This window comes from Amycolatopsis sp. NPDC047767, from assembly GCF_040704195.1.
Lineage (GTDB): Bacteria > Actinomycetota > Actinomycetes > Mycobacteriales > Pseudonocardiaceae > Amycolatopsis.
In genome coordinates this window covers 1-193,121 of the sequence record NZ_JBEYSJ010000018.1, presented here as the reverse complement: position 1 = coordinate 193,121, position 193,121 = coordinate 1, and the positions used below count along the sequence as shown (strand labels likewise).

The following is a 193,121-nucleotide window of genomic DNA, read 5'->3' as shown; positions in this document are numbered from 1 at the left end:
GCACGAAGTAGCCCACGCTGTCGTCGGCGGTGCCGCCGGTGAGGATCTCGACCTCGGCGTCGCCGATCGGCCCCGGCCGATCCGACCGCACAATCCGGAAGCCGGCTCAAAGGCGATCTCGCACGCCCCGGCGGAGCCGGGGCCGAAATTACCGCTTGTAGAGGGCCTCGATGTCGGACGCGTAGTTCTTGTTCACCACGTTGCGCTTGAGCTTCAGCGAGGGCGTGATCTCGCCGCTCGCTTCGGTGAAGTCCTTGACCAGCACGGTGAACTTCTTGATCGCCTCGGCGTGGGAAACCTGCTTGTTGGCCTCGTCGACCGCCGTCTGGATCTCCTTGAGCAGGTCCTCGTCGGCTGCCAGGTCGGAGACGGTGGCCTGCGCGGGCTTGCCGTGCTGGGTCTTCCAGGACGGGAAGAACTCCTCGTCGATGGTGACCAGCGCGGCGATGAACGGCCGCTGGTCGCCGACCACCATGGCCTGGCTGATCAGCGGCGACGCCTTCATCGTGTCCTCGAGGCCCGACGGCGCGACGTTCTTGCCGCCGGCCGTCACGATGATCTCCTTCTTGCGGCCGGTGATCTTGAGGAAGCCCTCGTCGTCGAGCTCGCCCAGGTCGCCGGTGTGGAACCAGCCGTCGGTGAGCGACTCGGCGGTCGCGGTGGCGTTGTTGTAGTACGCGCCGAACACGACGTTGCCCTTGAGCAGGATCTCGCCGTCGTCGGCGATGCGCACCGAAGTGCCCGCCACGGGCTTGCCGACCGTGCCGACGCGGAACGCGGTCTTGGTGTTCACGTTGGCCGCCGCCGAGGTCTCGGTGAGGCCGTAGCCCTCGAACACCGGCACGCCGATGCCGCGGAAGAAGTGGGCCAGCCGCCCGCCGAGCGGGGCGCCGCCCGACACCGCGGCGACGCACCGGCCGCCCAGGGCCGCGCGCAGCTTGCTGTACACGAGCTTGTCGAACACCAGGTGCTTGGCCCGCAGGCCGAACGCGACGCTGCCCTTGTCCACGGCGTGGCTGTAGTCGACCGCGGTCGCCTCGGCCGCGTCGAAGATCTTGCCCTTGCCCTCGCTGTGGGCCTTCTGCTTGGCCGAGTTGTAGACCTTCTCGAACACGCGCGGCACGGCGACCACGAACGTCGGCCGGAACGTGCCGAGGTCCGCGACGAGGTTCTTCACGTCCGGCGTGTGGCCCAGCGTCACGCGGGCCGACAGCGCGGTCACGGCGATCGCGCGGGCCAGGATGTGGGCCAGCGGCAGGAAGCACAGCAGCGAGTTGCCCTGCTCCATGAGCTCGGGGAACGCCTCGATGTCGGCGCGGATCTCGGCCAGCAGGTTGCGGTGCGTCAGCTCGACGCCCTTGGGCCGGCCCGTGGTGCCCGAGGTGTAGACGATCGTGGCCAGCTCGCCCGCGCCGACCTCGCGGCGGCGCGCGTGCAGGTCGTCGTCGGTGACCTCGGCGCCCAGCGCGGTCAGCTCGTCGACCGCGGGGGAGGCGCCTTCGATCTGCCAGGTGTGCTGCAGGGTGATGAGCCGGTCTCGGATCGCGTCCACGGACTCGCGGTGCGTGTCGGTCTCCACCAGCACGGCTTTGGCGGCCGAGTCGGACAGGATCCAGTGCACCTGCTCGGGTGACGACGTCTCGTAGATCGGGACGGTGACCGCGCCCGCGGCCCAGATCGCGAAGTCGATCAGCGTCCACTCGTAGCGGGTCTTCGACATGAGCGCGACGCGGTCGCCGTGGCCGATGCCGGCGGCGATCAGGCCTTTGGCGACGGCCGCGACCTGGTCGGCGAAGTCCTTGGCCGTCACGTCCAGCCAGGTGCCCTCGACCTGCCGGCGGAAGCTCACGACGTCGGAGAACCGCTCGGCGTTCGCCCAGACGACGTCGGCCAGGTTCTCGTCGTCGGTCACCGGCTTCCCGGCGGGGGCGCTGTATTCGCGCACGTGGACCTCCGTGTTCGACGCGTGCGGTGTTACCCGCCGGTCAACTTAGCTTGCCGTAGACCTTAAGACCACGCCGCGCCGACCCGCCGGACGAGGTCGTGACATTCTGCGCCTGTGAACCCCGGACCACCCGCTCTCGATCTCGTGGACGAGACCTTCATCGTGGTACCGCCGAGCACGATCGCCGCCGCGTTCGCCGACCCGGCCGCCTGGCGGCGGTACTGGCCGGACCTGTCACTTCAGGTGTACACCGACCGTGGCGACAAGGGTTTGCGCTGGACCGTGACGGGTGCGCTCGTCGGTACGATGGAGGTCTGGCTGGAACCCGTGCTCGACGGCACCGTGCTGCACTACTTCCTGCGCGCGACGCCCTCCCGACCCGGCGGTGCGCCGCGGACCCTGACTCCGCGTGAGCTGCGCCGGGAGTTCGACCGGCGGGCCCGCGCGGCGAAGCACCTCGCACTGGAGCTCAAGCACGTCCTCGAGGACGGGCGCGAACCCGGGATCCCGCCGCGGGCCGAAGACCTCGGGACCACTGACTAGGAGGGTCTTGTGCGGGTTCACGTCGTTTCGGACGTGCACGGCAACGCCGACGCGCTGAAGCGGGCGGGTGAGGGAGCCGACGCGCTGGTCGTGCTCGGCGACCTGCTGGACTTCGTCGACTACCGCGAGCACGAGAAGGGCATCATGGGCGCCCTGTTCGGTGCGGACAAGGTCGCGCAGTTCGCGCGCCTGCGCCGCGAGGGCACCCGCGACGAGACGGTCGCCTACTCGCGCACGCTGTGGGCCACGCTCGACGACCCGGCCGCGGCCGTCGACGAGGCCGTGCGCGAGCAGTACGCCACGCTCTTCGCCTCGATGACCGCGCCGACCTACGCCACGCCCGGCAACGTCGACTCGCCCGCGCTGTGGCCCGAGTTCGTCGGCGACGGTGTGCAAGTGCTCGACGGCGAGGTCACCACCATCGGCGGCCTGCGGTTCGGGTTCGTCGGGGGAGCGGTGCTGCCCGAAGGCGTGGTGCCGCGCCCGCGCAAGGGCGCCGCCTGGCGGCCCTACCTGCGGGCCCGCGAGGAGTTCGACGAGGGTGTGGCCAAGCTGTCGGACGTCGACGTGCTCTGCACGCACGTCCCGCCGGCCGTGGCCGAGCTGACGTACGACGTGGTCGCGCGGCGCGCCGAGCTGGGCTCGCAGGCGCTGCTGGAGCTCATCCGAGAGCAGCGGCCACGCTGGTCGGTGTTCGGCCACGTGCACCAGCCGCTGGCCTCTCGGCGGCGGCTCGGTCACACCGAGTGTCGTAACGTGGGTCACTTCAAGGAGACCGGGCAGCCCTACGTGCTGCGCTGGTGACGTGGCTCTCCGGCTACGCTTCGTCCCATGGCCGAGCAGTCCACGCAGTCCATCGAGGTCGACGCCGAGCCCCAACGGGTGATGACGGTGATCGCCGACTTCCCCGCGTACCCGGAGTGGGCGAAGGCCGTCCAGGAGGTCGAGGTGCTGGGCACCGACGACGCCGGACGGGCCAAGCAGGTGAAGCTGACCCTGGACGCCGGGCCGATCAAGGACGTCTACACGCTCGAGTACGACTGGGACACGAGCGGGCTCGGCGTGAGCTGGCACCTGGTCAAGGGCCAGATGCAGAAGGCGCAGAACGGCCGCTACGCGCTCGAAGCGCTGCGTGACGGGCGCACGAAGGTCACCTACACGCTCTCGGTGGAGCTGGCGCTGCCGATGATCGGCCTGCTCCGGCGCAAGGCCGAGAAGATGGTGATGGACACGGCGCTCAAGGAGCTGAAGCGACGGGCCGAAGGCTAGGGCGACATGCGGATCCTGCTGTTCACCGGCAAGGGGGGTGTCGGGAAGACCACGCTCGCCGCGGCCACCGCCACCGCGCTCGCCGGGCGCGGCAGGAAGACCCTCGTGGTGTCCACCGACCCGGCGCACTCGCTCGGCGACGCGTTCGGCGCGGCGCTGGGCCCGGAACCGTCCGAAGTGGACGTCCGCGGCGACGGCTCACCGGCCGGCCTGTGGGCCGCCCAGGTCGACTCCCGCGTGCTGGCCGACCGGACGTGGCCCGAGCTGCGCGACCAGCTGCGCACGCTGCTGGCCGGCGCCGGGCTCGACGCACTCGACGCCGAGGAGCTGACCGTGCTCCCGGGCGTCGACGAGCTGCTCGCCCTCGGCGAGGTGCAGCGCCTGGCCGGGCACGGGCCGTGGGAGACGGTGGTGGTCGACTGCGGTCCGACCGCCGAGACGCTGCGCCTGCTGGCGTTGCCCGAGGCCGTCGCGGGCTACCTGAACAAGGCCTACGGCCGCCGCGGCCGCGTCGCCGGGTCCGTGCGGCGCCTGGCCGCGCATCTGGACTCGCTGCGTGAGCTGCTGACCGACCGGTCCGTGACCACCGTGCGGCTGGTGCTCACGCCGGAGCGCATGGTCGTCGCCGAGGCCCGTCGCACGCTCACGTCGCTGGCCCTGCGCGGCATCGCCGTCGACGGCCTGATCGCCAACCGCCTGATGCCCGCGCCCGGGTTCTGGCGGGGTTCGGCCGCCACCTGGCTGCGCACGCGGCGCGCCCAGCAGGACGCCGTGCTGGCCGAGCTCGCGGGCGCCGGGTTCGGGCCGGCCGACCTCGCGCGCGTCGAGCACCGGGCGAGCGAGCCGGTGGGCGCCGAGGCGCTCGCCGAGCTGGCGCGCGAGCTCTACGGCACGCGGGATCCCTTGTCCGGCACGGGAAAGCCCGTCACGCCGCTGCTGCAGGTCACGCCGGAGGCCGACGGCTTCCGGCTGCGCATCGCGATCCCGCTGCAGCGGGAGTCCGACGTGGACCTCGCCCGCGTCGACGACGACCTGGCGATCACCGTCGACGGCTTCCGCCGGCTGATCGCCCTGCCGGAGACGCTGCGGCCGTGCCGGATCACCGGCGCCGAGTCCGATGCGAATGGTCTGGTCATCAGCCTGGCCGGGAACCGGGGTCGCTCGTGAGCCAAGAGGACGAGCCCGGGTACGCGGCCGAAGGCCTGCGGCTGGCCGAGGAGATCCGCCTGCTCGTGGAGCTGGTGGTGGAGCGGGCCGCGCCGTGGCTGGAAGGCCTGATGGCCGCCGGGCACGGCCGCGACGAGGTCCACGAGCCGTCCCACGACAGCGAGCCGGGTGCTGCGGGGGTGTCCGGGACTTCGGGGTGCGGCTGGTGCCCGTTGTGTGCGATCGTCGCCGTCGTGCGAGGTGAACGGCCGGAGTTCGCCGCCCGGCTGCTGGAGCAGGCGGCGCAGCTGGTGGCGTTGCTGCGGGCGGTGCTCGCGGACCGCTGGGAGCCCGACGAGGGTGTGCACATGCCGGGTTTCCGGCCCGCGCCCCGACCTGCGCCCAGCCCCGCGGACGACCCGGGAGCCGCCGCCCGGGTGCAGCACATCGCCGTCCGCAAGCGGGAAGACTGGCGGCCGGAGCGGGAGAACTGAGTGCTGACGATAGGGGTGGACGTCGGCGGCACGAGTGTGCGCGCCGGTGTGGTGGACGAGCGGGGATCGCTCCTGGACACCGCACGCGTCGGGACACCGAGTGAAGAGAACGCCCTCGAAGACGCCATTGCCGGCGTCGTCGAGGACCTGCGCAACCGCCACGACGTCGCGGCCGTGGGCCTGGCGGTAGCCGGGTTCGTGGCGCGCGACCGCCGGTCGGTGATGTTCGCGCCGCACCTCGCGTGGCGCGACGCGCCGGTGGCCGACCGCATCGAGAAGCGCGTGGGCCTGCCGGTGACGCTGGAGCACGACGTGAACTCGGCCGTCGTCGGCGAGCACCGCTTCGGCGCGGCCCGCGGCGCGCAGGTGGCGGCGCTGGTCGCGCTCGGCACCGGCATCGGCGCCGGGCTGCTGCTCGACGGCGAGATCTACCGCGGCGCCTACGGCGTCGCCCCCGAGCTGGGCCACCTCACCGTGGTGCCGGGCGGGCGCGCGTGCCCGTGCGGCAAGTACGGCTGCTGGGAGCGCTACTGCAGCGGCACGGCGCTGGCCGCCACCGCCGTGGAATTGCTCGCGCGCTACCCAGGCCGCTCGACGGTGCTTTCGCGCGAGGTCGCGGGCGACCCGGGCTCGGTCACGGGCCGCCGCGTCGCCGGCGCCGCCCGCGACGGCGACCCCATCGCGTTGCGCGCGATGGCCGAGCTGGCCAAGTGGCTCGGCGAAGGGTTGGCGCTGGTCGCGGACGTGTTCGACCCCGAGATCATCGTGATCGGCGGCGGCGTGTCCGAGTCGGCGCCGCTGTTCCTCGACGAGGCCCGCGAGCACTACGCGGGCGCCATCACCGGCGCGCGCTACCGCCCGCTGGCTCGCATCCGCACCGCCCACCTGGGCGACGACACCGCCATCGTCGGCGCCGCGGCCCTGGCCCTCGACGCGGCCAAGGCGCCGGTCGCCGAGGTCGCCGGCTGACGCTGTCGCCGGCTGACGCTGACGTTCCCTGGACGCGGAAGTGCCCCAGCACCGTCGGGATGCTGGGGCACTTCCACCGCAAACCGCAACGGTCAGAGGCGTTCCAGGAACGCCCGCCACGCCTCCCCGGCGATCAGCAGGGAGCCGCCCTCGCGGTCCTTGGAATCGCGCACACCGGCTTCTTCGGAAAGCGTGCAGACCTCGACACACTGACCTTGCTGGCCGCTGTAGGACGACGTCCGCCAGACACCGTTCAGGAACGCCCGCCAGGCGTTCCCGCCGATCAGCAGGGAGCCGCCGTCACGGTCCTTGGAGTCGCGCACACCGGCTTCCTCGGAGCGCGTGCGTACCTCAACACACTCGCCCTGGCTGCCGCTGTAGGACGACGTCCGCCAAGCACCTTCGTTCATCCCGTTCGCTCCAACTCATCCGCGATTTTCGCGATGGCTCGCACCGAAGCGACTGCGCCCATCGCGTCACGACGAATCCTCTCCGCCGCTTCGACGTAGTCTTTCACGTCGCGGGTGTTGGTCAGGGTCGTCGAAGAGCGGTACTGCTCGACATGGACCACCGTCGTCGAATCCGAGCGGATGAGGTCAAAGCCGCCTTCCCGCGCCGGGTGATAGCCCAGCCGGAATGGCAGCAGCTGAATCGAGATGTGGGAAAGCTCGGCTATCTCGCAGAGATCGCGTAGCTGCCTCACCGCAACATCGGGCGGGCATGCCGGGTACCGGATCGCCTGCTCGCCGATGACAGTTTCGTACCGCGCGCTGCCGTCGAGATGCCTCCGCCGTCGTGCTGCTCGCAGTTCGAGCTTGCCATCGATCTCGGCTTCCGGCATGTCACCGTCGACCATCATCACGCGGGTGTACTCCGGGATCTGTAATGGTCCGGGAATCAGCGACGGCTGATACGAGAAGATGTCATTCGCGACCGATTCGTACTCGGTGACCACCACCAGGTCCCGGGCGATGCCGGGGATCAGCCAGTTCGGGTCGGTTCCGTCGCGGAAGAGGCGAAGCGCCTGGCTGGTCTCCTCGCTCGTGGCGCCGGTGACCGTCAAGGTTCGCTCCAGCTCGGCTTGTTCCTCGAAGCCGAGTTCTCCGCGCTCACGGCGCGAGATGTGTGAGTGCGAGCGGTTCACCAACTCGGCCACTTGCGGCTGAGTGAGACCGGCGCGCTTGCGAATCTTGCGCAACAGGACGCCGAGTTCGACCTGCCGGGGTGTCGCACGTGTGCTGGGCATGCACAAACCCTATCAGTACATGTGCACCCCGTTCGGGTGTATTCAATCATCTGGCCTTGCCAGTTGTGCATGCACAGAAGAAACTCGTCACGAGCAAAGAATTGGTGGTCGATCAGCTGGGGAGGGCTCCATGTACGTGTGGCAGCAAGCGGAAGGACAGCGTCACGCGAGAGCGGCCGTGCACCTCGGCTCGCTCGATGCCGGGGCGACGTTCGCGGCCTTGTGCGGCTCGGAGCCGACCGTCGGGGAGAACGACATCCACAGCCCCGGCAAACCCTGGCTCGACCCGACTTGCCCGCCGTGCGACGCGGCTTTCCGTCGCGCGCTGGGGATTCCGGACGCGCGCCCGGATGTCGCGTCGCGCCCGGCCGGACTCTCGAAAGCGCGGGGCTGACCATGACCGCACGACTCCGCCTCGCGGGCGAGGGCCCGCAGAACGATCCCGGTGCCGCCGCGCCCGACGCCACGCGCACCTCCCCGTCCGCACCACCTGGGGACGCCTCGACCCCTGTCGCCACGTCGGGTGGCGGCAGGGCCACCGCGTCCCGGGGCACTCGTGAACCCCGGCCGGGTGCCCCGGGACTCACCGCCGGTGACCAGCGCGTGCTGCAGGAACTCCTGGACACGGCCGACTCCGTGACCTACGGCCTGTCGATCCGCCTGGCCGGGGTGGTCTTCCGGATCCGGGAGAACCAGCCACCGAGCCGGCTCGAACTGGAGCTGCTGCGCAAGCGCGCGAACCGGCTGAAGGACAACCTCGACGCCTGCACGGCGTTCGTCACCGAACGGCTCGGCGAACGCGGCTGACGATCACGGTCCTGCACCAGGAGGCTGCGTCCGGCGGCCTTCCTGTGGAAGGCTGGCCGGGTGACGCCGATGACCGCCAACCGCTTCGTGCGGTGTTCGTGCGGACGGCTGCACTGGGGTGCGCACGGCGCGGCCGGGCTGCTCCTGTCCGATCCCGCCCGCGGGGTTCTCCTTCAGCGGCGGGCCTGGTGGGTGCACAACGGCGGCACCTGGGCCCTGCCCGGCGGCGCGCTGGAGACGGGCGAGACCGTGCGCGAGGCGGCGGCCCGCGAGGCGTGGGAAGAGGCAGATGTGCCGAAGACGGCGTTCCGCGCGCTGTCGGCGTCGGTGCTCGACCACGGGACCTGGCGGTACACCACCGTGCTGGGTGTCGCCGACGGTTCGCTCGACGCGCGCGTGGCCAACCAGGAGAGCTCCGAGCTGCGCTGGGTCGCGCCCGAGGACGTGGCCGAGCTGCCGTTGCACCGCGACTTCGCCGAGTCTTGGCCGGGACTGCGTGAACAGCTCGGCCGTGAGGTCGTGCTGGTCGTCGACGGCGCCAACGTGGTGGGCTCCCGGCCCGACGGCTGGTGGCGCGACCGCCGCGGCGCGGCCGAACGCCTGCGCGACCGGCTGGCGAAGCTGGCCGAGCGGGGGATCGCCGACGCGATCGCGGGCATCGGCGCCGGGCCGGCGTGGGAGTGGTGGCCGCGGGTGGTCCTCGTCGTCGAAGGGCAGGCGCGCGGCGTCGATCCGGTCACCGGCGTGGAGATCGCGACGGCTCCGGCCGACGGCGACTCGCACATCGTCGAGGTCACCGCGCGGGCCCGGCCGGGCGACCACGTCGTGGTGGTCACGGCCGACCGCGAGCTGCGGTCCCGGGTCACCGCGCTGGGCGCGTCGATCATGGGCCCGGGCACGCTGCTGCGCGAACTGGACGCCGGCTAGCGCGCGATCCCGTCGCGCATCTCCGCGACCAGCGAAGCGACCACGGCTTTGAGGGAACCGTTGTGCTGCTTGGCCACCGCGCGCTGGCGCCGGTAGCTCGGGCCGTACTTCAGGATCGTCTCGACGTCGCGCAGTTCGGCCGCACAGCCGAGCCGTCGCGCGACGGGTTCGAGTTTCTCCAGCAGGTCGGTGAGGTCGTCGGTGACGAGCCGTTCGCGGCCGGCGGCGTCGAGGATGATGATCGCGTCCGTGCCGTAGCGGGCGGCGCGCCACTTGTTCTCCTGCACGTGCCACGGCGGCAACGTCGGGAGCCGCTCGCCGTGGTCGAGGCGCGTGCTGAAGTCCTCGACGAGACACTGCGTGAGCGCCGCGATCGCGCCGACCTCCTCCAGCGTCGGCAGGCCGTCGCACACGCGCATCTCGATCGTGCCGAAGTGCGGCGCGGGCCGGATGTCCCAGCGGATCTCGGAGAAGTGGTCGATCACGCCGGTGGTGAACATGTCGTCGACGTAGTGCTCCAGCTCGGCCCAGTCGCGGAACTGGAACGGCAGCCCGGCGGTGGGCAGCTGCTGGAACATCAGCGCGCGGTTCGACGCGTAGCCGGTGTCCTCCGCGCCCCAGTACGGCGAGGACGCCGAAAGCGCCTGCAGGTGCGGCGCGTAGTTGAGCAGCGCGTCGAGCACCGGCAGCACCTTGTCGCGGTGGTCGAGGCCGACGTGCACGTGGACGCCGTAGATCAGCATCTGCCGGCCCCACCACTGAGTACGGTCGATGAGCTTGGCGTAGCGCGCCTTGTCGGTCACCTTCTGCCGGTACCAGTTGGAGAACGGGTGCGTGCCCGCCGAGAACAGCTCCACGCCCAGCGGGTCGGTGACCTTGTGCACGACGTCGAGCGACTCGGCCAGATCGGCCTTCACCTCGGCGACGGTGGAGCAGACGCCGCTGATCACCTCGATGGTGTTGAGCAGCAGCTCCTGCTTGATCTTGGGGTGCTCGTCGGCGCCGTCGGGGCGCACCGCGTCGAGGATCCGTTCCGCGACCGAGGCCAGCTCGCCGCTGCGCCGGTCCACCAGGGCCAGCTCCCACTCCGCGCCGATCGTCGAACGCCGCGAAGGACTGAAGTCGATCCGCATACCCGCCCGGTCAGACCTGGGCGCCGTTGGTCGGGTCGGCACCCGGCGGCGGGCCCTGGCGCACCCGCAGCAGCAGGAGCGCGATGGCCGTGGCGAGCGCGAGGATGCCCAGCGGCGTCGCCAGCGCGGGCCCGACGCCGATCAGGTTCGGCACGATCAGCAGCAGCAACCCGACCACGAAGAACAGCAGCACCACGAACGCGCCCTTGCGCGGACGCGGCAGCGGCGGCGGCTCCGGCGGCACGAAGTGCTCGTCGTCCTCGGCCGGGTCGTCGCTGAACATCGTGGCGTCCCACGTGGTGCCGCCGGTACGCCAGTTGTCGGCCTCGGGTGCCTTCTCGGGCTTGTCGGGCTTCGGGTCGGTCTTGGCGACCGGCGGCGGGGACGGGTCGCCGGCCTGTTCGCCCGCCGTGTCGTCGGCGAGCTCGAGCGCGTCCTCTTCGAGGAACAGACCCACGCCCTCGGCACGCAGGTCGGCCACGATCTCGGCGAACGTGGCGTCGACGTCCTCGGGCCCGTCCGTGCCTTTCCCCCGGGTCATCAGGCACCCACCTGTCCCGCCCGCAGCGCCCGGGCGAAGTCGACACTGCGGCTGAAGATCAGTTCCGCGTCGTTGTCCTGAGTCGCGACGTGGAAGCTGTTCTCGAGCACCACCTCGGTCACGTCCGTACTGGCGACGCCGGCCAGCACGATCCGCGAGTTCTCGGGCTCCACCACGTGGTCGACGCGGGAGTGGAGCAGCAGCACCGGCTGCGTGACCTTGCCCAGGTCGGCGCGCACGATCTTCCACAGGCGCGCCAGGCTCGCGGCGGCGCGCACTGGCGTGCGCGGGTAGGCCAGCTCCGTGACGCCGGGCTTGGCGATGTCGTTGGCGATCGCGGGGATCGACGGGATCACGCGCGCGAGCAGCGGCAGCACCTTCGCGTCGGCGCTCAGCCGCGTGACCGACGGGTTGACCAGCACGATCCCGGCGATCCGGTCGCCGAACTCCTCGGCCAGCCGCAGCGTGAGCGTGCCACCCATCGACAACCCGCCGACGAACACGGTGTCGTTTTCGGCCAGCAGGGCGAGCAGCTCTTCGCGGACGGCGCCGTACCAGTCTTGCCACGTGGTCCGGTTCAGGTCCTGCCAGCGCGTGCCGTGGCCCGGCAGCAGCGGGCAGCGCACGCTGAACCCGGCCTCGGCCAGGTGGTCGCCCCAGGCCCGCAGGCCGGCCGGCGTCCCGGTGAAGCCGTGGCACAGCAGGAACCCGGCCCCGGAGGAACCGGTGTGGGCGAACGGTTCCGCGCCGGCGAGCACGCCCATGACGAACGCCCTTCCGATCGAAGCGGTGTAGGTCTTCCATGCTCTCACGGTCGAGTGGTCTTGTGGGGCCCCGGCCGGTGCCCGGAACTGCCTGGTACCGCTGTGAGATCGATCGCTGCCACCCAGTAGCGGCTCGTCCCGCATTGTGCGCACACCTGGAGGTTTCGTAGGCTTGACCACTGGGAACTCGGACGTCGAGCCTCGGGAAGGACTAGAGCGCGGTGCTGTACTGGCTCATGAAGTTCGTGTTCATCGGACCACTGCTCAAGACGCTGTGGCCGACGAAGGTCGTCGGCGCCGAAAACATCCCGGAGGACGGCGGCGCGATCCTCGCCGGCAACCACCTGGCCGTGGCCGACTCCTTTTTCATGCCGCTGCGCGTGAAGCGCAAGGTCACGTTCCCGGCGAAGTCGGAGTACTTCACCGAGCCGGGCTTCAAGGGCCTGCTCAAGAAGTGGTTCTTCACCGGCGTCGGCCAGTTCCCCATCGACCGCTCCAGCGGCAACGCGGCGCAGGCCGCGCTCGACACCGCCATCCGCCTCGTGAAGCAGGGCCACCTGCTCGGCATCTACCCCGAGGGCACGCGCTCGCCCGACGGCCGCCTGTACAAGGGCAAGACCGGCGTCGCCCGCATCGCGCTGGAGTCGAAGGGCGTGGTCGTGCCCGTCGCCATGGTCGGCACGGACAAGGTCAACCCGATCGGCTCCAAGATGTGGTGGCCCCGCCGCCTCGAGATCCGCTTCGGCGCGCCGCTCGACTTTTCCCGCTACGACGGCCTGGCCGGCGACCGCTTCATCGAGCGTTCGATCACCGACGAGATCATGTACGCCCTGATGGAACTCTCGGGCCAGGAGTACGTGGACATCTACGCGGCGAAGGCCAAGGAGCTGCTCGCCGCCGAGGCCGCGGGCGCCAAGCCGAAGGTGCCTGCACAGCCGTCGGGCCGCGACGCCGACCGGGTCCCGGAGACCAAGGCCGGCTAGGCCACTAGAGTTCACCGGTGCGTTTTTTCTACGACACCGAGTTCATCGAGGACGGCGTGACGATCGACCTGGTTTCGATCGGTGTCGTTGACGAGCGCGGCCGCGAGTTCTACGCCGTGTCGACCGACTTCGACCCCGCCAAGGCGGGCCCGTGGGTGCGCGACAACGTGCTGCCCAAGCTGCCCTCGCCCGCGGACCAGGCGTGGCGCAGCCGTTCCCAGATCCGCACCGACCTGCTCGAGTTCTTCGGCAAGCCCCCGGGCGGCATCGAACTGTGGGCCTGGTTCGCCGCCTACGACCACGTCGCGCTCGCCCAGCTGTGGGGCCCCATGCCGGCGTTGCCTCGCCAATTGCCCCGCTTCACCCGTGACCTGCGCCAACGCTGGGAAGACGCGGGCAAACCGAAGTTGCCTTTGGCGCCCACGGATCAGCACGACGCGCTTGCCGACGCGAAACACAACCTGCAACGCTGGGAAGTCATCGAGCCGGCGTTCCGGCGCCGCTGAGTTTTTCGCGGCTGGGGGTCGTCAATGCGCCGGGTGCTTGCCGGGTTCGTGGTGCTGGTGTTGGTGCTCGGCATGGTCACCGCCGCGGCGGCACCTCAGCCCGATCCGGCGCGCGATTATCTGCTCAGCGCCCTTGGCCTGCTCCGCGCTCACTCGATCGACCGGGACTTCGTCGACTGGCCGGCTGCCGAAGCCGAAGCTCTGCGCGAAATAGCCGGGGTGACAGCGTCGGCGGGCACGTATTCGGCGATCCGCACGGTGATCTATCAGCTGGGCAACCCGCACACCAGGCTGATCGATCCCGCCCAGGCCGTTCCTGCTCCTCCGGCGACCATCGAGGTGCCAAGCAGCCGGACCCACGGTGACCTGGCCGTGCTGACGGTGCCCGAGTTCCACTTGAACCCGGCCGCGGAAGGCCGCTACGTCGCCGCGGGGGTGGCCGCGGTCCGCTCCGCCGACGCGAGCCGCCCGTGCGGCTGGATCGTCGACCTGCGCGGCAACGACGGCGGCGACATGGTGCCCATGCTCACGGTCGTCGCGCCGCTGCTGGACGAGGGTGTCCTGGGCTCGTTCAAGGGCCTCGACGGGGCCGGCCCCTGGATCCTGCGTGCGGGTCGGGTGCTGGTCCCGGGCCGGTCGGCGGTCGACCCGGTGAATCCGCTGCGGTTGGCCGGCCCACGCCCACCGGTGGCCGTGCTCACCTCCGCGCGCACCGGAAGCTCGGGCGAGGCGACACTCATTGCCTTCCGAGGCCTCACCCGCGCGTCCGTTTTCGGCCAAGCCACCGCAGGTCTCGCGACCGGTAACGAGGTCGACCGCCTCAGCGACGGAGCCGAACTGGTAATCACGACGGCGCAGGAAATGGACCGGACCGGCCGCGTCTACGGCAACACCCCGATCCAGCCCGACCACCCGCTGCCCGCGGCCGCGACCACCGACGAGGTGATCGCGGCCGCGTCAGCGTGGCTCCACACCCAACCCGGCTGTAGCCGCTGACCGGACGGGTCAGCGCCGAGCCCGCACCGCACCAGCCAACGTGTCCAGCAGATCCGCCGTCGTGTCCCAGTCGAGGCACGCGTCGGTGATCGACTGGCCGTACGTGAGCTCCGAAGCGTGCCCCAGCACCAGCTTCTGGGCGCCCGCCGTCAGGAAGCTCTCCATCATCAGCCCGACGATCCCGCGTTCTCCCGAGGCGATCCGGTCGGCCAGCTCCAGCACGACCTCGCGGGAACGGACGTGGTCCTTGTTGCTGTTGCCGTGGCTCGCGTCGATGATCACGCGTTCGGGCAGGCCCGACTTGGCCAGCCGGCCGAGGGTCTCGGTGACCGAGGCGGCGTCGTAGTTCGGGCCCTGGGAGCTGCCGCGCAGGATGACGTGGCAGTCGGGGTTGCCGGAGGTGGTCAGCAGCGCCGCGAGGCCGTCGGTGTTGATGCCCGGGAACACGTGCGACGCGGCGGCCGCGCGGGTGGCGTCCACCGCCACCTGGATGTCGCCCTCCACCGAGTTCTTGATGCCCACCGGCATCGACAGCGCGCTGCACATCTGGCGGTGCACCTGGCTCGCGGCCGTGCGCGCACCGATGGAGCCCCACGTGACGATGTCGGCGATGAACTGCGGCGTGATCGGGTCCAGGAACTCGCAGCCCACCGGCAGGCCGAGCGCCGACACGTCGAGCAGCAGCTTGCGGGCCAGGCGCAGGCCCTTGTTGACGGCGAAGGTGCCGTCGAGGTCGGGGTCGTTGATCAGGCCCTTCCAGCCCAGCGTGGTGCGCGGCTTCTCGAAGTACACGCGCATCACGATGTGCAGGTCGGCGCGCAGTTCTTCGGCCTTGGCGGCCAGCTTGTGGGCGTACTCGATCGCGGCTTCCGGGTCGTGGACCGAGCACGGGCCCACGACCACGGCGAGGCGGTCGTCGCGGCCGTCGAGGATGTCGACGGTCTCGGTGCGGCCGGCGTGCACGACCTTCGCCACGGCGGCGTCCACGGGATGGTCTTCGCGCAGTAAGGCGGGGGAGATCAGCGGGCTGATCGACGTGGTGCGCTGGTTGTCGAGGGTGCTCGCGTCGGCGGGCCCGGCGGTCAGCTGCGGGGTGGTCACGGCGGGTGGGTTCCTTCCTGGTGGACACCGACCCGCGGGAACTCGCCGAGCCGGTTTTCGAATCCGGCTCGGGGTGGGGGCTCAGCGCAGGTTCACGCCGCCGTGCCCACCCGGGGCCGGCTTCGTAAACCAGAAATAGCGCTGCACGCCGATCAAGTTAGCACACGCGGCCGCCGCCGGGGCGCGAGGACCGATTCGCCAGGTGGTACGCCCTGCACCGATCCAGACGATTGCCGCTACTCTGGCGGCGAAATGTGACTGCGATCTCCAACGTGACGAAGACGGAGGCAAGAGATGCGTGTCGGTGTGCTGACGGGTGGCGGTGACTGCCCGGGCCTGAACGCGGTGATCCGCGCGGTGGTCCGCAAGGGCATCGAGGTGCACGGCTGGGACTTCACGGGCTTCCGCAACGGGTGGCAGGGGCCGCTCACGGGCGAGAGCAAGCCGCTGGGCCTGCGCGACGTCGAGGACATCCTGACGCGCGGCGGCACGATCCTGCGCTCGTCGCGGACCAACCCGTACAAGGTCGAGGGCGGCGTCGAGAAGATCAAGGCCGTGCTCGCCGAGCAGGAGATCGACGCGCTGATCGCGATCGGCGGCGAGGACACCCTCGGCGTCGCGAAGCGCCTCACCGACGACGGCATCGGCGTCGTCGGCGTGCCCAAGACGATCGACAACGACCTGGGCGCCACCGACTACACGTTCGGCTTCGACACCGCCGTCTCCATCGCCACCGAGGCGATCGACCGGCTCCACACCACGGCCGAGTCGCACCACCGCGCGCTGGTCGTGGAGGTCATGGGCCGCCACGCCGGCTGGATCGCCCTGCACTCGGGCCTCGCCGGCGGCGCCAGCGTGATCCTGGTGCCGGAGCGCCACTTCTCCGTGGACCAGGTCGTGGAGTGGGTCGAGCGCCGCTTCGAGAACGAGTACGCGCCGATCATCGTCGTCGCCGAGGGCGCGCTGCCCGAGGGCGGCGAGGAGAAGCTGGTCACGGGCGAGAAGGACGCCTTCGGGCACGTCCGCCTCGGCGGCATCGGCACCTGGCTGGCCGACGAGATCGCCCACCGCACCGGCAAGGAGTCGCGCGCGGTCGTGCTGGGCCACGTGCAGCGCGGCGGCACCCCGACCGCGTACGACCGCGTGCTCGCGACCCGCTTCGGCCTGCACGCCGTGGACGCGGTGGCCGACGGCGACTTCGGCGTGATGGTGGCGCTGAAGGGCACCGACATCGTGCGCGTGAAGCTGTCCGAGGCGACCGCCGAGCTGAAGACGGTGCCGCTGGAGCGTTACGAAGAGGCCGAAGTCTTCTTCGGCTGAGTCGTTCCGCGCCGGGTGGGGCCAGCCCCACCCGGCGTGCGGGGGTACGCGGGATTCCCGGTCGCGGTTGTGGATCATTACGGTCGCTGCCATGCGCATTCTCTTGGCGGGCTTGGCTTTTCTCTCGGCCGTGGTGGTTCCCTCGTCCGCTGTGGACGGTGTGTGGCGGACCGAGGGCTACGGGCAGCTCGTGCGGATCTCGGGTGGCCGGCTGACCACCTACGACGTCACCGCGGTCAGCTGCCTGCCGGGCTCGCTGACCGGAACCGGAGACGGGACCACGTTCGCCACGAACGAAGGCACCGTCGCGACCGTCCGAGGCGGCACGCTGAGCTTCGACGGTGACCTGGGTGTCCGGTCGCTGCACCGCGTGCCAGGCGGGCTGCCCGTTGCGTGTTCGGCGCCGCCGGACCGGAGTCCGCTGGCCACGTTCGACGTTTTCTGGCACACGTACGCCGAGAACTACCCGTTCTTCGCGGCCAAGGGCGTCGACTGGCCGGCTCAGGGGAGGGCGGCCCGCGCCGAGGTCGCCGCGCACCCGGACCGGCTGTACGACGTCCTTTGTGGACTGATCACACCGCTGCACGACGCGCACGTCGGCCTGCTCACGCCGGATCGCCGCTGCACCTCGACGCGGCCGGGCACGCCGGACCCGTCGATCATCCCGCGGGCGGTCGCCGTCACGGATGCCGCTCTCGGCGTTCCGGTGCGGAGCTGGGCGGAGGGCGCGATCACGTACGCGGAACTGCCGGGCGGCGTCGGTTATCTGCGGATCACGGGTTTCCAGGGCTACACGGACACCTTCGCCGGCGACCGGCAGGTCCTGTCCGGCGCGCTGGACGAGATCTTCACCCCGTCGCGGGTCCGGTCGCTGCGCGGACTGGTGCTGGACCTGCGCGCGAACGGCGGTGGCGCCGACCCCCTGGGCCTGGACGTCGCGGCGCGGTTGACCGACACACCGCACTTCGCCTACGCCAAGCGCGCCCGCGACGGTGCCGGTTTCACCGTTCCCCAGCCGGTTTTCGTGCACCCGTCAACCGGACCGCACTACACCGGTCCGCTCGCCGTCCTCGTGGGGAGCCTCGACGTGTCGGCGGGGGAGACCTTCACCCAGGCCCTGCTCAACCGCACGCCTCGGCCGGTGCTGATCGGCGAGAACACCCAGGGCGTCTACTCCGACACCATGGACCGCACCCTGCCCCAGCCGGGCTGGACGGCCGTCGTGCCCCACGAGGAGTACCTCGACCCGCACGGGCGCACGTACGACGGTGCCGGCATCGCGCCGGACATCCGCACGCCGGTGTTCACGCCCGCCGAGCTCGCGGCCGGCAGCGACACCGCCCTGGCCACGGCTCGGCGGCTACTCGGCTAGGACCCTTGCCACGGCGGCATCGTCCAGTCCCAGTGCGGTACCGGTTCGTCCGTCGCCGGTTCGGCGCCGGGCGCGGAGAACAGGACGGCCAGCCGGCTGCCCCACTCCAGGTACCCGGCGAACGCGGCGCGGAACTCCGGGTCGGCGGGCAGGCCGGTCTCGTCGGCGGCGTCGAGCAGCAGCGAAACCCACCGGCGGCGCTGCTCCTCGGTGATCCCGCGGCCGAGGTGCCGGCCGATCATGTGCGGGTGCCCGCCGTGCTGGGCGGTGTAGTCGGCCGGGCCGCCGAGCACCTCGCCGAGCCAGACCGCGACGTGCTCGGCGTGGTGGGCGTCCATGCCGCGGAACACCGGTTCCAGCAGCGGGTCTTCGGGCACGCGCCGGTAGAAGGCCTCGGTCAGGCGCCCGAGCGCGGGGGCGCCGCCGGCCCATTCGTACAGCGTGGGCGGGCGCGGGCCGCTGACGGCCGTCGGCTCGTAGTGGCGCATCTCGTCGAGGTCGCCGACGTAGTCGCGGATCGCCGCGAAGAACGGCGGGAAGTGCGGGCCGCGGCGGAAGCCTTCGAGGTGCGCCTCGGCCGAGGTCCAGCGGATCGCGAGCACATAGCGCGTAGGGTCTTCGACGCAGCGGCTGAGGTCGTAGCCGACGCACTGGGGCGCCTTCTCGAGCGAGCCGGCCGCGTCGGCGTACGCGGCCTCGAACGCCGCCGCACGGTCGGGCGGGATGGTGTAGCGCAGGTATTCCACAATCATGTGGCCAGCAGAGCGCACCCGGCGCGGGCGGGCAACCACGTACTTTCCAGTGCGTAGCGAGGAGGCCGTGATGGCGGGCAGGCGGTACTGGTGCCCGGTGGAGCTCACCGTCGACGTCATCGGCGGCCGCTGGAAGCCGGTGATCCTCGCGCACCTCAAGGAGGGCGTGCACCGCTACGGCGAGCTGCGCCGCCGCATGCCGGGCATCAGCGAGAAGATGCTCACCCAGCAGCTCCGCGAGCTCACCGCCGACGGCCTCGTGCACCGCCAGTCCCTCGACGGCCGCGTCCCCCACGTCGAATACCGCCTCACCGCGGACGGCGAAGCCCTCGGCCCGGCGCTCAACGCCCTGTACGCCTGGGGCGAACGCCGTGCGGCGGCCGTGGGGATCACGTTCGAGACGCCTGCCTGACGCGTCCGGCTCGGCCGCCGCACAGACCGCCAGACGCAGGTGGTCGCCGCACCGTCACCAGGTCGTCCTCGCTCCGCGCGTGATCGACATCAGTGGTCGAATTGTCCGGTTGATTCCCTGGACTGGACCATTGACCTATTGGTCTAGTCCACTTACGGTGTGAGAGTCCCCACTGTCCCCGTTCGGTCACCTGGTGTGACTCCCCGAAGGGAGCCGGCATGTCCCGTCCGCGCAGGAAGAGCTTCTTGGCGCTCGTCAGCCTGGCCAGCGTCGCACTCGCCTTGGCGGCCGTGGCCGCCCCTGTGTCCACCGCCGCCACAGCAGCGCCGGCCGCCCCGCAGGCGTCGGTCGGGAAGGTGGTCGGCTACTTCACCGAGTGGGGTGTGTACGACCGCAACTACCACGTGAAGAACGTCGAGACCTCCGGCTCCGCCGCGAAGCTCACGCACATCAACTACGCGTTCGGCAACGTCACCAACGGCGGCTGCGCCATGGTCGACACCTACGCCGACTACCAGAAGACCTACGACGCCGCGGGCAGTGTCGACGGCGTGGCGGACACGTGGGACCAGCCGCTCGCGGGCAACTTCAACCAGTTGAAGAAGCTCAAGGCCAAGCATCCCGGCCTCAAGGTGCTGTGGTCGTTCGGCGGCTGGACACTGTCCGGCGGCTTCGCCCAGGCCGCGCAGAACCCCACCGCGTTCGCGAACTCCTGCTACAACCTCGTGAACGACCCGCGCTGGGCCGGCGTGTTCGACGGCATCGACATCGACTGGGAGTACCCGAACGCCTGCGGTCTGAGCTGCGACTCCAGCGGTCCGGCCGCGTTCAGGAACCTGATGTCCGCGCTGCGCGCCAAGTTCGGCTCGTCGAAGCTCGTCACCGCGGCGATCACGGCCGACGGCACCAACGGCGGCAAGATCGACGCCGCCGACTACGCGGGCGCCGCGCAGTACGTGAACTGGTACAACGTGATGACCTACGACTACTTCGGCGCGTTCGCGGCACAGGGCCCGACGGCTCCGCACTCGCCCCTGACCTCCTACGCCGGCATCCCCACCGCCGGCTTCTACTCCGACGCGGCGATCCAGAAGCTGAAGAGCAAGGGCGTGCCGGCGTCGAAGCTGTTGCTGGGCATCGGGTTCTACGGCCGCGGCTGGACCGGCGTCACCCAGAGCGCGCCCGGCGGCACGGCCACCGGCCCGGCGAAGGGCAAGTTCGAGGACGGCATCGAGGACTACAAGGTCCTGAAGTCGAGCTGCCCGTCGACCGGCACGATCGCGGGCACCGCGTACGCCAAGTGCGGGTCGAACTGGTGGAGCTACGACACCCCGTCGACGATCGGCGGCAAGATCAGCTACGCGAAGCAGCAGGGCCTCGGCGGCGCCATGGTGTGGGAGCTGTCCGGTGACACGGCCAACGGCGAGCTGGTGACGGCCGTCGCGAAGTGATCGCTTCCGGTGCGGCCGGCGGCGCAGGGGCGCGCCGGCCGCACCGGGTCCCCAGGCACCGACCCGCTCCGGCGGAGAAACTGTCGGTGGGGCGGATTATCGTGCTGGGCGTGAAGTTCACGGGATTCGGTGAGTACGCCGTCGATTTCTACGACGGGCTCGAGGCCGACAACTCCAAGTCCTATTGGGACCAGCACGTCGCCACCTACAAGTCCGACGTGCGCGAGCCGATGGAGGCCCTGCTCAAGGAGCTGGAGCCGGAGTTCGGCGAGGGTTTCGGCGAGGGCAAGGTGTTCCGGCCCTACCGCGACGTGCGCTTCGCGAAGGACAAGACCCCGTACAAGACGCACTGCGGCGGCGTCATCGAGTCGGGCCGCGGCGGCGGCGCCTACTACGTCGAGCTGAGCCCCGCGGGCCTGCGCGTCGGCGGCGGCTGCTTCCACCTCGCCTCCGACCAGATCGCCCGCTTCCGCACGGCCGTCGACACAGAGCTCCACGGCCCCGCCCTGGAACAGATCCTGGCCAAACTCGAGCGCGCCGGCTTCGACATCCTCGGCGACCGCCTCAAGTCCCGCCCCCGCGGCTTCGCCGAGGACCACCCCCGCCTCGACCTGCTGCGCTACCGCTCCGTGTACGCCGCCCGCTCCTGGGAACCCGCCGACTTCCTCCACGAACGCGAGGCCTTCGACCGCGTCCGCAAGTCCTGGCGCCAGCTGCGCGCCTTCAACGAGTGGGCCCGCGACCACGTCGGGCCGAGCGAACAGCCGCGCCGCTAGCCCCGGTCAACGGGGGAGCGAACTGCCGGACCGGAGGGGCGGTGCGCGGAACGGCCACGCGACCTCTCGGGCGGCCGCCCAACGTCGGTTCGGGCTGCCGGCTCCGAAGTTGCCGGCGTTGGGAGGTTTTGGGCCGCCGAGCCGGGCTTATGACGAACAGGCGCGCCGCTAGGGCTGGTCAGCGGGAGTGGCAGACCTTGCCTCGATATCGCCGCGGGACTGGGTGAGCCGGCATCGCGACCCGGTCCCACCGGCGGCCGTCGGTGGTGGTCTCGGCTGGTCGGCGAGCGATCGCACCGTTGGCGGGGAGCACGTCGCGCCAGCCCGTGCAGTGGCGTGGGCCGCTGGAGTCCGCGAGTCGGCATCGCGGGTGCCGCCGGTCTTGCCGGCCGCGCTCGGCTGGGCGGCGGGCGACCGCACCCGTCAACGGGGGAGCGGATACCGCCAAACCTTGCTCCCCGACCCCGTCGTCGTGGCGAGCAGCAGGTCGGGGCCGTCCGCGATCAACGCCAGTGACTCGGCCGGCTCGGGAAGCGGCAGTTCCGCGAAGTCCTCGCAGTGGCGCCCGACGCGCCACAAGCGGGGCCGGCCGTCGACCTTCACTGCGACGTCCAGGTGGCCCGACGCGTCCACCGTCAGGCCGGTCACCTCCAGCAGTTGCGAAGGCGGAATCACCGGTCCGCCCGCGAAGGCCTTCCACGGAGGGTCCGTCCAGCACGCCAGGCGTTGCTCGGCGGTCGTTCCCGCGGCGGTGCAGCCGGAGGTGCAGCTGATCTGCCAGGCAGTGGCCGACGCGGAGGGCGAAGGCAGGTCCACGCGCTGCCACGCCGAACCGTCGCGAGAGGTCCACGCCACCGGGTGCACGGAGAGTCCCGACCGCGCGTCGCCGACGGCCACGTAGTCCTGTCCGTCGAAAGCGGCGGCCAGGGCGCGGGTCTGGTCGCCGGCGGTGCTGAGCAGCGCCGGGTGCTCCCGCAAAGCCCACGAAGCGCCGTCCGTCGAAGCCCACGCCGCCGCGCCGACCCCGCCGGACCGGTGGTCCCACTGGCCGGTCAGCAGGTAACCCGCGGGTGACACCGCCGTGCCCGACGTCGTCACCGCCCGCTCGCCGCCGAGCAACTCCACGGGCTGCTCGTGCTCGGTCAGCCCGTCGGTCACCGACCCGGTCCAGATCGTCGGGCGCGGGTTGGCGTGCGCGCCGCCATACGCGGAGCCCAGTGCGAGCAGCCGGGGACCCGAGGCGGCGGGCAGCGTCAGCTCCGCCTGCCGGCCGTAACCCGTCGCCGGGAAAAGGGGTATCGCGGCGCCGTTCAGCCACGCCGCCGGAGCCCGTCCGGAAGGCCCCGGCACCGAGCCGGTCATGACGATTCCCGATGAAGTTCGGACGAATCCCAGTACGCGCGTACCGGAAATCGGCAGGTCAACCGGCCGCCACGGCGGCTCTGCCGGCGCGGAACAGGCCCCGACCAGGGCGAACGCCGCGATCGCGACCACCAGCCGGCGAACCACCGTCATAACCACGGAGGTTAGTCATCTGAATGGTTTCTGAACACTTCCTCCGAACTTTCGGTATCGGTACAGACCTGCGGGGGATGAGGGACTACTCTCATCGAACGTGAGCCGACGCGCGAAGATCGTTTGTACGCTGGGTCCCGCGACCTCCACACCGGAGAAGATGCGGGCACTCGTCGACGCCGGAATGGACGTCGCGAGGATGAACTTCAGTCACGGAAGCCACAGCGACCACAAGCAGGTCTACGACCTGGTCCGGGCCGCTGCGGCCGAGAGTGGCCGGGCGGTGGGCATCCTCGCCGACCTGCAGGGCCCGAAGATCCGCCTGGGCACCTTCGCCAGCGGCTCGGCCGAGTGGCACACGGGCGACGTCGTCCGGATCACCGTCGAGGACGTGGTGGGCACGCACGACCGCGTCTCGACCACCTACAAAGGCCTCGCGAAGGACGCCAAGCCGGGCGACCGCCTCCTGGTGGACGACGGCAAGGTCGGCCTCGTGGTCAAGGGTGTCGAGGGCCAGGACGTGGTCTGCGAGGTCACCGAAGGCGGCCCCGTCAGCAACAACAAGGGCGTCTCGCTCCCGGGCATGGACGTGTCCGTGCCGGCGCTGAGCGAGAAGGACATCGAGGACCTCGAGTTCGCGCTGCACCTGGGCGTCGACTTCATCGCGCTGTCGTTCGTGCGCTCGCCGGCCGACATCGACCTGGTCCACCAGGTCATGGACCGCGTCGGCAAGGGCCGGCTGCCGGTGGTCGCGAAGATCGAGAAGCCCGAGGCCGTCTACAACCTCGAGGCGATCGTGCTGGCCTTCGACGCGGTGATGGTCGCCCGCGGCGACCTCGGCGTCGAGCTGCCGCTGGAGCAGGTGCCGCTGGTCCAGAAGCGCGCCATCCAGATCTGCCGCGAGAACGCGAAGCCGGTCATCGTCGCGACGCAGATGCTCGAGTCGATGATCAACAACTCCCGGCCGACCCGTGCCGAGGCCTCCGACGTCGCCAACGCGGTGCTCGACGGCACCGACGCCGTGATGCTCTCGGGCGAGACCAGCGTCGGGCGCTACCCGATCGAGACAGTGCAGACGATGGGCCGCATCGTCGAGGCGGTCGAGACCGACTCGCCGGTCGTCCCGCCGCTCACGCACGTCCCGCGCACCAAGCGCGGCGTGATCTCCTACGCCGCCCGCGACATCGGCGAGCGGCTCAACGCCAAGGCGCTCGTCGCGTTCACCCAGTCCGGCGACACCGTGCGCCGCCTGGCCCGCCTGCACACGCGGTTGCCGCTGATGGCGTTCACGCCGGAGGACTGCGTGCGCAGCCAGCTGTCGATGACCTGGGGCACGGTCACCACGATCGTGCCGCGCGTCGACTCCACCGACCAGATGATCCACCAGGTCGACCAGGCGATGCTCGCGATGGGCAAGTACCAGCGCGGCGACCTCGTGGTGATCGTGGCCGGCTCCCCGCCCGGGACCGTCGGCTCCACGAACCTGATCCACGTGCACCGCCTCGGTGAAGACGACCACGCATAAGGGACGAGCTTCATGCCGACCGAATAGGGTTCGGGCATGACCGATATCGCCAGGACCGCCGCCGCCGGGCTCGACGAGGCCGCCGGCGGCGGGCAGGCGGTGCTCGACCGGCTCGTCGACCTCCTCGACCTGGAGAAGGTGGAAGAGGACTTCTACCGCGGGGTCTCGCCCGCGCACTCCCCGGTCCGCGTGTTCGGCGGCCAGGTCGCCGGGCAGGCCCTGGTGGCGGCCGGGCGCACCGTGCCCGAAGACCGGCCCGTGCACTCGCTGCACGCCTACTTCATCCGCGGCGGCGACCCGAGCGTGCCGATCCTCTACGAGGTCGACCGCATCCGCGACGGCCGCTCGTTCACCACGCGCCGCGTCACCGCCATCCAGCACGGCAAGGCGATCTTCGCGCTGTCCGCCTCGTTCCAGAAGGACGAGCAAGGCCTGGACCACGGCGAGCCGATGCCCGACGTGCCCGCCCCCGAGACGCTGCCGACGTTCCAGGAACGCACCGCCGGCTTCGGCCTGCGCTTCACCGAGCGCCCGCGCCCCATCGACGTGCGCTACGTCGGCGAACCGCCGTGGATCACCCGCGCCACGGGCGAGCGCCCGGCGAGCAACCGCGTGTGGATGCGCGCCGACGGCACGCTGCCCGCCGACCAGCTGCTGCACGTCTGCGTGCTCACCTACGCCTCCGACATGACGCTGCTCGACTCGATCCTCGCGCGCCACGGCGTGTACTGGGACGTCGACAAGGTCCTCGGCGCGAGCCTGGACCACGCGCTGTGGTTCCACCGGCCCTTCCGCGCCGACGAGTGGTTCCTCTACGACAGCACCTCGCCGAGCGCGTCGGGCGCGCGCGGCCTGGCCACGGGCCGGTTCTTCGGCCAGGACGGCACGCACATCGCCACGGTCGTCCAGGAAGGACTGCTGCGCGTCCTGTGAGGACGGTCGCAGGTTCTACTGAGAGTGTCTCGCTGAGTGAGGTTTGCGGAATCAACCACACTTCCGGGTGGCGGTAAATGCGAAATGCGTAGCCGGGTAATCGCCGGAGTACGCCTGCGACGGCCTGACAACAACTGACAACCGAAGGTGAAGGTGCCCGGGACCGGTCGGGGGGCGGCCCCGGACACCTTCCGCCGGAAACGCCCGCGCACTCGGTGTCTGTTTCCGGCTGGTCGTCGTCTACGCTGCTCAGGAACCCGGAACGATCACCGCTGCCGGCCCCTGCGGCGCGGCGTCACCGGTTCCGGTTCACACGGGTGTCAGAGTACAAGCGCAATCTGCAAATTGCAGGGCGGAGCCCCGCCGCGAAGGCGGGAATTCCGAAGTGTTAATACCCCACTGACTAGTCGGACGGCTGGTTAGATATGCGGTGCGGGCAGCGTTGGCCGACGGTGCGCGCAGCGCGTAAGACGATCCGGAGGTGCTGTCGTGGCGAGAGGCCAGGGACCCACCGTTCGCCGCCGGAGGCTCGCGAGCGAGCTGCGCCGGCTCCGGGAAGCCGCCGACCTCACCATCGACGAGGTGGGCGAGAAGCTCGAGTGCTCTGCCTCGAAGGTGAGCCGCATCGAGACCGGGCACGTCGGCGTCACCCCGCGCGACGCCCGGGACATGCTGGCGCTTTACGGGATCACCGGCGACGAGCAGGAGGCGCTCGTCCAGCTGGCCCGCGAGGCGCGCAAACGCGGCTGGTGGCACGCGTACAACGAGGTGTTCACCGGCACGTTCGTGGGCCTGGAGGCCGACGCGACCTCGCTGCGCGCGTTCCAGGCGCTGCTCGTGCCGGGCCTGTTGCAGACCGAGCGCTACGCCCACGCCGTGATCAGGGCGCTGCGGCCCGACGCCGAGGACGCCGAGATCCGGCGTCGCGTGGCCGCGCGCATGGCGCGCCAGGAGCTGCTGAGCGACACGCCGCCGCCGGAGTACTGGGCGGTGGTCGACGAAGCCGTGCTGCACCGCGTGGTCGACAGCCCCGAGGTGATGGCCGAGCAGCTCTACCGCATGGCCTCGGTCGCCGAGAAGCCCAACGTGACCATCCAGGTGGTCCCCTTCGGAGCCGGCGCACACCCCGGCATGGAAGGCCCGTTCCTCATCATGGGGTTCCCCGAGCAGGCCGACCCCGACGTCGTCTACGTGGACGACAGCACGTCCAGCGGCCTGTACCTCGAACAACCCGAAGACGTCCGGCGCTACGCGCTGATGTTCGACCACCTGCGCGCTGCCGCACTGAAACCGGACGACTCGGTCGACTTGATCACCGAGGCGGCCGGCCGGTTCGCCGAACGGTCAACCGCGCCGGCTGCAGTGCACCACCTGGAACCGAGGACACAGTGAGGAAGTGGGGAACATGATGCCGGACGCGGATCTTTCCCGGGCCACCTGGCGCAAGAGCAGCCACAGCGGCGGCGGCAACGACTGCGTCGAGATCGCGTTCGTCGGCGGCGACGCCGCGGTGCGCGATTCGAAGGACCCCGAAGGGGGCGCTTTCCGCCTCCCTGCTTCGGGTTGGCGGGGGCTGCTGGCGGCGGTGCGCGCGGGCGGCCCGGCCCGCGACTGACGTTCCACCCGGCGACCCCTTACCTCGCCGACCTGCTCTTCGCCGGTCGGTGTCTCGGGTAAGGGGTCGTTTGGCGTCCAGGACGGGGTGATCGCCCGATGCCGCGGGCCCCGCCTCAGGACGACTGTGAGTGTCACGGAAGAAGGCACTCGCAGAGGATGGGGAAGAAGCGATGAGTTACCAGCTCCTGGACGCGATGAGCGCCGAGGTGGCCTACCGCGAGGAGCAGCTGCGGAAGGCCGGGCGCGCCGCGCGGATGACCAAGCAGAACCGCGTCGTGCGGTGGCTGCGGGCCCACCGGGTGACCAGCGTGACCGTGCCGGCGCAGGAACGCCGCACGACCGCGCAGGTGGCCTCCCGCGCCGACCACCTGGCGCGGTGAACGCCGAGTTCGCCGAGGGTGTCACGCCCTCGGCGAAAAGCATGGCGGAACTGTCGGTGGGGTAGGACAGAATGCTCCTCGTGCCCCGCTTAGGCTCCGGAATCCCGCTGGTCGCCCGCACTCACGAGATGCGGCGGCTTCGCGCTGCCTTCGCTCGGGCGGAGCGGCGCGAGGCCGGCGCCGTGCTGATCGCGGGCGACGCGGGGGTCGGCAAGACCCGGCTGCTCACCGCGCTCGGTGAGTACGTCGCGTCGAACGGCGCGCTGGTGCTCACCGGCCGCTGTATCGACGTGCGCGACGGTGGTCTGCCGTACCTGCCGTTCGCGGAGGCGCTGGCGCCGCTGGGCTCGTCGGGGGATCCGGTGGTCGCCGCCGCGGTGCGGTCGCGGCCGGCGCTCGCGCGGCTGCTGCCGCAAAGCGGGGAGCCCGAGCCGATGGGACCGGGGGAACACGGCCAGGTGTCGGCCAGCGAGCGCGAGGTCATGCGCCGGCCGCGACCGGAACAAGACCTGGGTCAGCTCCAGCTGTTCGACGCGGTACTGGGGGTGCTGACCGAGGTCGCCGAGTCGCGGCCGGTGGTGATCCTGCTCGAGGACCTGCACTGGGCCGACTCTTCCACGCGCAACCTGCTGTCCTTCCTGGCCAGCAGGTTGCGCGCGCAGCGGCTGCTGGTCGTGGGCAGCTACCGCGAAGAGGACGTGCACCGGCGTCACCCGCTGCGGGGGCTGCTGTCGGAGCTGGTGCGCCTGGCCACGGTGGAGCAGGTGGCGCTGGCGCCGTTCGGGCCCGCCGACGCGCGGGCGTTCGTGGAAGCGCTGGCCGACGAGCCGTTGCCGGCCGACGTGGTGGCCGACATCGTCGCGCGGTCGGAGGGCAACCCGTTCTTCGTGGAAGAGCTGCTGGCCACGGACGCCGACTGCCGGGACCTGCCCGCCGGCCTGGCCGAAGTGCTGCTCGCGCGGCTCGAACGGTTCCCGGCGGAGACGCGGCGCGTGCTGCGGGTGATCTCCGTGGCCAACGAGCCGGTGTCGCACGCCGCGCTCGCGGAGGTCGCGGGCATCGGCGAGCTGGAGCTCGACGAGGCGTTGCGCGAGGCCGTGCAGCACCACGTGCTCGTGATCGAGGACGGCTCCTACGTGTTCCGCCACGCGTTGCTGCAGGAAGCGGTGTACGCGGATCTGCTGCCGGGCGAACGCAACCGCACGCACGCGGCCTACGCGGCCCGCATCCAAGCGATCCCGCAGGGGCGCGGGCACGACGCCAAGCTGGCGTTCCACAGTCTCGAAAGCCGCGACTTCGTCACCGCGTTGCCCGCGCTGCTTCGCGCGATGGACGAGGCGGAGAAACTGGGCGCGCCGGGGGCGGCGCTGCGGCACGCCGAACAGGCACTGTCCATCTGGGACGCGGTGCCCGTCGCGGACCGGCCCGAGGGCGTCGACGAGCTGAAGCTTCTGCACGAGGCTTCGTACTTCGCGGGCACGTCGGGGGAGCCGGAGCGCGCGGCGGCCTACGCGCGTTCGGCCGCGGAGCTGCTGGGGCCCGACGCCCCGACGCTGCGGTCCGCCAAGGTGTGGCGCCGGCTGGCCGAGGCGCTGCTGGCGCTGGAGGGCACGCTCGACGAGGCGACCCTGGCCGTCGACCGGGCGTGGGACCTGGTGAAGGACAGCGAGCCGAGCGCCACGCGGGCGTGGGTGCTCGCCACGCGCGCGGGCTTCCTGCGGCTGCTCGACCAGCCGGGCGAGGCGCTGGACAACGCGCTCACGTCGGTGTCCGACGCGCGGGCCGTGGGTGCGGTCGGGGCCGAGGCGTCGGGGCTCATCACGCTGGGCACGCTGGCCGACTCGGCGGGCGACGCCGCGCTGGCGCGCGAACGGCTGCGGCAGGGCATCCGCAAGGCGCGCGAGGCCGAGGCCCTCAACGTCGAGCTGCGCGGCCTGTACTTCCTCGCCCTGAGCTACGACGACCAGGCCGAGATGGCCGAGGCCCTCACCCACGTGGCCAACGGCGTGGCGCGCGCGGAGGAGTCGGGGCTCACGTGGAGCTCGTTCGGGCTCGAGCTGCGCGCGCGGCAGCTCTACCTGCGTTACCTCAGCGGCGACTGGCCCGCGGAGGACGCGGCCGGGCGCGCGGGACGCGGGGTGTCGAGCGCGGTCGCCGCCCGGATCCTCGCCAACTGGGTGCTGTTCCTCGTCGCGCGCGGCCGGTTCGACGACGCCGCGCGCCTCCTGCCCGGGCTGCGGCAGCAGTGGTCCGCCGACATCCAGATCGCCCTCTCGGCCGGCGACGCCGCCATCGAGCTCGCGACCTGGCGCGGCGATCACACCGAAGCCGTGCGCGTCACCGAGGACTTGCTGGCGTGGCTGGAAAAGATCGAGCCCTGGCTGCTCGGCGGCATCCGGATCGTCGCGCTGGGCATGACCTCGGTCGCCGCCCTCGCCGCCGACGCCCGCCTGCACGGCGACCAGCGCGCCGCCGATGATTTCGCCTCTGTCGGCCGGCACCTGCTGGAACACGGCCGCCGCACCGCCGTCGAAGGCAGCCCGCGCTCCGGCACGCTGGGCCCGGAAGGCCACGCCTGGCTCGCCCGCCTGGAAGCCGCCGCTTCCGGCCTCGACGGCCCCGCCGACCCCGCGCTGTGGTCCGCCGCCGCCACGGCCTTCGACTACGGCGCGGTCTACGAGCAGGCCATGTGCCGCTACTTCGAAGCCCAGGCCCTCCTCGCCCACGGCCTCCCCGCCGACGACGCGCTGGCGTCCGCCCACACCGTCGCCTCCGCCCTCGGCGCGCTGCCCCTCCGCGACGCCGTGCGCGACCTGGCCCACCGCGCCCGGACCGACCTCCCCGGCCTCACCCCAGCCGCCGCCACCCCCACCGGCCCCAACCCCCTCACCGACCGCGAACGCGACGTCCTCGAACGCGTCGCCCTCGGCCGCACCAACCGCCAGGTGGGCGAGGAGCTCTACATCAGCGAGAAGACGGTCTCCGTCCACCTCTCCCGCGTCATGGCCAAACTGGGCGCCAGCCGCCGCGCCGAAGCCGTCGCCATCGCCTACGACCGCGGCTTGCTGACGACCCCGGCTACGAGGGACTGACCCGCTCCGCCCGGGGTTTCGCGGGTTCCACGCGGAGGGGGCGTGGGGTGGGTCGTGTCGTTGGCGCGCCGCGGCTGCCGGGAGCTGTGGGTTCCGGCGGCGAAGAACTGACTCGCGCTGCCCGGGCGGCTTAGGCGGTTCCGCGCGGAGGGCTTGGGGCCGGTTGTGTCGTTGGTGCGCCGAACCGCCGCGCCGAGGCTGCCGGCCGCTGCTGGCTTCCGCGGCGAAGGGCCGCCCCGCACCGCGCGGACGGTTGTGCCGGTCCGCGATCTGCTTGGCGGTTGCCTGCGTCGTGTCGAGGAGGAGCGCGGGTCGTTTTGTGCGCCGAACCGTCGGCCGGGGTTGTCGTGGTAGCCGCCGTTGCTGGCCCTTGCGGTCAAGGGCTGCCTGCGGGTTCGCCGGTTCGCGTGTGGTCGTCGGTTGCCTGTTTAGCGCGCACGGGAGTCGGGGCGGCTGTCGCCCTCGCGCGCCGAACCGGCACGCCGGGGCTGGTCGCGGCAGCCGGCCGCTGTCGGCTCCGGCGGCGAAGGACCGACGCCGGCTGCGTTCGGGACGGTTTCGCGGTTCGCGGTGTGATTGTCCGTTCCTGCTCCGCGCGGGGAGTGCAGGCCGGTTGTGGCGCGCGGACAACTCCCAACCCCGCGCCGAGACCCACCATGTGCCGAACCTGTCCGGCAGTGGTTCACTGGTGATCAAATAGCATGCTAACCGCGTCGGGGAGGAGCCGGGGATGCGCGTCGACGTGCATGCTCACCTGTGGAGCGAGGCGTACCTGGGCGTGTTGGCCCGGTGGGGCAACGAGAAGGCGGCCGCGCAGGGGCGGTTGGGGGCCGGAGCGACCGAGGCGGAGCTCGGGTCGCGGTTCGAGCAGATGGCGACGGCGGGCATCGATCTGCAGGTGCTGTCGACCACGCCCGCGCCGCCGCATTTCGAGGATGAGCGGGCGGCGGTGGAGGCCGCGCGGTTCGTCAACGACGACTACGCGGAGCTCGTCCGGCAGCACCCGGATCGGTTCAAGGCGTTCGCGTCCCTGCCGCTGCCGCACACCGGTGCGGCGCTCGTCGAGCTCACGCGTGCGCTCGACGAGCTGGGGTTCCTGGGCGTCGCGATCACCACCTCGGTGCTGGGGCGCACGCTCGGCGACCCGGCGTTCCTGCCCGTCTACGAAGAGCTCGACCGCCGCGGCAGCGTGCTGTTCGTGCACCCGGCCGGTGTCGGGGCCGAGTCGCCGTTGATCGGGCCGAACCTGACGTGGCAGATCGGGGCGCCGATCGAGGACACCGTGGCCGTGCTGCACCTGATCGTCGCCGGGATCCCGAGCCGGTTCCCGCGCATGAAGATCATCCTGCCGCACCTCGGCGGCGCGCTGCCGATGCTGCTGCCCCGCATCGACCGCCAGAACCCTTGGGAGGCACCGGAAACCCCGGAGAAGCCGAGCCTCGCCGCGCGCCGGATCTTCTACGACACCGTCGGCCACAACCACGTGCCGGCGCTGCGCGTCGCGGCCGAAACGCTCGGCGCCGACCGCCTGGTGCTCGGCACCGACTACCCGTACCAGACGGGCGACGGGTTCACCGAGGCCGTGACCTACGTCGAACGCTCCGGCCTGCCCGCCGACGACATCACCGCGATCCTCGACCGCACGGCCGTGGAGCTCCTCGGCCTCGGCTGATCACCGCCAGGGCAAGTGCCGCAATAGCTTCATGCTCGACGTCATCACCCGCGCCCACACCCCGCCCGGCACCCGGCGCGGCGGCCGCAACGCCAGCCCGCGCTGCACGGCGATCGACTGCGCCTCCGTGTACTTCAGCAGCCCCTCGGCCCCGTTGCGGCGGCCGACACCGGAGTCCTTCATCCCGCCCATCGGCACGCCGACGCTGCCGAATGTCGCCGCGTAGCCCTCGTTGACGTTCACCGTCCCCGCCTTCAGCCGCGCCGCGACCTCCCAGCCGGCCCGGCCGTTGCGCGACCAGACGCTGGCGTTGAGACCGAAGGCGGTGTCGTTGGCGCGCTCGATGGCGTCGGTGACGTCGGTGTAGCCGTAGATCGACACCACCGGCCCGAACGTCTCCTCGGCGAACGGCACCATGCCCGGGGTGACGTCGGTGAGCACGGTCGGCTCGTAGAACAGCGGCCCGAGTTCCGGCCGCGCCCGCCCGCCGGTGAGCACGCGCGCGCCCTTGGCCCGCGCGTCCTCGACGTGCGCCGACACGGTCTCGAGCTGGCTCGGCGACGTCAGCGAACCCATCTGCGGGCCGAAACCCAGCTCACCGCCCAGCTTCAAAGCGGCCGTGCGCGCCACGAACGCGCGGGTGAACTCCTCGCGGACGCTTTCGTGCACGTAGATCCGCTCCACCGAGACGCACAGCTGCCCGGCGGAGGAGAAGCACGCGTTGACGGCGCCCGTCGCGGCCTTGGCGACGTCGGCGTCCGGCAGCACGATCATCGGGTTCTTGCCGCCGAGCTCGAGCGAGTAGCTCGTGAGCCGGGCCGCGATCTGCGTCGCCAGGTCCTTGCCGGTCGGCGTGGAGCCGGTGAAGCAGAGGTAGTCGCACTCTTCGAGCAGCGCCGGGCCGACCTGCGAACCGCGGCCGAGCACCACCTGCCACAGCCCGTCCGGCAGGCCCGCTTCGGACGCGAGCTCCTGCAACCACAACGCGGACAGCGCCGTCTGGTTGTCCGGCTTCTGCACCACGGCGTTGCCCGCCGCCAGCGCCGGGAACACGTCCATCGCGGTGAGCGCCACCGGGTAGTTCCACGGCGAGATGATGCCGACGACCCCCTTGGGATGGCGCAGCTCGCCGGCCTTCGTCAGGGCCGGGATCACGCCGGCCGCGCGCTTCGGCGCCAGGATCTTCGCGCTGTGCTTGCCGTAGTAGGCCGCCACCAGGGCGGCGGCGCTCACCTCGTCGAACGCGTCGAGCCGCGCTTTGCCGGCCTCCACCTGCACGAGGTCGAGCGCTTCGGCCTGGCGGGCGAGGATCAGGTCGTGCAGCCGCACGAGGAACCGCTGGCGCTGCGCGACCGGCCGGGCCGCCCACTCGTGCTGGGCCTTGCGCGCGGTCGCGAACGCCGCGCGCACGTCGGCGTCGGTGGCCTGGGGGATCGTGGTGATCGGCAGCCCGGTGAACGGCGCCGTCATGCGGATCGGCGCGGAGTCCGCACCGCCGGTCACGCGGGCGACGAGCCGGGCCGCGCGCGCCGCCGTCGGCGCTCCCGCGACACCCCCGATCGTCGCGGGCAGGGCCGTCTCGCCGCTGAGGTTCGCCGGTGTCGTGCTGGTCATGCCGTCTCCGTTCAGACCGGTGTTACCGACGAGTACAGCATACCGACGGTACGGCGGTCGAGCGGGAAAGCTGAATTATATTCACATATCGGAGTCGTCGCGGTGCCGGCCCGGCGGCTCGACGCCCGGCGCGGGCTGCACGTCCTGCGGCGGGAACGGCGGGGCGGTCGGCTCCTCGGCGGGCTCGGACTCCGGGGAAAGCACGCCCTGCGCGGGCGGCTCGGCCCAGGATTGATCGGGCGGCGGCGAGTCCAGCGAGTAGATCACGGGCTCGTCGTTCACGGCCGGGTAGTAGTACGGCTGCGGTGCCCATGGCGTGGTCCAGCGGCCGCCGCCGAACGCCGCGAGCGCCAGCACCAGCGCGGCGATCACGCCCCCGCCGAGCATCACCCAGAACCCGGTGCCCGTCGTGTAGTGGGCGACGATGGTGGCGTCCTTCTGCTCGTAGCTGAGGCTCGCCGACACGTCCATGCTCATGGTCCACACGGCCGCGACCACGGCCGCGCCGCCGGCGATCAGCACTGTGCGGGCCGCCCCGCGGAAGCGCGAGAACGCGAGCAGCGCGCCGACGACCAGCACCGCGGCCGCCACCGTGAGTGGGATGCCGTAGCGGGCGACGTGGCTGATCGCGAACAGGTCGCGCTCGGCCTGCGGCGCCGCTTCGACCTGGCGGTTCCACGCCGTGACCGCGAACGCGCTCTGCAGCTGACCGGCCACTGTCACCCGCGAAGCCGCGATCGGCAGGAACGTGCCCGCCACCACGAGCGCGGCCGAGAACACCCCGAGAATCCCAGCCAGCAGCCGCGACACGGCGCCCGGCTCGGCGACGGGTGACGGCGGGTACTGCGGCACGCTGGTCATCGGGGCTCCTTCGCCTGCTCAGGGCATCTGCGATTCCACCACGAAGAACCCTCATCCGCTAAGGGGCGGCGTGATCCTGCCACCGGTCGGCCCAGGCTCAGGGCTGCGAGTACATCAGCACTGCGATCCGCTTCCACTCCTGCAGCAGCTTGCGCCGCCGGTTCGGGTTACCGCCCAGCTCGGCGTCGAGCGCCAGGCCACGGGTGAGGTTCACGGTCAGCCAGAACAACGTCTCCGCGCGTTCTTTCGGCAGTTCGCCGGCCACCTGGCTCACGTGCGCCAGCGTCGCGCGCCCCAGCGCCCGGTCCACGGGCCGGGCCGCCGCCCGCAGCTCCGGGTCGGTGCGCGCGGCCACCCACAGCTCGGTGACGGCCGTGGAGAGCGTGCCCGAGTAGCCCGCCCACAGCAGGTCGATCGCGGCCTCGACGCCCGGCGCGCCACCCGGCAGGCCTTCCAGTGACGCCGCCAGCTGCGTGCGCAGCTTCGTGGTGAGGTGCTCGACGGCGGCCGCCATCAGCTCGGCCTTCGTGGCGAAGTGGTGCTGCACCGCGCCCTTCGACACGCCGGCCCGGGCGCAGATCTCCTGCATCGACGCGCGGGCGTACCCGATGTCCACGAGGGACTCGACGGTCGCGTCGAGCAGGGCCGTGCGGGTCTGCTCCCGGCGCTGCGCCTGGGTGCGGTGCGCCTTGGCGGTGGCCTCGGTCATTCGCCTCTCCCGCTTTACGTACCGGACTGCGCGGATGTACATTCCGAACAGAACTTACCTTCCACGCGTAATGTTTTCCAGCTTCGCAGGAGGCGTCGCCGTGCCGTTGCAGATCCAGAAGAGCTCGTGGAGCACCACCGAACTCGAGGACCTCCGGGAACTTTCCCGGTCGTTCCTGCAGAAGGAGATCGTGCCGCACCAGGAGCGATGGGCGGCGGAGAAGAAGCTCGACCGCGAGATCTGGACCAAAGCGGGCGAAGTGGGCCTGCTGTGCCTGTCGATCCCCGAGGAGTACGGCGGTGGCGGCGGCACGTTCGCCCACGAGGCCGTGCTGTACGAGGAGCAGGCCCGCTCCGGCGACAACGCGTGGGGCGTGACCGTCCACAACGGAATCGTGGCGCACTACCTGCTGGCGTACGCGTCGGCCGACCGCAAGCGCGAGTGGCTGCCGAAGCTCGCCAGCGGCGAGTTCGTGGGCGCCATCGCGATGACCGAGCCCGGCACGGGGTCCGACCTGCAGAGCATCAAGACCCGCGCGGTGCGCGACGGCGACCACTACGTGCTCAACGGCGCGAAGACGTTCATCACCAACGGTTTCCACGCCGACCTCGTGGTGGTCGCGTGCAAGACCGACCCGGACGCGGGCGCGCAGGGCGTGTCGCTGATCGTGGTCGAGACGGACACGCCGGGCTTCCGCCGCGGGCGTGTGCTCGACAAGGTGGGCCTCAAGGGCCAGGACACCGCGGAGCTGTTCTTCGACGACGTCCGCGTGCCCGCCGCCAACCTGCTCGGCGACGTCGAGGGCCAGGGCTTCGTCCAGCTGATGCTGCAGCTGCCGCAGGAACGGCTGATCATCGCCGTGACCGCGGTGGCCGGGCTCGAGGCGGCCGTGAACCTCACGATCGACTACACGAAGGAGCGCACGGCGTTCGGCCGGCCGATCTTCAACTTCCAGAACACGAAGTTCAAGCTCGCCGAGGCCGCGACGGAGGCGGCGGTGTCGCGCGCGTTCCTCGACCAGTGCATCGAACGGCACCTGCGCGGTGAGCTCGACGTGCAGGGCGCGGCGATGGCGAAGCTGTGGACGACCGAGCGCGTGAACAAGGTCGTCGACGAGTGCGTGCAGCTGTTCGGCGGCTACGGCTACATGACCGAATACCCGATCGCGCGCGCGTGGGCCGACGTCCGGATTTCGCGGATCTTCGGCGGGACCAGCGAGATCATGAAGGAGATCATCTCGCGCACGCTCTGAGTTTTTCGGCCGACGAAAGGACTTCCGCCGTGAAAGCCGGACCCCTGGGCGGGCTGAAGGTGGTGGAGCTGGCCGGGCTCGCGCCCGCGCCGTTCGCCTGCATGATCCTCGCCGACCTCGGCGCCGACGTCGTGCGCGTGGACCGCGCGACGCCGGGCGCCGACGTGCTCGGCATCCCGAACGACCCGCTGGCGCGCGGCCGTCGCTCGATCGGCGTCAACACGAAGACGCCAGAAGGCGTCGAAGTGGTGCTCAAGCTGGCCGAGCGGGCCGACGTGCTCATCGAGGGTTTCCGTCCGGGCGTTGCGGAACGCATGGGGCTGGGGCCTTCGGTGGTCCACGCGCGCAACCCGCGGCTCGTCTACGGGCGCATGACGGGCTGGGGCCAGGACGGCCCGCTCGCGCAGGCGGCCGGGCACGACATCAACTACGTCGGCATCGCCGGGGCGCTCGAGCCCATCGGGCGCGCCGGCGAACGGCCGGTACCGCCGCTCAACCTCGTCGGCGACTTCGGTGGCGGTGGCCTGATGCTCGCGATGGGCGTGCTCGCGGCGCTGTACGAGCGGACGTCCTCGGGGCGTGGCCAGGTCGTCGACGCGTCCATGGTCGAGGGCGCGGCGCTGCTCACCACGAGCCTGCACGGCCTGCGCGCTGCCGGCGCGTGGTCGGGCGAGCGCGGCGACAACCTGCTCGACGGCGGCGCCCCGTTCTACGACACCTACGAGACCGCCGACGGCAAGTACGTCGCCATCGGCGCCATCGAGATGCGCTTCTGGGGCGACCTCGTGAAGGTGCTCGGCCTGGAGGACGCGCCGCCGCACCTGGACAAGACGCAGTGGCCGAAGCTGCGGCAGCTCATCGCCGACGCCGTCGGCAAGCACACCCGCGACGACCTCGTCGCCCGCGCCGAAGGCACCGACGCCTGCCTCACACCGGTCCTCTCGCCCTGGGAAGCCTCGGCCCACCCCCAAAACGCGGCGCGCGGCACCTTCGTCGACATCGGCGGCACCGTCCAGCCCGCCCCGGCGCCCCGCTTCGACCGCACCCCGCCCGCGACGCCCCACGCACCCCACCAGCCGGGCACGGACACCACCGACGTGCTGGCCGGCCTCGGCCTCACCGAGGACGACTTGGCGGCCCTGCGCACGGCGGGCGCCATCGCCTGACTGACTGAACGGGCGGCCGTGTCTGCCCTGCACCCGCGCCGGCGGCGACTGCGCTGCTGCCGGGCGCGGGTGTGCCGTGAGTCTGGCGCCGCGGCGGTGGTGCGTCCGGGGGGCGCCGGTGCCTGAAGGCCGGGAAGTGGCGGCGTGCCTGACTTTCACCCGCGCCCGGGCGGCGAAGGGCTGCTGCCCGGTTGAGGGCGAACGCGCCACCATGCCGTGGCTTCGGCCACCGCGCCACGGCCCTCGCGCGGGTCGAAAGCACGCCCGGCCGCGAGCCGCGCGGAAAGGCCGGGAGGTTTCAGCGCGGTTCGAGATCCGACCGGATCACCGAAAACACGACGCTGTCGCGCCAAGCACCGTCGCGGAAGCCGTAGCCGCGTAGGACGCCTTCGCGGGTGAAGCCGGCCTTCTCCAGGGAGCGTTGTTCGGCGCGGTTGTCCACGTCGGTGGTGGCCTCGACGCGGTTGAACTGCGTGTGCGCGAACAGGTAGCGCACCAGCAGGCGCTGGGCCTCGGTGCCGTGGCCGTGGCCGCGGGCTTCCGGGCGCAGCACGAGGCCCATGTTCCAGCAGTACGAGCTGGGCCCCGAACGGGAGCGGTGCCACGACAGGAGGCCGAGGACGGCGCCGCCGAGGGTCGGCACCAGGAGCCCGCCCTCGGTGGTGAGAATGGCGTTGTCGCGCCAGCGGCGGTGGAGGTAGCCGGCGTCGTGCCAGCCGAACCACTGGAACTCGCCCGCGGTGGCCGGGTCGTTGATCAGTGCCTCGAGGAGATCGAGATCGGTTTCGAGCACCGGGCGGAGCACCACGTCGTCCATCGCGGCAGCCTAGCGGGCGGCGCGGGGGCGTCCGCTCACCCGATCGGGCCGGGGTCACCCGGTCGTGACACGCGTCCCGCTGAGCGATCGCCGGGCGGGCCTCGCGGGCCTGTCGTCACTAGAGTGAGCGTGCACGACCGGTCCTGAAGCCGGCCAGCGGATTGGATGGTGCCATGTCAGGCGGCGTGAAGAAGATCGTGGTCATCGGGGTGGTCGTCCTCGTGCTGTTCTTCCTGATCACCCAGCCCACCCAGTCGGCCAACCTCGTGCACCAGGTGCTCGGCTGGCTGCGCGACGGGGCCGAAGCCATCATCACGTTCTTCCAGACCCTGTTCGCGTGATCACCGCGGGCCTCGTTACCCGCCGGTAATTACCGAGAGTAACGCGATCCCGAGATCCGGGCTGATCGCTCGACCATCCGGGTGGATTGCCCCCTGAAAGGGCCTGGTCAAGGAATTTGTGGGGCCCGGGGTATGGCGCAGAAAGCGCGCCCGGCCCTACGGTGCTCACATTGCGTGATCAGCCGGTTCTCCGGTCCCCCGGGAGCCGGGTCACAGCGGGGTTTTTCCGCTCGGTCACGCGCATTGGGTGCAAGTCGTGGACGCGCAACGGGGCAGGCGTCAGGGCCGGCCCGTCGGGGACCAATGAGGAGGCAGGGATGACCGGAGATCCCGGAGTGGACGCGTTGATCCGGCAGTGGGCCGCGGAGCGCGAGCAGACCGCCGAGGAGCAGGAGGTCAGCCGCATCACGTCCGCCTGGCTGGCCGACGCGCCCCAGGCTCCGCCCGGCATCCCCGGTCAGCGCGCGAGGTCCGGTCCTTCGCGCTGGGCGCAGGTCGACGCCGCGGACCCCGGTTACCTCGACGCCATGCGCGTGCGCCTGCCCGAGGTCCCCGACGAACTGCTCGTGGCCGCCGCCGGCTGGTGGCAGATGGTCGGCGACGTCGCCGAGGCCGAGCTGTGGTGGGACGCCGGCATCAGCCCGCTCGACCAGCGGGCCCTCGACTACCGCGCGGCGGGCCTGCAGCCCTCGGACCTCAGCCGCCGGCTGGGCCCGATGACCGTGCTCCAGCACCTGCGCCGCGGCAGCGCCCCGGCCTGGTGCGTCGCGCGTCTCGCGCGGCAGCAGAAGTCCGCCTGAACCACCCTTTCGACACGGCCGGGTGAACCGGCGTGGCGGCAGCGATCCGAACCCGTCCGTAACGCTAACCTGCGCGGGCTCGTTGTGTGATCGACCGACCGCCACGCTGGAGGACCGGAGTTCGTGCCCCTCACCGGAAACGCCGACGGCGAGACCACAGCCGAGACGCAGGCCGCCCCCGCGGGCGCACCTGCCCGACGCCGTTCCCGAGGGGGCGCGGCCGTGGCGGTGCGGCTCGCGGTGGTTCTGGTGGTCCTCGCGGTGGCGGGTGGCGGTACGTGGCTCGTCACGCGGGCGTCGGCGCCGGTCGCGAGCCCGACGACCACGGACATCCCCGCGTTGAGCGTGAAAGCGGCCGACGTGCGCCCGGGCTCGATCGCGCCCGTCAGCGCCGTCGTCGCGGGTGGTGCGGACCAGCAGACCACCCCGCAGTCGGCGCGCTCCACCGCCGACCCGCTCGACGACTGGGCCAAGAAGGTCGCCGCCGTCACCGGAGTGCCCGCGCGGGCGCTGCGCGCGTATGGCAACGCGGAGCTCGCGATGCGCTCGGCCGACCCGGGCTGCCGCATCTCGTGGGCCACGCTCGCCGGCATCGGCCGCATCGAGTCGAACCACGGCCAGTACGGCGGCGCGGTGCTCGGCGCCGACGGCCGCCCGTCCAAGCCGATCATCGGCGTCCCGCTCGACGGTTCGTCGGGCGTGCGTGCCATCAGCGACACCGACGGCGGCCGCTTCGACGGCGACCCCGTGGCCGACCGGGCCGTGGGCCCGATGCAGTTCATCCCCAGCACCTGGCGCAAGTGGGCCGCCGACGGCAACGGCGACGGCCTCGGCGACCCGCAGCAGATCGACGACGCCGCGCTGGCCGCCGGCCGCTACCTGTGCGCGGGCGGGCGCGACATGGCCACGCCGTCGGGCTGGTGGTCGGGGATCCTGTCGTACAACAACTCCACCGAATACGCCCAGAAGGTCTTCGGCCTCGCCGACGGCTACGCGCAGTCGGCGAAGGCCGTGCGGGCCGGTTGAGGCCCGTTGGTCCGGAATCCGGGCGGGCCGGCGTCCGCGCCGGTGTGAAATCCGTGCGAACCACGAGGTCACCGGCTGAGAGACGGACCACGTGCGGGCCCGCCTCTCAGCTTCGGCCCTGGTTCCCAGTGCTAGCGTCAGGGCCGTGGCAGTGAACTCCGGCCCGGCCGTGTCCCCGCTCGGGCGCAGGCTCCTGATCGCCGCGACGTGCGTGGTGAGCCTGCTGCTGTGCTGCGGGCTGGCGTGGTGGCAGTGGGACCGGTTCACCTCCGCCAACGGCACGTTCCAGAACCTCGGCTACGTGCTGCAGTGGCCGCTGTTCGGGCTGTTCCCCGCGTTCATGTTCTGGCGGATCAAGAAGCTGCGCGAACGGGAAGAGTCCCAGGGCGAGAGCGCCGAGGCCCAGGCCGAGCAGGTCCAGGTGACCGTGCCCGCCCCGAGGCCCTCGACGCCCGCGCGTCCCCCGGCGCCCCGCCCCGTGGCCGAAGAGGACGACGAGCTCGCCGCGTACAACCGCTACCTGCGCGAGCTCAACGCCCGCGACCAGCAGGCCTGAACCACCACCTCGGAAGTGAGGACGAACCCATGACCACGAGCACCGACGGTGCGGCCCAGACCCGCCCGGCGCGACTGAACGGAGCCCTGGTGCGGTTCCGCACCACCGCGTGGATCACCGGTGTCGGCCTGCTCGTGCTCTGCGCGACCATGGTGGTCGAGTACGGCTTCGGCAACGCCACGCCCGCCGCCGTGTACTCGCCGATCCACGGTGTCCTCTACATGATCTACCTGGCCTGCAGCATCGACCTCGCGATCAAGGCCCGCTGGTCGATCAAGAGCACGATCCTCGTGCTGCTCGCCGGTTGTGTCCCGTTCGTCTCGTTCATCGTCGAACGCCGGGTGACGCACCGGGTGCACGCGGGTCAGGACATCTTCTAAGCCGGCACGGCTTTTCCCCGCCGGAAGGTCAGCGCGACCCCGACGGTGAGGGCGGCCAGTCCGCTCGCCGCGAGGAACGCGGCCGTCATCCCGTCGACCAGCAACGGCGTGCCGGTGGCTCCCGAAGCCGCGGCCGAACGCGTCGCCGCGCCGAACACCGTCACCAGGATCCCGAGGCCGAGCGTGCTGCCGACCTGCTGCATGGTCTGCAGCACGCCACCTGCGGCTCCCGCGTCCTCGGTGGGCACGGTGGACATGATGATCACGTTGAGCGGCGAGAACGCCAGCCCGCCGCCGACGCCCATCAGCAGCAGCGGCCCGAGCAGCGAAGCGACGTATCCGCTGTCCGGCGTCAGCGCCGAAAGCCACGCGACGCCGGAGACCATCAGCACCGTGCCCGTCACGGCCAGCGGCTTCGGGCCGAAGCGCGCGAGCAGGCGCGGCATGAGCCGGCTGAGCGTGAAGATCGACGCGGCCATCGGCAGGAACGCGAACCCCGTGGCCAGCGCGGCGAAGTGGCGCACGTCCTGCAGGAACTGCGTCAGGAAGAAGAACATCGACATCATCGCCATCGGCCCGAGGAAGAAGCTGGCGTAGGCGGCGGCCCGGTTGCGTTCGGCGAAGAGCCACAGCGGTACCAGCGGATGGGCCACGCGCCGCTCCAGCAGCACGAAGGCGATCAGCAGCACCACGCCCGCCGCCAGCGCGGCGAGCGTGAGCGGTGCGCCCCAGCCGTCGGACGCGGCCTGCGTGAAGGCCAGCACGAGCGAGGCGACGCCGAACGTGCCGAGCACGGCCCCGGGCACGTCGAGGTGCGCGGCCCGGCGCGGCGGTGCGGGCACGAACCGCGGTGCGAGCACGGCGATGGCCAGCCCGAACGGGACGTTGATGAACAGCGCGGCCCGCCACGAGATCCATTCGGTCAGCAGACCGCCCACGATCAGGCCGATCGCGAACCCGCCGCTGGCGACGGCGGAGAACAACGACAGCGCCCGCACGCGCGCCTTGGCCTCGGTGAACGTGGTGGTGATCAGTGCGATCGTGCTCGGCCCCGCCATCGCGGCGCCGACGCCTTGGGCCACGCGCGCGGCGATCAGGAACCCGGCCGACGTGCTCAGCCCGCCGGCCAGCGAAGCGAGCGTGAACACGGCCGTGCCCAGCACGAACATCCGGCGGCGGCCGAACAGGTCACCCGCGCGTCCGCCGAGCAGCAGCAGGCCGCCGAACACGAGGCTGTAGGAGGTCATCACCCACGACAGGCCGGTGGCGGAAAAGCCCAGGTTGGACTGGATACGGGGCAGCGCCACGTTCATCACGGTGGCGTCGAGCATCAGCATGAGCTGGCAGGTCAGCACGATGGCGAGGACGAGCCCGGACGCGGCGGTCCGGTGTCTCGGCCTAGGCTCGGTCGACGAGATTCGCTCGGTCAACTCGGTCAAAGGAGGACTCCCCAGAGAGGGACGAAGTAAGTGGAGAAACTCTCCACTTGGTTGCGTCCGCGATAATATGGAGAGCGTCTCCGGTTCCGCAAGGGAATTCGGAGAATCTCTCCGTTTTCTGGGGAGCCGGGTGCGAGGAGGTGCGTGGATGACGGCGGAGGCAGCGCGGCCGATGCGGGCGGACGCGAAGCGGAACTACGACCGCATCGTGGCCACCGCGAAGGACGCCTTCGCGGAACACGGCGTCGACGTCCCGCTCGACGACATCGCCAAACGCGCCGGCGTCGGCGCCGGCACGCTGTACCGCCACTTCCCGACGCGCGAGAAGCTGATGGAAGCCGTCTACCGCGACGAGATCGACCAGCTCGCCTCGCGCGCCGCCGTGCTCGCCGCCGAGCTGCCGCCGTGGGAGGCGCTCCAGGCGTGGCTGGGGGAGCAGGTCGCGTACGTCATCGAGCGCCACGGCCTCGCCGCCCTGCTCAAAGCGTCGATCGACTCGGGCTCCGAAACGTTCCTCTGGTGCCAGACCCGCCTGCGCACCGCGTGCGCCGACCTGGTCACCGCCGCCCAGACCACCGGCGACGTCCGCGCCGACATCACGGGCATCGACGTCCTGCGCCTCGGCCACGGCATCGGCACGGCCTCGAAGAACGCGTCCGAAGAGGACGCGGCCCGCCTGATGAAGATCATGCTGGACGGCTTGCGCGGGTGAACTTCGCGAAGTTTGTCGGTGTGCGTCGCGACCGCGGTCGTCGCTGACGACAAAAAAAGGGGCGGGCCCTCGCAGGACCCGCCCCTTCTCGTCACAGCCGGAGAGCCGTCAAGACCCGATGCCGGTCAAGGACCGGACCTCCATCTCGGCGTGCTTGGCGCCGTCGGCCTTCGAGCGGCCGACCAGTGTGCCGACGAAGCCGCACAGGAACGAGAACGGGATCGACACCAGGCCCGGGTTCTTGAGCGGGAACCAGTGGAAGTCGACGCTCTTGAAGATCGAGTCGGCGGCGCCGGACACGACCGGCGAGAACAGCACCAGGATCAGGCACGCCGCGAGGCCGCCGTAGATGCTCCACAGGGTGCCCGTGGTGTTGAACCGTTTCCAGAACAGCGAGTACAGCAGGGTCGACAGGTTGGCCGACGCGGCGACCGCCAGGGCGAGCGCCACGAGGAACGCGATGTTCTGGCCGTTGGCGAGGATGCCGCCGAGGATGGCCATCACGCCGACGACCAGGGCGGTCAGGCGCGCGACGCGGACCTCGTCGGCCGGTTCGGCCTTGCCGCGCTTGAAGATGTTCGCGTAGACGTCGTGGGCGAACGAGGCGGACGCGGTGATCGTCAGGCCCGCCACCACGGCGAGGATCGTGGCGAACGCGACGGCCGAGATGACGCCCAGCAGCAGCGTGCCGCCGATGTGCAGGGCCAGCAGCGGCGCCGCGGAGTTCTCGCCGCCGGGCGCGGCCTTGATCTCGTCGCTGCCCACGAGCGCGGCGGCGCCGAAGCCGATCACCAGCGTGCACAGGTAGAACACGAACATGCAGACCGTGGCCCAGACCACCGAGCGGCGCGCCTCGCGCGAGTTGGGCACGGTGTAGAAGCGCATCAGCACGTGGGGCAGCGACGCGACGCCGAGCACGAGCGCGAGCGACAGCGACACGAAGTCCAGGCGCGTGGTGCCGCTGGCGCCGTACGAGCCGCCCGGTTCCAGCAGGCTGGTGCCCATCGGGCTGTTGTCCGTGGCCGCGGTGAGCAGGTTGGAGAAGTCGAACCCGTACTTGCCCAGCAGGAACACGGTGATCAGCGTGGCGGCCACGAGCAGGATGCTCGCCTTGATGATCTGCACCCAGGTGGTGCCTTTCATGCCGCCGACGAGCACGTAGACGACCATCACGAGGCCGACCACACCGATGACCAGCGACTGGCCCAGCCGGGAGTGCACGTTGAGCAGCAGCGCGACGAGGCCGCCGGCGCCCGCCATCTGCGCGAGCATGTAGAAGAACGAGATCACGAGCGTCGAGGCGGCCGAGGCCGCGCGCACCGGGCGCTGCTTCATCCGGAAGCTCAGCACGTCGCCCATCGTGAACCGGCCGGTGTTGCGCAGCAGCTCGGCGATCAGCAGCAGGTCGACCAGCCACGCGACCAGGAAGCCGATGGAGTAGAGGAAGCCGTCGTAACCGTGGATCGCGATGGCGCCCGCGATGCCCAGGAACGACGCGGCGGACAGGAAGTCGCCCGAGAGCGCGATGCCGTTCTGCCGCCCGGTGAAGGCGCTGTCGGCCGCGTAGTAGTCGGCGGTGGTCTTCTTGCCGCGGTTGCCCGCGCGGTACACGACGAACAGGGTGATCGCGACGAACAGCGCGAAGACCCCGACGTTCACGAGCGGGTTGCTCGCCGGGGTGCTCTCGGCGAGCTCGGTGGTGGTCACTGGCGGGTTCCTTCCGTCACGGCGGCCCGTTCCCTCAGCTCGGCGACCCGCGGGTCCACCTCCCGGTTGGCGAACCGGACGTAGACGAGCGTGATCAGCGCCGTGGTGACGAACTGCGCGAGGCCGAGCAGCATGCCCACGTTGACGAGCCCGAACACGCGGGTGCTCATGAAGTCGTTCGCGTACGCGGCCAGCACCACGTAGGTCAGGTACCAGACGAAGAAGCCGGCGCTCATCGGGAAGACGAATCTGCGGAACCGCCGGCGCAGTGCGGTGAACTCGGGGCTGCGCTGGATGAGGTCGTAGTCGGGACCGCGCCGGGTCGCCGGCGCCGGCTCCGCGCCCTCGCGGGCGAACATGGCCGGCAGCTGTCCGGTCTCCTCGAGCGGGGTGCTCGCCGCGGGGGTGTTCGCGACGTTGTGCATGGCTGCCTCCGGCAACTTGCGTCCGTGGCGGTGGCCGGGTCGGGGCCCCTCGGTCGAGTGGCACCCGGTCTGCCCTTGCGGACTGGGAGGCGGCCATAGTAACGACGGTGTCTCATCCCGGAAAAAGCCGGTTCCTGAGAAGGGTCTCCGGAATTCGTTTTCCGGCTGGAAATGTGCGAAAACGACACCCTCAATGAAGATCACGAACAGATCACTCACAATAGTGAGAGCGTATGTCACGCCACGTTGTCGCAGCTGAGGAACGCTGCGGCAAATGGTTGAGATGCAGACAATGATCGGACGAATACCGTGACACCGGGTAGTCAAAGTGCGGGGCCGACGCCCCGGTCCGGCGTCCCTCCGGTGGGGTCGGGACGAGGATTCGCAGGCCAGTGGTGGATCCCGAAAGAAATCACCGGGTCGGGCGGCGAGTTCCTGCCAGACCACAACATCGGGTTCATCTTCGGAGGCGTCCCACCCGATGGGGGCACGGAGCGTAGATCCTCTGAGGGATTCGACTACCCTGCGTGGGCTAATCGGGTGACTGGCGGGCGGCGTGACCCGGAGCAACCGGTAACCGGAATTCCCTCTTCGGTCCCGCTCGGGGTCCAATCCCCGGGCCGCGACCGGGGCCGAATCGACTTTTCCCTGGTCAGCCGTGCGAAGCGCAAGACAATATCCTCGGCCGGGATTGGTGTACGATTCTTTGGCCCAGCTGACCGCAGCGATCGATAGGCACAGACAAGTTGACCTCGACCACCGCCGTGCAGTACGCAACTTGCGCCGTGCACGTGCAAAGTCCCGGGAAGCAGCACGCCGGTGATCACGGTGTCAGGTCTGCACGGTCGTGTCCTCACGGGGTCGATCGCGCGGGTCGGCGGAATGCCGTGGACCGTTCCGGGAGTACCGGAAGCCGCCCACGGGCAGCCACGACGCGGGACAGGGAGTCACTTTCGTGACCGTTGCAGGAGATGGCCAGGTGCCTGTTGAGAAGCTGCTCGGCCGCCCGCCCCGGCGACCGAGCCGGTCCTCGGGCTGGCGAGCGGCGCTGCGCTGGCGGGACTGGAGCATTCCGGTCAAGCTCTCGGCGGTGACGCTGGTCCCCATCGTCCTCGCGCTGGTGCTCGGCATTACCGCGATCGTGGGACAGGTCAGCCGTTCCGGTGACTACGAGCGGATCGACAAGCTGGTCGGCCTGAGCACCCAGCTGCGCAAGCTGACCGACGGCCTGCAGAAGGAGCGCACGCTCACCGCGGCGCAGCTCACCGCGGGCACCGCCGGCGTCACGCCCGAGCTGAAGGCCGCCCGCGCGGCCACCGACGCGGCGGTCGAACCATTCATCACGGCGGCGAACCGCGTCGGCGGGTCCGAGTCCAGTGTGTCCGGTGCCGTGAACTCGGCGACCGCGCAGGTCAACGAGATCGCCGTGATCCGCCAGCAGGTCGGCGCGGGCCTGCTCGACGCCGCCGAGGCGGTGGGCGACTACAACGCCGTGACCGGTGCCCTCATCGGCGCCGACACCGCGGTGGCCGCGGGCGCGAGCGCCGACGCGCTGGGCGGCACGGCGAACGCGCTGCACGACCTCGAGGCCGCCAAGGAGCAGGTCTCGGTCAGCCAGGCGCTGGTGTCGTACGGCATCGCGAAGGGCACGCTGGAACCGCAGCAGCTCAGCGACGTCCGCGACGCGGAGCTGCGGTACGACGACCGCATCGACGACTTCAACGCGGCCTCCACCGCGCCGCAGCGCCAGGACCTCGAGAGCACCCTCAAGCCCGACACCGCCTACGACCGCAAGCGCATGGTCGGCATCGTCCTCGGCGAGCAGGGACCCTCGAGCGACCAGGGGCTGTCGCAGGTCCAGTCGCAGGAGTGGAACAACGCGTCCAACGCGGTGGTCGGCCAGCTCTCCGAGGTCGGCAACCGCATGGGCGCCGACGCCACCGCCGCGTCCGCCGCGCTGGTCGAAGGCGCCAGCAGCAGCGCCGGGCTGCTCGCCGTGCTGCTGTTCGCCGCGATGGTCGCCGCCGCCGCGGTCGTCTTCCTCATCACGCGCCAGATCCTGCGGTCGCTGAAGACACTGCGCCGCAGCGCGCTGGACGTCGCGGAGAAGGACCTGCCCGCCGCCGTCCGCAACATCCAGGAGGGCCGCGCGCAGAGCGTCGAGGTCGAGCCGGTGAACGTGCGGGTGGCCGACGAGATCGGCGAGGTCGCGCGCGCGTTCGAGAAGGTGCACAGCCAGGCGCTGCGGCTCGCGACCGAGCAGGCCGCGATGCGCGCGGGCTACAGCAGCGTGTTCGTCAACCTCTCGCGCCGCAGCCAGAGCCTCGTGCAGCGCCAGCTGCAGCTGATCGAGCGGCTGGAGCGCGACGAAGAGGACGCCGACCAGCTCGCCACGCTCTTCCAGCTCGACCACCTCGCCACCCGGATGCGGCGCAACAACGAGAACCTGATGGTCCTCTCCGGCGCCGAGCCGGGCCGCCGCTCGGGCCAGCCCGTGCCCGCGCACGACGTGCTGCGCGCCGCCGTGTCGGAGATCGAGCAGTACCAACGGGTCTCGGTGCAGCAGCCGCCGGCGGTGAAGATCGTCGGGTTCGCCGCGAGCGACGTCCAGCGCCTCATCGCGGAGCTGCTCGACAACGCCACCGCGTTCTCCGCACCGGAGACGCAGGTGACCGTGGCGACGCGCCTGGCCGACGACGGCTCGCTCAACGTCGACATCCTCGACAAGGGCATCGGCATGAACGAGTACGAGGTGGTCGAGGCCAACGGCCGCCTCACCGAGGCCGGCTCGGTCGACCTCGCGACCTCGCGCCGCATGGGCCTGTTCGTGGTCGGCCGCCTCGCCGGGCGCCACCGCATCGGCGTCTCGCTCCACGGTGGCAAGGACATCGTCGGCGTGCGGGCCACCGTGGTGGTCCCGCCGGAGCTGGTCATGACCGGTGCCGCGCTGGAGAATCCGCCGCAGTCGGCGGGGCCGTTCGGCAGCGTCGCCGCGCCGCCCGCGAGCCCCGGTGGCCTGCCGCGCCGCCAGCGTCCGGTCAACGGCTCGGCGCGCCCGGCCGCGGACCGCGCGCTCGTGCCGCAGCAGCCGATCCAGGGGGCCGACGAGCAGCTGTGGCCCTCGGCGAGCGACCTCGCCGGGTTCGCCAACGGCCACACCGTCGACCCGGGCGTGCGCCCGCCGTCGGACCTCGAGATCTCCGGGACCGCGCTGTTCAGCCCGATCCCGCGGGACGACGCCGCGCCGCCGGTCAAGCCGCCGGTGCCGCAGCTGCCGCAGATCGTCGACGTGCCGCCGCCGCGGCCGGAGCCGGAACCCGCGGCGGACGCCGAGCGCGCCGACGAGCGCGCCCGCGAGCTGCCCTCGGGCAAGGACCTGTTCTCCGCCAACGGGACCACCCTGAGCGAGTGGTGGAACCAAGCGGCGCAGAAGGTGCCGGAGGTGCCGCCGCCCACGGCCGCCGAGACGACGATCGAGAACACGCCGATCTTCGACGAGATGCTCTCGGCGTGGTTCCGCTCGCCCGCGCCGCCCGCGGACGAGACGGCGGCCAAGACCGGTCCGGACCAATCCACGGCCGAGAAGACCGAGAAGACCGCAAAGCCCGGTGAGTCCGGTGAGGACACCGGCCAGGCCGGTGCGAAGACCGAGCCGAAGGCGGGGGAGCAGCCGCCGGCCGACGTGGCGAAGCCGGAGCCCGGCGTCGCCCCGGTGACCACGCCGGAGCAGGACGAGCGCAACTGGGACTTCGCGAGCGACGAGAACTGGCGCACCGTTCAGGCCGTCTCGCAGGTCGAACCCACGGCGTTCACGAAGGCGGGCCTGCCGCGCCGTCGCCGCGGCGAACAGCTCATGCCTGGCAGCGCGACGCCGGACGAGCTGCCCGCCGCCGAGTCGGCCAAGCCGGGCCTGCCGGTCCGCGACCCGGCCGACGTCCGCGGTCGCCTCACCAGCTTCCAGCGCGGGGTGAACCGCGGCCGGCAGCACGTCCGCGACGGAGCCGTCGAGCCGACCGCCGACCAGCAGGGCCTGGGCGCCGCGGCGCTCAACCGCCTGGAGGGCGAGCCCGGCACCGGGTTCGCGCCCCCTGGTTTCGCCCCGGCCGGCGAGCAGGCCGGCCAGACCGCGGCGGACCACCCTGGTGCCGCGCAGGCGTTCGGCACCGGTGGTCCGGACCAGCAGGATCCGGTGGGGGACAACGAGACCACGGCCGAGTACCCCGGTTTCGTCGGTGCCCTCGACGCGGCGGTGGCCGCGGCCGACGCCGCCGAGCAGGCCGCACAGGCCAACCCGCTCGACCGGACCGACCAGACAAGCGGGGCCGCGCCCTCCCGGCCGGCCGCCGCGAACGCTTTCGGTGTGGCCCAGGCGGAGACGCCCGCGGCCGAGCGCGAGCAGGACGGCGAGACCCGGCCGGACCGCCGCGGCGTCGCGAGCGCGTTCGGTGCGGCCCGCACCGCTCAGCCCGAGCCCGCGGCCGACCAGCCGGTGCCGCCGGCGTTCGACCCGCAGGGTGGATGGACGGCCCCGGCCGAGACCACCGGCAACGGCAACGGCAACGGCAATGGCAATGGCAACGGCACGGCGGCCCGCCCGTCGCCCACCCCGCGCCCGGTGCGTCGCCCCGAAGGCGAGGTGCCCGGCCGCCCCGCGGCGCCCGAGTCCTTGCCCACCCGGCGTCCCGCCGCCAGCAACCTGCCGCCGGGACCGCCGGCCGTCGACCCGAACCAGGTGCCCGCCGCGGTGGCGAACCTGGAGGCCGCCGCGGCCGGGACACCCGCCACGGAGTGGGCTTTCGGGTCCGACGAGGGCTGGCGGACGGTCCAATCGGTGTCCCAGTCGACGCCCTCTTCGTTCACTTCGGCAGGATTGCCCCGGCGTCGCCGCGGGGAGCAGCTGCTCCCCGGGAGCGCTCCGCCGCCCGCCGGAGCGGCGAACCCCCGTCCGACCCGCGACGCGCACGACGTGCGTGGCCGCCTGAGCAGTTTCCAACAGGGCATCCAGCGCGGCCGGCACCGCACTGGGCAGGCCACTGAGACCAACCACGAAACACTGGAGGGTGAATGACCTCGCCGAGTACGGCTCAGCCGCAGCAGAACCAGTTCGGCTGGCTGGTCAACGACTTCGCCGAACGGGTCCCGGGTGTGGCGCACGCCGTGGTGGTGTCGGCCGACGGACTCCTCCTCACGGCCTCCAACCGCCTGCCGCTCGACCGCGCCGACCAGCTGGCCGCGGTTGCCTCCGGGCTCGTGAGCCTCACCCAGGGCGCGGCCCGGTGCTTCGAGGCGGGCGCGGTGAACGAGACCGTGGTCGAGATGGAGCTCGGCATCATGGTGCTGATGTCCATCAGCGACGGTTCGTGCCTCGCGATCCTCGCGGCGCCCAACTGCGACATCGGCCAGGTGGCCTACGAGATGACGATGCTCGTGGACCGCGTGGGGCAGATCCTGACCCCCGAACTCCGTGCGCAGCTGCAGGGCGCGGGTGGGTCGCTGATCGGTGAACCGGTGGGATGATTACGCGATGAGCACGGGGCCCGGATTATTCGGCGGAGAGCCCGGAGACAGCGAGGAACCCCCGCGCGCGGGGGCTCCCGGTGCTGCCCGCGGTGAGGACGACGGCACTTTCGCCGACCTCCTCAACGGCTTCAGCCTCGATTCGGGCCGCTCGCGCAAGAAGCGGAAGAAGACCGGTAAGGAGTCCCAGTCCCCCGAACCCCCGCCCGCGGGAGCGCACGCGGCGGAGGAACCGCCGGCGGCGCCAGAGCCGCCGGCCGAGTTAGGAGATCGAGTGACCTCTCTAGTCTCTCCACCGGGCAGTACCGACGCGGATGGGCCTAGACCAGGCGGGCTCTTCGACCCCGGACCGCCCAGCGGCGAGTTCGTGATGCCCGCCGCGTTCACCCGGCCGGACCGCCCCGATCGGGTGGACCCGGCCGAGGAGACGTCGATCGTGCGGCCGTACGCTCTCACCGGCGGCCGGACCCGAGCGAACTACGCGCTCGAGCTGGAGACGCTGATCTCCACCAATGACCACGTCGTCGCGGGGGGCTTCCCCGAGGCGGCGGCCGAACAGATCGAGAGCATCTCGATCATGGAAGAGTGCCGGACCCCGCGCTCGGTCGCCGAGGTCGCGGCGGCCCTGCGGGTGCCACTGGGTGTCGCCAGGGTGCTGATCAGTGACGCGGCCGACGCGGGCCTCGTCACCGTGCACCGGACGATTTCGGGCAATGACGGCGCCGAAGCACACTTGATGTTGATGGAAAGGGTTTTGAGTGGACTCCGTCGGCTTTAAGGCACCGCGGGAAACCGCGCCCCCGACCATGACATCAGCGAAGATCGTGGTGGCGGGCGGCTTCGGAGCGGGCAAGACGACGTTCGTGGGTTCGGTGTCGGAAATCGTTCCGCTCACCACCGAGGCGATGATGACCGACGCGAGCCGCGGCATCGACAACCTCGACCAGACCCCGAACAAGACGACCACCACGGTCGCCATGGACTTCGGCCGTGTGTCGCTCGACGCCGACCTGATCCTGTACCTGTTCGGCACCCCGGGCCAGCAGCGCTTCTGGTTCATGTGGGACGACCTGGTCCGCGGCGCGATCGGCGCCGTCGTGCTGGCCGACACCCGCCGCCTGGCGGACTCGTTCGCGCCGATCGACTTCTTCGAGGACCGCGGCCTGCCCTACATCGTCGGCATCAACACGTTCGACGGGGTACTGGAGCACGACATCAACGACGTGCGCGAGGCGCTGTCGATCGACCCCAGCATCCCCATCGTCCGTTGTGACGCGCGGGACCGCGAGTCGACGAAGCAGACGCTGATCACGCTCGTCGAGTACGCGATGCGGCAGTGGATCGCCTTGCGGGCGGCCAAAGCCCGCTGACGCGGGTTCCTCGGCGTTGCGGCGGCCGGGTCACCGTTCCTCGGTGGCCCGGCGATACCGCAACAGCACCACGGCGCCGTCGATCACGCGGGACTGGACGAGCCGCAGGCCGAGCCGCTCGGCGTCGACGGCGAACGGCCGCTTGTCGCCGCCCAGCACCACCGGGTGCACGAGCACGTTGTACTCGTCGATCAGCCCGAGCCGGCTCAGCTGTGCGGGCACGTCCGCGCCGCCCATGAGCAGGATGTCCTTGGTGTGCCGCGCTTTCAGCGCCGTGACCTCCTCGGTCAGGTCGCCGCCGAGCACCTCGGTGTCCCACCCGGGGTCGGTGAGCGTGTGCGAGAAGACGACCTTGGGGGTCTTCCGCCACACCGGCGCGAAGCCGATGTCGTGCGGATCGTCCGAGATGGACTCGGCGTGCGGCCAGAAGCCCGCCATCATGTCCCACACCCGCCGCCCGTAGGCGAACACGGCGGCGCGCTCGGAGAGCTCGTGCGAGTGGGCGGACAGCTCGGGCCCCATCCGCGGCCAGTCGAACTCGCCGTTCGGGCCCTCGATGCAGCCGTCGACCGAGACGTGGACGTAGTACACCAGATCACCCATGATCGGGCTCCTTCACCGAGTGGCGTCCCTGCCGGACGCCGTTCAGCCTACGGTCGGAGCCGGCCGCCGCGACCGGACATCGGTGCCGAAAGAATCCTGCCCCGGCCGCGGAAACGGGCCGGTCCCCCAGGAACCGGCCCGTTTCCGCCGCACCGGCTGGATGTTTCAAGCCGTGTCGGTACGCCTCAGTACTCGTCGTGCCTGCGCCACCAGCCGCCGGGCTCGTCGGAGCCGCGCGACTCCTCCTCCCACGCCTCCTGCCGGCCGAACGGCGTGATGTCGAGGTAGCGGTGCACCGCGGAGAACGTCTCGGCACCGCGGCCGCTGGTGAAGTACGTGCGGTAGACGTCGTCGCCGTCACGCAGGAACACGCTGGTCCCGAAGAACCGGCCGACGCCGCAGTCCTCGGTGAAGTCGCTGCCGTTCGCCGAGACCCACGGCAGGTCCCAGCCCATGCGGGCCTTGTACCGCTCGATCTCGGGCAGCGTCGCGGGCGCGGTGACGACGAACGTGATGTCGCGGGCGTTGAGGTGCGCCAGGTGCGGCACGTTGTCCACGACCATCGAGCAGCCGGGGCAGCCCGCTTCGTCGCCGGGGTGCAGCATGAAGTGGTAGACGATCAGCTGACGCCGGCCGTCGAACAGGTCCAGCAGGCTCTTCTTGCCCTCGGCCGAAGTGAACTCGTACGCCTTGTCGAAGCGCACCATCGGCAGCCGGCGGCGCTCGGCCGTGAGGTGGTCGGCCGCCTTCATCAGTTCCTTTTCCTTGGCCAGCAAGGCATCGCGCGCGGCCTGCCAGTCCTCGGCGGACACGACACGGGGGAGTGCGGTGGTCATCGGACCTCCTCGAGGTGGTGGGCGAGCTTTTCGAACGTGGAGCTCCAGCCGTCCTGGTGGCCGGCGCGCTCTTCCTCGGTGGGGAAGGGCGCTTGGTGGAACGTCATCTCGGTCTTGTCGCCGGCCTCGGTGAACGTGATCGTCACGACCGTCTCGCCGACCACGTCGTCGGGCTGGTCCCACGAGAACGTGAACACGAGCCGCCCGGGCGGGCTGATCTCGCGGTAGGCGCCCTGCATCCAGCGCTCGACGTCGTACTCGTCGCTGTGGATCCGCGCGCGCCACGCGCCGCCGGGCCGCAGGTCGATCGTGACTCCCGAGGCGGCGAACTTCTCCGGGCCGAGCCAGCTCGCGAGCCGCTCCGGCTCCGTCCACGCGCGGAACACCAGCTCCCGCGGGGCGTCGAACACGCGCGTGATGGTCAGGTCCCGTTGCGTCATTGCTCGGTCTCCTTCCGGGGCTCCCGCAGGAGCCGCAGGTGCTCGTCCAAGCGGTCGAACCCCGCCTCCCAGAACTGCCGGTATTCGTTGACCCAGTCGGCCACGACCACGAGTGGTTTCGTCTCGAGCCGGCACGGGCGCCACTGGCGCATCCGGCCGCGGGTGATGAGCCCGGCCGCTTCCAGCACCTTCAGGTGTTTCGACACCGCCTGCAGGCTTACCTCGAACGGCTCGGCCAGCTCGTTCACCGTCGCGTCGCCCTGGGCGAGCCGGGCGAGGATGGCCCGCCGCGTGGGGTCAGCCAACGCGGCGAAGGTGGTGCTGAGCTGATCAGTGGCCATCGGTACTCAATCGCTTGGTTGATTAACTTGTAGGTTGAATATAGCTCCCAGCTGGCTCCTGTCAACCGCGTGCAGAAGCCGCTTGAGACTTGCGTCACCGCCGCTCGGGTTTCCAATAGTAGGAAGTCCAAGTATTTTGGGAGGATGAGCAGCGACCTCTACCGCCCCGAGAACCCGGTCCGGTTCGTCACCGCGTCGAGCCTGTTCGACGGCCACGACGCCTCGATCAACATCATGCGGCGGATCCTGCAGTCGCAGGGTGCCGAGGTCGTGCACCTCGGGCACAACCGCTCGGTCGACGAGGTGGCCACCGCTGCCATCACCGAAGACGTGCAGGGCATCGCCATCTCCGCCTACCAGGGCGGCCACGTCGAGTACTTCTCCTACCTGGTGGAGCTGCTGCGCGAACGCGGCGCGGGGCACATCAAGGTGTTCGGCGGCGGGGGCGGCGTGATCGTCCGCGAGGAGATCGACCTGCTGCACTCGCGGGGCGTGGCGCGGATCTTCTCGCCCGAGGACGGCTACGAGATGGGCCTGCCGGGCATGATCAACTCGATGATCAAGGCCTGCGACGTGGACCTCTCGGAGCAGCCGCCCGTGTCCATCGACAAGCTGCTCTCCGGCGACGTGCCGGCGCTCGCGCGGGTGATCACCCAGCTGCAGCGTGAAAAACTGCCCGAAGGGTGGCTCGCCGCCATCACCGAGGCCGCCGAGAAGCGCCACGTGCCCGTGCTCGGCATCACCGGTACCGGCGGTTCCGGCAAGTCGTCGCTCACCGACGAGCTCATCCGCCGCTTCCGCCTCGACCAGGAGGACAAGCTGCGGATCGCGGTGCTCGCCGTGGACCCGTCGCGGCGCAAGGGCGGCGGCGCGCTGCTCGGCGACCGCATCCGGATGAACTGCCTCGACGGCTCTCCGGTGTACTTCCGCTCCCTCGCGACCCGCACGACGAGCGGCGAGATCCCCGCCGGGCTGCGCGAGTCGATCCTCGCGTGCAAGGCCGCGGGCTACGACCTCGTGATCGTGGAGACGCCGGGCATCGGCCAGGGCGACGCGGGCATCGTCGACTACGTGGACGAGTCGCTGTACGTGATGACGCCGGAGTTCGGCGCCGCGTCGCAGCTGGAGAAGATCGACATGCTCGACTTCGCCGACGTGGTGGCCATCAACAAGTTCGAGCGCCGCGGCGCCGAGGACGCCCGCCGCGACGTCGCGCGTCAGCTCGTGCGCAACCGCGAGGCCTTCGACAAGGCTCCTGAGGACATGCCGGTGTTCGGCACGAGCGCCGCGAAGTTCAACGACGACGGCGTGACCGCGCTGTACCAGAACCTGCGCGACCAGCTCGCCGAGCGCGGGCTGTCGGTGTCGGCCGGCGTGCTGCCCGCGGTCGAGGGCAAGGTGTCCACCGACGCCAGCACGGTCATCCCGGGCAACCGGGCGCGCTACCTCTCGGAGATCGCCGAGACCGTGCGCGGTTACCACGAGCAGACCGGGAAGCAGGTGGCCGCCGTGCGCAAGCGCGAGCACCTGGCCGCCGCGAAGGCTGCTCTGTCCGAAGTGGATGCTTCCACCGACGCGCTCGACGGGCTGCTCGCCGCCGCCGAGTCCGATGTGGACGGCGAGACCACCAAGCTGCTGGAGCGGTTCCACGCGCTGGCGGAGGAGTACCGCGAGGACGAGCTCGTGGTGAAGGTCCGCGACAAGGAGCTGCGCACGCAGCTGTGGCGCGACACGTTGTCGGGCAACCGGATCCCGCGCGTCGCCCTGCCGCGCTACACCGAATCCGGTGAGCTGCTCTCGTTCCTTCGTCGCGAACACCTGCCCGGGTATTTCCCGTACACGGCCGGCGTGTTCCCGTTCAAGCGCGACGGCGAGGACCCGGCACGCATGTTCGCCGGCGAGGGTGACGCCTTCCGGACCAACCGCCGGTTCAAGCTGCTCTCGGCCGACTCCGAGGCCAAGCGCCTGTCCACGGCCTTCGACTCCGTGACCCTCTACGGCCACGACCCCGACACCCGCCCGGACATCTACGGCAAGGTCGGCACCTCGGGCGTCTCGATCGCGACGATCGAGGACATGAAGGTGCTCTACGACGGCTTCGACCTCACGGCGCCGAACACGTCGGTGTCGATGACGATCAACGGCCCGGCGCCGACGATCCTCGCGTTCTTCCTCAACACCGCGATCGACCAGAAGCTCGACGCCTTCCGCGCCGAGCACGGCCGCGAGCCGTCGGCGGAGGAGGCTGCCGAGCTGCGTGCGTGGGCGCTGAAGAACGTGCGCGGCACCGTGCAGGCCGACATCCTCAAGGAGGACCAGGGGCAGAACACCTGCATCTTCTCCACGGAGTTCAGCCTGCGCATGATGGCCGACATCCAGGAGTGGTTCATCCAGCACGCGGTGCGCAACTTCTACTCCGTCTCGATCTCCGGCTACCACATCGCCGAGGCCGGGGCGAACCCCATTTCGCAGCTGGCGTTCACGCTGTCCAACGGGTTCACCTACGTCGAGTCGTACCTCGCGCGCGGCATGGACATCAACGACTTCGCGCCCAACCTGTCGTTCTTCTTCTCCAACGGGATGGATGCGGAGTACTCGGTGCTCGGCCGCGTGGCGCGGCGGATCTGGGCCGTGGCGATGCGCGAGCGCTACGGGGCCAACGAGCGTTCGCAGAAGCTCAAGTACCACGTGCAGACCTCGGGCCGCTCGCTGCACGCGCAGGAGATGAGCTTCAACGACATCCGCACCACGCTGCAGGCCCTGTGCGCGCTGTACGACAACGCGAACTCCTTGCACACCAACGCGTTCGACGAGGCCATCACCACGCCGAGCGAGTCGTCGGTGCGCCGCGCGATGGCGATCCAGATGATCATCAACAAGGAGTGGGGCCTGTCGAAGAACGAGAACCCGCTGCAGGGCTCGTTCATCATCGACGAGCTGACCGACCTGGTCGAGGAAGCCGTGCTGGTCGAGTTCGACCGCATTTCCGAACGCGGCGGCGTGCTCGGCGCGATGGAGACGGGCTACCAGCGCGGCAAGATCCAGGACGAGTCCATCCTCTACGAGCGCAAGAAGCACGACGGCTCGCTGCCGATCATCGGCGTCAACACCTTCCGCAACCCGCACGCGGGCGAGGAAGACGTCGAGGTCGAACTGGCCCGCGCCACGGAGGACGAGAAGAAGTCCCAGCTCGACCGCCTCGCCGACTTCCAGCACCGCCACGCCGAAGACGCCCAGCAGGCCCTCAAGGCCCTCCGCGAGGCGGCGACCCGCGGCGGCAACCTGTTCGGGGTGCTGATGGACGCCGCGCGGGTCTGCTCGCTCGGCCAGATCACCGACGCGTTCTTCGAGGTCGGCGGCCAGTACCGGCGCAACGTCTGAGCACCGGGCCGGGTCCCGCGCGTCCGGCGGTCCGCCGCCGGACCTGCGCGCGGACCCGGCCCGGCTCGTCTACCTCGAGCCCGGCCGGCGTCGCGTCGTCGACGGTCCGGCCCGGCGTGAGATGAGACCGATCCGGTGAGGGTTCAACCAGACCGGGAATAGGCCGCCGCCGCAGCGGGTAGAACGAGGCATGGACTTCGGGATCTCCACGTTCGTGACCGATGAAGGCATCCGCCCCGACGTGCTGGGCGAGGCGCTGGAGGAGCGGGGCTTCGACTCGCTGTTCCTGGCCGAGCATTCGCACATCCCCGTGAGCCGGGAGAGTCCTTACCCCGGTGGGGGCGACCTGCCCGAGAAGTACAAGCGCACGCTGGACCCGTTCGTCGCGCTGACCGCGGCGGCGGTGAACACGTCGAACCTCGTGCTGGGCACGGGCATCGCGCTGTTGATCCAGCGGGACGTGATCCACACGGCCAAGGAGGTCGCGTCACTCGACCTGGTGTCGCGCGGGCGGGTGGCGTTCGGTGTCGGGGTGGGCTGGAACCGTGAGGAGATGGCCAACCACGGCACGGACCCGACCACTCGTGGCGCGCTGATCGACGAGCAGATCGAGGCGCTCAAGGCCGTCTGGACCGAGGAGCAGGCGGAGTACCACGGCAAGCACGTCGACTTCGACCCGATCTTCGCCTGGCCGAAGCCCGTGCAGACGCCGCACCCGCCGATCTACGTCGGCGGCGAGAGCCCGGCCGCGCTGCGCCGGCTCGCCCGCCTCGGCGACGCCTGGCTGCCGCGCCAGCAGACGCCGTCCGACGAGATCAAGCGCGTGCGCGAGTGGCTCGCCGAGCAGGGCCGCACGGACGTGCCGTTCACCGTTTTCGGGGGCGCTCCCGACGCGGACGCGGTGAAGCGCTTCGCCGAAGCCGGCGTGGAGCGCTACACCTTCATGCTGCCGACCCTGCCCGAAGCCGAAACGCTCGCCGCCCTCGACGACCTCGCGCGGCTCGCGGCGGACCACCGGTGACCCGTGGTTCGATGATCTCATGAAGTTCGGGATCTTCAGCTTCGTCACGGACGAGGGCATCCGGCCCGACGCGCTCGCGCGCGGGGTCGAGGAGCGCGGGTTCGACTCGCTGTTCGTCGGGGAGCACTCGCACATCCCCGCCGACCGGCAGTCGCCGTATCCGGCGGGCGGGGAACTCCCGCGGATGTACTACCGGATGTACGACCCGTTCGTGGCGCTCACAGCCGCCGCGTCGGTGACCTCGACGCTGCTGCTGGGCACCGGCGTCGCCCTGCTGGCGCAGCGCGACCCGATCCAGACGGCCAAGGAGGTCGCCTCGCTCGACCACCTGTCGGGCGGACGGGTGGTGTTCGGCGTGGGCGCGGGCTGGAACCTCGAGGAGATGCGCGACCACGGCACCGATCCCGACACGCGCGGCCGGCTGCTCGACGAGCGGCTCGACGCGATGAAGCAGCTGTGGACAGCCGAGGCGGCGACCTTCCACGGCGAGTTCACGCACTTCGACCGCGCCGTCGCCTATCCGAAGCCGGCGCAGAAGCCGCATCCGCCGATCTACGTCGGCGGCAACAGCCGGCACGCGGCGCGGCGGGCGGCCCGCCACGGCGGCGTGTGGATGCCGAACTCAGTGGTCGTGCCCGAGCGGGTCGGGAAGCTCATGGCCCTGCGCGACGAGTTCGCCCCCGGGACACCGGTGTCGATGTTCGCGGTGGGCAGCAAGAACGAGGCTCTGCTGGAGGCCTACGCCGAGGCCGGGGTGGAGCGCATCACGCTCCTGCTCGGCACGCGGCCCGAAGCGGAGACCCTCGAGAGGCTCGACGCCCTCGTCGAGGTCGTCGAAAAGTACCGGTGAAGGAGCGGAAGACGCGTGAGTGACGTGCAGATCGGTCTTGCGGCTGCGTTGGAGCAGTTCTCGCCGCGGGAGTCGATTCGGTTGGCGAAGGCGGGCGAGGAGCGGGGCTTCTCGGGGCAGATGGCGGCGGATCACTTCCAGCCGTGGGTTCCGCAGCAGGGCGAGTCGTCGTTCGTGTGGAGCATGCTGGCGTCGCTGGCGGAGAACACCACCGGTGACCTGGGTCCCGGGGTGACGTGCCCGTCGTTCCGGTTGCACCCGGCGATGGTGGCCCAGGCGGCAGCGACGCTGGAGGCGACCTATCCGGGCCGGACCTGGCTGGGGATCGGGTCGGGTGAGGCGCTCAACGAGCACATCATCGGCGGCTACTGGCCCGAGGCGCCCGAGCGCGTGCGGCGGATGTTCGAGGCGCTGGAGGTGATCCGGAAGCTGTTCACCGGCAAGGACGTCAAGCACAACGGCGAGTTTTTCAAGCTGCACACCACCCGCCTGTGGACCCTGCCCGACACCCCGCCGCCGGTCTACATCGCCTCGGCCGGGCCCTACACCTCGCGCAAGACCGGTGAGCTGGCCGACGGGCTGATCACCCCGGGCGCGTCGATCGAGAAGCTGGCCGGGATCCTGGACAACTTCAACGCCGGCGCGAAGAAGGCCGGGAAGAACCCGGACGACATGCCGAAGCTGCTGCAGGTGCACCTGTCCTGGGCCGAGGACGACGAGACCGCGTGGGCCAACGCGATGGACCAGTGGCCCAACGGCGGCATGAAGTTCCCGAAGGCCGACGTGCGTTCCCCGTTCGACTTCGCGCAGATGGCCAAGCTCGTGCGCCGCGAGGACTTCGAGGGCCGCATGGTCGTCTCCTCCGACCCCGACGAGCACCGCGCGGCGCTGCAGAAGTACGTCGACGCCGGCTTCAACCGCATCTACATCCACAACGTCGGGCGCAACCAGGACCAGTTCCTCGACGTGTTCGGCAAGGAAGTCCTGCCGAAGCTCACTGCCTGAGCCGCGAGTGGGGCCCGCGGCGTGCGGGCCCTACTTGTCCAGCAGCAGGTGCACCGAAAGCTCGAGGCGGTGGGCGACGTCGGCGGCCGATGCCCGCCGCGTCACCCACGCCACGAGGTTGGCCATCCACACGTCGGCGACGACGTGGAAGATGTCGCGATCGGACTCCGTCGGCTCGGCGATGCCCATGGCCTGGGCGAACATGTCCTCCATGAGCCGGCCGACGAGCTCGACCTCGGCCGCGGCGGACGTGTCGGCGAACATGAACGCGCGCACCATCGCCTCGGTCAGGTGCGGGTCGCGCTGCATGAGCCGCGTGTTGCGGCCCAGCACGAACATCAGCCGTTCCGCAGGGGTCTCACCCGGGATCGCGGCGCGTTCCAGCTTCTCCTGCGCGCGCTCGAACTGCCGCGCGAGGCCGGACACGAGCAGGTGGATCTTCGACGGGAAGTAGCGGTAGAGCGTGCCCAGGGCGACGTCGGCCTTCTCTGCGACGGCCCGCATCTGCACGGCGTCGTAACCGCCCTTGGAGGCCAGCGCGAGCGTGGCGTCGATGATGCGGCGGCGGCGATCGCGCTGCGCCGCGGAGCCGAGCTCCTCGCCGATCGTGCCCAGTCCGGTGCGCGCCTTCGCCGCCGGAGCCTTCGCCTTGCCCGGCATCGGCCTTCTCCTGTCTTGCGGAACTCGTTCCAGTTCTGCGTTCAGCGTACCTTCCCTGGCGAAACGTTCAACTACCGACCCGCTGGCCGAAAAACTGTAACACGTTCTACACTCGTGAGTAGTCCCGTACGCGAGGAGGCCCCGATGGCGGTCGCGCTCACCGGCGAACAGGCGGCGCTGGCCGCCGCGATCCACGACTGGGCCCGGGCCCACGATCCGGTCGAGGCCGTGCGCGCGGCCGAGAAGGTCGGCGCGGAGGTGCCCGCGCGGTTCGCCGACCTGGGGTTGTTCGGGGTCGCGTTGCCGCCGTCGGTGGGTGGCGCCGGAGGCTCGGTCGCGGACCTGGCGGCGGGGCTGGCCGCAGCGGCTTCTTCGCTGGTCCCGGGCCCCTTGCTGAGCACGGCGCTGGCCGGGCTGCTGCTCGGCGGTGGGGATCTGGTGGAGGCGATCGCGGACGGGGGCGCGCGCGTGGCCGTGCTGCTCGAAGCGCCGTGTGCCGACGGCTTCCTGCACGGTTGTTCGGGGGCGGTCCCGGGTGCCGACGCGGGGTCGTGGCTGCTGGCGCCCGTGCCGAGTGGTCACGTGCTGCTGCCGCCGGGTGCGGCGGGGGTGCGCGTGGAACCGTTGGCGCCCTTCGATTTCTCGCGTCCGCTCGCGTGGGTGCACTTCGACCGGGTGCCGGTGGCCGACGTGCTGGAGCTGCCGGACGCGCGGGACTTCGCGGCGACGTTGGCCGTGGCGGAGGCGGCGGGCGTCGCGCGGTGGTGCCTGACGACGGCGGTCGAGTACGCGCGGGTTCGGGAGCAGTTCGGGCAGGTGATCGGGGCGTTCCAGGCGGTGAAGCACCTGTGCACCGAGATGCTGTGCCGCGCCGAAGCAGCCGAGGCGCTGGCCTGGGACGCTGCGACGACTGCTTTCTCTTCGCAGCACGCGATCGCGGTGGCGAGCGCGGCGGCGGTGGCGCTCGACGCGGCCGTGGACAACGCCAAGGACTGCATCCAGGTCCTCGGCGGTATCGGCTTCACGTGGGAACACCCGGCGCACCTGTACCTGCGCCGCGCTCTCGCCTTGCGGCACTGGCTCGGCGGCTCCGCGCGGTGGCGCCAGCGCGCGGCTCGCCTCGCGCTGGCCGGGGAGCGGCGCACGCTGGATGTGGCCGTGGACGACTCGCCGGAGCTCACCGCGCTCGTAGGGGAGATCGCCGCTCTGCCGGAAGACCGCCGTCGCGTCGCCTTGGCCGACGCGGGGCTGCTGGCACCGCACTGGCCCGCGCCTCACGGCCGCGGCGCCGGCCCCGCCGAACAGCTGCGCATCGACGCGGCCCTGACGCGCGCGGGCGTGCGCCGGCCCGACCTGGTGATCGGCGCGTGGGCCATCCCGACGATCCTCGAACACGGCACCGACGAGCAACGCGCCCGCTTCACCGGCCCCACCCTGCGCGGCGAACTGACGTGGTGCCAGCTGTTCAGCGAACCCGGTGCGGGCTCCGACCTGGCCTCCCTGCGCACCACCGCCCGCCGCGTCGACGGCGGCTGGTGCCTAAGCGGGCAGAAGGTGTGGACGTCGCTCGCCCACGAGGCCGACTGGGCCATCTGCCTGGCCCGCACCGACCCCGCCGCGCCCAAGCACAAGGGCATCACGTACTTCCTCGTCGACATGCGCTCGCCCGGCATCACCACCCGCCAGCTGCGCGAGATCACCGGCGCGAGCGTCTTCAACGAAGTCTTCCTCGACGACGTCTTCGTCCCGGACACCGACGTCGTCGCCTCCCCGGGCGATGGCTGGCGCCTGGCCCGCACCACGCTGGCCGGCGAACGCGTCGCCCTGGGCAAGGGCTCCGCGGCGGGTGAGGGCGTGGAGGCCCTGCTGTCCGAGATCGGCCTCGGGCTCGGCGCGGGCGAGCTCGACGGCCCGAGCAGCCCCGGCGACCCGAGTGGCCTGGGCAGCCCGAGCGGTGCGGGCGGCCAGAGCGGGGCGGGCGGCCAGAGTGATCGGATCGGCGCGACTAGGCACGGCGACCCGAGCGGCTTGGGCGACCCGAGCGGCGCGGGCGGCCTGGGCGGCGCGGGCGACCCGAGCGACCCGAGCGGCCTGGGCAGCCCGAGCGGCCTGGGCGATCGGATCGGCGCGACTGGGCACGGCGACCCGAGCGGCTTGGGCGACCCGAGCGACCTGAGCGACCTGAGCGGCCCGAGCGGCCCGGGCGGCCCGGGCGGCTTGGGCGGCCTGGGCGGCCCGGGCGGCCCGGGCGACCCGAGCGGCGCGGGCAGCCCGGGCGACCGGATCGGCGCGACTGGGCACGGTGGCCCGGGCGGCGCGGTCGCTGCGGGCGGCCAGCCCGGCCCGGAAGGGCATCGTGGCGCGGGCCTTGCCCCCGGCGAATCCACCCTCGACCGCCTCGGCGCCCTGATCGGCTCCGGCAGCGCCTGTTCCGTGCTCGACCTGCGCGCCACCCTCCGCCGCCTCGACGGCCAAGGCCCCGAGGCCGAGTCGGCCGTCGCGAAACTCCTGGGCGTCCGCCACCGGCAGGCCGTCGCGGAGTTCGCCCTGGACCTGGCCCCCGACCTGCTCCCCGACACCCCGCCGTCCCACGAGTTCCTGCTCACCCGCTGCCTCTCCATCGCCGGCGGCACCACCCAGGTCCTGCTCTCGGCGGTGGCCGAGCGGGTGCTGGGCCTGCCGCGCTGAGCTGTTTGTCGTACCCCTGCCCTACGGTGCTGGGCGTGGAGTTCGGCGCGCTGACCCAGGCCACCTACCTTCCCTCGGACCCGCCGCGGGAGGGTGTGCTGGCGTTGTGGGGCGACGAGGTCGCGGGGGACACCGCGATCGAGCTCGTGCTGCCCAACGACAAGAAGTTCGCGCGCACCAAGGTGGACGCGCGGCTGGTCCCGCTGGCGCGGGCGATCCCGCGGCTGCTGGTGGTGCCCGACGACGTGAGCCCGGCGATCGCCGCGTGGTCGGCCGTGGTGAACGCCGGGGTGAACCTGGTGGCGCGCGGGCGGTTGCGGCCGGCGCTCACGGCCGGCGGGGTGGGGTCGTGGCGGGTGGGGCCGCTGGACGCCGCCGATGAGGAGCTGCTGCGTGGGCTCGCGTCGGCGTTGCCGCCGGAGGCGCATGCGTTGCCGTTGTCCGGGGTGAAGCGGATCCGGCTGCACTCGCCGGAGTCGCTGGTCCGGGCGTTGTGGGACGCGGCGGCCGACGTGCTCGTGCGCAGCCCCGCCGCGTCGGTCGGGGCGGGTGGGCCGGCGTTCGCGGAGGCCGAGCCGACGCAGGTCGGGCCGGACGGGGCGGCGTGGCTCACCGAGCTGGACGCCCGCGGGCCCCACGGCGCGCAGCTGATCCTGCGGGTCGAAGCGCGCGAAGACGAGCAGTTCGCGGGCGTGCTGGCCGTGCGGTCCGCGCTCGAGCCGAGCCTGGTCGTCGAAGCCGCAACGCTCTGGGACGCGCCCGACGCCGTGCTGCACCGCCTCGGTGACCAGGTGGAAACCCAGCTGCTGCTCGGCCTGCGCCGCGGCGCGCGAGCGTGGCCGCCGCTGGGACGCGTGCTCGCCGAAGCCGCGCCGACGGAGCTCGCGCTGTCCGACGACGACGTCGTCGACCTGCTCGGCCCAGGCGGCCGCGACCTGGGCGGCGCCGGCATCGAAGTGTTGTGGCCCAAGGATCTCTTCGCCGGCGAAGTCCGCGCGAAGGCGAGCGCGACGCAGGCGCCGGCCAGCGAGGCCGGTCCCGCGTTCCCGTTGAACGGCCTGCTGGAGTTCCGCTGGCGCCTCTCGCTCGGCGGCGCCGAGCTGACCGACGAGGAAGTCGCCGCCCTCGCCGAAGCCAAGCGGCCGCTCGTCCGCCTGCGCGGCCAGTGGGTGAAGCTCGACCCACGCCTGCTCGCCCGCATGCGCGCCAAGCGCAACCGCAAGCTCACCGGCGCCGAAGCGCTCGCCGCGGCGCTCACGGGCGAGCTCGAACTCGACGGCGAAACGGTCGAATTCGCCGCCCAGCCCGCGCTCGCCGGCCTCGTCGAACGGCTCAAAGAGCGCAGCCCCGAGCCGGTCGGCCCGCCCGACGGACTCGCGGCGACGCTGCGCCCGTACCAGCTCGCGGGCGTCGGCTGGCTGGCCACGATGACCGGCCTCGGTCTCGGCGCGTGCCTCGCCGACGACATGGGCCTGGGCAAGACCATCCAGCTCATCGCCCTGCACCTGCACCGCCGCGCGCTGAAAGCCGGGCCCACGCTGGTGGTCTGCCCGACGTCGCTGCTCGGCAACTGGGAACGTGAGTTCGCCAGGTTCGCGCCGGACGTGCGCGTGCGCCGCTTCCACGGCGGCGGCCGTCACCTCGACGACCTGCTGCCCGACGAGGTCGTGCTCGCCACCTACGGCGTGGTCCGCCGCGACCGCGCGTCACTGTCCGAAGTGGACTGGGGTCTCGTCGCCGCCGACGAGGCCCAGCACGTGAAGAACCCCTTGTCCGCCACGGCGAAAGAGCTGCGGAAGGTCCCGGCCGCCGCGCGCGTGGCGCTCACCGGCACGCCCGTGGAGAACCGGCTCACCGAGCTGTGGTCCTTGATGGACTGGACGACACCGGGCCTGCTCGGCCCGCTCGACCGCTTCCGCCGCACCGTCGCGCGGCCCATCGAACGCGACCGCGACCAGACCGCCACGGAGCGGCTGGCCACGACCGTGCGCCCCTTTCTGTTGCGGCGCAAGAAAACCGATCCCGACATCGCGCCGGAGCTGCCGCGCAAGACCGAGACCGACCGGTTCGTGCCGCTCACGGCCGAGCAGACCACCCTGTACGAGGCCGTGGTGCGGGAGAACCTGGCCGAGATCCGCGCGTCGCAGGGCGTGCAGCGGCGCGGGCAGGTGCTCAAGCTGCTCACCGAGCTCAAGCAGATCTGCAACCACCCCGCGCAGTTCCTCAAGGAGAGCGGCGGAGTCCTCACCGGACGCTCCGGCAAGCTCGCCGCGTTCGAGGAGCTGCTCGACGTGATCCTCGACGAGGGCGACAGCGTGCTCGTGTTCAGCCAGTACGTGCAGCTGTGCCGCCTGCTCGAACGCCGCCTCGCCGACCGCGGGCTGCCCGTCGCGCTGCTGTCGGGCGAGGTCGGGCCGAAGCGGCGCGACGAGCTGGTGGCGTCGTTCCAGTCCGGCGAGGTGCCGGTGTTCCTGTTGTCGCTCAAGGCGGGCGGCGTCGGGCTCAACCTGACGCGCGCCACGCACGTGATCCACTACGACCGCTGGTGGAACCCGGCCGTGGAGGACCAGGCGACCGACCGCGCGTACCGGATCGGGCAGGACCGGCCCGTGCAGGTCCACCGGCTGATCGCCGAGGGCACGCTGGAGGAGCGCATCGCCACGGTGCTCGAGGCGAAGCGCGGGCTGGCCGAGGCCGTGGTCGGCGCGGGGGAGGACTGGATCACGGAGCTGTCCGACGACCAGCTCGCCGACCTCGTCCGGCTCGGCGGTGGATGATGCCCCCGCGCAGGACCTTCGGCAACACCTGGTGGGGCCGCGCCTGGGTGGAGGCGCTGGAGCAGCGCGCGAGCGTCGACCCGAACCGCCTGCCGCGCGGGCGCACGTACGCGCGTAAGGACACCGTGAGCGCGCTGCACGTCGGAGCCGGCGAGGTCATCGCGCGCGTGCGGGGGAGCCGTCCCGAGCCGTACCACGTGACGATCCGGATGAAGGAGTTCTCGCCGGAGCAGTGGGACACGCTGCTCGACGTCGTCGGCCGCCGACTCGGTCACACCGCCGCCCTGCTCGACGGCGAGCTGCCCGAGGAGCTGGCCGCCCAGGCCCGCGAGGCGGGCGCCGACCTGCTCCCCGGTCCGGGTGACTTGAAGCCGCGCTGCTCGTGCCCCGACTCGGCGAACCCGTGCAAACACGTCGCCGCCGTGTACTACGTCGTGGCCGACGAGGTCGACACCGACCCGTTCGTGCTGTTCAAGCTCCGCGGCCGCCCGCGCGACGAAGTCCTCGCCCGGCTGCGCACGCTGCGCGCCCCGGACCGCCCGTCGCGCACGAAGGTCCACGACCCCGGCCTCACCCCGAAACGCGCGTACGCCCGCCGCGTCACGGCCGTGCCGCGGTTGCCGCCCGTGCCCGACGTGGCCGGCCCACCCGCCGTCCTCGACCTCGACCCGCCGGCCGCCACGGGCTGGACGTCGGCCGCCCTGGGCACCCTCGCCGCCGACGCCGCCTCCCTCGCCCGCGACCTGCTGCTCTCCGGCGGCACCGCGGCCGACCTGACGTTCGACGAAGACCTGGCCCGCCGCGCCGCCGCCCGTCCGCCCGAGGAACTCCCCGCCCTGGCCCACGCCGCCGGCGTCACGCTGCCCGATCTCACCGCGTGGGCCCACTCCTGGCGCGAAGCCGGCCGCGGCGGCTTGGCCGTCGTGCGCGAAACCTGGTCCCCGGGCCCAGGCCCCCTCGCGGCCGCCCGCACCTGCCTCTCGGACTCCGGCCTCCCCGACCCCATCACGACCTGGCGCAACCGCGTGACCCAAGGCCCCCTGCAACTCCGCTACGGCCGCGACCACCGCTGGTACCGCTTCCTGCGCACCGGCTCGGCCTGGCACCTGGACGGCCCACCGTCCGCCGACCCTCTCGACGTCGCCTATCCGCCGGGCTGATCCGCCCGCAGCTCCAGCCGTGCCGCGGATCGACCGGCACCCGCGGCGGTGTCGGGCGCCCCAGGTCCGACACGCTGCGCGGGCCCGGCCCGTTTCCAGACCGGGTGGCGGCTTGCTGCAGCCATGCGCACAACTCCGCTACGGCCGCGACCACCGCTTCCTCCGTACCGGCTCGGCCTGCCACCTGGACGGCCCACCGTCCGCCGACCCTCTCGACGTCGCCTATCCGCCGGGCTGATCCGCCCGCAGCTCCACGCAGCAGCCGCCGGGTGCGGGATCGATCAGCACCGCGTCGACGCCCGGCACTTCCAGGCCCGTGACGACCCCGCCCAGGTACGCCTGGTTGATCCCGCACACCAGGTCCGGCGCCTTGCCCGACAGCGGGTGGAACGGGCAGTTGCGCAGCCGTACGCACGTCGGCGTTTCGCGGCGCGGCTCGAAGCCCTGGCGGGCGAGGACGGTTTCGGTGAGCGTCAGGCCGCGTTCGGCGCCGAGGCGGCCGGGGCGCAGGGAGGCGCGTTCGGTGGCGCCCAGGTCCTCGCCGTGCTCGGCGGCCACGCGCAGGGCGGCGACGCGGGCGGACTCGCCTTCGGTTTCGGTGACGACGGCGTCGAGGAGGATGTCGGCGAGCACGCCGTGGCGGCGCGGCGGGATGGTGACGGCGAAGTCGATGTCGGCCGGTTCGTACACCTTCGGGGTGCGGCCGACCTTGCGGATGCCGCCGACGGCCTCGTAGCGCGAGCGCAGCAGGCCGGCGTCCACGAGCTTGTCGAGGTGGAACGCGGCGAGCTTGCGCGAGATCCCGACCGACGCGGCGGCCTCGTCGCGCGTGACGGGTCGCGCCGCGCCGCGGATGAACGCGTACATCCCGCGGCGCAGGTCCTCCTCCAGCGCGGCCACGGCCTTGATCGCGGGAGCGGCGGGCTCAGTCGTCACAGGTCCACGATAACGCCCACAAACGTGTCCGCAAGCATCGGTTCACCCTGTTGAACTGGTCACCTTGACCAAGGACGGCAATAAGACCAATATTCATGGACGAAAACCCGCCGAACCCCGAGGGGTCCCCATGCGCTCCGGCTCTGCTCTGCACGTCGTTCACGAACCCGACCCCGGCATCGATCTCGCCGCCGCCGCGCGCGCCGCGGGCGACTTCCTGCGGGCGCTCGGCGTCAGCCTGGACACGGAGAGCCTGCAGGGCACCCCCGAGCGCATGGCGCGCGCGTACGCGGAGCTGTTCACGCCGCGCTCGTTCGACCTCACCACGTTCCCCAACGACGAGGGCTACGACGAGCTGGTGCTGGCCCGCGACATCCCCGTACGGTCGGTGTGCGAGCACCACCTGCTGCCGTTCACGGGCGTCGCGCACGTGGGCTACCTGCCGGGCGACCGCATCCTGGGCCTGTCGAAGCTCGCGCGCGTGGTCGAGCACTTCGCGTGCCGGCCGCAGGTGCAGGAGCGGCTCACGAAGCAGGTGGCGGGCTGGCTGGGCGAGCAGCTGAGCCCGAAGGGAGTCGGCGTGGTCATCGAGGCCGAGCACACGTGCATGACGCTTCGCGGCGTGCAGGCCACCGGCTCCAGCACGGTCACCTCGACACTGCTGGGCACGTTGCGGGAGGATGCCCGCTCCCGCCAGGAGTTCTTCGCACTCACGGGCGTCAACGCATAAAGGAGTTGTTTCCTTTGCCAGAGCAGGGTTTTGTCATCGTCGGCGCGGGGCTGGCCGGCGCCAAGGCCGCGGAGGCTTTGCGGGCACAGGGGTTCACCGGACGGGTGACGCTCATCGGCGACGAACCCGACCGGCCCTACGAGCGCCCGCCGCTGTCCAAGGACTTCCTCGCCGGCAAGGCCGAGCGCGAGAGCGTGTTCGTGCACGAGGAGGGCTGGTACGCCGAGCACGACGTCGACCTGCGCCTGGGCGTCACGGCCACCGCCATCGACCGCGACAACCACGTCGTCCGCCTCGAAGGCGGCGAGACCGTGGGCTACGACAAGCTGCTGCTGGCCACCGGCTCGAGCCCGCGTCGCCCGCCGATCCCGGGCGCCGACGCCGAGGGCGTGCACTACCTGCGCCGCCTCGGCGACTCCGCGCAGCTCAAGGAGACGCTGACCGCCGGCACGCGCCTGGCCGTGATCGGCGCGGGCTGGATCGGCCTGGAGGTCGCGGCCGCCGCGCGCGAGGCCGGGGCCGAGGTGACCGTGCTGGAGGTCGCCGAGCTGCCGCTGCTGGCCGTGCTGGGCCGCGAGGTCGCCACGGTCTTCGCCGACCTGCACCGCGCCCGCGGCGTCGACCTGCGCCTCGGCGTGCACGTCGAGGCCATCACCACCGAGGGCGGCAAGGCCACGGGCGTCCGCCTCGACGACGGCACGGAGATCGCCGCCGACGCCGTGCTCGTCGCGGTCGGCGCCGCGCCCAACGTCGAGCTCGCGCAGGCCGCGGGCCTGGCCGTGGACAACGGCGTGGTGGTCGACTCGTCCCTGCGCACCACCGACCCGGACGTCTTCGCCGCCGGCGACATCGCCTCGGCGCTCCACCCGCTGCTCGGCAAGCACGTGCGCGTGGAGCACTGGGCCAACGCCCTCAACCAGCCCGCCGTCGCCGCCGCCGCGATGGCCGGCCAGGACGCCACCTACGACGAGCTCCCGTACTTCTACACCGACCAGTACGACCTGGGCATGGAGTACCACGGCCACGTCGACCCGGGCGCCTACGACCGCGTCGTCTTCCGCGGCGACGTCGAGGCGCGCGAATTCATCGCCTTCTGGCTCCGCGACGGCCACGTGCTGGCCGGCATGAACGTCAACGTCTGGGACGTCGGCGACCAGCTCAAGGCCCTGATCCGCGCCGAGGGCCCGATCGACGCCGACCGCCTCGCGGACCCGGACGCGCCGCTCGAACCCTGAGGTTCCGGCCGTGCGGCGGCCCTCGCGCGACGGCCGGAAGGCCGGAGTGTGGGGGCCGTTGCCGCGTTCGCCGGGTCGCGCGGGAGGGGTGCTGCCATTGCCGCGGCGAGAGGGCGCCGGCGAGGCCCTGATCCGCGCCGACCGCCTCGCCGACACAGATGCGCCGCTCGAACCCTGAGCTACCGGTCCGCCGCGGCCCACGCCCGGTAGGTGTGGTCGAGGAACCGTTCCACGCCCCGGACGACGTGGGCGCTGCGGATCGAGGGGAAGATGTCGAACGCGTGCTGCGCGCCCGCGAGTTCGGCGTAGGCGACGGGCTGCCGGGAAACCGCGCGGAGCCGGGCGACGAACTCGCGGGCCTCCTCGACGGGCACGAGGGAGTCGTTGCGGCCGTGGATCACGAAGAACGGCGGCGCGGACTCGGAGACGCGGTCGAGCGGGGAGGCGGCGACGTAGTCGTCGAGGTAGGTCACCGGGTCGCGGTCGGGGGAGAAGATGCGGCGGGCCAGCAGGCTCTCCAGCCGGTACTGGCTCTCGGCCGCGCCGCTGGTGGCGGCGATGTCGTAGACGCCGTAGTGCGGCACGCAGGCCTGCACGCTGGTGTCGGCGTCGGGGAAGTCCGGTTGCAGGGCCGGGTCGTTCTGGCTCAGCGCGAGCAGCGCGGCGAGGTGCCCGCCCGCCGAACCACCCGTGACGGCGACGAAACCGGGATCCCCGCCGTACGAAGCGATGTTCGACCGGATCCACACCAGCGCGCGCTTCGCGGCCTCCACGTGCGCGGGCCAGCGGTGGGCGGGCGCGAGCGGGTAGTTGATCGCCACGCACACCCAGCCGCGGCGCGCGAGGTGGTGCATCAGGGGCTGGCCCTGCTCGTCCTTGTTGCCGATCGTCCAGGCGCCGCCGTGGATCTGCAGCAGCACCGGCGCGCCGGTCACCGGCTTCGCGGGCCGGAAGACGTCGAGCAGGAACCGCTTGCCACCCGGCGCGTATGGGATGTTGCGCTCACGCACGACCTCCGGGTCGCGTCCGCGGAACGGCAGCACGAGCTGGCCCCACGGCGTCGCCAGGTCGCGCGAGCTCGGCGGACGCTCCAGCCGCGTGGAGTAGTCCGGCCCGAGTGCCTCGGTGAGCGCCGACTCGACCTCGCCGCGGGCCTTCTGCGCCGTCGCCACGAGCGAGCCCAGCCCCGCCGCCGACAGCGCGGCCAAGGCCAGCCCCGCCTTCGACGACCGCCGCCCGTGCCGCACCAGGTGCTGCGCGGTGTCCAACGCGGTGAGCGCCAGCAGCTGCGGAGCCAGCTCGTCGGTGAGCCACGCGCCGAAGAACACGGGGATCGACGTGACACGGTTGCGCGGCGGGCGAAGGGCGACGGCGGTGAGGCCGAGCTGCGCGGCCCGGCGGGTGAGGAAGGCCGGTTTCACCTTCCCGATGCTACCGCCGCGCCCCGCCCCGTTCGTGGTTCTGCCTTACCCTGGCGACATGCAGAGACTGAGCGGCCTGGATGCGAGTTTCCTCTACCTGGAGACCCCTGCGCAGGTCTTGCACGTCTGCGGGCTGCTCACCCTCGACGGGTCCACCATCCCCGGCGGCTACTCGTTCGCCGAGCTGCAGCGCCGGCTGGCCGAGCGCGTCGCGCTGATTCCGGAATTCCGCCGCAAACTGCACAATCCACTCTGGAACCTCAGCCACCCGGTGTGGGTCGAGGACGAGGACTTCGACCTCGACAACCACCTGCACCGCATCGGCGTGCCGGCGCCCGGCGACGACCGCGAGCTGGCCGAGCTGTGCGCCCACATCGCCGGCCAGCAGCTCGACCGCGCGCACCCGCTGTGGCAGTTCTACGTGATCGAGGGCCTGTCGAACGGTGGCATCGCGGTGCTCATCAAGATGCACCACGCGAGCATCGACGGCGTCGGCGGCGCCAGCCTGATCACCTACCTCGCGGGCCTGGAACCCGAGGCGCCGCTGCCGGAGATCCCGCAGGACAAGCAGCACAACAGCGGCCTGCCCACGCGCGTCGAGATCCTGCGCGAAAGCATGGAAGGCCTCGCGCACCGGCCGTTCGAGATGGCGAAGCTGCTGCCCGAGCTGGTGGAGCTGGTGCCGCGCTGGCTCGGCAAGACGTTGCGCGGCAAAGGAATGCCGGTTCCGTTCACCGCGCCTCGCACCTCGCTCAACGGCACGATCACCGGTCACCGCAGCGTCGCCTTCGCCCAAGTGGACCTCGCCGACGTGAAGCGCGTGAAGAACGCCTTCGGTGTCACGGTCAACGACGTGGTGCTGGCGCTCGTTTCCGGCGCGCTGCGGCAGTTCCTGCTCGGCCGCGGCGAACTGCCGGAAGACCCGCTGGTGGCGACCGTGCCGGTGTCGGTGCACGAGCGCACCGAACGCGACCACGGCAGCAACAAGGTGTCCGCGTTCTTCGCCTCACTGCCCACCCACCTGGGTGACCCGGCCGCGCGGGTGTTCTTCCTCGCCGAGGCCAACCGACTGTCGAAGGACCACCACTACGACATCGACGCCGACATGCTCGCCGACTGGGCCCAGTTCTCCCCGGCCACGGTGTTCGGCCTCGGCGTGCGCGCCTACTCCTCGCTGCGGCTGGCCGAGCGCCACCCGGTGGTGCACAACCTGATCATCTCCAACGTGCCCGGCCCGCAGATGCCGCTCTACCTGCTCGGTGCCCGCGTCACCGGCCTCTACCCGCTCGGCCCGGTCTTCCACGGCGCCGGGCTCAACGTCACCGTCTTCTCCTACGAGGGCAAGGTCGGCGTCGGCCTGCTCGGCGCCAAGGAGCTCGTGAAGGACCTCTGGCCGCTGGCCGAGGCCCTGCCCGAGGCGATGACGGAGCTGCTCAAGGCCAGGCCGGCCTGACGTCAGCCCGGGATCCGCTCGGCCAGGGCCGCCCGCGACTCGGGCGCGGGGAAGGGATCCGCGAAGTACTGGGTCTCGTGCGTGACGAAGCCGTCGGTGAACTCCATGATGCTCACCGAATGGGTGGGCGAGCCGTCGTAGGTGATCACGCACTCGCTCACCCAGAGGTCGCCGCCGCCGGTGATCCGGCTGATGGTGAAGTGGCGCTCGGCCGGGTGCCCGCCGCGTTGCGCGCGGATCCGGTCACGGCCGCGGAAGCGTTCGCCGGACTGCGGGTAGTCGAGGATCGCGTCTACGGCGTAGATCGCGTGCTCGGTGTCGATGTCGCCGGCCTCGGAGGCGTGCCAGTGCTCTTCGATCCGGGCGCGGATCGCGGGATCGGCAGTCATCGGCGGCACCGTTCGTCGGGGAACTCCCAGCGTAGCCGGGCCGGGGCGCAACCGCCTGCCGCTCAGGCCTTCCGGCGGCGCTTCGCCGGCTGAGCGGTGGTCTTCTTCTTGGCCTTGTACGGAATGTCGGCGAATTTCAACGTCGCCTGCAGGCTGCGCACCGCCCGGTCGAGCCGCAGCAGCGCGACCTGCGACAGCGTGAACAGCTCGTCGACGTTCCACGCGCGGCCCGCGGCGGCAAGGATGACGGTGTCCGGCGCCTCGGTCAGCACGCGACCTTCGTCCGAAGTAGACACTTTCTCGGCCAGCTGCGCCAACGCTTCCGGCTCGTCGTGCAGCGCCTCGGCCGACACGAGCGCCTGGGTGTAGAGGTGGCTGGCGGCCGTCGCGCGGCCCAGCCACTTCACGTGGATCAGCTCGTTGCCCGGGCCCAGCAGGTCGCACAGCTCGAACCGCGGGTGCAATGGTGTGGTCGCGGTGTCACGGTCGAGGCAGACGTAGCCGTCGAGCGTCGCGACCTGGCGGCAGTAGCGGTTCTCGTCGTCGGGCTCGCCGGTGGGTTTCCACGTGAGGTCCGGCCACTCGTACTTGCGCGCCAGCAGCTGCGAGACCTGCTCGCGCATCTGCTCCACGTACGTCTCGCCGATGCGGTACCAGCGGCCCTGGTGGAACACGTAACGCGTGTGGCCGATCGTCGTCTCGAACACGAGCCACTTCGCGACCTGCACGGGCGACCCGGTCTCCTCCTCGCCGGCCTCGTCGGCGCAGGTGACCACGCGCCCGGCGCGCAGAGCCTTCACGCGCTTGTCCTCGGGCAACTGCGCGAGCCGGCCGGTGAGGTGCTCCAGCTCCAGCCGCGACTCGACGTGCAGCGGCCCGCCGGAACCCAGGCCGGTGATGCGGAACGAGCCCGCGTTCTCGGCGTCGTTCACCGCGGTCGCGGGCCATGCCAGGCCGAGCGGCGCGTCGGTGCCGCCGCCGAGCGCTTCGGCCAGCCGTGCTTCCAGCGTCGGCACGAGCCGGTGGTGGCGGTCGAGCGGCCGCGTCTGCGCCACGAACCGCAGCGCCGAGGACGCGTCGGGCTCGTCCACGACGGCACCCACCGCGTCGAGATCCGCGAGAAAAGCCTGTGGTTCCTTCGCAAGTGGTACGTAGAGCGAGTTGCCGACGCGGATCCGGTAGCGCTTGCCGGTCACCCGCCCGTAGGTGAGGTCGGTCAGGTCCGCGGACCCGGCCAGCCGGTTCACGAGGTCGCCATAGGGCTCCAGCCGGAACGCGGAAAGCTCGCCACCGCCCGGGATCGAGATCTGCGTGGCGCGCGCCGACACGTCGAGCGCGGCGCTCGACACCAGCCCGAGGTCGAACGGGTCGAGGCGGCGGATCCCGAACAGCAGCCCGAAACCCTGTTCCACGTACTCGTCGTTGAGCACCAGATGCCCGGCGCCCCAGGACACCGCGTATGTCCAAGGTGGACGCGGCACGAGCAGCACGGCGAACGGCAGCGTCGACGACAGGTCGAGCTCGCTCCCGGTCAACGCGCTCGCGTGCGGAAGCCATTGCGGGATCTCGGTGTGGAACGCGCCGGCGACCAGCCGCGCGCGCGTGCCGGAGAGGTCCACCGTCGTGTCGGTGGTGACCTGCTCGGGTTTGAGCGACACCAGCAGGTCGGGCTCGGCGCCGGTGCCGTCGAGGCGGAAGAGGGAGACGGGCCGGCTGGGTGCGGACGGGGCAGGCATGACCACCACCGAAGTGTGCTGACGCGTGCGAACGTCGGGTCAGAATGCGTGATTTTCCGGTCCAGCCGGTTAATCACGGAGAGCGAACGCGGTGCGGAATGGTGAAGTTCACCTTAATCGGGGTTTCCCGCACCGCCGGTTCGCGCAATGATACCGTGATGTAGAGCCGAGGGGGACACGATTACGGCGTCACGAAACATCGGGTTTGGCCCAGCTCAGACGTCCACGGGGTAATCCATTGGTGTCGTATTACCCTACCTGGAATGGCCATTCCGAGAATTCGCTCACATAACTCGAACGGCCCTGTCGCACGGGGTTCTCCTGGGCTGTCCGGGTCTGTTTCGCCGCATTTCCGTGACCGTACGTGACGGCGAACGCCTGACGGCGCGCGGAAGAATAGGCCGCCCGGGTTTCCACCACGCCGGAGGACGGTTCGCGCTGCCGCGTGTGCACGTCTACGCTGGCGTAGTCGTTTTCCGATCGGCCCGTCCTGGGGGCAGCATGATGACAGTCCCGTCGTTCGCACACGGCGACCGTCTCACCCGTCGGGACCTGGAGGCGATCACGGATGAACGCCATCGATACGAACTGGTGGACGGGACGCTTCTGGTGAGCCCGTCCCCGCGTCCGCTGCACCAGAGGGTCGTCGCGCGCCTGCTCGCGGCGCTCAGCCCGGTGTGCCCCGCGGATTGCGAGGTGCTCCCCGCACCGGTCGACGTCGTGCTCGACGAGTTCACCGTGATGATCCCCGACGTGGTGGTCGGCCGGCGCGAGACCTTCACCGAGCGGGCGCTCGTGGGCGTGCCCGTGCTCGCGGTGGAGGTCGTCTCCCCGTCCAGCCGCTACATCGACCGCCACCTCAAGCCCGCCCGCCTCGCCGCGGCCGGCTGCCCGTTCTACTGGGTCATCGAGCCCAACGAGCCCACGCTCAGCTGTTTTCGCCTGGAGGGCACCGAATACGTGCTCGACGCCGAGGTCACCGGCGACGAGATCGCGCACCTCGAGGTGCCCTACCGCCTCGACCTCAGCCCCGCGGACCTGGTTTCCAGCTACTGAGCCTCAGAACTACTGGCCTCACGAACCACTGACCCTCACGCCGAGTCGGGTTCCTCTTCGCGCACCCGGCCGGTTTCCTCGTCGGCGATCGCCGCGTGCACCGACGTGCACGCCGCCATCAGTGCGGGCACGAACTGGTTCGCCGCGAGCACGCACGCCGTGTGCCCGGCGGGGATCTCGTACGTCGCCGCGCCCGGGATGCGCCGCGCCAGCGACCGTTGGTGCGCCGGGGCGATGAAACCGTCTCGACTGGTCACGACCACCGACGTCGGCACGCGCAGCGTGTGCAGCCACGGCGCCGAGTCGAAGCGGCCGATCTCGTCGAGTGCGACGGCGATGGCCCACGGGCTCGTGGACCGGAACTCGGCGAGCGCCCACCGGTGGTCCTCCAGGCGGGCGAGCCGTTCGCGGCGCGGCTCGCCGGGCACGAGGCCGATCTTGGCCTGGTCGCGCATGAGCTGCAGCGTGCGCCCGAACAGGTCGAGCGCCACGCGCTGGCGCACGCCGCGGCGGAAGTAGCTCGCCGTGGAGCACAGGATGAGCCCGCTCACGCGCTCGCGCTGCTGGTAGGCGACCATCTGCCCGACCATGCCGCCCATCGAGTAGCCGGCGATCATGAACCGGTCGATGCCGAGCGCGTCCGCCACCGCCACCACGTCGTCGGCGCAGTCCTGCAGGGTGAACTCGTGGGAGCGGATGCCCTGCCCGTGCCAGCGCTGGTCGAACACGACCACGCGGTAGTGCGCGGAAAGCCGCTCCAGCACCGGGTACCAGGTCAGCAGGCCGGTGCAGGCCACCGAGTGCAGCAGGATGATCGCGGGCGCCTGGCGCGGGCCGACGTCGACCACCACGGTCTGGCCGCGGCCCGGCAGCGAAAGCGGCTCCGGGTCCGGCACTCCGGCGGTGGACGGGATCGTGGCCAGCTTCCGGGTCGCTTGCCAGCCGACGTCGCTCAGCGCGCCTAGAAGAACCTGTTCTGCACCCACGTCGACCCGGCACCCCTCTTCGCTCGACGGCCTGTTCCGCTTCTGGAGTACCCGGTCGCCGAGGCCACCGGGGGTTGCCGATCCCGCCCCTTCCGGTTAAGACTAGAACGTGTTCCACTTGTGGCGGCCATCCGGAGGGAGGGACCGGCGTGGACTTCACCCCAGACGATACGCAGGCCGAGATCGCCGCGCTGACCGCGCGGGTGCTTGGCAAATCCGCCGACCCGGGCGAGCGGTGGCGCGCACTGGCCGGCGCCGGGCTGCTCGCGCTCGCCCTGCCCGCGGACCTCGGGGGCGACGGGCTCGGGGTCGCGGAGGTCGCCGCGGTGCTGACCGAAGTGGGCCGCGCGGCCGCCGCCGTACCCGCGTACGCCGTGCTGGCGCTGGGTGTGCTGCCGGTCGAGACGCTGGGCACCCCGCGCCAACGCGCTCGGCTGCTGCCGCCGGTCGCGGCAGGAGACGAGGTGCTCACCGCGGCGCTGCACGAGCCGTCCGCGCCGCTCACGACCGTGCCCGGCACCGTGGGTGAGGCCGCCGACGGTGTGTGGCAGCTCACCGGCGTCAAGACGGGCGTGCCGTGCGCCGCGGACGCCACGCGGATCCTCACTCCGGTGGCGTTGCCGGGTGGTACCGCGGTGGCGCTGGTCGATCCGCACGCCGACGGCGTCGAGCTCGTCCGCACGCACAGCTCCAGCGGCGCGCCCGAGTACACCGTGCGGCTGGCCGGGGTGCGGCTGGCCGACACGGAGTTCCTGCGCGACCGTTCACCCGGCCACGCCGTCGCCACGCTGCACCGGTTCGCGCTCGCGGGCGCGCTGGCACTGGGCGACGGGCTGCTGGCCGGCGCGCTGGCCCTGACTTCGCAGCACATCGCCCAGCGCACCCAGTTCGGCCGTCCGCTGGCGGCGTTCCAGGCCGTGGCCCAGCAGATCGCCGACGTCTACGTGGCCGCCCGGACCGTGCACCTGGCCGCGACGTCGGCCGGCTGGCGGCTGGCGGCGGGCCTCGACGCCGACACGGAGCTCGACGTCGCCGCCTACTGGCTCACCGACCAAGCGCCCGCGGCCTTGGCGACATGCCACCACCTGCACGGCGGCCTCGGCGTCGACCGCGAGTACCCGCTGCACCGCTACTCCGCGGCGGTGACGGACCTCGGCCGGGCGCTCGGCGGCGCCGCGCACCGGCTGGGCCGGCTGGGGGAGCGGGTGGCCGGGTGAGCACGCACATCGAGTTGACGGCCGCGCAGCAGGCGTTGCGCACCGAGCTGCGGGAGTACTTCGCGGGCCTGCTGACGCCCGAGGAACGCCGCGCGCTGCTGCGGGAGCGCCACGGGCCGGTGTACCGCGCCCTCGTGCGGCGCCTGGGCCGCGACGGCAAGCTCGGCGTCGGCTGGCCGAAGCGGTACGGCGGCCAGGGGTTCGGTGAGATCGAGCAGCACCTGTTCGTGGACGAGGCCGCGCGCGCCGACGTGCAGCTGCCGTCGGTGACGCTGCAGACCGTCGGGCCGACGCTGCAGGAGTTCGGCACCGAGGAGCAGAAGGCGCGGTTCCTGCCGCGGATCCTCGCGGGCGAGATCCACTTCGCCATCGGCTACACCGAACCCGAGGCGGGCACGGACCTGGCCTCGCTGCGCACGCGCGCGATCCGCGAAGGCGACGAGTACGTGGTCGACGGCCAGAAGATCTTCACCACCGGCGGCCACGACGCGGACTACGTCTGGCTCGCCGCGCGGACCTCGCCGGACGCGCCGAAGCACAAGGGGATCTCGATCCTCATCGTGGACACCCGCGACCCCGGCTACTCGTGGACGCCCATCATCACCTGCGACGGCGCGCACCACGTGAACGCCACCTACTACGAGAACGTCCGCGTGCCGGCGGACCTGCTGGTGGGACGGGAGAACGAGGGCTGGCGGCTGATCACCACGCAGCTCAACCACGAGCGCGTGATGCTCGGCCCGGCGGGGCGGATCGGCGGCCTGCACGACCGCGTGTGGGCGTGGGCCGCCGCGCGCCGCACTCCGGACGGCCTGCCGCTGCTCGACCTGCCGGACGTGCGCGCGGTGCTGGCCGAGACGTTCGCGGTGGCGCGGGTCAATGAACTGCTCAACTGGCAGGTTTCCTCCGGGACGGGCCCGGTCGCGGTGGCCGACGCGTCGGCGACGAAGGTGTTCGCCTCCGAGCGCATCCAGCGGATCGGACGGCTGCTGGAAGAGCTCGTGGGACGCCACGGCGACCTCGCCGACCCGGAGACGGCCGAGCTCGCCGAATGGCTTGACGTGCTGGCCAAACGGAACCTGGTGCTGACGTTCGGCGGGGGCGTCAGCGAGATCCAGCGCGAGCTGATCGCCTCCGCCGGGCTGGGACTGCCGAGGGTGCCGCGATGACGACGATCGAGGAAGCCGCTGCGAAGATCGCCGCCGCGGGGCCGTGCGCGCCGCGGCTCGCGCGGGATCCGGTGAACCAGGCGATGGTGCACAACTGGGTGGAGGCGATCGGGGACACCAATCCGGTGTACACCGACGCATCGTTCCCGAGTGTCCACAAGGGACTCGTGGCGCCGCCGGCGATGGCGCAGGTGTGGACGATGCCGGGCCTGCACGGCGTGCGCGCGGACGACGACCCGATGGGCGCGATCCTCACGGTGCTCGACGAGGCCGGGTACACCTCGATCGTCGCCACGAACTCCGAGCAGACGTACCACCGGTACCTGCGGCCGGGCGAGCGGGTGGCGGTGACGACGGAGCTGGCGGACGTCACCGGACCCAAGCGCACGGCGCTGGGTGAGGGCTGGTTCGTGACCACGGTGATGCGCTGGACGGTGGACGGCGAAGCCGTGGCGGACATGGTGTTCCGGGTGCTGAAGTTCCGGCCGGTATCCGCCGAGCCGCCCGCGCCCGTGCTGCGCCCGGTGATCAGCCGGGACACGCAGTTCTTCTGGGCCGGCCTGCGGGAGGGCGAGCTGCGCATCCAGCGCTGGGGCTCGGTGCTGCGCCACCCGCCGGGGCCGATGCCGCCGGACGGCTCGCTGGCGGCGACGCCGGACTACGCCGTGGCGAGCGGGCGCGGCACGGTCTACAGCTACGTCGTGCACCACCACCCGCCGGTGCCGGGCAAGCGGCTGCCGTTCGTGGTCGCGCTGGTGGAGCTGGAGGAAGGCGTGCGCGTGATGGCCGAGCTGCTCGACGCGGCGCCGGACGAGGTGCGGGTCGGGCTGCCGGTGGCCGCCGCGTTCGTGCGGGTGGACGACGAGCTGACGTTGCCGGCGTGGCGGGTGGCGCGATGACTGTCGAACTGCCGCCGTTGCGGATCGCGGCGACCACGACGTTCGTGGTCAGCACCGCGCTCGCCACCCGCGACTTCCAGGACGTGCACCACGACCGTGACGCCGCCGTCGCGAGGGGTTCGCGGGACATCTTCCTCAACATCCTCACCGACACCGGTCTGGTGCAACGGTTCGTGAGCGAGTGGGCCGGGCCCGAGGCGGTGATCCGGTCGATCAAGATCCGCCTCGGTGTGCCGTGTTACGCGGGGGACACGCTCACGTTCACCGGCCACGTGGTCTCGCGCTCGGGGCTCGAGGTCGAGGTGGCCGTGTCCGCCACCGGCAGCCTGGGTGAGCACCTGACCGGCACGGTTTCCCTCACGTTGCCCGGTGGTGCGTCGTGACGTTGGCGGGCGCGGCGGCGATCGCCGGGATCGGGGCCACGGAGTTCTCCAAGGACTCGGGCCGCAGCGAACTGCGGCTGGCGGCCGAATGCGTGACGCATGCGCTGGCCGACGCCGGCCTGTCTGCGTCCGAAGTGGACGGACTGGTGTCGTTCACGATGGACGGCAGCGCGGAGATCGCGCTGGCCCGGGAGCTGGGCATCCCGGAGCTCGAGTTCTTCAGCCGCATCCACTACGGCGGTGGCGCCGCGGCGGCGACCGTGCAGCAGGCCGCGATGGCGGTGGCCACCGGGGTCGCCGACGTGGTGGTGGCGTACCGGGCCTTCAACGAACGCTCCGAACAGCGCTTCGGCCGTGTGTCGGCCGCCGCGGCGACGCAGGGGAACTCGTCCGGTGTGGACAATGCGTTCCACTACCCGATGGGCATCGCGACGCCGGCTGCCACCGTCGCCATGGTCGCGCGCCGCTACCTGCACGACTACGGCGCCACCAGCGAGGACTTCGGCCGCGTCGCGGTGGTGGACCGCGCGCACGCCGCGACCAACCCGGCGGCGTGGTTCCACGGCCGGCCGATCACGCTGGCCGAGCACCAGGCGTCGCGCTGGGTCGCGGAGCCGCTGCACCTGCTCGACTGCTGCCAGGAGAGCGACGGCGGGGTGGCGCTGGTCGTCACGAGCGTCGAGCGCGCGCTCGACCTGCGGCACGCCCCGGCTGTGGTGGCCGCGGCGGCGCAGGGGATCGGGCCGGACCAGTACGTGATGACCAGCTACTACCGCGACGACCTCGCGGCGCTGCCCGAGATGGGTGTGGTGGCCCGGCAGCTGTGGGCGCAGTCGGGGCTCGGACCGTCCGATGTGGACGTGGCGGTGCTCTACGACCACTTCACCCCGTACGTGCTGATGCAGCTGGAGGAGCTGGGCTACTGCGGCCGCGGCGAGGCGAAGGACTTCATCGCCGGCGACACCCTGACACTGGCCGGCGCGCTGCCGCTCAACCCGCACGGCGGGCAGCTCGGCGAGGCCTATCTCCACGGCATGAACGGCATCGCCGAAGCCGTGCGGCAGATCCGCGGCACGGCCGTGAACCAGGTGCGCGACGCCGAGGCCGTGCTCGTGACCGCCGGCACCGGCGTCCCGACCAGTGGACTGGTCTTGACTCGTCACTGAGCGCGACTCATACCCTGGCCCCGTACGGTAGCTCTGACGGGCCGGTAACTCTTGTGGGGCAACGGCTTTCACCTCTTTGCTGGCTGGTGCTCACCCGCCGTGGAATGCCACCGTGGACGTGAGATCAGCAACGCAGCGTGAAAGCAGGCACGACGATGTCCGGATCCACCGTCTTCACGGGCTCGCCATGAGTGCACCGGTGCTGGTGGCGTGGTTGCTCACCGCGGTCTTCGCGGTGCTCGTGCTGCCGTGCGTGCTGCGGCTCGTGCGGCTCGACTACGCGCGCCTCGGCTCCGGCGTGCGCCACGCCGACCTCGCCGAGCTGCTGCTCGTGGTGGCCATGGTGGCGATGATCTCGCCCGTCGGCGGCCCCATCCCCGCCGCCGGCTGGCAGGCGGTGTTCGTGCTCACGGCGGCGTGGTTCGGGTTCGCCTGGTGGCGCGGGCGTGGCCAGGCCCACACCTCGGGCTGCGGTCACCACGCGTTGTCGGCGGCCGCGATGCTGTACATGGTGAGCGCAATGCCCCACGGCGGCATGGCCCACGGCCCGTGGCTCACGATGTCCTCAATGGACACCCGGCTCGCACTGCCCCTGCTCGCCGTAGCGGGTGCGGTGTACTTCGTGGCCGACGCCGCACGGTCGGGCGTGGTCGCGGTGCGCATCCGCGGTGCCGCCGCACCCGGGCTGACCTCGCGCACGGTGTGCCGCGCGGTGATGGGTGCGGGTATGGGGTACCTGCTGCTCGCCGCCGTGTGACTCGCTGTGGTCAGGCTCGGGCGGGTCAGCCGATCCGGCGGACCTCACCGTCGGGTGGCGGGGTGCCGAGGTCCGGCAGCTCGCTCGCCGGGTTCTCCTCGATCCACTTGCGCGTGGCGGCGACGTCGCCGTCGAGGGCCTCGATCAGCTCCTCGCCGGACTCGTACTTCTGCTGCTCCCGCAGGTGCGCGCCGAGCCAGACCGTGAGCGTCTCGCCGTAGAGGTCGCCTTTGAAGTCGAGCAGGTGCGCTTCGACGAGCCGGTAGCCGTCGGCGCCGTAGTACGTGGGGCGGCGCCCGACGGACACCGCGGCGGCCACGTGCGTGCCGTCCGCGCGCTCGGCCCACCCGGCCCAGACGCCGTCACCGACCTGCCCGCTCTGGTTGCGCAGCGCGATGTTCGCCGTGGGGAAGCCCAGCTCGCGGCCGCGCTTGTCACCCGGCTCCACCGGCCCGCGGACCACGAAGAAGGTGCCGCTGTGCTGACCGAGAGCGTGCTCGTCCGCCATCCGCCGTCCCGTCCCTGTTCCGGTGTCCTTTCCGACACCGTAATACTGGCGGTCGGCTCAGCGTGGCACGAGCACTGTGTCGGACAGCACAGGAGCGTCGTCACGCTGCGGAGCGGTCGTGGTCACCAGCAGCCGGTCGTTCTCGCGCCACACGCGCGTGCGCAGCGGTTCGCCCGGAAAGACCACGCCGGCGAACTTCGTCCCGAACGAGCGGATCCGGGTGGGGTCGCCGTCGAGGAAGGCGTCGGTGAGGGCTTTCGCGACCACGCCGTAGGTGCACAGGCCGTGCAGGATCGGGCGGTCGAACCCGGCCGCCTTCGCGAACGCGGGGTCGGCGTGCAGCGGGTTGCGGTCGCCGCACAGGCGGTACAAAAGCGCCTGCTGAGGCAGCGTCGGAATGTCGAGCACAGCGTCGGGCTCACGCTCGGGCCACGCGAGCTTCTGCGCCGGCCCGCGCTCGCCGCCGAAGCCGCCTTCGCCGCGAGCGAAGATGCCGGAGCGGGCCGTCCACAGTGGATCGCCCTGGGCGTCGGCCACCGTCGTCTCCTGCACGAGGACGGCGGCCTTGCCCTTGTCGAACACGTCCGTGATGCGCGTGTGCGCCACCCCTTCGCCGTCGACGGGGATGGTCCGGTGCAGCTCGATCTCCTGCGTACCGTGCAGCACCTTCGCAAGGTCGATGTCCACGCCCGGGAACTTGAGCGCGGGCGGGGTGAACGTGCGCAGGTTGACCGCGACCGTGGCGAACGTCGGGATCACCCGCAGGTCCTGCTCGTAGGTGTAGCGCAGCTCGCGCTCGTCGACCGGGTCGGCGCCGGCACCCAGCGCGAGGTGGTAGAGCAGCACGTCGGACGGCGTCCACGCGGACCGCACCTCGCCGAGGTCGGCACCGATCGCGAGCGTGGGGTCAATGGGCACGGAGTACTCCCTATTCGTAGCTGACGGAGACCTCGTCCGTGACAGGCAGCGACTGGCAGGCCAGCACGATCCCGTCGGCGAGGTCTTCGGCGTCCAGCACCTCGTTGTTCAGCATCTTCACCTCACCGGACACCAGGCGGCACGCGCAAGCGCTGCACTGGCCTTCGCGGCACGAGTACGGTGCGGCGAGGCCCTCGGCGAGCAGGTGGTCGAGCAGCTTCCGCTGCCGCGGCCAGGCGAGGGTGCGGGTCTGGCCGTCGAGGTCGACGGTGAGCCGGGCCGTCTCGCCTGCTTCCGGGGACTCGGGTTGTGGTGTCCGGTCGAAGGGATTTCCGGTGAGGGAGTGGAACTTTTCGACGTGGACGCGCTCGCGCGGCACCCCGAGCTCGGTCAGCGCGGTCCTGGCGGCGGTCATGAACGGCGCCGGCCCACAGAGGTACGCGTCGTGGCCGCGGTAGGGCGCGGCGAGCGTTTCGAGCGTGCGCGCGGACGGCAGGCCCTGCAGGCTTTCGAGCCAGTGCAGCACGGTCAGCCGATCCGGGTGCCGGGTCGTGAGCTCGGCGAGCTGCCGGGCGAAGATGACGGACGCTTCGTCGCGGTTGGCGTACACGAGCACGACCTGCCCGCGGCCGTGCCGCAGCGCCGACTTGAGGATCGACATCACCGGCGTGATCCCGCTGCCCGCCGCGAACAGCAGGAAGTCGCCGTCCAGCGACGCCGGCACGAACACCCCGGCCGGCGGCAGCACCTCGATCTCCGCGCCCTCGCGCAGCTCTTCGCACACCCAGCCGGAGCCGAACCCCGTGCGTTTCACCGTGACCTGCACCCGGCCCTCGTGCGGCGCGCTCGACAGCGAGTAGCAGCGTGCGACAGACCCCGTGCGGTCGCTGGGGATCCGCAGCGTGAGGAACTGGCCGGGTGCGTAGGCGAAGGCGGCTTGGTGCTCTTCCGGGACGGCGAACACGATCGAGCGCGCGTCGGCGGTCTCGACGATCACCTCGGCCACGGTCAGTTTCACCACGTCAGCCACCGCACACCACCCCGTTGCGAGACTCGTCGGCCACGGCGAGGCTCCCGTCGGCCACGGCGCCGGCGATGCTGTCGGCCAGCTTCTCGCACGTGTCGAGCAACGCGGGGTGCCGGCCCGCGGCCACGTGCGCCGCGAAAACGGGGCAGCTGCGCGAAGCGTCGGTGGTCCACTGGATGCTCGTGTGCGCGAGGCTGTTCTTCTTGACCAGCACGAACGTTCCGCAGCTGCGGCACTCGTGCGGCCGCAGCCCGGCGGTGAGGAACTCCGTGGCCTCGGCCGTCACACGCCTGCCTCTTCCGCCTCCGCGCGCTGTCGCGCCAGGTTCTCCGCCACCTCCGCGGCCCACGCCTCGTTGGCCTTGCTGGTGTCGACCTCGAACTCGAAGCGGCGGGTCATGTCCTCGGTGACGTCGTCGGCGTCGACGTAGAACTGCTCGTACCAGCGGCGCAGCTGGTAGACCGGGCCGTCTTCCTCGCACAGCAACGGGTTGTCGATGCGGGTCTTGTTCTTCCAGATCTCCACGTCCTGCAGGAACCCGACCCCGATGCTCTTCGCGAGCCGCGCGGCGATCTTGTCCGCGTGCTCGTCGGAGATCCCGGGCAGCTTCTTGACCATGATCCCCCACTGCAGCACGAACGACGTCGGCGTGACGGGGTAGTGGCAGTTGATGAGGACGTTCTCGATCTCGAAGCCCTGGAACGAGTTCACCAGGTGGTTGATCATGTACGACGGCCCGAAGTACGAGGCTTCCGAGCGCAGCAGGTTGTCCTCGCCGCCGTAGTTCGACGCCATGCCCATGTCGGGACGGCCCTTGGTGTTGAGGAACTGCGTGGCGACATGGCCTTCGAACACGTTCTTGAAGTACGTGGGGTAGGCGTAGTGGATGTAGAAGAAGTGGGCCATGTCCACGACGTTGTCGATGATCTCGCGGCAGTTGGCGTTTTCGATGAGGAGCGAGTCCCAGGTCCAGTTGCTCCACTCGTCGCTGAAGGCGCCCTCGACGCGGGGGATGACCACGTCGTCGGGCGGCGGGTAGCCCTCGGGGTCGTGCCACACGAGCAGCTGCTTGTTCTCCTCGAGCACGCGCCACGCCCGCGTCCGCGCGCGAAGCGGAACCCGTTTGGCGTAGGGGATCGAGACGCACTTGCCGGCGCCGTTCCAGCGCCAGTCGTGGAACGGGCAGGCGACGTCGTCGCCCTTCACCGAGCCCTGGGTGAGGTCGCCGCCCATGTGACGGCAGTAGCCGTCGAGCACGTTGAGCCGGCCCGTCGAGTCGGCGAAGACCACGAGCTTCGTGCCGAACGCCTCGATGCCGTGGGGTTTCCCGTCGCGGAAGGTGTCGGCGAGACCGAGGCAGTGCCAGCCACGGGCGAAGCGCGTGGGCGGCGCGCCGACGTCGATGGTGCGGACGGTCTCTCGCGGTGCTGACGTCACTGGCTGCCTCCCGTGCCGGTCCGATCTTCGGTCGCCAGCCGCTCGGCCGCAAGGTAGCCGAACACCATCGCGGGCCCGATCGTCGCGCCGGGCCCGGCGTAGGTGCGGCCCATCACGGCCGCGCTGGTGTTGCCCGCCGCGTACAGCCCGGGGATGACGGAGCCGTCTTCGCCCAGCACGCGGGCGTGTTCGTCGGTGCGCAGCCCGCCCTTGGTGCCCAGGTCGCCGGGCACGATCTTCACCGCGTAGAACGGCGGTTTGGCCAGCGGGCCGAGGCTGGGGTTGGGCCGGTTGCGGGGGTCGCCGTAGTAGTGGTCGTAGGCGCTTCGCCCGCGGTGGAAGTCTTCGTCGACGCCGGTGCGGGCGAAGCCGTTGAAGCGTTCGACGGTGCTTCGCAGGGCTTCGGCGTCGATGTCGATCCTCGTAGCCAGTTCTTCGATCGTCGGCGCCTTCGCCACGATGCCGGCTTTGTACCAGCGGCCGGGCAACGGCTGCCTCGGGCCGATGCCGGTGAACAGGTAGCGGTCCCGGTAGCGCTGGTCGAACACGAGCCACGTCGGGATGTGCTCGGCGGGGCCGTCGCCTTCGCCGTACATCGCGTGGACGGCCTCGACGTAGGGCGCGGACTCGTTGACGAACCGGGTGCCCCGTGCGTCGACCATGAGGGAGCCGGGCCGCGACCGCTCGGCGAGGGCGAACCACGGGCCGCCGGTGAGGGGGATCGATGGACCCCACCACGCGTCGTCCATCAGGTCGGTGGCGGCGCCGAGCTTGAGGCCGGCCGCGATGCCGTCGCCGGTGTTGGCGGCGGCGCCGACGGTCCACTCGGTGCCGATCGGGGCGCGCTGGTACTTGGTGCGCATCTCCTCGTTGTGCTCGAAGCCGCCGCACGCGAGCAGCACGCCGCGCCGGGCATGGAAGGTCTTGCCGGGGGTTCGCACCCCGGTGACGCGGCCGTCTTCCGTGGTGAGCTCGACGAGTGGGGTGCTGAGGAGGACGTCGACGCCGGCGCGCCGGAGCCCCAGGAAAAGCCCGGCCGCAAGCGCTTGCCCCATGGCGATCGGCTGCTGTCCGCGGACCCGTCCGGCCAGCCAACGGGTGCCGAGCTTGGCGACTCGGGCGAGGCCGCGCGGGTGGCGGGCGAGCAGGCTCAGCCAGCGGTAGTCCGACTGGGTGATCGGGACGCCGAGCGGCGGCGCGCTGTACGGGGGCTCCAGGTGCGCCAGGTCGGCACCCAGGAGCTTGGCGTCGAGCGGTTTCGGTTCGACGGAGCGGCCTTGGGCGCGTCCGCCGGGGGCCTCGGGGTGGTAGTCGCTGTAGTCCGGCACCCAGCGGAACTCGAGCGGCGTGTGGTCGGTGATGAGGTCCAGCACCTCGGGCCCGTGCTTGAGGAAGGCCTCGCGGTTGGCCTCGGGCACGACGTCGCCGACGATCGCGGCCAGGTACTCGCGCGCCTTGTCCGGGGGGTCGTCGATGCCGGCCGCCTTGAGCGCGTGGTTGCCGGGGAGCCAGACGCCACCACCGGAGCGAGCCGTCGAGCCGCCGAAGCACGCCGCCTTCTCCAGCACGACCACGCTGAGACCCCGGCGGGCGGCGGCGAGCGCGGCGGTCATCCCGGCGGCGCCGCTGCCGGCGACCACCACGTCGTACTCGTTCGCCATGCCACCTCACATGTAACGTGTTATCGCGAGTTCCTGGCCTGTTCGGAGCAGCTTCTGTCACCATAGACGAGAACGTGTTCCAGTTCTAGGGTGGCCGACATGGACGAGCTCGTGGCAGACGTCGTCGTGATCGGAGCCGGCGCGGCCGGCGCGTGCGCGGCCATCGAGGCCGCCGACGCGGGGGCCGAGGTGCTGCTCCTCGACCGGTTCTCGGGTGGTGGCGCGAGCCGGGTGAGTGGCGGAGTGATTTACGCCGGGGGTGGCACTTCGCAGCAGGTCGACGCCGGAGTTTCCGACAGCGTCGACGCGATGTTCGAGTACCTCCGGCTGGAGACCGACGGGGTCGTGTCCGCGCGGACGTTGCGGCGGTTCTGCGAGACGAGCCCGGAGATGATCCGGTGGCTCGAAGGGCTGGGGGTGCGGTTCGAGGGGAGTCTGTGTCCCTACAAGACGTCGTATCCCAGCAACGCGCACTACCTGTACTACTCCGGGAGCGAGGCGTCGGGCGGGTTCCGGGACGCGGCCGCGCCGGCGCCGCGCGGGCATCGCGTCAAGGGGCCGGGGACGTCGGGGAAGCTGCTGATGGCACGGCTGCTCGCGGCGGCGCGGGCGCGGGGCGTGCGGGTGGTGCCGCAGACGCGGGCGCGCAGTCTTGTGGTCGACGCTTCTGGTGCGGTCACGGGGGTTGTCGCGGATCGCTTGGCTTCTTCGTGGGCGCGCCGGCGGCATGCGGTGCTGGCTTCGTACGCGGCGAAGCCGGGGATTTATCTGCCGCCGCTTCGGCGCTCGTTGCATCGTCGGGTGGAGCGGCTGGAAGAGCAGTATTCGCGTGAGGTGCGGATCGTCGCGCGGCGCGGTGTGGTGCTCGCGGCGGGCGGGTTCATCGCGAACCGTGCGTTGGTGCGCGAGCACGCGCCGGCGTATCGCGGCGGCCTCGCGCTGGGGACCTCGGCTGACGACGGATCGGGAATTCGATGGGGTTTGTCGGTCGGTGGCCGGGTTGCGGAGATGGACCGGATCTCGGCGTGGCGGTTCCTCACGCCGCCCGCCGCGTTCCTCGGCGGCTTGCTCGTCGACGCCGACGGGCGGCGGATCATCGACGAATCCCGGTACGGCGCGGCGATCGGCGAGCGGATGATCACCGCGCACGGCGGGCGGGCCTGGCTGCTCGTCGACGCGCCGGTGGTTGCCGAGGCTCGGCGCGACGGGCGCAAGCAGGGGCAGTGGTTCGCATGGCTGCAGCTTCGGTATCTGCTCGGCCGCGGTCGCGTCACGGGTGCTTCTTTGGAAGACGTCGCGCGCCGCGCCGGGGTCGATCCCGCCGGGCTCCGGACGACGTACGACGCGTATCGCTCCGGCCCGGATCCGGCGGGGAAGCCGGCGGAGTTCGCGCGGCCGTTGGACACTCCGCCGTTTTCACTGATCGACGTGTCGGTGAAACCGAGTCTTGGTTACCCGTGCCCGATGCTGACGCTGGGTGGGCTCGTGGTCGACGAGGACACCGGCGCGGTGGCCGGCGTGCGCGGTCTGTACGCGGCGGGACGGACGGCGGTGGGAATCTGTTCCAGGTTCTACGTGAGCGGTCTCTCGCTGGCGGACTGCGTGTTTTCCGGGCGCCGGGCAGGGAAGAGCAGTGCGCTGGAGCCGGACCGCGTCGACAAAAACGAGAACGTGTTCTAGTCTTGGTCTCGTCGAACGAGAGGACGGCCGATGAGCGAGCTGGCTGCCGTGATCGCGGGGGTGCGTGACCTGCTCCCGGTGCTGCGGGAACGCGCGCAGGAGACCGAGGACGCGCGGCGCGTGCCGATCGAGTCCGTCAAGGCGTTGCAGGAGACGGGGTTCTTCCGCTTGCTGCAGCCGAAGCCGTATGGTGGACTGGAAGCCGACCCGGTCACGTTCTACACCGCGGTGAAGCTCGTGGCGAGCGCGTGCGGGTCCACGGGCTGGGTCGCGTCCATCCTCGGCGTCCACCCGTGGCACCTGGCGCTGTTCGACGCGCGGGCGCAGGAAGACGTGTGGGGCGAGGACCACGACGTGCGGATCTCGTCGTCCTACGCGCCGATGGGCAAGGCGACCGTGGTCGACGGCGGCTACCGGCTGTCGGGCCGGTGGAGCTTCTCGTCCGGCTGCGACCATTGCACGTGGGTGCTGCTGGGCGCGCCGGCGTTCGCGGACGGTGCTCCGGTGGACTTCTGCACGTACCTGCTGCCGCAGGCCGACTACTCCCTTGTGGACGTGTGGGACACGGTGGGCCTGCGGGGGACGGGGTCCAACGACGTCGTGGTCGAGGACGTCTTCGTGCCTGCTTACCGAGCACTGTCCTTTGTGTCCACGTCGAAGTGCCGGACGCCCGGCCAGGAGGCGAACCCGGGGCCGTTGTACAAGCTGCCCTACGGTTCGGTGCACCCCAGCACGATCACCGCGCCGATCATCGGCATGGCCCAAGGTGCGTACGACGCGCACGTGGAGCACCAGGGCCGTCGCGTGCGGGCGGCGTACGCGGGGGAGAAGGCGCAGGACGACCCGTTCGCCAAGATCCGCATCGCCGAGGCGGCCAGCGAGATCGACGCCGCGTGGCTGCAGCTCACGCACAACATCGACGAGCTGTACCAGCTGGCGTGCCGCGGTGAGAAGCTGCCGTTCTCCACCCGGCTGCGTGTGCGGCGCGACCAGGTCCGCGGCACCGAACGCGCGATCTCGGCGATCGACCGCCTCTTCGAAAACTCGGGCGGCCGCGCGCTCCAACGCGGCACGCCCATCCAACGCTTCTGGCGCGACGCGCACGCCGGCCGCGTCCACGCGGCCAACGACGCCGAGCGCGCATACGTCATGTTCGGCACCGGCGCCTTCGGGCTGCCCGTCGAGAATGCGATGGTGTGATGGGTTCTGTGGTTTCCGTCCCGAGTGGACTCTCGCTGCACTACCACGAAGCCGGCCCCGAGCACGCCGAAACCGTGATCCTCCTCCACGGCGGCGGCCCGGGCGCCTCGGCGTGGTCCAACTTCGGCCGCACCCTGCCCGAGTTCGGCAAGGTGTACCGCACGCTGGCCGTCGACCAGCCCGGTTTCGGGGAGTCGTCGAAGCCCACCGAGCACCCCCACTACTTCCGCCACAGCGCCGACGCCATCGTCGGCCTCATGGACGCCCTCGGCATCGCCCGCGCCCACTTCGTCGGCAACTCCCTGGGCGCCGGCGCCGCCGTCCGCCTGGCCCTGGACCACCCCTCGCGCGCCGGCCGCCTGGTCCTGATGGGCGCCGGCGGCCTGAGCGTGAACCTCTTCGCGCCCGACCCCACCGAGGGCGTGCGCCTCCTGGGCCGCTTCGCCGCTTCCCCCACGCGCGACCGCATGGCCGCCTTCCTGCGCATCATGGTCCACGACCAGTCCCTGATCACCGACGCCCTGATCGACGAGCGCTTCGCCGCCGCTTCGACCCCGGATTCCCTCGCCGCCATGCGCTCCCTCGGCCACTCCTTCGCCACGTCCCCCACCGACGGCCTCCTCTGGCGCGACGCCCACCACCTCCGCCACCGCGTCCTGCTCGTCTGGGGCCGCGAAGACCGCGTCAACCCCCTCGACGGCGCCCTCCTCGCCCTCAAAACCATCCCGCACGCCCACCTCCACGTCTTCGGCAACTGCGGCCACTGGGCGCAGGTGGAAAAGTTCGACGAGTTCAACCGCCTCACCCTCGACTTCCTGGGGAGTCCGTGATGTCGATCGGTTCGCTGAGCTGCTTCAGTACCGCCGTCGCCTTCTTGGGGAGCCTGTGATGGCCATCGGTTCCCGGAGCTGGCTCCGTGTTGCCGTCGGCTTCTTGGAGGCGTGCGTGAGGGCGATTGGTTCCCTGGGCCATCTCCGTGTCGCAGTCGATCTCTTCGGGAGTCCGTAATGGCCATCAGTTCCCTCGGCTACCTCCGCATCGAAGCGACCGACGTCCCCGCCTGGCGCGTCTATGCGTTGAAGGTCCTGGGCTTGGTCGAAGGCACCGGCCCCAACCCCGACGCGTTGTACCTGCGCATGGACGACTTCCCCGCCCGCCTCGTCATCGTCCCAGGCCCCGCCGACCGCCTCGCGCAAGTCGGCTGGGAAGCCGCCAACGCCGCGGAACTCGACGACATCCGCACCCGCCTGGCCGCTGCCTCCGTGCCCTACAAGGAAGGCACTCCCGACGAACTGGCCGACCGCCGCGTCGCCGAACTGATCACCTTCGCCGATTCCTCCGGCACGACGCTCGAAGTCTTCCACGGCGTCGCGCTCCAGCACCGCCGCGTCGTCAGCCCCTACGGCCACCACTTCGTCACCGGCCCCCAAGGCCTGGGCCACGTCGTCCTCTCCACCCACGACGACGCCGCCGCACTCGCCTTCTACCGCGACATCCTCGGCTTCCGCCTCCGCGACTCCATGCGCCTGCCGCCCCAGCTGATCGGTCGCCCCGCCGACGGCCCACCCGCGTGGCTCCGCTTCTTCGGCTGCAACCCCCGCCACCACAGCCTCGCGTTCCTCCCGATGCCCACCCCCAGCGGCATCGTCCACCTCATGCTGGAAGTCGAATCCACCGACGACGTCGGCCTCTGCCTCGACCGCGCCCACCGCCGCTCGGTGCCGATGTCCGCCACCCTCGGCCGCCACGTCAACGACCTCATGCTCTCCTTCTACATGAAAACCCCCGGCGGCTTCGACCTCGAATACGGCTGCGAAGGCCGCCAAGTCGACGACACCACCTGGCTCGCCCGCGAAAGCACCGCCGTGTCCTTGTGGGGCCACGACTTCAGCGTCGGTTCCCGATGACCACGCCGCTTCGCGGTCGTCTCGGCCCGCGTCGGCATAGCGGTGTCTTTGCGGGGCAGGGACTTGAGCCTCAGCTCCCCATGGCTACGGCGCTTCGCGGTCCTCTCGGCCGCCGCCGGTACCGTGGTGTCTCTGTGGGGCCAGGACTTCAGCGTCAACTCGCCATGGCCACGATGCTCCGAGGGTTTGATGGCGCGGGTTTGTTTCGCGGTGTCTTCGTGGGGCCGCGATTTCAGCATCGGTTCTCGACGATCGCGTTGCCGCGCGATCTTTGCCGCGCGGGGAGACACCGCGGTATCGCAGTGGAGTCAGGACTTCAGCGCCGGTTCCCGACGGCCGCAGCCCCTCGCAGTTCTCTCGGCCCGCACCGGCACCGCGGTGCCCCTGTGGGGCCACGATTTCAGCGTCGGTCCCCAATGCCCGCGTCGCTGCGCAGTTTTCTCCCCACGCGGCGGCACGACGGTGCCGGTCCAGGGCCACAACCTCGTCGGCGGTTGCCGTTGACCGCGTCGCTGCGCAGTTTTCTCTCCGCGCGGCGGCACCGCGGTGCCGGTCCATGGCCGCGACCTAGTGGGCGGTTGCCAATGACCACGTTGCTTCGCAGCCTTCGCCGCGCGCGGCGACTCCGCAGCGCCCCCCTGGACTCGCGACTTCACCGCGAGTTTCCGACGTCTCCGTCGCTGAGCAGCCTTCTCCGCCCGCTCCCGCGCACGTATGCCTCGAATCAGCCGACGACCTGGCGTCCCACCGAAACGTCGGTGAGACCGGGATGACCGCCATACTCGATCCGTCTCGATTCCGCGCCGTGCTCGGGCACTTCTGCACCGGCGTCACCGTCGTCACCGGCCACGACGGGGCCGCGCCCGTAGGGTTCGCGTGTCAGTCTTTCGCGGCGTTGTCGCTGGATCCGCCGCTGGCGTTGTTCTGCGTGGCCCGCACGTCGCGCACCTGGCCGGTCCTCGCCGCCACGGGTCGCTTCGCCGTCAACGTCCTCGCCGAACACCAGCGCGACATCAGCGCCACCTTCGGCACCCGCGGCGACGACAAGTTCGCCACCGTCGCCTGGCATCCCGCCCCGTCCGGGGCCCCGCTGATCCACGGCGCCCTCACGTGGCTCGACTGCGCCCTCGAGACCGTGCACCCCGCCGGCGACCACCACGTTGTCATCGGCCGCGTGACCGCACTCGGCGACACCTCCGATGCCCGGCCGCTCCTCTTCCACCGCGGCCAGTACACCGTCACGGAACCCGTGCCGGACCCACTCGCGGCCCTCGTGCCCTGGCCCCGCCCGGACGACTGGCTCTAACGCGCTTACTTCCACCTGAAGTGCACGAACACCCGCCCGAAGTTGTCCTTGTCCTTCTCCACGCGGTGGTAGAGCGCCTTGATCTCCTTCTGCTCCAAGAACCGCAGCACGTGCTTCTTCAGCTGCCCGGCCCCCTTGCCCGGGATGATCTCCACGAGCGGCGCCTTCTTCGCCACGGCCTCGTCGATCACCGCCCGCAGCGCCCGGTCGATCTCGCCGCTGCGGTTGTAGATGTCGTGCAGGTCGAGCTTGAGCTTCATGCCGTCCAGCGTGCCACGCGCACTCGCGCGACGACCGGACCGAGTCGCCGGCGCACCCCTCACGGCGCCGGCGACTCGGTCCGAAGCGGGGGATCAGCAGGCGTTGATCTTCCAGGAGTCGGCCTTGTCGTTGGTGCCCGGGATGTCGGCGAGGTTCTTGTAGTCCTTGAACGGGCTGACCTTGAGGATCAGCTTGTCGCCCAGGACGCCGCGGTGGTTGTAGAGGCAGATGGTGCGGTTGCCGTTGTTGATGATCGACGACAGCTGGCTGCGCTTGTCACCGCTTGATGCCGGCGGCTTGTTGAAGCTTCCCGACGGGGTGGAGTTGTAGTTCAGGTGCCAGCCCGTGTAGCTCGCGTTCTCGTAGAAGCAGTAGTAGTTCACCGGACACGGCGCGGTCGCGGCGGAGGCCGGCGCCGCGGCGAGCACGGTGCCGGCGGCGACACCGGCGATGGCGGCCGCGATCGCGGCGGCGGAACGGATCTTCGACATGGCGGTTCTCTCCCCTTGAGCGGCCACCCCCGGAGTGGGCGACCGGATGGCTCAACCGTGCCGAGCTCCGTCCTCGTGTCGTCATCACGCCGTCCTCACGCAGGTCAGCGCAGGTATGATCACGGTCCGGGGAGGGACGTGGATGGACTTCTGTGTGCTGGGGCCGTTGGAGATCTGGACGGCCGGGGGACGACTGCCCCTCCCGGGAACCCGGCACCAGCGGGTGTTGGCGACGTTGCTGCTCACCCCCAACGCCGTCGTCCCGATGGCGAGGCTCGTCGAGGCCACGTGGGAGGGCGAGCCGCCCGCCACGGCCACCAAGCAGGTGCAGAACTGCGTGTCGGCCCTGCGCGAACGGCTCGGTGACGCCGAGCAGCGCATCATCGTCACCGACGGTCCCGGCTACCGGATCACCGTCGCCGACGACCAGCTCGACCTGCTCCGCTTCACCAAAGGCCTCGCCGACGCCAAGCGCTTCGCCGAGCAGGGCGCCCTGCGCGACGGCGTGCGCGAGATCCGCACCGCGCTCAAGCTCTGGCGTGGCCCCGCACTCGACGGCCTCGACACCCCCGCGCTGATCAGCCGCGCCGCCCGGCTGGACGAGCAGCGCCTCGACGCGTTCGAGTCGTGCGTCGACTGGCAGATCGCGCTCGGCCAGCACCGCGAGGTCATCGACGAACTCGCCGAGGTCGTCGCCGAGCACCCGCTCCGCGAACGGCCGCACGCCCAGCTGATGCTCGCGCTCGACCGCTCCGGCCGGCAGGCGGACGCACTCAAGGTGTTCCAGCGCCTACGCGCCGACCTCGCCGAAGAGCTCGGCATCGACCCCGGCCCGGATGTCCGCGACCTTCACGAACGCATCCTCCGCGGCGAGAACCGCCTGGCCGCCACCGTGCCCGCCACCGCCGCACCGCCGGACGAGCTCGACCGCGCGGTGAAAGAGCTCGCCGCGGCGATCTCCCGGCAGTGGACGGCCGAAGCCGAGTTGCGCTCGCTCAAGCGGCCGGAGCCCGTGCCGTTGAATTGGTCGAGCACCGAGCGCGAGGTCGCCGCCGCCGCGTCAGCGGTGCTCGGCGGCCGCCCCGGCGAGGGCCCGGACCGCCTCGTGTTGAGCGGCGACCTGACCGACCTCGTCGCGAAGTTCCGCCAGGTCCCGGCCCGGCAGCTCGTGGTACTCGGCGAGCCCGGCGCCGGTAAGTCCGTGCTGGCGATCCTCCTCACTCTCGGTCTGCTCACCGACCCACCACCGGGCGAGCCGGTGCCGGTGCTGCTGCCACTCGCCTCCTGGAACCCGCACCGCGAACACCTGCACACCTGGCTGGCGCGCAAGCTGGTCGAGGAGTACCCGGGCCTCGCGAACACCGCCGCCTACGGCGAGGACGCCGGCCTGCGCCTGGTCCTCGAAGGCCGGATCATCCCGGTCCTCGACGGTCTCGACGAAACCCCGCCCGGCCTCCACACCGCCGCGATCGACGCGCTTGACCAGGCTGTCGGCGTCGGTCGCCCTCTGGTGGTGACCTGCCGCAGCGCCGAGTACGAGCTCGCGGTCCGCCGAACGGGCTCCTTCCTGACCCGCGCCGCGGTGGTGGAGATCGAGCCGGTCGAGATCGAGGACACGATCGACTTCCTCACCGCCCGCCGACGCTCCGGCGAGACCCGCTGGGACCCGCTCGTCCGCCGGCTGCGGCGCGAGCCGACCGGGCCCCTCGCCCAAGCCCTGCGCACGCCCCTGATGGTCGACCTGGCCAGGACTGCCTACGCGAACCCCGCCACCGATCCCGGCGAACTCTGCGACCCCACGCGATTCCCGGATCGCGCATCCGTCGAACGACACCTCCTCGACGCGTACCTCCCTGCCGTCTACACCCGCAAACCCGCACCTCCCGCTCAGCTCGCCCGTCCACACCGGCCGCGCGACTACGACCCCACACAGGCCGAGCGCTGGCTCACCTTCCTCGCGCGCCGGCTCGAACACGAACACACCCGCGACCTCGCCTGGTGGCAGCTGGACCGCTCCGTGCCGAGGCTCGTCGTCGGCCTGTACCTCGGGCTGCCGCCCGCGGTGCTGTTCGCCCTCACCGGCTGGCTGGCCGCCGGCCCGGTGATCGGCGCGATCTACGGAGGCTCCTTCGCCATCGCGGGCTGCGTCACCCACAGTGTCGGGCGCCGCCCGGGCCCGTTGCGAGTGGAACCGAGGTTCGCGGGCACCGCCGGCCGTTTCGCCCGCCGGTTCGCGGTGGGCGCCGTGATCGGAGTCTGCCTCGGCCTCGGCTGGTCGCTTCCGGCCTGGGTGATCAGCCTGCTCGCGCTCGTGTTCGGCCTGGCCATCGGCGTGCACGTCTGGCTGGGCACACCGCTGGACGCGAACCGGGTCTCCAGCCCGGAGACCGTGCTACGCCACGATCGCGCCGCGGCCCTCTCGTTCACGTTGTCATTCATGGTCTCCCTGGGTCTCTTCTACGGTTTGGCACTGGCCCTCACCCCCGCGGAGTCCACCTTCGAGGTGCTGAACGGGCACTACGACGTGGTGCTCGGCCTGGCGGGCGGGGTGGCCGCCGGGCTGCTGGGCCGGTACCTCGTGGCGAACCTGGGTGGTGTCGCCTACGGGATCGCCGGCGCGGTCATCGGCGGTCAGGTGTTCCTGCCCGCGACGAGTGCGGCGCAGGCAGTGGTGGGTGGCGGTCTGTTCGGCCTTTCTGTCGGTGTGAGTGTGTGTTTGGCGCGGGCGTGGGGCGCGTTCGCGTTCACGCGGCTCTGGCTGGCGTCGCGGGGTCGGATTCCTTGGGGATTCATGGCTTTCCTCGCCGACGCGCACCGGCGCGGGGTGCTGCGGCAGGTCGGCGAGGTGTATCAGTTCCGGCACGCGAGGCTGCAGGAACGGCTCGCCGACGCGGGATCTACAGCGTGCGGGCGCCCAGACATGGGTGACGAGTAAGGATCACTGGAGCAGCACCGTTCCATCATGCCCACGGTGATCCACTGGTGTCATCGATTCGAACACATGTTCGCACGATCGGGTGGCCGACCGATGATTTTTTGGCGCCGTGCCGGTCTGTACGCGCAATACCGACTCACGGGAGGCTGACGCCATGCGGAAACTGACCTTCGGCATGAACGTGTCCCTGGACGGCTACATCGCCGCACCCGGCGACGACCTTGGCTGGAGCGTGCCGAGCGACGAGCTGTTCCAGTGGTGGTCCGACCGGGTGGGGGCGACCGACCTGGCGCTGTACGGACGCAAACTGTGGGAGGTGATGAGTTCCCACTGGCCGACCGCCGACCAGCGACCCGGTGTCACACCGGCGGAGATCGAGTACGCCCGCCGTTGGCGGGATATGCCGAAGGTGGTGTTTTCCTCGACGATCAGCACGGTCGACTGGAACAGCCGCCTGGTCGCCGGCGACGCGGTCACCGAGATCACCCGGCTCAAGGCCGAGGACGGCGGCCCCATTGACATCGGCGGCGCCACACTCGCCGCAGCGGCGATGCGGGCCGGGCTGATCGACGAGTACGTGCTGGCTACCGCTCCGGTCTTGGTGGGCAGCGGCACGCCGTTCTTCACGGCCCTGGACAACTGGGTGAACCTGACCCTGCTGGAGACCCGGACGTTTCCCGACGGTGTGGTCCTGGCCAGGTACGAGACCAAGCGCTGAATGCGTAAGGGATCCCGTCAACGGGACGGTCGGACCCGGTGGTTCACCGGGTCCCCGTGCCGGTGCGTGCGCTTGTCGCGGCGTCCTGTCGGCGAGGGCCTGGTGGGGCTGCAGGATGTTGTAAGTGCGACGGAACGGGTCGAGTTTGACAGCGAGGCGTTGCCGTCGTGACCGGGAAACTTCGGACCCTGCCACCAAGTCTGGCGCACCCCGGGTGTCATTGACTCGAACACACGTTCGCACGATCGGGTGGTCACTCGGGTGAAGGGCGGCGATTGCCGCCTCAGGCGCGCTAACGTCGGATTCATCAAAAGCAGCCGGACGCGGTGCGACTCCGCCCCGTCCTCCTCGGCGCGGAAATCCTTCAGCGGCAACTATTTCTGCACTCGAGCAGCACACCCTCGAGCAGCACACCCTCGAGCAGCACACCGTCACATTCATGAGAGAACGGAACAGCGATGTACGCAGCAGAAGTCGATTCGGTGGCGCGTAAACAAGCTCATTCGCACCGGAGACCCGAGCACCGCCTCAAGGACGGCGAGCGAAGACCCAGGGCGTCATCCCAGCGTCTGCCACCAACCGTCCACCGCGGGCGGGTTCGCCACGTCGATCCGCTGACCGGGCTTCGGCACGGCGAGCGCGAGGTCGTTCGCCTTGGCCTCACGCCACACCCGGTCCGCAGGCTCGCCCCAGGGGTGCATGGCGAGGGAGAACGTGGCCCAGTGCACCGGCACGAGCAGCCCACCGCGAACGTCGATGTGTGCGGCGATGCCCTCTTCGGGCGTCATGTGGATGTCCGGCCAGTGCGGGGCGTACGCACCGACCTGGATGAGTGTGGCGTCGAACGGTCCGTACTCGTCGCCGATCTTGGCGAAGCCGTCGAAGTAGCCGGTGTCCCCGCTGTAGAACACCTTGTGCTGCGGCCCGGCGATGACCCACGACGTCCACAGGGTGCTGTCATTGCCGATGCCGCGGCCGGAGAAGTGCTGGGCCGGCGTCGCCACGAACCGGATACCGGCGACCTCGGCTTCCTCGTGCCAGTCGAGCTCGACGATCCGCGAAGCCGGCACGTGCCACCGCTCCAGGTGCGCGCCGACGCCCAGCGGCACGAGGAACGGCGCGTCGTGCGCCTCGAGCAGGGCGCGCACGGTGGCGAGGTCGAGGTGGTCGTAGTGGTCGTGGGAGATCACGATCGCGTCGATTCGGCCGACGGCGTCCAGCGGCACCGGCGCGGCGTGCAGGCGGCGCGGGCCGACGAAAGCGGCGGGCGAGACCCGGTCGCTCCACACCGGATCGCACAGCACGCGGGCGCCGTCGATCTCCACGAGCGTCGACGCGTGGCCGTACCAGGTGAGGAACAGCCCTTTGGCGGAATCGGCAGCGGCATCGGCCACGAGCGGGATCTCTCCGGTCGGCTTGCGGCGGTCGCGGTCGTCGCCGAAGAGCAGCTCGCGCAGGATGCCGCCGGCGGCCGACGGCGACGGGGACGAGCGCGTGGGTGAGGCGTTGTGGAAGACGCCGTCGGCGTACTGCGGCGAGCGACGCATCCGCTCGGCACGCGCGCCGGTGGCCTTCGCGCCGAAGGCCACCGGGAGGTCACCGAGTGCCGAGACAGTTTTCCTGAGCATGCCCCCGAGTCTACGAACGCTTCCTGAGAGGAGCCCCAGCTTCGTGCAGGTGGGTCAGCGCCTGCCGGTAGGACTCCACGAGGCTCGTCTGCAGGTAGGGAATGCCGAGCTCGGCGCAGTAGCCCTGCACGATCGGTTGCGCGCGTCGCAAGTGCACCGACGGCATGCTCGGGAAGAGGTGGTGCTCGATCTGGTAGTTGAGGCCGCCGAGGGCGACGTCCACGATCGCGCCGCCGCGGACGTTGCGCGAGGTGAGCACCTGCTTGCGGAGGAAGTCGAGCTGGGGGCGGCCGGTGAGCGTCGGCATGCCCTTGTGGTTCGGCGCGAAGATCGATCCCATGTAGACACCCCACAGTCCCTGGTGGACGGCGAAGAAGACCAGGGCCAAGCCCGGCGGGAGGACGACGAACAGCGCGGTGAGGTAGGTCGCGAAGTGCAGCGCCAGGAGAGTGGCCTCGAGGCCACGCCGGCGCAGGCCGGGCCGGGCGACCGCGCGGATGCCGGACCAATGCAGGTTCAGGCCTTCGAGCGTGAGCAGCGGGAAGAAGAGGAACGCCTGGTGCCGGCCGATGAATCGGGGCACGCCGCGGCTGGCGCGGGCCTGGTCCTTCGACCAGACGAGGATGTCGGGGTCGACGTCGGGATCCAGCTCCTCGTGGTTGGGGTTCGCGTGGTGGCGGGTGTGCTTGTCCATCCACCAGCCGTAGCTCATGCCCACGCCCAGGTTGCCCGCGAGGAGCCCGGCGGCTTCGGTCGGGCGTCGCGTGCGGAACACCTGGCGGTGGGCGAGGTCGTGGGAGAGCAGGGCGATCTGGCCGAACATGAAGGCCTGGAACGCGGCGACGGCGAGCTGCCACCACGAGTCCCCGAGGAGCGCGAAGGCGACGCAGCCGCCGGCGAACAGCGTGGCCACCACGGCGATCCTGGCCGTGTAGTAGCCGGGGCGCCGCGCGAGCAGCCCCGCGTCGGTGATGCGACGGGAAAGGCGGGCGAAGTCGCTGCCCGGGCCGGCCGCGGCCGGGAGGACGAGATTGTCTGTGGTCACCTCGTCGAGTTTTTCGGGGAAGCCGGTCGAGCAGAACCCGGCAGACCCCAGAACCCGCACGGGGGGTGGCCCTACCCCGCTAGGGGTGGACGCGCGAAAGGTGGTGATGGGGTGCGCCGAAAAGCTGCGAGGTGGCGTGTGCTCGTTTGAAGTACCGGTGCGCGGGATGGTCCCAGGTGATGGCGATGCCGCCGTGCAGCTGGATCATCTCGGCGGCGACCGCGGCGAACACCTCGCTGCAGTGCACCTTCGCCACCGCCGCGAGCCGCGGCGACCCCGGCGCGGCGTAGGCGGCTGAGCGTGCGGTCTCGACGAGCACGTGGAGGTCGGCCATTCGGTGCTTGAGCGCCTGGAAGCTCCCGATCGGGCGGCCGAACTGCACCCGCCGGCGCGTGTACTCCACGGTGAGCTCGAGCGCCCGGGCCGCGGCGCCGGCCTGTTCGGCGGCGAGGACGGCACAGGCGACGTCGCGGACCCGTGCGAGGTCGACCCGTCCGAGCGGACGCGCGCGGACACGGTCGAGCGTCACGGTGGCGAGGTGGCGGGTCTCGTCCATCGTCGGTACGGGTTCGCACCGGACGCCGGGGCTCGCGGGGTCGACCTCGAAAAGGGCGGGTCCGTCCGGGGTTCGGGCGGCGGCCAGGAGGACGTCGGCGCCGGCGGCGTCAAGTACGTAGTGGGCGGTTCCGTTCACTGTGGACTCGTCAGCGGTGAAGGCGGGCTGCAGAGGGTCCCAGTGCCCGTCGGCGGTCCAGGCGAGAGCGCCGACGATGCCCTCGGCCAGGGCCGGGAGCAGGCGGGCCAGGACCGGAGAGTCGGTCTCGGTGGCGTTCGTGTTGGTGTTGGTGGTGGCGAGGAGGGAGGTGACGGCGAGGACGGAGGAGCCGAGAAACGGTACGTCGGTGAGGTCGCGGCCGAGTTCTTCCGCGACGATCTGCACCTCGGTGAGGCCGATGGCGTCGTCCGGAGAGCCTGGAGCGGCCGGCTGGCGCGGGCGGATCGGGCCGGAGTGGTGGATCGAGTCGGCCGGATCTGCCGGCTGGGTCGCCGGTTCGATGGCGAACCCGCCGAACCGTTCGGGCACGGTGAGGGCTGCGGCACCCACCTGGGCGCACAGGGCAGGCCACGGCTCGGCCTCGCGGTCGAGGAGCTTGCGGACGCTGGCGCGGAGGTCGTCCTGCTCGGGCGTGAACGTCACGGTGCGATCGCCGCCAGGACGCGTCGGCGGTGTTCCGCCGGGGTGCCCCAGGCGCCGACGAGGGCGCGGACGCGCGTGAGGCGCAGGCCGAGCGGGTGTTCGGCGGCGTAGCCGACGGCGCCGTGGACCTGGAGCGCCGTCCGGGCGGCGAGGTGGGCGGCGTCGCCGCAGGCGGTCTTGGCGGCGGAGACGTCGGCGGGCTCGCCGGTGACCGCGGCGCCGTGGAGGAGGGGGGTCGCGAGTTCGAGGGCCGTGGCGACGTCGGCGAGGAGGTGCTGCACGGCCTGGTAGCGGCCTATCTCGCGGCCGAACTGGCGGCGGGTGAGGGCGTGGCTGACCGAGGCTTCGAGGAGCCACCGGCCGGCGCCGAGGAGCTGGGCCGCGGTGAGGAGGGCGCCGAGGTCGAACGCGCGCTCCGGTGCGAGCGCGGGACCGACGTCGGTCCCGGGCACGGGTTCGAACAGGCGGCGTGCTGCGTCGAGGGAGGAGAGGGCGGCGCCGGGTGTGAAGGTGCGGAGGCGCAGGCCGTCGACGAGGTAGCGCGCGTCGGCGAGGTCGGCGTCGAGGGCGAAGGGAACGTGAGGTGGGAAGGAGAGCGATACGAGTGTTTCGCCGGTGGCCACGGAGGCCAGCACGCCGTCGTCGAGCAGCAGCGGCAGCACCGCGGCGTCGGTCCACGGGCCGGGCGGGCAGAAACGGCCCAGTACTTCGAAGGCGACGACGGCATCGACGACGTCCGCGCCTGAACCGCCGGCGCCGGCTGGAGTGTGATCATCGGCTGGGCGGTTGGCGGTGGCGAGACCGCCGTGGTGAGTGGGGATGGTGAGGGATTGGAGGCCCTGGTCGGCGAGTCGGCGCCAGATTTTCAGGCCCGGGCCGGGGTTGCCGATGGCCCAGGCGCGGGTGGCGGTGTCGCAGTCGAGGGTGGTGAGCAGGGCCGTGAGGGAGGCGGCGAAGTCGAGGTGGTCGGGGGAGAGGGTGAACCTCATCGGTCTCCTCTCGGGAGGCCGAGCAGTCGCTCGGCGATGATGCCGCGCTGGATTTGGTCGGTGCCGCCGTAGAGGGGGCCGGCGAGGGAGAAGAGCCAGCCGTCGGGCCAAGGGCCGCGGAGTTCGGCGGGCGGGCCGAGGAGGTCGAGTGCGGTTTCGTGGAGGGAGAGGTCGAGGTGTGACCAGAAAAGCTTGGTGACGCTGGCTTCCGGGCCGGATTGGGTGCCGTCGGCGAGGCGGGTGACGGTCGCGAACGTGTGGAGCTGGTAGGCGCGGGCGCCGATCCAGGCGTCGGCGACCTGGGCGGCTGTGGCGTCGGGTCGGCCTGAGGCGGACCAGAGGTCGGCGAGACGTCTTACGGCGGCAAGAAATCTGCCGGGGCTGCGCAGAGAGAGGCCGCGTTCGTTGGCGGCGGTGGTCATGGCGACGCGCCAGCCGTCGCCGGGGGTGCCGATGATGTCGGTGTCCGGGACGAAGGCGTCGTCGAAGAAGATCTCGGCGAAGCCGGGCTCGCCGTCGAGCTGGGAGATGGGGCGCACAGTGACGCCGGGGGCGCGGAGGTCGGCCATGAGGTAAATGAGGCCGCGGTGGCGCGCCGAGCCGGGTTCGCTGCGGAACAGGCCGAACGCCCGGTCCGCGAAGGCGGCGCGGGAGCTCCAGGTCTTCTGGCCGTTGAGGAGCCAGCCGCCGTCGGTGCGGGTGGCAGTGCTGCGGAGGGAGGCGAGGTCGCTGCCGGCTTCCGGTTCGGACCACGCCTGGGCCCACACTTCTTGTGAGCGCGCCATTTTGGGCAGGATCCGGGTGCGCTGCTCGGGGGTGCCGTGGGAGAAGAGGGTGGGGGCGAGCATGAAGATGCCGTTCTGGTTCACCCGCGCGGGCGCGCCGGCGGCGTAGTACTCCTCCTCGAACAGGACCCACTCGAGGAGGCTCGCGTCGCGGCCGCCGTACTCGCGGGGCCAGGAGACGACGGACCAGCGCGCATCGGCGAGCTCCTCTTCCCAGACGCGGTGTGCTGCGAAGCCCTCGGCCGTGTCGAACGAGGGCAAGGGCTCGCGCGGCACGTGCGTGGCCAGCCACTCGCGCGCCTCGTCGCGAAATGCCTCGGCAGCGGGGCCTAGTTCGAGGTCCACTGGGCTCACGCTCCGCTTTCGGCCGCACCGCCAGTGGGCTCGGGTCCGAGGCCGGCCGAGTTGCGGCGGGCCGTGGCGCGGTCGGCGGATTCGGCGCTGGCGTTACTTGGGATACGGCGACCCGTGGGCTGGCCGGTGGGTTCAGGACCGGTCCTGCCTGCGGCACCGTGATCTGTGGGGCTGCCGGCGGATTCGGGACTGGTGACGCCTGAAGGGCGGTGATCTCTGGGAGGGCCAGAGGATTCGGGACTGGTGTTGCTGGCGCTGCGCTGATCCGTGGGGTGGGCGGCTGGTTCGGGATTCGTAACGGCTGGAGGGTGTCGGTCTGTGGTAGGGCCAGGGGGTTCGGGACTGGTCTTGCTGGCGCTGCGGCGACCCGTGGGCTGGCCGGTGGGATTGGCGACGGCCGTAGGGCGGTGGTCAGGGGGAAGGCCAGAGGAATCAGGACCGATGTTGCTTGCGGTGCCGTGATCCGTGGGGTGGCCAGCGGATTCGGGGTTGGTGTTGCTCGAGATGCCGGGATTCGTGGCGTGGTCGGTGGAATCCGGGCTGGTGAAGGCTGAGGTGGTGAAGGCTAAGGCAGGGCGGACTGCGAATGTGGGACCAGTGTTGCTTGCGGGGCTGTGATTTGTGGGGTCGGGGCTGGTGGCGCCTGAGGTGGCGTCGGCGGCGGGGGTTGGCGCAGCGTGGGGCGTTGGCGGTGTGGGGTGGCGCATGGAGTGGGCGTTGTGGCCGCCGAGGGAGTCGCCGGTGGTTTCGGCGTTGTGGGCGTGGGCGAGGTGGTGGAGGGCGAATGCGGAGTCCATGCCGTTGCGCAGGCCCATGAGGTCTTCGGCTTGGTTGACGGCTTTTTTGGCGAGGGCCAGGCCGAAGCGGGGCATCTCGGCGATCTGGGCGGCCAGTGACAGAGCCTCGGATTCCAGGGCAGCGCGGGGGACGACGCGGTTGACCATGCCCCACGTCAGGGCCTGGTCGGCGGAGAAGCGGGCGCCGGTGAAGAGGACTTCCTTGGCGGCGCGCGGGCCGAGGACCCAGGGGTGGGCGAAGTACTCGACGCCGGGGATTCCCATGCGGACCACGGGGTCGGCGAAGAAGGCGTCGTCGGAGGCGACGATGAGGTCGCACGTCCAGGCGAGCATGAGGGCGCCCGCGATGCAGGCGCCGTGGACGGCGGCGATGGTGGGCTTCGGCAGGTCCCGCCAGCGACGGCACATGCCGAGGTAGACCTCCGATTCGCGGGCGAAGCGCTGGTCGGCGCCGGGAGCGTCGACGTGGTCCCACCAGGTCACTGCGCGGCGGGGGAACGAGACGTCGGCGTCGCGGCCGGGGGAGCCGATGTCGTGGCCGGCGGAGAAGTGGTTGCCCGCGCCGGCCAGGACGATGACCTTGACGTCGGAGTCTTCGACGGCGCGGGTGAAGGCATCGTCGAGGGCGTAGGTCATCGCGGAGTTCTGGGCGTTGCGGTACTCCGGCCGGTTCATGGTCACGACGGCGGTCGGGCCGCGGCGTTCGTAGAGGACTTCAGACATCGGTGAGTCCTCCCCGATTGCTGTGGTCGGCCCCGTACCCGGCGAGGATGGGGATGAGGGCATGACTTTTGTGCGTGTCGTCAGTCATTGTGGTCTCCCCGGTTGCGGTGGTTGGCCTGTTCCGGGGCGAGGATGGGGATGAGGGCATGACTTTTGTGCGCGTCGTGAGTCATTGTGGTGTCCCGGGTTGCGGTGGTGGGCCTGGTCCGCGGCGAGGACGGGGATGAGGACGCGACTTTTGTGCGCGTCGTGAGTCATTGTGGTCTCCCGGGTTGCGGTGGTGGGCCCGGTCCGCGGCGAGAATGGGGACAAGGACACGACTTTCGTGCGCTTCTTCAGCCATTGTGATTTCCGGTTGCTGTGGTGGGTTCACAGTCAGAAGGGAATCGGGCCACGGTGTGCGCGCACGTCTTCGGACATTGGTGCGGTCTTCGCCGGTTGTGGAGGGTCGGCCGGTTCGCGGTGACGAGGGTGGTGGCGCCTTGGTGTTGGTGGAGGGTTTCAGGCATCGGTGTTCGCGCCGTTGCGGTGGGCCGGCCCGATCCGGTGACGAGGGCGATGGAGGCGCAGTGGTTGTCGAGGGCTTCAGGCATGGGTGAGCTCCTCGGGATTCCACCAAGCGGGCCGGTTCGTGGTGGGGATGGGACGGAGGGGTTCGTGTGGCGGCCTAGGACATGCGAAGTGCCGACTGGAGGACGTCGGGTCTGCGCGGCGTGGCCGTGATGGCAAGCACGCCCGGTGCGAGGACTCAGGCATGCGGGCGCTCCTGTGGTGGGACCGGGGTGGTGGGCGTAGCAGAGGCGGGGTCGGGTGGGGCGTCGCGCAGAAGGCGTTTGAGGACCTTGCCCGAGGGGTTGCGGGGGAGGGCGGACATGAACTCGACCGAGCGCGGAACCTTGTAGTTCGCCAGTTTTTCCTTGCAGTAAGCCAAAACCTGTTCGGCGGACACGGCGGCGCCGGGGCGGGGGACGATGTAGGCGCGGCCCACCTCGCCCAGGCGGGGGTCGGGGTGGCCGACGACGGCGGAGTCGGCGATGGCGGGGTGGGTGGCGAGCACCTGCTCGACCTCGGCGGGGTAGACGTTGAAGCCGCCGGTGACGTAGAGGTCCTTGAGGCGGTCGGTGATGCGGAGGTGGCCGTCGGGGGACAAGTGCCCGACGTCGCCGGTGTGGAGCCAGCCGGCGGGGTCGATGGCGGACGCGGTGGCGGCCGGGTCGTCGAGGTAGCCGAGCATGACGTTGGGGCCGCGCAGGAGGATCTCGTCGTGGGCGCCGAGACGGATTTCCATGTCGGCCGTGGGGAGGCCGGAAAAGTGGGCGATCACGTCCAGCGGATCGGTCGGCCGGCTCATGGTGGCGACGACGGCTTCGGTCAGGCCGTAGGCCGTGAGTACCGTGTCGAAGCCCAGGTCGGAGTGCATGCGGGTCACCAACGACGCGGGGACGGTGGCTGCGCCCGTGACGGCCAGGCGCAAAGTGGACAGGTCGTGGCGTGAGCGGCCGGGGGCGTCCAGGAGCATTTGGTAGACGGTCGGGGCGCCGGGGAGCACGGTGATGCGTTCCTGTTCGATCAGCTGCAACGTCGTAACAACATCGAAGACGCGTTGCGGAACGATCGTCGCGCCCGTCAGGACGCAGGCCAGGATGCCGGCCTTGTAACCGAAACTGTGGAAGAACGGGTTCACCACCAGGTACCGGTCCTGTGCGGACAGAGAGGCGCACGAAGCCCACGCCGCCGCCACCCCGAGGGCTTGACGATGCGCGCTCATGGCGCCCTTGCTGCGGCCGGTGGTGCCGGAGGTGAAGAGGATGTCGCTGACGTCGTCCGGGGTCACCGCCGCCGCATCGCAAGTGCCGTCCACATCGGACCATTCGACGACGCCCGGCACCGGAGGTTCTGCACCTTCGACCGGAACCCGCACGACGAGCGGTGGCAGGGAGTACAACGCGGCCAGCCGCGAAGTGCCGAGGAACCGGCCCGTGATCACCAAACCCGAGACCCGGGCGCGAGAAAGCACATCCAGAGTCTCCCGCGCGGTGAACCGGGTGCTCACCGGAACGAGGGTCGCGCCCGCGTACAGCACGCCCAGGCCGGCCACGACCCAGTGCCAAGTGTTGGGGGAGCACACCGCGACCCGATCACCGAGGCCAACGCCGTGGGAAGACAGGAAGCCTGCGAAGACACGCACGCGGGAGCGCAGCGCGGCCCACGTCAGCCGGACGTCGCCGTCGGCCACGGCTTCGCCCGTGGGGTCCCGCTCCGCGGCCGCGTCGAGTGCTGCGGGGACCGTCAGCGTCATCGCAGACCTCCCTAGCAAGTGCTTGGTAGGGTAACCTACTGACGAGCCCCGGGGCCAGAGAGGAGAACGCGGTGGACGAGTTCCGGACGCGGATCCGCACCTGGCTGGCCGAGCACCTCGATCCGAAACTGAAAGGCCTCGGCGGGCCCGGCCGTGAGCACGAAGCCTTCGCGGAACGCCGGGCCTGGGAACGGAAACTCGGCGCCGCCGGGTGGAACGGGATCGGCTGGCCGACCGCGCACGGCGGGCGCGGTGCGACGATCGAGCAGCAGGTCGCGTTCCACGAGGAGTACGCCCGTGCCGACGCGCCCGCGCGGGTGGGACACCTCGGGCAGGAGCTGCTGGGGCCGGCGCTCATCGCGTTCGGCACCGAAGCGCAGCAACGCCGGTTCCTGCCGAAGATCCTCGCCGTCGACGAGCTGTGGTGCCAGGGCTACTCCGAACCCGGCGCGGGGTCCGACCTCGCCGCGGTCGCCACGAAAGCCCGGCTCCGCAACGACGAGTGGGTGATCACCGGCCAGAAAGTCTGGACTTCCCTCGCTCACGTCGCCGATTGGTGCTTCGCGCTCGTCCGCACCGAGCCGGGCAGCAAACGCCACCACGGGCTGTCGTTCCTGCTCATCCCCATGCACCAGGACGGCGTGGAGGTCCGGCCGATTCGTCAGCTCACCGGCACGGCCGAGTTCAACGAGGTCTTCTTCACCGAAGCGCGCACCGCCAAGGACCTCGTGGTCGGCGCGCCCGGTGACGGCTGGCGGGTTGCGATGGGGCTGCTCGGGTTCGAACGCGGCGTCGCGACGCTCGGGCAGCAGGTCGGGTTCCGTCGGGAGCTGGAGGCGATCACGGAGCTGGCCGAAACGTCCGGAGTGGCAACGGATCCGCACATCGCCGAAGCCATCGCCCGGGCGTGGGTCGGCCTCGAAGTCATGCACGCGCACGCCCTGCGCGCACCCGACGGGCCCGGCGCCGCGTCCGTCGCGAAGCTGGTCTGGGCCGGCTGGCACCGCAAGCTGGGCGAGCTGGCCATGCTCGTGCGCGGCACCGCGGGCCTGATCGCGACCGAAGACCGCTGGCAACGCCTGTTCCTCTTCTCCCGCGCCGACACCATCTACGGCGGCTCCGACGAGATCCAGCGCACCGTGATCGCCGAGCGCGTGCTCGGCCTGCCCCGGGCGGCCCGCCCGTGATCACCGTCCCGAAGTACCCGCGTGCCAACAACCTGCTCAAGGACAAGGTCGTCGTGGTCACCGCGGCAGCGGGCACCGGCATCGGCTCCGCGGCCGCGAAACGCTGTCTGGAAGAAGGCGCGAACGTCCTCATCAGCGACCGCCACGAACGCCGTCTCAAGGAGACCGCGGCCGACCTCGGCGTGCCCGGCGTGCCCTGCGACGTCACGCGCGAAGAAGACGTGCAGCACCTCATCGACGCGGCCGTCGAGCACTACGGCCGCCTCGACGTGCTCGTGAACAACGCCGGTCTCGGCGGCACCTGCTCGCTGCTCGACATGTCCGACGACGAGTGGTCGCGCGTGCTCGACGTGACGCTCACCGGCACCTTCCGGGCCACACGCGCGGCCCTGCGCCGGTTCGCGGTGCAGAAATCCGGCGGCGCCATCGTGAACAACGCGAGTGTGCTCGGCTGGCGCGCGCAGGAGGGCCAGGCCCACTACGCCGCCGCGAAGGCCGGCGTGATGGCCCTGACCCGCTGCGCCGCCGTGGACGCCGCGCCCTACGACGTGCGCGTGAACGCCGTCGCGCCCAGCCTCGCGATGCACGTCAACCTCGCGAAGGTGACCAGCGACGAGCTGCTCGCCGAGCTCACCGCGCGCGAGGTCTCGGGGAGGGCGGCGCAGCCGTGGGAGGTGGCGAATGTGATGGTGTTCCTGGCCAGTGAGTACGCCTCGTACCTCACCGGCGAGGTGGTGTCGGTCAGTGCCCAGCACGCGTGAGGTGGAACGAGTGAAGAACGCCCCCGGATCCCGGCGAGCCGAGCTGCTCGCGCTCGCCGCGAAGCTGTTCGCCGAGCGCGGGTACGTGTCCACCACGGTCCGCGACATCGCCGATGCCGCGGGCATCCTGTCGGGCAGCCTGTACCACCACTTCGACTCGAAGGAGTCGATGGCCGACGAGATCCTGTCCGGCTTCCTCGACGAGCTCTTCGGGGCCTACGCCGAGATCGTCGCGGAGCGCAAAGGCCCGCGCGAGACGTTGGAAGCCGTGGTCGTCGCGTCGTTCGACTCGATCCACCGCCGCCCCGCCGAGGTCGCGATCTACCAGAACGAAGCCCAGCACCTCATGCAGCTGCCGCGCTTCGCCTACCTCAACGACCGCAACGCCGAGTTCCGCAAGCTCTGGAACGGCATCCTCACCGACGGCGTCGAGGCCGGCGTCTTCCGCCCGGACCTCGACGTGGAGCTCGTCTACCGCTTCATCCGCGACACGGTCTGGGTCGCCGTGCGCTGGTACAACCCCGAAGGCGCGCTGAGCGCCCACGACGTCGCCGACCAGTACCTCGGCATCCTGCTCGACGGCATCGCGACCCGCAGGAGGCGCCGTGGCTGAGGCCTACGTGCTCGACGCCGTGCGCACGCCCGTCGGCCGGCGCGGCGGCGCGCTCTCGGCGGTGCACCCCGGGGACCTCGGCGCGCACGTGATCCGGGCGCTGATGCACCGGACGCGAATCGACCCGGCACTGGTCGACGACGTGATCCTCGGCTGCGTCGACACGCTCGGCCCGCAGGCCGGCAACCTCGCGCGCACCGCGTGGCTCGCCGCCGGGTTCCCCGACCACGTGCCGGGCGTGACCGTCGACCGCCAGTGCGGTTCGAGCCAGCAGGCCGTGCACTTCGCCGCGCAGGCGGTGCTCAGCGGCACGGCCGACCTCGTGCTCGCGGGCGGGGTGCAGAACATGTCGGCCGTGCCGATCGGTTCGGCGATGCTCGCCGGGCGTGAGCTGGGGTTCCCCGACCCGTTCTCGGGCTCGAAGGGCTGGCAGGAGCGCTACGGCGCCGAGGAGGTCTCGCAGTTCCGCAGCGCCGATCTCATCGCGCGCCGCTGGGACCTCTCGCGCGCGCAGCTGGAGGAGTTCGCGCTGCGCAGCCACGAACGCGCGGCCGCCGCCATCGACGAAGGGCGCTTCGACGCCGAACTCGTGGCCTACGTCGACTTCCGCGTGGACGAAGGTCCCCGTCGCGACACCAGCCTCGCCAAGATGGCCGCGCTGAAGCCGCTTTCCGAAGGCTCCTGCATCACCGCCGCGGTCTCCAGCCAGCTTTCCGACGGCGCGAGCGCGACCCTGCTCGCCTCGGAAGCGTTCGTGCGGGAGCACAAGCTGAAGCCCAAGGCACGCATCCACCACCTGTCGGTGCGGGCCGCGGATCCGGTGTGGATGCTCACCGGCCCGATCCCGGCGACCGCGCACGCGCTGCGCAAGACCGGCCTGACGATCCGGGACATCGACCTGTTCGAGGTCAACGAGGCGTTCGCCAGCGTCGTGCTCGCGTGGCTCGACGAGACCGGCGCCGACCCGGACCGCGTGAACGTCAACGGCGGCGCCATCGCGCTCGGCCACCCGATCGGCGCTTCGGGCACGAAGCTGTTCGCCACGCTCCTGCACGAGCTCGAACGCCGCGACGCGCGGTTCGGCCTGCAGACGATGTGCGAAGGCGGCGGCACCGCCAACGTCACCATCGTCGAACGGCTCTGAAGGGCCGGCCACCACACCGTCCAGCCGCAGGGACGGCGTGGTGACCGGCAGGAGGGGGCAGCCGCCGCGCGCGGCGACCCCCGGCTCTCACCGCGCGTAGTCCTGGACCGTGCCGAGCTCGTCGGCGAACTCCGCGTAGAACTCCTGCGTGTCGAACCGCTCGTCGGTGTCGAACTGTTCGTCGTCGGGCCAGGTCTCGACCGGCTCGGGGGCGGCCGCCGGTGTGTACTGCGGCACCGGCAGCCGCCGGTCGAGCTCGGCCGTCCAGTCGAGCATCGCGCGCGGCTTGTCCCACGCCGTGATGCCCACGAGCTGTCCCGCGCGGATGAACCCGGTGATGCCGTCGGCGAGCGAGACGGTGTCCTCGCCCAGCGCCGGCAGGCCCGCCATCTGCAGCCGCACGTCATACAGCGTCGACCACGCCCGCGGCAGCGGCGCGAACGGAGTGGCCGCCGACCGGCCCGCGATCAGGTTCTCCGCGGCCGCCCGCGCCGACTCCACGGCGTTGATCCAGTGCTCGACGCGGCGCGGCACCTCGTCGAAGCGCAGGTTGGGCCAGCGCGCGAGGTCACCGGCCACCACGACGTCGTCGGCGCCCTCGGCGAACAGCGTCGGCTCGCACAGCACGCCGTCCTCGACGTCGAGACCCGAGCCGCGCAGGTAGTCGACCGCCGGGACGCTGCCGATCGCGAGCACGACGCAGCTCGCCACGAGCAGCTTGTTGTTCGTCAGGTGCAGTCCGACGGTGTCGTCGGTGCTGATCCAGTGCCGCACCTCCGAGCCCATCGCCAGCTTCGTGCGGTGTTCCTTGTGCAGCTTCACCACCGCGTCGGAGATCCGGCTGCCGAAGCGGTGCAGCGGCGCCTTCGCGTGGCCGACGAGCGTGACGTCGCGGCCGAGGTGGCGCATGCTCGCGGCGAACTCGTTGCCGATCAGGCCACCGCCGATCACCACGGCCGGCTTGTTGCTCGCGTGCAGGCAGTGCCGCACGGCCAGCGCGTCGTCGATCGTGCGCAGCACCCGCACGCGCGGGTCGTGGCGCGGCGAGCCGGGCAGGTGCCGCGGCACGACGCCGGTGGCCAGCACGAGCCCGTCGTACCAGAGCGATTCGCCGCCGGGCAGGTGCACGACGCGCTCGACGGTGTCGAGGTGCGTCGCCCGCGTGCCGAGCCGCCAGTGGACGTCGAGGTCGCCGTAGGCCCGCAGCGTGGTGTCGGGCGGCCGCGCCGCTCCCATCACGAGCTGCTTGGAGATCATCGGCCGGTGGTACGGGCGGCGGGCCTCGTCGCCCACCATCACGATCTCGCCGTCGAAGCCGAGCTCACGCAGTCGTTCCGCCGCGCGCAGGCCGGCGACACCTGCGCCGACGATGACGATCCGATCGCCGTCAGCCATCGAGTTCCCCTCTCAGCACGACCGCCTGCATCGGGCACACGCGTGCCGCGGCGATCGCTTGGGTCATGTCTTCGGGCTCGAGCAGGCGCTTGCGGAAGCGCAGGCGCCCGTCCCGGCCGAGGTCGAAGAGGCCGGGGGCCTCCATCGCACAGATTCCGTAGAGCTCGCACCGGTCGTTGTCGACGCTCACGCGCGGTCCGCTGCCGGGGAGTTTCACGCCACCTGCTCCTCGACGAGGCCGATCCGCTCGAGCGTCCGCGGCGGCAGGAACCGCAGCAGCGACAGCGTGACCGGGGGGACGAGCAGCGTGATGCCGACGAGCCACAACGTCGCGAGGTGACCGTTGGCGATCGCGCCGAAGAACGCGTGCAACGCGGTCAGCGCGACGGCCGGGTAGGCCAGCCGGTGCAGCCACAGCCAGCGCCGGTACGACGTCCAGCGCTGCACGCACGTGGTGAGCGCGATGGCCAGCATCAGCTCCAGACCGACGATGCCGAACGTGTGCCGGGCGAGCGTGCCCGGCATGAACGGGATCGTGATGTAGGCCAGCGAGAACGGGTTCACGGTGAGGTAGAGGAACCCCAGCGCGTGCAGGCAGCCGAACGAGAGCGTGAGCGTCGCCAGGGTGAGGTGGCCGCTGCGCAGGGCCTTGCGGCCGGTGACCGAGCGCACCCAGCCCGTGGCGGTGAGCACGCCCCAGCACAGCGTGAGGCACATGAACGCGTACGACAGCCTCGCCGAGAGCGCCGCGATGCCGCGGGCGGCCGGGTCGGTGGACTGCTGAGCGAGGGTGGTCACCGCCTCGTGGACGGTGTCAACCATGGGTTTCTCCTGAGTTCGGGCGGAGCCGGCCGCCGCGCAGGCGGCCGGACTTGAGGTAACGGATCCCGAGCAGCGTCGCGCCGCCGACCAGCAGGATCAGCAGGGCGCCGGTGAGGATGTCGCCGGTCCGCAGGTCGAGGGCGGCGCCCGCGGGCGCCGCGGAACTGGCCACGTTGGCCTGCGGCAACGCGGTGAAGTCCACGAAACCGGTGCTCTCCAGCAGTGTCATGTGCCGCAGCACGGCCTGGTTCGCGACGGTCGCGTATGCGCGGATCTCGGGGTTGCGCGTACCGGCACGGACCTGTGCGATGACGGCGAACACCTGGCCGTGGGCCGCGCGCAGGCGGTTGGCGAAGATGCGGTCGAAGTCCTGCGGGGTGGGGGCGTTCTGCAGTTCGTTGAGCCAGCCCATCTGCTCGGCCGACGGCTCGGCGGGCAGCGCGACGTTGAGCTTCGCGGCGAGCTGGCGTGTCATCACGTCGAGCCGGCCGTGGTCGACCATGATCGCGGCGCCGACCTCCCGCACCTTCGGGCTCGCGCCGCGGGTTTCGGCCCAGGTCCCGGCGGGCATCTCCCACAGACCGGCCTGGCGCACCTTCACGAGCAGCAGCTGGTCGCCGGCGTCGGTGCCGGTCTGGGCGGACGCGGGGGCCGGCTGCAGCACCACGAGGGCGGCGAGCAGCACGACAACGACGCGGACGAACCTTCGGGCGAGCTCAGATCCGGAACGCATCGGTCCGCCAGGTGTCGGTGGTGGTCTCGATCTTGCGGCCGTCGGGCGACAGCGGGAACCACGCGCGGTCGGCGTCCTGCCCGGCGGTCTGACCCGGCATTTCGTCGCCGGTGAAGCGGTAGAGCGGCCAGCCGGCGAGGGTGACCTGGTCCGTGCCGTCGGAGCGCGTGACGCTTCCCACAAGGTCACGGTCGATGCCGGTGAGCTTCACGTCACCACTCGCGCGGACGGGCAGCCACTTCTGCGCGCACTCGTCGTCGCAGCGGGAACGAGACGGCTTGGCGCTGTCGCGGTCGTAGCGGTAGACGGCGAAACCGCTTCCGTCCACGACCACCGGGCCGAGGTCGAACGCGCGCGCGGCACGCAAGGCGGCTTTCGCCGGGTCGGTCTGGTCGGCCGGCATCTCCATCGGCATGGTCATCGAGCCTGCGCTCGCGGAATAGCCACCGGGAGCGGTTCCGGACTGACATGCGGTCAACACTGTGAATGCGGCCAGGCACACAGCGGGCGGTGCCGCTGTGCGGAACAAGCGGTTCACGGCTTCCTCCAGGGGGCGGAACTGCGCACCGTCGCGGGGGAACGACGGGAAAAGGGCGCAGTTGATCCACTGTGGACAGTAAGCCCAGGGTGAATGCGGCGCGTCGCGGGGGAACGACGCTTTGTCGGGGTCTTCGACGGTGGATACGGACACGGGTTCGACACGGTTCAAAAAACTTTCGTGACCAAAGCCCGTGATTTTGGTACTGGACGAAATGGTGCCGTTGCCACAAAGATGGCCCGCGTGGGACGGCACAATCGAACGCTGAGCCCGACGGACGATCATGAAACCGAAAACCCCGGAGTTCATGACGACCTGGCCAAAGCGTTGTACCAAGAGTTCGGCGGAGCCTTGATGGGTTTCGCGCTGCGCCTGACCGGTCACGACCGGCAGTGGGCGGAGGACGTGGTGCAGGAGACGTTGATCAAGGCGTGGCGCAATGCCGACAAGCTCGACCGGAGGCCGGCGATGCTGCGCGCGTGGCTGTTCACCGTCGCTCGGCGCATCGTCATCGACGGCTGGCGCAGCCGCAGTGTCCGTCCGCAGGAGCTCGAGGAGATCGAGTCCGACGCCGTGTTCGTGTCCGACGAGTCGGACAAGACCGTGGCGGCCATGATCCTCTACGAGGCGCTGCAAGGGCTTTCGCCCGAGCACCGGGAGGCCGTGCAGCAGACGTACCTGGCCGACCGGACCGTGAACGAGGTCGCCGCCACCCTGGGGGTGCCGCCCGGCACCGTCAAGTCGCGAATCCACCACGCCGTCCGCGCCCTGCGGAAGGCCATGCGCGAGCGGGGGTGAGGTGACGGTGGCCGGGTCCCCGCACACCGACCTCGCCGCGTACGTGCTCGGCGTGCTCAGTGAGGCCGACAACACGCGGTTCGAGGAACACCTGCTCGACTGCCCGCACTGCCAGCTCGACCTCGTCGAGCTGCACCAGCTGCCCGACGTGCTCGACCTCGTGAAGAAGAACTGGCCGGAGCCGCCGGTACCGGTCACGCCCGGGCGCACGCTGGCGCCCGGTCCGCGCGTGCTGCGGGCGCTGATGGCCGAGGCGACGGTGAAGCGCAAGCGGCGCCGGCGCATCGGGCTCGTCGCCGCGGCGGCCGCGGCCGCGCTCGTCGTGGCGGGTCCGCTCGTGACGCTCGCGGTGCGCCCGGCCGACGCCGCCGGCCCCTCCGTGAGCCTGGCCGCGCCGACGTCGGTTCCGCCGGCGCCGTCCTCCTCGCTGTCCGCGCCCGGTGGCGGCACGTCGTCGGGTCAGGGCGCTTCGGCCGTGACCGCGCGGGTGACCGTGACCCCGCGCGAGTGGGGCAGCTCCGTGGACCTCGACCTGAGCGGCGTCGCGGGACCGATGAACTGCCAGCTGCTCGCCATCTCCTCCTCCGGCGACATCCGCACGGTCACGGGCTGGTCCGTGCCCGCGAAGGGCTACGGGATCCCGGGCTCGCCCGACCCGCTGCACGTGACCGGTGGCACGTCGCTGCCCGCCGACGAGATCACGCGGTTCGAGGTCCGGGCCGACGACGGCACGCTGCTCGTGGTCGTCGACCGCTGAGCCTCCCCGCTGGGGAAATGCTCTGTCCTTTGTGGACGCTACGACTGGCTTCCCGATCACGTGCGGATAACGCGGCGATTTCTTTTTGAACCACTTCGCCTTCCCGTCCGTATTTCCCAGTGCCGGCACCGGATTCCCCCGCATCCGAGCTGCCGAGCATCTCGACTCCAAGTAGTTCACACCCGGGCCGCGGCCGTAGTTCGGCGCGCCCGGAGGATCGAACGAGGTGAGCACAGCACCATGACCAGGAACCATCCCCGGCACCGGTCGGCGAAGCGCGTCACGATCGCCACCGGTGCGCTCGGCCTCGCCCTCGCGGTCGGCGCGCTGGCCGTGAACGCCACGTCCGGCGAGCCCGACCGCGCCGGCGCCGACCCGGCCGACAAGTCGTTCTTCCTGGACATCAACAAAGTCCCGAAGGGCTCGAACGTGAGCCGGACGCAGAACCGCGGCGCGCGCGGCACGTTCACCGTCGACTGTGGACGCAACGAGAACGGCCACTTCAACCCCGACAACTTCATCGCGCAGCCGGGTGTGCGCAACGGCGCCCAGCACCTGCACGACTACGTCGGCAACCTCTCCACCAACGCCGACTCGACCAACCGCAGCCTCGCCAAGGCCGGCACCACGTGCAAGAACGGCGACAAGTCCACCTACTACTGGCCGGTGGTCCGCATCGACACCGGCGACGAGGAAGAAGCCCCGGCGTCTTCGGAAGCCTCCCCGCCGGCTGACGACGTGGCCGGCGACCGCGCGGGCGCGGCCAAGGGCGCCGCCGCGCCGCAGGTCGAGTGCCCCGACGTGGTGAGCGAGCTGCCCGACGTGCCCGACGCGGCCATGGACGCGGTGAACACCGAGCTCGACGCGATGGACGCGCAGGTCGACCAGGCCGACAAGCAGGTCGAGGCCGGGCAGGATTCGGCCGCGGTGCTGAACTCGTTGAAGAGCAAGCGGTCCGCGTCGCTGAAGAAGATCTCGGACAAGATGACCGAGCAGGGTGTGAAGCCGGAGGACCCGACCGCGCTCGCGGGCTGCGCCGTGCAGGACTCCGACAGCACGGGCCTCGACAACGGCGGCGCCAACAGCGATCCGGCCGCCGGCGAGAGCGCCACGGAGCAGAAGCAGAAGCAGGACAACGGCGCGGCCGCCGAGCTCCCGGGCGTGAACGACGCGAACGAGGTCGCCGGCAACGACGGCGAGATCCAGCGCGTGGTGTCCGCGACGCTGTCCTTCGGCAGCGGTGGTGCGCGCAAGGTCGTGGCGATGCCGCGGTTCCTGCGCGTGCTCTACGGTGACGCGAAGGAAGGCGCCAACGGTCCCGCCAACGCCCGCGCCAGCTGGACGTGCTCGGGCTTCGAAGACCGCCTGACCGACCACTACCCGATCTGCCCCACCGGCAGCAAGGTCGAGCGCATCCACGCCTTCCCGAACTGCTGGGACGGCAAGAACATCGACAGCGCCAATCACCGCACCCACATCGTCTTCTCCGACGCGAACGGCAACTGCAAGCGCGGCTTCAAGGCCGTGCCGCAACTGAAGATCACCCTGGTCTACAACATCCCGCACGACGTGCAGGTCAAGGGCCAGTACAAAGTGGACGCGTTCCCCGAGGAGAAGCACAACCCCCGTTCGGACCACGACGACTTCGCCAACGTCATGACGCAGTCGCAGATGAACCGCGTGGTCTCCTGCATCAACACGGGCAAGCGCTGCAAGGAATGACCAGGGGAGAGGGCGGCTCGGGGCGGTATCTCGCTCGGACACCGCTGGGACCCGGGCCGCCCCCACCCCGCCCCGGCCGGGATTCGGCCGGGTGACCGGAGGAGTCGAGATGCGGTTTTCCCCGAGCCACGCGGAGTTCACGGCCCGCCGCCGTCGGGTGGGTACCCGGGTGTTGCGCTTCGGGCGACCGGAACGCCGGCGCGGTGCGGTGCCTCGCGCGGGAGCTGCGCGGGCTCACCTCACCTCGCCGGAGCACGGAAAGACCCAGGAGCAGTGATGAATTTCCCTTACCACACAGAGGATTTCGACCGCGACGGTCGTGAGGATCCGGCGCGCGACACCGCTGCCGACCTGTCGTGGTGTGACGGAGGTGGCAGGGCGGCCGGTTCCGGGCGGTTCTCCGGTGTGCTGCCGGTGCCGCCGGTGTCCGCTTCGGAAACCGGCTGACCCCACCCCGAAAAAGCTCCGATTCGGCGAGGTTCCCTCTCCTTCACCCACCCCCCACTCGCCGGGTCGGGTTCCTTGCCGGTCCGGCGGGCGCTTCCCTCCCACATCCCCCCGCACCCGCCGGACCGGTCAAGGGTTTTTCGTCACCGGGGACCAGAAGTCCAAGGGGAGGTGGCCGGCGGCGAGGCCTTCGTCGTCGAGCAGGTGGCCCATGAGCTTGATCCCGCGCAGCGTCACGGCGCGGTCGACGATCTCCAGCCACGGCAGCTTGGCCGCCAGTGACCCCTCCAGCGGCAGCAGGTCGTGCTGGGAACCCAGCCACACCACCAGCATCAGGTTCGCCGCCCCGCTGAGGGCGGCGCACATGCGCACCTCCGGCAGCATCGCGAGCGACCGCGCGGTCGTCTCGAGCTTGTCGGGCGGCACGCGCAGCCACAGCATCGTCGTGACGGGCGCGGGGGACAGGGGCCGCGCGATCTCGCAGCGCAGGCGGACGGCGCCGCGGGCCAGCAGGGCGTCGAGGCGGCGCCGGACGGTGCTCGCGCCCACGCCCAGCTGCACCGCCAGCGAAGCGGCCGACGCGCGGGCGTCCTCGCCGAGAGCCAGGATCAGCGCCTGGTCGAGCTCGCCGAAGCGCAAAGGTCCGGACGATCGCGCCGACGGCGACACCAGAGCTTCCCGCTCGCCCGGCGAGATCGCACGAACTCGCCACCGGCTGCCCTCGGTGAACAGCCGCGGCGACACCACCGTGCGCGTCGCCGTGACACCAGGCAGCGCCGACAACCGGTGCAGCACGTAGTCGGAGATCGCGCGCAGCGACGGCGCCACGAGGTGGATGTGCAGGTCGCAGTGCCCGGCCAGGAACTCCACCGTCGCCACGTGCGGGTCGGCCGCGAGGCGCCGCGCCACAGCCAACGCCGCGCCCGGTGCGCAGTCGATCTCCACGAACGCCAGCGCCAGCTGCGCCACCAGCTCGCCGCCCGGGTACGCGGTCAGCCAGGCCTGCCCGCGCGACACCAACGTCTCCCACCGGCGTGCGGCCGTCACGGCGCCGATGCCCAGCGCCTGGCCCAGCACGGCCCACGTCGCGCGCGGCCGGGTTTGCAGCGCGTCGAGGAGTTTGAGGTCGCTCTCGCTCAACATGGCCGATCCTTCGTCCACGCGGCGCCGATTTGGCGGATTCCTGCGATCCGGCCGGCAGGAGCGTTCGACACTCGCATCATCGTCGGGCCAGCATATGTCGATGTTCCAGCGAGGGAGACCCATGTCCTTGCGCTCCGACGCCGCAGCCCTGCGCCCCGACCTCGTCGCGCTCCGCCGATCGCTGCACCGCACCCCCGAGATCGGCCTCGACCTGCCCCGCACCCAGGAAAAAGTGCTGCAGGCCCTCGACGGCCTCGGCCTCGAGATCAGCCTCGGCCGCGACCTGTCCTCGGTGACCGCCGTCCTGCGCGGCGGTGGCGGATCCGGCGGCACGGTGCTGCTGCGCGGCGACATGGACGCGCTGCCTGTGACGGAAGCGTCCGGCGAGGAGTTCTCCTCCCAGATCGACGGCGCCATGCACGCCTGCGGACACGACCTGCACACGGCCGGGCTCGTCGGCGCCGCGCAGCTGCTCGTCTGCCGCCGCGACCGGCTGGCCGGCGACGTCGTGTTCATGTTCCAGCCCGGCGAAGAAGGCTGCGACGGCGCGGGCTACATGATCGACGAGGGTGTGCTCACCGCGTCCGGCCGCCAGGTCGACGCCGCCTACGGGCTGCACGTTTCGGCTTCCCGCCACGCGCGGGGCCTGTTCACCTGCCGTCCGGGACCGCTCATGGCCGCGTCCGACGCGGTGAAGGTGCGCGTGGTCGGCGCGGGCGGCCACGGTTCGGCGCCGGAGGCTTCGCGCGACCCCATCCCGGCCGCGTGCGAGATGGTCACCGCGCTCCAGACCCGCATGACCCGGGCGTTCGGCGCGTTCGAGCCGGTCGTGCTCACCGTCGGCAGCTTCCACGCCGGCACGCGCCGCAATGTGATCCCGGACGACGCGGTGTTCGAGGCCACCGTGCGCTCGTTCGACCCGGAGGTGCGCGAGCGCATCCGCACGCAGGTCGTGCGCGTGTGCGAGGGCATCGCCGCCGCGCACGGCCTGGACGTCGAGATCACCTACGACGCCGAGTACCCCGTGCTGGTCAACCACGACGCCGGCCACGAGTTCATCGCGGGCACCGTGCGCGAGGTCTTCGGCGAGGAACGGTTCGAGCTGCTGGAAGACCCGATGACGGGTTCGGAGGACTTCTCCCGGGTGCTCGGGAAGGTGCCGGGCGCGTTCGTGTTCCTCGGCGCGTCACGCTCGGACGATCCGGCCAGCGCGCCCAACAACCACTCGCCGCGCGCCGCGTTCGACGACTCGGTGCTCGCCGACGGCGCGACCCTGCTGGCCGAGCTGGCGTGCCGGCAGCTCGCGGTCCTGGCAGCGTGATCACATGCGCAGCTACCACCTCCCGCCGATCATCCCGGTGATCGCGCTGGTCCTCATGCCGTTCCTGCCGTTCGTCAACTCCACCGGGCTGTGGCTCGGCCTGCCGAAGATGCTGGTGTGGGGCGCTTTCTGGTGCCTCATGTTCACCCCGGCCCTGCTGCTGAGCGAGCGCATGATGGCGCGCGCGGGGGCGGGTGACGACTGATGATCCTGGCCTTCACGATCGTCGGCATCGTCCTCATCGGCGTGCTCGGCTTCGTCGGGCGGCGCAAGCCCGCGGCGGATCTGAGCGAGTGGACCGTCGGCGGCCGCAAGTTCGGCGCACTCACGATGTGGTTCCTGCAGGCCGGCGAGGTGTTCACCACCTTCACCTTCCTCGGCATGGCGGGGCTCGCGTTCTCCGGCGGCGTCGCGGCGATGTACGCGCTGCCCTACGTGCCGATCGCCTACGTGGTCCTGTTCTTCCTGGCGAAACGCCTGTGGCGGATGGGCAAGGAACGCGGGTACCTCACCCAGGGCGATTTCCTCGAGGACCGCTTCTCCAGCAAGTTCCTCGGCACGCTCTCGGCCGTGCTCGGCGTGATCTTCGTGCTGCCCTACCTGCAGCTGCAGATCACCGGCCTCGGCCTGATCGTGCGGCTGGTGACCGGCGACGCGGCGTCGGGCAACCTGAGCATGGTGCTCGGCAGCGTGCTCATCGTCGCGTTCGTGCTGTGGGCCGGGCTGCGGGGTGTGGCCGCGACGTCGTACTTCAAGGACGCGATCATGCTCGTGGTCCTCGTGGTGCTGATCATCGCGGTGCCCGCGCACTTCGCCGGCGGCGTGTCGGGCGTGTTCCACAAGATCGAGCAGCTGCACCCGGAGAAGCTGTTCATCCACGCCGGCACCAACGACCACACGTGGTTCATCACCAGCATGCTCGTGAGCGCGATCGGCGTCGGCCTCATGACACTGCCGCACTCGTGGCCCGCGCTGATGGCCGCGCGCGACCCGAAGGTGCTGCGGCGCAACTACACGTGGATGCCGATCTACGAGCTGTGCCTGCTGCTGCCGATGATCATCGGGTTCGCCGCGATCCTGGTGGTGGACAAGACCAGCGACCCCAACGGCGTGCTCCTGACCTTGAGCAAGGACGCGCTGCCGGGCTGGGTCACGGGGCTGGTCGTCGTGGCGGCCACCGCCACGGCCATGGTGCCCGCCGCCGGCATCCTCATCGGGATCTCCTCGCTGGTGGCCCGCAACATCGCGCGGGTGCGCGGGGAACGCAAGCAGTTCTGGATCAACCACGGCACCGTCGTGCTCGCGAGCGCGCTCGCGTTGGTGCTCGGCATTTTCCGGCCCGATCTGCTCGCGAACCTGCTGCTGCTCACGTACTCCGGCTCGGTGCAGCTCGCGCCGGCCAACCTGCTGGGCTTCCTCAAGAAGGTGCCGGTCGGCAAGGGCCCGGTGCTCGCCGGGCTGATCGCCGGCGAGATCGTGGTCATCTGGCTGACGTTCTTCGACACGAAATTCGCCGGCACCGTGAACGTCGGCCTGATCGGGCTCGCGGCCAACGTCGTCGTGCTCGCCGTGGCCGCCGGCGTCGAACGGGCCGTGACGCGGCCCGGTGTTCCCGTGAAGCAAGGAGAACCGGTATGACCCGCACGGTGTTCAGCGGCGGCTCGGTGTTCGACGGCACCGGCAGCGCCCCCGCCCCGGCCGACGTGGTGGTGGAGGACGGCCGGATCGTCGAGGTCGGCACCGGTCTCGACGGCGACCGGTCCGTCGACTGCACCGGTGCGACGCTGCTGCCCGGCCTGTTCGACTGCCACGTGCACGTGACGGTGTCCGACCTGGGGCTGCTGCCGCGTGTGCAGAAGCCGTTCTCCTACCAGTTCTACGAGGCCGCCCGGAACCTCTGGACCACGCTCAAGCTCGGCATCACGACCGTGCGCGACGCGGCCGGCGCCGACCTCGGCATCAAGCACGCCGTGGCCGACGGGCTGATCCCCGGGCCGCGGCTGCAGATCGCCATCGGCCTGATCAGCCCCACCGGCGGCCACGGCGACGGCTGGATGCCTTCGGGCCACTGCGTTCCGCTGTCGCTGCCGCACCCCGGCCGCCCCGACGCGACGGCCGACGGCCCGGACGAGATGCGCCGCGTGGCCCGGACGCTCTTGCGCGCCGGCGCGGACGTGCTGAAGGTCTGCACCACCGGCGGCGTCCTGTCGCCGCGCGACGACCCGCGGCACTCGCAGTTCACGTTGGAGGAGCTCGACGTCCTCGTCACCGAGGCCCAGATGCAGGGCCGCGCGGTGATGGCCCACGCCCAGGGCGCGGAGGGCATCAAGAACGCCGTGCGTGCCGGCATCCGCTCCATCGAGCACGGCATCTACCTCGACGACGAGGCCATCGAGCTCATGCTGGCCCGCGGCACCTGGCTCGTGCCGACGCTGGTGGCGCCGGTCAACGTCATCCGCGCGGCCGCGGCGGGCGCTTCGCTGCCGGACGCCGTGGTGCAGAAGGCGAAGGAGGTCGCGGAGGTCCACGCCGATTCGGTGCGCCGCGCGGTCGCCGCGGGGGTGCGGATCGCGATGGGGACGGACAGCGGCGTGGGTCCGCACGGGACGAACCTGGAGGAGCTGGAGCTGATGCGCTCGTGCGGCATGAGCGCGGCCGACGTGCTCGTGGCGACGACGTCGTCGGCCGCCCGCCTGCTCGGGATGGACGGCGAGCTGGGCCGGCTCGCGCCGGGGCAGCGCGCGGACGTCGTGGTGGTGGCGGGGGATCCGTACGACTTCGCGAACCTGGCGGCCAACGTCCGGGAAGTCTGGCAGGACGGCGTGCGGGCGGTGTGACGCTTTCCTTGGTGCTCCGGCTGTTTCCGGGAGCCGGAGCCCCCAGGCGTGCCATCATCGGCTGATGACCACGAGCAGAGTTCCGGATTGGGAAGGGTTTCACAACACGCGGGACCTCGGCGGCCTGCCGACCACGTCGGGCCGCACGACCCGCCACGGCGCGTTCTTCCGCTCGGGCGACCTCCGGTTCGTCACGGCCGAGGGCTGGGCCCGGGCGCACGAGGACGGCTTGCGGACCGTGCTCGACCTGCGCAACGCCGACGAGATCGCGGGATCTCGGGCGGGTTCGGCGCAGTTCGCCGGCGCGGACGTCCCCACGCCGGCCGGCCTTGACCGCGTCGAGGTGCCGCTCGACGACGTCGCCGACGTGGAGTTCTGGGCGTACGTCGACGAAGAGCAGCTCGACGGCAGCCCGCTCTACTACCGCCCCTTCCTCGAACGCAAGGCCGAACGCTGCGCCGCCGTCGTCACCGCGCTCGCCCGATCCGGGCCCGGCGGGGTCGTGTTCCACTGCGGTGCGGGCCGCGATCGGACCGGTCTCGTCGCCCTTCTGCTGCTGGCTCTCGCCGACGTGGAACCCGCAGCGATCGCCGCGGACTACGACCTGTCCACCGCGGCCGTGAAGCCGCTGTTCGCCGCGCTGGGCCGGGTGGACCAGGGGCCGCTCATCGAGACCTTCCTCGCGTACCGCGGTACGACAACGCAAGGCGCGCTCTTGGCCGTGCTCGACGGCTTCGACGCCGAGCGCTACCTCCTCGACGCCGGCGTCAGCGGGGCTGACCTGGCGGTGATCCGCGCGAAGCTGGCCGGCTAGAACGCGCCGAGCCCCACCGGCACGCCCAGGCCCGTCGGGCCGTCCCAGCCCGGGCCGGCGGAGCAGACGACGGGCTTGAACTGCGCGCAGTCGGCGGGGCCGTGCTGGGCGTTGGAGCCGGCGGAGACGTCCGCGAGAGTGCCGGGAGGGGCACTGTACAAGGTGTTCGGACCGTCCACACCGGACAGCCGGCCGCCGCGGGCGTAGAGGCCGGCGACGAAGGGCGAGGCGGCGCTGGTGCCGCCGACGACGAGCCAGCCGGCTTTGCCGTTGTTCGGCGCGTACGAGCGGTAGACGGCGACGCCGGTGAGCGGGTCGGCGACCGCGGAGACGTCGGAGCCCGCGCGGTGGCCGGAGCAGTTGGCGGCGATGGCGGCGGGCTGGCCTTGCGCGGGTCCGAGGTCGAGCGCGCAACCGCTGCCGGCGCCGACCCAGCGCTGCTGTTCCCCGTGCGGGGTGAAGAGGCTGCCCCACGCCTTCTGCACGAACGAGGCGCCGGAGCCGCTCAGCGACGTGCCGCCGACCGACGTGACCCACGGCAGTTCCTGCGGCCACAGCTGCGGCCCGCCGAGATAGCCCTTGTCACCCGACGCGGCGACCACGGCCATGCCCGGGTGGTGCAGCGCCACAGCGGGCGCGCCCGTGCCGAGGTAATCGCCCTGCAGGCCGGTGGGCACGCCGTAGCTCATGCTGACGGCGCTCGAATGCAGGCTCGCCGCGTAGCTCACGGCCGTGCCGAAGTCGTCCGCGAGCTGGCCGGGCAGCTGCAGCAGCACGGCGTTGAGCAGGCGCCCGACGTCCATCGGGATCTGGACCATCGTGATGCGGCACATCGGGCACGCGGCGGAGGCGAGGTCGACGTCGAGCGCGGTCTCGGTGGCGTAGGCCTCCTCGATCTCGCCGAGCCCGTCGGCGGGCTTGAGCGGCGGACCGCCGTGGTAGTCGGTGATCTTGAGGCAGCCGTCGGCGGTCGTGCACTCGGGGAGGCCGAACTGGCTGCGGTAGGTCGTGAGGTCGGCCTCCAGCGTCGGGTACGCGCCGATGCCGACGATCGTCACCATGCCGCGTTCGCCGGTCTTCGCGTCCGGCAGGTGGTACGCACGCGCCAGGTCCGCGGGCGAGAACCCGGCCGGCGCGGGGGTGGTGAGCGGATCGGCCGACGCCTTGTCGCGCGTGACGACGTTCGTCAGGCAGCCGAGGTCCACCTGATGCCCCTGCACGACCCCGGTGCACGAGTCGGCGACCCCGTGGTCCTGGCCGAGCGTGCCCGCCCGGACGGCCTGCGCGACCTCGGCCGTGGCCGCGTCCGGCGGCGTCGCCACGGCCGGCGCGGCGAGCGGAACAGCGACGACCACGGCCAGCACGAGCGCCCGACCCAGCTTCATGCCCAACTCCCCTCGGCGGCGACCCCCTCAGGCCTACACCGCCGAGCCACCCCCGGCAGGGGCGGACGGGTCCTCGCACCCGCACGAGTGAACGATCACCTGGTTGTCAGCGTGTGCGAGAGTCCCACCAATCGAGGACCCGCGTTGCGTGGAAGGTGAGCCACTTCGACGGTTCGCCGGCCGGGGCGTCGATCTCGAACCAGACCTCGCCGGGGTGGCGGCGGGCCTGCAGCCAGGTGCCGTCGGGTTGGCGCGCGGCGCGGATGAGGTCGACGGCTTCGGCCATCCGCGGGTCCGGGGCGGTGCCGTCGAACAGGGCGGCGGCGCGGAAGTAGTCGGCCGCGTTGAGGACGTTGTAGAACCAGCGGAACGGGTAGCTGAAGGACCGGACCCACGGCGCGATCGGCTCGCCCGTGGACAGCCGCCGGAACAGGCTGCGGGACAACAGGTATTCCTCGCCGGCGTGGCGAGCGTCGGCAACAGAGCCGGCGGAGTCCACGGAGCCGCCGGCTTTCTCGTGGTCCAGCAAGGCTTTCAGCGCGTTGAGGGTCGAGTGCACGGATGACCGCTCGGCCCCCTCCACCCAGAGGCAGTTCCACCCACCGTCGGCCAATCGGTGCTCGACGAACCACCGGGCGATGCCGTCGACGTCGGCGCCGAGCCACAGGCCGTTGGACAGCGTCCACGAGTTGATGCAGACGTCGACCTCACCGTCCCAGTACGGCAGGTTCTCGTACTCCCACCGGCTGTTGCGCGCCAGCAGCTCGGCCGTGCCGTCGAGCACCGACGCGTCGAGGCCCCAGTCGCGCAGGGCGTTGAGCGACCACGTGGTCGCGGTCCACGGCTGACCGTCCTCGGGCGAGCCCTTGAACTCGGCCGGGAAGAACGCGCCGCCGGCCCACTGGCCGTCCGGGTCCTGCAGGGCGAGCAGCCGCGCGCCGAAACCCTCCGTGGCGACGCGGGCGCGCGTCGCCTCCCAGACCTCCGGCGGTGAGCCCGCCAGGTCGCGTTCGACCTGCCAGCGCAGCGCCGGGTCGGAGTCGAGCAGCCACGCGAGCACCTCAGCCATGGGCCGACTCTACGGCCGCCTCACCCCGAAGTCAGCCCGTGACGATAGGCGTACCCGACGGCCTGCGCCCGGTCGCGCGCGCCGATCTTGCCGAGGATGCGGTTGATGTGGCTCTTCACCGTGGCCTCGGCGACGAAGAGCCGGTGCGCGATCTCGGTGTTGGACAGGCCGTCGGCGATCAACGTCAGCACGTCCACCTCGCGGGGGGTCAGGCCGTCAGGCACCGAGGCGGACGGCGTCCGGGGCGCGCCGGACGTGAGCGCGTCCACGAGGTGGTGCTGCACCGCGGGGTCGATCACGGCGGCGCCCTGCGTCACCTGGCTCAGCGCGCGGCGGATGTCGTCGGCGCCGGCGTCTTTCGTGAGGTAGCCGCGGGCGCCGGCCTGCAACGCGTCGAGCACGGACTTGTCGTCGGCGTACGTGGTGAGCGCGACGACCTGCACGTCGTGGTCGCGGCCGCGGATACGGCGCGTGGCCTCGATCCCGTCGCAGCGCGGCATGCGCAGGTCCATCAGCACGACGTCCGGCTTCAGCCGCCCGGCCAGCTCGGCCGCCTGATCGCCGTCGGCCGCGGTGCCGACGACCTCGACACCGGGCAGCAGCCCGAGCAGCATCGACAGGCCGTCGCGCACCACGCGTTGGTCGTCGGCCACCAATACGCGGATCACGCCGGCGCCCACAGGCTCACCCGGAACCCCGTGCCGGTCGGTGCGGCGTCGAGCTGCCCGCCCAGCAGCTCGGCGCGTTCGCGCATGCCGCTCACGCCGTAGCCGTGGTCGCCGGGCGCCGTACCCGGGCGGCCGAGGTCCTCGACCGTCAGGAGCGTGCCGCTCGGTTCGTAGCTCAGCCGCAGGTCGACGCGCTCGGCGTCGGCGTGTTTGCGGACGTTGGTCAGCGCCTCCTGCGCAACCCGGTACAACGTCAGCCGCGTCTGCGCGGCCAGCTCCGGCGCCTGACCGCTCACGGTGACCTCGCACGGGATCCCGGTGTCGCGTTCGAACTCCGCCGCCAGCACCGGCAGCCGCTCCGGCCCCGGCAAGTCCTCGCCGCGCAGCGCGCCGATCGCCTGGCGCGCCTCGGCGAGCCCGCTTTGCGCGAGCTGGTGGGCGCGTTCCACGGTGTCGGTGAGCCGCGGGTCCGCTCCACTGTGGACGGACAGCAGCCGCGCTCCTTCGAGGTGCAGCAGCAGACCGGACAGCGAGTGGGCGAGCACGTCGTGCATCTCGCGCGCGAGCCGCTGCCGTTCGGCGAGCGCCGCCGCGCGGACCTGGGCCGCGCGGGTCTGCTCCAGCTCTTCGGTGCGTTCGCGCAGCTTCCGCGTGTAGACCCCCAGCCGGTAGAACGCCAGCATGCCGAGCGCGCTCAGCAGCGTCGGCACGGCCTCGTGGCGCGCCCCGAACAGGCTCGCCGCCACGAGTGCGGCCGCGCTCAGGCCGGCGACGATCGTGCCCTTGCGCTGGTCCAGCCGCGCCGACGCCGTGGCCGCCAGCAGGAAACCGCCGAAGAACCCTGTGCCGTTGGGTTCGAGCCACACCAGCGTCACGGAGCTGGCCAGCACGAGCAGGAACGAGCCGATCTCGACCGGCGCCGGCAACCGCCACTGCTGCACGCCGTACATCAGCATCGCCCCGCCGAGCAGCACGCCGAGCAGGCCGAGCAGCACCCCGAGGCCTTGGCCGTGCAGCGCGGGCTGCGGTTCGGACTTCGCCGCGAGCACCGTGAGCAGCACCAGGACGAGCACCGAGACCACCCGCCGGACGCGGTGGTCGGCGCTGTTCAGGGGTGCGTCGGACACCCGGCCGACGATATCGGCGGGACGCGCGGGAGTCTTCAACCCTCGGGTGTAGATCCCGCGGCCATACTGTCCGCCATGACCACGACCGAGAAGAGCGAGGAACGGCACGCGTCCTGGCTCGAGCTGTTCTTCGACCTGGTGGCCGTGGCGGGGGTCGCGCAGCTGGCGCACCTGGTGCACGGCAGCACGTCCTGGGGCGACGTCGGGCTGTACGTGGTGTGCTTCCTGGCTTTCTGGACGGCGTGGATGTGCTTCACGGTCTACGGGAACGTCGCGAAGGGCGCCGCCCACACGATGCCCGTGCTGCTGGCGATGGCCGGCCTCGCGTTCATGGCCGCGTCGGTGTCGGACATCCACGGCAGCCACGCGAAGGTGTTCGCCGTCGCCTACATCGCCGTGCGCGCCCTGGCCGACCGCGTGTGGGAGAGCCGCCGCGGCGGCGTGCGCGTGATCGTCGACTGGCCGGTGGCGCAGCTGGGGTTCGGCGTGGTGCCGTGGGTGGTGTCGCTCTGGGTCGACTCGCCGTGGCGCTACGGGCTGTGGGCGCTGGGGCTGGCGCTCGACCTGGTGATCACGTTCGCCGTCTCGGGCGACCGGCTGGTCGCCAGCATCACCGCGAAGCTCGCGCACCGCGAGGGCCCCGTCCAGCACCCGACCCTGGCCCGCCTCGACACCGTCCACTTCGGCGAACGGCTGGGCCTGTTCACGATCATCGTGCTCGGCGAAGGCGTCCTCACCGTCACCGACGCGATGGCCTCGACCCCCGAGTGGAGCGCCCGCCTGTTCTTCACGGTGATCGCCGCGCTGGCCCTGCTCGCGACTCTCTGGGGCACGTCGCTCAACCAGGGCTTCGGCGGCATTCCCTACCTGGCCGCCGACGCCCTCGGACCGCGCCTGCTGCTGCCCCTGCACTGCCTGGTCGCCGGTCTGCTGGCCGCGTTCGCGGGGGCGCTGGGCGATGCGGTCGAGTCCGTCGCCGAGGGCCCTCTCGAACCGTCCACGCGCTGGCTCCTGTGCGGCTGCATCGCGGCGTTCGCGGTGATCGGCTCGCTGGCGGGTTCCGCTGCGGGCCGCGGTGTCCGGTGGGCGATCGTGACGGCGATCCCGGGCCTGGCGATCCCGCTGGCGCTGGGTCTGGCGGGCGAGACGATGGCGCCGGCGGCGTTCCTGTGGCTGCTGGTCGTGGCCGCGGGCGCCGGGTTGCTGCGGCGTCGTTCGGCGGCGCCGGCGGCCGCGTAGACCCGTGGGTGGAGAAGGATTTCCCACCCTGGCGCCGACGCGGTGAGGCGGCGCCGGAAGCCACGCTGAGCAGGTCCTAGTCGCCGAAGGGGAGGACCTGCTCGTGAAACCCGAACTGCTGCGCCGGCTGCTGCCGAGCCTCGTGCTGAACATCGCGCTGCCGCTGGTCGTGTACCTGCTGCTGAAGCCCGTCGTGGGGAGCGAGGTGGTGGCGCTGGCGATCTCCGCGGCCATCCCGCTGCTCGTCACGGTCGGGCAGTTCGCCGTCCGCCGCCGGCTGGACCCGATCGGGGTGGTGGCGATCGCCGGGTTCGTGGTGATGCTCGTGGTCCTCGGGCTCACGGGCGGCAACGAGCTCGTGGTGAAGCTGCAGGACGCCGTGCTCACCGGGCCGGTGGGGATCGTGCTGGTCGGCTCGGCGGTGATCGGGAAGCCGTTGCTGCTGCTGGTCTTCCGGTTCACCGGCCGTCCCGCGCCCGCGCCGGCCCAGCGCCGGGGGATCACCGTGATGACCGCTCTGCTCGGCGGCGTTCTGGCCGTGCACGCGGCCGTGCTGCTGGTGCTGGCGATCTCGCTGCCGACCGCGACGTTCCTGGCCGTGGGCAAGCCCGTCGGTTACGCCGTGATCGGCGCCGGGCTGCTGGCGGTGTTCGTCTACCGCAACCGCGTGCGTGCGGCGTGAGCGAGCCGTGGGTCGTGCGCGGGCACGCGGAGGTCAAGCGGCTCTTCGCCGACCCGCGGCTCGAGCCGCTGCCCGCCCGCGACCCGGCCGAGCACCGGCGGATGCGCCGCCTGCTCAGCGGTGCCTTCGCAGCCCGGCGTCTGGCTGTGCTGCGCGGGGATGTCGACGCGCTGGCCGAGCGGCTGCTCGCGGAACTGAGCGGCCCGCCTGTCGATTTCCACGCGGCGTTCTCGGACCCGTTCCCCGAGCTGGTGATCCGCCGGCTGCTCGGCGCCCCACCCGGGGAAGATCTGGCCGACGTCGCTCGCTTCAAGCTCGGCCACCCGGCGGACGATCTGCTGTCCGAGCTCGTCCGCGAAGTCCCGCCCGCCGAAGCCGCCCGGTACGCGACGCTGCTGCTCTACGCGGGCCACGTCACCACCACAACCGCGATCGACAAGGGTGTCGTGCTGCTCGACTGCCACCCCGCGCACCGGGCGGCTGTCTGGGCCGATCCCTCGCTGGTGCCCGGCGCCGTCGAGGAGATCCTCCGGTTTCCCCTGCACCCGCCGAACGGTGGCCGTCCTCGCCGGGCCACGGCCGGGTTCGACGTCGGTGACCACCGTGTCGAAGCGGGCGACGCCGTCTTGCTGAGCGCGGTCGCGGCGAACCTCGACGAGACGGAGTTCCCGGGCGCGCACGAGTTCGACGTCCACCGCGACGCCACCGGCCACCTCGCGTTCGGCCACGGCCCGTACTACTGCCTCGGCGCGCCACTGGCCCGGCTGGAGCTGCAGGCGGTCTTCACGGCCCTGCCGCGGCTCCTGCCGGATCTCCACCTCGCCGTGCCGGCCGGAGAGCTGCGGTTGCGCGCCGACGTCGGGCACACGGCGTTCGCCGAGCTGCCCGTGACGTGGTGAGCGCTCAGGCCTGCGCCGACGCGAGCAGTTCGCGCAGCGCGGCCGCGAACTTCGGCGCGTTGCGCTGCGGCGCCAGGTGCGCGCCGGGGACCTCGACGAACGGCAGGCCCAGCTCGAGCGCCAGGATCTTCGCCGGCTGGTAGTGGTAACGGCCGCGGCTGGCTTCGCCGGCGACGGGCACGATCTCGGTGCTCGCGCGACGCAGGGCGCGCAGGTCAGGCAGGTAGTCGAAGAACTCGGCGAGCTCGCGGTCGAACAAGCGCAGCCAGTCGGCCTCGTTCGGCAGGCGCAAGTTGGGCAGATCGGGCAGCGCCGCGCCCGCGATGCCGTCGGCGAAGCGCGTGACGGCGCCCATCAGGTCACCCGAACGGGCCAGCCGGATCTGGTCGTTCGCGGCCTCGAGCCAGCCCGTGGCGTCCGGCATCAGCTGGACCGCGGGCGGTTCGTGCGCGACGAGCACCGACACCCGGTCGGGGTGGCGGGCCACGAGGTCGAGGCCGATCTGCGCGCCGGCACTGGTGCCGAACACGGGGATCGGGCCGGCGCCGATGTGGTCGAGCACGGCGAGCGCGTCGTCCGCCTGCCGGGAAACCGGCACCGGACCCGTGGTGGAGTCGGTGCTGGCGAAGTGGCCGCGCCGGTCGTAGGTGACCACGGTGTGGTCCGTCTGCAGTTGCTTGACGAGCGCGCGCAGCGAGTCCGCGCCGCCGGTGCCCCCGGGGATGAGCAGCAGCATCGGGCCCTCGCCACCGGTGCGGACGGCGAGCTCGCCCTCCGCGACCGGGCAGCGGCTTTCCGAGATCATGCCTTGAAGTCAAGCACAACGGCCGTCGCCGAGGCGGCGCAGGATCGCCTCCGCGTCGGCCACGATCCCCTCGATCAGGTCCGCCACCGAGGGCAGGTCGCGCAGCAGCCCGACGACCTGCCCGGACGCCAGCACCCCGGCCGCCGGGTCGCCGTCGACGAGGCCTGCGCGCAGCAGCATCGGCGTGTTGGCGGCCATCAGCACCTGCGCCCGCGTCCGCCCGCTGGTGCGCAGCCGCAGGCCCTCGCGCACGAGCGCGGCCCACGAAAGCCCGCTCGACCGGCGGAACCGGGCGGCGTTCGCCGCGGCACGCGCGAACCCGGCGAGCGGGCCGGACTTCTCCAGCGCGTCGACGAGGCCGGTGCGCAGGACGCGGTGCGGCAGCCCGTCGACCTTGCGCGTGACGACGGTGCCGGCGAGGTCGTGGTCCAGGTACAGCTGCTTCACGGCGTCGGGCACGGTGCTTTCGCGCGTGAGCAGGAACCGGGTGCCCATCGCGATCCCGGCCGCACCGTACGCGAGCGCGGCCGCCAGGCCCCGGCCGTCGAAGAAGCCGCCCGCGGCGACCACGGGGATGTCGACGGCGTCGAGCACGGCGGGCAGCAGCAGCGTCGTGGCGACGCCGCCGGTGTGCCCGCCGCCTTCGCCGCCCTGCACGACGACGGCGTCGGCGCCCCAGTCAGCGACCTTCTCCGCGTGCCGGGCCGCGCCGACCGACGGCAGGACGACCACGCCGTGGTCCTTGAGCTTGGTGATCAATTCGCGGTTTGGCGCGAGCGCGAAGGACGCGACTTTCACGCCTTCGGTGATGAGCAGGTCGACGCGCCGGGTGGCGTCTTCGGCGTCGGCGCGGAGGTTGACGCCGAACGGGTTCTCGGTGCGGGCCCGGGTTTCCTTGATCGCGGTGGCCAGCTCGTCGTAGGTCATGGTGGCCGAGGCGAGGATGCCGAGGCCGCCGGCTTCGGCCGTCGCGGAGACGAGGCGGGGGCCGGCGACCCAGCCCATGCCGGTCTGGACGACGGGGTGGCGGACGCCGACGAGATCGGTCAGCGCCGTCCTCACGACGGAACTTCCTTGTCGCGCAAGGACTTCGGGTCGAGGACTTCTCTGATGAGGTGCAGCTCGTGGTCGCTGGGCGCGCGGGTCCGGTCGGTGCCGGTGGTGTCGAGCGGGAACGATGTCGCCGCGGTGACGTCCTCGACGGAAACCCCGGGGTGCACGGAAAGCAGCCGCGGCGCGTGGCCGGTGCCGCCGAAGTCGAGCACCCCCAGGTTGGTCACCACGCGGTACACGTCGTGGTACGGCAGGGAATCCGCCCGCGCGTAGCCGACGCCCGACACCACGTCCACGCGGTCGACGAACACCCGCCGGCTGTGGCGCGGCACCCAGTAGCTCGTGCGGTGGTTCACGGTGTTGCCGGGCCCGCCGCGTACGCCGAGAAGCTGCTTCGCCGGCTTCGCGTGTGGGCCGATGGCGGAGATGTTCTGGTTGCCTTCACGGTCGAGCTGGTTCGCGCCCATCACGACGTGCCGTTTTCCGTGCGGCACCACGGTGTCGAGCACCTTCCGGAACGGCTGCCAGCCTTCGACGACGCCGTCCGCGGTGACGAGGGCGGCTTCGCCGTCGGTGAGCAGCAGGTCGGGTTCGAACGTCAGCCGCGCGAGCTTCGCGCCCAGACTCGGGATGAAACCCATGGGGCTGATAAGGATCTCGCCGTCGCCGCGGAAGAGCTCCGCGCACGCGATCACGGCGTACTCGGCGCGCGTCACGTCGGTCATGCCGCCTCCTGCGTCTTGCGGGACACCCGCGCCCGGCCGGCGGCACGAGCGGGCCGGCGCGATCGTGAGCTCATGCCGCCTCCTCGGCGAAGCGGGCGACTTCGCGCTGGTACTGGGCTTCGTCGCCGGAGAGGAACCGGTCGGCGAACCGCGGCCACCGGTCCGGGTCCTTGGCCACGCTCGCGTAGTGGCGTTGGAAGTTCTCGTCGCGGCCGTAGTCGGGCACGGCGCTGGTGAAGTGCGCGCCGTGCGGGGTTTCGACGATGCCGTGCACGCTGGCGCGATTGAGGAGCAGGCTCTGCAGGGGTGCGGCGGACAGTTCCGCAGTGGGGACAACGCGTTCGGCGGAGACGTAACAGCGGTCGGCGGCGAGGGCGAACAGCTCGTCGAAGTACGGGTCGGGGCCGAGGTACTGGGCGTTGCCGCGGGCGTCGGCGCGGTTGAGGTGGACGAGTGCGGCGTCGAGCTTGAGCGCGGGGACGGCCAGGAGCTCTTCGCCGTCGGCGTAGGGGGAGCGGATCGTGCGCAGATGCGGGTTCAGCGTCACGACGTCGGAGCCGAGGCCGGCGCGGGTGGGGAGGAACGGAAGGCGTTGCGCCGCGGCGGAAAGGCCGGTGCTGAGCACCCCCTCGTCGTACTCGGTGACCTCGAACGCGCCGGCTTCGCGGGCGCGGCTGAACAACGGGTCGTACGGGATCGAGTCGAGCGTGACGAACCCGAAGACCAACCGGCGGATCTTGCCCGCGGCGGCGAGGAGGCCGACGTCCGGGCCGCCGTAGGAGACCACGGTGAGGTCCTTCAACGGCGAGCGCAGGATCGCGCGCACGAGCGCCATCGGCTTGCGCCGCGAGCCCCAGCCACCGAGGCCGACCGTCATGCCGTCGCGCAGCTCGGCGACGACCTCGTCGGCTGTCATCCGCTTGTCGCTCAAGGCTTTCCCTCTCCGTCGAGGAACTGCTGCCGGGCGGCGCCGGACACGCCGGCGAGGTTGAGCTGGAAGGTGAATCCCTGCTCGAAGCGGTAGCTGCGGTGCACCGGCTGCACGTCGATGCCGTTGATGGCCTGCTTCGCCGCGCGGATCACGCGGGTGTCCTTCGCGGCGATCCGCCGGGCGAGGGCCAGGGCGGTCGCGTCGAGCTCTTCGCGGGGTACGACCGCGTACACGGAACCGTGGTGGTGAAGCTGTTTCGCGGAGATCGTTTCGGCTGTGTAGTACAGCGCGCGCATGAGGTGCTGTGGGACGAGCCGTGCGAGGTGCGTGGCGGCGCCGAGCGCGCCACGGTCGACCTCCGGCAGGCCGAACTCGGCGTCTTCGCTGGCCACGACGACGTCGGCATTGCCTGCCAGCCCGACTCCGCCGCCGAGGCAGAACCCTTGCACAGCGGCGATCACGGGCACCGCGCAGTCGTAGACGGCGGAGAAGGCGGCGGCACAGCCCTCGTTCGCGCCGATGAGCGCCGTGTGGCCGGGGTCGCGCTGGATCTCCTTGATGTCGACGCCGGCGTTGAAGCCGCGGCCCTCGGCGCGCAGCACCACGACGTGGGTTCCGGGATCACGGCCCGCGTTCGTGACGGCTTCGGCGAGAGCGAACCAGCCGCCGGCCGTGAGCGCGTTGACCGGCGGGGCGGCCACCGTCACCACGGCGACGCCGGACTCCGGGGAGTGCGTGGACACGGTCATGGTCACCTCTGACGGGTTACAAACCTAGCACTTGCTTGGTACGTTAGCACGGCAACGGCGACGCGGCGGGAGGTCTCGGGTGGCACTGGATCTTCGCCTCGATGGTGCCGTCGTGCTGGTCACCGGCGGGACGCGCGGGGTCGGCGCCGGGATCGCCGAGGTGTTCCGCGAGGCGGGCGCGCGGGTCGTCGTGTGCGCGAGAAGCGGTGGCGGGGCGGATTTCGTGCGGTGCGACGTGCGAGAGCCGGCCGAGGTGACGCGGCTGGTTTCCTTCGTGGTGACGGAGTACGGGCGGCTCGACGTGCTGGTGAACAACGCCGGGGGAGCGCCGTTCGCGGACACTTCGACGGCGTCGGCGCGGTTCCACGAGAAGGTGGTCGCGCTGAACCTGCTGGCGCCGCTGGGGGTGGCGCAGGCGGCGAACGCGGTGATGCAGCAGCAGGAAACCGGCGGCGTGATCGTGAACGTGAGCAGCGTCAGCGCGACGCGACCTTCGCCGCGGACAGCGGCGTACGGGGCGGCGAAGGCGGGGCTCGACAACCTGACGGCGACGTTGGCGGTGGAGTGGGCGCCGAAGGTGCGGGTGAACGCGCTCGACGTGGGGATGGTGGGGACCGCGCCTTCGCTTTACGACCCCGCGGTTGCCGCGACCGTGCCGTTGGGGCGGCTGGCGACGCCCGCGGAAGTGGGGGCGTGTGCGGTGTTTCTGGCTTCCCCGTTGGCTTCGTACGTGAGTGGCGCGCGGCTGGCAGTGCACGGCGGTGGTGAGGCGCCGGCGTATCTGCGGGCCGGTTCGGAAGGGGTGTGACGTGGGGCTGGTCGACGGTCGGGTCGTGGTGGTCACCGGTGCGGGGCGCGGGATCGGGCGGGCGCACGCGCTGGCGTTCGCGGCCGAGGGGGCGCGGGTGGTGGTGAACGACGTCGGGGCTTCGCTGGACGGCAGCGGGGGTGCGGCGGGCCCGGCGGGTTCGGTGGTGTCGGAGATTCGTGCTCTGGGCGGGGAAGCGGTGGCGAACACCGACGACGTCGCCGAGTGGTCCGGCGCGGCGCGGCTGGTGTCGGCGGCGGTGGAGGCGTTCGGTGGGCTCGATGTGCTCGTGGCCAACGCCGGGTTCCTGCGGGACCGGATGCTGGTGAACCTGTCGGAGGACGAGTGGGACGCCGTCGTGCGGGTGCATCTGAAGGGGCACTTCGCGCCGTTGCGGCACGCGGCCGCGTACTGGCGCGCGGAGGCGAAGGCGGGGCGCGCGCGGGAGGCGCGGGTGGTGCTGACGAGCTCGGGCGCGGGGCTGCTGGGGAGTGTCGGGCAGGGCAACTATTCGGCGGCGAAGGCGGGGATCCTGGGGCTGGCGTCGGTGGCCGCGGCCGAGCTCGCGCGCTACGGCGTGCTCGTCAACGCGATCGCGCCGGCCGCACGGACGCGGATGACGGAGGGGACGTTCGACATGGCGGCGCCGGCGGTGGGGTTCGACGCGATGGCGCCGGGGAACGTGTCGCCTTTGGTGGTGTGGCTGGGTTCCGTCGAGTCTTCAGGGGTCACGGGCCGGGTGTTCGAAGTGGACGGTGGCCGCGTGTCGGTGGCGGACGGCTGGCGCCACGGCCCGTCGCGCGACAAGGGCGCGCGCTGGGAGCCGGCCGAGCTGGGCCCGGTGGTGGCTTCGTTGCTGGCCTCGGCGCCTTCACCTGAACCGGTGTACGGCGCTTGAGCCGGTTTTGTCGGTGGCGCGTGCTTGACTCTCTCGCATGACCACCTGGCAGACCTTCGCGGCGGCCGCCCCCTCCCTGGCCGAGCGCATCCACGAACGCTTCCTCAGCGGCGAGTCCCACGTCCTGGCCACCCTGCGCCGCGACGGCTCCCCCCGCGTGAGCGGCTCCGAAGTCTCCTTCCGCGACGACGGCTCCCTCTACATCGGCTCCATGCTCGCCGCCCGCAAAGCCCGCGACCTCCAACACGACGGCCGCTTCGCCCTCCACGCCTACCCGGGCATCGAAGAAAACGGCCCCGGCGACGCCAAACTCGCCGGCGTCGCCCGCGAAATCACGGACGCCCGCGCCGACGCCGACAGCCACCTCTTCGAACTGGACATCCACGAGGCGGTGTACACGTGGGTCGCGGACAACACGCTTTTTGTGGAGTCCTGGCATGACGGGGGCGCTTGGGTGCGGTTTGCCCGGCCGGACAACGGACCGGTGGAACGCACGGTGCTGGGTTGAGGGTTGCTGGGTCGGCTGGCACGGCCGCGAGCCGAGCCGGACGATGCCGGGGGTTTCGCACGGCCTGACAACGCCCTGCCGGGCGCGCGGTGCGGTTGAGCGTTGGGGCCCGAGGATCGGCGCTGCTGCGGGCAGGGACCGCATGCGGCGGTTGCGTTTCGGTCGCCTGGACGACGGTCTGCCGGGGCGCACGGTGCGGTTCAGCGTTACGGGGTTTCGGGGACCGGCGTAGCCGTGGGCTGAGGCGGGCGGTGCCAGGGTGCGTTTCGCACGGCCGGGCAACGGCCTAGCGGGGCGTGCAGTGTTCAGTCGAGTTGTTGCGAGGTTTGCCACGAGCCGGGCCGGGCGGTGCCGGGGGTTTCGCCCGGCCGGATACTCCCCGGCGGGGCGCACGGTGCTCAGTTGAGTGTTGCGCGGCTGCGGGCTGGGACGGCCTGCGGCGGATGCGTTTTCGCACGGCCAGGCAAGGGCCTGGTGGGGCGCGGTGTTCAGTTGAGTGTTGCGGCGTTGTGCGAGGGCTTCGGCGGGCCGGGTCGTGCCAGGGGGCGTTTCGCTCGGCCGGACGACGGCTAGGCGGGGCACGGTGCGGTTGAGTGTTGGGGAGGCGAGGATCGGCGCTACTGCGGGCTGGGACGGCCTGCCGCGGATGCGTTTCGTTCGGCCTAACCTACGACTGGTGGTGCGCACGGTGATTGGCTGAGTGTCGTCGGTTGGTGCGAGGGTTGCCGCGAGCCGGGGCGGGCGGGGTTGGGGCGTTTTCCACTCTGTCGGGCGTGGGCAATGCGCGGCCGAGCGGCTCTCGGTGGTTCGGCGGGCGAGTTCGATCGGCGTTTCCGCTGCGGGGACGACTGTCCGTGGCGGTGTCAGGGTGCGCTCGGCGTGATCGGCTCGCGACCGCGTCAGTCCGAGTGTCCGGCGGCCCTGGGTAACGCCGGTTTCGACCCGCCCGGATGGTCGATCACGTGTGCCGTGGAGGCGTTGGGCCGGGTGGTTGAATGCGGGCATGCGTCTGGTGGAGGGCCTGGTCGACGAGCCCGGCACGTTGCTGATCATCGGGCCGTCGAAGGCCAAGGTCGTCGGTGGCAGTTCGCGACCGGTGGGGCGGGCGGATTGGCCCGAGGGGTTGCTCCGCGGTCGTGAGGAGCTCCTGCCGCGGTCGGCGGTCGACGAGCGGGCGTGGCTGCCGGCGTGGCAGCGGTACAGCGGGCATTTCTACCGGAACGTCGGCGACGCGCTGCCCGACGCGGCGGCGTCCGGGCGGTTGCTCATCCTCAGCGGTGGCTACGGCGTCGCCAGGGCGGAGGAGCCGATCGCCTACTACGACCGGAAACTTCGCCTGCGCGACTGGCCGCCCGGCACGCTGGAGGACGCGATCCGGTACGAGGTGGACCGGCTCGGTGCGCGGCGGGTGCTCGGGTTCGTGTCGTCGAGCGCGGACTACGCGAAGCTGCTGCGCCGCGTGCCGTGGGAGGTCGAGGCGACGTTGGTGACCATCGACTTCCACGGGGGCGGCGCGCAGGTCGAGGTTCCGAAGCGGCTCGCCCACGCCTTCGCCGCGGCGTGGCGGCGTGAGCCGGAGCGGATGCCGCCCGGGGTTGTCGCCGTGCCGTTGTCGTGAGCCGGGTCAGGGGTTGACCCACAGGCAGAACGGGTGCCCGGCCGGATCGAGGTACACGCGGACGTGCTTCTGCGGCTGGAACGGGGCGAGCCGCGCCCCGGCCGCGACGGCTTTCGCGCCGGCCTTCGCCAGGTCGTCGACTTCGATGTCCAGGTGCAGCATCATCTGCTGGTAGCCGGGCTTCTGCGGCCACTTCGGGGGAACCAGCTCTCGTTCCAGCTGGAACGACAGCCCGGGCCCACCCTCGGGCGGCCGCAGCGTGACCCAGTCCGGCTCGTCCGCGCCGAGGGGCCAGCCCAGCAGCGCTTGGTAGAACTTCGCCAGCGCGCGCGGGTCGGGCGCGCCGAGGACGGTCGCCGTCAGTTTCATCGCCCCAGCGTAGGCCGCTCAGAGCCGTTCGATGATTGTCGCCGTGGACATCGCGCCGCCCGCGCACATGGTGACGAGCGCGGTCGCGGCGTCGCGGCGTTCGAGTTCGTGCAACGCCGTGGTGAGGAGACGCGCGCCGGTGCTGCCGACGGGGTGGCCGAGCGCGATGGCGCCGCCGTTGACGTTCACGCGGGCCGGGTCGGGGGAGTGCACGCGTTGCCAGGAAAGGACGACCGAGGCGAACGCTTCGTTGACTTCGAACACGTCCGGGTCGTCGATGGTCATGCCCGCCTGCGCCAGCACGTGGTCGGTGGCCTGGACGGGCCCGTCGAGGTGGTAGTACGGCTCGGCGCCCACCAGGGCCTGGGCGAGGATCCGCGCGCGGGGGCGCAGCCCGAGGGAGCGGGCGAGCGCGGCGTCCATCAGCAGCAGCGCGGCGGCGCCGTCGGAGATCTGGGACGACGTGCCGGCCGTGTGGATGCCGTCGGGCAGCACGGGTTTCAACGCGGCCAGACCGTCCACAGTGGTCTCCCGGAGCCCCTGGTCCCGGGCGATCAGCCGCGGTTCCCCGGAGACCGGGTCGGGCGCCTTCACCGGGACGACCTCCCGGTCGAACCGTCCGTCCGCCCACGCGGCCGCGGCCTTGTGCTGCGAAGCGGCCCCGAACTCGTCGACGTCCGCGCGCGTCAGCCCGCGCCGCACGGCGATCCGCTCGGCCGCCCGGTACTGGTCCGGCAGGTCGATCGACCACGACTCCGGCCGCGGCGATCCGGTGGAAGCACCGGAGCGGCTGTCCGATCGGGCCACCCCTCGGTTCGCCCCCAACGGCACCCGGCTCATCGACTCCACCCCGCACGCCACCCCGGCCGAAATCGCGCCCGCCGCGATCAAGCCCGCGATCAGGTGGGCCGCCTGTTGGGCCGAGCCGCACTGGGCGTCGATGGTGGTGGCGCCGGTGGTGGGGGGCAGGCCGGCGTGGAGCCAGGCCGTGCGGGTGACGTTGCCGGCCTGTTCGCCGGCCTGCGTGACGGCGCCGCCGATGACCTGGTCGACCAGGGTGGGATCGATGCCGCTGCGGTCGAGGACCGCGAGGTGCGCCGCGCCGAGCAGTTCGGCCGGATGCAGGCCCGAGAGCCGGCCGCCGCGTTTGCCGATCGGCGTGCGCACCGCCGCGACGAGCACGGGCTCGCGAGGAGATCTAACAGTGTTCATCCGCCCAAAACTAGAACACGTTTCCATTTTACGCAAGAACTCCCAGCTGCCCGCTGATTTTGATCTTCACCAACTGAGCGCTCGTTAACCTGCGCAGAATCGGTAAAGTAAACGGGTATCACCAAACAGGGTTCCGTAAGTTAACACTGTATGCTCCAATAACTCATAGAACGTGTTGCAGTGCGCGAATCACCGCCGATCCCGTGCAGGAGGCAGCCGTGGCCGCTCCGCTTTTGCCCGCCGGTTTCGACTTCACGGACCCGGATCTCTACGCCGACCGCCTGCCGCTGGAGGAGTTCGCCGAGCTTCGCCGCACGGCGCCGGTGTGGTGGAACCCGCAGCGCCGCAACACCGCCGGCTTCGGGGACGACGGCTACTGGGTCGTCACGCGCCACGCCGACGTCAAGGCGGTCTCCCGCGACAGCGAGCTGTACTCGTCGTGGGAAAAAACCGCCATCATCCGCTTCGACGACCAGATGACGTCGGAGAACCTCGACGCCAACCGCCTCGTGCTGCTCAACATGGACGCCCCGCAGCACACGAAGCTGCGCCGCATCGTCGCGAAGGGCTTCACGCCGAAGTCCATCGCCAAGCTCGAAGACACCCTGCGCGAACGCGCCGAGCGCATCGTCGCGGAGGCAAAAGGCAAGGGCGAAGGCGACTTCGTCACCGACGTCGCGTGCGAGCTGCCCCTGCAGGCCATCGCCGAGCTCATCGGCGTGCCGCAGGAGGACCGCATGAAGATCTTCGACTGGTCCAACCAGATGGTGGCCTACGACGATCCCGAGTACGAGCTCGAGCCCCTCACCGCGAGCGCCGAGCTCGTCGGTTACGCCTGGAACATGGCCGAGGAACGCCGCCGCTGCCCGGTCGACGACATCGTCACCAAGCTCGTGCAGGCCGACGTCGACGGCGAAGCGCTCGGCTCCGACGAGTTCGGCTTCTTCGTGATCCTGCTGGCCGTCGCCGGCAACGAGACCACGCGCAACGCCATCACCCACGGCATGAAGGCCTTCCTCGACCACCCCGGCCAGTGGGCGCGCTACCGCGAGGAAAAGCCCAAGACCGCGCCCGACGAGATCGTCCGCTGGGCCACGCCCGTGGTCGCGTTCCAGCGCACCGCCACACGCGACACCGAGCTCGGCGGCGCGCACATCCGCCGCGGCGACCGCGTCGGCATGTTCTACAGCTCCGCCAACTTCGACCCCGACGTGTTCGACGAGCCCGAGCGCTTCGACGTCTTCCGCGAGGACAACCCCCACGTCGGCTTCGGCGGCACCGGCTCGCACTACTGCCTCGGCGCCAACCTCGCCCGCCTCGAGATCGACCTCATCTTCTCCGCGATCGCCGACGTCATGCCGGGCATCACCGAGGCCGCGCCCCCGCAGCGGCTGCGCTCCAGCTGGCTCAACGGCATCAAGCACTACCCGGTCCGCTACGCCTGACCAGGCTCGATCCGCCCGAAACCGGCATGATGGCCTGGTGGCGCAACGCGTGACGGTCGACGTCGAGTTCGGCGTCCGGGTGACGAAGCCCGGTCTCGCCGCGATCTCGGTCGCCGCCGTCCAGGCCGACACCGACGAGCTCACCGTCTCCGCCGCCGGCGCTCCCCGCATCGCCGAGCTCGACCACGGCACGCGCGCCGAGGTGTACGACCTCCCCGCCGGCGAGCACCGCGTGACCTACCACGGCGAACGCACGCTCTGCCGCACCGCCGCCGAGCCCGTCACGCTCGCCGACCTCGCGCGCTACACCCGCCCGAGCCGTTTCTGCCCGTCCGACCGCATGGCCGCCCTGAAACCCGGCGAGGGCGACGACCGCACCCGCGTCCGCGCCATCGCCGACCACGTCCACGACCGGCTGAACTACGTCGCCGCCACCCCCTGGGGCCGAGACGCCGCCACCGCCCTGAGATCCGGCGAAGGTGCCTGCCGCGACTTCGCCCACGCTTGCGTCGCCCTCTGCCGGGCCGCGGGCATCCCCGCCCGCTTCACCACCGTGTACGCCCCGGGCCTCAAACCGATGGACTTCCACGCCGTGTTCGAGGCCGGCGTCGGCGGGCGCTGGCTCGTGTTCGACGCGACCCGCCTCGCCCCGCGCTCCGTGATGCTCCGCATCGCCACCGGTCGCGACGCCGCCGACACCGGGTTCCTCACCCCGCTCGGCTGCGAGCTCGAGTTCCTCGGCGCCACCGTCTTCGCGACCACCGACAGCGCGCCGCCGCCCGACGATCACGACAAACTCGTCGTCCTGGGGTGAAAGGCGGGTCCGGTGCGACAAACCCGGCTCCGGCTGGGTAGACAGTGACCGTGAACCCTCAACTGCCGGGGCCGAGCCGGTGGGCCCGCGCGCGGGCCCGGTACCGCTGGCTCGACCACCTCGCGCTGGCCACCAACCGGTACCTCGACTACGGGGGCTACCACTACGTCGCCTCGATCACGTACTTCAGCCTGCTCTCGCTGGTGCCGATTCTGATGCTGGCGTCGTCGGCCGCGGGGTTCGTGCTGGCCACGCAGCCGCAGCTGCTCGATCAGATGCTGCACGCCATTTCCGGCACGCTGCCCGGCGCGCTCGGTGAGAAGGCGTCGGACCTGCTCACCGGGTTCGTGGAGCAGCGCACCAGCGTCGGCGTCGCGGGTCTGGTCGTCGGGCTGTACTCCGGGTGGAACTGGATGAACTCCCTGCGCGACGCGCTCACGGCGATGTACGGGCAGAACCGCTCCGACGGGCCGCTGCTGCGCACGATCCTCATGGACGTGCTCGCGCTGCTGGGGCTCGCCGCCGCGCTGATCGTGTCGTTCGGCATCACCGTGTCGGGCACGGCCATGGGCCGTTACCTGCTGAAACTCGTCGGCGTCGACGACACCAGCTGGGGCCACTCCGTGCTCTCGGCGACGTCGGTGCCCCTCGCGCTGCTGGCCGACTGGCTGGTGTTCCTCTGGGTGCTCACACGGCTGCCCCGCGAACGCGTCGGCTGGCGCAGCGCGATGCGGGGCGCGGTCGCGGCGGCGCTGGGGTTCGAGCTGCTCAAGCAGGCGGGTGGCATCTACCTGAACTTGATCAGCGCGTCGCCCTCGGGCGTCGCGTTCGGATCCGTGATCGGTCTGCTGTTCTTCATCTCCCTGATCGCGCGCATGCTCATCTACATCACAGCCTGGACGGCCACGGCTCGGGACGCACCGCAGAAACCGGTCCCGCCGCCGTCGCCCACGGAGCTGCGGCCGGTCATCGCGCCGCGCCAGCACACGGCCGGTCCGCTCGCCCTCGGCGCGGTGCTCGGGGCGCTCGGCACGCTGTTCGCGCTGCGCGGCCGGCGCCGGTCATGAGCCGGGTTTGGCCGAGCCCACCACCCACATGCTGAAGTACTGCGAGCCGCCGCCGTACGCGTGGCCGAGCGCCACGCGCGCGCCCTCGACCTGGTAGTCGCCCGCACGGCCCATCACCTGCTTGGCCGCCTCGGAGAACCGCAGCATCCCCGACGCGCCGATCGGGTTCGACGACAGCACCCCGCCCGACGGGTTCACCGGCAGCCGGCCGCCCAGCGCCGTGTCGCCGGCCTCGGTGACTTTCCAGCCCTGGCCCTCCGGCACGAACCCCAGATTCTCCAGCCACATCGGCTCGAACCACGAGAACGGCACGTAGATCTCGGCGACGTCCACTTCGGACAGCGGGTCGGTGATCCCGGCCTCGTGCCACAACGCTTTCGCCGCATCGCGCCCGGCCTGCGGGTTCACCTGGTCGCGGCCGGCGAACGTGGTGGGCTCAGTGCGCATCGCTGTCGCGTGGATCCACGCGGCCCCGCCCGGCACCGCGTCGCCCGCGGCTTCGTCGCCGAGCACCATGGCGCAGGCGCCGTCGGAGGAGGGGCACGTCTCGTCGTAGCGGATCGGGTCCCACAGCATCTGCGACGCCTGCACGGATTCCACGGTGATGTCGGCCTGCCGGAGGTGCGCATACGGGTTGAGCGCGCCGTTGCGCCGGTCCTTCGCGGCGACGATCGCCCCGACGTGCGCGGGCGCGCCCGAGCGGCGGATGTAGGAGCGCACGTGCGGCGCGAAGTACCCGCCCGCGCCGGCGCCCACCGGCATCTGGAACGGCGGCAGGATCGAAAGCCCCCACATCGCGTTGGACTCCGACTGCTTCTCGAACGCCACCGTCAGCACGCGCCGGTGCACCCCGGCCTGGATGAGCGACGCGGCGACCAGCGCCGTCGAGCCGCCGACCGAACCCGCGGTGTGCACGCGCAGCAACGGTTTCCCGGTCGCGCCCAGCGCGTCGGCCAGGAACAGCTCGGGCATCATCACGCCCTCGAACAGGTCGGGGGCCTTGCCGAGCACCACGGCGTCGATGTCGTCCCAGCCGACCTGGGCGTCGGCCATCGCGCGATCGATGGCCTCGCGCAGCAGGCCGGGCATGGAGACGTCGGTGCGCTTCGCGCGGTGGTGGGTCTGGCCGGTGCCGAGCACGGCCGCGAGCTGCTTGGTCATCGCGCCTCCAGCACGGCGAGGAGGTTCTGTTGCAGGGCCGGGCCGCTCGTCGCGTGGGCGAGGGCTTTGCCCGCCTCGCCGCGGTGGATGCGTGCGGCCGCCTCGCCGATGCGGGCGAGGCCGGCGGAGAACATCGGGTTGCCGGTGAGCGCGCCGCCGGACGGCGTGATCCGCACGCCGTCGCGGAGCCCGAGCGCGGTGCGGACGATGAGTTCCTGGTGCGTGAACGGTGTGTGCAGCTCGGCCAGCTCGACTCCGTCGAGGTCGAGGTTGCGGGCGGCGGCTTCGGTGGACGGCGACCGAGTCAGGTCGCGGGCGCCGAGGACGGGGGAGTCGATGCGGTGCTCGACGCCGGTGAGGACGGCGGGCCGGTCGACGAGGTCCTTCGCCCGCTCGGCGCCGGCCAGCACGAGCACGGCCGCGCCGTCGGTGACCGGCGCGATGTCGTGGGCGCGCAAGGGATCCGCGACGTACGGAGTGTCGAGCAGGGTGGCGACGTCGACCTCACCCGACAGCTGCGCGGCGGGGTTTCCGGCCGCGTCGGCGCGGCTGCGGGCGGCGACCTCGGCGAGGTCCTTTTCGGACCAGAGCCCGGCGTCGAGGCCCAGCCTGGCCTGCAGCCCGGCGATGGCGAGGGAATCGGGCCAGAGGGGAGCGAGCACGTACGGATCGAGCTGCAGCGCGAGCACCCGGCGCAGCTGCCCGGCGCTGGCCTTGCCGAAGCTGTAGACGAGCGCGGTGTCGACCTCGCCCATGCGGATCTTCAGCCAGGCCTCGTACAACGCCCACGCGGCGTCCATCTCCACGTGCGACTCGTGGATCGGCGGGAAGGCACCGATGGCGTCGACGGCCGCGATGAAGGAGAACGCCCGGCCGGCCAGGTAGTCCGACGAGCCGGAGCACCAGAACCCGATGTCCTGTTTGGACAATCCGGTGGCGGCGAACACCTCGGCCAGGATCGGGACGAGCATCTCGACGCCGTTGGTGGTGCCGGCGGTCTCGCGGACGTTCGGTGCCTGCGCGAACCCGGCGACGGCGACTTCGGGCATGCGTCCCCCTCACAGGTGGTGGGCGAAGGATTCGTACGGCGCGTCAGGCCCGCCGGTCGGTTCGAAGTGGCTGATGTTCTCCAGCGACGTCCACCACTCCTCGCGCGGCCGCCACGCCGCGCGCACGCGCATGCCCATCCGCACGTCCTCGGCGGCGCAGCCGAGCACGAGGTGCAGGAAGGCGATGTCGGCGCCGTCGAGGAGTACGTAGGCCGCGACGTAGGGCGGTTTGATGCGCTGGCCGAGGAAGGGGACGTTGACGATGCAGAACGTGGTGACGATGCCGGTGTCGGGCAGCTCGACCTCGTCGGTGGTCGGCACGCCGTCGGTGGGGCACGCGCCGCGCGGCGGGATGTACACCTTCGCGCAGGCGGGGCAGCGCTGCCCGATCAGCCGGCCTTCGGCGAGCGCGCGCAGGTAGCGGCTTTCCTCGGGGGACGCGGAGTGGCGGTAGTGCAGGTGGACCGGGGTGATGACGACCTCGACGGGGGCGCCGTCTTCGCGTTTCGCCACCGGGGGTGGAGGTTCGGTGGGTTCGGTTTCGGGTGCGTCCGCTGGCAGGAAGTACGCGATGTCGCGGATGTGACCGACGGTTTCGGTCGCCCACCGGACTTTGACGCGCTGTCCGGTGTGGACTCCTCCGGGTTCGCCGGCGTCGAGGGCGTGCAGGAGGGTGGTGTCGGCGCCGTCGAGCTTGACCAGGACCCACGCGAACGGGCGCGACAACGGCTGGCCTTCCAGCGGCTTCGCACACCACGTCCAGGAGACGACGGTGCCCTCGGCGCGCACCGGCACGAACTCGCCGAGCGCTTCGGCGGTCACGGGGTCGTACTCGGGCGGCGGCACGTGGACGCGCCCGTCGCTGCCGCGGACGCCTTCGATCCGGCGCTCGCGCAGGGCGTTCACGAACCGGCCGAGCACCGGCCCGGTCGAGCGGGTGTAGTCGAATCCGACGTCGAGCGGCGCCGAGAGCGGGGTGTCCGTCACGTTCCTGAGTGAAACACGTTCTCGAATTACAGGCAAGATGGCTGTTGTGCGTATGTGTAACGCGTTCTAGATTTGGAGCCATGGACCTGGGACTGTGGACGATCGCCGCGGCCGAGCCGGACCGCGCGGCACTGGTGGACCCCGACGGTCGCGAAGTCGGCTACGGCGAGCTGGCGGCGAAGGCGAACCGCTACGCGCTGGGCCTGCGCGAGCTCGGCCTCGAGGCCGGCGACGCGATCGTGCTGCTGCAGCCCAACGGCGACGAGCTGCTGGCCGCCTACTTCGCCGCGATCCAGTCGGGGCTGTACGTGGTGGTGGTCAACTGGCATCTCGTCGCGCCGGAGGTCGCGTACATCCTGGCCGACAGCGGGGCGAAGGCTTTCCTGGCGCACGAACGGTTCGCGGACGTCGCCGTGGCGGCCGCGGACGAGGCCGGGATCAGGGCGCGGTTCGCCGTGGGGGAGGTGCCGGGCTTCCAGCGGATGGAGGAGCTGGGCGCGGGTCTGGGGGAGGGGCGGCCCGGTTCCAGGACCGCGGGTTCGCCGATGCTCTACACGTCGGGCACCACGGGCCGGCCCAAGGGTGTCCGGCGGCCGCTGACGGGCGCCGACCCGGACGAGGTGCCGGCGGCGTCGACGTGGTTCTTCGGGATCTTCGGCCTGGCGCCCTTCGACGGGCACGTGCACCTGTGCGGCTCGCCGCTCTACCACACGGCCGTGCTGAACTTCGTCGCGATTTCCGTGCAGCTGGGCCACACCGCAGTGCTCATGGACCGCTGGGACGCGGCCGACATGCTGCGCCTGATCGAGCGGCATCGCGTGACGCACAGCCACATGGTGCCCACGCAGTTCCGCCGCCTCCTCGCGCTGCCGCCCGAAGTGCGGTCGGGCTTCGACCTGTCCTCGCTGCGTGTGATGATCCACGGCGCCGCCCCGTGCCCGCCCGAGGTCAAGCGCCGCATGCTCGGCTGGTGGGGCCCGGTCGTCACGGAGTACTACGCCGCCACGGAAGGCGGCGGCACCGTCATCACGGGCGAGGAGTGGCTGCGCAAGCCGGGCTCCGTCGGCCTGCCCTGGCCGGGCTCGACCGTGCGCGTCCTGGACTCCGCCGGCGTCGAGGTCCCTCCCGGCGAGGTCGGCACGGTGTACCTGAAGATGGGCGACTCGTCCTTCGAATACCACGGCGACCGCTTGAAAACCCAACGCTCCCGCGTCGGCTCGCTGTTCACCCTGGGCGACATCGGCCACCTCGACACCGACGGCTACCTCTACCTCCACGACCGCGCCGCCGACCTCATCATCTCGGGCGGCGTGAACATCTACCCGGCCGAAATCGAGGGCGAACTGGTGATGCACCCGAAAATCGCCGACATCGCCGTCTTCGGCATCCCCCACGACGACTGGGGCGAGGAGATCAAGGCGGTGGTGCAGCCGGCTGCTGGCGTTTCTCCCTCTGCTGCCTTGACTTCGGAACTCCTGGCTTTCGCGGCGACCCGCTTGGCGCGGTTCAAGCTGCCCCGGTCGGTGGACTATCTGGACGAGCTGCCGAGGGACCCGAACGGGAAGCTGTACAAGAGGAGGTTGAGGGAGCGGTACGTGTCTTGAGTGAAGAGGCCGGCCCCTTCGCGATCTCAACGACCCTCGAACCGTGGCTTCCTCTTCTCCGCGAACGCGCGCGGTCCCTCCTTCGCGTCGGCCGACGCGAAGACCTCCATGCCGTACTTGGCGTCCAGTTTGAAGGCCTCGTTCTCCGGCAGGCCCTCTGTGTCGCGCAGGGTGCGGAGGATGGCGCGGACCGCGACGGGGCCGTTGGCGTTGATGAGTGACGCCAGTTCCAGGGCGCGGGAGAGGGCGGTGCCGTCGGGGACGACGTGGCCGATGAGGCCGCAGGCGAGGGCCTCGGGGGCCGAGAGGTGGCGGCCGGTGAGGAGGAGGTCGGCGGCGAGGGTGTAGGGGATCTGGCGCGCCAGCCGCACGGCGGAGCCGCCCAGGGGGAACAGGCCCCAGCGGGCCTCGGAGACGCCGAAGCGCGCGGATTCACCGGCGACGCGGATGTCCGTCGCCTGGAGGATTTCGGTGCCGCCGGCGATGGCGGGGCCCTCGATGGCCGCGAGTAGGGGTTTCGAAAGGCGGCGGCCTTTCAGGAGACCGTCGATGCGGCTCGGGTCGAAGGCGCCGGAGTCGAAGGCGTCGGAAGGGGCGTTGCGGGACATCGACTTCAGGTCGGCGCCCGCGCAGAAGGCGCCGCCCGCGCCCGTGAGGATGCAGGAGCGCACCTGCGGATCGGTGTCCGCGCGGTCCCACGCCGAGGTCATGATCGCGAGCATCTCGCCGGTGAGCGCGTTGCGGGCCTCGGGGCGGTTCATCGTCACCACGAGGGTCTGGCCTTCCAGGGACACGAGGGCGTGGGGTGCGGCCAAGGAAACCTCCCGGAGAACGCGGGCCATTGCCCAGAACGATAACATGTTCTACTTTGAAGGGCGTGGCACTCAACATCGCGGATCTACTCGAGCACGCCGTCGACGCCGTGCCGGAGCGTGTCGCGGTCGTGTGCGGAGCGAGGCAGGTGACGTTCGCCGAGCTGGAGGCCCGCGCGAACCGCCTGGCGCACCACCTCGCCACCCACGGCGTGGGACGCGGGTCCCACATCGGTGTCTATTCCCGCAACTCCATCGAGGCCCTGGAAACGATGTTCGCCGCGTACAAGCTGCGCGCCGTCGCCGTGAACGTGAACTACCGCTACGTCCACGGCGAGCTGAGGTACCTGTTCGGCAACGCCGATCTGGTCGCCCTCGTGCACGAGCGCCGCTTCGCCGGCAAGGTGGCGAAAGTCCTCCCCGAGACGCCGAAACTGAAACACGTTGTCGTCGTCGAAGACGGGTCGGACGCGGCCTTCGAAGGCGTCGCCTACGAGGAAGCGCTCGCGCGGCACGACCCGTGCCGCGACTTCCCCGAGCGCAGCGCCGACGACCTCTACATCCTCTACACCGGCGGCACCACCGGTTACCCGAAGGGCGTGCTCTGGCGTCACGAGGACATCTGGCGCGCGCTCGGCGGCGGCATCAACTTCGTCACCGGCGAGTACGTGCCCGACGAGTGGACGCTCGCCGAGCAGGGCAAAGCCGGCAGCCTCACCCGGTTGCCCGCTGCGCCGCTCATCCACGGCGCCGCGCAGTGGGCCGCGTTCGGCGCGTTGTTCACCGGCAGCCCGGTGGTGTTCGTGCCGCAGTTCGACGCGCACGACGTGTGGAAAGCCGTGCAGGAGAACAAGGTTCAGGTGATGACCATCGTCGGCGACGCCATGGCGCGCCCGCTGGTGGAGGCCTACCGCGAGGGCGACTACGACGCTTCCTCGCTCGTCGCCGTGTCCAGTCACGCCGCGCTGTTCTCGCAGTCGGTGAAGCAGGAGCTGCTCGACCTGCTGCCCGGCGTCGTGCTCACCGACGCGATCGGCTCGTCGGAAAGCGGTTTCACCGGGATCGGCATGGTGGGCAGGGACTCCGACCACAGCGCCGGACCGCGCGTGATGTTCGGCAAGGACGCGATCCTGCTCGACGAGGACGGCGCGGTCGTCGAGCGCGTGCCCGGCGCGGTCGGGCTCATCGGCCGCCGCGGCCACGTGCCGCTCGGCTACTACAACGACCCCGAGAAGAGCCGCACGATCTTCGCCGACGTCGACGGCGTGCGTTACGTCGTGCCCGGCGACTGGGCCCGCTACGAGGACGACGGCACGGTGACTCTCCTGGGCCGCGGCTCGCAGTGCGTGAACACCGGCGGCGAGAAGGTGTACCCCGAAGAGGTCGAGGGCGCCCTGAAATCCCACCCCGACGTGTTCGACGCGCTCGTGATCGGCGTCCCCGACGAGCGCCTCGGCCAGCGCGTGGCCGCGGTTCTGCAGCCGCGGCCCGGCGTGGCGCCCGACCTCGCGGCGATCGAGGCGCACGTGCGCACCGAGATCGCGGGCTACAAGGTGCCGCGCACGGTCTGGCTCGCCGACGAGATCGGCCGCTCGCCCAGCGGCAAACCCGACTACCCGTGGGCCCAGCGCTACGCAGCCGAACACGAACCCGCCTAGGAGTGCGCATGTGGACTTCCCTCTGCGACCGGCTGGGCATCGAGCTGCCGATCGTCGGCTTCACGCCGTCGGAGCACGTCGCCGCCGCGATCAGCCGCGCGGGCGGCCTCGGCGTGCTCGGCTGCGTGCGGTTCAACGACACCGCCGAGCTCGACGCCGTGCTGTCCTGGATGGACGAGAACACCGGCGGAAAGCCGTACGGTGTGGACATCGTGATGCCCGCGAAGATCCCCGCCGAGGGCACCCAGGTCGACCTCACCAAGCTCATCCCCGACGCGCATCGGTCCTTTGTCGACGAAGTGCTGCGCGATCTCGCCGTGCCCCCACTGCCCGACGACACCGACGAACGCGCCGGCGTGCTCGGCTGGCTCCACTCGGTGGCGCGGTCCCATGTGGCCGTCGCGCTCAAGCACCGCATCAGCCTCATCGCCAACGCGCTGGGCTCGCCGCCCGAAGACGTGATCGAGCGCGCGCACGCCGCCGGCGTGCCCGTGGCGGCGCTCGCGGGCAAGGGTGAGCACGCGGCCCGCCACGTCGCGCGCGGCGTGGATCTCGTGGTGGCGCAGGGATACGAGGCCGGCGGGCACACCGGCGAGATCGCGTCGATGGTGCTGGTGCCGGAGATCGTCGACGCCGTCGGCGCGCGGGTGCCCGTGCTCGCGGCCGGCGGCATCGGCTCCGGCCGCCAGGTCGCGGCCGCGCTGGCGCTCGGCGCGTCGGGCGTGTGGATGGGCTCGGTCTGGCTCGCCACCGAGGAGTACCGCCGCACCATGCCGGCCTCCGGCGCCATGCAGACCGCACTGGTCAACGCGACGTCCGCCGACACCGTCCGCACCCGCATCTACACCGGCAAACCCGCCCGCCTGCTCAAAACCCGCTGGACGGACGCCTGGTCCGCCCCCGGCGCGCCCGAGCCCCTGCCGATGCCCCTGCAGAACCTCCTGGTCTCCCACGCCCACAACCGCATCCACGCCGCGGACGACCCGACGGTGGTCTCGATGCCGGTCGGCCAGATCGTCGGCCGTATGGACCGCGTCCGCCCGGTGGCCGACGTGATGGCGGACCTGGTGAGCGGCCACGAGGAAACGTTGGCACGACTGGACAAGACGCGCTGAAGCGGTCTGGTCTCGAAGCGCCGGAGAACGGCGCACCGCCTCGGCGGCACGCCGTCTCCGTCAGGCGAGTCAGATCTTCGAAGCCGCCGAGGCGATTGCGCTGGCGAAGGTGGTCACCTCGGTGTACACGCCGGGTGCGTGGGCGCGGGCGCAGCCGGTGCCCCAGCTCGTGATGCCGACCTGGACCCAGTCGCCGGCGGTGTCACGGCGGAACATGGGGCCGCCGGAGTCGCCTTGGCAGGTGTCGACGCCGCCGGCGGAGACGTTGCCCGCGCAGATTTCCGCGTTGGCGATGAGGCCGGAGTAGTCGCCGCCCTGGGCTTTGCACGTCGAGTCGCTCACGAAGGGCACCTGGGCCTTCAGCAGGTAACGCTGTTGCGCGCCGCCCTCGGTCGCGGCGCCCCAGCCCGCGATGGTGAACGTGCCGGTGTTCAGGGAAGCGCTGGACGCGAGCGGCAGCGTCGGGACGCCGGAGACGGGGCTCGCGAGCTTGATCAGCGCCCAGTCACCGCCGGTCGTGTCGTACGTGGTTGAGCGGTAGACATAGCTGGAGCGCACCTTCTTCGCGCTGGAGCTCTGCAAGTCGACCACGCCGAGCGTCGCCGTGATCGAGGAGTTCGAGCCGGTGCGCGTGACGCAGTGGGCGGCGGTGAGCACGATCTGCGGCGTGTACAGCGCGCCGCCGCAGCCCATGGAAAGCCTTACCATCCAAGGGAACTCGCCTTGCGCTGCCCGGCTGCCGCCCACCACCTGGGTGCCGTTCGTCGACGGCGGCGGGCCGGCCACGGCGGGGGTCGCGAGCCCGACCGCGGCGGCCAGCGCCGTGACGCCGACGAGAGCTTTTCCGAGCAGGGTGAACCGTCTCTTGAAGGTCATGCGGGAATCCGTCCTTCCGGTGTCCACAAGGGAACGGGGATACGGGGAGTGATGACTCGACTACACCAGACCCCGGTCAACCGGACAACCGACTTTCTTCGGATCTTTCGGGCGAACGGTCCCCTCGTGCCACAGAACCGGTTCAGTGCCGGGCAGTTCGCCTCCGCACGGCGTACGCCAGCGCCCCGAGCGCCAGCGCCGCGCACCCCGCCACCACCGAAGGCCACGGCAGGCTGAACGCCAGCTCCGCGCACCCCGCGAGCCCCAGCACGGCGACGAACCGCGGCGCCGGGTTCTCGTCCGCCCGCAGCCGCAACGCCGCCGCGTTGGCGATCGCGTAGTACACCAGCACCGCGAACGACGAAAACCCGATCGCCCCACGGAGATCCACCGTCGTGGCGAGCACGGCCACCACCACGCCGACCGCCAGTTCCGCCCGCTGCGGCACCTCGAACCGCGGGTGCACCACGGCGAGCCCGCGCGGCAGGTACCCGTCACGGGCCATCGCCAGCGTCGTGCGCGAGACACCGAGCACGAGCGCCAGCAACGAGCCCAGCGACGCCAGCGTCGCGCCGGCCCGCACGACCGGTGAGAGCCATGGTGCGGCCGCCTCCGCGATCGGGTCCGGGCTCGCCGCCAGCCGTTGCGGCCCGAGCGTGAGCAGCAACGCGACGGCGACCACGGCGTAGACCACCAGCGTCAGCCCGAGAGCGAGCGGGATGGCCCGCGGAATGGTCCGCGCGGGGTCCCGTACCTCCTCCCCGAGCGTGGCCAGGCGCGCGTATCCGGCGAACGCGAAGAACAGCAGCCCCGCCGCCGTCAGCACCCCGCCACCGTCGAACGGCGTGAACGGCTCGGCCACGAACCCGCCCGACGTCGCGCTCCCGACCGCCACCGCCAACACCACCAGTGTGATCACCACGATCACCCGCGTCGCCAGCGCCGACCGGTGCACCCCGAGGCAGTTGACCCCCGTCACGGCCGCCACGACCCCGACCGCGATCACCGCCCGCCACGGCTGCCCCACCCCGGGCGCCGCGTACGCCACGACCGTCAACGTCATCGCCGCACAGCTCGCCGTCTTGCCGGTGACGAACCCCCAGCCCGCGAGGTACCCCCAGAACTCACCGAGCCGCGCCCGCCCATACACGTACGTGCCGCCCGACTCCGGGTGCCGCGCCGCCAGCCGCGCCGACGACGTCGCGTTGCAGAAGGCGACCACCGCGGCGATCCCCAACGCGGGCAGCAACCCGGCCCCCGCGGCGCCGGCCGCCGGCGCGAACGCCGCGAACACCCCCGCGCCGACCATCGACCCGAGCCCGAGGAACACGGCGTCGGTCAGCCCCAGCCGGCGGGCGAGCGGCATGGTGGGTTCCTTTCACCGGGTGCGGGCAGCGACAGCCAACCACAGCTCGGCGCCGAAATCCCTGTGTCACACCTCGCGGCTCTCCCTCGTTCCCCCCGCGACCGCCATTCGAAGGGAGACCCCGTGAACGCCGCACTCTGGGCCGGGCAGATCGTCCTGGCCCTGCTCTTCGCCCTGTCCGGTTCGCTCAAGTCCACGATGTCGCGCGAACGCATGCTCGAAACGGGCCAGACCGGCGCCGCCGCCTACCCGCTGCCGGTGGTGCGGTTCACCGCGATCTGCGAGCTCATCGCCGTGGTCGGATTGATCCTGCCCCAGCTCACGGGCGTCGCGCCGAGCCTGACGGGCTGGGCCGCCGTCGGCCTGGTCGTGGTGATGATCGGGGCGATGGCCATGCACGCGCGGCTCGCGATCGTGCAGCACAAGGCCGCGGAGTGGCGCAACGTCACCGTCAACGCCCTCATCCTCGCCGTCGCGGTGTTCGTCGCCAGCGGACGCTTCTGAGCGAAACAACGCTGACGCAAACAACCCCGGGACAAACAACCCCGAGTCACTCCACCCCACGTCTTCACTCTCCGTTCCCCACCGCGAAACTCCCCATTCCCACCGCTGAACGACCGTGGCGCTCGTGCGAATCCTCATCGTCGGTGGCGGCGTCCTCGGCACCATGCACGCGTGGCAGGCGATCCACCGCGGCCACGACGTCGTCCACCTCGAACGCGAGCCCGAAGCGCGCGGCGCGTCCGTGCGCAACTTCGGTCTCGTCTGGGTCAGTGGCCGCGCGGACGGCCCGGAGCTCACCACCGCGTTGCGCGCCCGCCAGCTGTGGCAGACGATCGCCGAGCAGACGCCGGTGCTGGGCTTCCGCGCCAACGGCTCGCTCACGGTCCTGCGCACCGAAGCCGAGCGCGCCGTCGCCGAAGCCGCGACCACGAAGGCCGACGCGGCCGAGCGCGGTTTCGAGCTCCTCACCCCGGCCGAGACCCGCCGGCTGAACCCCGCGCTGCGCGGCGACTTCACGGCTGCGCTGTGGTGCGAGCGCGACGCGGCCGTCGAACCCCGCACCGCCCAGCCCGCCCTGCGCGCGGTGCTGCAGAAGACCGGCCGCTACACCTGGCTGCCCGGCCGCGAAGTCCGCACGCTGACCGACACCGGCGTCACCGACGACCACGGTAACCGCCACGAAGGCGACGTCACGATCTTCTGCACCGGCGCGTGGCTCGGCGGACTCGTCCGCGAGCTCGCCGGGGAAATCCCCGTGCGCCGCGTGCGGCTGCAGATGGCGCAGACCGAACCCCTCGGCGAGACGCTGACCACGAGCGTCGCCGATGCCGACAGCTTCCGCTACTACCCGGCCTTCCGCAGCGACGCGCTGGCCGAGCTCGGCCGCACCCAGCCCCAGGGCGACGTCGCCGCCGCCCACGCCATGCAGCTGCTCATGGTCCAGCGCCTCGACGGCTCGCTCACCATCGGCGACACGCACGAGTACGACCAGCCCTTCGGCTTCGACGTCACCGAAGACCCGTACGAGCACCTCGCCGAGGTCGCCGGCGCGCTGCTGGGCCGGCCGCTGCCGCGCATCCGCCGCCGCTGGGCCGGCGTGTACGCCCAGGCCCTCGACCCGGCCGCGATCGTGCACCGGGAACGCTTGGCGGACAACGCTTTCCTCGTCACCGGCCCCGGCGGGCGCGGCATGACGTGCTCGCCCGCGATCGCCGAGGACACCGCGCGGGAGCTGGGCCTGTGACGACCGAGCTGGTCGTGCTGGACCTCGCCGGCACCACCGTCGTCGACGACGGGCTCGTGGTGCGCGCCTTCACCGCGGCGATCGGTGCCGCCGGAGTGCCCGAATCCGACGATCGGTTCCCGGCGATGCTCGCGCACGTGAACGCCACCATGGGCCAGTCGAAGATCACCGTCTTCCGTGCCCTGCTGCCGGCCGAGGACCTCGCGCAGCGCGCCAACGCGGAGTTCGAACGCGCCTATGCCGAGCTCGTCGCGGCGGGGGAGTGCAAGCCCGTGCCCGGCGCGGAGGACGTGATCCGTGGCCTGCGCCACGGCGGCGTGAAAGTCGCGCTGACCACCGGCTTCGCGGCCGTGACGCAGCAGGCGATCCTCGAGGCGCTGGGCTGGCGCGACCTCGCCGACCTCACCCTCGCCCCGGGCGAGGGCCGGCGCGGGCGCCCGTACCCGGACCTCGTGCTGACGGCGGTGCTGCGCCTGGGCGTCACCGACGTGCGCAACGTCGCCGTCGCCGGGGACACGCCGTCGGACGTGCGCACCGGGTTGTCCGCGGGCGCGCGCGTGGTGGCGGGGGTGCTGACCGGCGCCGGCACGCGCGCCGAGCTCACCGAGGCCGGGGCGACGCACGTGCTGGACTCCGTGCGCGACCTGCCGGACGTGCTCGACTGAAGTTTCTTCCCGGCCCGTGCAACCACCCCGGCCCGGATTCCGTCCGCACGGTATGCGGACAACGGTGAAAGTCCTGGGTGTGAGCGTTCTGCTGCTTTCGGCCGCGGCGTGCGGCGGCGGAGGGGCCGCGCCGGCGGGACCGGGCCCGTCCAGCGCACCGCCGACTTCAACCGCGCCGACTTCAACCATGCCGTCTCCGACGACGCCGTCGGTGCCGTCGTCACCCACGCTGCCCCCGCCGATGCCGCTGCCGTCCCCGTCCGGCCCGCCGCAGAGCCGGCCGACGCAGGGCACCCCGCCCGGTGACACGGCACCCGCCGCCGGCCAGCTCGACGCGTCGGCGCTGCCCGCCGGCTACCCCCACGACGTGACGCTCGCGCAGGGCGGCAAGGTCGTGGTGATCCACGCCGAAGAGGGCGGCTGCGACCACATCACGGCCGCCGCCGGCGAGCAGACCGCGCAGCAGGCCGTCGTGATCGTCACGGTCACCAAGGCGCCCCACGGCCAGATGTGCCCCATGCACGTACGCGAGATCTCGCTGCCCGTGCCGCTGGCCGAACCGCTCGGCGGCCGGAAGCTGGTGCTGCGCCCCGGTCCGTGAGCGGATGCAACCGGATGCGGTCCGTGTTCCGTCCTTGAGCCATGAGGTACTTGACGAAGCTGGTCGGCACGGGCTTGATCCTCGCCACGGTGACAGCCTGCGGCGCCCAGGCGACCATGGCCACGAACCCCGCGTCCGGAGGCGATTCCGCGGCACCGAGCGGCAGCATCTCGACCTCGCCGTCGTCGGTGCCGAAGCCACCGCCCAACCCGCCGGGCCGGTCCCGGCTCGAGGTGCCGGCCGGCAGCACGCCGGTGCCCGCGGACAAGGTCGACGCGAAGGCACTGCCGTCGGGCTTCCCGCACGAGGTCTACACCGCCAACGGCGGCACGATCATCAACGTCCGCGCCGAAGAGGGCGGCTGCGGCCACGCCCTCGGCGAGGCGATCGAGCAGACCGCGCAGCACGTGGTGCTGGACCTGAGCGAGACCAAGGCGCAGACCGGTCAGATGTGCACGATGGACCTGCGTTACCCCTACATCTCCGTCGCGCTCGCCGCGCCGCTCGGCGAGCGGACGGTGGTTCTGAAGCAGTCACCGCCTCGGTGACGGCTTCGCCGGGGTCGGCACCGCACGGCTCGTCGGGGGGCACCGGACCGAGCCACCGGCACCGGCACCGGCGATCACCCGGGTGCCACACCCGCACCCGTGGCACCCGGGTGATCTCCACCTTCCCGCCCCGCGTTCGAATCGTGGGCGCACCGACCGAGCCCTAGGCTCACCGGGCATGGGCACCCGCCAGATCTCGCGCACCGCGGTCGTCGCCGCGTCACCCGAGCAGCTGTTCGACCTGCTCGCCGATCCCGCCAACCACCCGCTGATCGACGGGTCCGGCACGGTCCGCCGCGGCCGTGACGGCGCCCCTTCCCGGCTCTCGCTCGGCGCGAAGTTCGGGATGGACATGAAACTGGGCGCGCCGTACCGGATCAGCAACACCGTGGTGGAGTTCGAGGAGAACCGGCTCATCGCGTGGCGCCACTTCGTGGGTCACCGCTGGCGCTGGCTGCTGGAGCCGGCAGGCGAGGGCAAGACCACCGTGACCGAGACGTTCGACTACTCCACCGCGGCCTCGCCGCTGGCGATCGAGCTGATGGGCTTCCCGAAATGCAACGCCGACGGCATCGAGAAGACCCTCGCCCGGCTTACGAAGATGTTCCCCGGCTGACCGCAATGCGGCGTGAGCTGTACCGCGTTCGGCGGTAGGCGCGGACAGTTAGTTGTAGTGTGCTAAATGTTAGGATTCTACAACTACCTTCTGTGAAGGGGTACCGTGCCGGAGCTCAGCCGTCGGCGGCGCCAGATCGTGCTGGCGGTCTGCTGCATGAGCCTGTTCATCGTCGGGCTCGACAACACGATCGTGAACCTGGCGCTGCCCTCCATTCAGCACGATCTCGGCGCGTCCGTGTCGAGCCTGCAGTGGACGATCGACGCCTACACGCTCGTGCTCGCGAGCCTGCTCATGCTGTCGGGCTCGACGGCCGACCGGCTCGGGCGGCGGCGCACGTTCCAGACGGGCCTCGTGCTCTTCGGCGTCGGCTCGCTGCTGTGCGGTCTCGCGCCGAGCGTGGGCCTGCTCATCGCGTTCCGCGCGCTGCAGGCCATCGGCGGGTCGATGCTCAACCCGGTGGCGATGTCGATCGTCACCAACACGTTCACGGACCCGAAGGAGCGCGGGCGCGCGATCGGCATGTGGGGCGCCACCATGGGGTTGTCCATGGCCGTGGGTCCGGTGCTGGGCGGGCTTCTCGTGGGCGCGGCCGGCTGGCGCTCGATCTTCTGGATCAACGTGCCGGTCGTCATCGCGGCGGTCGTGCTCACCGCGGTGTTCGTGCCGGAGTCGCGCGCGCCGCGGCCGCGCCGGATCGACCCGGTGGGCCAGCTGCTGGTGATCGTGTTCCTCGCCGGGCTGACCTACGGCATCATCGAGGGCCGCGACGCCGGGTACGGCTCGCCGCAGATCCTCGTCGCGTTCGTGCTCGCCCTGGTCTCGGTGGCTGTGTTCGTGCCGTACGAACGAAGGCGGCGAGACCCGCTGCTGGAGCCGCGGTTCTTCCGCAGCGCACCGTTCTCCGGCGCCACGCTCACGGCGGTGTCCGGCATCGCGGCGATGGCCGGGTTCCTCTTCCTCAACTCGCTCTACCTGCAGGACACCCGCGGCTTCAGCGCCCTGCACGCGGGCCTGCTCACGCTGCCGATGGCCATCATGTGCGCGATCTGCGCGCCCATCTCCGGCCGGCTCGTGGGCACCCGCGGCGCGCGGCTGCCGCTGGTGGGCGCGGGGATCGGCACCGTGATCGGCGCGCTGCTGATGCTCGACCTGTCCTCGACCACGCCGCTGTGGCGGCTGATCATCGCCTACGTCGTGTTCGGCATCGGGTTCGGCCTGGTCAACGCCCCGATCACCTACGCGGCGGTGTCCGGCATGCCGCGCTCGCAGGCCGGGGTCGCCGCCGCGATCGCCTCGACGAGCCGCCAGGTCGGCACGTCGCTGGGCGTGGCGGTGATCGGCGCGGTCGTCACCGCTCGCGTGCACGGCCCGTTCGCCGGCGGCCTCGCGGCAGCCAGCCACGCCGGCTGGTGGATCATCGGCGGCTGCGGGTTGCTGGTGCTCGTGCTGGGGCTGGTGACCACCACGCGCTGGGCGTACGCCACGGCGCGGCGCGTGGGCGTCGAAGAGGAAGCCGACTCGGGACTGGTCCGGGCCTGACATGGGCACGGAGTCCGACCTCGAGGTCGCCACCCGCGTGTGGGCCCGCGTGCGCGCGCTGGTGCTCGACCGCCACGAACGCAAGCGTGAAGTGTGCGAAGCGCTCGGCATGAGCTTCATCAAGATCAAGGCGCTGCGCCGGGTCGCGGCCCGGGCGCTGACGATGAGCGAGCTGAGCGAGCAGCTCAACACCGACCGGCCCTACACCACGCACGTCGTGGACGAGCTCGTCCGCCGCGGCCTCGTGCTGCGCGAACCGCACCCCGAGGACCGGCGCAGCCGCGTCGTCACCGTCACGGCCCCCGGCGCCGTGGCCGCGGCCCAGGCCGAGCGCATCCTGGGGGAGCCGCCGAAGTCGATGCTCGCGCTGTCGTCGGCGGAGCTGGCCGAGCTGGACCGCCTGATCGCCCAGGTCACCGACGACTGACCCGACCACCCCCATGTGGCGTTGGTTGCGCTGAGCGCACCCGATGCGGCGTTCGGTGCGTTTGAGCGCACCGAACACCACATCGGGCTGCATCGGGGCGGTGCTAGCGGAAGCTGATCTGCAGCACCGGTTCGCTGGTGGCGGCGAAGAAGTCGTTGCCCTTGTCGTCGATGACGATGAAGGCGGGGAAGTCCTCGACCTCGATCTTCCACACGGCTTCCATGCCGAGCTCGGCGTACTCGAGCACGTCGACCTTCTTGATGCAGTCCTTGGCCAGCCGCGCGGCCGGGCCGCCGATCGAGCCCAGGTAGAAACCACCGTGGTTCTGGCACGCGGCGGTGACCTGCTTGGAGCGGTTGCCCTTCGCGAGCATCACCATCGAGCCGCCCGCGGCCTGGAACTGCTCGACGTAGGAGTCCATGCGCCCGGCCGTGGTGGGGCCGAACGAACCGGACGCGTAGCCGTCGGGCGTCTTCGCCGGGCCGGCGTAGTACACCGGGTGGTCCTTGAGGTACTGCGGCATCTCCTCGCCGGCGTCGAGGCGCTCGGCGATCTTCGCGTGCGCGATGTCGCGCGCGACGACCAGCGGCCCGGACAGCGACAGCCGCGTCTTCACCGGCAGCTGCGAGAGCTGCGCGCGGATCTCGTCCATCGGGCGGTTGAGGTCCACGCTCACGACCTCGTCGGACAGGTCGTCCTCGGTCACGTCGGGCAGGAACTGCGCCGGGTCGCGCTCGAGCTGCTCGATGAACACACCGTCGGCGGTGATCTTGGCCTTGGCCTGGCGGTCGGCCGAGCACGAGACCGCGATGCCGACCGGGCAGCTCGCACCGTGGCGCGGCAGGCGGATCACGCGCACGTCGTGGCAGAAGTACTTGCCGCCGAACTGCGCGCCGATGCCGAACTGGCGCGTCATCTCCAGCACCTGCTGCTCGAGGCTCGGGTCGCGGAACGCGTGCCCCAGCTCTGAACCCTCGGTCGGGAGGGTGTCGAGGTAGCGCGCCGAAGCCAGCTTCGCGACCTTCAGGTTGAACTCCGCCGACATGCCGCCGACGACGATCGCCAGGTGGTACGGCGGGCACGCCGCGGTGCCGAGGCTGCGCAGCTTCTCGTCCAGGAACCGCGCGAGCCGCTTGGGGTTCAGGACGGCCTTGGTCTCCTGGTACAGGAACGTCTTGTTCGCGCTCCCGCCGCCCTTGGCCATGAACAGGAACTCGTAGGAGGGATCGCCTTCACCGTCTTTGTGGTACAGCTCGACCTGCGCCGGCAGGTTGGTGCCGGTGTTGCGCTCTTCCCAGAAGTTGGTGGGCGCCATCTGCGAATAGCGCAGGTTCAGCTGCTGGTAGGCGTCGAAGATGCCCTCCGACAGGGCCCGCTCGTCGTCACCTCCGGTCAGCACGCCCTCGGACCTCTTGCCGATGACGATGGCCGTGCCGGTGTCCTGGCACATCGGCAGCACGCCGCCGGCCGAGATGGCCGCGTTGCGCAGCAGGTCCATCGCGACGAACCGGTCGTTGCCGCTCGCCTCGGGGTCGTCGACGATCGCCCGCAGCTGCTGCAGGTGTGACGTACGCAACAGGTGCTGGATGTCCGTGATGGCGGTGCGCGCGAGCGTGGTCAGCGCCGCGGGGTCGACCTTGAGGAACTTCCGGCCGGCCGCTTCGACGGTTTCGACGCCGTCGGCGGTGACCAGCCGGTACTCGGTGGTGGTGTCCTTGCCCAGCGGCAGGACTTCGGTGTGCTGAAACGTGGTGGACGGCACAGCCAGGCTCCTTTGCCCTGATCGGGATCCGACCACGGTACTCAGCGGTCTCCGGCGCCCCGCACACCCGCGCGGCGACTGTGTTGCAGGGCACTTCGGGAGTTTGGTTCGGGAGGCCGGGCCCACCCCGACGGACCCGACCTCCCGGGGAAAGCGGCCGGATGCGTACACCCGCCGCGTGGCTCACACCTGGCGTTCCGTTCGCCTAGCACGACAGTCTCGTGACGTAGGTCATAAGTCAACGCGGCCGAACGGGTGTTGCCCACTGGTTGCTACCCACTCACCAACAGGCTCAAACGCCCGTGATCGTTCGCCGCGCCCCGCCTGCGAAAACGGGTCGAAGACGGCCCGAAAACGGCCCGGGAACGCCGAAGACCCCGTGGACCGGGGGCCACGGGGTCTTCGGGGTTTCAACGACTTAGGACGCGTACGCGCGCAGGCGGTCGGCTCGCTCGCCCTGGCGGAGCTTCGCCATGACCTCACGCTCGATCTGACGCACGCGCTCGCGCGAGAGACCGAAGTGCTTGCCGATCTGGTCCAGCGTGCGGGGCTGGCCGTCGTCGAGGCCGTAGCGCAGGCGGATGACGTGCTGTTCGCGGTCGTCGAGCGTCGCGAGGACGCGGCGCAGGTCGTCCTGCAGGAGACCGGAGATGACGGCGCTCTCGGCGTCGGTCGCTTCGGAGTCCTCGATGAAGTCGCCCAGCGGGGCGTCTTCCTCGGCGCCCACGGGCATGTCGAGGCTCACCGGGTCGCGCGACTGGTCGAGCAGGTCCGAGATCTTGTGCACCGGGATGCCCGACTCGGCGGCCAGCTCTTCGTGCGTCGCGTCACGGCCGAGCTGCTGGTGCAGGTCGCGGCGAATGCGGGCGAGCTTGTTGACCTGCTCCACGAGGTGGACCGGCAGCCGGATGGTGCGACCCTGGTCGGCCATCCCCCTGGTGATGGCCTGGCGGATCCACCAGGTGGCGTAGGTCGAGAACTTGAACCCCTTGGAGTAGTCGAACTTCTCCACCGCGCGGATCAGACCCAGGTTCCCCTCCTGGATCAGGTCGAGCAGCGGCATCCCCCGGCCGGTGTAGCGCTTCGCGAGCGAGACCACGAGGCGGAGGTTGGCCTCCAGCAGGTGGTTCTTCGCCACGTGCCCGTCGCGCACCAGCGCGGTGAGCTCGGTGCGGCGCTTGGCCGTGAGGTCTTCGGCGGTGTCGAGCATGTGCTGCGCGAACACGCCCGCCTCGATGCGCTTGGCCAGCTCGACCTCGTCGGCCGCGGTGAGCAGCGCGGTCTTGCCGATGCCGTTCAGGTACACGCGCACCAGGTCGGCGGCCGGGCTTTGGGCGTCGAGGTCGGCGTCCGTGAGCGTCCCCACACTCGCGGGTTCCTCGTTCTGCTGTGCTGGAATCCCACGCTCGCGAATCCCGCGCGCTTCGCGTTCGAGAGTCTGGACTGACATTCTCTGCCTCCCCGGTCACGGGCTGAACGTGTCTCGCCTGTACTGCGCCTTCGGTGTCGGGCCCTGTGGAAACCCTGACCGCCGGCCCAGCCGGCTTAGCTGGACACTTGTGGTAACGCGTCGGGTTTCCAAAACGTTCCCGGCTCGCTGAAGAAAGGACGGGCACACCCGTCGACCGGTTGCTCCACCAAAACTGAGCTTTTGCTGAGAAGCGCGCCACAGCGGGAATAATCATGAGAATTCCATGAGAATCCGCGCATGAGGTGAACCACTCGGTGCCCGGATACGTTCCCGGGCACCGAGAGCGGCGCAGCGGAAGTGGTCTAGACCTCGACGAGAACGGTGAACGGACCGTCGTTCACGCTCTCCACCGCCATCATCGCGCCGAAGCGCCCGGTGGCCACGGATGCCCCGCGGTCACGCAACTCCAGCACTACCGCGTCCACCAGGGGCTCGGCCACTTCCGGGCGCGCGGCGGCGACAAAGGACGGCCGGCGGCCCTTGCGCGTGTCGCCGTAGAGCGTGAACTGGGACACCACCAGCAACGGCGCGCCCGCGGTCGCGCAGGACTGCTCGTCGCGCAGGATCCGCAGTTCGTGGAGCTTGCGCGCCATCGTCGCCGCTTTCACCCGATCGTCGTCGGCGTGAATTCCCAGCAGCACCAACAGTCCCGGTTCTTCGAGCGCGCCGATCACCTCTTCCTCGACCGTGACACTCGCCCGGGTGACCCGCGCCGCGACGGCCCTCACCGCGACGTCGAAGAGCCGGCCGGCACGAGCATCCCGTGCCGCACGAGCTCCCGCACCACGGGCAGCGCGGCGGCGGCCAGCTCGGCCGGGTCGAGGCCCTGCGCGGCCGCCAGCAGCTCCACGAGGTCCTCCAGCGCCAGCACGCCCCGGCAGCCGGCCAGCAGCCGCGTGGCGAGCTCGTCGACCTCGTGCTGCCACCCGGGTCCGTCGGTGCGGTGCAGGCGCCGCACGGTGGTCTCCCAGCCCTCGTCGCCGGGGGAGTCGACGCGTTCCAGCAGCACGCTGTCGGGCACGCGGAAGGCGGTCTCCATGAGCTCGTCGCCGTGCGTGCGCAGCCAGTCGACGCGGTCGAGCCAGTTCGCGGCCTCCGGGCCGAGCGGGTCGTCGTAGGCCTGGCGCAGGTCTTCGCACACCACGGTCGGCGTCTTCCCGGCCGCGCGGCGGAGCGTGACGAAGCCGAAGCCGATGCCCTGCACGCGGTTCTCGGTGAACCAGTCGAGCCAGGCGGCGGCCTTCACGCGGCCTTCGGGCGAGCGCGGGTCGATGCCCTCGTCGCGCAGCCAGGTGCCCACGTACAGCGCGGGGTCGGCGACGTCGCGCTGCACGAACCAGGCGTCCGTCTCCGCCGGCAGCCAGCGCGCCACCCGATCGGCCCAGTCCTCACCGCCCGTGTGGAGCCAGGAAGCCAGCAGCTGCCCCGTGCCGCCGTCGTTGAGGAACCCCGGCAGCTGGCGCACGACGAGCGCGCTGGCGTCGTCGCCGGCCAGGCCCGAGTCGCGATAGGTGTAGTCCACGCGCGGTGGTCCGACCACGAACGGCGGGTTGCACACGATCTGGTCGAACCGGCGCCGCGCGACCGGCGCGAACCACTCGCCGCGCACCAGCTCCACGTCGAGCTCGTTGAGCCGGAACGTGCCGGCGGCCAGCGCCAGCGCCCGCGCGGAGACGTCCGTGGCCGTCACGCGCTGGGCGTGGCGCGTGGCGTGCAGGGCCTGCACGCCGTTGCCGGTGCCGACGTCGAGCAGGGTGCCGACCGGGCGCCGGCTGGTGGCGCGGATGAGGCTGAGCGAGGCGTGGCCGACGCCGAGCACGTGGTCCTCGGGCACGGCGTGGCCGAGCATGTCGGCGTCGAGGTCGGCCACGACCCACCACGAGCCCTCCTCGTCGCCGTGCGGGCGGATGTCCAGGGCGGCTTTGTACCCGTCCGTGTCGGCGGCGAGGATGCCCGCGGCGACGGCGGCTTCCGGGGTCAGCGGCGAAAAAGCGGACTCCACGGACTTTTCGGGCTCGGTGAGGCCGAGGAGGAACAGCCGCACGAGCGTGCCGAGGTCGCCCGCGTCGAGGCTCGCGCGCCGGGCGGGCTCGGGCTCGCCGCGGCCGAGCGCCGCGTGGGCCGCGCCACCGAGGGCGTCGACCACCCCGTCGGCGTCGTACTCGGCGCGCCGGAAGGCCTCGCGCAACCGCGCGCAGACGTCGTCGGACAGGTCGGGCAGAGGCGTGTTCGTGCTCACGGTGGGTAAGCCTGCCACGATGGGTTCCGTGACCTCCCATCCCGTCGAACGTGTCCTCGCCCCGCTCGCCGCGGCCCTGCCCGGCCTCGAGGCGCTCTACGTCGACTTCCACCGCCACCCCGAGCTGGCGTTCGCCGAGACCCGCACCGCGGCCGAGCTGGCGCGCCGGCTCGGCGCCGACGGGTTCGAGGTCCACCCCGGCGTCGGCCGCACCGGCGTGGTCGGCGTGCTGCGCAACGGCGAAGGCCCCACGGTGATGCTGCGCGCCGACATCGACGCGCTGCCGGTCGAGGAGAAGACCGGCCTCGAGTACGCGAGCACCGCGCGCGGCGTCGACGAGGCGGGCAACGACGTGCCCGTGATGCACGCCTGCGGGCACGACATGCACGCCACCTGGCTCTCGGGCGCCGCGAGCCTGCTCGCCGCCGGGCGCGAGGAGTGGTCCGGCACGCTGCTGGTCGTGTTCCAGCCGGCGGAAGAGGGCAACGGCGGGGCGTCCGAGATGATCGCCGACGGCCTGTTCGACCTGGCCGGGAGCCCCGACGTCGTCTTCGGCCAGCACCTCGTGCCCGGCCCGGCCGGCTGGGTCCTCACCAGACCGGGTGTGCTCATGGCGGCGTCCGACACCCTGCGCATCACGCTGCACGGGCGCGGCGGCCACGGCTCGCGGCCCGAGACCACCGTGGACCCGGCCGTGATGGCGGCCTCGGTGGTGCTCAAGCTGCAGACGGTGGTCTCCCGCGAGGTCGCGGCCACCGAACCGGCCGTGGTCACCGTGGGCTCGCTGCACGTCGGCTCGGTCGGCAACGTCATCGCCGACGACGCCGTGCTCGAAGTCAACACCCGCGCCTTCGACGACGCGGTGCTGCTGCGGCTGCGCGCGGCCATCGAACGCATCGTGAACGCCGAGGCCGTGGGCGCGAACGCACCGAAGCCGCCGACGGTCGAGCTGCTCAACTCCTACCCGGCGACCTCGAACGACGAAACCGCTTCCGACGAGCTCACCGAGGTCTTCCGCGGGCACTTCGCCGAAGGCACCGTGCTGCCCGCACCGCTCGTGACCGGCAGCGAGGACTTCGGCGAGTTCGGCGCGGCGGCCGGGGTGCCGTCGGTGTTCTGGCTGGTCGGGGGCTTCGAGCCGCAGGAGGTGATCACGGCGATGACCGAGGGCCGCTTCGAGACCGACATCCCGTCGAACCACTCGCCGCGCTTCGCGCCGATCCTGCACCCGACGCTGCGCGCGGGCGTCGAAACGCTCGTCGTCGCCGCGTTGTCACGGATGTCCCACCCGGGTGTCGGATGACGGCCCGGAGTGGGAGCATGAACGGTGGAGGTGGTGCTGTGAACGAGCCCGCCCGAGGTTCCGATCCCCGCCCGGCCCCGGTGCTGATCACCGAGGCAGAACCGTCCTACGAAGATCAGCTGGCCGCGCGCAAGAAGAAGTACATCATCATGATGGTGTGCCGCATTCCGTGCCTGATCCTGGCCGGGCTGACCTACCACACGTGGTGGCTCGCGGTCACGTTCCTCGTGATCTCCGTGCCGCTGCCGTGGATCGCGGTGCTGATCGCCAACGACCGGCCGCCGCGCAAGACGCAGAACGTCAACCGCTACGAGCGGGAGGCGAAGCAGATCGAGAACCGCGAACACCGGGTGATCGACGGCTGACCCGTTCTCGTGAGTGCTGCCGCGGGACTTCCGGACAGCACTCACGAGCAGGCGGCTTCACCCGGGCTGGGGGCCGAGGCGGCTCACGGCCAGCGCGCCCAGTCGCGTCCCCGCGCGCAGTACGTCTACAGTGGACTGTCCGGCGAGCCAGGTGGTGAGGACACCGGCGTCGAACGCGTCGCCGGCGCCCGTGGAGTCCACGCAGTCGGCTTCGACCGCGGGCACGGTGGTCACGCCGTGGGTGTCGACCCAGGCGGCGCCGCCGAGGCCCGCCGTCACCACGACCGCGCCGACGGTGCCGAGCAGCTCCTTGGCCGACAGCGGATCGGCCGAACCCGTGAGCGCCACCAGTTCCTCGGTGTTGGGCATGAGCAGGTCGGTGCCGCGCACGTCGTCGAGGAACGCCGCCGGGTCGTGGATGTGCGCGGCCGCCTGGGGATCGACCGACGTGGTGAGCCCGGCCGCCTTCGCCGCCGCCAGAGCGGCGAGGCCGGCGGGCCGGGAAGACGGGTCGAGCAGCACGTAGCCCGACAGGTGCAGGTGGCTCGCGCCGGCCAGCGCCTCCGGGGTCACGTCCTCGGGCCGGAAGCGTTTGTTCGCACCGCGGTCGGCGAGCATGCTGCGCTGTCCTTCGGCGTCCATCATCACGACGACGCAGCACGTGGCCGCCTCGGGGTCGACCGCGAACGCGCAGCGAACGCCCGTCGCCTCCAGCTCGGCCTTGATCAGCCGGCCGCCGGAGTCGTCGCCGATGCGGGCCACCAGCGTGGTGTCGGCGCCCAGGGAACGCAGCCACAGCGCGGTGTTCGCGCCGGCGCCGCCGCCGGTGAAGCGGATCTGCGCGCGGGCGTCGCCGCCGTGGGGGAGCGGTTCGTCGTGCCGGGCGACCACGTCGAGGCCGGCGTCGCCGACCACCACGATGCCGGTCACGCCCGCACCGCCAGCGCGACGGCGACCTCGGTGGCCAGCTTCGCGTTGTTGAGCACGAGGGCTTCGTTCGCGTCGATGCTCACACCGCCGCTCGCGGTGTGGAAGTGCTCCAGCAGCGCGGGGGTCACGTCGGAGCCGTGCACGCCGCCGTCGCGCAGCTTCGCGAGCCCGTCGGCCAGCAGCCGGTCGTGGAGTTCACGGTCCATTTCGGACTCTTCCGGGATGGGATTCGTGAGCAGCACACCGGAATCCGCGTACGCGCGGTGCGCGGCGATCACGGCGGCGGCTTCCTTCGCGTCGTCCACGCGCCAGCCGACCGGGTGGCCCGACGAGCGGAGGTAGAACGCGGGGAACTCGTCGGTGCGGTAGCCCAGCACCGGCACGGAGTTGGTCTCCAGCACTTCCAGCGTCGCCGCGATGTCGAGCACCGACTTCACGCCGGAGCACACCACGACCGTCGGCACCTTCGCGAGCACACCGAGGTCCGCCGACACGTCCCAGCTCTGCGCCGCGCCGAGGTGCACCCCGCCGAGGCCCCCGGTGGCGAAGACGCCGATCCCGGCCGCGGCGGCCAGCGCCGACGTGCCCGCCACGGTGGTCGCGCCCGAGCGGCCGAGGCCGACGGCCGGGCCGAGGTCGCGCAGCGAGAGCTTGTCCAGTCCGGCGCCGGGCGCGCAGACGCGCTCCAGTTCCGCGGGCGACAGGCCGATCACCGGACGTCCGTCGAGCACGGCGATCGTGGCCGGCACGGCACCGCCTTCGCGCACGACCTGCTCCAGGCGGTGGGCGACGTCGAGGTTGCGGGGGTGGGGCAGCCCGTGCGACAGGATGGTGCTCTCGAGGGCGACGACGGGGTGGCCGTCACGCAACGCCGAGGCGACCTCCTCGTGGAGGAAGAGTTGTGTGGTCACGGACGGACATCATCGGTGATCGCCGGCGTGCTCCCGCCAGCGGGTCAGCTCGGCCGTCAGGTTGCGCCGCGCGGCCGTCTCCCAGCGTGCCCGCGCGGTTTCGCTGCGGTACAGCAGGGGCCGGGCCAGCAGGTTCGCCAGCACCGCCGTCCGCCCGGCGGCCCACGCCGGGTCGTCGTACTTCGCGTACTCGCGGCGGACGGCGGCGGCGTACTCGGCGTAGGCCGCGGGGGTCGCGCCCAGGATCGCGAGGTCGGCGTCGAGCAGGGCGGTGGCCGCTTCGTCGTCTTCCGGGGCTTCGTGGGCCGCGGTGGCGAGCACGAGAACCTCGGCACGCCGGACGTGCTGCGCGCCGGCGCCCGCCCGGGTGAGCCAGTGGCGCAGCCAGCCGGCGCTCGCGCGTTCGTCCTCGCCCGGCACGGCGTCGTAGACCACGTCGTGCGCCCACGCGGCGAGTGTGACGGCGGCGCGTTCGGCTTCGGGGAGGCCTTCGGTCAGGACGGCGCTGTCCCGCGCGACGGCCGTGGCGTGGGCGAGGTCGTGGTAGTGCCGGTGTGGTTCGCCGTAGCGCGCTTCGAGGTCGCGCCAGGCTTCCCGGGCCACGTCCTCGTCGCCGCCGGCGTGCGCGACCGCGGTGCCCCAGGTGGTCACGGCGTGAACTCCCATCGTGTCGGCGAGGTCGTGAAGTTCTTCTCCCGCAAGGCGAACACCGTCTCGGGCCGCACCCGCACGGACGCGTTCACGGCCGGGTCGAGGAAGTCGATGCCGTACGCCGTCCCGTACTTGGCGTTCATCGCGTCGAGGAACTCCCGGATCTCGTCGGCCTCGGTGACGACCTCGGCCGGGCCCGCGAGCACCACGGGCTCTTCGGGGTCCTCCGTCGCGACGGACACGGCCGAGCCGGCCGCGACGTTGCGCGCCTTCACCGAGCGCAGCGACGAGGAGAACCACAGCACCTCGCCGGTCCACACGGCCCACACGGGCATGAGGTGGGGCAGGCCCGCGGCGGTCACCGTGGCGAGCCAGTAGTCGTGGGAGGCGCGCAACCGCTCGTCGGCCCAGCGCCACGGCAGCAGCCCGGCCGAAGCGGGGGCGATGCCGTAGCCCGGCATGTGCGGCCTGGTCGCGGTCGGTCCGTCCATGACGCGGCTCCCGCCGTCGGTGCCCGTGAGTGCCCCTGGGTGCCCTGACCCTAGTCCCGCGGCCGGAGATTCCGGCACCCGCGCGACTGAGGCATGATGGACGCGTGAGCACCGAGACGCTGACGAAGCCGGAGACCGACAGCACCGAGTCGACCGACGACGACTCCCCGAAGATGTTCCACTACGTGCGCAAGAACAAGATCGCCGAGAGCGCGGTCATGGGCACGCACGTGGTGGCGCTCTGCGGCGAGGTCTTCCCGGTCACGAAGTCGCCCAAGCCGGGTTCCCCGGTCTGCCCGGCCTGCAAGGAGATCTACGACGGCCTCCGCCCCGGCGGGGACGAGTAGGCAGGCAGGCCCCGACGACCCGCCCCGGGCGTGGCCGCGCAGGCACGCCCGGGCGGACAAACGTGAAAATCATTCACCCGGTGGCTGTGGAGCCGGGGAAGAACTGGTAGATCTGCGATCCCGCCAGTTCCTTCCCGCAGCAGGAGACCTCCACATGCGCAGAACCGGGATCGTCCTCGCCCTCGTCGTGGTGCTCGCGGCCGCCGTGCCGGGGCTCGCCCAGGCCGTCACCGGGTGGACCGCCGTCGGGTCCGACCGCGCCCGCCCGCTCGACGAGAGCCAGGGCCTCGCCACGATCGTCCGCCCGTCGGGCACCACCATCCGCTACACCGGCGTCTCCACGGTCGACGTCGGGCTGGCCGTGCAGGGCTGGAACCACGTCGGCGACCCGGGCTCGGCGCAGGGCTGGTACGTGGAGCCCTACCAGCGCGACGACCGCGGCGCGAAGCTCTTCCGCGTGCAGGCGCCCGACGGCACGCAGACCGACTACAAGCACGCGCTGGAGCCGTGGGAGGCGAGCAACAACTCGTTCGCCGCCGTCTCGCCCGACGCGCGGTGGCTGGTGGCCGGCGAGTGGGGCACGATGGACCGCCTCCTCGTGCACCCGATGCCCGGCGTGGCGTTCACCGACCCGTCGCAGAACCTGCCCTACGCCTCCGCGATCCGCCTCGACCACCAGGTCCGTGATGTGCAGGGCTGCGACTTCGTCACGGCCACGCGCCTGATGTGCGCCTCCGACGACCCCGACGGCAGCCTCTTCGGCGCCACCAAGCCGCTCCTGCAGGTCGACCTCGGCGCGCCGCTCTCGGGCTCCGACGTGACCGGCCACGTGACGTCTCTGGGCCGGCTGCCGCTGCAGAGCGGCTGCAGCGGCACCTTCGAGGTCGAGGGCATCGATTTCGACGAGCGCGACAGCACCCTGCGCGTGATCGTGATGTCGCCGAGCGTCTGCATCGCGGTGGACAGCAAGACCTGGCGGTTCCGGCAGGGCTGAGCCAAGGCCGGGAAGGGCACCGCTACGGAACCGGGGTGCCCTTCACGGCAGCTTGCGCACGGCGTCGGCATCGGCGTCCTCGACGTGACCGGACCGCTCGGGCCGTTCGCCTGCCGCGTCCTCTTCCGGAACCGCTTCCCCGGGCGGCTCTTCGGGGTCGGCGTCCGCGGCGCGTTTGGGGCGCCGCAACGGGATCGTGGTGCGGTCCCAGAGCGTGCGCCCCTCCTCTGCCCGCATGCGCTCGTTGGCCCGCTCCATCTCCAGCCGGCGCCACTTGCGGCGCTGGCGCCGGGTCGCCTTGGCGGGCCACAGTTCCTGGATCGCGCTGTTGAAGTACGCGCCGCCGACCACGGCCAGGCCGATGAAGAACATCAGCAGCAGGAACGCGATCGGCGCGGCGAGCGCGCCGTAGGTGTAGCCGGTCTTGGTGATCCAGTTGAGGTAGATGCGCAACCCGATGCTGGAGACCAGGAACACGAGCATCGCGAGCACCGCGCCCGGCAGCCCGCGGTGCCAGGGCAGCCGCCGCGGCAGCGCCAGCTTGTACAGCGTGGTCAGCGCCAGCACGATCATCACGCCCAGTACGGGGTAGTAGAGCGTGCCGACCCACGCCGACACCGTGTCGCGCCAGGCGACGGGGAAGAACTCCGGCAGCAGGTCCGGTCCGATCGCCAGCAGCGGCAGCCCGACGACGAGGATCACGAGCCCGCACAGGTACAGCAGCAGCGCGAAGATCCGTTGCCACACCTCGTTGCGCACGCCGTACTGGTCGTGGGCGACGGTGATGGCGTCGACGAACGACGACATCGCCGACGAACCCGCCCACAGCGAGATGACGAAGCCCACCGACACGATCTCGCCCTTGCCGACCGTGAGGATGCTGTTCACCGTCGGCTCGATGATCTCCTGCACCGCGTTCGTGCTGAAGATGGTGCGGGAGAACGTGATGATGCGGTCGTGCACGGCCGTGACGACACCCTGGCCGAACCACTCGCCGACGAAACCGAGGCTGCCCAGCAGCCCGAGCAGCAGGGGCGGGAGCGAGAGCGTCTGCCAGAAGGCGGCTTCGGCGGCCTCGGAGAAGATGTTGCCGTCCCAGGCCTTGGCGAAGGTGCGCGTGATGAGGCGCCACGGCCCTTTGCGTGCCGTCTTCGTCGCCGTCGCCGCCCCGGCGTCCGGTCTCACCTCACCCATGGTGGGTCCCAGCATGGTCCATTCGCGGGAATTTGGCTCGTCGCGGGTCCCCTCTCCGGGCGTGTCGGGTGACACCACCCGTGGCGGTGGCGGGCGCCGCGGTGCCCGGAAGGTAAGCTGCCCGAAGTGCCCTCACCGCAGTCGCCGGCGTCGAAGCCGGTACCACAGTGGGGGTTTTCGCACGTCACGGCCGCGGTTCGCGGCCCGGGGAGGGGGTGAGCGAGGTTGTCCGAGACGACGACGCAGGGGGTCCTCGGGGCACCACCCGCCGAGAAGGACTCGACCGCGCGACCGCTGCGCGCGTGGCAGCGCCGGGCGCTCACGAAGTACCTCTCGAGCAAGCCGAAGGACTTCCTCGCGGTCGCGACGCCCGGCGCCGGCAAGACCGTGTTCGGTCTGCGCATCGCCGCCGAGCTGTTGTCGGACCGCACGATCGAGGCGGTCACGATCGTCACGCCGACCGAGCACCTCAAGCACCAGTGGGCGGCCTCGGCCGCGGCGGCCGGGATCCCGATCGACTCGAACTTCCGCAACACCACGGGTGTCACGTCGTCGGACTACCTCGGCGTCGCCGTCACCTACGCGCAGGTCGCCGCGCACCCGACGCTGCACCGCGTGCGCACCGAGAACCGCAAGACGCTGGTCATCCTCGACGAGGTCCACCACGGCGGCGACGCGAAGTCGTGGGGCGACGCGGTGCGTGAGGCCTTCACCCCCGCACGCCGGCGGCTGGCGCTGACCGGGACCCCGTTCCGCAGTGACGACTCGGCCATCCCGTTCGTCACCTACGAGCCCGACGCAGGTGGCTTCCAGCGCAGCAAGGCCGATCATTCGTACGGCTACGCCGACGCGCTGGCCGACGGCGTGGTCCGGCCGGTCGTGTTCCTGGCCTACTCCGGCGAGGCCTCGTGGCGGACCAGCGCGGGCGAGGAGTTCACCGCGCGGCTGGGCGAGCCGCTCACGGCCGAGCAGAACGCGCGCGCGTGGCGCACCGCGCTGGACCCGTCGGGCGAGTGGATCCCCGCGGTGCTGCAGGCGGCCGACACGCGGCTGTCGCAGGTGCGCCAGGGCGTGCCGGACGCGGGCGGCCTGGTGATCGCGACGGACCAGGAGTCGGCGCGCGCGTACGCGAAGATCCTGCAGCGCATCTCGGGGGAGATGCCGACGCTGGTGCTGTCGGACGACCCGAAGGCGTCGGGCCGCATCAAGGAGTTCTCGGAGACCAACGAGCGCTGGATAGTGGCCGTCCGCATGGTCTCCGAAGGCGTCGACGTGCCGCGCCTGGCGGTCGGCGTGTACGCCACCAGCGCGTCGACCCCGCTGTTCTTCGCGCAGGCCATCGGCCGCTACGTGCGGGCCCGGAAGAAGGGCGAGACGGCGAGCGTCTTCCTGCCCAGCGTGCCCGTGCTGCTGGAGCTCGCGAGCGAGCTTGAGGCGCAGCGCGACCACGTGCTCGGCAAGCCCCACCGCGAGAAGGACGGCTGGGAGGACGAGCTGCTCGCCCAGGCCAACCGCACGGAGGACGAACCGGGCGAAGAGGAGAAGGCGTTCACCTCGCTCGGCGCCTCGGCTGAGCTCGATCAGGTGATTTACGACGGTAACTCGTTCGGGACCGCCGTCTTCTCCGGCTCCGACGAGGAGCAGGAGTACCTCGGCCTGCCCGGGCTGCTCGAACCGGACCAGGTCCGCGCCCTGCTGCGCAAGCGGCAGGAGGAGCAGCTCTCGGACGCCAACCGCCGCAAGCCGGAGGCCGAGAAGGCCGCTCCGGCGCCCGCGCGGCCCCAGTCGGTGAGCGAGCGCCTCGGTTCGCTGCGCAAGGAGCTCAACGCGCTGGTCGGCGTCTACCACCACCGCACGAAGAAGGCCCACGGCGCCATCCACAACGAGCTACGCAGGGTGTGCGGCGGCCCGCCGACCGCCATGGCGACGGTGGAGCAGCTCGAAGAGCGGATCGTCACGCTGCGTTCCTGGTGACGCTTGCTCCGTTCGAGGGTCCCGGGCGACCGTCCGGGGGACCCGGAGCGGGGCCGACCCGCGCGATGGCCCGGCCGGTGCCCGAATCCTGCCCGCCTGAGCGTGGCGCGTGGATCGGCTGCGCGTAACGGGATTTGCGCACCGAACGTGTCCGGGGGACTCCGCTGGGGCGCCAAGGGGCGTTCAGCTCACGAAGAGTCAGCGAAGTCGATCTCGTCACGCTCGGTGCGCACTGGCGATCACTCCGTCAGTGGATTTACCCTTTCCGGGCTGTGTTCGGGCCGTGTTGCAGAACCGTGTCCAATTGGTGTCATTTAATCGATCCAGCTATCTTCCGCGAAGCTGCTCAGCGGCATATGTTGTCGGCCACAACATATGCGCGTCGGTGCGCCGGGTCTTCCGGATCACCGCCCCGCGAGCATGATCCGGAAGGAACGAGGATGCGCAGCAGAACCCTTACCCTCCTTGCCGCCACGGTGAGCGCCGGCCTGGTGCTGACCGCGTGCGGTGCCAACTCGAACTCCGGGGGCACGGGGGACAGCTCCGCCTCCGGCTCGGCTTCCGCTCCCGCCGGTGGCGGCGCCAACGGCAAGGTCGGCGTGATCCTGCCCGAGACCGCCACCTCCGCCCGGTGGGAGGCGTTCGACAAGCCGATGCTCCAGGCCGCTCTCTCGGCCCAGGGCTTCAGCGCCGACATCCAGAACGCCCAGGGCGACAACCAGAAGTTCTCGACCCTCGCCGACGGCTTCATCAGCCAGGGCGTCAAGGTCCTGATCATCGCCCCGTCCGACCCGGCCGTCGGTGCCGCGATCGAGGCCAAGGCGAAGACCGCGGGCATCCCGGTCATCGACTACGACCGCCCGAGCCTCGGCGGTTCGGCCGACTACTACGTCTCGTTCGACAACGAGAAGGTCGGCGAGCTGCAGGCGCAGGGCATGGCGGACGCGCTGAAGGACAAGAAGGGTGCTGCGGTCGTCCAGATCGAGGGCGCCCCGACGGACAACAACGCGACGCTGTTCGGCGACGGGCACGACAAGGTCCTCAAGCCGCTGTACCAGTCGGGCGCGCTGACGCTGGTCCAGAAGCAGCCGATCAACGACTGGGACCCGCAGGTCGGTGGCACGACCTTCGAGCAGATCTTCACCCGCGTCGGCGGCAAGGTCGACGGCGTCGTCGCGGCGAACGACGAGCTCGCGGGCGCGGTCATCACCGTGCTGAAGAAGAACGGCCTCAACGGCAAGGTCCCCGTGACCGGCCAGGACGCCACCGCGGCCGGCCTGCAGGCCATCCTGCGCGGCGACCAGCTGCTGACGATCTTCAAGCCGATCAAGGAAGAGGCCGACAACACCGCCAAGCTGGCCGCCGCGCTGGCCAAGGGTGACAAGGCCGCTGCCGACGCCATCGCCACGGGCACGCTGCACGACCCGAAGAACAACCGCGACCTGAAGTCGGTTCTGCTCAACCCGACCCTGATCGAGGTCAACGACATCAAGACGGTCATCCAGCAGGGCTACGTCAAGGCCTCGGACGTCTGCACCGGCGACCTCGCCGCCAAGTGCACCGCGGCCGGCATCAGCTGATCCGCACCGCGTAGCACCAACCCAGCAGCCGGGCCGGGACGCGTACCCCGACTACGCGTCCCGGCCCGGTACCCACGCGAAAGAACAGCGAACCCCATGAGCGAGCCCATTCTCGACATCAAAGGTCTGAACAAGAGCTTCGGCCCCGTCCACGTCCTCTACGACGTGGACTTCGCCGTGCGTGCGGGCGAAGTCACCGCGCTCGTCGGCGACAACGGCGCCGGCAAGTCGACGATGGTCAAGTGCATCGCCGGCATCTACCCCTCCGACACGGGCACCGTGACCTTCAACGGCAAGCAGGCTCACATCAGCAGCCCGAAGGACGCGGCCGAGCTCGGCATCGAGGTCGTGTACCAGGACCTCGCGCTGGCCGACAACCTCGACATCGTGCAGAACATGTTCCTCGGCCGCGAGCGCGGCAGCCAGTGGCTGCTCGACGAGGCCAGCATGGAGAAGGCCGCGCGCGAAACGCTGGCCTCCCTGTCGGTGCGCACCGTGAAGTCGGTGCGCACGCCCGTCTCCGCGCTCTCCGGTGGACAGCGCCAGACCGTGGCCATCGCCAAGTCGGTGCTGTGGAACAGCAAGGTCGTGATCCTCGACGAGCCGACCGCCGCACTCGGTGTCGCGCAGACCCGTCAGGTCCTCGACCTGGTGCGCCGGCTCGCCGAGCAGGGCCTCGGCGTGGTTCTGATCAGCCACAACATGGCCGACGTGTTCGAGGTCGCCGACCGCATCGACGTGCTGTACCTGGGCCGTCTGGTGGCGGAGGTGCAGACCAAGGACGTGACGACCAACCAGGTGGTCGAGCTGATCACCTCCGGCCGGTCGGGTGACCTCGGCCTGGCCCGCCCCGAACACGTCGTGCTGTGAGCAACGAGAAAGAACCGACCATGACTGAGACCCCTGCCAAGTCCGCCAAGCCGGACTCGGCGAACGCGATCGCCGACTTCGGCATCGACACCACGTCGATGTCGACGGGCGAGGCGATCAAGGACTACTTCGCGCGGCTCAAGGACGGCCAGCTCGGCTCCGTTCCCGCCGTGCTCGGCGTGATCGTGCTGGCGATCCTGTTCAGCTCGCTCTCGAGCGACTTCTTCACCCTGCGCAACATCGCGAACCTGCTCGCGCAGGGCGCGGGCCAGACGATCATCGCGATGGGCATCGTCTTCGTGCTGCTGCTCGGCGAGATCGACCTGTCGGCCGGTACCGCTTCCGGTGTGGCCGCCTCGCTGATGGCGCTGCACTACGTGCGCAACGGCAACCTGCTCGGCTCGATGGGTGGCGGCGTTTTCGTCACGTTCATCGCGGTGCTCGCGATCGCCGTGATCCTCGCCCTGCTGCAGCGGATCTGGGCCGGGGCCGCGGTCTCGCTCATCGGCATCGTCGTGATCCTGATCGGAGCTCCGCAGAACGCGTGGCTCGAGATGATCATCGCGATCACCACGGGTACCGCGATCGGCTGCATCACCGGTTTCCTCGTCTCGAAGATCGGCATGCCGTCGTTCGTCGTGACCCTGGCCCTGTTCATCGTGTGGCAGGGCGTGATCCTGCAGTTCATCGGTGAGGGCGGCACGCTGCCGATCAGCACGAGCGACACCCTCAACGCGGTGGCCAACGGCAACCTGTCGGTGCTGGGCAGCTGGATCATGTTCCTCGTCGCCGCCGGTGGTTACGCGGTCATCGCGCTGGGGCAGCACTTCACCCGGCTCAAACGCGGCCTCGTGGTGCAGCCGACGCCGATCGTGCTGTTCAAGGTCGGCGTGGTGGTGGTCATCTCCGCCGTCGCCACGTACCTGCTGACGATCAACCGCTCGTCCAGCAACCTCGTGGTGATCGACGGCGTTCCGTACGTGGTCCCGATCGTGCTGGTGCTGCTGTTCGCGGGCACCTACGTGCTCAACCGCACGCGCTACGGCCGGCACCTCTACGCCGTCGGTGGCAACCAGGAAGCCGCCCGCCGCGCCGGTATCAACGTGGCGAAGCTGCGCACCAGCGTGTTCGTGATCAGCTCGACCTTCGCGGCGATCGGCGCGATCGTGTACTCGTCGAAGATCGGCTCGGTCAACCCGCAGTCCGGTGGCCTCAACACGCTGCTGTTCGCGGTGGGTGCGGCGGTCATCGGCGGTACGTCGCTGTTCGGCGGCAAGGGCCGGATCATCGACGCGGTCATCGGTGGTGCCGTGCTGGCGATCGTGAACAACGGCCTGGGCCTGCTCCAGCAGTCCGCGGCCGTCGTGAACATCGTCACCGGTCTCGTCCTGCTGCTCGCGGCCACCGTCGACGCGCTGTCGCGGCGCCGAGCGGCTGCGTCGGCACGCTGACGCCCGATGCCACGTTCAAGCCGGTGACGAGCTCGTCCGTCGCACGACCCGACGAGGTGCGCCGGCACAACCGCACGACCCTGCTCCGTCTGCTGCACGTCGGCGGGCCGAGCACCCGGGCGACCCTGGCGGCGGAGCTGGGGCTCAACCGGAGCACGATCAAGACCCTCGTCGACGGGCTCGCGGAAGCGGGCGTCGTCGAGGAGAAGGTGCCGAGGCCGGGACGAGGGGCGGGCCGCCCCTCGCTCCTGGTCCTGCCCCAGCCGCACGCGGCGGTCGTGCTCGCGGTCGACCTGCAGGTCGAGCACGTGGCGATCGCGCTCGTGGGGCTGGGCGGCCAGATCCTCGGCCGCAACAGCTGGAATCTGCGCGGCCGGATGCGCGAGGCCGACGAGGTGATCACGCACGTCATCGAGTCGACCGCCGTGCTGGCCGGCGACCTCGGGGTCACGCCCGTGGCCGTCGGGGTGTCGGTGCCCGGGGTCGTGCGGCGTGCCGACGGCCACGTGCACGAGGCGCCGAACCTGCGCTGGACCGACGTCGCCCTCGGCGAGCGCCTGTCCAGCGTGCTGCGCATCCCCGTGCTGGTCGGCAACGACGCCGAGCTGGGCGCCGTCGCCGAGCACCTGCGTGGCGCGGCCCGCGGGTCGTCCGACGCCGTGTACGTGTCCGCCGACGTCGGTGTCGGTGGCGGGGTCATCGCCCAGGGCTCGTCGCTGCGGGGCGGCGCGGGGTATGTCGGGGAGATCGGCCACATGGTCGTCCGCCCGGGCGGACGCGCCTGTTACTGCGGCAGCAGCGGCTGCTGGGAGACCGAGATCGGCGAGGCGGCCCTGTGCCGGGCCCTGGGACTGCCGGAGGACACCGCGCGGGGTGCGATCCTGTTCGAGCTGCGGGAGCTGGCCCGCGACCCCGAGGCGGCGCTCTCCCGGCTCGCGGAGTTCGCCGAGTGGCTCACGATCGGGCTCGTCAACGTGATCAACCTGCTGGGCCCGCAGCTCGTCGTGCTGGGCGACCTGCTCACGGTGCTGCCGGACTCGGTGATCCGCGCCGTGGCCGCCGAGGTCCGCCGCCGCAGCCTGGTCAGCCGGGCCGTCGGCGGGACGCGGATCGTGAGCTCGGCGCTGGGCGCCGACGTGAAGCTGCTGGGCGCCGCCGAGGTGGCGTTCGAGGTCGTCCTCGACACGGTCTAGGCGACGCGATTGCCCACCGGGAATTGCCGGGTGTGGCGTTTGCCACGGAAGTGCCCGGTATTCGGTTTCGGCGCGGTTTCGGACCGGACAGGAATTGTCAATTCAGCACCCGGTGCAAAACGCGAAGTTGCAAGTGGCGAAGTGGCCGGGGTCTCGGTTTCACCGCGAATGGGTCTCGAAACGCCGAAGGCGGCAGGTGCATCGGGCACCTGCCGCCTTCGGGCCGAGACGTTCGTCCCGGCGTGGTCTTCGAGACCCCTACTTCTGGATCTCCGCGGCCAGTTCCTTGAGCTTGGCCTCGTGCTCACGGGCGTGGTGCCCGCAGAAGAGCAGCTCGCCTCCGGAGCTGAGGACGGCGCGTACCTGAGCCGCAGCCCCGCACCGGTCGCATCGGTCGGCGGCGGTCAATTCGGGGCGGGTGAGCGTGGGTGATGTCATGGGGGTCTCCCTCCGTCCCGGTACTGGTCGCCCAGTACCTCGATCCAGCTACGCCCACTTCGGAAGTGATGCCCTCGGCGGGATCGCCTCCGGCTCCGCGGTGTTCGTGCTTCCACTGTTCCAGACGTTTCGCGGCCCGCAAGTGTTCCCGCACCGGTGGGACCTGTGTCACGCCGAATTACCCCAGTTGTCGTAGTCCCGTCCCGCTCCTTAGGACAAGGGTGCCCGTGCGTAGCCGTTTTCCGAGGTCAGGCACCATGCGGGAGTGGGTTCTGCACTATCCGGAAAACGCGCGACGGCCATTCCGGCCCCGGTCTTGTTCGTTCTCAGCGGAATTTCGATGTATGCCGGGGCGGCCATCGCGGTCGGGCTTTTCGGGCACGCCTCCCCGTCGGGGGTCGCCTGGCTGCGCTGCCTGGGCGCCGCCGTGGTGCTGCTCGCGTGGCGCCGGCCCGCCCGCGCCGTGTGGCGGGGCCGGCGGTTCCTGCTCGCGGCCGCGTTCGGCGTGGTCACCGCGGTGATGAACGTGGCCTTCTACGAGGCCATCGCCCGCCTCCCGCTCGGCACGGTCGTGGCGCTGGAGTTCGCCGGGCCCGTGGTCGTGGCGGCCGTCGGGTCGCGCACGCGCCGCGATCTCGGCGCGCTGGCGCTGGTGGCCGTCGGCGTCGTCGCGATCGCGGACGTGCGGCTGGAGGGCGGCGCGCTGGGCGTCGGGTTCGCCCTGGCCGCCGCGGCCGCGTGGGCCGGGTACATCGTGCTCGGCAAGCGCGTCGCGGTGGCCGGCGACGGCGTGGACAGCCTGGCGGTGGGCTTCGCCGTGGCCACGGTCGTGCTCTCGCCACTGGCGCTCGGCACCGGTGAGGTGTGGTCTTCGCCACGTATGCTGCTGCTCGGCATCGGTGTGGGCGTGCTGTCGACGGTGGTGCCCTACGTGCTCGACCAGTTCGTGCTGCGGCGCGTGGGCCGCGCCGGCTTCGCGGTGCTGCTGGCGCTGCTCCCGGTCACGGCCGGCGTCACCGGGTACGCGCTGCTCGCGCAGGTGCCGAGCCTGCCGGAGGCGCTGGGCACGCTCGCGGTGGTCGCCGGGGTCGCGCTGCGCCGCAGGGACGAGCCCGGCGACGCGCCGGCCGAGCCGCGATACTGACCCGAACCCCGGAGGTGGCGATGACCAAGGCGGCGTCGGCGGTCGCGAAGGACCTGGCCCTGTCCGGGGTGCGCGGGGTCCACCTCTCCTGGGCCGACAACAACGGCATTCCGCGCTCGCGCATCGTGCCCATCCACGGCCTCGCGGGCGCCGCCGCCCGCGGCGTGGGCGCGACCTCGCTGTTCGCCGTGTTCGACAGCCACGACGCCATCACCTACGGCCACGCGGGCCTGGCGACGCCGTCGGGCGACATCCGGCTCGTGCCGGTGCTGGACCGCCTGCGCCGCCTCGCCGGCCAGCCCGCGCTCGCCTGGGCGCCCGCGCGGCAGGTCGCCGCCGACGGCTCGCCCTGGCCGTACTGCCAGCGCTCGGTGCTGGAGCGCCAGGTCGCGGAGGCGGGCCGGCGTGGGCTGGAGTTCCAGGCCGGTTACGAGCTCGAGTTCGCCGTGGCACCCGCCGGCGCCACCGACGTCGTCGCGGCTCCCGGGCACCCCGGCCCCGCCTACAGCCCGCACGCGCTCGTCGGCCTCGACGGCTTCGTCGCCGCGCTGCTGCACGACTTCGCCGCCAACGGCCTGGAGATCGGCCAGCTGCACGCCGAGTACGGCCCGGCCCAGCTGGAGCTGTCGCTGGCGGCCACCGACCCCGTGTCGGCCGCGGACGACCAGCTCCTGGCCCGCCAGACCATCCACGCCGCCGCGCACGCCCACGGCCTCGCCGTGAGCTTCGCGCCGCTGGTCAGCCTCGCGGCCGCCGGCAACGGCTGGCACCTGCACACCTCCGTGCGCCGCCGCGGCCGCAACCTGCTCGCGGGCGAAGGACAGCCGGTCGACGAGGGCGCCGCCTACCTCGGCGGCCTGCTGCGCGATCTGCCCGCGCTGACCGCCGTCACGGCCCCGAGCGTGCCCTCGACGATGCGGCTGCGCCCGGGCTACTTCGCCGGCGCCTATGCGTTCTGGGGCGTGGAGAACCGCGAAGCGCCCCTGCGCTACGTGCCGGATTCGCCGCTGCTCGGCCCGGACCACGCGAACGTCGAGCTCAAGACCTCCGACGCGTCGGCCAACCCGTACCTCGCGCTGGCGGTCGTGCTGGCCGCGGGGATGGCCGGCATCGAGGACGGCGCTCCGTTGCCCGAGCCGATTGCCGAGGACCCGGGCGGCTGGACGGCGGGCGAGCGCGAGACCCGCGGTGTCCTGCCGCTGCCGGCGAACCCCGCAGACCAGGCCGCGGCGCTGCTCGCGTCGCCCCGCGTCTCGGGCGCCCTCGGCGACGAGCTCCTGGGCGCCTTCCGCGCGGTGCGCGCGTCCGACGCGGCGTGGGCCGCGGACCGCACGCCGGAGGACATCGTCGCGGCCCACGCTTGGCGGTACTGACCGCGTGGCCGAGCTCTCCGCCGTGCACTGGCTGCCCGGCGCCGCGCGGCTCATCGCCGAAGCGCGCGCCGAGCTGCCGCAGAAGGACGGGCTCTCGGCCGCCTTCGCGGCGCTGGCCGTGCTGCGGGCGGCCGGCTGCGCCGTGGCGGACCAGGACGAGGTCGCCGTGGCCGCCGGCACCGTCCGCGCGCCGGGCGAACCACCGGCCGGGGCGAAGAGCCGGGCCGACTTCCGGTTGCCCGTCCCGTGCGACCCCGCGACGGCCGGTACCGAGCCGGAAGCACTGGCCGATGCCGTGGAAGCGTTGTCGGACCGGCGGTTGCGGGTCGTCCCGGCGACGGGGGAGTGGTCCCCTCAGGCGCTGGTCGACCTGCTGGTGGCGCTGTGGGACCTGCCGCGGGTGGCGGTGCTCGCGCGGCTGGACCCGGCCGAGCTGGGCTCCCCCGACACCCCGGAACGCGCCCTGCTCGACTACCTCCACACCGGTGTCCCTCCCTTGTGGACGAACCGGTGGCGTCCGCCCGGGCACCACCACGTGCTGGTGGCCGGCGTCCGGATCGGCGCGGAGGGCACGGTGCTGTCCGTTGTGGACACCTACGCCGTGCTGGGGGACAACGGGATCCACGAGCAGCCGGTGGAATGGGTCACGGCCGCGCTGGCCGGATCGGGAGTCCTGCTGCTCGTCGCGGACGCGGCCCACGCCGGCGAGCTCGCCGAAGCGGTCGCCGGCGCGGGCCTGCGGCCCGGCTTCGCCTAGGTCGTCGTCTCGGTCCGGTTGCCCGGCGCGAGGCGGGAGTGCTTGCGGCCGTAGAAGAAGTAGATCAGCAGGCCCAGCACCAGCCACGCGGCGAAGCGGATCCAGGTGAGCACGTCGAGGTTCAGCATGAGGTAGAAGCACGCCACGGCGGCGATGATCGGCACCACGGGGGAGAACGGCACGCTGAACGGCCGCTTCAGGTCCGGGCGCCGCTTGCGCAGCACCGGCACGGCCACCGCCACGATGATCATCGCCGAGAGGGCGCCGATGCTGACCATGTCGGACAGCGCGGAGATCGGCACGAACGCGGCGAGCACCGCGATGAGGACGGCGCCGAGGATGGTCATGCGGTGGGGCGTGCCCCAGCGCGGGTGGGTGGTGCCGATGGCCTTGGGCAGCAGGCCGTCGCGGCCCATCGCGAAGCCGATGCGGCCGATGGTCACCAGCTCCACCATCATCACCGACGTCAGGCCGGTCACGGCGCCGAGTGAGATGAGCGCGCCGACCCAGTGCTGGCCGACGCTGTCGAACGCGGCCGCGAGCGGGGCGCCGGTGTCGATGTCGGTGAACGGGATCATGCCGGTGAGCACGATCGACACGGCGATGTAGAGCACGGCGCACACGGCCAGCGCGCCGAGAATGCCCACGCGCAGGTCCTTGCGCGGGTTGACGGTCTCCTCGCCGAGGTTGGCCAGCGCCTCGAATCCGGTGTAGGCGAAGAACACCACGGCCGCGGCGGTCACGACACCCGCGATGCCGTACACCGACTGCTCGAGCCCGAGCGCGGCCTGCACCACCGGCTGTTCCAGCACGCCCGAGCCACCCGAGGGCGGTTGCGCCGGCGGGATGAACGGCGTGAGGTTGGCCCCCTTGATGAAGAACACGCCCACCACGACGATCAGGACGCACACCGCGACCTTCACGCACACCAGCAGGTTGGTCAGCCACGCGGATTCCTTGATCCCGAGCACGGCCACCACCGTCAGCACCGCGATGATGATCACCGCGCCGATGTTGACCTTCGCGTCCTCGCCGAACCACGTGGGCGAAAGCCCGAGCAGGTTCGCCAGGTACCCGGACCAGCCGCGCGACACCACGGCGGCGCCGAGCGCGAACTCCAGCAGCAGGTCCCAGCCGATGATCCACGCGAACACCTCGCCGAGCGTGGCGAACGCGTAGGTGTAGGCGCTGCCGGCCGTCGGCACGCTGGAGGCCAGCTCGGCGTAGCAGAGCGCCGCGAGCCCGGCCACGATCGCGCCGATCACGAACGACAGCGTGACCGCGGGGCCGGCGTGGGTCTTGGCCTCGACGCCGGCGAGCGTGAAGATCCCGGTTCCGATGATGATCCCGACGCCGAACCCCACCAGGTCGCGTCCCCTGAGCCGCCGCTTCAGCTCGCCCGAGTCCTGGCGCTTCAGGACCTCGTCCACGTCCAACGTTCTCCGCACACCCATGGAAGAACGTTAGAAGCTCACGGGCCCGCCTGCAGATCGGTTGCTCGGCGCCGCCTTCAGTCCAGCGCCAACCCGGCTTCCTGCGCGAGGATCGCGGCCTGCACGCGCGAGCGCAGGTCGAGTTTCGTGAGCACGCGCGACACGTGCGTCTTCACCGTCGTCTCGCCGATGTGCAGGCGGGTGCCGATCTCCGCGTTGGACAGGCCGGCGCCCAGGCAGCCCAGCACCTCGCGTTCGCGGTCGGTCAGGTCGTCGAGACCCGACGGCGCGGTGACGGGTTTCCCGGCCGCCTGCGCGAACGCCGTGATGAGCTTGCGCGTCACCTGCGGCGCCAGCACGCCCTCGCCCGCGGCGACGAGCTTCACGGCCTCGATCAGCCGCGGCGCCTCGACGGACTTGAGCAGGAAACCCGCGGCACCCGCGCGCAGGGCGGCGTGCACGTACTCGTCGAGGTCGAACGTGGTGAGCACGAGGACCTGCGCCAGTCCCTCGGCGACGAGCTCGCGCGTGGCGGTGATGCCGTCGGTGCCGGGCATGCGCACGTCCATCAGCACGACGTCGGGCCGCAGCGCCCGCGCCTGCCGGACCGCGGCGGCGCCGTCGGCGGCCTCGCCGACCACCTCGATGCCCTCGGCGTTGCCCAGGATCAGCACGAGGCCCGCCCGGATCGCCCCGTGGTCGTCGGCCACCAGCACCTTGACCGTCACGCGTTTCCCTCCACCAGTGGCAGCTCGGCGCGGACCACCCAGTCCGAGCCCGACGGGCCCGCGCTCAGCGTCCCGCCCACGGCGCTCGCGCGTTCGCGCATGCTCAGCAGCCCGTGGCCCGTGCCACCGGTGCGCGCGGCCGCCGAACGCAGCTCGTTGCCGATCTCGACGGTGAGTATGCCGCCGTCGCGGCGCAGGTCCACCACGACCCGCCCGCCCGGCGCGTGCTTCACCGCGTTGGTGAGCGCTTCCTGCGCGATCCGGTACGCGGTGAGGTCGACGGCGGCGGGCAGGCCGGCCGAGGAGTCCACTGTGGATTCGACGACGACCTCCATCCCCGTGGCCCGTGCGGATTCCACGAGCCGCGACAGCTCGGCGAGGCGCGCGGGCGCGGTGGTCTCGTACTCGTCGTCACCGGTCTCCGACGCGGCGCGCAGCAGGCCGATCATCGTGCGCATCTCGTCGAGCGCGCTCACGCTGTTCTCCCGCACGGCTTCGAGCACCGCGCGCGACATCCTCGGATCCTCGGCCATCGACAGCGCCGCCTCCGACTGGATCGCGATCGCCGAGAGGTGGCCCGCGATCACGTCGTGCAGGTCGCGCGCCATCCGTGCCCGCTCGGCGGCCACGGCAGCGCGCCGGTCGAGCTCGGCGATCTTCGCCAGCTGGTCGGCGTTGGCGCGTTCGGTGGTGGCGATGTCGCGCTGCTGGCGCACGTTCGCCGCCCACCACACCGGCACCAGCAGGAACGGCAGGATCCCGAGCGCGCCGATCACCGCCACGCGCCACTGCGCGGACACGGCCAGCGCGGCGACCAGCACGCCCAGCGCGGCCGTGGCCGCCACGCCGATCATCACCCGGCTCATGCGGCGCGACCCGTAGAGCGTCGCCGCGTAGAGGAAGTCGGTGTACACGGCCACGACCGGCAGCGACGGGCTCAGCACCAGGTCGGCCGCGAGCACGCCCGTGGCCAGCAGCAGGCCGCCCGGCACCCAGCGGCGCAGGAACGACAGGCCGCACAGCACCGCGAGCTCCACGAGCCGCACCCACAGCCCGAAGTGGTCGGGGCCGGGGATCAGGCGGTAGACGTCGGTGAGGTACAGCGCGAGGCCCACGACGAAGACGAACAGGGCGATGAGGCCGTCCTGCTGCCACGGGGGCAGTTCCCGGGGCTTGAACAGGGCCGGCGCGCGGGTTCCTCGCAGCGGCACGACCCCATGGAAGCACAGGGGCCACTGGTGGTCGTCCTACTAAGTGATGACCCCCCGATCGTGCCCTTCACCGATTCGCCCCAGTGTTCTTCGCGGGACAGTGGGGATCATGAACGCTATCGGGAACTACCTCGTCGACAACCCGGCGACCCTGTTCATCGTCGGGGGTGAAGTGGCCTTCTGGGTCGTGCTCGTGGGCGGCCTGGTGGCGCGCTACCCGCTGAAGCTGAAGAAGTTCAGCACCGTGCTGCTGGCCGCCGTACCCGCGATCGACCTGGTGGTGCTGGTCGCCACCGTCATCGACCTCGCGAGCGGCACGACCCCGAACCTCTCGCACGGCCTCGCCGCCGTGTACCTGGGCTTCAGCGTCGTGTTCGGCCCGAGCATGGTCCGCTGGGCCGACGTGCGCTTCGCCCACCGCTTCGCCGGCGGCCCGCCGCCCGCACCGAAACTGCGGGGCAAGGCAAAGGTCCGCCACGAGTGGCGGGAGTGGTACAAGTGCGTGCTGGCCTGCGTGATCGCCGCCGTGCTGCTGCTCGCCGCGATCTTCCTCATCGGCCGCCCGGGTCAGGTCGCACCGCTGTGGGACTGGCTGCCGCGCCTCGGCGGTCTCGTGGGCATCTGGCTGTTCGCCGGCCCGCTGTGGACCGAGCTGTTCGGCAAGAAGGACGAGCCGAGCAAGGAAAAGGTGACCTCGTGATCGAGCTGCTCGGTCTCCTGCTCGTGATCCAGGGGGCCGGCGGGCTCATCAACCGGCTCGCCGGCTCCACGAACCCCAGCTGGTTCGTGCAGCTGCACCTGCTGCCCCCGCAGCTGCACATCGCGGCCAGCGCCGTGCTGCTCGCGGTGGGCGCGGCCGTGCTGTTCGCGGGACAGGCCCGCAAACGCCGGCGCGATCACCTGTGACGCGGCTTACACTGGACGCGTGGCCGACGCGACCGGCAGCGTGGCCGGGCCTCTCGTCCTCTTCGCCGTGGTCAGCATCGCCCCCTCGGCGCTCTTCTGGTGCGCGTTGCGCGTTCCCACCGTCTACCGCTGGCTGCGGGACCGCCGCCGCGAGCAGCCACAGCCGGCGGGCCCGCCCGTCGAACGCCTCTCCGCGGACCTGCGCCGGGTGCACCGCGTGCTCGCGTCGTACCCGCCCGGCACTCCGGCGGCCCGCCGCATCGGCACCCGCCAGGCCTACGACGAGCTGCTCCAGACGGCCTGCCGCGCGGTCGGCGTCGAGCACCGGCTCGAGTCCCTGCCCGAGGGCATCGACCGCGACCTCGAACGGCTGCGCATCGAGGAGTCGTTGAGGCGCGAGGGCCTGGCGGTGCCCTGAGTATTCACGGGGCTGCCAGGATGAGCCCATGGACTTCCGCCCCCTCGACCGCCCGATCGGGGCGTTCCAGCAGCAGCTCGGCCCCGAGCAGATCGAAGCCGTGTGCGAGCGCGTGTTCGGGCCCGCCACCGTGGTGCGCGCCGCGATCGAGCTGGGCTGGGGCGGCTACAACACGACCTACCGCGTGGAGCTCGCCGACGGGCCGGTGATCCTGCGCGTGGCCCCCGAGCCCGCGCGCCAGACGCGGACCGAGTGGCAGTTCATGCGCAACGAGTACGTCGCGGCGCCGTACTTCGCGCCCATCGCGCACCTGCTGCCGCGCACGATCGCCGCCGACTTCACCCACGAGGTGCTTCCGCGCGACTACGTGGTGCAGGCCGTGCTCACCGGCCGCGCCGGGCCCGACGTGCTGCCGACGTATCCGCCGGCCGAGCGCGCGCCGTTCTACCGCGAGCTGGGCCGCCTGACGCGCCTGGTGCACGACGTGCGCGGGCCCGGCTTCGGCCCGGTCGCGGGACCGCACTTCGCCTCGTGGAGCGAAGCGCTGGTCGCCTTCTTCGCCGACAACGCGCTCGACCTGGAGGACCGCGGCCTCGACGCCGGCGACGTGCGCGAGGTCGGCAAGCTCGCCGCCCGCGACTCGGCGCTGCTCGACGAGGTCACCGAACCGCGCCTGCTCCACGGTGATCTCTGGACGATCAACGTGATGCTCACCGACGATCTCCGCGTCACCGGCGTCTACGACCACGACCGCAGCTGGTGGGGCGACCCGGAGGCCGACTGGCCGATCCGCATGGCGCTGGCCAAGCCCGGCGCGGAGCGGGACGCGTTCTGGGACGCCTACGGCCCGCTCGGCACCTCGCCCGAGGCCCGGCGGCGCATGCTCTACTACCGCGCCCGCCACCTGGGCGCGCTACGGCTGGAACGACACCGCCTCGACCAGGCCGAGAAGCTCGCCGATTCCTACGACGAGCTCGCCGCCGTCCTCACGGCCCTGCTGCTCCCCTGAGCGCCCCAATGCGGCGTGGGGGGGGGGGGGGGGGTCCCCACACCCCCCGGGGGGTGTGTG

At 71.4% G+C, this 193,121-nt stretch carries 185 protein-coding genes and 1 pseudogene; 109 read left to right on the top strand and 77 right to left on the bottom strand.

Annotated elements, in window-relative coordinates; all coding sequences use genetic code 11:
* Positions 1 to 148: 148 nt before the first annotated feature.
* Positions 149 to 1,945, bottom strand: a complete 1,797-nt coding sequence (locus AB0878_RS29715) for a long-chain fatty acid--CoA ligase (protein WP_366583513.1) — start codon at positions 1,943 to 1,945, stop codon at positions 149 to 151.
* A gap of 114 nt (positions 1,946 to 2,059) precedes the next feature.
* On the opposite strand from AB0878_RS29715, the gene AB0878_RS29710 reads away from it, so the two are divergent.
* The 6 genes from AB0878_RS29710 to AB0878_RS29685 are packed head-to-tail and all read left to right on the top strand — an operon-like array spanning position 2,060 to position 6,366.
* Complete coding sequence (locus AB0878_RS29710) at positions 2,060 to 2,488, top strand: polyketide cyclase / dehydrase and lipid transport (RefSeq protein ID WP_366583512.1); 429 nt, start codon at positions 2,060 to 2,062, stop codon at positions 2,486 to 2,488.
* A gap of 9 nt (positions 2,489 to 2,497) precedes the next feature.
* Positions 2,498 to 3,292, top strand: coding sequence for a metallophosphoesterase (locus AB0878_RS29705; RefSeq protein ID WP_366583511.1), 795 nt, complete (start codon positions 2,498 to 2,500; stop codon positions 3,290 to 3,292).
* A gap of 27 nt (positions 3,293 to 3,319) precedes the next feature.
* On the top strand, positions 3,320 to 3,757 hold the full coding sequence (locus tag AB0878_RS29700; RefSeq protein ID WP_366583510.1) for an SRPBCC family protein: 438 nt from the start codon (positions 3,320 to 3,322) through the stop codon (positions 3,755 to 3,757).
* Positions 3,758 to 3,763: 6 nt separating this feature from the next.
* Positions 3,764 to 4,924, top strand: a complete 1,161-nt coding sequence (locus AB0878_RS29695) for an ArsA family ATPase (RefSeq protein ID WP_366583509.1) — start codon at positions 3,764 to 3,766, stop codon at positions 4,922 to 4,924.
* Positions 4,921 to 5,397 (top strand): hypothetical protein, encoded by a 477-nt coding sequence (locus AB0878_RS29690; protein ID WP_366583508.1) that lies wholly within the window; start codon positions 4,921 to 4,923, stop codon positions 5,395 to 5,397. Before AB0878_RS29695 ends, AB0878_RS29690 begins: the two co-directional genes overlap by 4 nt.
* Positions 5,398 to 5,412: 15 nt before the next feature.
* Positions 5,413 to 6,366, top strand: coding sequence for an ROK family protein (locus AB0878_RS29685; RefSeq protein WP_285974727.1), 954 nt, complete (start codon positions 5,413 to 5,415; stop codon positions 6,364 to 6,366).
* A gap of 92 nt (positions 6,367 to 6,458) precedes the next feature.
* Here the strand turns inward: AB0878_RS29685 and AB0878_RS29680 are convergent, their stop codons facing one another.
* Positions 6,459 to 6,776, bottom strand: coding sequence for a DUF397 domain-containing protein (locus AB0878_RS29680; protein ID WP_366583507.1), 318 nt, complete (start codon positions 6,774 to 6,776; stop codon positions 6,459 to 6,461).
* Entirely contained in the window at positions 6,773 to 7,612 is an 840-nt protein-coding gene (locus tag AB0878_RS29675) for a helix-turn-helix transcriptional regulator (RefSeq protein ID WP_366583506.1), read from the bottom strand. Before AB0878_RS29675 ends, AB0878_RS29680 begins: the two co-directional genes overlap by 4 nt.
* 130 nt (positions 7,613 to 7,742) lie before the next feature.
* On the opposite strand from AB0878_RS29675, the gene AB0878_RS29670 reads away from it, so the two are divergent.
* The 3 genes from AB0878_RS29670 to AB0878_RS29660 all read left to right on the top strand — a co-directional run bounded on the left by AB0878_RS29670 (position 7,743) and on the right by AB0878_RS29660 (position 9,346).
* Positions 7,743 to 8,006, top strand: a complete 264-nt coding sequence (locus AB0878_RS29670; protein ID WP_366583505.1) for a zinc finger protein — start codon at positions 7,743 to 7,745, stop codon at positions 8,004 to 8,006.
* 2 nt (positions 8,007 to 8,008) lie between these two features.
* Entirely contained in the window at positions 8,009 to 8,419 is a 411-nt protein-coding gene (locus tag AB0878_RS29665) for a hypothetical protein (RefSeq protein WP_366583504.1), read from the top strand.
* Positions 8,420 to 8,488: 69 nt separating this feature from the next.
* Entirely contained in the window at positions 8,489 to 9,346 is an 858-nt protein-coding gene (locus AB0878_RS29660) for an NUDIX domain-containing protein (RefSeq protein WP_366583503.1), read from the top strand.
* Here the strand turns inward: AB0878_RS29660 and AB0878_RS29655 are convergent.
* The 3 genes from AB0878_RS29655 to AB0878_RS29645 are packed head-to-tail and all read right to left on the bottom strand — an operon-like array spanning position 9,343 to position 11,784.
* A complete protein-coding gene (locus tag AB0878_RS29655) occupies positions 9,343 to 10,479 on the bottom strand; it encodes a glutamate--cysteine ligase (protein ID WP_366583502.1) in 1,137 nt (378 codons plus the stop codon). The two genes, AB0878_RS29660 and AB0878_RS29655, sit on opposite strands and share 4 nt — an antisense overlap.
* A gap of 10 nt (positions 10,480 to 10,489) precedes the next feature.
* Positions 10,490 to 11,020 carry a hypothetical protein gene (locus AB0878_RS29650; protein ID WP_366583501.1) on the bottom strand — a complete coding sequence of 177 codons (531 nt, stop codon included), beginning with the start codon at positions 11,018 to 11,020 and terminating at the stop codon, positions 10,490 to 10,492.
* Positions 11,020 to 11,784 (bottom strand): alpha/beta fold hydrolase, encoded by a 765-nt coding sequence (locus tag AB0878_RS29645; protein WP_366583520.1) that lies wholly within the window; start codon positions 11,782 to 11,784, stop codon positions 11,020 to 11,022. Before AB0878_RS29645 ends, AB0878_RS29650 begins: the two co-directional genes overlap by 1 nt.
* A 221-nt stretch (positions 11,785 to 12,005) precedes the next feature.
* Between AB0878_RS29645 and AB0878_RS29640 the strand changes: the two genes are divergently transcribed.
* Genes AB0878_RS29640 through AB0878_RS29630 form a run of 3 tightly spaced genes read left to right on the top strand, consistent with a single transcriptional unit; the run spans position 12,006 to position 14,269 of the window.
* Positions 12,006 to 12,767, top strand: coding sequence for a lysophospholipid acyltransferase family protein (locus tag AB0878_RS29640; RefSeq protein WP_366583500.1), 762 nt, complete (start codon positions 12,006 to 12,008; stop codon positions 12,765 to 12,767).
* 17 nt (positions 12,768 to 12,784) lie between these two features.
* Positions 12,785 to 13,273 carry a polyadenylate-specific 3'-exoribonuclease AS gene (locus AB0878_RS29635; RefSeq protein WP_366583499.1) on the top strand — a complete coding sequence of 163 codons (489 nt, stop codon included), beginning with the start codon at positions 12,785 to 12,787 and terminating at the stop codon, positions 13,271 to 13,273.
* 24 nt (positions 13,274 to 13,297) lie between these two features.
* Positions 13,298 to 14,269 (top strand): S41 family peptidase, encoded by a 972-nt coding sequence (locus AB0878_RS29630; protein WP_366583498.1) that lies wholly within the window; start codon positions 13,298 to 13,300, stop codon positions 14,267 to 14,269.
* Positions 14,270 to 14,278: 9 nt separating this feature from the next.
* On the opposite strand, the gene AB0878_RS29625 is transcribed toward AB0878_RS29630, so the two are convergent.
* Positions 14,279 to 15,370: a 3-deoxy-7-phosphoheptulonate synthase gene (locus tag AB0878_RS29625; protein ID WP_366583497.1), complete on the bottom strand. Its 1,092-nt coding sequence runs from the start codon at positions 15,368 to 15,370 to the stop codon at positions 14,279 to 14,281.
* A gap of 294 nt (positions 15,371 to 15,664) precedes the next feature.
* Between AB0878_RS29625 and AB0878_RS29620 the strand changes: the two genes are divergently transcribed.
* On the top strand, positions 15,665 to 16,690 hold the full coding sequence (locus tag AB0878_RS29620; protein ID WP_366583496.1) for a 6-phosphofructokinase: 1,026 nt from the start codon (positions 15,665 to 15,667) through the stop codon (positions 16,688 to 16,690).
* A gap of 91 nt (positions 16,691 to 16,781) precedes the next feature.
* A complete protein-coding gene (locus tag AB0878_RS29615) occupies positions 16,782 to 18,062 on the top strand; it encodes a S41 family peptidase (RefSeq protein ID WP_366583495.1) in 1,281 nt (426 codons plus the stop codon).
* Here AB0878_RS29615 and AB0878_RS29610 read toward each other — a convergent pair.
* Positions 18,059 to 18,814 carry an antibiotic biosynthesis monooxygenase gene (locus AB0878_RS29610; RefSeq protein ID WP_366583494.1) on the bottom strand — a complete coding sequence of 252 codons (756 nt, stop codon included), beginning with the start codon at positions 18,812 to 18,814 and terminating at the stop codon, positions 18,059 to 18,061. The two genes, AB0878_RS29615 and AB0878_RS29610, sit on opposite strands and share 4 nt — an antisense overlap.
* A gap of 70 nt (positions 18,815 to 18,884) precedes the next feature.
* Here AB0878_RS29610 and AB0878_RS29605 point away from each other — a divergent pair, with 70 nt between their 5' ends.
* From AB0878_RS29605 to AB0878_RS29595, 3 genes are all read left to right on the top strand, one after another.
* Complete coding sequence (locus AB0878_RS29605; protein ID WP_366583493.1) at positions 18,885 to 19,226, top strand: helix-turn-helix domain-containing protein; 342 nt, start codon at positions 18,885 to 18,887, stop codon at positions 19,224 to 19,226.
* A 218-nt stretch (positions 19,227 to 19,444) separates the two neighbouring features.
* Positions 19,445 to 20,677 carry a glycoside hydrolase family 18 protein gene (locus AB0878_RS29600; RefSeq protein ID WP_366583492.1) on the top strand — a complete coding sequence of 411 codons (1,233 nt, stop codon included), beginning with the start codon at positions 19,445 to 19,447 and terminating at the stop codon, positions 20,675 to 20,677.
* A 110-nt stretch (positions 20,678 to 20,787) separates the two neighbouring features.
* A complete protein-coding gene (locus AB0878_RS29595) occupies positions 20,788 to 21,453 on the top strand; it encodes a DUF2461 domain-containing protein (protein WP_366583491.1) in 666 nt (221 codons plus the stop codon).
* A gap of 423 nt (positions 21,454 to 21,876) precedes the next feature.
* Here AB0878_RS29595 and AB0878_RS29590 read toward each other — a convergent pair whose 3' ends face one another.
* On the bottom strand, positions 21,877 to 22,815 hold the full coding sequence (locus tag AB0878_RS29590) for a hypothetical protein (protein WP_366583490.1): 939 nt from the start codon (positions 22,813 to 22,815) through the stop codon (positions 21,877 to 21,879).
* 253 nt (positions 22,816 to 23,068) lie between these two features.
* On the opposite strand from AB0878_RS29590, the gene pyk reads away from it, so the two are divergent.
* From pyk to AB0878_RS29555, 7 genes are all read left to right on the top strand, one after another.
* Positions 23,069 to 24,493 (top strand): pyruvate kinase, encoded by a 1,425-nt coding sequence (pyk, locus tag AB0878_RS29585; RefSeq protein ID WP_366583489.1) that lies wholly within the window; start codon positions 23,069 to 23,071, stop codon positions 24,491 to 24,493.
* A 36-nt stretch (positions 24,494 to 24,529) separates the two neighbouring features.
* Positions 24,530 to 25,426, top strand: a complete 897-nt coding sequence (locus tag AB0878_RS29580) for an acyl-CoA thioesterase II (protein WP_366583488.1) — start codon at positions 24,530 to 24,532, stop codon at positions 25,424 to 25,426.
* A 489-nt stretch (positions 25,427 to 25,915) separates the two neighbouring features.
* The gene (locus tag AB0878_RS29575) at positions 25,916 to 26,818 is read left to right on the top strand and encodes a helix-turn-helix transcriptional regulator (protein WP_285969107.1); all 903 of its coding nucleotides are present in this window, start codon (positions 25,916 to 25,918) and stop codon (positions 26,816 to 26,818) included.
* A 13-nt stretch (positions 26,819 to 26,831) separates the two neighbouring features.
* Entirely contained in the window at positions 26,832 to 27,041 is a 210-nt protein-coding gene (locus AB0878_RS29570) for a DUF397 domain-containing protein (protein ID WP_326837871.1), read from the top strand.
* A 172-nt stretch (positions 27,042 to 27,213) separates the two neighbouring features.
* Positions 27,214 to 27,423 carry a hypothetical protein gene (locus AB0878_RS29565; protein ID WP_366583487.1) on the top strand — a complete coding sequence of 70 codons (210 nt, stop codon included), beginning with the start codon at positions 27,214 to 27,216 and terminating at the stop codon, positions 27,421 to 27,423.
* Positions 27,424 to 27,494: 71 nt separating this feature from the next.
* Positions 27,495 to 30,515: an AAA family ATPase gene (locus AB0878_RS29560; RefSeq protein ID WP_366583486.1), complete on the top strand. Its 3,021-nt coding sequence runs from the start codon at positions 27,495 to 27,497 to the stop codon at positions 30,513 to 30,515.
* A 730-nt stretch (positions 30,516 to 31,245) separates the two neighbouring features.
* Positions 31,246 to 32,187, top strand: a complete 942-nt coding sequence (locus AB0878_RS29555; protein ID WP_366583485.1) for an amidohydrolase family protein — start codon at positions 31,246 to 31,248, stop codon at positions 32,185 to 32,187.
* Here the strand turns inward: AB0878_RS29555 and AB0878_RS29550 are convergent, their stop codons facing one another.
* The 3 genes from AB0878_RS29550 to AB0878_RS29540 form a co-directional block, all read right to left on the bottom strand.
* Positions 32,188 to 33,801, bottom strand: coding sequence for a succinic semialdehyde dehydrogenase (locus AB0878_RS29550; protein WP_366583484.1), 1,614 nt, complete (start codon positions 33,799 to 33,801; stop codon positions 32,188 to 32,190). It lies immediately after the preceding gene.
* Positions 33,802 to 33,882: 81 nt separating this feature from the next.
* Positions 33,883 to 34,662: a hypothetical protein gene (locus AB0878_RS29545; protein ID WP_366583483.1), complete on the bottom strand. Its 780-nt coding sequence runs from the start codon at positions 34,660 to 34,662 to the stop codon at positions 33,883 to 33,885.
* A gap of 97 nt (positions 34,663 to 34,759) precedes the next feature.
* A complete protein-coding gene (locus AB0878_RS29540) occupies positions 34,760 to 35,371 on the bottom strand; it encodes a TetR/AcrR family transcriptional regulator (protein ID WP_366583482.1) in 612 nt (203 codons plus the stop codon).
* 100 nt (positions 35,372 to 35,471) lie between these two features.
* Between AB0878_RS29540 and AB0878_RS29535 the strand changes: the two genes are divergently transcribed.
* Both AB0878_RS29535 and AB0878_RS29530 read left to right on the top strand, forming a co-directional pair.
* Positions 35,472 to 36,623: an acyl-CoA dehydrogenase family protein gene (locus AB0878_RS29535; RefSeq protein ID WP_366583519.1), complete on the top strand. Its 1,152-nt coding sequence runs from the start codon at positions 35,472 to 35,474 to the stop codon at positions 36,621 to 36,623.
* Between the two features lie 29 nt (positions 36,624 to 36,652).
* Positions 36,653 to 37,789, top strand: a complete 1,137-nt coding sequence (locus AB0878_RS29530) for a CaiB/BaiF CoA-transferase family protein (protein WP_366583481.1) — start codon at positions 36,653 to 36,655, stop codon at positions 37,787 to 37,789.
* A gap of 298 nt (positions 37,790 to 38,087) precedes the next feature.
* Here AB0878_RS29530 and AB0878_RS29525 read toward each other — a convergent pair whose 3' ends face one another.
* Complete coding sequence (locus tag AB0878_RS29525; RefSeq protein WP_366583480.1) at positions 38,088 to 38,606, bottom strand: GNAT family protein; 519 nt, start codon at positions 38,604 to 38,606, stop codon at positions 38,088 to 38,090.
* Positions 38,607 to 38,779: 173 nt separating this feature from the next.
* On the opposite strand from AB0878_RS29525, the gene AB0878_RS29520 reads away from it, so the two are divergent.
* The 5 genes from AB0878_RS29520 (at position 38,780) to AB0878_RS29500 (ending at position 41,709) form a co-directional block, all read left to right on the top strand.
* Complete coding sequence (locus AB0878_RS29520; protein WP_220238194.1) at positions 38,780 to 38,947, top strand: hypothetical protein; 168 nt, start codon at positions 38,780 to 38,782, stop codon at positions 38,945 to 38,947.
* A 317-nt stretch (positions 38,948 to 39,264) separates the two neighbouring features.
* The gene (locus tag AB0878_RS29515) at positions 39,265 to 39,747 is read left to right on the top strand and encodes a helix-turn-helix transcriptional regulator (protein ID WP_366583479.1); all 483 of its coding nucleotides are present in this window, start codon (positions 39,265 to 39,267) and stop codon (positions 39,745 to 39,747) included.
* A gap of 222 nt (positions 39,748 to 39,969) precedes the next feature.
* A complete protein-coding gene (locus tag AB0878_RS29510) occupies positions 39,970 to 40,773 on the top strand; it encodes a lytic murein transglycosylase (RefSeq protein ID WP_366583518.1) in 804 nt (267 codons plus the stop codon).
* A gap of 145 nt (positions 40,774 to 40,918) precedes the next feature.
* On the top strand, positions 40,919 to 41,329 hold the full coding sequence (locus AB0878_RS29505; protein ID WP_366583478.1) for a hypothetical protein: 411 nt from the start codon (positions 40,919 to 40,921) through the stop codon (positions 41,327 to 41,329).
* A gap of 29 nt (positions 41,330 to 41,358) precedes the next feature.
* Positions 41,359 to 41,709, top strand: coding sequence for a DUF3817 domain-containing protein (locus AB0878_RS29500; RefSeq protein WP_366583477.1), 351 nt, complete (start codon positions 41,359 to 41,361; stop codon positions 41,707 to 41,709).
* Here AB0878_RS29500 and AB0878_RS29495 read toward each other — a convergent pair.
* On the bottom strand, positions 41,706 to 43,148 hold the full coding sequence (locus AB0878_RS29495) for an MFS transporter (protein ID WP_366583476.1): 1,443 nt from the start codon (positions 43,146 to 43,148) through the stop codon (positions 41,706 to 41,708). The genes AB0878_RS29500 and AB0878_RS29495 overlap by 4 nt on opposite strands.
* Positions 43,149 to 43,296: 148 nt before the next feature.
* Here AB0878_RS29495 and AB0878_RS29490 point away from each other — a divergent pair, with 148 nt between their 5' ends.
* The gene (locus AB0878_RS29490; RefSeq protein ID WP_366583475.1) at positions 43,297 to 43,860 is read left to right on the top strand and encodes a helix-turn-helix domain-containing protein; all 564 of its coding nucleotides are present in this window, start codon (positions 43,297 to 43,299) and stop codon (positions 43,858 to 43,860) included.
* 108 nt (positions 43,861 to 43,968) lie between these two features.
* Here the strand turns inward: AB0878_RS29490 and AB0878_RS29485 are convergent, their stop codons facing one another.
* Both AB0878_RS29485 and AB0878_RS29480 read right to left on the bottom strand, forming a co-directional pair.
* On the bottom strand, positions 43,969 to 45,567 hold the full coding sequence (locus tag AB0878_RS29485; RefSeq protein WP_366583474.1) for a cation acetate symporter: 1,599 nt from the start codon (positions 45,565 to 45,567) through the stop codon (positions 43,969 to 43,971).
* Positions 45,564 to 45,992, bottom strand: a complete 429-nt coding sequence (locus tag AB0878_RS29480) for a DUF485 domain-containing protein (RefSeq protein WP_366583473.1) — start codon at positions 45,990 to 45,992, stop codon at positions 45,564 to 45,566. The genes AB0878_RS29485 and AB0878_RS29480 overlap by 4 nt, the downstream gene beginning before the upstream one ends.
* A gap of 979 nt (positions 45,993 to 46,971) precedes the next feature.
* On the opposite strand from AB0878_RS29480, the gene AB0878_RS29475 reads away from it, so the two are divergent.
* Genes AB0878_RS29475 through AB0878_RS29460 form a run of 4 tightly spaced genes read left to right on the top strand, consistent with a single transcriptional unit; the run spans position 46,972 to position 52,879 of the window.
* Positions 46,972 to 51,060 (top strand): nitrate- and nitrite sensing domain-containing protein, encoded by a 4,089-nt coding sequence (locus tag AB0878_RS29475; protein WP_366583472.1) that lies wholly within the window; start codon positions 46,972 to 46,974, stop codon positions 51,058 to 51,060.
* A complete protein-coding gene (locus AB0878_RS29470; RefSeq protein ID WP_220238205.1) occupies positions 51,057 to 51,509 on the top strand; it encodes a roadblock/LC7 domain-containing protein in 453 nt (150 codons plus the stop codon). Before AB0878_RS29475 ends, AB0878_RS29470 begins: the two co-directional genes overlap by 4 nt.
* 7 nt (positions 51,510 to 51,516) lie before the next feature.
* Entirely contained in the window at positions 51,517 to 52,287 is a 771-nt protein-coding gene (locus AB0878_RS29465; RefSeq protein WP_366583471.1) for a DUF742 domain-containing protein, read from the top strand.
* Positions 52,268 to 52,879 carry an ATP/GTP-binding protein gene (locus AB0878_RS29460; RefSeq protein ID WP_204090344.1) on the top strand — a complete coding sequence of 204 codons (612 nt, stop codon included), beginning with the start codon at positions 52,268 to 52,270 and terminating at the stop codon, positions 52,877 to 52,879. Before AB0878_RS29465 ends, AB0878_RS29460 begins: the two co-directional genes overlap by 20 nt.
* A gap of 30 nt (positions 52,880 to 52,909) precedes the next feature.
* Here AB0878_RS29460 and AB0878_RS29455 read toward each other — a convergent pair whose 3' ends face one another.
* The 4 genes from AB0878_RS29455 to AB0878_RS29440 form a co-directional block, all read right to left on the bottom strand.
* The gene (locus AB0878_RS29455; protein WP_366583470.1) at positions 52,910 to 53,482 is read right to left on the bottom strand and encodes a dihydrofolate reductase family protein; all 573 of its coding nucleotides are present in this window, start codon (positions 53,480 to 53,482) and stop codon (positions 52,910 to 52,912) included.
* Positions 53,483 to 53,667: 185 nt separating this feature from the next.
* Entirely contained in the window at positions 53,668 to 54,318 is a 651-nt protein-coding gene (locus tag AB0878_RS29450) for a DUF899 domain-containing protein (protein ID WP_366583469.1), read from the bottom strand.
* On the bottom strand, positions 54,315 to 54,758 hold the full coding sequence (locus AB0878_RS29445) for an SRPBCC domain-containing protein (RefSeq protein WP_366583468.1): 444 nt from the start codon (positions 54,756 to 54,758) through the stop codon (positions 54,315 to 54,317). Before AB0878_RS29445 ends, AB0878_RS29450 begins: the two co-directional genes overlap by 4 nt.
* The gene (locus AB0878_RS29440; RefSeq protein ID WP_366583467.1) at positions 54,755 to 55,099 is read right to left on the bottom strand and encodes a metalloregulator ArsR/SmtB family transcription factor; all 345 of its coding nucleotides are present in this window, start codon (positions 55,097 to 55,099) and stop codon (positions 54,755 to 54,757) included. The genes AB0878_RS29445 and AB0878_RS29440 overlap by 4 nt, the downstream gene beginning before the upstream one ends.
* 144 nt (positions 55,100 to 55,243) lie before the next feature.
* On the opposite strand from AB0878_RS29440, the gene icmF reads away from it, so the two are divergent.
* The 4 genes from icmF (at position 55,244) to AB0878_RS29420 (ending at position 61,356) form a co-directional block, all read left to right on the top strand.
* Complete coding sequence (icmF, locus tag AB0878_RS29435) at positions 55,244 to 58,480, top strand: fused isobutyryl-CoA mutase/GTPase IcmF (protein ID WP_366583466.1); 3,237 nt, start codon at positions 55,244 to 55,246, stop codon at positions 58,478 to 58,480.
* Positions 58,481 to 58,670: 190 nt separating this feature from the next.
* A complete protein-coding gene (locus tag AB0878_RS29430) occupies positions 58,671 to 59,501 on the top strand; it encodes an LLM class F420-dependent oxidoreductase (protein ID WP_366583465.1) in 831 nt (276 codons plus the stop codon).
* A gap of 19 nt (positions 59,502 to 59,520) precedes the next feature.
* Positions 59,521 to 60,351, top strand: coding sequence for an LLM class F420-dependent oxidoreductase (locus tag AB0878_RS29425; protein ID WP_366583464.1), 831 nt, complete (start codon positions 59,521 to 59,523; stop codon positions 60,349 to 60,351).
* A gap of 15 nt (positions 60,352 to 60,366) precedes the next feature.
* Positions 60,367 to 61,356, top strand: coding sequence for a TIGR03557 family F420-dependent LLM class oxidoreductase (locus AB0878_RS29420; protein ID WP_366583463.1), 990 nt, complete (start codon positions 60,367 to 60,369; stop codon positions 61,354 to 61,356).
* A 30-nt stretch (positions 61,357 to 61,386) separates the two neighbouring features.
* Here the strand turns inward: AB0878_RS29420 and kstR are convergent, their stop codons facing one another.
* Positions 61,387 to 62,016, bottom strand: coding sequence for a cholesterol catabolism transcriptional regulator KstR (kstR, locus tag AB0878_RS29415; protein WP_366583462.1), 630 nt, complete (start codon positions 62,014 to 62,016; stop codon positions 61,387 to 61,389).
* Positions 62,017 to 62,160: 144 nt separating this feature from the next.
* Between kstR and AB0878_RS29410 the strand changes: the two genes are divergently transcribed.
* Genes AB0878_RS29410 through AB0878_RS29400 form a run of 3 tightly spaced genes read left to right on the top strand, consistent with a single transcriptional unit; the run spans position 62,161 to position 68,641 of the window.
* Complete coding sequence (locus AB0878_RS29410) at positions 62,161 to 64,704, top strand: acyl-CoA dehydrogenase (RefSeq protein ID WP_366583461.1); 2,544 nt, start codon at positions 62,161 to 62,163, stop codon at positions 64,702 to 64,704.
* A gap of 26 nt (positions 64,705 to 64,730) precedes the next feature.
* A complete protein-coding gene (locus AB0878_RS29405; RefSeq protein ID WP_366583460.1) occupies positions 64,731 to 67,481 on the top strand; it encodes a DEAD/DEAH box helicase in 2,751 nt (916 codons plus the stop codon).
* Positions 67,481 to 68,641 (top strand): SWIM zinc finger family protein, encoded by a 1,161-nt coding sequence (locus AB0878_RS29400; protein WP_366583459.1) that lies wholly within the window; start codon positions 67,481 to 67,483, stop codon positions 68,639 to 68,641. Before AB0878_RS29405 ends, AB0878_RS29400 begins: the two co-directional genes overlap by 1 nt.
* 222 nt (positions 68,642 to 68,863) lie before the next feature.
* On the opposite strand, the gene AB0878_RS29395 is transcribed toward AB0878_RS29400, so the two are convergent.
* Positions 68,864 to 69,508, bottom strand: a complete 645-nt coding sequence (locus tag AB0878_RS29395) for a transcriptional regulator (protein ID WP_366583517.1) — start codon at positions 69,506 to 69,508, stop codon at positions 68,864 to 68,866.
* Between the two features lie 199 nt (positions 69,509 to 69,707).
* Between AB0878_RS29395 and folE the strand changes: the two genes are divergently transcribed.
* Positions 69,708 to 70,307 (top strand): GTP cyclohydrolase I FolE, encoded by a 600-nt coding sequence (gene folE, locus AB0878_RS29390; RefSeq protein WP_220238222.1) that lies wholly within the window; start codon positions 69,708 to 69,710, stop codon positions 70,305 to 70,307.
* Between the two features lie 14 nt (positions 70,308 to 70,321).
* Positions 70,322 to 71,542 (top strand): FAD-dependent oxidoreductase, encoded by a 1,221-nt coding sequence (locus AB0878_RS29385; RefSeq protein WP_366583458.1) that lies wholly within the window; start codon positions 70,322 to 70,324, stop codon positions 71,540 to 71,542.
* 179 nt (positions 71,543 to 71,721) lie between these two features.
* Here AB0878_RS29385 and AB0878_RS29380 read toward each other — a convergent pair whose 3' ends face one another.
* Entirely contained in the window at positions 71,722 to 72,963 is a 1,242-nt protein-coding gene (locus AB0878_RS29380) for an alpha/beta hydrolase (RefSeq protein ID WP_366583457.1), read from the bottom strand.
* 58 nt (positions 72,964 to 73,021) lie between these two features.
* Between AB0878_RS29380 and AB0878_RS29375 the strand changes: the two genes are divergently transcribed.
* Positions 73,022 to 74,416, top strand: a complete 1,395-nt coding sequence (locus AB0878_RS29375) for a wax ester/triacylglycerol synthase family O-acyltransferase (protein ID WP_366583456.1) — start codon at positions 73,022 to 73,024, stop codon at positions 74,414 to 74,416.
* Positions 74,417 to 74,418: 2 nt separating this feature from the next.
* On the opposite strand, the gene AB0878_RS29370 is transcribed toward AB0878_RS29375, so the two are convergent.
* Positions 74,419 to 74,805, bottom strand: coding sequence for a nuclear transport factor 2 family protein (locus tag AB0878_RS29370; RefSeq protein ID WP_366583455.1), 387 nt, complete (start codon positions 74,803 to 74,805; stop codon positions 74,419 to 74,421).
* Between the two features lie 62 nt (positions 74,806 to 74,867).
* The gene (locus AB0878_RS29365) at positions 74,868 to 76,541 is read right to left on the bottom strand and encodes a TIGR04141 family sporadically distributed protein (protein ID WP_366583454.1); all 1,674 of its coding nucleotides are present in this window, start codon (positions 76,539 to 76,541) and stop codon (positions 74,868 to 74,870) included.
* A 504-nt stretch (positions 76,542 to 77,045) separates the two neighbouring features.
* Here AB0878_RS29365 and AB0878_RS29360 point away from each other — a divergent pair.
* Complete coding sequence (locus AB0878_RS29360; RefSeq protein WP_366583516.1) at positions 77,046 to 77,597, top strand: Uma2 family endonuclease; 552 nt, start codon at positions 77,046 to 77,048, stop codon at positions 77,595 to 77,597.
* Positions 77,598 to 77,632: 35 nt separating this feature from the next.
* Here the strand turns inward: AB0878_RS29360 and AB0878_RS29355 are convergent, their stop codons facing one another.
* The gene (locus tag AB0878_RS29355) at positions 77,633 to 78,583 is read right to left on the bottom strand and encodes an alpha/beta fold hydrolase (protein ID WP_366583453.1); all 951 of its coding nucleotides are present in this window, start codon (positions 78,581 to 78,583) and stop codon (positions 77,633 to 77,635) included.
* Between the two features lie 149 nt (positions 78,584 to 78,732).
* Here AB0878_RS29355 and AB0878_RS29350 point away from each other — a divergent pair, with 149 nt between their 5' ends.
* The 6 genes from AB0878_RS29350 to AB0878_RS29325 all read left to right on the top strand — a co-directional run bounded on the left by AB0878_RS29350 (position 78,733) and on the right by AB0878_RS29325 (position 84,174).
* Positions 78,733 to 79,800: an acyl-CoA dehydrogenase family protein gene (locus AB0878_RS29350; protein WP_366583452.1), complete on the top strand. Its 1,068-nt coding sequence runs from the start codon at positions 78,733 to 78,735 to the stop codon at positions 79,798 to 79,800.
* On the top strand, positions 79,797 to 80,969 hold the full coding sequence (locus AB0878_RS29345; protein WP_366583451.1) for an acyl-CoA dehydrogenase family protein: 1,173 nt from the start codon (positions 79,797 to 79,799) through the stop codon (positions 80,967 to 80,969). Before AB0878_RS29350 ends, AB0878_RS29345 begins: the two co-directional genes overlap by 4 nt.
* Positions 80,966 to 81,868 carry an OB-fold domain-containing protein gene (locus AB0878_RS29340; RefSeq protein ID WP_366583450.1) on the top strand — a complete coding sequence of 301 codons (903 nt, stop codon included), beginning with the start codon at positions 80,966 to 80,968 and terminating at the stop codon, positions 81,866 to 81,868. Before AB0878_RS29345 ends, AB0878_RS29340 begins: the two co-directional genes overlap by 4 nt.
* Positions 81,865 to 82,251, top strand: a complete 387-nt coding sequence (locus tag AB0878_RS29335; RefSeq protein WP_366583449.1) for a MaoC family dehydratase — start codon at positions 81,865 to 81,867, stop codon at positions 82,249 to 82,251. The genes AB0878_RS29340 and AB0878_RS29335 overlap by 4 nt, the downstream gene beginning before the upstream one ends.
* A complete protein-coding gene (locus AB0878_RS29330; protein WP_366583448.1) occupies positions 82,248 to 83,417 on the top strand; it encodes a lipid-transfer protein in 1,170 nt (389 codons plus the stop codon). Before AB0878_RS29335 ends, AB0878_RS29330 begins: the two co-directional genes overlap by 4 nt.
* A 187-nt stretch (positions 83,418 to 83,604) precedes the next feature.
* A complete protein-coding gene (locus AB0878_RS29325) occupies positions 83,605 to 84,174 on the top strand; it encodes a DUF5134 domain-containing protein (protein ID WP_366583447.1) in 570 nt (189 codons plus the stop codon).
* A gap of 25 nt (positions 84,175 to 84,199) precedes the next feature.
* On the opposite strand, the gene AB0878_RS29320 is transcribed toward AB0878_RS29325, so the two are convergent.
* The 6 genes from AB0878_RS29320 to kstD are packed head-to-tail and all read right to left on the bottom strand — an operon-like array spanning position 84,200 to position 89,725.
* Complete coding sequence (locus AB0878_RS29320) at positions 84,200 to 84,682, bottom strand: riboflavin kinase (protein WP_366583446.1); 483 nt, start codon at positions 84,680 to 84,682, stop codon at positions 84,200 to 84,202.
* Between the two features lie 57 nt (positions 84,683 to 84,739).
* On the bottom strand, positions 84,740 to 85,600 hold the full coding sequence (locus AB0878_RS29315) for a MaoC/PaaZ C-terminal domain-containing protein (protein WP_366583445.1): 861 nt from the start codon (positions 85,598 to 85,600) through the stop codon (positions 84,740 to 84,742).
* A gap of 10 nt (positions 85,601 to 85,610) precedes the next feature.
* Positions 85,611 to 86,630 carry a ferredoxin--NADP reductase gene (locus tag AB0878_RS29310; RefSeq protein ID WP_366583444.1) on the bottom strand — a complete coding sequence of 340 codons (1,020 nt, stop codon included), beginning with the start codon at positions 86,628 to 86,630 and terminating at the stop codon, positions 85,611 to 85,613.
* Entirely contained in the window at positions 86,623 to 86,913 is a 291-nt protein-coding gene (locus AB0878_RS29305; protein ID WP_366583443.1) for a hypothetical protein, read from the bottom strand. The genes AB0878_RS29310 and AB0878_RS29305 overlap by 8 nt, the downstream gene beginning before the upstream one ends.
* Positions 86,910 to 88,064, bottom strand: coding sequence for a Rieske 2Fe-2S domain-containing protein (locus AB0878_RS29300; protein WP_366583442.1), 1,155 nt, complete (start codon positions 88,062 to 88,064; stop codon positions 86,910 to 86,912). Before AB0878_RS29300 ends, AB0878_RS29305 begins: the two co-directional genes overlap by 4 nt.
* On the bottom strand, positions 88,061 to 89,725 hold the full coding sequence (kstD, locus tag AB0878_RS29295; RefSeq protein ID WP_366583441.1) for a 3-oxosteroid 1-dehydrogenase: 1,665 nt from the start codon (positions 89,723 to 89,725) through the stop codon (positions 88,061 to 88,063). Before kstD ends, AB0878_RS29300 begins: the two co-directional genes overlap by 4 nt.
* Positions 89,726 to 89,824: 99 nt before the next feature.
* On the opposite strand from kstD, the gene AB0878_RS29290 reads away from it, so the two are divergent.
* The 5 genes from AB0878_RS29290 to hsaB all read left to right on the top strand — a co-directional run bounded on the left by AB0878_RS29290 (position 89,825) and on the right by hsaB (position 95,818).
* Positions 89,825 to 91,405: an FAD-binding protein gene (locus AB0878_RS29290; protein ID WP_366583440.1), complete on the top strand. Its 1,581-nt coding sequence runs from the start codon at positions 89,825 to 89,827 to the stop codon at positions 91,403 to 91,405.
* A gap of 30 nt (positions 91,406 to 91,435) precedes the next feature.
* Entirely contained in the window at positions 91,436 to 92,605 is a 1,170-nt protein-coding gene (gene hsaA / locus AB0878_RS29285) for a 3-hydroxy-9,10-secoandrosta-1,3,5(10)-triene-9,17-dione monooxygenase oxygenase subunit (protein ID WP_366583439.1), read from the top strand.
* Complete coding sequence (hsaD, locus tag AB0878_RS29280; protein ID WP_366583438.1) at positions 92,605 to 93,435, top strand: 4,5:9,10-diseco-3-hydroxy-5,9,17-trioxoandrosta-1(10),2-diene-4-oate hydrolase; 831 nt, start codon at positions 92,605 to 92,607, stop codon at positions 93,433 to 93,435. Before hsaA ends, hsaD begins: the two co-directional genes overlap by 1 nt.
* A 177-nt stretch (positions 93,436 to 93,612) precedes the next feature.
* Positions 93,613 to 94,512 (top strand): iron-dependent extradiol dioxygenase HsaC, encoded by a 900-nt coding sequence (gene hsaC, locus AB0878_RS29275; protein WP_366583437.1) that lies wholly within the window; start codon positions 93,613 to 93,615, stop codon positions 94,510 to 94,512.
* Between the two features lie 769 nt (positions 94,513 to 95,281).
* Positions 95,282 to 95,818: a 3-hydroxy-9,10-secoandrosta-1,3,5(10)-triene-9,17-dione monooxygenase reductase subunit gene (gene hsaB / locus AB0878_RS29270; RefSeq protein ID WP_366583436.1), complete on the top strand. Its 537-nt coding sequence runs from the start codon at positions 95,282 to 95,284 to the stop codon at positions 95,816 to 95,818.
* 5 nt (positions 95,819 to 95,823) lie between these two features.
* Here hsaB and AB0878_RS29265 read toward each other — a convergent pair whose 3' ends face one another.
* Positions 95,824 to 96,078 carry a Smr/MutS family protein gene (locus AB0878_RS29265; protein ID WP_366583435.1) on the bottom strand — a complete coding sequence of 85 codons (255 nt, stop codon included), beginning with the start codon at positions 96,076 to 96,078 and terminating at the stop codon, positions 95,824 to 95,826.
* A 93-nt stretch (positions 96,079 to 96,171) separates the two neighbouring features.
* Complete coding sequence (locus AB0878_RS29260; RefSeq protein WP_366583434.1) at positions 96,172 to 96,570, bottom strand: peptidase inhibitor family I36 protein; 399 nt, start codon at positions 96,568 to 96,570, stop codon at positions 96,172 to 96,174.
* Positions 96,571 to 96,712: 142 nt separating this feature from the next.
* Between AB0878_RS29260 and AB0878_RS29255 the strand changes: the two genes are divergently transcribed.
* Positions 96,713 to 99,505, top strand: a complete 2,793-nt coding sequence (locus tag AB0878_RS29255) for a BTAD domain-containing putative transcriptional regulator (protein ID WP_366583433.1) — start codon at positions 96,713 to 96,715, stop codon at positions 99,503 to 99,505.
* A gap of 154 nt (positions 99,506 to 99,659) precedes the next feature.
* Positions 99,660 to 100,223 carry a dihydrofolate reductase family protein gene (locus tag AB0878_RS29250; protein ID WP_366583515.1) on the top strand — a complete coding sequence of 188 codons (564 nt, stop codon included), beginning with the start codon at positions 99,660 to 99,662 and terminating at the stop codon, positions 100,221 to 100,223.
* A gap of 557 nt (positions 100,224 to 100,780) precedes the next feature.
* On the opposite strand, the gene AB0878_RS29245 is transcribed toward AB0878_RS29250, so the two are convergent.
* The 7 genes and pseudogenes from AB0878_RS29245 to AB0878_RS29215 form a co-directional block, all read right to left on the bottom strand.
* A complete protein-coding gene (locus AB0878_RS29245) occupies positions 100,781 to 101,851 on the bottom strand; it encodes an MBL fold metallo-hydrolase (protein ID WP_366583432.1) in 1,071 nt (356 codons plus the stop codon).
* A 10-nt stretch (positions 101,852 to 101,861) separates the two neighbouring features.
* The gene (locus AB0878_RS29240; RefSeq protein WP_366583431.1) at positions 101,862 to 102,896 is read right to left on the bottom strand and encodes an acyl-CoA desaturase; all 1,035 of its coding nucleotides are present in this window, start codon (positions 102,894 to 102,896) and stop codon (positions 101,862 to 101,864) included.
* A gap of 79 nt (positions 102,897 to 102,975) precedes the next feature.
* Positions 102,976 to 104,094, bottom strand: coding sequence for an acyl-CoA dehydrogenase family protein (locus tag AB0878_RS29235; protein ID WP_366583430.1), 1,119 nt, complete (start codon positions 104,092 to 104,094; stop codon positions 102,976 to 102,978).
* The gene (locus tag AB0878_RS29230; RefSeq protein ID WP_366583429.1) at positions 104,091 to 105,083 is read right to left on the bottom strand and encodes an acyl-CoA dehydrogenase family protein; all 993 of its coding nucleotides are present in this window, start codon (positions 105,081 to 105,083) and stop codon (positions 104,091 to 104,093) included. Before AB0878_RS29230 ends, AB0878_RS29235 begins: the two co-directional genes overlap by 4 nt.
* Entirely contained in the window at positions 105,080 to 106,213 is a 1,134-nt protein-coding gene (locus AB0878_RS29225) for an acyl-CoA dehydrogenase family protein (protein ID WP_366583428.1), read from the bottom strand. The genes AB0878_RS29230 and AB0878_RS29225 overlap by 4 nt, the downstream gene beginning before the upstream one ends.
* Before the next feature lie 710 nt (positions 106,214 to 106,923).
* Positions 106,924 to 107,742 (bottom strand): annotated as a pseudogene (locus AB0878_RS29220) (enoyl-CoA hydratase); the annotation flags it as partial.
* A 748-nt stretch (positions 107,743 to 108,490) separates the two neighbouring features.
* Positions 108,491 to 110,041: a FadD3 family acyl-CoA ligase gene (locus AB0878_RS29215; RefSeq protein ID WP_366583427.1), complete on the bottom strand. Its 1,551-nt coding sequence runs from the start codon at positions 110,039 to 110,041 to the stop codon at positions 108,491 to 108,493.
* A gap of 71 nt (positions 110,042 to 110,112) precedes the next feature.
* On the opposite strand from AB0878_RS29215, the gene AB0878_RS29210 reads away from it, so the two are divergent.
* From AB0878_RS29210 to AB0878_RS29195, 4 genes are read left to right on the top strand one after another with little or no spacing between them, the layout of a single operon-like run.
* On the top strand, positions 110,113 to 111,228 hold the full coding sequence (locus tag AB0878_RS29210) for an acyl-CoA dehydrogenase family protein (protein ID WP_366583426.1): 1,116 nt from the start codon (positions 110,113 to 110,115) through the stop codon (positions 111,226 to 111,228).
* The gene (locus AB0878_RS29205) at positions 111,225 to 111,989 is read left to right on the top strand and encodes an SDR family oxidoreductase (RefSeq protein WP_366583425.1); all 765 of its coding nucleotides are present in this window, start codon (positions 111,225 to 111,227) and stop codon (positions 111,987 to 111,989) included. The genes AB0878_RS29210 and AB0878_RS29205 overlap by 4 nt, the downstream gene beginning before the upstream one ends.
* A gap of 10 nt (positions 111,990 to 111,999) precedes the next feature.
* On the top strand, positions 112,000 to 112,602 hold the full coding sequence (locus AB0878_RS29200) for a TetR/AcrR family transcriptional regulator (RefSeq protein WP_366583424.1): 603 nt from the start codon (positions 112,000 to 112,002) through the stop codon (positions 112,600 to 112,602).
* Positions 112,595 to 113,746, top strand: a complete 1,152-nt coding sequence (locus AB0878_RS29195; RefSeq protein WP_366583423.1) for an acetyl-CoA C-acetyltransferase — start codon at positions 112,595 to 112,597, stop codon at positions 113,744 to 113,746. The genes AB0878_RS29200 and AB0878_RS29195 overlap by 8 nt, the downstream gene beginning before the upstream one ends.
* A gap of 87 nt (positions 113,747 to 113,833) precedes the next feature.
* Here AB0878_RS29195 and AB0878_RS29190 read toward each other — a convergent pair whose 3' ends face one another.
* The 5 genes from AB0878_RS29190 to AB0878_RS29170 are packed head-to-tail and all read right to left on the bottom strand — an operon-like array spanning position 113,834 to position 117,618.
* Positions 113,834 to 115,141, bottom strand: coding sequence for an FAD-dependent oxidoreductase (locus AB0878_RS29190; protein ID WP_366583422.1), 1,308 nt, complete (start codon positions 115,139 to 115,141; stop codon positions 113,834 to 113,836).
* Complete coding sequence (locus tag AB0878_RS29185; protein WP_220238256.1) at positions 115,134 to 115,358, bottom strand: ferredoxin; 225 nt, start codon at positions 115,356 to 115,358, stop codon at positions 115,134 to 115,136. The genes AB0878_RS29190 and AB0878_RS29185 overlap by 8 nt, the downstream gene beginning before the upstream one ends.
* Positions 115,355 to 115,963, bottom strand: a complete 609-nt coding sequence (locus AB0878_RS29180; protein WP_366583421.1) for a ferric reductase-like transmembrane domain-containing protein — start codon at positions 115,961 to 115,963, stop codon at positions 115,355 to 115,357. Before AB0878_RS29180 ends, AB0878_RS29185 begins: the two co-directional genes overlap by 4 nt.
* Positions 115,956 to 116,696 (bottom strand): DUF4142 domain-containing protein, encoded by a 741-nt coding sequence (locus tag AB0878_RS29175; protein WP_366583420.1) that lies wholly within the window; start codon positions 116,694 to 116,696, stop codon positions 115,956 to 115,958. Before AB0878_RS29175 ends, AB0878_RS29180 begins: the two co-directional genes overlap by 8 nt.
* Entirely contained in the window at positions 116,680 to 117,618 is a 939-nt protein-coding gene (locus AB0878_RS29170; RefSeq protein ID WP_366583419.1) for a hypothetical protein, read from the bottom strand. Before AB0878_RS29170 ends, AB0878_RS29175 begins: the two co-directional genes overlap by 17 nt.
* On the opposite strand from AB0878_RS29170, the gene AB0878_RS29165 reads away from it, so the two are divergent.
* From AB0878_RS29165 to AB0878_RS29155, 3 genes are all read left to right on the top strand, one after another.
* A complete protein-coding gene (locus tag AB0878_RS29165; protein WP_285969050.1) occupies positions 117,589 to 118,032 on the top strand; it encodes a sigma-70 family RNA polymerase sigma factor in 444 nt (147 codons plus the stop codon). The two genes, AB0878_RS29170 and AB0878_RS29165, sit on opposite strands and share 30 nt — an antisense overlap.
* Before the next feature lie 7 nt (positions 118,033 to 118,039).
* Positions 118,040 to 118,789 (top strand): zf-HC2 domain-containing protein, encoded by a 750-nt coding sequence (locus AB0878_RS29160; protein WP_366583418.1) that lies wholly within the window; start codon positions 118,040 to 118,042, stop codon positions 118,787 to 118,789.
* Positions 118,790 to 119,029: 240 nt separating this feature from the next.
* Positions 119,030 to 120,511, top strand: coding sequence for a DUF1996 domain-containing protein (locus AB0878_RS29155; RefSeq protein WP_366583417.1), 1,482 nt, complete (start codon positions 119,030 to 119,032; stop codon positions 120,509 to 120,511).
* A 576-nt stretch (positions 120,512 to 121,087) separates the two neighbouring features.
* Here AB0878_RS29155 and AB0878_RS29150 read toward each other — a convergent pair.
* Positions 121,088 to 122,101, bottom strand: a complete 1,014-nt coding sequence (locus tag AB0878_RS29150; protein WP_366583416.1) for an Lrp/AsnC ligand binding domain-containing protein — start codon at positions 122,099 to 122,101, stop codon at positions 121,088 to 121,090.
* 121 nt (positions 122,102 to 122,222) lie between these two features.
* On the opposite strand from AB0878_RS29150, the gene AB0878_RS29145 reads away from it, so the two are divergent.
* From AB0878_RS29145 to AB0878_RS29125, 5 genes are all read left to right on the top strand, one after another.
* On the top strand, positions 122,223 to 123,422 hold the full coding sequence (locus AB0878_RS29145; RefSeq protein ID WP_366583415.1) for a M20 family metallopeptidase: 1,200 nt from the start codon (positions 122,223 to 122,225) through the stop codon (positions 123,420 to 123,422).
* A gap of 4 nt (positions 123,423 to 123,426) precedes the next feature.
* Complete coding sequence (locus AB0878_RS29140; protein ID WP_220238265.1) at positions 123,427 to 123,627, top strand: hypothetical protein; 201 nt, start codon at positions 123,427 to 123,429, stop codon at positions 123,625 to 123,627.
* The gene (locus tag AB0878_RS29135) at positions 123,627 to 125,060 is read left to right on the top strand and encodes a sodium:solute symporter family protein (protein WP_366583414.1); all 1,434 of its coding nucleotides are present in this window, start codon (positions 123,627 to 123,629) and stop codon (positions 125,058 to 125,060) included. Before AB0878_RS29140 ends, AB0878_RS29135 begins: the two co-directional genes overlap by 1 nt.
* A complete protein-coding gene (locus AB0878_RS29130; RefSeq protein ID WP_366583413.1) occupies positions 125,057 to 126,259 on the top strand; it encodes an amidohydrolase family protein in 1,203 nt (400 codons plus the stop codon). The genes AB0878_RS29135 and AB0878_RS29130 overlap by 4 nt, the downstream gene beginning before the upstream one ends.
* Before the next feature lie 64 nt (positions 126,260 to 126,323).
* A complete protein-coding gene (locus tag AB0878_RS29125) occupies positions 126,324 to 127,073 on the top strand; it encodes a tyrosine-protein phosphatase (protein WP_366583412.1) in 750 nt (249 codons plus the stop codon).
* Here the strand turns inward: AB0878_RS29125 and AB0878_RS29120 are convergent.
* The 4 genes from AB0878_RS29120 to AB0878_RS29105 all read right to left on the bottom strand — a co-directional run bounded on the left by AB0878_RS29120 (position 127,070) and on the right by AB0878_RS29105 (position 131,322).
* Positions 127,070 to 128,458, bottom strand: coding sequence for a hypothetical protein (locus AB0878_RS29120; protein ID WP_366583411.1), 1,389 nt, complete (start codon positions 128,456 to 128,458; stop codon positions 127,070 to 127,072). The genes AB0878_RS29125 and AB0878_RS29120 overlap by 4 nt on opposite strands.
* A gap of 106 nt (positions 128,459 to 128,564) precedes the next feature.
* Positions 128,565 to 129,527 (bottom strand): squalene cyclase, encoded by a 963-nt coding sequence (locus AB0878_RS29115; RefSeq protein WP_366583410.1) that lies wholly within the window; start codon positions 129,525 to 129,527, stop codon positions 128,565 to 128,567.
* A 20-nt stretch (positions 129,528 to 129,547) separates the two neighbouring features.
* Entirely contained in the window at positions 129,548 to 130,195 is a 648-nt protein-coding gene (locus AB0878_RS29110) for a response regulator transcription factor (protein WP_366583409.1), read from the bottom strand.
* Positions 130,192 to 131,322 carry a histidine kinase gene (locus AB0878_RS29105; RefSeq protein WP_366583408.1) on the bottom strand — a complete coding sequence of 377 codons (1,131 nt, stop codon included), beginning with the start codon at positions 131,320 to 131,322 and terminating at the stop codon, positions 130,192 to 130,194. The genes AB0878_RS29110 and AB0878_RS29105 overlap by 4 nt, the downstream gene beginning before the upstream one ends.
* Positions 131,323 to 131,397: 75 nt before the next feature.
* Between AB0878_RS29105 and AB0878_RS29100 the strand changes: the two genes are divergently transcribed.
* The 3 genes from AB0878_RS29100 to AB0878_RS29090 all read left to right on the top strand — a co-directional run bounded on the left by AB0878_RS29100 (position 131,398) and on the right by AB0878_RS29090 (position 134,142).
* Positions 131,398 to 132,561, top strand: coding sequence for a low temperature requirement protein A (locus AB0878_RS29100; RefSeq protein ID WP_366583407.1), 1,164 nt, complete (start codon positions 131,398 to 131,400; stop codon positions 132,559 to 132,561).
* Positions 132,562 to 132,664: 103 nt separating this feature from the next.
* The gene (locus tag AB0878_RS29095) at positions 132,665 to 133,243 is read left to right on the top strand and encodes a VC0807 family protein (RefSeq protein WP_366583406.1); all 579 of its coding nucleotides are present in this window, start codon (positions 132,665 to 132,667) and stop codon (positions 133,241 to 133,243) included.
* Entirely contained in the window at positions 133,240 to 134,142 is a 903-nt protein-coding gene (locus tag AB0878_RS29090) for a cytochrome P450 (RefSeq protein ID WP_366583405.1), read from the top strand. Before AB0878_RS29095 ends, AB0878_RS29090 begins: the two co-directional genes overlap by 4 nt.
* A gap of 4 nt (positions 134,143 to 134,146) precedes the next feature.
* Here the strand turns inward: AB0878_RS29090 and AB0878_RS29085 are convergent, their stop codons facing one another.
* The 5 genes from AB0878_RS29085 to AB0878_RS29065 form a co-directional block, all read right to left on the bottom strand.
* The gene (locus AB0878_RS29085) at positions 134,147 to 134,947 is read right to left on the bottom strand and encodes an alpha/beta hydrolase (protein ID WP_366583404.1); all 801 of its coding nucleotides are present in this window, start codon (positions 134,945 to 134,947) and stop codon (positions 134,147 to 134,149) included.
* A 9-nt stretch (positions 134,948 to 134,956) separates the two neighbouring features.
* Complete coding sequence (locus AB0878_RS29080; RefSeq protein ID WP_366583403.1) at positions 134,957 to 136,009, bottom strand: nitronate monooxygenase; 1,053 nt, start codon at positions 136,007 to 136,009, stop codon at positions 134,957 to 134,959.
* Positions 136,006 to 136,725 (bottom strand): CoA-transferase, encoded by a 720-nt coding sequence (locus tag AB0878_RS29075; RefSeq protein ID WP_366583402.1) that lies wholly within the window; start codon positions 136,723 to 136,725, stop codon positions 136,006 to 136,008. The genes AB0878_RS29080 and AB0878_RS29075 overlap by 4 nt, the downstream gene beginning before the upstream one ends.
* A gap of 70 nt (positions 136,726 to 136,795) precedes the next feature.
* Positions 136,796 to 137,656 carry a CoA-transferase gene (locus AB0878_RS29070; RefSeq protein ID WP_366583401.1) on the bottom strand — a complete coding sequence of 287 codons (861 nt, stop codon included), beginning with the start codon at positions 137,654 to 137,656 and terminating at the stop codon, positions 136,796 to 136,798.
* Positions 137,653 to 138,405, bottom strand: a complete 753-nt coding sequence (locus tag AB0878_RS29065) for an enoyl-CoA hydratase family protein (RefSeq protein ID WP_366583400.1) — start codon at positions 138,403 to 138,405, stop codon at positions 137,653 to 137,655. The genes AB0878_RS29070 and AB0878_RS29065 overlap by 4 nt, the downstream gene beginning before the upstream one ends.
* 79 nt (positions 138,406 to 138,484) lie before the next feature.
* On the opposite strand from AB0878_RS29065, the gene AB0878_RS29060 reads away from it, so the two are divergent.
* The 4 genes from AB0878_RS29060 (at position 138,485) to AB0878_RS29045 (ending at position 142,237) form a co-directional block, all read left to right on the top strand.
* Entirely contained in the window at positions 138,485 to 139,213 is a 729-nt protein-coding gene (locus AB0878_RS29060) for an SDR family oxidoreductase (protein WP_366583399.1), read from the top strand.
* Between the two features lies 1 nt (position 139,214).
* Complete coding sequence (locus AB0878_RS29055; RefSeq protein ID WP_366583398.1) at positions 139,215 to 140,111, top strand: SDR family oxidoreductase; 897 nt, start codon at positions 139,215 to 139,217, stop codon at positions 140,109 to 140,111.
* 37 nt (positions 140,112 to 140,148) lie between these two features.
* Positions 140,149 to 140,619, top strand: coding sequence for a pyridoxamine 5'-phosphate oxidase family protein (locus AB0878_RS29050; RefSeq protein WP_366583397.1), 471 nt, complete (start codon positions 140,149 to 140,151; stop codon positions 140,617 to 140,619).
* A gap of 1,003 nt (positions 140,620 to 141,622) precedes the next feature.
* The gene (locus AB0878_RS29045) at positions 141,623 to 142,237 is read left to right on the top strand and encodes a hypothetical protein (protein WP_366583396.1); all 615 of its coding nucleotides are present in this window, start codon (positions 141,623 to 141,625) and stop codon (positions 142,235 to 142,237) included.
* 6 nt (positions 142,238 to 142,243) lie between these two features.
* Here AB0878_RS29045 and AB0878_RS29040 read toward each other — a convergent pair whose 3' ends face one another.
* Positions 142,244 to 142,606 (bottom strand): VOC family protein, encoded by a 363-nt coding sequence (locus tag AB0878_RS29040; RefSeq protein ID WP_366583395.1) that lies wholly within the window; start codon positions 142,604 to 142,606, stop codon positions 142,244 to 142,246.
* 18 nt (positions 142,607 to 142,624) lie between these two features.
* The gene (locus tag AB0878_RS29035) at positions 142,625 to 143,818 is read right to left on the bottom strand and encodes a steroid 3-ketoacyl-CoA thiolase (RefSeq protein ID WP_366583394.1); all 1,194 of its coding nucleotides are present in this window, start codon (positions 143,816 to 143,818) and stop codon (positions 142,625 to 142,627) included.
* A 218-nt stretch (positions 143,819 to 144,036) separates the two neighbouring features.
* Here AB0878_RS29035 and AB0878_RS29030 point away from each other — a divergent pair, with 218 nt between their 5' ends.
* The 3 genes from AB0878_RS29030 to AB0878_RS29020 are packed head-to-tail and all read left to right on the top strand — an operon-like array spanning position 144,037 to position 147,144.
* The gene (locus tag AB0878_RS29030; protein ID WP_366583393.1) at positions 144,037 to 145,263 is read left to right on the top strand and encodes a cytochrome P450; all 1,227 of its coding nucleotides are present in this window, start codon (positions 144,037 to 144,039) and stop codon (positions 145,261 to 145,263) included.
* 37 nt (positions 145,264 to 145,300) lie between these two features.
* Positions 145,301 to 146,077, top strand: coding sequence for a transglutaminase-like domain-containing protein (locus AB0878_RS29025; RefSeq protein WP_366583392.1), 777 nt, complete (start codon positions 145,301 to 145,303; stop codon positions 146,075 to 146,077).
* A 44-nt stretch (positions 146,078 to 146,121) separates the two neighbouring features.
* On the top strand, positions 146,122 to 147,144 hold the full coding sequence (locus tag AB0878_RS29020; protein WP_366583391.1) for a YhjD/YihY/BrkB family envelope integrity protein: 1,023 nt from the start codon (positions 146,122 to 146,124) through the stop codon (positions 147,142 to 147,144).
* On the opposite strand, the gene AB0878_RS29015 is transcribed toward AB0878_RS29020, so the two are convergent.
* Genes AB0878_RS29015 through AB0878_RS29005 form a run of 3 tightly spaced genes read right to left on the bottom strand, consistent with a single transcriptional unit; the run spans position 147,139 to position 150,341 of the window.
* On the bottom strand, positions 147,139 to 148,305 hold the full coding sequence (locus AB0878_RS29015) for a thiolase domain-containing protein (RefSeq protein WP_366583390.1): 1,167 nt from the start codon (positions 148,303 to 148,305) through the stop codon (positions 147,139 to 147,141). The genes AB0878_RS29020 and AB0878_RS29015 overlap by 6 nt on opposite strands.
* A complete protein-coding gene (locus AB0878_RS29010) occupies positions 148,302 to 149,354 on the bottom strand; it encodes a thiolase domain-containing protein (RefSeq protein ID WP_366583389.1) in 1,053 nt (350 codons plus the stop codon). Before AB0878_RS29010 ends, AB0878_RS29015 begins: the two co-directional genes overlap by 4 nt.
* A 9-nt stretch (positions 149,355 to 149,363) precedes the next feature.
* On the bottom strand, positions 149,364 to 150,341 hold the full coding sequence (locus AB0878_RS29005; RefSeq protein ID WP_366583388.1) for an OB-fold domain-containing protein: 978 nt from the start codon (positions 150,339 to 150,341) through the stop codon (positions 149,364 to 149,366).
* An 80-nt stretch (positions 150,342 to 150,421) separates the two neighbouring features.
* Between AB0878_RS29005 and AB0878_RS29000 the strand changes: the two genes are divergently transcribed.
* Entirely contained in the window at positions 150,422 to 151,945 is a 1,524-nt protein-coding gene (locus AB0878_RS29000) for an acyl-CoA synthetase (RefSeq protein ID WP_366583387.1), read from the top strand.
* A 26-nt stretch (positions 151,946 to 151,971) separates the two neighbouring features.
* Here the strand turns inward: AB0878_RS29000 and AB0878_RS28995 are convergent, their stop codons facing one another.
* The gene (locus AB0878_RS28995) at positions 151,972 to 152,760 is read right to left on the bottom strand and encodes a crotonase/enoyl-CoA hydratase family protein (protein ID WP_366583514.1); all 789 of its coding nucleotides are present in this window, start codon (positions 152,758 to 152,760) and stop codon (positions 151,972 to 151,974) included.
* Positions 152,761 to 152,822: 62 nt separating this feature from the next.
* Here AB0878_RS28995 and AB0878_RS28990 point away from each other — a divergent pair, with 62 nt between their 5' ends.
* Positions 152,823 to 154,415: an acyl-CoA synthetase gene (locus tag AB0878_RS28990; RefSeq protein WP_366583386.1), complete on the top strand. Its 1,593-nt coding sequence runs from the start codon at positions 152,823 to 152,825 to the stop codon at positions 154,413 to 154,415.
* Between the two features lie 8 nt (positions 154,416 to 154,423).
* A complete protein-coding gene (locus tag AB0878_RS28985; protein ID WP_366583385.1) occupies positions 154,424 to 155,530 on the top strand; it encodes a nitronate monooxygenase family protein in 1,107 nt (368 codons plus the stop codon).
* A gap of 69 nt (positions 155,531 to 155,599) precedes the next feature.
* On the opposite strand, the gene AB0878_RS28980 is transcribed toward AB0878_RS28985, so the two are convergent.
* Both AB0878_RS28980 and AB0878_RS28975 read right to left on the bottom strand, forming a co-directional pair.
* Positions 155,600 to 156,406 carry a serine protease gene (locus AB0878_RS28980; RefSeq protein WP_366583384.1) on the bottom strand — a complete coding sequence of 269 codons (807 nt, stop codon included), beginning with the start codon at positions 156,404 to 156,406 and terminating at the stop codon, positions 155,600 to 155,602.
* A 142-nt stretch (positions 156,407 to 156,548) separates the two neighbouring features.
* Entirely contained in the window at positions 156,549 to 157,772 is a 1,224-nt protein-coding gene (locus tag AB0878_RS28975; protein ID WP_366583383.1) for an amino acid permease, read from the bottom strand.
* A 123-nt stretch (positions 157,773 to 157,895) separates the two neighbouring features.
* Here AB0878_RS28975 and AB0878_RS28970 point away from each other — a divergent pair, with 123 nt between their 5' ends.
* The 8 genes from AB0878_RS28970 (at position 157,896) to AB0878_RS28935 (ending at position 163,918) form a co-directional block, all read left to right on the top strand.
* A complete protein-coding gene (locus tag AB0878_RS28970; RefSeq protein ID WP_366583382.1) occupies positions 157,896 to 158,276 on the top strand; it encodes a DoxX family protein in 381 nt (126 codons plus the stop codon).
* 124 nt (positions 158,277 to 158,400) lie between these two features.
* Positions 158,401 to 159,519, top strand: a complete 1,119-nt coding sequence (locus tag AB0878_RS28965) for a TIGR03364 family FAD-dependent oxidoreductase (RefSeq protein WP_366583381.1) — start codon at positions 158,401 to 158,403, stop codon at positions 159,517 to 159,519.
* Complete coding sequence (locus AB0878_RS28960; RefSeq protein WP_366583380.1) at positions 159,516 to 160,184, top strand: phosphonatase-like hydrolase; 669 nt, start codon at positions 159,516 to 159,518, stop codon at positions 160,182 to 160,184. The genes AB0878_RS28965 and AB0878_RS28960 overlap by 4 nt, the downstream gene beginning before the upstream one ends.
* A gap of 187 nt (positions 160,185 to 160,371) precedes the next feature.
* Positions 160,372 to 160,785 carry a hypothetical protein gene (locus tag AB0878_RS28955; protein WP_366583379.1) on the top strand — a complete coding sequence of 138 codons (414 nt, stop codon included), beginning with the start codon at positions 160,372 to 160,374 and terminating at the stop codon, positions 160,783 to 160,785.
* 41 nt (positions 160,786 to 160,826) lie between these two features.
* Positions 160,827 to 161,333, top strand: a complete 507-nt coding sequence (locus tag AB0878_RS28950) for a hypothetical protein (protein WP_366583378.1) — start codon at positions 160,827 to 160,829, stop codon at positions 161,331 to 161,333.
* 178 nt (positions 161,334 to 161,511) lie between these two features.
* A complete protein-coding gene (locus AB0878_RS28945) occupies positions 161,512 to 161,949 on the top strand; it encodes an SRPBCC family protein (protein ID WP_366583377.1) in 438 nt (145 codons plus the stop codon).
* Between the two features lie 105 nt (positions 161,950 to 162,054).
* Positions 162,055 to 163,491, top strand: coding sequence for an MFS transporter (locus AB0878_RS28940; protein WP_366583376.1), 1,437 nt, complete (start codon positions 162,055 to 162,057; stop codon positions 163,489 to 163,491).
* 1 nt (position 163,492) lies between these two features.
* A complete protein-coding gene (locus AB0878_RS28935) occupies positions 163,493 to 163,918 on the top strand; it encodes a MarR family transcriptional regulator (RefSeq protein ID WP_366583375.1) in 426 nt (141 codons plus the stop codon).
* Between the two features lie 103 nt (positions 163,919 to 164,021).
* Here AB0878_RS28935 and AB0878_RS28930 read toward each other — a convergent pair whose 3' ends face one another.
* The 4 genes from AB0878_RS28930 to AB0878_RS28915 all read right to left on the bottom strand — a co-directional run bounded on the left by AB0878_RS28930 (position 164,022) and on the right by AB0878_RS28915 (position 169,390).
* Positions 164,022 to 165,680 carry a fumarate hydratase gene (locus AB0878_RS28930; protein ID WP_366583374.1) on the bottom strand — a complete coding sequence of 553 codons (1,659 nt, stop codon included), beginning with the start codon at positions 165,678 to 165,680 and terminating at the stop codon, positions 164,022 to 164,024.
* A 418-nt stretch (positions 165,681 to 166,098) separates the two neighbouring features.
* On the bottom strand, positions 166,099 to 167,130 hold the full coding sequence (locus tag AB0878_RS28925) for a sigma-70 family RNA polymerase sigma factor (RefSeq protein ID WP_366583373.1): 1,032 nt from the start codon (positions 167,128 to 167,130) through the stop codon (positions 166,099 to 166,101).
* 323 nt (positions 167,131 to 167,453) lie between these two features.
* Positions 167,454 to 167,879: a D-aminoacyl-tRNA deacylase gene (gene dtd / locus AB0878_RS28920; RefSeq protein WP_366583372.1), complete on the bottom strand. Its 426-nt coding sequence runs from the start codon at positions 167,877 to 167,879 to the stop codon at positions 167,454 to 167,456.
* Positions 167,876 to 169,390 carry a class I SAM-dependent methyltransferase gene (locus AB0878_RS28915; protein ID WP_366583371.1) on the bottom strand — a complete coding sequence of 505 codons (1,515 nt, stop codon included), beginning with the start codon at positions 169,388 to 169,390 and terminating at the stop codon, positions 167,876 to 167,878. Before AB0878_RS28915 ends, dtd begins: the two co-directional genes overlap by 4 nt.
* Positions 169,391 to 169,409: 19 nt before the next feature.
* Between AB0878_RS28915 and AB0878_RS28910 the strand changes: the two genes are divergently transcribed.
* Positions 169,410 to 170,693: an amidohydrolase gene (locus AB0878_RS28910; protein ID WP_366583370.1), complete on the top strand. Its 1,284-nt coding sequence runs from the start codon at positions 169,410 to 169,412 to the stop codon at positions 170,691 to 170,693.
* A gap of 17 nt (positions 170,694 to 170,710) precedes the next feature.
* Positions 170,711 to 171,058, top strand: a complete 348-nt coding sequence (locus tag AB0878_RS28905) for a DUF3099 domain-containing protein (RefSeq protein ID WP_366583369.1) — start codon at positions 170,711 to 170,713, stop codon at positions 171,056 to 171,058.
* 57 nt (positions 171,059 to 171,115) lie between these two features.
* On the opposite strand, the gene AB0878_RS28900 is transcribed toward AB0878_RS28905, so the two are convergent.
* From AB0878_RS28900 to AB0878_RS28885, 4 genes are read right to left on the bottom strand one after another with little or no spacing between them, the layout of a single operon-like run.
* The gene (locus AB0878_RS28900; RefSeq protein WP_366583368.1) at positions 171,116 to 171,988 is read right to left on the bottom strand and encodes a carbohydrate kinase family protein; all 873 of its coding nucleotides are present in this window, start codon (positions 171,986 to 171,988) and stop codon (positions 171,116 to 171,118) included.
* Positions 171,985 to 172,899: a pseudouridine-5'-phosphate glycosidase gene (locus tag AB0878_RS28895; RefSeq protein WP_366583367.1), complete on the bottom strand. Its 915-nt coding sequence runs from the start codon at positions 172,897 to 172,899 to the stop codon at positions 171,985 to 171,987. The genes AB0878_RS28900 and AB0878_RS28895 overlap by 4 nt, the downstream gene beginning before the upstream one ends.
* A 9-nt stretch (positions 172,900 to 172,908) precedes the next feature.
* Positions 172,909 to 173,550, bottom strand: coding sequence for a hypothetical protein (locus AB0878_RS28890; protein ID WP_366583366.1), 642 nt, complete (start codon positions 173,548 to 173,550; stop codon positions 172,909 to 172,911).
* Positions 173,547 to 174,041, bottom strand: coding sequence for a pyridoxamine 5'-phosphate oxidase family protein (locus AB0878_RS28885; RefSeq protein WP_366583365.1), 495 nt, complete (start codon positions 174,039 to 174,041; stop codon positions 173,547 to 173,549). The genes AB0878_RS28890 and AB0878_RS28885 overlap by 4 nt, the downstream gene beginning before the upstream one ends.
* A 104-nt stretch (positions 174,042 to 174,145) precedes the next feature.
* Between AB0878_RS28885 and AB0878_RS28880 the strand changes: the two genes are divergently transcribed.
* Positions 174,146 to 174,388, top strand: a complete 243-nt coding sequence (locus tag AB0878_RS28880; protein ID WP_366583364.1) for a DUF3039 domain-containing protein — start codon at positions 174,146 to 174,148, stop codon at positions 174,386 to 174,388.
* Positions 174,389 to 174,542: 154 nt separating this feature from the next.
* A complete protein-coding gene (locus AB0878_RS28875; protein WP_366583363.1) occupies positions 174,543 to 175,382 on the top strand; it encodes a hypothetical protein in 840 nt (279 codons plus the stop codon).
* Positions 175,383 to 175,424: 42 nt separating this feature from the next.
* On the opposite strand, the gene AB0878_RS28870 is transcribed toward AB0878_RS28875, so the two are convergent.
* Complete coding sequence (locus AB0878_RS28870) at positions 175,425 to 176,576, bottom strand: YihY/virulence factor BrkB family protein (RefSeq protein WP_366583362.1); 1,152 nt, start codon at positions 176,574 to 176,576, stop codon at positions 175,425 to 175,427.
* 225 nt (positions 176,577 to 176,801) lie between these two features.
* Here AB0878_RS28870 and AB0878_RS28865 point away from each other — a divergent pair, with 225 nt between their 5' ends.
* From AB0878_RS28865 to AB0878_RS28845, 5 genes are all read left to right on the top strand, one after another.
* Positions 176,802 to 178,550 carry a DEAD/DEAH box helicase gene (locus AB0878_RS28865; RefSeq protein WP_366583361.1) on the top strand — a complete coding sequence of 583 codons (1,749 nt, stop codon included), beginning with the start codon at positions 176,802 to 176,804 and terminating at the stop codon, positions 178,548 to 178,550.
* Between the two features lie 440 nt (positions 178,551 to 178,990).
* Positions 178,991 to 180,130, top strand: coding sequence for a substrate-binding domain-containing protein (locus tag AB0878_RS28860; protein ID WP_366583360.1), 1,140 nt, complete (start codon positions 178,991 to 178,993; stop codon positions 180,128 to 180,130).
* 96 nt (positions 180,131 to 180,226) lie between these two features.
* On the top strand, positions 180,227 to 181,000 hold the full coding sequence (locus AB0878_RS28855) for an ATP-binding cassette domain-containing protein (RefSeq protein ID WP_285969003.1): 774 nt from the start codon (positions 180,227 to 180,229) through the stop codon (positions 180,998 to 181,000).
* Between the two features lie 20 nt (positions 181,001 to 181,020).
* Positions 181,021 to 182,451, top strand: coding sequence for an ABC transporter permease (locus tag AB0878_RS28850; RefSeq protein ID WP_366583359.1), 1,431 nt, complete (start codon positions 181,021 to 181,023; stop codon positions 182,449 to 182,451).
* A gap of 23 nt (positions 182,452 to 182,474) precedes the next feature.
* Entirely contained in the window at positions 182,475 to 183,644 is a 1,170-nt protein-coding gene (locus tag AB0878_RS28845) for an ROK family transcriptional regulator (protein WP_366583358.1), read from the top strand.
* Positions 183,645 to 183,902: 258 nt separating this feature from the next.
* Here the strand turns inward: AB0878_RS28845 and AB0878_RS28840 are convergent, their stop codons facing one another.
* A complete protein-coding gene (locus tag AB0878_RS28840) occupies positions 183,903 to 184,082 on the bottom strand; it encodes a hypothetical protein (protein ID WP_204090267.1) in 180 nt (59 codons plus the stop codon).
* 340 nt (positions 184,083 to 184,422) lie between these two features.
* On the opposite strand from AB0878_RS28840, the gene AB0878_RS28835 reads away from it, so the two are divergent.
* Genes AB0878_RS28835 through AB0878_RS28825 form a run of 3 tightly spaced genes read left to right on the top strand, consistent with a single transcriptional unit; the run spans position 184,423 to position 187,356 of the window.
* Complete coding sequence (locus AB0878_RS28835) at positions 184,423 to 185,226, top strand: EamA family transporter (protein WP_366583357.1); 804 nt, start codon at positions 184,423 to 184,425, stop codon at positions 185,224 to 185,226.
* Positions 185,227 to 185,246: 20 nt separating this feature from the next.
* A complete protein-coding gene (locus AB0878_RS28830) occupies positions 185,247 to 186,599 on the top strand; it encodes a glutamine synthetase family protein (protein ID WP_366583356.1) in 1,353 nt (450 codons plus the stop codon).
* 4 nt (positions 186,600 to 186,603) lie between these two features.
* Positions 186,604 to 187,356: a hypothetical protein gene (locus AB0878_RS28825; RefSeq protein ID WP_366583355.1), complete on the top strand. Its 753-nt coding sequence runs from the start codon at positions 186,604 to 186,606 to the stop codon at positions 187,354 to 187,356.
* Here the strand turns inward: AB0878_RS28825 and AB0878_RS28820 are convergent.
* From AB0878_RS28820 to AB0878_RS28810, 3 genes are read right to left on the bottom strand one after another with little or no spacing between them, the layout of a single operon-like run.
* Positions 187,353 to 188,810 carry an amino acid permease gene (locus tag AB0878_RS28820; RefSeq protein ID WP_366583354.1) on the bottom strand — a complete coding sequence of 486 codons (1,458 nt, stop codon included), beginning with the start codon at positions 188,808 to 188,810 and terminating at the stop codon, positions 187,353 to 187,355. The two genes, AB0878_RS28825 and AB0878_RS28820, sit on opposite strands and share 4 nt — an antisense overlap.
* 56 nt (positions 188,811 to 188,866) lie before the next feature.
* Positions 188,867 to 189,517 (bottom strand): response regulator transcription factor, encoded by a 651-nt coding sequence (locus AB0878_RS28815; protein WP_366583353.1) that lies wholly within the window; start codon positions 189,515 to 189,517, stop codon positions 188,867 to 188,869.
* Entirely contained in the window at positions 189,514 to 190,728 is a 1,215-nt protein-coding gene (locus AB0878_RS28810) for a histidine kinase (protein WP_366583352.1), read from the bottom strand. The genes AB0878_RS28815 and AB0878_RS28810 overlap by 4 nt, the downstream gene beginning before the upstream one ends.
* Positions 190,729 to 190,837: 109 nt before the next feature.
* On the opposite strand from AB0878_RS28810, the gene AB0878_RS28805 reads away from it, so the two are divergent.
* From AB0878_RS28805 to AB0878_RS28790, 4 genes are read left to right on the top strand one after another with little or no spacing between them, the layout of a single operon-like run.
* Positions 190,838 to 191,428, top strand: coding sequence for a hypothetical protein (locus tag AB0878_RS28805; protein WP_366583351.1), 591 nt, complete (start codon positions 190,838 to 190,840; stop codon positions 191,426 to 191,428).
* The gene (locus AB0878_RS28800; protein WP_364174377.1) at positions 191,425 to 191,634 is read left to right on the top strand and encodes a hypothetical protein; all 210 of its coding nucleotides are present in this window, start codon (positions 191,425 to 191,427) and stop codon (positions 191,632 to 191,634) included. The genes AB0878_RS28805 and AB0878_RS28800 overlap by 4 nt, the downstream gene beginning before the upstream one ends.
* A gap of 19 nt (positions 191,635 to 191,653) precedes the next feature.
* Positions 191,654 to 192,052, top strand: a complete 399-nt coding sequence (locus AB0878_RS28795; protein WP_366583350.1) for a hypothetical protein — start codon at positions 191,654 to 191,656, stop codon at positions 192,050 to 192,052.
* A gap of 28 nt (positions 192,053 to 192,080) precedes the next feature.
* Complete coding sequence (locus AB0878_RS28790; protein WP_366583349.1) at positions 192,081 to 193,061, top strand: aminoglycoside phosphotransferase family protein; 981 nt, start codon at positions 192,081 to 192,083, stop codon at positions 193,059 to 193,061.
* Positions 193,062 to 193,121: the final 60 nt, after the last annotated feature.

Coding starts and splice junctions, on each gene's coding strand:
- AB0878_RS28860 (WP_366583360.1), top strand. CDS start 178,991: ATGCGCAGCAGAACCCTTACCCTCCTTGCCGCCACGGTGAGCGCCGGC.
- AB0878_RS29445 (WP_366583468.1), bottom strand. CDS start 54,758: ATGACGCAACGGGACCTGACCATCACGCGCGTGTTCGACGCCCCGCGG.
- AB0878_RS28835 (WP_366583357.1), top strand. CDS start 184,423: ATGTATGCCGGGGCGGCCATCGCGGTCGGGCTTTTCGGGCACGCCTCC.
- AB0878_RS29470 (WP_220238205.1), top strand. CDS start 51,057: ATGACCTCGCCGAGTACGGCTCAGCCGCAGCAGAACCAGTTCGGCTGG.
- AB0878_RS28905 (WP_366583369.1), top strand. CDS start 170,711: ATGAACGGTGGAGGTGGTGCTGTGAACGAGCCCGCCCGAGGTTCCGAT.
- AB0878_RS29455 (WP_366583470.1), bottom strand. CDS start 53,482: ATGGGTGATCTGGTGTACTACGTCCACGTCTCGGTCGACGGCTGCATC.
- AB0878_RS29570 (WP_326837871.1), top strand. CDS start 26,832: ATGATGCCGGACGCGGATCTTTCCCGGGCCACCTGGCGCAAGAGCAGC.
- AB0878_RS29125 (WP_366583412.1), top strand. CDS start 126,324: ATGACCACGAGCAGAGTTCCGGATTGGGAAGGGTTTCACAACACGCGG.
- AB0878_RS29250 (WP_366583515.1), top strand. CDS start 99,660: ATGCGGAAACTGACCTTCGGCATGAACGTGTCCCTGGACGGCTACATC.
- AB0878_RS29015 (WP_366583390.1), bottom strand. CDS start 148,305: ATGACCAAGCAGCTCGCGGCCGTGCTCGGCACCGGCCAGACCCACCAC.
- AB0878_RS28955 (WP_366583379.1), top strand. CDS start 160,372: ATGCCGTCTCCGACGACGCCGTCGGTGCCGTCGTCACCCACGCTGCCC.
- AB0878_RS29695 (WP_366583509.1), top strand. CDS start 3,764: ATGCGGATCCTGCTGTTCACCGGCAAGGGGGGTGTCGGGAAGACCACG.
- kstD (WP_366583441.1), bottom strand. CDS start 89,725: ATGGCGAACGAGTACGACGTGGTGGTCGCCGGCAGCGGCGCCGCCGGG.
- AB0878_RS29045 (WP_366583396.1), top strand. CDS start 141,623: ATGCGTCTGGTGGAGGGCCTGGTCGACGAGCCCGGCACGTTGCTGATC.
- AB0878_RS28980 (WP_366583384.1), bottom strand. CDS start 156,406: ATGACCTTCAAGAGACGGTTCACCCTGCTCGGAAAAGCTCTCGTCGGC.
- AB0878_RS29370 (WP_366583455.1), bottom strand. CDS start 74,805: ATGACTGCCGATCCCGCGATCCGCGCCCGGATCGAAGAGCACTGGCAC.
- AB0878_RS29375 (WP_366583456.1), top strand. CDS start 73,022: ATGCAGAGACTGAGCGGCCTGGATGCGAGTTTCCTCTACCTGGAGACC.
- AB0878_RS29465 (WP_366583471.1), top strand. CDS start 51,517: ATGAGCACGGGGCCCGGATTATTCGGCGGAGAGCCCGGAGACAGCGAG.
- AB0878_RS29620 (WP_366583496.1), top strand. CDS start 15,665: ATGCGTGTCGGTGTGCTGACGGGTGGCGGTGACTGCCCGGGCCTGAAC.
- AB0878_RS29480 (WP_366583473.1), bottom strand. CDS start 45,992: ATGCACAACGTCGCGAACACCCCCGCGGCGAGCACCCCGCTCGAGGAG.
- AB0878_RS29430 (WP_366583465.1), top strand. CDS start 58,671: ATGGACTTCGGGATCTCCACGTTCGTGACCGATGAAGGCATCCGCCCC.
- AB0878_RS29085 (WP_366583404.1), bottom strand. CDS start 134,947: ATGATCTCGGAAAGCCGCTGCCCGGTCGCGGAGGGCGAGCTCGCCGTC.
- AB0878_RS29615 (WP_366583495.1), top strand. CDS start 16,782: ATGCGCATTCTCTTGGCGGGCTTGGCTTTTCTCTCGGCCGTGGTGGTT.
- AB0878_RS29565 (WP_366583487.1), top strand. CDS start 27,214: ATGAGTTACCAGCTCCTGGACGCGATGAGCGCCGAGGTGGCCTACCGC.
- AB0878_RS29555 (WP_366583485.1), top strand. CDS start 31,246: ATGCGCGTCGACGTGCATGCTCACCTGTGGAGCGAGGCGTACCTGGGC.
- AB0878_RS28855 (WP_285969003.1), top strand. CDS start 180,227: ATGAGCGAGCCCATTCTCGACATCAAAGGTCTGAACAAGAGCTTCGGC.
- AB0878_RS29010 (WP_366583389.1), bottom strand. CDS start 149,354: ATGCCCGAAGTCGCCGTCGCCGGGTTCGCGCAGGCACCGAACGTCCGC.
- AB0878_RS29665 (WP_366583504.1), top strand. CDS start 8,009: ATGACCGCACGACTCCGCCTCGCGGGCGAGGGCCCGCAGAACGATCCC.
- AB0878_RS29260 (WP_366583434.1), bottom strand. CDS start 96,570: ATGTCGAAGATCCGTTCCGCCGCCGCGATCGCGGCCGCCATCGCCGGT.
- AB0878_RS29630 (WP_366583498.1), top strand. CDS start 13,298: ATGCGCCGGGTGCTTGCCGGGTTCGTGGTGCTGGTGTTGGTGCTCGGC.
- AB0878_RS29540 (WP_366583482.1), bottom strand. CDS start 35,371: ATGACCGAGGCCACCGCCAAGGCGCACCGCACCCAGGCGCAGCGCCGG.
- folE (WP_220238222.1), top strand. CDS start 69,708: ATGCGCTCCGGCTCTGCTCTGCACGTCGTTCACGAACCCGACCCCGGC.
- hsaA (WP_366583439.1), top strand. CDS start 91,436: ATGAGCGAGCTGGCTGCCGTGATCGCGGGGGTGCGTGACCTGCTCCCG.
- AB0878_RS29515 (WP_366583479.1), top strand. CDS start 39,265: ATGACCGGAGATCCCGGAGTGGACGCGTTGATCCGGCAGTGGGCCGCG.
- AB0878_RS28840 (WP_204090267.1), bottom strand. CDS start 184,082: ATGACATCACCCACGCTCACCCGCCCCGAATTGACCGCCGCCGACCGA.
- AB0878_RS29145 (WP_366583415.1), top strand. CDS start 122,223: ATGTCCTTGCGCTCCGACGCCGCAGCCCTGCGCCCCGACCTCGTCGCG.
- AB0878_RS29035 (WP_366583394.1), bottom strand. CDS start 143,818: ATGAACACTGTTAGATCTCCTCGCGAGCCCGTGCTCGTCGCGGCGGTG.
- AB0878_RS29675 (WP_366583506.1), bottom strand. CDS start 7,612: ATGCCCAGCACACGTGCGACACCCCGGCAGGTCGAACTCGGCGTCCTG.
- AB0878_RS29135 (WP_366583414.1), top strand. CDS start 123,627: ATGATCCTGGCCTTCACGATCGTCGGCATCGTCCTCATCGGCGTGCTC.
- AB0878_RS29335 (WP_366583449.1), top strand. CDS start 81,865: ATGACTGTCGAACTGCCGCCGTTGCGGATCGCGGCGACCACGACGTTC.
- AB0878_RS29680 (WP_366583507.1), bottom strand. CDS start 6,776: ATGAACGAAGGTGCTTGGCGGACGTCGTCCTACAGCGGCAGCCAGGGC.
- AB0878_RS28925 (WP_366583373.1), bottom strand. CDS start 167,130: ATGTCAGTCCAGACTCTCGAACGCGAAGCGCGCGGGATTCGCGAGCGT.
- AB0878_RS29605 (WP_366583493.1), top strand. CDS start 18,885: ATGGCGGGCAGGCGGTACTGGTGCCCGGTGGAGCTCACCGTCGACGTC.
- icmF (WP_366583466.1), top strand. CDS start 55,244: ATGAGCAGCGACCTCTACCGCCCCGAGAACCCGGTCCGGTTCGTCACC.
- AB0878_RS29140 (WP_220238265.1), top strand. CDS start 123,427: ATGCGCAGCTACCACCTCCCGCCGATCATCCCGGTGATCGCGCTGGTC.
- AB0878_RS29425 (WP_366583464.1), top strand. CDS start 59,521: ATGAAGTTCGGGATCTTCAGCTTCGTCACGGACGAGGGCATCCGGCCC.
- AB0878_RS29490 (WP_366583475.1), top strand. CDS start 43,297: ATGACGGCGGAGGCAGCGCGGCCGATGCGGGCGGACGCGAAGCGGAAC.
- AB0878_RS29290 (WP_366583440.1), top strand. CDS start 89,825: ATGGACGAGCTCGTGGCAGACGTCGTCGTGATCGGAGCCGGCGCGGCC.
- AB0878_RS29660 (WP_366583503.1), top strand. CDS start 8,489: ATGACCGCCAACCGCTTCGTGCGGTGTTCGTGCGGACGGCTGCACTGG.
- AB0878_RS29645 (WP_366583520.1), bottom strand. CDS start 11,784: ATGGGCGTGCTCGCCGGCGCGGAACCGTTCGCCCACACCGGTTCCTCC.
- AB0878_RS29670 (WP_366583505.1), top strand. CDS start 7,743: ATGTACGTGTGGCAGCAAGCGGAAGGACAGCGTCACGCGAGAGCGGCC.
- AB0878_RS29130 (WP_366583413.1), top strand. CDS start 125,057: ATGACCCGCACGGTGTTCAGCGGCGGCTCGGTGTTCGACGGCACCGGC.
- AB0878_RS29120 (WP_366583411.1), bottom strand. CDS start 128,458: ATGAAGCTGGGTCGGGCGCTCGTGCTGGCCGTGGTCGTCGCTGTTCCG.
- AB0878_RS29440 (WP_366583467.1), bottom strand. CDS start 55,099: ATGGCCACTGATCAGCTCAGCACCACCTTCGCCGCGTTGGCTGACCCC.
- AB0878_RS29215 (WP_366583427.1), bottom strand. CDS start 110,041: ATGACGCTGACGGTCCCCGCAGCACTCGACGCGGCCGCGGAGCGGGAC.
- AB0878_RS29150 (WP_366583416.1), bottom strand. CDS start 122,101: ATGTTGAGCGAGAGCGACCTCAAACTCCTCGACGCGCTGCAAACCCGG.
- AB0878_RS29245 (WP_366583432.1), bottom strand. CDS start 101,851: ATGCTCAGGAAAACTGTCTCGGCACTCGGTGACCTCCCGGTGGCCTTC.
- AB0878_RS29190 (WP_366583422.1), bottom strand. CDS start 115,141: ATGGCTGACGGCGATCGGATCGTCATCGTCGGCGCAGGTGTCGCCGGC.
- AB0878_RS29560 (WP_366583486.1), top strand. CDS start 27,495: ATGCTCCTCGTGCCCCGCTTAGGCTCCGGAATCCCGCTGGTCGCCCGC.
- AB0878_RS29600 (WP_366583492.1), top strand. CDS start 19,445: ATGTCCCGTCCGCGCAGGAAGAGCTTCTTGGCGCTCGTCAGCCTGGCC.
- AB0878_RS29545 (WP_366583483.1), bottom strand. CDS start 34,662: ATGACCAGCGTGCCGCAGTACCCGCCGTCACCCGTCGCCGAGCCGGGC.
- AB0878_RS29050 (WP_366583397.1), top strand. CDS start 140,149: ATGACCACCTGGCAGACCTTCGCGGCGGCCGCCCCCTCCCTGGCCGAG.
- AB0878_RS29450 (WP_366583469.1), bottom strand. CDS start 54,318: ATGACCACCGCACTCCCCCGTGTCGTGTCCGCCGAGGACTGGCAGGCC.
- AB0878_RS29550 (WP_366583484.1), bottom strand. CDS start 33,801: ATGACCAGCACGACACCGGCGAACCTCAGCGGCGAGACGGCCCTGCCC.
- hsaB (WP_366583436.1), top strand. CDS start 95,282: ATGACCGCCATACTCGATCCGTCTCGATTCCGCGCCGTGCTCGGGCAC.
- AB0878_RS29365 (WP_366583454.1), bottom strand. CDS start 76,541: ATGCCTGCCCCGTCCGCACCCAGCCGGCCCGTCTCCCTCTTCCGCCTC.
- hsaC (WP_366583437.1), top strand. CDS start 93,613: ATGGCCATCAGTTCCCTCGGCTACCTCCGCATCGAAGCGACCGACGTC.
- AB0878_RS29520 (WP_220238194.1), top strand. CDS start 38,780: ATGTCAGGCGGCGTGAAGAAGATCGTGGTCATCGGGGTGGTCGTCCTC.
- AB0878_RS28885 (WP_366583365.1), bottom strand. CDS start 174,041: ATGGACGGACCGACCGCGACCAGGCCGCACATGCCGGGCTACGGCATC.
- AB0878_RS29360 (WP_366583516.1), top strand. CDS start 77,046: ATGACAGTCCCGTCGTTCGCACACGGCGACCGTCTCACCCGTCGGGAC.
- AB0878_RS28850 (WP_366583359.1), top strand. CDS start 181,021: ATGACTGAGACCCCTGCCAAGTCCGCCAAGCCGGACTCGGCGAACGCG.
- AB0878_RS29000 (WP_366583387.1), top strand. CDS start 150,422: ATGGACCTGGGACTGTGGACGATCGCCGCGGCCGAGCCGGACCGCGCG.
- AB0878_RS29265 (WP_366583435.1), bottom strand. CDS start 96,078: ATGAAGCTCAAGCTCGACCTGCACGACATCTACAACCGCAGCGGCGAG.
- AB0878_RS29165 (WP_285969050.1), top strand. CDS start 117,589: ATGGGTTTCGCGCTGCGCCTGACCGGTCACGACCGGCAGTGGGCGGAG.
- AB0878_RS28820 (WP_366583354.1), bottom strand. CDS start 188,810: ATGGGTGTGCGGAGAACGTTGGACGTGGACGAGGTCCTGAAGCGCCAG.
- AB0878_RS29700 (WP_366583510.1), top strand. CDS start 3,320: ATGGCCGAGCAGTCCACGCAGTCCATCGAGGTCGACGCCGAGCCCCAA.
- AB0878_RS29180 (WP_366583421.1), bottom strand. CDS start 115,963: ATGGTTGACACCGTCCACGAGGCGGTGACCACCCTCGCTCAGCAGTCC.
- AB0878_RS29230 (WP_366583429.1), bottom strand. CDS start 105,083: ATGAGGTTCACCCTCTCCCCCGACCACCTCGACTTCGCCGCCTCCCTC.
- AB0878_RS29395 (WP_366583517.1), bottom strand. CDS start 69,508: ATGTACGCGTTCATCCGCGGCGCGGCGCGACCCGTCACGCGCGACGAG.
- hsaD (WP_366583438.1), top strand. CDS start 92,605: ATGGGTTCTGTGGTTTCCGTCCCGAGTGGACTCTCGCTGCACTACCAC.
- AB0878_RS29400 (WP_366583459.1), top strand. CDS start 67,481: ATGCCCCCGCGCAGGACCTTCGGCAACACCTGGTGGGGCCGCGCCTGG.
- AB0878_RS29320 (WP_366583446.1), bottom strand. CDS start 84,682: ATGGCGGACGAGCACGCTCTCGGTCAGCACAGCGGCACCTTCTTCGTG.
- kstR (WP_366583462.1), bottom strand. CDS start 62,016: ATGCCGGGCAAGGCGAAGGCTCCGGCGGCGAAGGCGCGCACCGGACTG.
- AB0878_RS29580 (WP_366583488.1), top strand. CDS start 24,530: ATGACCGATATCGCCAGGACCGCCGCCGCCGGGCTCGACGAGGCCGCC.
- AB0878_RS29650 (WP_366583501.1), bottom strand. CDS start 11,020: ATGACCCGGGGGAAAGGCACGGACGGGCCCGAGGACGTCGACGCCACG.
- AB0878_RS28830 (WP_366583356.1), top strand. CDS start 185,247: ATGACCAAGGCGGCGTCGGCGGTCGCGAAGGACCTGGCCCTGTCCGGG.
- AB0878_RS28950 (WP_366583378.1), top strand. CDS start 160,827: ATGAGGTACTTGACGAAGCTGGTCGGCACGGGCTTGATCCTCGCCACG.
- AB0878_RS29115 (WP_366583410.1), bottom strand. CDS start 129,527: ATGGCTGAGGTGCTCGCGTGGCTGCTCGACTCCGACCCGGCGCTGCGC.
- AB0878_RS28875 (WP_366583363.1), top strand. CDS start 174,543: ATGCGCAGAACCGGGATCGTCCTCGCCCTCGTCGTGGTGCTCGCGGCC.
- AB0878_RS28870 (WP_366583362.1), bottom strand. CDS start 176,576: ATGGGTGAGGTGAGACCGGACGCCGGGGCGGCGACGGCGACGAAGACG.
- AB0878_RS29100 (WP_366583407.1), top strand. CDS start 131,398: ATGACCACGACCGAGAAGAGCGAGGAACGGCACGCGTCCTGGCTCGAG.
- AB0878_RS29040 (WP_366583395.1), bottom strand. CDS start 142,606: ATGAAACTGACGGCGACCGTCCTCGGCGCGCCCGACCCGCGCGCGCTG.
- AB0878_RS29065 (WP_366583400.1), bottom strand. CDS start 138,405: ATGACCGTGTCCACGCACTCCCCGGAGTCCGGCGTCGCCGTGGTGACG.
- AB0878_RS28935 (WP_366583375.1), top strand. CDS start 163,493: ATGGGCACGGAGTCCGACCTCGAGGTCGCCACCCGCGTGTGGGCCCGC.
- AB0878_RS29525 (WP_366583480.1), bottom strand. CDS start 38,606: ATGGACGACGTGGTGCTCCGCCCGGTGCTCGAAACCGATCTCGATCTC.
- AB0878_RS28790 (WP_366583349.1), top strand. CDS start 192,081: ATGGACTTCCGCCCCCTCGACCGCCCGATCGGGGCGTTCCAGCAGCAG.
- AB0878_RS29325 (WP_366583447.1), top strand. CDS start 83,605: ATGAGTGCACCGGTGCTGGTGGCGTGGTTGCTCACCGCGGTCTTCGCG.
- AB0878_RS29175 (WP_366583420.1), bottom strand. CDS start 116,696: ATGCGTTCCGGATCTGAGCTCGCCCGAAGGTTCGTCCGCGTCGTTGTC.
- AB0878_RS29655 (WP_366583502.1), bottom strand. CDS start 10,479: ATGCGGATCGACTTCAGTCCTTCGCGGCGTTCGACGATCGGCGCGGAG.
- AB0878_RS29340 (WP_366583450.1), top strand. CDS start 80,966: ATGACGACGATCGAGGAAGCCGCTGCGAAGATCGCCGCCGCGGGGCCG.
- AB0878_RS28910 (WP_366583370.1), top strand. CDS start 169,410: ATGGGTTCCGTGACCTCCCATCCCGTCGAACGTGTCCTCGCCCCGCTC.
- AB0878_RS28985 (WP_366583385.1), top strand. CDS start 154,424: ATGTGGACTTCCCTCTGCGACCGGCTGGGCATCGAGCTGCCGATCGTC.
- AB0878_RS29590 (WP_366583490.1), bottom strand. CDS start 22,815: ATGACCGGCTCGGTGCCGGGGCCTTCCGGACGGGCTCCGGCGGCGTGG.
- AB0878_RS29075 (WP_366583402.1), bottom strand. CDS start 136,725: ATGACCGACGTGACGCGCGCCGAGTACGCCGTGATCGCGTGCGCGGAG.
- AB0878_RS29155 (WP_366583417.1), top strand. CDS start 119,030: ATGACCAGGAACCATCCCCGGCACCGGTCGGCGAAGCGCGTCACGATC.
- AB0878_RS29500 (WP_366583477.1), top strand. CDS start 41,359: ATGACCACGAGCACCGACGGTGCGGCCCAGACCCGCCCGGCGCGACTG.
- AB0878_RS29610 (WP_366583494.1), bottom strand. CDS start 18,814: ATGATTGTGGAATACCTGCGCTACACCATCCCGCCCGACCGTGCGGCG.
- AB0878_RS29410 (WP_366583461.1), top strand. CDS start 62,161: ATGGCGGTCGCGCTCACCGGCGAACAGGCGGCGCTGGCCGCCGCGATC.
- AB0878_RS28805 (WP_366583351.1), top strand. CDS start 190,838: ATGAACGCTATCGGGAACTACCTCGTCGACAACCCGGCGACCCTGTTC.
- AB0878_RS28975 (WP_366583383.1), bottom strand. CDS start 157,772: ATGCCGCTCGCCCGCCGGCTGGGGCTGACCGACGCCGTGTTCCTCGGG.
- AB0878_RS29255 (WP_366583433.1), top strand. CDS start 96,713: ATGGACTTCTGTGTGCTGGGGCCGTTGGAGATCTGGACGGCCGGGGGA.
- AB0878_RS28945 (WP_366583377.1), top strand. CDS start 161,512: ATGGGCACCCGCCAGATCTCGCGCACCGCGGTCGTCGCCGCGTCACCC.